At 71.3% G+C, this 180,974-nt stretch carries 167 protein-coding genes, 2 tRNA genes and 3 pseudogenes; 69 read left to right on the top strand and 103 right to left on the bottom strand.

The window, feature by feature from the left end; genetic code table 11:
- Positions 1–48 precede the first annotated feature (48 nt).
- A complete protein-coding gene (locus BIV23_RS27675) occupies positions 49–597 on the bottom strand; it encodes a M23 family metallopeptidase (protein WP_071383682.1) in 549 nt (182 codons plus the stop codon).
- A gap of 405 nt (positions 598–1,002) precedes the next feature.
- Here BIV23_RS27675 and BIV23_RS27670 point away from each other — a divergent pair, with 405 nt between their 5' ends.
- Positions 1,003–1,635 carry an HAD family acid phosphatase gene (locus BIV23_RS27670; protein WP_071383681.1) on the top strand — a complete coding sequence of 211 codons (633 nt, stop codon included), beginning with the start codon at positions 1,003–1,005 and terminating at the stop codon, positions 1,633–1,635.
- A gap of 88 nt (positions 1,636–1,723) precedes the next feature.
- On the opposite strand, the gene BIV23_RS27665 is transcribed toward BIV23_RS27670, so the two are convergent.
- Positions 1,724–4,249, bottom strand: coding sequence for an ATP-dependent Clp protease ATP-binding subunit (locus BIV23_RS27665; protein ID WP_071383680.1), 2,526 nt, complete (start codon positions 4,247–4,249; stop codon positions 1,724–1,726).
- 458 nt (positions 4,250–4,707) lie between these two features.
- Here BIV23_RS27665 and BIV23_RS27660 point away from each other — a divergent pair, with 458 nt between their 5' ends.
- A complete protein-coding gene (locus BIV23_RS27660) occupies positions 4,708–5,448 on the top strand; it encodes an SCO3374 family protein (protein WP_177240054.1) in 741 nt (246 codons plus the stop codon).
- Here the strand turns inward: BIV23_RS27660 and BIV23_RS27655 are convergent.
- From BIV23_RS27655 to BIV23_RS27610, 10 genes are all read right to left on the bottom strand, one after another.
- The gene (locus BIV23_RS27655; protein ID WP_071383679.1) at positions 5,427–5,762 is read right to left on the bottom strand and encodes a histone-like nucleoid-structuring protein Lsr2; all 336 of its coding nucleotides are present in this window, start codon (positions 5,760–5,762) and stop codon (positions 5,427–5,429) included. The genes BIV23_RS27660 and BIV23_RS27655 overlap by 22 nt on opposite strands.
- Positions 5,763–5,965: 203 nt before the next feature.
- Positions 5,966–6,499, bottom strand: coding sequence for an amino-acid N-acetyltransferase (locus tag BIV23_RS27650; RefSeq protein WP_071383678.1), 534 nt, complete (start codon positions 6,497–6,499; stop codon positions 5,966–5,968).
- 9 nt (positions 6,500–6,508) lie between these two features.
- Entirely contained in the window at positions 6,509–6,961 is a 453-nt protein-coding gene (locus tag BIV23_RS27645) for a BlaI/MecI/CopY family transcriptional regulator (protein WP_071383677.1), read from the bottom strand.
- Positions 6,962–7,128: 167 nt separating this feature from the next.
- A complete protein-coding gene (locus BIV23_RS27640) occupies positions 7,129–7,308 on the bottom strand; it encodes a hypothetical protein (protein ID WP_071373304.1) in 180 nt (59 codons plus the stop codon).
- Between the two features lie 99 nt (positions 7,309–7,407).
- Positions 7,408–8,055, bottom strand: a complete 648-nt coding sequence (locus BIV23_RS27635; protein ID WP_071383676.1) for a hypothetical protein — start codon at positions 8,053–8,055, stop codon at positions 7,408–7,410.
- Positions 8,056–8,285: 230 nt separating this feature from the next.
- Positions 8,286–9,083 (bottom strand): type III pantothenate kinase, encoded by a 798-nt coding sequence (locus BIV23_RS27630; protein ID WP_071383675.1) that lies wholly within the window; start codon positions 9,081–9,083, stop codon positions 8,286–8,288.
- A gap of 5 nt (positions 9,084–9,088) precedes the next feature.
- Positions 9,089–10,066 (bottom strand): carboxylating nicotinate-nucleotide diphosphorylase, encoded by a 978-nt coding sequence (nadC, locus tag BIV23_RS27625; protein WP_071383674.1) that lies wholly within the window; start codon positions 10,064–10,066, stop codon positions 9,089–9,091.
- Between the two features lie 37 nt (positions 10,067–10,103).
- Positions 10,104–11,825, bottom strand: a complete 1,722-nt coding sequence (locus BIV23_RS27620; RefSeq protein ID WP_177240053.1) for an L-aspartate oxidase — start codon at positions 11,823–11,825, stop codon at positions 10,104–10,106.
- Positions 11,822–12,823 (bottom strand): pantoate--beta-alanine ligase, encoded by a 1,002-nt coding sequence (gene panC / locus BIV23_RS27615; RefSeq protein ID WP_071383673.1) that lies wholly within the window; start codon positions 12,821–12,823, stop codon positions 11,822–11,824. Before panC ends, BIV23_RS27620 begins: the two co-directional genes overlap by 4 nt.
- Positions 12,823–13,776, bottom strand: a complete 954-nt coding sequence (locus BIV23_RS27610; RefSeq protein ID WP_071383672.1) for a Rossmann-like and DUF2520 domain-containing protein — start codon at positions 13,774–13,776, stop codon at positions 12,823–12,825. The genes panC and BIV23_RS27610 overlap by 1 nt, the downstream gene beginning before the upstream one ends.
- 196 nt (positions 13,777–13,972) lie before the next feature.
- On the opposite strand from BIV23_RS27610, the gene BIV23_RS27605 reads away from it, so the two are divergent.
- The gene (locus tag BIV23_RS27605) at positions 13,973–15,130 is read left to right on the top strand and encodes a threonine aldolase family protein (protein WP_071383671.1); all 1,158 of its coding nucleotides are present in this window, start codon (positions 13,973–13,975) and stop codon (positions 15,128–15,130) included.
- Here BIV23_RS27605 and BIV23_RS27600 read toward each other — a convergent pair whose 3' ends face one another.
- A complete protein-coding gene (locus BIV23_RS27600; RefSeq protein WP_071383670.1) occupies positions 15,131–15,337 on the bottom strand; it encodes a hypothetical protein in 207 nt (68 codons plus the stop codon).
- Between the two features lie 170 nt (positions 15,338–15,507).
- On the opposite strand from BIV23_RS27600, the gene BIV23_RS27595 reads away from it, so the two are divergent.
- The gene (locus BIV23_RS27595; RefSeq protein ID WP_071383669.1) at positions 15,508–16,611 is read left to right on the top strand and encodes a DUF5937 family protein; all 1,104 of its coding nucleotides are present in this window, start codon (positions 15,508–15,510) and stop codon (positions 16,609–16,611) included.
- 232 nt (positions 16,612–16,843) lie between these two features.
- Here BIV23_RS27595 and BIV23_RS27590 read toward each other — a convergent pair whose 3' ends face one another.
- Complete coding sequence (locus tag BIV23_RS27590) at positions 16,844–17,515, bottom strand: response regulator transcription factor (RefSeq protein ID WP_071373295.1); 672 nt, start codon at positions 17,513–17,515, stop codon at positions 16,844–16,846.
- A gap of 68 nt (positions 17,516–17,583) precedes the next feature.
- On the bottom strand, positions 17,584–18,789 hold the full coding sequence (locus tag BIV23_RS27585) for a sensor histidine kinase (protein ID WP_071383668.1): 1,206 nt from the start codon (positions 18,787–18,789) through the stop codon (positions 17,584–17,586).
- Between the two features lie 118 nt (positions 18,790–18,907).
- Between BIV23_RS27585 and BIV23_RS52230 the strand changes: the two genes are divergently transcribed.
- On the top strand, positions 18,908–20,233 hold the full coding sequence (locus BIV23_RS52230; RefSeq protein WP_245790665.1) for an SAM-dependent methyltransferase: 1,326 nt from the start codon (positions 18,908–18,910) through the stop codon (positions 20,231–20,233).
- A 17-nt stretch (positions 20,234–20,250) separates the two neighbouring features.
- On the opposite strand, the gene BIV23_RS27575 is transcribed toward BIV23_RS52230, so the two are convergent.
- Positions 20,251–21,402 carry an NADH-quinone oxidoreductase subunit D gene (locus tag BIV23_RS27575; protein ID WP_071383667.1) on the bottom strand — a complete coding sequence of 384 codons (1,152 nt, stop codon included), beginning with the start codon at positions 21,400–21,402 and terminating at the stop codon, positions 20,251–20,253.
- Positions 21,403–21,433: 31 nt separating this feature from the next.
- Between BIV23_RS27575 and BIV23_RS27570 the strand changes: the two genes are divergently transcribed.
- Positions 21,434–21,982, top strand: coding sequence for a PH domain-containing protein (locus BIV23_RS27570; RefSeq protein ID WP_071383666.1), 549 nt, complete (start codon positions 21,434–21,436; stop codon positions 21,980–21,982).
- A 32-nt stretch (positions 21,983–22,014) separates the two neighbouring features.
- The gene (locus BIV23_RS27565) at positions 22,015–23,400 is read left to right on the top strand and encodes a PH domain-containing protein (RefSeq protein WP_079173410.1); all 1,386 of its coding nucleotides are present in this window, start codon (positions 22,015–22,017) and stop codon (positions 23,398–23,400) included.
- An 85-nt stretch (positions 23,401–23,485) separates the two neighbouring features.
- On the opposite strand, the gene BIV23_RS27560 is transcribed toward BIV23_RS27565, so the two are convergent.
- Positions 23,486–24,742 carry a hypothetical protein gene (locus BIV23_RS27560; protein WP_177240052.1) on the bottom strand — a complete coding sequence of 419 codons (1,257 nt, stop codon included), beginning with the start codon at positions 24,740–24,742 and terminating at the stop codon, positions 23,486–23,488.
- A 95-nt stretch (positions 24,743–24,837) separates the two neighbouring features.
- Positions 24,838–25,965, bottom strand: a complete 1,128-nt coding sequence (locus tag BIV23_RS27555) for an alpha/beta hydrolase (protein ID WP_071383665.1) — start codon at positions 25,963–25,965, stop codon at positions 24,838–24,840.
- A gap of 200 nt (positions 25,966–26,165) precedes the next feature.
- On the opposite strand from BIV23_RS27555, the gene BIV23_RS27550 reads away from it, so the two are divergent.
- The 6 genes from BIV23_RS27550 to BIV23_RS27525 all read left to right on the top strand — a co-directional run bounded on the left by BIV23_RS27550 (position 26,166) and on the right by BIV23_RS27525 (position 31,387).
- Positions 26,166–28,004: a phosphatidylglycerol lysyltransferase domain-containing protein gene (locus BIV23_RS27550; RefSeq protein ID WP_425443532.1), complete on the top strand. Its 1,839-nt coding sequence runs from the start codon at positions 26,166–26,168 to the stop codon at positions 28,002–28,004.
- A 132-nt stretch (positions 28,005–28,136) separates the two neighbouring features.
- Positions 28,137–29,051 (top strand): dihydropteroate synthase, encoded by a 915-nt coding sequence (gene folP, locus BIV23_RS27545; protein WP_079173403.1) that lies wholly within the window; start codon positions 28,137–28,139, stop codon positions 29,049–29,051.
- The gene (locus BIV23_RS27540) at positions 29,048–29,608 is read left to right on the top strand and encodes a nuclear transport factor 2 family protein (protein WP_071383662.1); all 561 of its coding nucleotides are present in this window, start codon (positions 29,048–29,050) and stop codon (positions 29,606–29,608) included. The genes folP and BIV23_RS27540 overlap by 4 nt, the downstream gene beginning before the upstream one ends.
- Before the next feature lie 250 nt (positions 29,609–29,858).
- On the top strand, positions 29,859–30,218 hold the full coding sequence (gene folB / locus BIV23_RS27535; protein ID WP_071383661.1) for a dihydroneopterin aldolase: 360 nt from the start codon (positions 29,859–29,861) through the stop codon (positions 30,216–30,218).
- Positions 30,215–30,826, top strand: coding sequence for a 2-amino-4-hydroxy-6-hydroxymethyldihydropteridine diphosphokinase (gene folK / locus BIV23_RS27530; RefSeq protein ID WP_071383660.1), 612 nt, complete (start codon positions 30,215–30,217; stop codon positions 30,824–30,826). The genes folB and folK overlap by 4 nt, the downstream gene beginning before the upstream one ends.
- Before the next feature lie 72 nt (positions 30,827–30,898).
- Positions 30,899–31,387: a DUF3180 domain-containing protein gene (locus tag BIV23_RS27525; protein ID WP_071383659.1), complete on the top strand. Its 489-nt coding sequence runs from the start codon at positions 30,899–30,901 to the stop codon at positions 31,385–31,387.
- Between the two features lie 39 nt (positions 31,388–31,426).
- Here BIV23_RS27525 and folE read toward each other — a convergent pair whose 3' ends face one another.
- From folE to dacB, 6 genes are all read right to left on the bottom strand, one after another.
- The gene (folE, locus tag BIV23_RS27520) at positions 31,427–32,032 is read right to left on the bottom strand and encodes a GTP cyclohydrolase I FolE (RefSeq protein WP_071373283.1); all 606 of its coding nucleotides are present in this window, start codon (positions 32,030–32,032) and stop codon (positions 31,427–31,429) included.
- A gap of 112 nt (positions 32,033–32,144) precedes the next feature.
- Positions 32,145–34,187, bottom strand: a complete 2,043-nt coding sequence (gene ftsH, locus BIV23_RS27515; RefSeq protein WP_071383658.1) for an ATP-dependent zinc metalloprotease FtsH — start codon at positions 34,185–34,187, stop codon at positions 32,145–32,147.
- A gap of 194 nt (positions 34,188–34,381) precedes the next feature.
- Complete coding sequence (gene hpt / locus BIV23_RS27510) at positions 34,382–34,942, bottom strand: hypoxanthine phosphoribosyltransferase (protein WP_071383657.1); 561 nt, start codon at positions 34,940–34,942, stop codon at positions 34,382–34,384.
- A gap of 76 nt (positions 34,943–35,018) precedes the next feature.
- Positions 35,019–36,047, bottom strand: a complete 1,029-nt coding sequence (tilS, locus tag BIV23_RS27505; protein WP_071383656.1) for a tRNA lysidine(34) synthetase TilS — start codon at positions 36,045–36,047, stop codon at positions 35,019–35,021.
- 192 nt (positions 36,048–36,239) lie between these two features.
- Positions 36,240–37,373 (bottom strand): zinc-dependent metalloprotease, encoded by a 1,134-nt coding sequence (locus tag BIV23_RS27500; RefSeq protein WP_071383655.1) that lies wholly within the window; start codon positions 37,371–37,373, stop codon positions 36,240–36,242.
- Between the two features lie 100 nt (positions 37,374–37,473).
- Positions 37,474–39,030 (bottom strand): D-alanyl-D-alanine carboxypeptidase/D-alanyl-D-alanine endopeptidase, encoded by a 1,557-nt coding sequence (gene dacB, locus BIV23_RS27495; protein ID WP_071383654.1) that lies wholly within the window; start codon positions 39,028–39,030, stop codon positions 37,474–37,476.
- A gap of 124 nt (positions 39,031–39,154) precedes the next feature.
- On the opposite strand from dacB, the gene BIV23_RS27490 reads away from it, so the two are divergent.
- Both BIV23_RS27490 and BIV23_RS27485 read left to right on the top strand, forming a co-directional pair.
- Entirely contained in the window at positions 39,155–39,646 is a 492-nt protein-coding gene (locus BIV23_RS27490; RefSeq protein WP_018547987.1) for an inorganic diphosphatase, read from the top strand.
- Positions 39,647–39,767: 121 nt separating this feature from the next.
- Positions 39,768–41,414, top strand: a complete 1,647-nt coding sequence (locus tag BIV23_RS27485; RefSeq protein ID WP_071383692.1) for a threonine/serine exporter family protein — start codon at positions 39,768–39,770, stop codon at positions 41,412–41,414.
- A 5-nt stretch (positions 41,415–41,419) separates the two neighbouring features.
- On the opposite strand, the gene BIV23_RS27480 is transcribed toward BIV23_RS27485, so the two are convergent.
- Entirely contained in the window at positions 41,420–42,427 is a 1,008-nt protein-coding gene (locus tag BIV23_RS27480; protein ID WP_071383653.1) for a DedA family protein, read from the bottom strand.
- 157 nt (positions 42,428–42,584) lie between these two features.
- Between BIV23_RS27480 and BIV23_RS27475 the strand changes: the two genes are divergently transcribed.
- Entirely contained in the window at positions 42,585–42,950 is a 366-nt protein-coding gene (locus BIV23_RS27475) for a YbjQ family protein (RefSeq protein ID WP_071383652.1), read from the top strand.
- 50 nt (positions 42,951–43,000) lie between these two features.
- Here BIV23_RS27475 and BIV23_RS27470 read toward each other — a convergent pair whose 3' ends face one another.
- Positions 43,001–43,762, bottom strand: a complete 762-nt coding sequence (locus BIV23_RS27470) for a MerR family transcriptional regulator (protein WP_071383651.1) — start codon at positions 43,760–43,762, stop codon at positions 43,001–43,003.
- A gap of 151 nt (positions 43,763–43,913) precedes the next feature.
- Between BIV23_RS27470 and BIV23_RS27465 the strand changes: the two genes are divergently transcribed.
- Both BIV23_RS27465 and gad read left to right on the top strand, forming a co-directional pair.
- A complete protein-coding gene (locus BIV23_RS27465; protein WP_071383650.1) occupies positions 43,914–45,200 on the top strand; it encodes an ion channel protein in 1,287 nt (428 codons plus the stop codon).
- 39 nt (positions 45,201–45,239) lie between these two features.
- On the top strand, positions 45,240–46,646 hold the full coding sequence (gene gad / locus BIV23_RS27460) for a glutamate decarboxylase (protein ID WP_071383649.1): 1,407 nt from the start codon (positions 45,240–45,242) through the stop codon (positions 46,644–46,646).
- A 7-nt stretch (positions 46,647–46,653) separates the two neighbouring features.
- Here gad and BIV23_RS27455 read toward each other — a convergent pair whose 3' ends face one another.
- Entirely contained in the window at positions 46,654–46,875 is a 222-nt protein-coding gene (locus tag BIV23_RS27455; RefSeq protein ID WP_071383648.1) for a DUF397 domain-containing protein, read from the bottom strand.
- Entirely contained in the window at positions 46,868–47,662 is a 795-nt protein-coding gene (locus BIV23_RS27450) for a helix-turn-helix domain-containing protein (RefSeq protein WP_071383647.1), read from the bottom strand. The genes BIV23_RS27455 and BIV23_RS27450 overlap by 8 nt, the downstream gene beginning before the upstream one ends.
- Before the next feature lie 109 nt (positions 47,663–47,771).
- Between BIV23_RS27450 and BIV23_RS50535 the strand changes: the two genes are divergently transcribed.
- A complete protein-coding gene (locus tag BIV23_RS50535) occupies positions 47,772–47,936 on the top strand; it encodes a hypothetical protein (protein ID WP_177240051.1) in 165 nt (54 codons plus the stop codon).
- Positions 47,936–48,262 (top strand): hypothetical protein, encoded by a 327-nt coding sequence (locus BIV23_RS27445; protein ID WP_071383646.1) that lies wholly within the window; start codon positions 47,936–47,938, stop codon positions 48,260–48,262. The genes BIV23_RS50535 and BIV23_RS27445 overlap by 1 nt, the downstream gene beginning before the upstream one ends.
- Before the next feature lie 13 nt (positions 48,263–48,275).
- On the opposite strand, the gene BIV23_RS27440 is transcribed toward BIV23_RS27445, so the two are convergent.
- From BIV23_RS27440 to BIV23_RS27430, 3 genes are all read right to left on the bottom strand, one after another.
- The gene (locus BIV23_RS27440) at positions 48,276–48,917 is read right to left on the bottom strand and encodes a PadR family transcriptional regulator (RefSeq protein ID WP_071383645.1); all 642 of its coding nucleotides are present in this window, start codon (positions 48,915–48,917) and stop codon (positions 48,276–48,278) included.
- 45 nt (positions 48,918–48,962) lie between these two features.
- Complete coding sequence (locus BIV23_RS27435; protein WP_071383644.1) at positions 48,963–50,423, bottom strand: aldehyde dehydrogenase family protein; 1,461 nt, start codon at positions 50,421–50,423, stop codon at positions 48,963–48,965.
- A gap of 66 nt (positions 50,424–50,489) precedes the next feature.
- Positions 50,490–51,323 carry a helix-turn-helix domain-containing protein gene (locus BIV23_RS27430; RefSeq protein WP_071383643.1) on the bottom strand — a complete coding sequence of 278 codons (834 nt, stop codon included), beginning with the start codon at positions 51,321–51,323 and terminating at the stop codon, positions 50,490–50,492.
- A 366-nt stretch (positions 51,324–51,689) separates the two neighbouring features.
- On the opposite strand from BIV23_RS27430, the gene BIV23_RS27425 reads away from it, so the two are divergent.
- Positions 51,690–52,166: an ATP-binding protein gene (locus BIV23_RS27425; protein WP_071383642.1), complete on the top strand. Its 477-nt coding sequence runs from the start codon at positions 51,690–51,692 to the stop codon at positions 52,164–52,166.
- Between the two features lie 103 nt (positions 52,167–52,269).
- Here the strand turns inward: BIV23_RS27425 and BIV23_RS27420 are convergent, their stop codons facing one another.
- The 8 genes from BIV23_RS27420 to rpmG all read right to left on the bottom strand — a co-directional run bounded on the left by BIV23_RS27420 (position 52,270) and on the right by rpmG (position 55,948).
- A complete protein-coding gene (locus tag BIV23_RS27420; protein ID WP_071373266.1) occupies positions 52,270–52,548 on the bottom strand; it encodes a DUF397 domain-containing protein in 279 nt (92 codons plus the stop codon).
- A 170-nt stretch (positions 52,549–52,718) separates the two neighbouring features.
- The gene (locus tag BIV23_RS27415; protein ID WP_245790664.1) at positions 52,719–53,219 is read right to left on the bottom strand and encodes an SRPBCC family protein; all 501 of its coding nucleotides are present in this window, start codon (positions 53,217–53,219) and stop codon (positions 52,719–52,721) included.
- Positions 53,216–53,563 (bottom strand): ArsR/SmtB family transcription factor, encoded by a 348-nt coding sequence (locus BIV23_RS27410; RefSeq protein ID WP_071383641.1) that lies wholly within the window; start codon positions 53,561–53,563, stop codon positions 53,216–53,218. The genes BIV23_RS27415 and BIV23_RS27410 overlap by 4 nt, the downstream gene beginning before the upstream one ends.
- A gap of 7 nt (positions 53,564–53,570) precedes the next feature.
- The gene (locus BIV23_RS27405; RefSeq protein WP_071383640.1) at positions 53,571–53,945 is read right to left on the bottom strand and encodes a VOC family protein; all 375 of its coding nucleotides are present in this window, start codon (positions 53,943–53,945) and stop codon (positions 53,571–53,573) included.
- A 76-nt stretch (positions 53,946–54,021) separates the two neighbouring features.
- Entirely contained in the window at positions 54,022–54,252 is a 231-nt protein-coding gene (gene rpsR / locus BIV23_RS27400) for a 30S ribosomal protein S18 (protein ID WP_071383639.1), read from the bottom strand.
- Complete coding sequence (locus tag BIV23_RS27395; RefSeq protein ID WP_071383638.1) at positions 54,252–55,514, bottom strand: GTP-binding protein; 1,263 nt, start codon at positions 55,512–55,514, stop codon at positions 54,252–54,254. The genes rpsR and BIV23_RS27395 overlap by 1 nt, the downstream gene beginning before the upstream one ends.
- A complete protein-coding gene (locus tag BIV23_RS27390; protein WP_071383637.1) occupies positions 55,511–55,774 on the bottom strand; it encodes a type B 50S ribosomal protein L31 in 264 nt (87 codons plus the stop codon). The genes BIV23_RS27395 and BIV23_RS27390 overlap by 4 nt, the downstream gene beginning before the upstream one ends.
- A 9-nt stretch (positions 55,775–55,783) precedes the next feature.
- On the bottom strand, positions 55,784–55,948 hold the full coding sequence (rpmG, locus tag BIV23_RS27385; RefSeq protein ID WP_015658813.1) for a 50S ribosomal protein L33: 165 nt from the start codon (positions 55,946–55,948) through the stop codon (positions 55,784–55,786).
- A gap of 61 nt (positions 55,949–56,009) precedes the next feature.
- Between rpmG and rpmB the strand changes: the two genes are divergently transcribed.
- The 4 genes from rpmB to BIV23_RS27365 all read left to right on the top strand — a co-directional run bounded on the left by rpmB (position 56,010) and on the right by BIV23_RS27365 (position 57,779).
- A complete protein-coding gene (gene rpmB, locus BIV23_RS27380; protein ID WP_071373260.1) occupies positions 56,010–56,246 on the top strand; it encodes a 50S ribosomal protein L28 in 237 nt (78 codons plus the stop codon).
- Positions 56,246–56,551, top strand: coding sequence for a 30S ribosomal protein S14 (gene rpsN, locus BIV23_RS27375; RefSeq protein ID WP_071383636.1), 306 nt, complete (start codon positions 56,246–56,248; stop codon positions 56,549–56,551). The genes rpmB and rpsN overlap by 1 nt, the downstream gene beginning before the upstream one ends.
- 131 nt (positions 56,552–56,682) lie before the next feature.
- The gene (locus BIV23_RS27370) at positions 56,683–57,159 is read left to right on the top strand and encodes a hypothetical protein (RefSeq protein WP_177240049.1); all 477 of its coding nucleotides are present in this window, start codon (positions 56,683–56,685) and stop codon (positions 57,157–57,159) included.
- A 98-nt stretch (positions 57,160–57,257) separates the two neighbouring features.
- Positions 57,258–57,779 (top strand): DUF4232 domain-containing protein, encoded by a 522-nt coding sequence (locus BIV23_RS27365; protein ID WP_071383635.1) that lies wholly within the window; start codon positions 57,258–57,260, stop codon positions 57,777–57,779.
- A 144-nt stretch (positions 57,780–57,923) separates the two neighbouring features.
- On the opposite strand, the gene BIV23_RS27360 is transcribed toward BIV23_RS27365, so the two are convergent.
- The gene (locus BIV23_RS27360) at positions 57,924–59,033 is read right to left on the bottom strand and encodes a DUF2786 domain-containing protein (protein ID WP_177240048.1); all 1,110 of its coding nucleotides are present in this window, start codon (positions 59,031–59,033) and stop codon (positions 57,924–57,926) included.
- A 225-nt stretch (positions 59,034–59,258) separates the two neighbouring features.
- Between BIV23_RS27360 and BIV23_RS27355 the strand changes: the two genes are divergently transcribed.
- The gene (locus BIV23_RS27355) at positions 59,259–60,029 is read left to right on the top strand and encodes a Clp protease N-terminal domain-containing protein (RefSeq protein ID WP_071383634.1); all 771 of its coding nucleotides are present in this window, start codon (positions 59,259–59,261) and stop codon (positions 60,027–60,029) included.
- Between the two features lie 118 nt (positions 60,030–60,147).
- Positions 60,148–61,851 (top strand): bifunctional 3'-5' exonuclease/DNA polymerase, encoded by a 1,704-nt coding sequence (locus BIV23_RS27350; RefSeq protein WP_071383633.1) that lies wholly within the window; start codon positions 60,148–60,150, stop codon positions 61,849–61,851.
- Positions 61,852–61,858: 7 nt separating this feature from the next.
- Here the strand turns inward: BIV23_RS27350 and BIV23_RS27345 are convergent, their stop codons facing one another.
- The 13 genes from BIV23_RS27345 to bldG all read right to left on the bottom strand — a co-directional run bounded on the left by BIV23_RS27345 (position 61,859) and on the right by bldG (position 82,988).
- A complete protein-coding gene (locus BIV23_RS27345) occupies positions 61,859–65,200 on the bottom strand; it encodes an AfsR/SARP family transcriptional regulator (RefSeq protein WP_079173402.1) in 3,342 nt (1,113 codons plus the stop codon).
- A 444-nt stretch (positions 65,201–65,644) separates the two neighbouring features.
- Positions 65,645–66,538 carry a glycosyltransferase family 2 protein gene (locus BIV23_RS27340; protein ID WP_079173409.1) on the bottom strand — a complete coding sequence of 298 codons (894 nt, stop codon included), beginning with the start codon at positions 66,536–66,538 and terminating at the stop codon, positions 65,645–65,647.
- A 203-nt stretch (positions 66,539–66,741) separates the two neighbouring features.
- Positions 66,742–66,818: transfer RNA gene (locus tag BIV23_RS27335), tRNA-Thr, on the bottom strand.
- A gap of 129 nt (positions 66,819–66,947) precedes the next feature.
- On the bottom strand, positions 66,948–68,552 hold the full coding sequence (locus BIV23_RS27330; RefSeq protein WP_071383632.1) for an alpha/beta hydrolase: 1,605 nt from the start codon (positions 68,550–68,552) through the stop codon (positions 66,948–66,950).
- 163 nt (positions 68,553–68,715) lie between these two features.
- On the bottom strand, positions 68,716–69,921 hold the full coding sequence (locus BIV23_RS27325; RefSeq protein WP_071383631.1) for a DNA polymerase III subunit delta': 1,206 nt from the start codon (positions 69,919–69,921) through the stop codon (positions 68,716–68,718).
- A 173-nt stretch (positions 69,922–70,094) separates the two neighbouring features.
- Positions 70,095–73,265, bottom strand: a complete 3,171-nt coding sequence (gene tmk, locus BIV23_RS27320; RefSeq protein WP_071383630.1) for a dTMP kinase — start codon at positions 73,263–73,265, stop codon at positions 70,095–70,097.
- Positions 73,266–73,420: 155 nt separating this feature from the next.
- Complete coding sequence (gene topA, locus BIV23_RS27315) at positions 73,421–76,279, bottom strand: type I DNA topoisomerase (RefSeq protein WP_071383629.1); 2,859 nt, start codon at positions 76,277–76,279, stop codon at positions 73,421–73,423.
- A gap of 267 nt (positions 76,280–76,546) precedes the next feature.
- Positions 76,547–76,744, bottom strand: coding sequence for a hypothetical protein (locus BIV23_RS27310; RefSeq protein ID WP_071383628.1), 198 nt, complete (start codon positions 76,742–76,744; stop codon positions 76,547–76,549).
- Between the two features lie 212 nt (positions 76,745–76,956).
- Positions 76,957–78,486 carry a N5-glutamine methyltransferase family protein gene (locus BIV23_RS27305; protein ID WP_177240047.1) on the bottom strand — a complete coding sequence of 510 codons (1,530 nt, stop codon included), beginning with the start codon at positions 78,484–78,486 and terminating at the stop codon, positions 76,957–76,959.
- 20 nt (positions 78,487–78,506) lie between these two features.
- On the bottom strand, positions 78,507–79,118 hold the full coding sequence (locus tag BIV23_RS27300) for a small secreted protein (protein ID WP_079173401.1): 612 nt from the start codon (positions 79,116–79,118) through the stop codon (positions 78,507–78,509).
- A gap of 268 nt (positions 79,119–79,386) precedes the next feature.
- Positions 79,387–81,789, bottom strand: a complete 2,403-nt coding sequence (locus tag BIV23_RS27295) for a sodium-translocating pyrophosphatase (protein WP_071383625.1) — start codon at positions 81,787–81,789, stop codon at positions 79,387–79,389.
- Positions 81,790–82,059: 270 nt separating this feature from the next.
- On the bottom strand, positions 82,060–82,488 hold the full coding sequence (locus BIV23_RS27290) for an ATP-binding protein (protein ID WP_071383624.1): 429 nt from the start codon (positions 82,486–82,488) through the stop codon (positions 82,060–82,062).
- A gap of 158 nt (positions 82,489–82,646) precedes the next feature.
- Positions 82,647–82,988: an anti-sigma factor antagonist BldG gene (bldG, locus tag BIV23_RS27285; protein WP_071373230.1), complete on the bottom strand. Its 342-nt coding sequence runs from the start codon at positions 82,986–82,988 to the stop codon at positions 82,647–82,649.
- Positions 82,989–83,069: 81 nt separating this feature from the next.
- Between bldG and BIV23_RS27280 the strand changes: the two genes are divergently transcribed.
- A complete protein-coding gene (locus tag BIV23_RS27280; RefSeq protein WP_079173400.1) occupies positions 83,070–85,601 on the top strand; it encodes a DEAD/DEAH box helicase in 2,532 nt (843 codons plus the stop codon).
- On the opposite strand, the gene BIV23_RS46845 is transcribed toward BIV23_RS27280, so the two are convergent.
- The 7 genes from BIV23_RS46845 to ssd form a co-directional block, all read right to left on the bottom strand.
- Positions 85,489–85,980 carry an Rv3654c family TadE-like protein gene (locus BIV23_RS46845; RefSeq protein ID WP_079173399.1) on the bottom strand — a complete coding sequence of 164 codons (492 nt, stop codon included), beginning with the start codon at positions 85,978–85,980 and terminating at the stop codon, positions 85,489–85,491. The genes BIV23_RS27280 and BIV23_RS46845 overlap by 113 nt on opposite strands.
- Positions 85,977–86,351 (bottom strand): TadE family type IV pilus minor pilin, encoded by a 375-nt coding sequence (locus tag BIV23_RS27275; protein ID WP_245790662.1) that lies wholly within the window; start codon positions 86,349–86,351, stop codon positions 85,977–85,979. The genes BIV23_RS46845 and BIV23_RS27275 overlap by 4 nt, the downstream gene beginning before the upstream one ends.
- Positions 86,338–86,538, bottom strand: coding sequence for a DUF4244 domain-containing protein (locus BIV23_RS27270; protein WP_071383621.1), 201 nt, complete (start codon positions 86,536–86,538; stop codon positions 86,338–86,340). The genes BIV23_RS27275 and BIV23_RS27270 overlap by 14 nt, the downstream gene beginning before the upstream one ends.
- A gap of 71 nt (positions 86,539–86,609) precedes the next feature.
- The gene (locus tag BIV23_RS27265; protein ID WP_079173398.1) at positions 86,610–87,389 is read right to left on the bottom strand and encodes a type II secretion system F family protein; all 780 of its coding nucleotides are present in this window, start codon (positions 87,387–87,389) and stop codon (positions 86,610–86,612) included.
- Positions 87,390–87,533: 144 nt separating this feature from the next.
- Positions 87,534–88,379, bottom strand: coding sequence for a type II secretion system F family protein (locus tag BIV23_RS27260; protein ID WP_107471273.1), 846 nt, complete (start codon positions 88,377–88,379; stop codon positions 87,534–87,536).
- A gap of 104 nt (positions 88,380–88,483) precedes the next feature.
- Positions 88,484–89,701 carry a TadA family conjugal transfer-associated ATPase gene (locus BIV23_RS27255; RefSeq protein ID WP_071383619.1) on the bottom strand — a complete coding sequence of 406 codons (1,218 nt, stop codon included), beginning with the start codon at positions 89,699–89,701 and terminating at the stop codon, positions 88,484–88,486.
- Positions 89,698–90,795 carry a septum site-determining protein Ssd gene (gene ssd / locus BIV23_RS27250; protein ID WP_071383618.1) on the bottom strand — a complete coding sequence of 366 codons (1,098 nt, stop codon included), beginning with the start codon at positions 90,793–90,795 and terminating at the stop codon, positions 89,698–89,700. Before ssd ends, BIV23_RS27255 begins: the two co-directional genes overlap by 4 nt.
- Before the next feature lie 593 nt (positions 90,796–91,388).
- Here ssd and BIV23_RS27245 point away from each other — a divergent pair.
- On the top strand, positions 91,389–92,219 hold the full coding sequence (locus BIV23_RS27245) for an HAD family hydrolase (protein ID WP_071383617.1): 831 nt from the start codon (positions 91,389–91,391) through the stop codon (positions 92,217–92,219).
- A 361-nt stretch (positions 92,220–92,580) separates the two neighbouring features.
- On the opposite strand, the gene BIV23_RS27240 is transcribed toward BIV23_RS27245, so the two are convergent.
- Positions 92,581–93,444: a Fic family protein gene (locus BIV23_RS27240; protein WP_071383616.1), complete on the bottom strand. Its 864-nt coding sequence runs from the start codon at positions 93,442–93,444 to the stop codon at positions 92,581–92,583.
- 100 nt (positions 93,445–93,544) lie between these two features.
- Between BIV23_RS27240 and BIV23_RS27235 the strand changes: the two genes are divergently transcribed.
- Entirely contained in the window at positions 93,545–94,537 is a 993-nt protein-coding gene (locus BIV23_RS27235) for an ATP-binding protein (protein ID WP_177240046.1), read from the top strand.
- A gap of 31 nt (positions 94,538–94,568) precedes the next feature.
- Here the strand turns inward: BIV23_RS27235 and BIV23_RS27230 are convergent, their stop codons facing one another.
- Complete coding sequence (locus BIV23_RS27230; RefSeq protein ID WP_071383614.1) at positions 94,569–95,834, bottom strand: polysaccharide deacetylase family protein; 1,266 nt, start codon at positions 95,832–95,834, stop codon at positions 94,569–94,571.
- A gap of 458 nt (positions 95,835–96,292) precedes the next feature.
- On the opposite strand from BIV23_RS27230, the pseudogene BIV23_RS27225 reads away from it, so the two are divergent.
- The 5 genes and pseudogenes from BIV23_RS27225 to BIV23_RS27205 all read left to right on the top strand — a co-directional run.
- Positions 96,293–97,254 (top strand): annotated as a pseudogene (locus tag BIV23_RS27225) (carbonic anhydrase); the annotation flags it as partial.
- A 117-nt stretch (positions 97,255–97,371) separates the two neighbouring features.
- Positions 97,372–99,327, top strand: coding sequence for an acetate--CoA ligase (gene acs, locus BIV23_RS27220; RefSeq protein WP_071383612.1), 1,956 nt, complete (start codon positions 97,372–97,374; stop codon positions 99,325–99,327).
- Positions 99,328–99,563: 236 nt separating this feature from the next.
- Complete coding sequence (gene nhaA / locus BIV23_RS27215) at positions 99,564–101,006, top strand: Na+/H+ antiporter NhaA (protein WP_071383611.1); 1,443 nt, start codon at positions 99,564–99,566, stop codon at positions 101,004–101,006.
- A 123-nt stretch (positions 101,007–101,129) separates the two neighbouring features.
- Positions 101,130–101,618 (top strand): phage holin family protein, encoded by a 489-nt coding sequence (locus tag BIV23_RS27210; RefSeq protein ID WP_071383610.1) that lies wholly within the window; start codon positions 101,130–101,132, stop codon positions 101,616–101,618.
- On the top strand, positions 101,615–102,535 hold the full coding sequence (locus tag BIV23_RS27205) for an alpha/beta fold hydrolase (RefSeq protein ID WP_071383609.1): 921 nt from the start codon (positions 101,615–101,617) through the stop codon (positions 102,533–102,535). The genes BIV23_RS27210 and BIV23_RS27205 overlap by 4 nt, the downstream gene beginning before the upstream one ends.
- 411 nt (positions 102,536–102,946) lie before the next feature.
- Here the strand turns inward: BIV23_RS27205 and BIV23_RS27200 are convergent, their stop codons facing one another.
- The 3 genes from BIV23_RS27200 to nth all read right to left on the bottom strand — a co-directional run bounded on the left by BIV23_RS27200 (position 102,947) and on the right by nth (position 105,801).
- A complete protein-coding gene (locus BIV23_RS27200; protein ID WP_071383608.1) occupies positions 102,947–104,146 on the bottom strand; it encodes a MarP family serine protease in 1,200 nt (399 codons plus the stop codon).
- A 13-nt stretch (positions 104,147–104,159) separates the two neighbouring features.
- Positions 104,160–104,855 (bottom strand): NUDIX hydrolase, encoded by a 696-nt coding sequence (locus BIV23_RS27195; RefSeq protein ID WP_071383607.1) that lies wholly within the window; start codon positions 104,853–104,855, stop codon positions 104,160–104,162.
- Between the two features lie 100 nt (positions 104,856–104,955).
- Positions 104,956–105,801, bottom strand: coding sequence for an endonuclease III (nth, locus tag BIV23_RS27190; RefSeq protein ID WP_425443531.1), 846 nt, complete (start codon positions 105,799–105,801; stop codon positions 104,956–104,958).
- Between the two features lie 336 nt (positions 105,802–106,137).
- On the opposite strand from nth, the gene BIV23_RS27185 reads away from it, so the two are divergent.
- Together BIV23_RS27185 and BIV23_RS27180 are read left to right on the top strand one after the other, a co-directional pair.
- Positions 106,138–106,812, top strand: coding sequence for a Crp/Fnr family transcriptional regulator (locus tag BIV23_RS27185; protein WP_014674022.1), 675 nt, complete (start codon positions 106,138–106,140; stop codon positions 106,810–106,812).
- 94 nt (positions 106,813–106,906) lie between these two features.
- Entirely contained in the window at positions 106,907–107,779 is an 873-nt protein-coding gene (locus tag BIV23_RS27180) for a nucleotidyltransferase domain-containing protein (RefSeq protein WP_177240045.1), read from the top strand.
- On the opposite strand, the gene BIV23_RS27175 is transcribed toward BIV23_RS27180, so the two are convergent.
- The 4 genes from BIV23_RS27175 to sp36 are packed head-to-tail and all read right to left on the bottom strand — an operon-like array spanning position 107,776 to position 110,164.
- Positions 107,776–108,606 (bottom strand): MBL fold metallo-hydrolase, encoded by an 831-nt coding sequence (locus tag BIV23_RS27175; RefSeq protein ID WP_071383605.1) that lies wholly within the window; start codon positions 108,604–108,606, stop codon positions 107,776–107,778. The two genes, BIV23_RS27180 and BIV23_RS27175, sit on opposite strands and share 4 nt — an antisense overlap.
- On the bottom strand, positions 108,603–109,487 hold the full coding sequence (locus BIV23_RS27170; RefSeq protein WP_071383604.1) for an NUDIX hydrolase: 885 nt from the start codon (positions 109,485–109,487) through the stop codon (positions 108,603–108,605). Before BIV23_RS27170 ends, BIV23_RS27175 begins: the two co-directional genes overlap by 4 nt.
- A 57-nt stretch (positions 109,488–109,544) precedes the next feature.
- Positions 109,545–110,009 (bottom strand): RidA family protein, encoded by a 465-nt coding sequence (locus tag BIV23_RS27165; RefSeq protein ID WP_071383603.1) that lies wholly within the window; start codon positions 110,007–110,009, stop codon positions 109,545–109,547.
- The gene (sp36, locus tag BIV23_RS48930) at positions 110,006–110,164 is read right to left on the bottom strand and encodes a Sp36 family protein (protein ID WP_107471272.1); all 159 of its coding nucleotides are present in this window, start codon (positions 110,162–110,164) and stop codon (positions 110,006–110,008) included. Before sp36 ends, BIV23_RS27165 begins: the two co-directional genes overlap by 4 nt.
- Before the next feature lie 95 nt (positions 110,165–110,259).
- Here sp36 and bagA point away from each other — a divergent pair, with 95 nt between their 5' ends.
- Together bagA and bagB are read left to right on the top strand one after the other, a co-directional pair.
- A complete protein-coding gene (gene bagA, locus BIV23_RS27160) occupies positions 110,260–111,237 on the top strand; it encodes an ATPase BagA (RefSeq protein ID WP_071383602.1) in 978 nt (325 codons plus the stop codon).
- Entirely contained in the window at positions 111,234–112,616 is a 1,383-nt protein-coding gene (gene bagB / locus BIV23_RS27155) for an ATPase BagB (protein WP_071383601.1), read from the top strand. Before bagA ends, bagB begins: the two co-directional genes overlap by 4 nt.
- A 347-nt stretch (positions 112,617–112,963) precedes the next feature.
- Here bagB and wblA read toward each other — a convergent pair whose 3' ends face one another.
- Positions 112,964–113,302 carry a transcriptional regulator WblA gene (gene wblA, locus BIV23_RS27150; RefSeq protein ID WP_067046754.1) on the bottom strand — a complete coding sequence of 113 codons (339 nt, stop codon included), beginning with the start codon at positions 113,300–113,302 and terminating at the stop codon, positions 112,964–112,966.
- 492 nt (positions 113,303–113,794) lie between these two features.
- Between wblA and BIV23_RS27145 the strand changes: the two are divergent.
- A pseudogene (locus BIV23_RS27145) lies at positions 113,795–116,106 on the top strand (transglycosylase domain-containing protein).
- Positions 116,107–116,230: 124 nt separating this feature from the next.
- Here the strand turns inward: BIV23_RS27145 and BIV23_RS27140 are convergent.
- Positions 116,231–116,701 carry a GatB/YqeY domain-containing protein gene (locus BIV23_RS27140; RefSeq protein ID WP_071383600.1) on the bottom strand — a complete coding sequence of 157 codons (471 nt, stop codon included), beginning with the start codon at positions 116,699–116,701 and terminating at the stop codon, positions 116,231–116,233.
- 94 nt (positions 116,702–116,795) lie between these two features.
- Here BIV23_RS27140 and BIV23_RS27135 point away from each other — a divergent pair, with 94 nt between their 5' ends.
- The 5 genes from BIV23_RS27135 (at position 116,796) to BIV23_RS27115 (ending at position 120,587) form a co-directional block, all read left to right on the top strand.
- Complete coding sequence (locus BIV23_RS27135) at positions 116,796–117,728, top strand: metallophosphoesterase (RefSeq protein ID WP_071383599.1); 933 nt, start codon at positions 116,796–116,798, stop codon at positions 117,726–117,728.
- Between the two features lie 133 nt (positions 117,729–117,861).
- The gene (locus BIV23_RS27130) at positions 117,862–118,617 is read left to right on the top strand and encodes a Pr6Pr family membrane protein (protein ID WP_071383598.1); all 756 of its coding nucleotides are present in this window, start codon (positions 117,862–117,864) and stop codon (positions 118,615–118,617) included.
- A 66-nt stretch (positions 118,618–118,683) separates the two neighbouring features.
- Positions 118,684–118,757: transfer RNA gene (locus tag BIV23_RS27125), tRNA-Pro, on the top strand.
- Between the two features lie 243 nt (positions 118,758–119,000).
- The gene (locus tag BIV23_RS27120; RefSeq protein WP_071383597.1) at positions 119,001–119,681 is read left to right on the top strand and encodes a DUF488 family protein, N3 subclade; all 681 of its coding nucleotides are present in this window, start codon (positions 119,001–119,003) and stop codon (positions 119,679–119,681) included.
- A 120-nt stretch (positions 119,682–119,801) separates the two neighbouring features.
- The gene (locus tag BIV23_RS27115; protein ID WP_071383596.1) at positions 119,802–120,587 is read left to right on the top strand and encodes a hypothetical protein; all 786 of its coding nucleotides are present in this window, start codon (positions 119,802–119,804) and stop codon (positions 120,585–120,587) included.
- Between the two features lie 36 nt (positions 120,588–120,623).
- Here BIV23_RS27115 and BIV23_RS52225 read toward each other — a convergent pair.
- From BIV23_RS52225 to BIV23_RS27045, 15 genes and pseudogenes are all read right to left on the bottom strand, one after another.
- Positions 120,624–120,737: pseudogene (locus BIV23_RS52225) on the bottom strand (phosphotyrosine protein phosphatase); the annotation flags it as partial.
- Between the two features lie 24 nt (positions 120,738–120,761).
- Positions 120,762–122,198: a DUF6177 family protein gene (locus BIV23_RS27110; protein WP_071383595.1), complete on the bottom strand. Its 1,437-nt coding sequence runs from the start codon at positions 122,196–122,198 to the stop codon at positions 120,762–120,764.
- Positions 122,199–122,655: 457 nt separating this feature from the next.
- Positions 122,656–123,111, bottom strand: coding sequence for a hypothetical protein (locus BIV23_RS27100; protein ID WP_071383593.1), 456 nt, complete (start codon positions 123,109–123,111; stop codon positions 122,656–122,658).
- Between the two features lie 27 nt (positions 123,112–123,138).
- Complete coding sequence (locus BIV23_RS27095; protein WP_071383592.1) at positions 123,139–125,325, bottom strand: hypothetical protein; 2,187 nt, start codon at positions 125,323–125,325, stop codon at positions 123,139–123,141.
- 5 nt (positions 125,326–125,330) lie between these two features.
- The gene (locus BIV23_RS27090) at positions 125,331–125,729 is read right to left on the bottom strand and encodes a DUF6507 family protein (protein ID WP_071383591.1); all 399 of its coding nucleotides are present in this window, start codon (positions 125,727–125,729) and stop codon (positions 125,331–125,333) included.
- A gap of 152 nt (positions 125,730–125,881) precedes the next feature.
- The gene (gene eccCa, locus BIV23_RS27085; protein WP_071383590.1) at positions 125,882–129,883 is read right to left on the bottom strand and encodes a type VII secretion protein EccCa; all 4,002 of its coding nucleotides are present in this window, start codon (positions 129,881–129,883) and stop codon (positions 125,882–125,884) included.
- Positions 129,880–131,193: a nucleotide-binding protein gene (locus tag BIV23_RS27080; protein WP_245790661.1), complete on the bottom strand. Its 1,314-nt coding sequence runs from the start codon at positions 131,191–131,193 to the stop codon at positions 129,880–129,882. The genes eccCa and BIV23_RS27080 overlap by 4 nt, the downstream gene beginning before the upstream one ends.
- A gap of 10 nt (positions 131,194–131,203) precedes the next feature.
- On the bottom strand, positions 131,204–132,559 hold the full coding sequence (gene eccD / locus BIV23_RS27075) for a type VII secretion integral membrane protein EccD (RefSeq protein ID WP_079173396.1): 1,356 nt from the start codon (positions 132,557–132,559) through the stop codon (positions 131,204–131,206).
- A gap of 13 nt (positions 132,560–132,572) precedes the next feature.
- A complete protein-coding gene (locus BIV23_RS52220; RefSeq protein WP_071383589.1) occupies positions 132,573–132,866 on the bottom strand; it encodes a hypothetical protein in 294 nt (97 codons plus the stop codon).
- Positions 132,867–133,034: 168 nt separating this feature from the next.
- Entirely contained in the window at positions 133,035–133,511 is a 477-nt protein-coding gene (locus BIV23_RS27065; protein ID WP_071383588.1) for a hypothetical protein, read from the bottom strand.
- 78 nt (positions 133,512–133,589) lie between these two features.
- Positions 133,590–133,901, bottom strand: coding sequence for a pore-forming ESAT-6 family protein (locus tag BIV23_RS27060; protein ID WP_071383587.1), 312 nt, complete (start codon positions 133,899–133,901; stop codon positions 133,590–133,592).
- Positions 133,902–133,957: 56 nt separating this feature from the next.
- Positions 133,958–134,290 carry a hypothetical protein gene (locus BIV23_RS27055; protein WP_069779576.1) on the bottom strand — a complete coding sequence of 111 codons (333 nt, stop codon included), beginning with the start codon at positions 134,288–134,290 and terminating at the stop codon, positions 133,958–133,960.
- Positions 134,291–134,590: 300 nt separating this feature from the next.
- Positions 134,591–136,108: a LacI family DNA-binding transcriptional regulator gene (locus tag BIV23_RS27050; protein WP_071383586.1), complete on the bottom strand. Its 1,518-nt coding sequence runs from the start codon at positions 136,106–136,108 to the stop codon at positions 134,591–134,593.
- Positions 136,109–136,139: 31 nt separating this feature from the next.
- The gene (locus BIV23_RS52215; RefSeq protein ID WP_079173406.1) at positions 136,140–136,502 is read right to left on the bottom strand and encodes a helix-turn-helix domain-containing protein; all 363 of its coding nucleotides are present in this window, start codon (positions 136,500–136,502) and stop codon (positions 136,140–136,142) included.
- A 140-nt stretch (positions 136,503–136,642) separates the two neighbouring features.
- Positions 136,643–137,158, bottom strand: a complete 516-nt coding sequence (locus BIV23_RS27045; protein WP_071383585.1) for a helix-turn-helix domain-containing protein — start codon at positions 137,156–137,158, stop codon at positions 136,643–136,645.
- Between the two features lie 303 nt (positions 137,159–137,461).
- Here BIV23_RS27045 and BIV23_RS27040 point away from each other — a divergent pair, with 303 nt between their 5' ends.
- From BIV23_RS27040 to BIV23_RS26965, 16 genes are all read left to right on the top strand, one after another.
- A complete protein-coding gene (locus BIV23_RS27040; RefSeq protein ID WP_281250169.1) occupies positions 137,462–138,985 on the top strand; it encodes a DnaB-like helicase N-terminal domain-containing protein in 1,524 nt (507 codons plus the stop codon).
- Between the two features lie 336 nt (positions 138,986–139,321).
- Positions 139,322–140,593 (top strand): hypothetical protein, encoded by a 1,272-nt coding sequence (locus tag BIV23_RS27035; RefSeq protein WP_107471271.1) that lies wholly within the window; start codon positions 139,322–139,324, stop codon positions 140,591–140,593.
- A 48-nt stretch (positions 140,594–140,641) separates the two neighbouring features.
- Complete coding sequence (locus BIV23_RS27030; protein WP_245790659.1) at positions 140,642–141,268, top strand: plasmid mobilization protein; 627 nt, start codon at positions 140,642–140,644, stop codon at positions 141,266–141,268.
- Positions 141,265–143,001 carry a relaxase/mobilization nuclease domain-containing protein gene (locus BIV23_RS27025; RefSeq protein WP_071383581.1) on the top strand — a complete coding sequence of 579 codons (1,737 nt, stop codon included), beginning with the start codon at positions 141,265–141,267 and terminating at the stop codon, positions 142,999–143,001. Before BIV23_RS27030 ends, BIV23_RS27025 begins: the two co-directional genes overlap by 4 nt.
- A gap of 277 nt (positions 143,002–143,278) precedes the next feature.
- Positions 143,279–143,668 (top strand): hypothetical protein, encoded by a 390-nt coding sequence (locus tag BIV23_RS27020; protein WP_071383580.1) that lies wholly within the window; start codon positions 143,279–143,281, stop codon positions 143,666–143,668.
- Between the two features lie 135 nt (positions 143,669–143,803).
- Positions 143,804–144,466: an HAD-IA family hydrolase gene (locus tag BIV23_RS27015; protein WP_071383579.1), complete on the top strand. Its 663-nt coding sequence runs from the start codon at positions 143,804–143,806 to the stop codon at positions 144,464–144,466.
- 106 nt (positions 144,467–144,572) lie between these two features.
- Positions 144,573–145,775, top strand: a complete 1,203-nt coding sequence (locus BIV23_RS27010) for a helix-turn-helix domain-containing protein (RefSeq protein ID WP_071383578.1) — start codon at positions 144,573–144,575, stop codon at positions 145,773–145,775.
- A gap of 189 nt (positions 145,776–145,964) precedes the next feature.
- Positions 145,965–146,408, top strand: a complete 444-nt coding sequence (locus BIV23_RS27005) for a hypothetical protein (RefSeq protein WP_071383577.1) — start codon at positions 145,965–145,967, stop codon at positions 146,406–146,408.
- Positions 146,405–146,611, top strand: a complete 207-nt coding sequence (locus tag BIV23_RS27000) for a hypothetical protein (RefSeq protein WP_071383576.1) — start codon at positions 146,405–146,407, stop codon at positions 146,609–146,611. Before BIV23_RS27005 ends, BIV23_RS27000 begins: the two co-directional genes overlap by 4 nt.
- Positions 146,611–146,814 carry a hypothetical protein gene (locus BIV23_RS26995; protein ID WP_071383575.1) on the top strand — a complete coding sequence of 68 codons (204 nt, stop codon included), beginning with the start codon at positions 146,611–146,613 and terminating at the stop codon, positions 146,812–146,814. The genes BIV23_RS27000 and BIV23_RS26995 overlap by 1 nt, the downstream gene beginning before the upstream one ends.
- Positions 146,815–146,923: 109 nt before the next feature.
- On the top strand, positions 146,924–147,811 hold the full coding sequence (locus tag BIV23_RS26990) for a glycosyltransferase family 8 protein (RefSeq protein WP_071383574.1): 888 nt from the start codon (positions 146,924–146,926) through the stop codon (positions 147,809–147,811).
- Positions 147,808–148,689, top strand: a complete 882-nt coding sequence (locus BIV23_RS26985) for a phosphotransferase family protein (protein ID WP_071383573.1) — start codon at positions 147,808–147,810, stop codon at positions 148,687–148,689. The genes BIV23_RS26990 and BIV23_RS26985 overlap by 4 nt, the downstream gene beginning before the upstream one ends.
- Positions 148,686–149,417, top strand: a complete 732-nt coding sequence (locus BIV23_RS26980; protein ID WP_071383572.1) for a glycosyltransferase — start codon at positions 148,686–148,688, stop codon at positions 149,415–149,417. The genes BIV23_RS26985 and BIV23_RS26980 overlap by 4 nt, the downstream gene beginning before the upstream one ends.
- Before the next feature lie 14 nt (positions 149,418–149,431).
- Positions 149,432–150,310 (top strand): PIG-L family deacetylase, encoded by an 879-nt coding sequence (locus tag BIV23_RS26975; RefSeq protein ID WP_071383571.1) that lies wholly within the window; start codon positions 149,432–149,434, stop codon positions 150,308–150,310.
- On the top strand, positions 150,307–150,921 hold the full coding sequence (locus BIV23_RS26970; RefSeq protein ID WP_071383570.1) for a hypothetical protein: 615 nt from the start codon (positions 150,307–150,309) through the stop codon (positions 150,919–150,921). Before BIV23_RS26975 ends, BIV23_RS26970 begins: the two co-directional genes overlap by 4 nt.
- 7 nt (positions 150,922–150,928) lie before the next feature.
- Entirely contained in the window at positions 150,929–151,990 is a 1,062-nt protein-coding gene (locus tag BIV23_RS26965) for a glycosyltransferase (protein WP_071383569.1), read from the top strand.
- Here BIV23_RS26965 and BIV23_RS26960 read toward each other — a convergent pair.
- Positions 151,960–153,003 carry a phosphotransferase gene (locus BIV23_RS26960; protein WP_245790658.1) on the bottom strand — a complete coding sequence of 348 codons (1,044 nt, stop codon included), beginning with the start codon at positions 153,001–153,003 and terminating at the stop codon, positions 151,960–151,962. The two genes, BIV23_RS26965 and BIV23_RS26960, sit on opposite strands and share 31 nt — an antisense overlap.
- A 171-nt stretch (positions 153,004–153,174) precedes the next feature.
- Here BIV23_RS26960 and BIV23_RS52210 point away from each other — a divergent pair, with 171 nt between their 5' ends.
- A complete protein-coding gene (locus BIV23_RS52210; protein WP_245790657.1) occupies positions 153,175–153,312 on the top strand; it encodes a peptide deformylase in 138 nt (45 codons plus the stop codon).
- Between the two features lie 343 nt (positions 153,313–153,655).
- Here the strand turns inward: BIV23_RS52210 and BIV23_RS51165 are convergent, their stop codons facing one another.
- Complete coding sequence (locus BIV23_RS51165) at positions 153,656–154,267, bottom strand: TetR/AcrR family transcriptional regulator (RefSeq protein WP_071383567.1); 612 nt, start codon at positions 154,265–154,267, stop codon at positions 153,656–153,658.
- A gap of 87 nt (positions 154,268–154,354) precedes the next feature.
- Between BIV23_RS51165 and BIV23_RS26945 the strand changes: the two genes are divergently transcribed.
- Together BIV23_RS26945 and BIV23_RS26940 are read left to right on the top strand one after the other, a co-directional pair.
- Complete coding sequence (locus tag BIV23_RS26945) at positions 154,355–155,059, top strand: LmeA family phospholipid-binding protein (protein ID WP_177240044.1); 705 nt, start codon at positions 154,355–154,357, stop codon at positions 155,057–155,059.
- A gap of 82 nt (positions 155,060–155,141) precedes the next feature.
- Entirely contained in the window at positions 155,142–157,388 is a 2,247-nt protein-coding gene (locus BIV23_RS26940) for an MMPL family transporter (RefSeq protein WP_071383565.1), read from the top strand.
- Positions 157,389–157,454: 66 nt separating this feature from the next.
- Here the strand turns inward: BIV23_RS26940 and BIV23_RS26935 are convergent, their stop codons facing one another.
- From BIV23_RS26935 to BIV23_RS26925, 3 genes are all read right to left on the bottom strand, one after another.
- Positions 157,455–158,786, bottom strand: coding sequence for an MFS transporter (locus BIV23_RS26935; protein ID WP_071383564.1), 1,332 nt, complete (start codon positions 158,784–158,786; stop codon positions 157,455–157,457).
- Positions 158,787–158,904: 118 nt separating this feature from the next.
- Positions 158,905–160,074, bottom strand: coding sequence for an acyl-CoA dehydrogenase family protein (locus tag BIV23_RS26930; RefSeq protein ID WP_071383563.1), 1,170 nt, complete (start codon positions 160,072–160,074; stop codon positions 158,905–158,907).
- 24 nt (positions 160,075–160,098) lie between these two features.
- Complete coding sequence (locus BIV23_RS26925; protein ID WP_071383562.1) at positions 160,099–161,655, bottom strand: acyl-CoA synthetase; 1,557 nt, start codon at positions 161,653–161,655, stop codon at positions 160,099–160,101.
- 143 nt (positions 161,656–161,798) lie between these two features.
- Between BIV23_RS26925 and BIV23_RS26920 the strand changes: the two genes are divergently transcribed.
- Positions 161,799–162,428 (top strand): TetR/AcrR family transcriptional regulator, encoded by a 630-nt coding sequence (locus tag BIV23_RS26920; protein ID WP_079173393.1) that lies wholly within the window; start codon positions 161,799–161,801, stop codon positions 162,426–162,428.
- A 6-nt stretch (positions 162,429–162,434) separates the two neighbouring features.
- Here BIV23_RS26920 and BIV23_RS26915 read toward each other — a convergent pair whose 3' ends face one another.
- Complete coding sequence (locus BIV23_RS26915; RefSeq protein WP_071383560.1) at positions 162,435–163,643, bottom strand: M20 metallopeptidase family protein; 1,209 nt, start codon at positions 163,641–163,643, stop codon at positions 162,435–162,437.
- A gap of 162 nt (positions 163,644–163,805) precedes the next feature.
- Here BIV23_RS26915 and BIV23_RS26910 point away from each other — a divergent pair, with 162 nt between their 5' ends.
- The 3 genes from BIV23_RS26910 to BIV23_RS26900 all read left to right on the top strand — a co-directional run bounded on the left by BIV23_RS26910 (position 163,806) and on the right by BIV23_RS26900 (position 167,243).
- The gene (locus BIV23_RS26910; RefSeq protein WP_245790656.1) at positions 163,806–164,828 is read left to right on the top strand and encodes an Lrp/AsnC family transcriptional regulator; all 1,023 of its coding nucleotides are present in this window, start codon (positions 163,806–163,808) and stop codon (positions 164,826–164,828) included.
- A 107-nt stretch (positions 164,829–164,935) separates the two neighbouring features.
- Positions 164,936–166,042, top strand: a complete 1,107-nt coding sequence (locus BIV23_RS26905) for a PP2C family protein-serine/threonine phosphatase (RefSeq protein ID WP_071383558.1) — start codon at positions 164,936–164,938, stop codon at positions 166,040–166,042.
- 307 nt (positions 166,043–166,349) lie between these two features.
- Positions 166,350–167,243, top strand: a complete 894-nt coding sequence (locus BIV23_RS26900; protein ID WP_071383683.1) for a phosphorothioated DNA-binding restriction endonuclease — start codon at positions 166,350–166,352, stop codon at positions 167,241–167,243.
- A gap of 1,141 nt (positions 167,244–168,384) precedes the next feature.
- Here BIV23_RS26900 and BIV23_RS26895 read toward each other — a convergent pair.
- From BIV23_RS26895 to BIV23_RS26845, 11 genes are all read right to left on the bottom strand, one after another.
- Complete coding sequence (locus BIV23_RS26895) at positions 168,385–168,828, bottom strand: hypothetical protein (RefSeq protein ID WP_071383557.1); 444 nt, start codon at positions 168,826–168,828, stop codon at positions 168,385–168,387.
- Complete coding sequence (locus BIV23_RS26890) at positions 168,825–170,339, bottom strand: ABC-2 family transporter permease (protein WP_071383556.1); 1,515 nt, start codon at positions 170,337–170,339, stop codon at positions 168,825–168,827. The genes BIV23_RS26895 and BIV23_RS26890 overlap by 4 nt, the downstream gene beginning before the upstream one ends.
- Positions 170,336–171,067 (bottom strand): ATP-binding cassette domain-containing protein, encoded by a 732-nt coding sequence (locus BIV23_RS26885; RefSeq protein WP_071383555.1) that lies wholly within the window; start codon positions 171,065–171,067, stop codon positions 170,336–170,338. The genes BIV23_RS26890 and BIV23_RS26885 overlap by 4 nt, the downstream gene beginning before the upstream one ends.
- Positions 171,068–171,207: 140 nt before the next feature.
- Positions 171,208–172,167, bottom strand: coding sequence for a M48 family metalloprotease (locus BIV23_RS26880; protein ID WP_071383554.1), 960 nt, complete (start codon positions 172,165–172,167; stop codon positions 171,208–171,210).
- The gene (locus tag BIV23_RS26875) at positions 172,164–172,622 is read right to left on the bottom strand and encodes a BlaI/MecI/CopY family transcriptional regulator (protein ID WP_071383553.1); all 459 of its coding nucleotides are present in this window, start codon (positions 172,620–172,622) and stop codon (positions 172,164–172,166) included. The genes BIV23_RS26880 and BIV23_RS26875 overlap by 4 nt, the downstream gene beginning before the upstream one ends.
- A gap of 70 nt (positions 172,623–172,692) precedes the next feature.
- Positions 172,693–173,517, bottom strand: coding sequence for an ABC transporter permease (locus BIV23_RS26870; RefSeq protein WP_071383552.1), 825 nt, complete (start codon positions 173,515–173,517; stop codon positions 172,693–172,695).
- Positions 173,514–174,209: a heme ABC exporter ATP-binding protein CcmA gene (gene ccmA, locus BIV23_RS26865; protein WP_071383551.1), complete on the bottom strand. Its 696-nt coding sequence runs from the start codon at positions 174,207–174,209 to the stop codon at positions 173,514–173,516. The genes BIV23_RS26870 and ccmA overlap by 4 nt, the downstream gene beginning before the upstream one ends.
- A complete protein-coding gene (locus BIV23_RS26860; protein ID WP_143079121.1) occupies positions 174,203–175,549 on the bottom strand; it encodes a lanthionine synthetase C family protein in 1,347 nt (448 codons plus the stop codon). Before BIV23_RS26860 ends, ccmA begins: the two co-directional genes overlap by 7 nt.
- On the bottom strand, positions 175,536–178,691 hold the full coding sequence (locus tag BIV23_RS26855; protein ID WP_079173391.1) for a lantibiotic dehydratase: 3,156 nt from the start codon (positions 178,689–178,691) through the stop codon (positions 175,536–175,538). Before BIV23_RS26855 ends, BIV23_RS26860 begins: the two co-directional genes overlap by 14 nt.
- Before the next feature lie 12 nt (positions 178,692–178,703).
- Positions 178,704–179,693 carry an LLM class flavin-dependent oxidoreductase gene (locus BIV23_RS26850; RefSeq protein WP_071383548.1) on the bottom strand — a complete coding sequence of 330 codons (990 nt, stop codon included), beginning with the start codon at positions 179,691–179,693 and terminating at the stop codon, positions 178,704–178,706.
- Positions 179,693–180,205, bottom strand: coding sequence for a hypothetical protein (locus BIV23_RS26845; protein WP_079176689.1), 513 nt, complete (start codon positions 180,203–180,205; stop codon positions 179,693–179,695). Before BIV23_RS26845 ends, BIV23_RS26850 begins: the two co-directional genes overlap by 1 nt.
- A 464-nt stretch (positions 180,206–180,669) precedes the next feature.
- Here BIV23_RS26845 and BIV23_RS46820 point away from each other — a divergent pair, with 464 nt between their 5' ends.
- Positions 180,670–180,825 carry a gallidermin/nisin family lantibiotic gene (locus BIV23_RS46820; protein ID WP_079173389.1) on the top strand — a complete coding sequence of 52 codons (156 nt, stop codon included), beginning with the start codon at positions 180,670–180,672 and terminating at the stop codon, positions 180,823–180,825.
- Positions 180,826–180,974: the final 149 nt, after the last annotated feature.

The following is a 180,974-nucleotide window of genomic DNA, read 5'->3' as shown; positions in this document are numbered from 1 at the left end:
TTCGATTTCAGGCGCATCACACTAGGGGGGCCTAGGGGGTGACGCCGCTCAGAAGGTGACGCCCTTGCCGCGCAGGAAGGCGGCCGGGTCGACGGCGGAGCCGTGGTTCGGGGTCGTACGGATCTCGAAGTGCAGGTGCGGACCGGTGGAGTTGCCGGTGGAGCCGGACAGTGCGATGCGCTGGCCGGTCCTGACGACGTGGCCCGCCTTGACGTCGACCCGGGACAGGTGCGCGTACTGCGAGTACGCGCCGTTGCCGTGCCTGATCACGACGGCGTTGCCGTACGCGGGGCCGTCACCGGCACCGTTCGGGCCGGCCTTGACGACGGTGCCGCCGTGCGCGGCGACCACCGCGGTGCCGGTCGGCACGGCGAGGTCCAGACCGCTGTGCTTGGTCTGCCACATGCCGCCGGCCTGCATGAAGCGGGCCGACAGCGTGTACTTCTGCACCGGGTCGACCCAGCCGGCCGACGGCGCGGCCGCGCTCGCCGCCCCGGTCCCCACGACGGCCAGGGACCCCACGGCGGCGGCCAGGACAGCCACCCGGGCGCGGAGCGGGGACGTACGGGAAGAACGGGACATGACGCGCTGGAACATCGAAACCTCGTGGACTCGGGGACAGAACCGCCACCCGGCGAACGGAGGTTCCTCCGGGCGGCCACTCCTTGGTAGCCCAGCACCCCGCCCACCCCAAAACGCCCGTCCTACGAAGCCCGGTAGGAGATACCCCCGCCCCGAGGCCGCCGTTCTTTGCCGACGACCTCCCGACATGACGTTCCCTTTGTCCGTCCTTTACCCGCCCGGCTGACTCCACTATCCGGACTAGTAGGGGGCATAACGCCCGTGCGGCATATCACCGGGTTCCCTGGCCGCGATCACGTGAATGTGACGCGCACTTCCAGGCACCTACCGTTCGGTAACCCTACGGTTCCCCTCACGCCACCCTCACCTCAGATCATGCCCCTGACATTCAGGCCCGTCCGTGTGAGAGGACCCCCACCGATGACCAGAGGCCCCTGGGCTCGCCGTATCTCCGCCACCGCCGTCTCCGTGGCCGCCCTGACCGCTCTGGCCGCCCCGGCCCAGGCCGCGACCACGAGCAGCGCGACCGCCGACGCCACCGCCACCGCGACGGCCACGAAGGTGGACTACGCGACCTGGCAGAAGGACTGCCAGACGGTGATGGACCAGGCCCTGCCGTACCTGAAGCAGCGCATCGCCGCCGCCAAACCGGGCGAGAAGCAGGCGATCGTCTTCGACATCGACAACACCACGCTGGAGACCGACTACGGCTTCAGCTACCCCCAGCCGGCCAACAAGCCCGTGCTGAACGTCGCGAAGTACGCCCAGGAGCACGGCGTCTCACTCTTCTTCGTCACTGCCCGCCCGGGCATCATCGAAGAGCCCACCGAGTGGAACCTGGAGTACGACGGCTACGACGTCTCCGGCCTCTACGTCCGCGGCCTGTTCGACCTCTTCAAGGACGTCGCCGCCTACAAGACGGCCCAGCGCGTCGACATCGAGAACAAGGGCTACACGATCATCGCGAACATCGGCAACAGCGCCACCGACCTCTCCGGCGGCCACGCCGAGAAGACGTTCAAGCTCCCCGACTACAACGGCCAGTTGTCCTGACGGCCGTCGGTGCTTGATCCCCGGATGCGGTGAAGGGGCCGGTGCCCAAAGGCACCGGCCCCTTCGACCCGGCTGATCCGCCGGAGGCTTACGCCTCCTTGCTCAGGTTCGGCCCGGCACCGCCGGCCGCCTGCTCGATCGGCGGGACGTCGGGCAGCGCCGACTTCTCCTCACCGCGGAAGGTGAAGGTCTGGGCGTCGCCCTCGCCCTCGGTGTCCACGACCACGATGTGACCGGGGCGCAGCTCGCCGAAGAGGATCTTCTCCGAGAGCGTGTCCTCGACCTCGCGCTGGATCGTGCGACGCAGCGGACGCGCGCCCAGCACCGGGTCGTAACCCTTCTTGGACAGCAGCTCCTTGGCGGACTGGGAGAGCTCGATGCCCATGTCCCGGTCCTTCAGGCGCTCGTCCACCTTGCTGATCATCAGGTCGACGATCCGCAGGATGTCCTCCTGCGTCAGCTGCGGGAAGACGACCACGTCGTCGACGCGGTTGAGGAACTCGGGCCGGAAGTGCTGCTTCAGCTCGTCCTGGACCTTGTTCTTCATGCGCTCGTAGTTGGTCTTCGTGTCACCCGAGGCCGCGAAGCCCAGGTTGAAGCCCTTGGAGATGTCCCGGGTGCCGAGGTTGGTCGTCATGATGATGACCGTGTTCTTGAAGTCCACGACCCGGCCCTGGGAGTCGGTCAGGCGACCGTCCTCCAGGATCTGCAGCAGCGAGTTGAAGATGTCCGGGTGGGCCTTCTCGACCTCGTCGAACAGGACGACGGAGAACGGCTTGCGGCGCACCTTCTCGGTGAGCTGGCCGCCCTCTTCGTAGCCCACGTAGCCGGGGGGCGAACCGAACAGACGCGAGACCGTGTGCTTCTCGCTGAACTCCGACATGTCGAGGGAGATCAGCGCGTCCTCGTCGCCGAAGAGGAACTCGGCGAGCGCCTTGGACAGTTCGGTCTTACCGACACCGGACGGGCCGGCGAAGATGAACGAACCACCGGGGCGCTTCGGGTCCTTGAGGCCCGCACGCGTACGACGGATCGCCTTCGACAGCGCCTTGACGGCGTCGACCTGGCCGATGACCCGCTTGTGGAGCTCGTCCTCCATGCGCAGCAGGCGGGAGGACTCCTCCTCGGTCAGCTTGAAGACCGGGATGCCGGTGGCGGTCGCGAGGACCTCGGCGATCAGCTCGCCGTCGACCTCGGCGACGACGTCCATGTCGCCGGCCTTCCACTCCTTCTCGCGCTTGGCCTTGGCGGCCAGCAGCTGCTTCTCCTTGTCACGGAGGGAGGCGGCCTTCTCGAAGTCCTGCGAGTCGATCGCGGACTCCTTGTCCCGGCGGACGGCGGCGATCTTCTCGTCGAACTCGCGCAGGTCCGGCGGAGCGGTCATCCGGCGGATGCGCATCCTCGATCCGGCCTCGTCGATCAGGTCGATCGCCTTGTCCGGCAGGAAGCGGTCCGAGATGTACCGGTCGGCCAGGGTGGCCGCCTGGACCAGGGCCTCGTCCGTGATGGAGACGCGGTGGTGGGCCTCGTAGCGGTCGCGCAGGCCCTTGAGGATCTCGATCGTGTGCGGCAGGGACGGCTCGGCGACCTGGATGGGCTGGAAACGGCGCTCCAGGGCGGCGTCCTTCTCCAGGTGCTTGCGGTACTCGTCCAGCGTGGTCGCACCGATGGTCTGCAGCTCACCGCGGGCCAGCATCGGCTTCAGGATGCTGGCGGCGTCGATCGCGCCCTCGGCAGCACCCGCACCGACCAGCGTGTGCAGCTCGTCGATGAACAGGATGATGTCGCCGCGGGTGCGGATCTCCTTGAGCACCTTCTTCAGGCGCTCCTCGAAGTCACCGCGGTAGCGGGAGCCGGCGACCAGGGCGCCGAGGTCCAGCGTGTAGAGGTGCTTGTCCTTGAGCGTCTCGGGCACCTCGCCCTTGACGATGGCCTGGGCGAGGCCCTCGACGACGGCGGTCTTGCCGACGCCGGGCTCACCGATCAGGACCGGGTTGTTCTTCGTACGGCGGGACAGCACCTGCATGACCCGCTCGATCTCCTTCTCGCGCCCGATGACCGGGTCGAGCTTGGACTCACGAGCGGCCTGGGTGAGGTTCCGGCCGAACTGGTCGAGGACGAGGGAGGTCGAGGGGGTGCCCTCGGCCGGGCCGCCGGCGGCGGCGGTCTCCTTGCCCTGGTAACCGGAGAGCAGCTGGATGACCTGCTGCCGCACCCGGTTGAGGTCTGCGCCCAGCTTGACCAGGACCTGGGCTGCGACGCCCTCGCCCTCACGGATCAGGCCGAGCAGGATGTGCTCCGTGCCGATGTAGTTGTGGCCCAGCTGAAGGGCCTCGCGGAGCGACAGCTCCAGGACCTTCTTGGCACGGGGAGTGAAGGGGATGTGCCCGGACGGGGCCTGCTGGCCCTGGCCGATGATCTCCTCCACCTGCTGGCGGACCGCCTCAAGCGAAATGCCGAGGCTCTCCAGGGCCTTAGCGGCGACACCTTCGCCCTCGTGGATGAGACCCAGGAGGATGTGCTCGGTGCCGATGTAGTTGTGGTTGAGCATCCGGGCTTCTTCCTGAGCCAGGACGACAACCCGCCGCGCGCGGTCGGTGAACCTCTCGAACATCGTTAATCGCTCCTCAGAGCGGTCAGGCAGTGGGGGGAACTTCCCCTCCCTGTCCTTCCGCAGCTTAGTCCCGCAAGCGGGGACCGCTCATTCCAACTGCCGACACCGTCCTTGGCCTCCTGACCCCGAACGCCGACATCTGTCCCAACCTGATGGTGCGAGACGATGTTCCCGCAGGCCAGGCAGTTACCCTCATCGCCAGTACGCCGATGGCGAACGTGAGACGGGCCGTCCTGCGTGTCGCCCCCTCCCACTAGGCATGTCTTACCCGCGGGCACGGACACTCCATGCCCGTACGGCCCCGTTCCCTCCGCTATGGGCGAACAACCTCGCGCTTCCCCGGACCCCCACACGCCCTCTTTTCCGGAACCATCCGCAATCAGTCGAGTACGCAACGTAACCATCAGGTCGCTCGGCCGGTTGCACCTGGCATGGCTGGTCCGGCCCGGGAGCTCCGTATGACTCACCCTGTCCACACCGTCCCCTTTCCCCGCCGGCCCCTCGACCCGGGCGACGGCCTCGTCGGCCCTCCTGCCCCGGAATCGGGGCTCTGTGCCGCGGCGGCCGGCCCGGAGGCGCGAACCCGCCACTGGTACGAGAACGATCTGGGGTGGGCGACCATGCCCGGACGACCGCTGCGGCTGCTCACCGGGGTGCGGTTCGACGTCCTGGACGTGCCGGCCGAGGCGGGCGCGCGGGCGCTCCGGCGTCTCGCGCCGGGCTCTCCGGTGGCGCTGCGCGGCGACCGGATGCAGCTGCTGGTGGCCGCGGGCGGCGCGGAGGAGCTGCCGGGACTGCTGGACTGGCTGGAGTGGAGCGCCGTCCTCCTCGACCTGCGGACCCTGGGCGCGGGCGGCGCGATGGAGGCACCGGGGCCGCCACCGGGGGCCGGTCGTGTGCCGCAGGCTCCGATGTCATCGCTGCCGGATACCGGTGTGCCGGACGCCGGTGTGCCGACGGCCGGTCCGGCTGTCGGCTCCGTACGGGGGGCCGCCGTGTGGCTGCGGCCCCCCGGCCCGGGAGGCGAGGCCGAGGCCTCGCTGCCGGCGCTGTCGGCCATGGGACGCGAGGGGAGCGTCCCCGATCTCGTGCGACTGGTGGACACGGTGGCAGCGGAGTGTCACCGCGTCCGGCTGCGGCGCGCGTGCGCCGGGCCGTCGCCCGCCGTGCGGCGGGATCAGCCGTTGGCCTTCTCATAGGCCTCGCGGATGTTCCCCGGAACACGGCCGCGGTCGTTGACCTCGTAGCCGTTCTCCTTCGCCCAGGCGCGGATCGCCGCGGTGTCCTGGTTGCCACCGGAAGCGGCGCGGGCCTTTCCGCGTCCACCAGAGGCACGGCCTCCGGTACGACGACCGCCCTTCACATAGGGCTCGAGAAGCCCACGCAGCTTGTCCGCATTGGTGGTCGTGAGATCGATCTCGTACGTCTTGCCGTCCAGCGCGAACGTCACGGTCTCGTCCGCCTCGCCGCCGTCGAGGTCGTCGACAAGAAGGACCTGAACCTTCTGTGCCACCGGATTTCCTTTCATCGATAACGTTGAGGGCCAGGGGTGTGCGGCGTCCGCCGTTTCGCCGCCCCTGTTATATGCAGTACTGCACTACGCCGGAAAGCAAACCGCTTTTGCCGGAAAAACACAAACCCCCGGGAGAGCACTGGTGGATCCCCTGGACCCGGAAACATGCGCGTTTCGGACATAGGGCACTCGGGCAATGACGATCACAGATGCAGAAGCATCCGGCTGTTGCCCAGGGTGTTCGGTTTCACCCGTTCGAGACCGAGGAACTCGGCGACGCCCTCGTCATAGGAACGCAACAGCTCCGCGTAGACATCGGCGTCGACGGGGGTCTCACCGATCTCCACGAAGCCGTGCTTCGCGAAGAAGTCCACTTCGAAGGTGAGGCAGAAAACGCGGCGAACGCCGAGCCGGCGTGCGGTCTCGACCAGCCTCTCCAGCAACTGATGGCCGACGCCGGCGCCCTTGAGACCCGGCTTCACCGCGAGAGTGCGGACTTCCGCGAGGTCCTCCCACATGACGTGCAGCGCACCGCAACCGACCACCTCGGCGTTGTCGTCGCGTTCCGCGACCCAGAACTCCTGGATGTCCTCGTAAAGCGTGACGGTTGCTTTGTCGAGCAGGATGCGGTCACGCACGTAGGCGTCGAGGAGGCGGCGTACGGCCGGGACATCGCTGGTCCGCGCCCGGCGGACGGTGATGTCTTTTGCGGAGACTTCGGGGCGCTCGGCTGACATGAGCGGACGCTATCGCCCGGCGGCGTCCTCCGCCGAGCCGGGGTTCTCCTCTTGGCGAGGTTCGGCGGGTTCCTGTCGCGCGGGTTCCTGTTGCCGGGGTTCGGGAGCTTCGGGGGCTGCGGAAGCTTCCGGGGTATCCGGTCCCTGGACGATGCGTACCGCGTCGCGGAGGGCGTGCCGCTGTTCCTCGCTCATCATCCCGAAGAAGGCGACGAGAGCGGCCGCCGGGTTGTCGCTCTGCGACCACGCGTCGTTCATCAGCGCGGCGGCGTACGCGGCTCGTGTCGAGACGGCCTCATATCGATAGGCCCGCCCTTCCGCCTCCCGGCGGACCCAGCCCTTCTGATGGAGATTGTCCAAAACGGTCATCACGGTGGTGTACGCGATCGAGCGTTCCTGCTGGAGGTCTTCCAGGACTTCTCGAACCGTCACCGGGCGGTTCCACTTCCACACCCGCGTCATGACGGCGTCTTCGAGTTCTCCCAATGGGCGAGGCACAACTCAGAACAATAGTGGGAGATCCGGACAATGGCGTGCCGGACGTGCACTAACCCTGCGAACGCGAACAAAAAGGGCGTACGACCCGAAACCGCACCCGTGGGATGCGGGAGCCGTACGCCAGGGGTGGATCAGGCGTCGCCGCCGGCGGAGGCCTGCCGCGCACTCTCCGCGCGCGCGAGGGCGGCGTCGACGGCCGCGTCCTCCTTGGCCTTGGCGGCCCCGCCCTGGGTCTTCACGATCACCCTGACCAGACCGATGAAGAACACGGCCATCACGACCGGGGGCACGAGCGCGGAGACGTAGTCCATGCCCCCAGAGTAGCCACGCGGGAACGGGCGAGGGGTACGGGGTGCGCGAACCACCCGGTCGCGCCCCCGACCCGCACGGACACCGGCGAGGGAGGGGGGTCAGCCTGCGGCGAGTTGACGGGACTGAGTGCCCTCCGTCGGCGGCGCCGGCTTGCGGCGCGGGAAGACCTCGCCCGGTGTCGGGATGGGGCGCTTCGGTGGTGCCGGCTGCGGGGCGGGGCGCTCCGCGGGAGCCGGTCCGGGCTTCTGTGCGGGCTTCTCCGCCGGTTTCGCCCGCTCCCCGGCCTCCTGGACGCCGGACTCGCCCACGCCGCCCGGAAGGGCCGTCAGGCGCGTCCGTGAGGGCGGTACGGCGGGAGCGGGCACCGTCCGGGCGCCCTGTGCGAACCGGGCTCGTACGTCCTGCTCGGCCAGCGCCCGGCAACGGTCCAGCAACGCGGCCGCCGCGGGATTGCCGCGCAGCGCCCGCAGCGCCGCCAGGTCGTCCGGGGTCGGCCGGTGCCCGGCGCCCAGCGCCTCCTCCAGGAGGGCGAGGTAACCGGCGACGGTACCCGGCAGCGCGGCCCGGTACCGGCCGAGGTCGGCCACCAGGAACGCGCGCAGTCTCGCCCCCTCGCACATCGCCTCGTCGAGCGACTCGGCGAGGCGGAAACAGTCCTGGACATCCCCGGCAGAGGCTTGACCGGGGTGAAGGGCGAGGGCGAGGGCGCGACGGAGCACACGCAGCTCCTCCACGCCGAACGCCATGCCGCCGCGGGATCCGTATGGCGTGGGCATGCGGCGACGCTACCGCTAATCGGACAAAAGTGACGGACCGGAATGCTGTGTCGCCGCGTGTCGCTCCCGGTTTCCCTCGACCGGGGCCACGAGTTCCCTCGACCGGGGCCACGAGACACGCGCCCGCGCACGATATCCGCGCGATATCCGCGCGCGGTGGACGCGAAAACCGGCGCCTCCCGAAGAGGGCGCCGGTCGTCTCACATGCGCGACACGTTCCGCTCGTACACCAGGCGCAGCCCGATCAGCGTCAGCCACGGCTGGTGCTCGTCGATCGCCGAGGACTCCCCCAGCACCATCGGCGCGAGCCCGCCCGTGGCGATCACGGTCACGTCGTCCGGGTCCTCGGCCAGCTCCCGGGCCATCCGCTCGACCACCCCGTCGACCTGCCCGGCGAAGCCGTACACGATGCCCGCCTGCATGGCCTCGACGGTGTTCTTGCCGATCACGCTGCGCGGCCGGGCCACCTCGATCTTCCGCAGCTGCGCGCCCTTGACGCCGAGCGCCTCCACGGAGATCTCGATGCCGGGGGCGATGACACCGCCGACGTACTCCCCGCGCGCGGAGACCGCGTCGAACGTGGTCGCCGTGCCGAAGTCGACGACGATCGCCGGACCGCCGTACAGCTCCACGGCCGCGACCGCGTTGATGATCCGGTCCGCGCCGACCTCCTTGGGGTTGTCGGTGAGGATCGGCACGCCCGTCTTCACGCCCGGTTCGACCAGCACCGCGGGCACGTCGCCGTAGTACCTGCGGGTGACCTCGCGCAGCTCGTGCTGCACCGACGGGACGGTCGCGCAGATGGCGATGCCGTCGATGCCGTCGCCCAGCTCCTCGCCGAGCAGCGGGTGCATGCCCATCAGGCCCTGGAGCAGCACCGCCAGCTCGTCCGCCGTGCGGCGCGCGTCCGTGGAGATGCGCCAGTGCTCGACGATGTCCTCGCCGTCGAACAGGCCGAGGACGGTGTGCGTGTTGCCGACGTCGATCGTGAGCAGCATGGCCGTTACTCCGCCTCGCGAAGGTCCAGGCCGATGTCGAGGATCGGCGAGGAGTGGGTGAGCGCGCCGACCGCCAGGAAGTCCACACCAGTGTCGGCGTACGCGCGCGCGGTGCCGAGCGTCAGCCGCCCGGAGGCCTCCAGCAGGGCCCGGCCGCCGACGATGCCGACGGCCTCCGCGCACTCGCCGGGCGTGAAGTTGTCCAGGAGGATCAGGTCGGCGCCCGCCTCGACCACCTCGCGCAGCTGGTGCAGCGTGTCGACCTCGACCTCGATCGGCACGTCCGGGAACGTCTCCCGTACGGCCTTGAAAGCCTGCGCGACGCCGCCGGCGGCGACCACGTGGTTGTCCTTCACCAGGGCCGCGTCGGACAGCGACATGCGGTGGTTGACGCCCCCGCCGCAGCGGACCGCGAACTTCTCCAGCGAGCGCAGACCAGGGGTCGTCTTGCGGGTGTCGCGGACCCTGGTCTTCGTGCCCTCCAGCGCGTCCGCCCACGCGCGCGTGGCGGTCGCGATGCCGGACAGACGGCACAGGATGTTCAGCGCGCTGCGCTCGGCGGTGAGCAGGTCACGCGTGCGCGAGGTGACCGACAGCAGCTTCTGCCCGGCCTCGACCCGGTCGCCGTCCTCGACGTACCGCTCGACCTCGAACTCGTCCGTGCAGACCACGGACAGCACGGCCTCGGCGACCCGGAGGCCCGCCACGACGCCCGCCTCGCGCGCGGTGAAGTCGCCGGTGGCGGTGGCCTCCTCGGGGATGGTCGCGACGGTCGTCACGTCCACGCCGCCGTCCAGGTCCTCCTGGATGGCGACGTTGGCGACGTCCTCGACCTCGATGGGGTCGAGCCCGGCGGCGGCCAGCAGCTCGGCGAGCGCGGGATCGAGCCCGCACTCCAGGTATTCGTGGTCGCCCTCGGCGCCGCAGGCGCAGTCGTCGCCGCAGCCGCCGGCGGAGGCGAGGGGAAGGTCGTCGGTGCTCACGTCTGTCACTGCTCCTGGGGCGCTGGGTTCGCTGGTGTTACCGGGTCGGGGGGAAGTCTGCGGTGTCGGTGGTGCGTACGGCCAGCGACCGGTCGGGGCTCAGCCGTACGACGATGTGGCGCCGCCAGTCGGTGTCGTCGCGCTCGGCGCGGTCCTCGCGCCAGTGGCAGCCGCGGGTCTCCTCGCGCAACCGGGCGGCGGCGACCAGGACACGGGCGACGCACAGGAGGTTGGTGGCCTCCCAGGTGTCGACACCGGGCTCGGCGGTCTTGCCGTGCTCCTCGAGCGCGTCGCGGGCCTGCGTGTGCAGCCCCTGGAGCTGTTCGGCGGCCCGGGCGAGGGACCGCTCCGAGCGGAGCACGCCCGCGCCCTCGGTCATGATCCGCTGGATGGCGAAGCGGGTCTCGGGGGCGAGCAACGGGTGCGCGGGCGTCTCGGGGTGCGGAACCGGTGCGGGCACGCGCGCGTGGAGGCCGTTCTCCGCCCGCGCGGCGGCGATGTCGGCGGCGATGCTCTCGGCGTAGACGAGGCCTTCGAGCAGGGAGTTGGACGCGAGCCGGTTCGCGCCGTGCACGCCGGTGCAGGCGACCTCGCCGCACGCGTACAGGCCCGGCACCGTCGTCCGGCCCCGCGCGTCGGTGCGCACGCCCCCGGAGGCGTAGTGGGCGGCCGGGGCGATCGGGACGGGCTCGGTTATCGGGTCGATGCCGTGGGCGCGGCAGGCGGCCAGGATGGTCGGGAAGCGGTGCTCCCACATGTCGGCGCCGAAGTGCCGGGCGTCGAGGTACATGTGCTCGGCGTCCTGCTCCTGCATCCGCCGCATGATGCCCTTGGCGACGATGTCCCGGGGTGCCAGCTCGGCCAGTTCGTGCTGGCCCACCATGAAGCGCACGCCGTCGCCGTCGACCAGATGGGCGCCCTCGCCGCGCACCGCCTCCGAGACCAGCGGCATCTGGCCCTCGGCGTCCGCGCCGATGAACAGCACGGTCGGGTGGAACTGGACGAACTCCAGGTCGGAGACCTCGGCGCCCGCGCGCAGCGCCAGGGCCACGCCGTCGCCGGTGGACACGGACGGGTTGGTGGTCGACGAGTACACCTGGCCCATGCCGCCGGTCGCGAGGACCACCGCGGGGGCGTGCACGGCGCCCACCCCGTCGTGCTGGCCCTCGCCCATCACGTGCAGCGTGACTCCGGCCGTGCGGCCCTCGGCGTCGGTCAGCAGGTCCAGCACGAGGGCGTTCTCGATCGTGCGCAGCCCTCGCGCGCGTACCGCCTCCACCAGGGCACGGGAGACCTCGGCGCCGGTCGCGTCGCCGCCCGCGTGGGCGATGCGGCGCCGGTGGTGGCCGCCCTCGCGCGTGAGGGCCAGTCCGCCCTCGGAGGACTCGTCGAAGTGGGCTCCGGTGTCGATGAGCCGGCGTACGGCGCCGGGGCCCTCGGTGACGAGGATCCGGACGGCCTCCTCGTCGCAGAGGCCCGCGCCGGCCACCAGGGTGTCGTCGAGGTGCTGCTCGGGTGTGTCGCCCTCGCCGAGGGCGGCGGCGATGCCGCCCTGCGCCCAGCGCGTGGAGCCGTCGTCCAGGCGGGCCTTGGTGACGACGACCGTCGTGAGCCCGGCGGCCTCGCAGCGCAGGGCCGCGGTCAGGCCGGCCACGCCGGACCCGACGACGACCACGTCCGCGGAGATGCTCCACCCGGGGGCGGGCGCGTGCAGACGTATGCCCGTGTTGATGCCTGTGCTGGTGCCTGTGCTGGTCACGAGGCGGCTCCGAGGGTTCCGAAGGTGAGGGGGAGGTTGTCGATCAGCCGGGTCGTACCGACCCGGGCGGCGACGGCGAGGACGGCCTCGCCGGTGAAGTCGTCGCCGATCTCGGTGAAGTCGGCGGGGTCGACCAGCGCGAGGTAGTCCAGCCGGAGCGGCGGGACGAACCGCGCGGCCTCGTCCAGGATCTGGCGGGCCGCCGCGCGGACCGCGGCCGGACCGCCGGGCGCGGCGGTGGCGACGGCGTGCGCGTCGGCCGCCGCGCGGGACTCCCCTATGGCGCTGAGCGCCTCGGCACGCGCGTGCGTGGAGGGCACTTCACGGGCACGCGCGCGCAGCGCCTCCTGCGCGGCGTGCCGGTCGCGGCCGGCGAACAGCGCGCGGGACAGCGCGAGCGCCGTACCGCGCTCCTCGGGCGAGAGGTAGCGGTTGCGGCTGGACAGGGCGAGCCCGTCCGCCTCGCGCACCGTCGGTACGGCGACGATCTCGACGCCGAAGTTCAGGTCCCGCACCATGCGCCGGATCAGGGCCAGCTGCTGGGCGTCCTTCTGCCCGAACAGGGCCGCGTCGGGGCGGGTGAGGTGCAGCAGCTTGGCGACGACGGTGAGCATGCCGTCGAAGTGGCCCGGCCGCGAGGCGCCCTCCAGCCGCTCGCCCATCGGGCCGGCGGTGACGCGTACCTGGGGGGCACCGCCGGGGTAGACCTCGTCCGCGGAGGGTGCGAACACCGCGTCCGCGCCCGCCTGCTCGGCGATCTTCAGGTCGGCGTCGAGGGTGCGTGGATAGCGGTCGAGGTCCTCGCCCGCGCCGAACTGGAGGGGGTTGACGAAGACGGTGACGACGACCTCGCCGTCGCGGCCCGCCAGCTCCCGCGCGCTGCGGATCAGGGTCGCGTGGCCCTCGTGCAGGGCGCCCATCGTCATCACGACGGCACGTCGGCCGCGGCGCACGCGTGCGTGCAGCTCGTCGGCGGTGCTCAGCAGGACGGTGGTCATCAGGCGTTCCCCTTGGGGCCGTTGGTGCCATTGGTGCCGTTGGTGCCGTTGGATCCGTCGGCCAGCACGCCGAGCAGATCCTCGGCGAGTTCCGGCTTCAGCAGGCCGTGGGCGAGGGCCCGGTCGGCGGTGGCGCGGGCCATCGCGAGGTAGCCCGCGACGGTCTGCGGGGCGTGCTTGCGCAACTCGGTGACGTGCGCGGCGACCGTGCCGGCGTCCCCGCGCGCGACCGGCCCGGTGAGCGCCAGGTCGCCGGAGCGCAGCGCGTTGTCGAGGGCGGCGCCGAGCAGCGGGCCGAGCATCCGGTCGGGCGCCGTCACACCGGCCGTGCGCAGCAGTTCCATGGACTGTGCGACGAGGGTGACCAGGTGGTTGGCGCCGAGGGCGAGGGCCGCGTGGTAGAGCGGGCGGTTCTCCTCGCTGATCCACTCGGGCTCGCCGCCCATCTCGATGACCAGGGCCTCGGCGGCCAGCCGCAGCTCCTCGGGCGCGGTGACGCCGAAGGAGCAGCCGGCCAGCCGCTGGACGTCCACCGGGGTGCCGGTGAACGTCATCGCCGGGTGCAGCGCCAGCGGCAGCGCGCCCGCGCGCAGGGCGGGGCCGAGGACCCCGGCGCCGTACCGGCCCGAGGTGTGCACGAGCAGCTGGCCCGGCCGTACGGCTCCGGTCTCGGCGAGGCCGCCGACCAGGCCGGGCAGGGCGTCGTCGGGGACGGTCAGCAGCACCAGGTCGGCGCGCTGGAGGACCTCGGCGGGCGGCACCAGCGGCACGCCCGGGAGCATGGTCTCGGCGCGCCTGCGGGAGGCGTCGGAGACCCCGGAGACGGCCACCGGGCGGTGCCCGGCGAGCTTGAGGCAGGCGGCCAGCGCGGGACCCACGCGGCCGGCGCCGACGACGCCGACGGTGAGCCGCGCGGGGCGGTCCTTGAGGTCTGGCTGGTGGACTGTACTCACGCGACGGCGGCCTTCCCGTTCCAGTCCGCTCTGGGTACCGGACGATGTACCGGACGATTTCTCGTCATGTTAACGCTATCCGGTTCGACAGCGGCCGGTCGTCCACAGGCTGTGGGTTTCGCCACGCCGCCGCGAGGGCTTCGACGGGGCGGAAATCCCGGTGCCGGGCGTGTTCGCGGCGCGGCATGATCGCGTCATGACCGAGACGGCTGAGCAGGATCAGAGGCGGGCACGGCAGGAGCGGCGGGTGACCGCGGCCAGACAGGCACGGCGCGTGCTCCACCGCGCCCCGTTCGAGGGCACGATCCGGGAGCGCCTGGACTGGCTGGCCCGGACGGCACCCGAGGTCCACGACCTCGACGAGCGGGCCGACATGTACGGCGACCGGATCGTGGGCACCCTGGAGGACAGGGTCGCCGCGCTGCTCGGCACGGAGGCCGTCGCGTTCTTCCCGACCGGCACGATGGCCCAGCAGGTGGCCCTGCGCTGCTGGGCCGCCCGCACCGGCGACCCCACGGTCGCCCTGCACGGCCTCGCCCATCCCGAGGTGCATGAACGGAACGCGTTCAGCCAGGTCAGCGGCTTGCGCCCGGTGCGGGTGACCAGCGAGCCCCGGCTGCCCACGGCCGCCGAGATACGCGACTTCGACGAGCCCTTCGGCGCGCTGATGCTGGAACTGCCCCTCAGGGACGCCGGTTACGTCCTGCCCACCTGGGAGGAGCTGACCGAGGTCGTCGAGGCCGCGCGGGAGCGCGACGCGGTGGTGCACTTCGACGGCGCGCGCCTGTGGGAGTGCACGGAGCACTTCGGGCGCTCCCTGCAGGAGATCGCCGCCCTGGCGGACAGCGTCTACCTGTCGTTCTACAAGTCCCTCGGCGGCTTCGGCGGCGCCGCCCTGGCCGGCCCGAAGACGCTGGTCGAGGAGGCGAAGACCTGGCGGCACCGGTACGGCGGCATGGTCTTCCAGCAGTTCCCGACCGTGCTGTCGGCCCTCGCGGGACTGGAGACGGAACTGCCCCGGCTGCCCGGCTATGTGCGGCACGCACGCGTGGTGGCCGCCGCGCTGCGCGAGGGGTTCGCCGAGGCCGGCGTGCCGTGGGTCCGCGTGCACCCCGCGGTGCCGCACACCCACGAGTTCCGGGTCTGGCTGCCGTACGCCCCCGACGTGCCGGCCGAGGCGGCGGTGCGGCAGGCGGAGGAGACCTCGGTCCTGCTGTTCGCGCGGGCCTGGGACCACGGCGGACCGGACCTGGCCGTGACGGAGGTCACGGTCGGCGCGCGGGGCCTGGAGTGGACGGCGGACGACGTGCGGGCGGCCGTCGCCGACTTCGTGACGCGCCTGCCCGCGCCGTGATCACAGTGCGCGAGGACGCAGCCGGCGGCGCAGGGCGTACCGTACGCGCCCGCGTGCCGGGCGTTCGGCGATGACCGCGCTGAAGCGCCGGTACTCGCGCAGTGCGCGCACGGCCTGAAGGTCGTGGCGCCCCGGGGCGGGCGGCTCGGGCTCGCCGAGCGTGCGCGCACGGTGGGTGTCGAGGAGGTACTGCTGGGTGATGCTCATGGCGGATCGCCTTTACGGGATGTTCGGGACCTGGCTCATCTGCGGGTGATCGGGCTTCGCGGCTGCCCCGGTGCTTCCAGCCTGGTAGAGCCCGGTGCGGATGTCCCGTGGATTGACGACTGCCGTCAATCCACGGAGGCACTGTCAGCGGGCCGGTGCACGATGGGTGCATGAGCGTGACGATCGACATCACCGGACTGCCGCCCGAGCGGGTCCGGATCGTGCCCTCCCCGCTGGCGGAGCTGGGGATGGCACTGCACGCGCTCAGCGAGCCCGGCCACCACCCGGACCTCCAGGGCTGGGCGACCGCCGTCTCGTCCCGGCTGGACCCCCGCCTGGCCGACCGGCTCTGCGAGGCGGACTTCTTGTGGCGTACGACGTTCTCGGACGTCTTCGCCCCCTTCGGCGGCATCCCCGGCCGGCGCGCCCTGCCCGGCGCCACCCTCGCCGAGGACCTGGACCTCCTGGACGAGCTGACGGACGAGCAGTTCGTCGACGCCGCCCTGGAGTTCACCTGCCGGCTGAGCTACGACGTCCAGGAGCCGGCCCTCCTGGACGACCCGGAGCTGCGCCGCCGCTCCCTGGAGCTGGCCGCCGCGCGCGGGGCCGTACAGGAGCAGTTCGCGCGCCGGCTGCTGGAGGACCCGCCGCTCGTCCGGGCGTGGTTCCGGCAGCTGATGCTCGACTGCGACGAGGCCTTCTTCGCCGACACCTGGGCCCGCATCGAGCCCCAGCTCGCCGCCGACGCCCGGCACAGGACCGAGCTGCTGCGCCGCAAGGGCCTCGGCGAAGCCGTCGCATCCCTGTCCGAGGCCGTCTCGCTGGACGCGGAGGCCGAGCTGATCACGGTCGACAAGCTCTCGGTGGGCCGCACCGCCACGGGCGACGGCGGCCTGGTCCTGGTGCCGACCAGCCTCGGCTGGCCGCACGTCCTGGTGCTGCACCGCTTCGGCTGGCAGCCCTCGATCACCTATCCCGCGAGCGGCACGCGCCCGCAGGCCCCCTCCGTCGAGCAGCTCACGCGCCGCCTGGAGGCGCTGGCCCACCCGGTGCGGATACGGCTGTGCCGGCATCTCGCGCGCGCCCCGCACACCACGGGCGAACTGGCCGACGCGCACGGCATGTCGGCCCCCGAGATATCCCGGCACCTCGCGGTGCTGAAGAAGGCGGGCCTGATCACCGACTGCCGCCGCGGCCGGTACGTCCAGCACCAGCTGGACCTGTCCGCGGTGGCCCGGCTGGGCAGCGACTTCATCGAGGGCGTCCTGCGCTGACGCCCCCGCGCGGGGCCGCCGCAGCCACCGGGCGCCGGGCGCGCCGGCCTCGGCGAGCGAGTCGGCGCCGGGCAGTGCGTCCACCCCGCCGGAGCCCCGTGTCCGGTGCCCGCTGTCAGGCCCCGCCCGGTCGGAGCCCGCAGGCCCGCCGAGGTCGGCACCGACCGGCGTCGGCCGACCGTACGACGCCCTCGGCCCCCGTCGGGCGCCCCCGGGTCCCCTTGAGCCCGGGTCAGCCGTGTCCGCCCGCGCGGACCAGCCCGGTCTCGTACGCCAGCACGACCACCTGCACCCGGTCGCGCAGGCCGAGCTTGGTCAGGATGCGGCCCACGTGGGTCTTGACCGTGGCCTCGCTGAGCACCAGCCGGGCCGCGATCTCGCCGTTGGACAAGCCCTGCGCGACGAGCACCATCACCTCCCGCTCCCGGTCGGTGAGCCGCTCCAGCTCCTTGTGCTGCGGCTCCTTGCCGGTGGCGGGCAGCATCGGCGCGAAGCGGTCCAGCAGCCGCCGGGTCGTGGAGGGCGCCACGACCGCGTCACCGCTGTGCACGGACCGGATGGCGGCCAGCAGCTCGCCGGGCGGCACGTCCTTGAGCATGAACCCGGAGGCGCCCGCCTTCAGCCCGGAGAACGCGTACTCGTCCAGGTCGAACGTGGTCAGGATCAGCACCTTCGGCGCGTCCGGCTCCGCACAGATCCGGCGGGTGGTCTCCACCCCGTCCAGCTTCGGCATGCGGACGTCCATCAGCACGACGTCGACCGGGGTCGTGCGCAGTACCTGGAGGGCCTCGACGCCGTCGCCCGCCTCCGCGACGACCTCCATGTCCGGCTGGGCGGCGAGCACCATCCGGAACCCGGTGCGCAGCAGCACCTGGTCGTCGACGAGCATCACGCGGATCGTCATCGGGCCTCTTTTCAGGAGTCGGCTTTCAGGGGCGGCTTACAGGTGTCGGTGGGGAGCGCGTGAAGACTTCAGTGCGCCGGTTTGAGCGGGAGCAGGACGCTGATGCGGAATCCTCCGCCCGGGCGCGGGCCCGCGTCCAGCGTGCCGCCGACCATGCCGACGCGCTCGCGCATGCCGATCAGCCCGTGCCCCTGGCCGTCGGCGCCGCCCTCCTCGTACAGCTCGTGCGGGGCGCCCTTGCCGTCGTCCTCGACCAGCAGACCGAGCCCGTCGTCGAAGTAGACCAGCCGCACGCTCGCGCCCGCGCCCGGCCCGCCGTGCTTGCGGGTGTTGGTCAGCGCCTCCTGCACGATCCGGTACGCGGTCAGCTCCACGCCGCTCGGCAGCGGGCGCGGGGTGCCCTCGACCTTGAAGTCGACCGGCAGCCCGGCGGTCCGGCACTGCTCGACGAGGTCGTCGATCTGGTCGACATCGGGCTGCGGGACGTACTCCCCGCCCTCCTGGTGCTCCCCGGTGCGCAGCACGCCCAGCAGGCGGCGCATCTCGGCGAGCGCCTGCCGGCCGGTGGAGGAGATCGTCTCCAGGGCCTTCTTGGCCTGGTCGGGGGCGGCGTCGAGGACGTAGGCGGCGCCGTCGGCCTGCACCACCATCACCGACACGTTGTGTGCGACGACGTCGTGCAGCTCGCGCGCGATCCGGGCGCGCTCGGCGGCGACCGCGACCTTCGCCTGCGCCTCGCGCTCCTTCTCCAGGCGGGCGGCGCGCTCCTCCAGCTGGGCGAAATACGCACGCCGCGTGCGCATGGAGTCACCGAGCACCCAGGCGAGCGCGAAGGGCACCGTCTGGAAGACCGCGACGGCGACGTGCCCGACGAAGCTGGAGTGCGCGGCCGGCCAGCGGATCTGCGCGACGGTCGCCGCGCCGAGGCTGACGCAGAGCGCGACCCGTGAGGCCCAGCGCGCGCCGATCGCCGCGACCGTGAACGTGATCACCAGCATCGCGAAGTCGGCGACGGTCGTCTCGACGTCCAGGACCAGCTGGGCCAGTCCCGTCGCGCACGCGACCAGCAGCATCGCCTCCGGGAAACGGCGGCGCAGTGCGACGACCGCGCACAGCACGACGGACACGGCCAGGCTCGCGGCGATCGACCCGTGGTGCCCTCCCGCCCCGTGCAGATTGACCACGCTCACGCCGGACAGCCCGAACAGGACGACGGCCCAGAAGGTGTCGACCCAGGTCGGGTGGCGGCGGAGGAAGTCGTAGAGGCGCTGCACGTAACCCAGAGTAGGGAAACGTGGTGCGTGCAGGGGTCAACCGGAGGGCCGATCCACATCCGGTGCGCGTACTCCGCAAGGTGGAGGAAGTGATCATCTGTGTGCCTAGTCTGTTCCGGTGACGGATGAGACGGCGCGGGAAGCGGAACCACCCTCCGACGACCGGCGCGACCGGCGCGACGGGCGTGGCTGGCGTGCGGCGGCCGAGGCGGCGCTGTACGGGCCCGGCGGCTTCTACCGGCGCCCGGAGGGCCCGGCCGGCCACTTCCGCACGTCCGTGCACGCCTCCCCGCTGTTCGCGCGGGCCGTGGCCCGGCTGCTGTGCCGGGTGGACGAGGCCCTGGGGCGGCCCGACGCGCTGGACTTCGTCGACATGGGAGCGGGCCGGGGCGAGCTGGTCACCGGCGTGCTCGCCGCCCTGCCGGCCGACGTGGCCGCACGCGCGCGTGGGTACGCCGTCGAACGCGCCGACCGCCCGGCCGGTCTGGACCCGCGCATCACCTGGCTGCCCGAGCCCCCGGCGGCGGTCACCGGGCTGCTGTTCGCCAACGAGTGGCTGGACAACGTGCCCGTCGACGTCGCCGAGGTCGACCCCGCGGGTGTGCCCCGGCTGGTGCTCGTCGCCGAGGACGGCACCGAGCGGCTCGGGGAGCCCGTGACGGGCGCGGCGGCGGACTGGCTCGCCCGCTGGTGGCCGCTGCCGGCCGAGGCGGGGCTGCGCGCGGAGATCGGACTGCCCCGGGACCTGGCGTGGGCGTCGGCGGTCGGCCGGGTGGTGCGCGGGCTCGCGGTGGCGGTGGACTACGCGCACACCCGCGACACGCGCCCCCCGTTCGGGACGCTCACCGGCTTCCGGGAGGGGCGCGAGACGACGCCCGTGCCGGACGGGTCGTGCGACATCACCGCGCACGTGGCGCTGGACGCGTGCGCGGCGGCCGGCGCCCCGGAGATGCTCCGCGGCACCCGGACCGCGGAGGGAGACAGGAGTGCGGGGCGCGAACCCCAGGGAACACCACACACGTCCCCCGATGCACCCGGCACGTTTCCCGATTCAGCGCGCATGCCCTCCAGCGAGGCGCGTGCGCTCCCCGAAGGGGCGCACGCATCCAAGAACACCACCAGTGCACCCCTGGACGCCCCTACCGCGCCTGCCACGCCCCGGAACACGGCGCGCACGCCCCATGACACGGCGCAGGAGCCCCACGACACGGCGCGCATGCCGTCACCCGCACGCCTGCTCACGCAGCGCGCCGCCCTGCGCGCCCTGGACCTCACCGGCGCGCGCCCCCCGCTCGCGCTGGCCTCCACCGACGCCGCCGCCTACGTACGCGCCCTCGCGAGCGCCGGAGAGGCCGGCGAACTCACCGCGCCGGGCGGCCTCGGCGACTTCGGCTGGCTGGTCCAGCCGGTCGGCGTCCCGGACCCGCTGGAGACGGCCCCCTAGGCCCCCGCCCGACCGGGCTACTTGTCGATGTCGCCGACCACGAAGAACATCGACCCCAGGATCGCCACCATGTCCGCCACCAGCGTCCCCGGCAGCAGCTCGGTCAGCACCTGGATGTTGTTGTACGACGCCGAGCGCAGCTTGAGCCGGTACGGCGTCTTCTCGCCCTTGCTGACCAGGTAGTAGCCGTTGATGCCGAGCGGGTTCTCGGTCCACGCGTACGTGTGCCCCTCGGGCGCCTTCAGGACCTTCGGCAGCCGCTGGTTGATCGGGCCCGGCGGCAGTTCGGCGAGCCGGTCCAGGCAGGCGTCGGCGAGGTCGAGCGCGTTGTGGGTCTGCTCCAGGAGCACCTCGAAGCGGGCGAGGCAGTCGCCCTCGCTCCGGATCGCGACCTTCAGGGTGTCCTGGAGGTCGCCGTACGCCAGGTACGGCTCGTCGCGGCGCAGGTCGAAGTCGACGCCCGAGGCGCGCGCGATGGGTCCGCTCACGCCGTAAGCGTGCACCGCTTCCGGTGTCAGCGCGCCGACTCCGCGCGTGCGCCCCCGGAAGATCTCGTTGCCGAGCACCAGGTCGTCGAAGACGTCCATGCGCGAGCGCACGGCGGCCACGGCGGCACGCGCGCGTGCGCTCCAGCCGGCCGGCAGGTCCTCCTTGAGACCGCCGACACGGTTGAACATGTAGTGCATGCGCCCGCCGGAGACCTCCTCCATCACGTTCTGGAGCACCTCGCGCTCGCGGAACGCGTAGAACACCGGGGTGATGCCGCCCAGCTCCAGCGGATAGGAGCCGAGGAACATCAGGTGGTTGAGCACCCGGTTCAGCTCGGCGAGCAGCGTGCGGGTCCACACCGCCCGCTCGGGCACCTCCATGCCGAGCATCCGCTCCACGGCGATGACCACGCCCAGCTCGTTCGAGAACGCCGAGAGCCAGTCGTGGCGGTTGGCGAGCACGATGATCTGCCGGTAGTCGCGCGCCTCGAAGAGCTTCTCGGCGCCGCGGTGCATGTAGCCGATCACGGGCTCCGCGCGCACGATGCGCTCCCCGTCCAGCACCAGCTTGAGCCGCAGCACACCGTGCGTGGACGGGTGCTGGGGCCCGATGTTGAGCACCATGTCGGTGCTCTCCGCGGCGCCGCCGATCCCGACGGTGGTCCGGGTCGTAGGAGTCATGGCCCCAGTTTCCCCTACGTACGCTGGCCCCATGGAAACGGGGAGCCCGCACGAGGCGGGGACGGCGGGGAGTGCGGACATGGCGGACAGGGCGGGGACGGCGGGGATACCGGGGGACGAGCCGGTGTGGCGGGGGCTGCCGCCGGGCCTGCTGCGGATGCGCCGGCTGCTGCTCTCGGTGTGGACGGCGCTGCTCGCGCTCGCCGCGGGCCTGCTGCCGGGCCTGTTCGCGGGGCCCGCGTGGGCGGCGTTCGCGCTGCTGCCCGTGGTGTGCGCCGCGTGGTGCTGGCGGCTGCTGGGGCGCAACTGGCGCTCGTGGCGCTACGCCGAGCGCGCGGACGACCTGCTGATCAGCCGCGGCGTGCTGTGGCGCGAGGAGACGGTGGTGCCGTACGGGCGGATGCAGCTGGTGGAGGTCACCTCCGGGCCGGTGGAGCGCCGCTTCGGGCTGGCCACCGTGCAGCTGCACACGGCGGCCGCCGCGACCGACGCGACCATCCCCGGCCTTGACCCGGCCGAGGCGGAACGGCTGCGGGACCGGCTCACCGAGCTGGGCGAGGCACGATCGGCGGGCCTGTGAGCAGCCCGGACCACGCCGACGGCACCGACGCCATGGACACGCCGAAGGCCAGGGGCACCGCGTACGGCGCGCGCCCGGACGGCGGCGGGGAGACGGCGGGCGCGCAGGACGCCGAGGAGCGCATACCCGTGGCCGAGCGCCGGCTGCACCCGGTCACGCCCTTCCGGCGGGCGTGGGCGCCGGTCGCCGTGCTCGCCGGCTGGGCGGTGCACGACCCGAACGGCGCGCAGGAGCAGCTGGCGCGGCTGACCGACACCATGCTCCTGCTGGGCCTCGCGGTCCTGGTGCCGGTGGCCGGCCTGTACGGCTTCCTGTCCTGGTGGTTCACGCACTTCGCGGTCACCGGCTCCGAACTGCGCATCCGCACCGGCCTGTTGTTCCGGCGCACCGCGCACATCCGGCTGGAGCGCATCCAGGCCGTGGACGTCTCGCGTCCCCTCCTCGCGCGCGTGGCGGGCGTCGCGAAGCTGCGGATCGATGTCGTGGGCGCCGACAAGAAGGACGAGCTGGCCTTCCTCGGGGAGCAGGAGGCACGCGCCCTGCGCGCGGAACTGCTCGCGCGCGCGGCGGGTTTCGCACCCGAGACGGCACATGAGGTCGGCGAGGCGCCGGCGCATGAGCTGCTGCACGTGCCCCCGCGCGCGCTCGCGCTCTCCCTGGTGCTGACGGCCGCCACCTGGGGCTCGCTGTGCGCCGCGCTCCTCGTGCCGACCGTACTGTGGCTCACCACCCACAACCTGTGGACCGTCCTCGGCACCGCCCTGCCGCTGCTCGGCGGGGCCGGCGCGCACAGCGCGGGACGGTTCGTCGCCGAGTTCGACTGGAAGGTGGCCGAGTCCCCGGACGGACTGCGCATCGACCACGGGCTGCTCGACCGCACGCACGAGACCGTGCCGCCAGGCCGGGTGCAGACCGTGCGGATCGTGGAGCCCCTGCTGTGGCGGCGGCTCGGCTGGGTCCGGGTGGAGCTGGACGTGGCCGGGTCCGCCAACTCGGTGCTGATACCGGTCGCCCCGCGCGCGGTCGCCGAGTCCGTCATCGCGCGCGTGCTGCCGGGCGTGACGGTGCCTCAGGAACTGTCGCGCGCACCGGGACGGGCCCGGTGGTGCGTGCCGGTGTGGTGGCGCGGCCGTCGTCTCGCGGTCACCGGCACGGTGTTCGCCACCCGGCACGGCCTGCTGCGCCGCAGCCTCTCCCTGGTCCCGCACGCCAAGGTGCAGAGCGTACGGCTCACCCAGGGGCCCTGGCAGCGCCTGTGGCGGCTCGCCGACGTCCACGTGGACACCGGGGCCGGAAAGACCGTCACCGCCGGGCAGCGGGACGCCGAGGAGGCCGTACGGCTGCTGCACGAGCAGGCCGAGCGGTCCCGCACCGGACGCCGGGACGCCCGCCCGGACCGCTGGATGACCGCCGGGTGACCCCTGGCCGGCCGCCGCGACGACGTGGGCCCGGCTCCCCTCGGGGGAGCCGGGCCCACTGCCTCGCAGGACTGCGGAGCACGCCTCAGGAAGCCGCGCTGCGCAGGCCCTGGACGTCGATCTGCTCGGTCTCGTCGTGCGCGGTCAGGTCGATGACCTGCCCCGCACCGTCCGCCTGCGCGTCGGCGGGCTTGAACGCGGCCTCGGCCTCGGCCTTGTGCACGGCGAGGGCCTCCGGGCCGACGACGTCGGCGAGGTCCTCGTTCTGCACCGAGTCCAGCGCGGCCTGGGGCGCGGCCTTCTGGGTGCCGAAGAAGTCGAAACCACCCTCGACCACCGGTCGCCGGGCGGGCGCGGCAGGTACGACGGCCACCGCGGTCGGCACCGTGAAGTGCCCGGCGGGCGGCTGCCCCATCGGCCGTACCGGCTCGAGATCGGCGCTCTGCGCGGTGGCCTCGCTCGCGGCGACACCGGCGCCGTCGGTCACGTCGCCGGTCAGCGCGTCCGCGGCGTCCTCCCCGGCCCCGGCTTCGGCTTCGGCTTCGCCAGCCGACTCGGCGCCTTCTCCTTTGGCGACGGAGTCGGCCTCGGCCTCGACCTCGGAAACGGCGTCGTCGGAACCGGCGGCGTCGGAGAGCCCGGCCTCAGGAGCCGTGTCCTCGGCCGCCTCGGACTCGGCCTCGTCGACGACCTCGGTCCCGGCCGGAGCTTCCTGCTCGAACCCGGCCAGAGCCGTCAGGGCGCGCTTGTACAACCAGGCGCCCTCGGCCGAGAAGACCGCGCGCGCCGACGGCACCTCGCTGTCGGGCTGCTCCGTCGCCTCGGCCGCTTCCGGCTCCGGTTCGGCGCTGCGCGCGGGCGGCAGGGCGAGCGAGGACGAGGGCTCGGCGGCCTCGATCTCCAGCAGCCGGCGGCCTTCCAGGGCGCTCGCGCGCTCGGTCTCCGCCGTGGCGTACCGGCGCAGCAGGGCCGCGTGCTCGTTGCGCAGGCGGGCCAGCTCGGCACGCTTGGCGCGCAGCCGCTGCTCCAGCTTGGTCCGCAGCTCGCGGGATTCCTCGAGATCGGTCTCCAGTTCGGCGACCCGTTCCTCGTTGCGCCATTCGTCGCTGGCACGCGCGCGCGTGAGTTCGGCGACCTGCTTGCCCGCCTGCGCGTCCCAGCGGCGCATCACGATCGCGCCGGCGACAGCGGTCGCCGCGGCGACCGCGGCCAGGGCGCGCAACACCGTGGCCCCGGAGAACGCCCAGGGACCCAGCGCGCAGACGACGGAGACACCGGCGATCGCCGAGGGAGGCAACAGCCGGTGCAGAGGTGGGGAATGGCGGTGGCGTCCACGTGGCATGGCCAGAAACTTACCGCGCGTAGGCGAATCGCGGGCCCCCGCCCCGTAAAAACACGGCCACACTGTGCGCTTCACGGGGCGTCGGGGCAGCGATTTCAGTTGGCGGTCAGCTTCGTGCTGAGCCACTGGAGGGTCGGGGGGATCTCCCGCTTCCAGGTGTTGAAGTTGTGGCCGCCGCTCGGAAGGATGATCGAGGAAATCCTGGTCACGTTCGTGCCCTGCACGGCCTTGATGAATTTCATCGTGTCCTTGTAGTTGTGCTCACCGACCTTGCTGCTGGTCACGAGAAGCGAGGTCTCGGGCGCGGTCAGATGGCCGATCGCCCAGAACAGGTTGGCTCGGTTCTGCAGGTCCTTGTTGCCGTGGAAGAGATCGCCGGTGGTGGGGTCGATCGGCGCCTTGTAGTACGGCGAGAGGCCCGCGGCGGCCGCGTAGGAGCCCGGGTGGTGCATGGCGATCTTCAGCGCGCAGTAGCCGCCGGTCGAGTCGCCGACGATGCCCCAGCTGGCGGGCGTCTTGTCGACGCGGTACTGCTCCATCACGGAGTCGCGCAGGTCCTTGGCGAAGAAGGTCTCGACCTGCGGACCGCCCGGAATGTCCACGCACTCGGTGTCCCGCGGCGGCGCCACGGTCGGCCGCAGCATGACCAGGATCATCGGCTGCATCTTGCCGCTCTTGGCCTGCTGCTGCGCCGTGCTCGGGTAGTTCAGCTTGTTCACCAGGGCCTCGGCGGTGCCGGGGTACCCCGTGAGGACCACGGAGACGGGGAACTTGCGCGCGTGGTTCTGCGGCTGGAAGTACTCCGGGGGCAGGTACACGTAGGCAGGGGTGGCGAGGTGGGTCGTACGGCCGACGATGTCGACCTTCTGGACCTGCCCGGTCAGCTGCGGCATCCCCCCGCCCACGCCCGCGACCCGGGTCGTGGAGACCACCTTGATCGAACCGGTCTTGCCACCGCCCGCTATGTGGTCGACGACCACACCCTGGGCGTTCTCCTGGCCGAACAGGTCCGCCCAGCTGGCGTAGAACCCGAAGGCCTGGTTGGCGGCGAGCCCGACGGAGGCGAAGATCGCGAGCTGGGTGGTCAGCAGCAGCCCGATCCGCCCACCGATGGACTGCCAGCTCTGCCGTGCCAGTCGCGGCCACAGCCACACCGTGCCGGCGAACAGCACGGCCGCGAACACGATCGCCAGCAACAGCACTTTATTGCTCGTGAGTCCCATGGGGTGCTTCCTGCCTGCGCTCTCCGCCCGGTACCCACGCCTTATTGCGTGAGCTTGCCCGGGGCTTTCCTTGGCCTTTGACCCGACTTTCCGGTGAGGAGTGAACCTCTCCCACCGAGACACCGTCCTAGAGGGCGCAATGTCGCCGGATGCCCTGATCGGGCCCGGGTTCAAGGTCTCTCGCAGAACTACGGGATGCGATGTCTGTCAGGATAGATGGGGAATTGTCGGGCGAGGTTCCGGGTGGTAAGAGCCGGGCGCGGCGCATACTCCGCGGCCCGCGTCCGGAGGCCGTACCCACTCTGGTCAGCAGGGCTGCCGCGCTCGTGGGCATCCTGGACATTGCCGCGGGTGTCTTCCCGCGCTTCCGCCACAGTCGCATGCACGCGCTCGCCGAGGTGCTGCCGGGCTCGTTCGGGCCCTTCGCGGCGGCGCTCTCGCTGAGCGCGGGTGTGCTGCTCCTTCTCCTAGCGCACGGGCTCAAACGGCGCAAACGCCGGGCGTGGCGGGCCGCGGTCGCGCTGCTGCCCGCGGGTGCCGTGGCGCAGTTCGCGTACCGCCACTCGCTCGCCGGCATGCTGATCGCGGTCGTGCTGCTCCTGCCGCTGCTGCGGCACCGGAACGAGTTCGCGGCGCTGCCGGACCCGCGCAGCAGGTGGCGTGCTCTTACCAACTTCGTACTCATGAGTGCGGGTTCCCTGGTCCTCGGCCTCGTGATCGTGAGCGTTCACCCGCACCGGACGATCGGCAACCCTAGCCTGGCGGACCGGCTCACCCACGTGGTCTACGGCCTGTTCGGCTTCGAGGGCCCCGTGGACTACGCGGGCAACGCCTCCTGGACCGTCGCCTTCTCCCTCGGCGCGCTCGGCTGGATCACCGCGGTCACCACGATCTACCTGGCCTTCCGCCCCGAGCACCCGGCCGCGCGGCTCACCGAGGAGGACGAGGCACAGCTGCGCGCGCTGCTGGCCAAGCACGGCCACCGGGACTCCCTCGGCCACTTCGCGCTGCGCCGCGACAAGGCGGTCGTCTTCTCGCCCAGCGGCAAGGCGGCGGTCACCTACCGCGTCGTCTCGGGCGTGATGCTCGCCAGCGGCGACCCCATCGGCGACGTCGAGGCCTGGCCCGGCGCCATCGAGCGCTTCATGGACGAGGCCAAGGCCCACTCGTGGACCCCGGCCGTCATGGGCTGCTCGGAGACGGGCGGCGAGGTGTGGACCCGCGAGACCGGCCTGGACGCCCTGGAACTGGGCGACGAGGCGGTGGTGGACGTCGCGGATTTCTCGCTCGCCGGACGCGCGATGCGCAACGTCCGACAAATGGTCAAGCGCATCGAGCGGGCCGGCTACGAAACCCGGGTACGGCGCATCCGTGACCTCAGCGACGGCGAGCTGGAGCGCATCCGGCGTGCCGCCGACGACTGGCGCGGCACGGACACCGAGCGCGGCTTCTCCATGGCGCTCGGCCGCGTCGGCGACCCGGCCGACGGCGACTGCCTGATCGCCACCGCGCACAAGCAGGACGACGAGCCCGGCGAGTACGGCGACCTGAAGGCGATCCTGCACTTCGTGCCGTGGGGCAAGGACGGCGTCTCGCTGGACCTGATGCGGCGCGACCGCAGCGCGGACCCGGGCATGAACGAGCTCCTGATCGTCGCCGCCCTCCAGGCCGCGCCGAAGTTCGGCGTCACCAAGGTCTCGCTGAACTTCGCGATGTTCCGCTCCGCCCTCGCGCGCGGGGAGAAGATCGGCGCCGGCCCGGTGCTGCGCGCCTGGCGCGGGCTGCTGGTGTTCCTCTCGCGCTGGTTCCAGATCGAGTCGCTGTACAAGTTCAACGCCAAGTTCCAGCCGCGCTGGGAGCCGCGCTTCGTGGTCTACCGCAACTCCGCCGACCTGCCCCGCATCGGCTTCGCGGCCATGCAGGCGGAGGGCTTCGTCCACGTCGCCCTGCCGCTCCCGCGCTTCCTGCGCCGACGCAGGGCGGCCGCCCAGCGCCCCTGCGCGCACGCGGTGGCGGAACACGACATGCGCGCGGCCTGAACGGCGCGAACGGCACCGCCCCGCGCGGCATGTCCGAGGACCGGCCCGGACGGCAGCCCCACCTCCTCCAGCAGGGGCTTCCGCCCGGGCCGCCGCGCGTTCGCGGTCCGCTCCTGGGCCTACGCTGAACGTATGAACAATCTCAGCGGACGCGGCCGGGTGGCGGGCCTTCCGGCATGGGACCGGTGCGCGGTCATGGGCGTCGTCAACGTGACCCCCGACTCCTTCTCCGACGGCGGCCGCTGGTTCGACACGACACGCGCCGTCAAGCACGGCCTGGACCTCGTCGCCGAGGGCGCGGACCTGGTCGACGTCGGCGGCGAGTCCACCCGGCCCGGCGCCACGCGCGTGGACGAGGCCGAGGAGCTGCGGCGCGTCATCCCCGTCGTGCGCGGTCTCGCCTCCGAGGGTGTCGTCGTCTCCGTCGACACCATGCGCGCCTCCGTGGCCGAACAGTCCCTCGCTGCGGGTGCCGCGCTGGTCAACGACGTCAGCGGCGGCCTCGCCGACCCCGCGATGATCCCCGTGGTCGCCGCGGCGGGCGCCCCGTTCGTCGTCATGCACTGGCGTGGCTTCCTGGCGGGCGGCAACGTCCGGGGCGTCTACGAGGACGTCGTCGCCGAGGTCGTGGACGAGCTGCACGCGCGCGTGGAGGCCGTTCTGGCGGGTGGCGTCGCCCCGGACCGCATCGTCGTCGACCCCGGCCTCGGCTTCTCCAAGGAGGCCGGGCACGACCTCACTCTCCTCGCCCACCTCGACCGCCTGCGCGTCCTCGGCCACCCCCTGCTCGTGGCCGCCTCCCGCAAGCGGTTCCTCGGCCGGGTGCTGGCCGGCCCGGAGGGGGCGCCCCCGCCGGCCAGGGAGCGTGATGCCGCCACGGCCGCCGTCTCCGCGCTCGCGGCGCACTCCGGCGCCTGGGCGGTGCGCGTCCACGAGGTACGCGCCACCGCGGACGCGGTGCGGGTCGCGCGGGCCGTGGAGCGGGCTCGAGAAACGGTTCACACGCCGGACGGCGGCGGCGAGCGCGGGGTGGAAGGAGAGCAGTGAGCGCCCCGCACACCGACGTCGAACAGGTGGAGGCCGCCAACACCGCCTTCTACGAGGCGATGGAGTGCGGCGACTTCGAGGAGCTGTCCTCGCTCTGGCTCAGCCCCGCCGACCTCGGCGTGGACGAGGAGTACCACGACCCGGCCGACACCGGGGTGATCTCCTGCGTGCACCCCGGCTGGCCCGTGCTGACCGGCCGCGGCGAGGTCCTCAGGTCGTACGCCCTGATCATGGCCAACACCGACTACATCCAGTTCTTCCTCACCGACGTGCACGTGTCCGTCACCGGCGACACGGCGCTCGTGACCTGCACCGAGAACATCCTCAGCGGTGGCCCGGCCCCCGCGGACGGCGGGGAGCTGGGGCCGCTGGTCGGCCAGCTCGTCGTCGCCACGAACGTGTTCCGGCGCACCCCGGCCGGCTGGAAGATCTGGTCGCACCACGCCTCCCCCGTGATGGCGGAGAGCGAGGACGCCGAGGTCGTCGAGGACATGGACGCCATGGACGACGAGCCAGGGACGAACGGCACGAATCCGGACGAAGGCCCTCTCGGCTGAACCGACGGCGGTTCCACGGTCGCGGAGAAGTGGTTGGAATCACCTACCCCGGGGTATGAGCGGCTATCAGCCCATGGCGTGGCCGGGTTTCCCGGGGGAAACACGAGATGAACGCTCATGGTCCCCGCGCGGCCCCGCGGCCCCGCGCCCCGGCTGTGTCAGCACCCGCAGGTAGATTCGTCTTCAGGCCGGTGTGCCGCCCGCACGCGGTACGGACCGGTCCATCCCGACGATTGCAGGAGTGATTCGCGTGGATCGTGTCGCGCTGCGCGGCCTCAGGGCCCGCGGGCACCACGGTGTGTTCCCCAAGGAGCGCGAAGAGGGCCAGACCTTCATCGTGGACCTCGTCCTCGGGCTGGACACCCGGCCGGCCGCGGCGGACGACGACCTCACGAAGACCGTGCACTACGGCATCGTGGCCGAGGAGGTCGTGGCCGAGGTCGAGGGCGAGCCGGTGAACCTCATCGAGACGCTCGCCGAGCGGATCGCGCGCACCTGTCTGAAGCACGAAGGGGTCCTGGAGGTGGAGGTGTGCGTCCACAAGCCGGACGCGCCGATCACCGTCCCCTTCGACGACGTGACCGTCACCATCACCAGGAGCCGAGTATGACCCGACCGTACCTCCAGGGTCACAGCGACCCGACCGTCCAGCCGGTGCCCGCCTCGGTCGTCGAGCAGGTCGACGCCGCCGACACGACCCTGCAGAACCCCAAATGGGCCGTCATCTCCGTCGGCGCCAACCTCGGCAACCGCCTGGAGACCCTCCAGGGCGCCGTCGACGCGCTCGAGGACACCCCGGGAGTGCGCGTCAAAGCGGTCTCGCCGGTGTACGAGACCGAGCCGTGGGGCGTGGCGCCCGGCACCCAGCCGTCGTACTTCAACGCGGTCGTGGTCCTGAAGACCACCCTGCCCCCCGAGTCCCTGCTGGAGCGCGCGCACGCCGTCGAGGAGGCCTTCAAGCGGGTCCGCGACGAGCACTGGGGCCCGCGCACCCTGGACGTCGACATCGTCGCCTACGCCGACGTCACCTCCGACGACCCGCGGCTCACGCTCCCCCACCCGCGCGCCCACGAGCGCGCCTTCGTGCTCGCCCCCTGGCACGACGTGGACCCGCAGGCCCAGCTCCCCGGCCGGGGCCCGGTCGCCGATCTGCTGGCGGCCGTCACCCGCGAGGGCGTGGCGCCCCGCGCGGACCTGGAACTCCGACTGCCCGAGTAGTCGTTAAGGTCAAGACGACAAGGTCGGATACGACCGCGGTCCGGGCCGGTCCGGGGGAGCTGAAGGGACACCGTGAAAGAGCTGCGCATCAGGGTGCTGGCCGGCGTGTTCGTCGTGGCCGGAGTCCTGTCCTGGGCGGGCGCCCGCCTCTGGAACGCGATCGGGACCCTGCCCAGCGTCCCCCTGGCCGCCCCCATCGTGCTCGCGCTGATCGCCGTGGTCCTGGCCGCGACGGCGCTCTCGCTGCGCGCCCGGCTCAAGGCCCAGCGCGAGCGTCGGCCGGGCGCCAAGGGCGTCGACCCGCTGATGGCCGCCCGCGCGGTCGTCTTCGGACAGGCCAGCGCCCTGGTCGCGGCCCTCGTCGCCGGCATGTACGGCGGCACGGGTGTGTTCCTGCTGGAGCTGCTGGACTTCCCCAACCGCCGCGACCAGGCCATCTACGCCGGCTTCTCGGTGCTGGCGGGCGTCGCGGTGATAGTGGCGGCCCTGTTCCTGGAGCGCGTGTGCAAGCTCCCGGACGACGAGGACCAGAACCACCCGGGAGCGGAGCCGGCGGCGTGAGCGCCCGGCGGCCTCGCCCTGCCGGGTCCGGCGCGCGGTTCAGCGCGCCATGATCAGGCTCATCGCCTCGTTCCGGGTGGCGACGTCCCGCAGCTGACCGCGGACGGCCGACGTTATGGTCTTCGCCCCCGGCTTGCGGATACCGCGCATGGACATGCACATGTGCTCGCACTCCACGACCACGATCACGCCCCGCGGCTCCAGGATCTCCATCAGGGAGTCCGCGATCTGCGTGGTGAGCCGTTCCTGCACCTGCGGGCGGCGGGCGTAGACGTCCACGAGCCTGGCCAGCTTGGACAGGCCCGTGATCTTCCCGGACGTCGACGGGATGTACCCGACGTGCGCGACACCCCGGAACGGCACCAGGTGGTGCTCGCAGGTCGAGTACACCTCGATGTCCTTCACGAGGACCATCTCGTCGTGACCGATGTCGAACGTCGTCGTCAGGACGTCCTCCGGCTGCTGCCACAGGCCCGCGAAGATCTCCTTGTACGCCCGGGCCACCCGCGTCGGCGTCTCCCGCAGCCCCTCGCGGTCCGGGTCCTCACCGACCGCGATCAGCAGCTCCCGCACGGCGTTCTCGGCGCGCTTCTCGTCGAACTCGCCGATGCGTCCCTCACCGTCCAGCGTCACCGGGTCGGTCATCTGGTGCCTCGTTCCTGTCGTCCACATGCGCGCATACGGAAAATGCCGCGCCCCCCAGGCTAGAACCCTGGGGGGCGCGGCGTGCATTCCGGGCCGGTTGGCCGAAACGTGCTCAGCTCTCGGAGCGGTCCTCCGGGGCCTGGTCCGCCACCGGAGCGGACTCCGACGCGGTGGACTTGACCGTGCTGATCGAGGCCGTCGAGCCGTTCGCACCGTTGGTCAGTGCCAGCTCCTTCGGGGAGAGCACCGGCGGGCGGGTGGACGGGGTACGGCGCGAGGAACCGGTCCACGCGGGCCGCGGCGGGCGCTTGACGATCGGGGCGAAGATCTCGGCGATCTCCTCCTTGCCCAGGGTCTCCTTCTCCAGCAGGTGAAGGACGAGCTGGTCGAGCACGTCGCGGTTCTCGACCAGGATCTCCCAGGCCTCGTTGTGCGCGTTCTCGATGAGCTTCTTGACCTCTTCGTCGACCAGCGCGGCGACCTCTTCCGAGTAGTCGCGCTGGTGAGCCATCTCACGGCCGAGGAAGGGCTCGCTGTTGTCTCCGCCGAACTTGATGGCGCCGAGCCGCTCGGTCATGCCGTACTGCGTGACCATCGCGCGGGCCAGGTTGGTGGCCTTCTCGATGTCGTTCGCGGCACCGGTGGTCGGGTCGTGGAAGACCAGCTCCTCGGCCGCGCGACCACCCAGCATGTAGCCGAGCTGGTCCAGCATCTCGTTGCGCGTGGTCGAGTACTTGTCCTCGTCGGGCAGGACCATCGTGTAACCGAGGGCGCGGCCGCGGGACAGGATCGTGATCTTGTGGACCGGGTCGGAGTTCGGCGAGGCCGCCGCGACCAGGGCGTGACCGCCCTCGTGGTACGCGGTGATCTTCTTCTCCTTGTCCGACATGATCCGGGTCCGCTTCTGCGGGCCCGCGACCACGCGGTCGATCGCCTCGTCCAGCGCCTTGTTGTCGATCAGCTTCTGATCGCCGCGGGCGGTGAGCAGCGCGGCCTCGTTCAGCACGTTCGCGAGGTCGGCACCGGTCATGCCCGGGGTGCGGCGGGCGACGGCGGACAGGTCGACGTCGGGCGCGACCGGCTTGCCCTTCTGGTGGACCTTGAGGATCTCCAGACGGCCCTGGAGGTCCGGCGGGTCGACCGCGATCTGCCGGTCGAAGCGGCCGGGGCGCAGTAGCGCCGGGTCCAGGATGTCGGGCCGGTTGGTGGCGGCGATCAGGATGACGCCGCCCTTGACGTCGAAGCCGTCCATCTCGACGAGCAGCTGGTTCAGCGTCTGCTCGCGCTCGTCGTGGCCACCGCCGAGGCCGGCGCCGCGGTGGCGGCCGACCGCGTCGATCTCGTCGACGAAGACGATCGCCGGGGCGTTCGCCTTGGCCTGCTCGAACAGGTCACGGACACGGGAGGCACCGACACCGACGAACATCTCGACGAAGTCGGAACCGGAGATCGAGTAGAACGGCACGCCCGCCTCGCCGGCGACGGCGCGCGCGAGCAGCGTCTTGCCGGTACCCGGGCGGCCGTAGAGCAGCACGCCCTTGGGGATCTTGGCGCCGACGGCCTGGAACTTGGCCGGCTCCTGCAGGAACTCCTTGATCTCGTGGAGCTCCTCGACGGCCTCGTCGCAGCCCGCGACGTCGGCGAACGTCGTCTTCGGGGTGTCCTTGGTGATGAGCTTGGCCTTGGACTTGCCGAAGTTCATGACCCGCGAGCCGCCGCCCTGCATCTGATTCATCAGGAACAGGAAGACGACCACGATCAGGACGAAGGGCAGCAGGGAGAGCAGGACGCCGACGAACGGGTTCTGCTTGGACGGCGACACCGTGTAGCCGTCCGGGATCTGCTTGCTCTCGTACTTGGTCTGAAGGTTGCTGGCCAGCTGGGTGCCCTGCTGGTCGCCGATGTAGCTCGCCTGGATCTTCGAGCTGCCGTCGACCTTCTGGCCGTCCTTGAGGGTGACCTTGATGGTCTGCTCGTCACCAGTGGTGATCTTGGCTGACTGGACCTTGTTGGCGTTGATCGCTGCAACGACCTGGCCGGTGTCCACCGTCTTGTAGCCGCCGGACGAGCCGACGACCTGCATCAACACGACCACGGCAAGGACGGCCAGCACGATCCACATGACCGGCCCACGGAAGTATCGCTTCACGTCCATCCATACGGAGCGGTGCCGCCCCGTCCCTCCTGCCATAGTGAGTTTGATAAGACAGTTCTTCTGACGGTACCCCAGCATGCTTGCCCGAAGTCGCACGAAGTCGCTTCGACGGCTGGGAAACCCGTCTCTGCTGCTTCAACGGCCTGGAACCCGCCGGGGTTCCCGATCGTCCTACAAGGGCTGAGCCGACTGGCTCAGCCGCCGTAGACGTGGGGCGCGAGCGTACCGACGAACGGAAGGTTGCGGTACTTCTCGGCGTAGTCGAGGCCGTAGCCGACGACGAACTCGTTCGGGATGTCGAAGCCGACCCACTCGACGTCGATCGCGACCTTCGCGGCGTCGGGCTTGCGCAGCAGCGTGCACACCTTCAGCGAGGCGGGCTCGCGCGAGCCGAGGTTGTTGATCAGCCAGGACAGGGTCAGCCCGGAGTCGATGATGTCCTCGACGATCAGGACGTGCCGGCCCTTGATGTCGGTGTCGAGGTCCTTGAGGATCCGCACGACACCGGAGGACTGGGTGCCCGCGCCGTAGGAGGACACGGCCATCCAGTCCATGGTGAGGGGGGTGGACAGCGCCCGGGCGAGGTCCGCCATGACCATCACCGCGCCCTTGAGGACGCCGACGATGAGCAGGTCCTTGCCCGCGTACTCCGCGTCGATCTTCGCGGCCAGCTCCGCCAGCTTCGCGTCGATCTCTTCCTTGGTGATGAGCACCTTCTCGAGGTCGGCACCCATGTCTTTCGCGTCCACCCGCATCACTTTCGGTCGTCCCGCACTTCCCGGCGGCCGGCCGCCCGGACCACCGGAGGATCGCTCCGCCGGGTGTCGGGATTCAGCCTTGCCGAATCACCAGTCTGCCACCCTGTCGCTGGGCGACGACTTTGCCCGGGAGATTGATGGCTCCCTGGCCTCGCCAGCCGGTGATCAGGCGGTCGACTTCCTCGATGTGACGGGCGAACAGCGCACCGGCCGGAGCTCCGGCGTCGATGGCCGCGCGGCGCAGGATGCGGCGGCGCACGGCGGGCGGCAGGGCGTACAGCTTGGCGCATTCCAGCAGGCCGGAGCCGTCCCGTACGGAGCCCTCGGCCTGGCGGGCCCAGCTGTCGAGGGCGTCGGCGTCGTCGCGGGAGAGCTGGGCGGTGCGGGCGAGTGCCTCCACGACGCCCTTGCCGAGGGCCTTCTCCAGCGCGGGCAGACCCTCGTGCCGCAGCCGGGAGCGGGTGTAGGCCGGGTCGGCATTGTGAGGATCGTCCCAAACGGGCAGCGACTGGACCATGCAGGCCTTGCGGGCGGTCTGCCGGTCGAGCTGGAGGAAGGGGCGCCGGTAACGGCCGCCGGCCCCCGAGACCGCGGCCATGCCGGACAGGGAGCGGATGCCGGAGCCGCGGGCGAGGCCGAGCAGGACGGTCTCGGCCTGGTCGTCGCGGGTGTGGCCGAGCAGGATCGCGGTGGCGCCGTGGCGTTCGGAGACGGCGTCGAGGGCGGCGTAGCGGGCGTCACGCGCGGCGGCTTCGGGCCCGCCCTGGCGGCCGACGGTCACGGCGACCGACTCGACCGGATCGAGGCCGAGACCCCGCAGGCGCAGGGCGACCTCGTCGGCGCGGAGGTCGGAGCCCGCCTGGAGACCGTGGTCGACGGTGACACCGCCGGCGCGGATGCCGAGGCGGGGCGCTTCGAAGGCGAGCGCGGAGGCGAGGGCCATGGAGTCGGCACCGCCGGAGCACGCGACGAGGACGAGCGGGGAGGGGGGCCGCTCGGCCGTCCGGCCCGGGATCTCGCCCGAGGTGTGGTCATTGAGGATGTCGTGGAGGACGCGGCGGACCGCCAGGCGTATCGCTGCGACCGCAGGATGGGGACCCATGGTCGGTTCCCTTCATGAAGTTGTCGGGGGGTGGATCCGAGCTCAGTCACTCAGAGTGTGTAGATGGTGACAGAACCGGGAGGTTCCCCGAGCATTGCACGCCTACGCAAGGCTCACGGTCCCTCGGACGGGTGATTGGAGGGGCGTTCGCCTGCCGCAGGCCGAATTCGATTCACGACGCGGCCGGCGCGTTCACGACTCGGCCTTGCGGTGCACCCGCGCGACCCAGTCCGCCGGTTTGGCGATCTCGGCCTTGGTGGGAAGGGTGTTGGGCGAGGTCCACACCCGGTTGAAGCCGTCGGTGCCGACCTGCTCGACGACGGCCCGCACGAACCGTTCGCCGTCCCGGTACTGCCTCAGTTTGGCATCCAGACCCAGCAGCTTGCGCAGTGCGAGATCCAGCCGGGAGGCGCCCTTGGCGCGGCGCTGCTGGAACTTCTCGCGGATCTCGGCCACGGACGGTACGACGCTCGGTCCGACGCCGTCCATGACGAAGTCGGCGTGGCCCTCCAGCAGGGACATCACGGCGGTGAGGCGGCCGAGGATCTCGCGCTGGGCGGGGGTCTGCACCAGCTCGACGAAGGAGCGGCCGCCGTCGTCCTCCTCGCCCTCGGGGCGGCCTCCCGCCAGGGACTGGGCGGCCTCGCGGATGCGCTCCAGGAACGTCATGGGGTCGACGTCGGTCTCCGCCAAGAACGACTGGATTTCGCCCTCCAGGTGGTCGCGCAGCCAGGGCACGGCGGTGAACTGCGTGCGGTGGGTCTCCTCGTGCAGACACACCCACAGGCGGAAGTCGTGTGGTTCGACGTCGAGTTCGCGCTCGACGTGGACGATGTTGGGCGCGACGAGCAGGAGCCGGCCGCCGCCGTTCTCGCCTGCCGGCAGCTCGCGGGTGGCCGGGGCGAAGGTCTCGTACTGGCCGAGGACCCGGGAGGACAGGAACGACAGCAGCATGCCCAGTTCGACCCCGGTGACCTTGCCGCCGACGGCGCCGAGGACCGCGTTGCCGGGGGTCCCGGAGCGCCGCTCCTGCATCTTCTCCAGGAGTGGTTTGAGGATCTCGCGGAAGCCGGCGACGTTGGCCCGGACCCAGCCGGGGCGGTCGACGACGAGGACCGGCGTGTCGTGGATCTCGCCGGTGCCCATCCGGGTGAACCCCCGGACGTGCTCCTCCGAGGCCTTCGCGTGCCGTCGCAGCTCCGCGACGACGGTGCGTGCCTCGTCGCGGCTGACGTCGGGGCCCGGTCGCACGAGCCGTGTCGCGGTCGCCACCGCGAGGTTCCAGTCGACCATCCCGGGAGATGTGGTGCCACCGAAGCCAGTCATGCCGTCAACCGTACGTGAGCGTTCCCACTTCGGGCAGGCCGTGTGAACGCGCAGCACACGCGCGTGGCCCGCTGTGTGAACGCGCAGCACGCGCGCGTGGCTAGCTGCATCCGCACCCCGCCAGCGCGGTGGCCGTCCGGTCGAGGGCCGACTGGGCCTCGTCGGGGTTCGTCGTGCCGGAGGCCATGAAGGCGAAGGCCAGGAGGCGGCCGTCGGCGTCGACGACCGTGCCGGCCAGGGTGTTGACGCCGGTCAGGGTGCCGGTCTTGGCGCGTACGACGCCGGCGGCGCCATCGGCGTAACGGCTGGTCAGGGTGCCGGTGAAGCCGGCGATGGGCAGGCCGGTGAGGACGGGGCGCAGGCCGGGGCGGGCCGGGTCGCCGGCCGTGACCAGCAGGCCGGTGAGCAGGTCGGGGGTGAGCCGGTCGTCGCGGTTGAGGCCGCTGCCGTCGTGGAAGGACGCACCGGCCATCGGCAGGCCCAGCTTCGTCAGCCGCGCGGAGATCGCCTCGGCACCGCCGTCGAAGCTGCCCGGCCGACCGCTCGCGAGCGCCGTCTGGCGGGCCAGGGTCTCGGCGATGTCGTTGTCGCTGTTGGTCAGCATCCGCTCGACGATGTCGGCCAAGGGGGGCGAGGAGACCGTGGCGAGGGTCTGCGCGCGTGTGGAGGCCTTCGAGGGGCCGGGGGGCGTGGTCGTGACGCCCGCGGACTTCAGGTAGGCCGCGAACTTGGCCGCCGCGTCCTTCGCCGGGTCGCTCACCCGGGGTGCCGGGCCGTCGGCGGAGTCGTCGGTGCGGCCCTCGTCGGCGGTCAGGGCGCTGACCGGGGCGAGGTTGTCGTTGACGCCGATGGGGTGCAGGGCGGGGCCGGTGAACAGGGTCGTGTCGTAGGAGAGCGTGACCTTGCGGATGCCGCGCTTGTGCAGCGCCTGGGCGGTGTCGGCCGCGAGCTGCCGCAGGCTCGCCCAGGTGTCGGCCTCCTTGTGGGCGGTCAGCGTGGGGTCGCCGCCGCCGACCAGGACGAGCTCGCCGGTGTCGGGCTCGAAGGCCGCGCGGGTGGTGAAACGGTGGTCGGGGCCGAGGGCGGACAGGGCGGCGACCGCGGTGGCGATCTTGGTGGTGGAGGCGGGCGTGAGGGCCGTGGTGTCGGCGCTGCCGTACAGGCGCTTGCCGGTGGTGACGTCGACGACGGACGCCGCGTGGCTGTCGCCGAGCGCGGGAGCGCCCAGAAGGGGCCCGAGGACGTCCGGGAGGGGCTTTCCACCCGGGGCGGCCTGCTTGGTGCCGACGGCCTGCGTCACGGCGTCCAGGCCCACCAGGACGGGCGCGGCGCTCGGCGCGGGCCGCGGCGCCCCGGCGGCCGCGCCGGAACCGCCGTGATCTGCGCCACCTGAGCGTTCGAGAGCGATCGCTCTGTCCCGCTCGGCCGTACGCTGACCGTTGGCGTCCCAGGGGCCGGACACCGTCACCACGCCGGCGGCGAGTGCGAGGCCGACGGTGGCGGCGCCCGCGGTGTACTGCCAGGTCCTGACGGCCCGCGGACGGGGGAGGTGCGGGGACCGGGAGGCAAGGGCCCGGGTCAGCCGCGCGGCCCGCGGCCGTACGGCTGCGACGGCCCGCGCCAGACGCGGTCGTACGGCGTTCGCAATCCGCTCCATCTGCGGTCCTGCGGCCCGCCACGGCCTCGGCTCCGGCACGACCACCAGCCCCTTTCGCGATCACACACGTGCGTGAGGGACACTTAACCACCAGAACTATGTGCTGATCATGGAGGAGCCACCGGTGGAGTTCGACGTCACGATCGAGATCCCGAAGGGTTCGCGCAACAAGTACGAGGTGGACCACGAGACCGGTCGGATCCGCCTGGACCGTCGCCTCTTCACCTCGACCGCCTACCCGACCGACTACGGCTTCGTCGAGAACACCCTCGGCGAGGACGGCGACCCGCTGGACGCGCTGGTCATCCTGGACGAGCCGACCTTCCCGGGCTGCCTGATCAAGTGCCGCGCGATCGGCATGTTCCGGATGACGGACGAGGCGGGCGGCGACGACAAGCTGCTGTGCGTCCCGGCCACCGACCCGCGTGTGGAGCACCTGCGCGACATCCACCACGTGTCGGAGTTCGACCGCCTGGAGATCCAGCACTTCTTCGAGGTCTACAAGGACCTGGAGCCCGGCAAGTCCGTCGAGGGCGCCAACTGGGTGGGCCGCACGGACGCCGAGGCGGAGATCGAGCGGTCGTACAAGCGCTTCAAGGAGACGGGCGGCCACTGAGCCGGATCCGTCCCGCTGAAACGGGCCGCACGCGCACGCGTGCGGCCCGTTTGTGTTCCCGCCGCGCAGGCATGCGCATACTGAGGTCTGCAGGAGGGTGACGTTCAGGGAGCGGTGCGTGGTGACGGAGGCGGAGGACCGCAAGCCCCGGTCGGACGAGGCGCGGTACGACCCGGAGATCACGTCCGAGTTCGCCATTCCCAAGGGCATCGAGGTGCCCGAGGGCGGTGTCGAACCGGAGACCACGTCCGAGTTCGCCGTGCCGGACGGGCTGGCCGTGCCGCAGGCGCCGGGCGCGGAGCCCGAGGGGTCGGCGTTCAGCCTGCCGAGCGCCTACAGCGCGCCGAGCGCGTTCACCCCGGCTTACGGGATGCCGGCGGTCAGCCTGGTCAAGGACGCGCCGTGGCAGGACCGCATGCGCACCATGCTGCGCATGCCGGTGGCCGAGCGGCCGGCGCCCGAGCCCGTGCAGCGCCACGAGGAGGAGGGCCCGGCGGTTCCGCGCGTGCTCGACCTGACGCTGCGCATCGGGGAGCTGCTGCTCGCGGGCGGGGAGGGCGCGGAGGACGTGGAGGCCGCGATGTTCGCGGTGTGCCGCTCCTACGGCCTGGACCGCTGCGAGCCGAACGTCACCTTCACGCTGCTGTCGATCTCGCACCAGCCGTCGCTGGTGGACGACCCGGTGACGGCGTCGCGGACGGTACGGCGGCGGGGCACCGACTACACGCGGCTCGCGGCCGTGTTCCGGCTGGTGGACGACCTGACCGACCCGGAGACGCACGTCTCGCTGGAGGAGGCCTACCGGCGCCTCGCGGAGATCCGCCGCAACCGGCACCCCTACCCCGGCTGGGTGCTGACCCTCGCCGGCGGACTGCTGGCCGGTGCCGCCTCCATCCTCGTCGGCGGTGACCTGATCGTGTTCGTCGCGGCGGCCATCGGCGCGATGCTCGGCGACCGGCTGGCCTGGCTGTGCGCGGGGCGCGGACTGCCGGAGTTCTACCAGTTCACGGTCGCCGCGATGCCGCCAGCCGCGATCGGGGTGGCGTTCGCGCTGGCCGACGTCGACGTGAAGGCGTCCGCCGTGGTCACCGGCGGGCTGTTCGCGCTGCTGCCCGGGCGGGCGCTGGTGGCGGGCGTGCAGGACGGCCTGACCGGCTTCTACATCACCGCCTCCGCGCGCCTGCTGGAGGTCATGTACTTCTTCGTCGGCATCGTCACCGGCGTGCTGCTCGTCCTGTACTTCGGCGTGAAGGTCGGCGGCACGCTGAACCCGGACGCGGCGATGATGATCAACCAACGGCCGCTGATCCAGATCGCGGCGTCCATGGTGCTGTCGCTGACCTTCGCGGTCCTGCTCCAGCAGGAACGTTCGACCGTGCTCTGGGTGACGCTCAACGGCGGCGTCGCGTGGTCGGTGTACGGCGCGATGCACTACGTCGGCGGCATCTCGCCGGTGGCCTCCACGGCGGTGGCGGCGGGGCTGGTGGGCCTGTTCGGGCAGTTGCTGTCCCGCTACCGGTTCGCGTCGGCGCTGCCGTACACGACGGCGGCGATCGGGCCGCTGCTGCCCGGTTCGGCGACGTACTTCGGGCTGCTCAGCATGGCCCAGAACCAGGTGGACAAGGGGCTGGTGTCGCTGGCCAAGGCGGCGTCACTCGCCATGGCCATCGCCATCGGGGTCAACCTGGGCTCGGAGATCTCCCGGCTGTTCCTGCGGATCCCCTCCGCCGGGAAGCGCAGGGCCGCGAAGCGGACCAGGGGGTTCTGAGCGGCCTACTGGTTGCGGTAGCCGTCCGGGTAGGGGCTCTGGTCGTACGGGTTCGGCGCGTACTGCTGCTGGTCGTACTGCTGGTGCCCGTAGTGCTGCTGTCCGTGCTGCTGCTGTCCGTGCTGCTGGTACTGCCCCTGGTCGTAGTACTGCTGCTGGTCCCACTCCTGCTGCGGCTGCTGCTGATACTGCGGCTGCTGTTGAGGCTGCTGCTGGTACTGAAGATGCTGAGGCTGCTGCTGGTACTGCGGCTGCTGGTAGGCGTACGGCTCCGGCTCGGTCGGCTCGATGCGGCGGAGCTGGGCCGTCGCGTCGTCCGTCACCGGCTGCTGGTACGCGGGCCGGGACTGCTGCGGGACGGGCCGCGGCTCGGGGCGGGCGGCCTCCTGCTTCCTGGCCTTGCTCCGCGCGCGCAGGAACTCGATCGCGATCGGGACCACGGAGACGAGGACGATCAGGATGAGGATCGCCTCGATGTTGTTCTTGACGAAGTCGATCTTGCCGAGCCAGGAACCCAGCAGCGTGACGCCCGCGCCCCACAGGGTGCCGCCGATGACGTTGAACGTCACGAACGAGCGGTACTTCATGCCGCTCACGCCCGCGATGATCGGTGTGAACGTGCGCACCACGGGCACGAAGCGGGCCAGGACCAGGGACTTCGGGCCGTACTTCTCGAAGAACTCGTGCGCCTTGGTGACGTTCTCCTGCTTGAACAGGCGGGAGTCCGGGCGGTTGAAGAGGGACGGACCGACCTTCTTGCCGAACATGTAGCCCGCCTGGTCGCCGAGTACCGCGGCGAGGCAGATCAGGCCGACGGCGCCCCACAGAGGGAAGTTCATCTGATGCGAGGTGATCAGCAGGCCGCAGGTGAACAGCAGCGAGTCACCGGGCAGGAAGAACCCGATGAGCAGGCCGGACTCGGCGAAGACGACGAGCAGCAGGCCCCATATGCCGAAGTTGTCCAGCAGGTTGTTGGGATCGAGCCAGCTCGGGCCGAGGGCGAGTGTCATCACGGGTCCGGGCTCCTGAAGGGGTGAAGGCGGTTGCGGCGGCTGAACGGCGTGCTTCCCTGCGAGTGCCGCCCAAAGCTATCAACGTGAGGTGACCGCCCCAGGTTCCACCGATGTCTCCAGGATGCACTGGGGAACGACTGAGAGAAAGCTGTGACGCATGGGACTCGAAGACTACGGCGGCGGCCAGGAGCCGCAGCCGGACGTACTGGTCGTGACGACGAACGACGTGCCCGGACACCGGGTGGAACAGGTGATCGGCGAGGTCTTCGGACTCACCGTGCGCTCGCGCCACCTCGGCAGCCAGATCGGCGCCGGGCTGAAGTCGATGATCGGCGGCGAGCTGAAGGGTCTCACCAAGACGCTCGTGCAGACCCGCAACCAGGCCATGGAGCGCCTGGTGGAGCAGGCACGCGCGCGTGGTGCCAACGCCGTGCTCGCGTTCCGGTTCGACGTGACCGAGGCCGCCGACGTGGGCACCGAGGTGTGCGCCTACGGCACCGCGGTGGTCCTCGCCAAGGAGTGACCGCGGTCCCGGCCCGGGAGCGAGCTCGTGCGCACCCGGGCCGGGACCGGTCAGGAGGTGCGCCGTTCGGCGTTGGCGAGGATCGCGCCCCGCAGATGCTCGGCGAGGCCCGGCCGCACCGCGTCGTAGAACGCCTTGAAGCGCTCGTCGGAGACGTACATCTCGGCGAAGCACCGGTGCATCTCGTACGACACCTCGAAGTACCACCGGCCGATGTGCTCCCGGTGCTCCTCGGCGAGGTCCGTCGCGGCCTCGCCGGTCGGCTCCTCGCCGGCGTCCACCAGGGCGGCGTAGCGCTCCTGCCAGTCGTCGACCTCGGCCTGGATGCGCTTCCAGTCCTCCTTGGTGTAGGTGGCGGCGCGGCGCTGGGACTCCGCGTACGCCTCGGTGTTGCCCCAGCGCTGCTCCGCCTCCTCGCGGTACTGCTCGGGGTCCTTGTCCCCGAAGACCTCGAACCGCTCCTCGGGGGTGAGTTGAATGCCCATCGTGCGTGCCTCCATGGCGTGCTCCACGGCCGCGGCCATCTTCTGCAGCTGCTCGATCCGGGCGGTCAGCAGGTCGTGCTGACGGCGCAGGTGGTCCTGCGGGTCCGCCGCCGGATCGTCGAGCAGGGCCGCGACCTCGTCGAGCGGGAAGCCGAGCTCCCGGTAGAACAGGATCTGCTGGAGCCGGTCGAGATCGGCGTCGGTGTAGCGCCGGTGCCCGGCGTGCGTGCGCCCGCCGGGCACCAGCAGGCCGATCTCGTCGTAGTGGTGCAGGGTGCGCACCGTGACCCCGGCGAACCCCGCGACCTGTCCCACGGAGTAGCTCACTTTTCCGCTCCTTGTCGTCGGTACGCCCTCCACGCTGAGGCCTCACGTGGCGTGAGGTGCAAGCCGGTCCGGGCTCCGGATCACCCCGGATGCCGCACGCACTGTGCTCGCCCTACGCGTTTAGTCCGTTTTATCCGTTTATGGTGAGGTCGTGGCCCAGGACACCGTGCGGCAGCCGCCCCCGACCGCTTCCACGGCTCCGGCACGGTCCCTGCTGCCGTTCATCCTGCCCGCCGCCGTCGTGGGCGTGGCCGCGGCCCTGGTCTTCGTCGGGGTGAGCGCGGCCGCGGAGAAGCTGCAGCACGTGCTGTGGGGACCACTGCCGGACGCGCTCGGGGTGGGCCGCTACTCGGCGCTGTGGATGTTCGTCATGCTCGTGGCGACCGGGATCGCGGTCGGGCTGGTGGTCTGGAAGGTGCCGGGCCACGCCGGCCCCGACCCGGCGACGCTCGGCCTGGACGCCCCGGTCCTGCCGCCGGTCGTGCTGCCGGGCCTGGTGCTGGCGGCCGGGCTGATGCTGGCCGGCGGGCCGAGCCTCGGCCCGGAGAACCCGGTCATCGCCGTGAACGTGAGCCTCGCGGCCTGGCTCGGCACCCGGCTGCTGCCTCGGACACCGGACTCGCTGTGGCCGGTGCTGGCCGAGTCGGCGACGATCGGCGCGCTGTTCGGCGCCCCGGTGGCGGCGGCGCTGGTCGTCTCCGAGGCGCTGGCCGGGAAGCCGATGCGGGGGCGGCTGTGGGACAACCTGTTCGCGCCGCTCACGGCCGGCACGTGCGGGGCCCTGACGACCGACCTCGTCTTCCACCCGACCTTCGACCTGGGGCTGCCGCCGCTGCGCCACCTCGACGCGAAGGACGTGCTGGCCGCCGTGGTGATCGCCCCGGCCGCCGCGCTGCTCGGCATGAGCGCGGTGTACGCCTTCCCGTACGTCCACGCGGCCTTCCGGCGGCTGCGGCACCCGATGCTGATGCTGCCGGCGGGCGGGCTCGTGCTGGGCGCGCTGGGGGCGCTGGGCGGGCATCTGACGCTGTTCAAGGGGCTGGCGGAGGTCGAGGAGCTGGCCCGGCACCCGCAGGGCTGGCCGGCGGGGCGGTTCGCCGTGATGACGGTGGTGAAGCTGGCGGCGCTGCTGGTGGCGGCGGCCTGCGGCTTCCGTGGCGGCCGTATCTTCCCGGCGGTCTTCATCGGCACGTCGCTGGGCCTGTGCGCCCATGCGCTCGTTCCGGCCGTGCAGCCCTCGGTGGGCGTGGCGACGGGCGTCCTGGGCATGCTCCTGGCTGTCACGCGACACGGCTGGGTCAGCCTGTTCACCGCCGCCGTCCTGGTGGCCTCGCCCGCTGTCCTCACCCTGCTGTGCATCGCCTCGCTGCCCGCCTGGCTGCTGGTGACGGGGCGTCCGCAGATGCAGTTGCGGCCGGACGGCACCCCGGTCCGCTGATCCCGCCGATCCGTTCCCGAACTCCTGGAGGCACGTTTCATGGCCCTGCACAAAGGTCCCGAGCAGCACCAGAAGCGCGTGATGTCGGTCAACCCGTTCTTCGGTGAGGCCAATCCGGTCGCCGGCATGACCGAGGCCCCGCCCACGCACCGGCTCCCGGACGGCCCGCTGCCCCCGAACACGGCGTACCAGCTGGTGCACGACGAGCTGATGCTGGACGGCAACTCCCGGCTGAACCTGGCCACGTTCGTCACCACCTGGATGGAGCCGCAGGCCGGGGTGCTGATGGGCGAGTGCCGCGACAAGAACATGATCGACAAGGACGAGTACCCGCGCACGGCCGAGCTGGAACGGCGCTGTGTGGCGATGCTCGCCGACCTGTGGAACGCGCCCGACCCGTCGGCGGCGGTGGGCTGTTCGACGACCGGGTCCAGCGAGGCGTGCATGCTCGCCGGGATGGCGCTGAAACGGCGCTGGGCGGCGCGCAACGCCGACCGCTCTCCGGGCGCCCGCCCGAACCTGGTCATGGGCATCAACGTCCAGGTGTGCTGGGAGAAGTTCTGCAACTTCTGGGAGGTGGAGGCCCGGCAGGTGCCGATGGAGGGCGACCGCTTCCATCTGGACCCGCAGGCGGCGGCCGAGCTGTGCGACGAGAACACCATCGGGGTCGTCGGCATCCTCGGCTCGACCTTCGACGGCTCCTACGAGCCGATCGCCGACCTGTGCGCGGCCCTGGACGCCCTCCAGGAGCGCACCGGACTCGACGTCCCGGTGCACGTGGACGGCGCGTCCGGCGGCATGGTGGCACCCTTCCTGGACGAGGACCTGGAGTGGGACTTCCGCCTTCCCCGCGTGGCCTCGATCAACACCTCCGGGCACAAGTACGGGCTCGTGTACCCCGGCGTCGGCTGGGCACTGTGGCGGGACGCTGAGGCGCTGCCGGAGGAGCTGGTGTTCCGGGTGAACTACCTGGGCGGCGACATGCCGACCTTCGCGCTCAACTTCTCCCGGCCCGGCGCGCAGGTGGTCGCGCAGTACTACACCTTCCTGCGCCTCGGCCGCGACGGCTACCGGGCGGTGCAGCAGTCGACCCGGGACGTGGCGACCGCGCTGGCCGAACGCATCGGAGAACTGGGCGACTTCAGGCTTCTCACCCACGGGGACGAGCTGCCGGTGTTCGCCCTGACCACGGCCGACGACGTCACGGCGTACGACGTCTTCGACGTCTCCCGGCGGCTGCGCGAGAGCGGCTGGCTGGTGCCGGCGTACACCTTCCCGGCGAACCGCGAGGACCTGTCCGCCCTGCGGATCGTGTGCCGCAACGGCTTCTCGCACGACCTGGCCGACCTGTTCCTGGACGACCTGACCCGCCTGCTGCCCCAACTACGCCGCCAGCCACATCCGTTGACTCGGGACAAAGAGGCGGCGACGGGGTTCCATCACTAGACGGTGTTCAGGGGCGCAGGGCTCCGCCCCTGACCCCCGCGACGAACGACGCCCACGCGGGCCCCGCGACGAGGAGCGCGGGGCCCTCCGGGCGCTTGGAGTCACGGACGGGGACGCCGGAGGGGTGGTGGTCGAGGACTTCGAGGCAGTCACCGGCCTCGGAGTTGCTGTAGGAGGACTTCCGCCAACCGCTCAGCGAGGCGGCGTTCGGTATGGATCGGTCAGCCATGGTGCTCGTACTCCTCCGCACTGGCCCTGAGGAAGGCCAGTGACTCCTTCAGCGGCATCGCGTCGCTCATCGCGAGATCGTAGTGATGCTGCAGCTCCCTGACCACGGACGGGGAATCGTGCAGCTTCCCCATTCGGTGAGTCTCACCGTACGCGAGCGGCGGCTGATCCTCGAACCACATCAGTTTGAGCATGCCCTGCATAAGCGGGTGCTGGCCTGCATCAAACGGCATCACATGAGCGCGGATGCGTCCGGCCTCTGCCAGATGAACGACGTGCATGATCTGCTCCGCCATGACGCCCCCACTAGCCACCGGGCGCCTCAACAACAACTCGTCCAGCAGCGCCCACACCACCGGCGTCGTTGGATCTTCCAGAATCTTCGCGCGCTCAAGGCGTGTGACAACACGCCGGTCACACTCCTCCTCACCCACCGGAGGGGACAACGCGCCGAGAATCGCGCGCGCGTACCTTTCCGTCTGAAGGATGCCCGGGAAGTACGCCACAGCGAACTCCTTGATCAACACCGCCTGTTGTTCGAGTACGCGCACCGCCTCGAAGTAGTCGGCGATCGACTCTTCCTCCCGCGGCAGAAAACTACTGAGCACATTCCCCGTGTTCAGTGCCACATCCAGCCGCCTCGCGTCCTCCTTCGACGGCACCCTGCGCCCCGCCTCGATATGCGCGATGTGCGAACGCGTCATGACGGCCATGTCGGCCAACTGCTGCTGCGTCAGCCCCGCCGCCTCGCGCTGCTCCCGGAGCCAGTCGCCGTACTTGCTGCCCACCGGATCAACTCCCTTGTGACAAATGCTCCGTCACACGCTTCCCTCTGGCGAGGCTAGCCCGCGTGACCGCACAGTGTGATCAGTTCGACACAGAAAGCGAGTTCGCGACATGGGTCACCGCTTCGTCCGCCGCCTCTTCGGGCCACTGCGCCGCCGACGCCGTCCGAGTACGGCGGCCTCCCCGCCGCCCACGCCCTACGTGCCCCGTCTCGTCGCGGGCCGGGTGCCCGGCATCGGAGTGGGCGCCTGTCTGGATGCCGAGGTGGGCAAGTGATGTCCGGCGGGAACGGGACCCGGCTGCTGCCCTGGACGGGGCATGGGGGCAAGCCCTGTTATCTCGTGACCGACGGGTCGGGGCAGATGTCCCGGATCGCCGACACCGTCGAGCGTGTGCAGCTCGGCATGGCCCACGATCTGCTCGGGCACGCGAGCGACCTGCTCGCCGACGACGGACCGACGCCCGCCCAGCTCCGGTTCCTGCTGGCCCGGATGAGCGAGGCGCTGACCGCCGTACTCCGGATCGCCCAGAGCCGTGGCGCCCGCCTCCCGGTGCCCGTCCACGACGGCGCCGATACCGGCGCCGAGGGCGACGGACTCTGAACCGGCCGCTCCCTCAGCGGTCGTCCTCAGGATGCCGCTCCCCCGTCGCGTACGGGTTCTCCTCGCCCTCGGCGAGCACGCCGACGAACGGTTCGCCCTCGTCCGCGAAGGTGTACGCGCCGGTCTCCAGGCGCTCCACGAGGCCCCGGGTCCACGCGTCCTCGGAGTCGGCCGTGTGGACCCACATGTTCATGATCTCGCCGATGTGACCGAGCTGGGCGGACCCGCCCTCGGGCACGTAGTGCTCGGTCACCGAGGCCCGCCACGCCTCGATCCGCCGCGAGCGCTCCTTCAGCAGCTCCACCGCCTCGGCCCGGGGCAGGTCGACCATGAAGCCGAGGGCGGCCGTCTTCATGTCGCCGCGCTGGTCGTACGTGACCAGCGCCTCGCGCAGCAGGGCGAAGTACTCCTCGGTGCCCTGCCGCGTGACCTCGTACTCGGTGCGGGGCGGGCCGCCGGCCGTGGACGGCGCGATCTCGTGCGCGAGCAGCAGCCCCTGCTTGGCCATCTGCTTCAGGGCGTGGTAGATCGAGCCCGGCTTGGCGTGGGACCACTCGTGCGCGCCCCAGTACTCCAGGTCGCCGCGCACCTGGTACCCGTGGGCCCGCCCGTGCTGGCGTACCGCGCCCAGCACGAGAAGACGGATCGCTGACATGCGGTCCAGGTTATTGCCACCGGCTACCGCCGAAGACGGACCCGGTCAGAACGGGAAGCCGCTGCGCCCGTGCTGGACCGAGATCCACTTGATGGTCGTGAACGCCTCCAGCGTCGTCTCGCCGTTCAGCCGGCCGATGCCGGAGTGCTTCTCACCGCCGAACGGCACGAGCGGCTCGTCGTGGACCGTGCCGTCGTTCACGTGGAACATGCCCGTGTCGATCCGCTTGGCGAAGGCGACGCCCCGCTCGATGTCACCGGTGTGGACGGCACCGCTGAGGCCGTACGGAGTGTCGTTGACGATGCGGACCGCCTCCTCCTCGCCGTCGAACCGGATGAGGAAGACGACCGGGCCGAAGACCTCCTGCCGGAGCAGCGCGGAGCCGGCCGGGACGTCCGTGAGCACGCTGGGCTCCACGAGGTTGCCCTCCGTGGCGCCCCGGACCAGGGCCGTGGCGCCCTCGGCGAGCGCCTGCTCGACGGTGCCGGAGAGGGCGGCCGCCTGCTGGGAGTTGATCACCGGGCCGATGACGGTCCGCGGGTCGCGCGGGTCGCCGGTCTTCAGGGTGCGGACCTTGGCGACGAACTTCTCGGTGAACTCGTCGGCGACGGAGGCGTCCACGAGGACCCGGTTGGCGGCCATGCAGACCTGGCCCTGGTGCACGAACCGGCTGAAGACCGCCGCGTCCACCGCGTAGTCGAGGTCGGCGTCGTCGAGGACCACCAGCGCGCTGTTGCCGCCGAGTTCGAGCACCGAGCGCTTGAAGTGCTTGGCGCACACGGTGGCGACGTGCCGGCCGACCGCGTCGGAGCCGGTGAAGGAGATGACCTTCGGGACCGGGTGTTCGAGGAAGGCGTCGCCGATCTCGGCGATGTCGGTGACGACGACGTTGAGCAGGCCGCCGGGCAGCCCGGCGTCCTCGAAGATCTTCGCGATCAGGGTGCCGCCCGCGATCGGGGTGTTCTGGTGCGGCTTGAGGACCACGCCGTTGCCGAGCGCGAGGGCCGGGGCGACCGACTTCAGCGACAGCAGGAAGGGGAAGTTGAACGGGCTGATCACGCCCACGACCCCGACCGGCACCCGGTAGACGCGGTTCTCCTTGCCGTCGGCCGGGGAGGGCAGGATCCTGCCCTCGGGACGCAGCGCGAGATGGATCGACTCGCGCAGGAACTCCTTGGCGAGGTGCAGCTCGAAACCGGCCTTCACGCGCGTGCCGCCCAGTTCCGCGATGATCAGGTCCGCTATCTCCTGCTCGCGGTCCTCTATCAGCCGCAGGGCGCGCTCGAGGACCGCACGCCGTGTGTAGGGGTTGGTCTCGGCCCACTGCTTCTGGGCGCGCGCGGCGGCCCGGTAGGCCTGGTCCACCTCGTCGACGGTGGCCACGGTGATCGAGGCCAGCTTCTCGTCGTCGTACGGGTTGAAGTCGATGACGTCCCAGGAGCCGGTGCCCGGACGCCATGCGCCGTCGATGTACTGCTGGGCCAGGTCGCTGAAGTAGGACGACATGTGATCCCTCAATCACTCGCGGACAGATCCGGTCAAGGTCTGATCGCATGTCATCGTACTTACGTTTCAGGAGAGTTGGAGGAGACCCCGCAGAAGATCCCGGCTCTCGTCGGGGCCCGGGCTGTCCTGCTGGAGTTCCTTCAGCGCCTGCTCGTACTGGGCGACGTCCTCGCGCTTGTCGAGGTAGAGGGCGCTGGTCAGCTGCTCCACGTAGACGACGTCGGACAGGTCGGCGTCCGGGAAGCTGAGAATGGTGAAGGCGCCGCTCTCGCCGGAGTGCCCGCCGAAGCGGAACGGCATCACCTGGAGGCGTACGTTGGGCCGCTCGGAGACGTCGATGAGGTGCTGGAGCTGACCGCGCATCACCTCGCGGTCGCCGTACGGGCGGCGCAGGGCGGCCTCGTCGAGGACGATGTGGAACTCGGGGGCACCGGCGGCGTCGTCGGCGAGCAGGTACTTCTGCCGCTCCAGGCGCAGGGCGACCCGGCGCTCGACGTCGTCCGGGCTCGCGCCCGTCATGCCGCGCCGCACCACCGCGCGCGCGTACTGCTCGGTCTGGAGCAGGCCGTGGACGAACTGGACCTCGTAGACGCGGAGCAGCGAGGCGGCGCCCTCCAGGCCCACGTAGGTGGGGAACCAGCTGGGCAGGACGTCGGTGTAACTGTGCCACCAGCCCGCCACGTTGGCCTCGCGGGCGAGGGAGAGCAGTGACTGGCGCTCGGCCTCGTCGGTGATGCCGTACAGCGTCAGCAGGTCTTCCACGTCCCTGACCTTGAAGCTCACCCGGCCCAGTTCCATCCGGCTGATCTTCGACTCGGATGCGCGGATCGAGTAACCCGCCGCCTCGCGCGTGATCCCCCGTGCTTCACGCAGCCGCCTGAGTTGCGAGCCGAGCAGCATCCGCCGCACCACCGATCCGGGCTCTCCCGCGCTCACGTTCGCCAGCCTCCCCAACCCGTCCTAGGGGCCGCAGTCTGCCACTAAAACGCTTCGCGCAGTACTCGCCCGGTTACGGAAACGGAAAGAGCTCGGCCGTTTCTGCCTGCGTCTGACGGGAAGAGGTCAGGACCACTGATGGCAATCACGCTGAAGATGGCAGAAAAAATGGCCAAGAAGCGGTACGGGCAGTGCCATTTCGGTCGCGTGCACGTGCATCTGCCCTTGCATCTGCTCTGCGCTTCCGAAACCATGGTGCCGCGCCACCGCTGCATCGCAACGACCGCGAACTCCCCGGGAGTGCCTCGCATGGGAACGAATGGATCGACCATGCTCAAGCCGTTACGGCAGGGCCTTCCGCCGTTGGATCCCGCAGCCGTGTCGGACGCCGCGTCCTGCGCCCTGCCCGCCCGCTACGAAGCGGTGCGCGAGGCACGGTGCTTCACTCGCGCCACCCTCGACCAGTGGGACGTCGGCGACCGCTTCGACGACATATGCCTCGTCGTCTCCGAACTCGTCACCAACGCCCTGCGCCACGCGGTGCCGACCGACACGGCGTGCGCCGCGCACACCGCCCCGTCCGCCCGGCTGCACCTGATGCGCTGGACCGAGCGGCTGGTGTGCGCGGTGCGCGACCCGAGCCACGAGACGCCGACCCCACGCGACTCGGACGACTTCTCGGCCGAGTCCGGGCGCGGGCTGTTCCTGGTCGACTCCTTCGCCGACAGCTGGGGCTGGCACCCGCTCGCGGGCACGCTCGAAGGCAAGGTCGTCTGGGCGCTGTTCCGGCTCCGGCCGACGACCTGACTCGGTGCAGCGCCCGGCCACGCACACTTTCTACGCGCGTCGCCCCGGATTCCCCGCCCGGCCCGACATCGTTGCCACCACGGGCACCGCCGGATCCGTCACGTCACCCGGCGATCAGGTGGTCGAACTCGCCGTCCTTGATGCCGAGGAGCATCGCCTCGATCTCCGCGCGCGTGTAGACGAGCGCGGGCCCGTCCGGGAAACGCGAGTTGCGTACGGCGACCTCACCGCCCGGCAGCCGGGCGAACTCCACGCAGGAGCCCTGCGAGTTGCTGTGCCTGCTCTTCTGCCAGGCCACTCCGTCCAGCTGCGTCGCAGCCATGCCGTTGTACACGTTGCACACGTCGTACCCCCCGTACACGCCGTCAACGTCGCGGTCCACAGGTCGCTCCCCGCTGGTGCACTGGCTGGTGTGGCCATGGATGCTGTAGTCAACTGACCCGGATCATAACCCCGTTCACGTGCGGATGCATGAGCAAATGCACGTGCACGCGTGGTGTTCCCATGGTTACAGCTTTGACGTTCGCTTTGCCCGCCGGGAAGACGCCTGTGTCACCGAAGCCGTTCGAGCGTCTGCCCCAGAGCAGGCAGGACATGCCCCCGCCATCCCCCGTCCATGATCTTCCGCGCCATCAGCTGAGCCGGGTCGTCCGGATCGAACCCCTCGTGCACTAGGAACAGACGCGTTCCGCGCCCTTCCTGTTCCAGGGTCCACGTGATCGTCCAGTCGGCCCGGTTGGCCCGATCGGCGTCCGCCCAGCGGACGGACAGCATCCGCTCGATGTCGTAGGCCAGGACCCGCACCTCCACGACGCCCGAGAAGTCGGCGTTGGGACGCGGGACGGAGGTCATCCGGTACACGTGCCCGACCTCCAGCCGGAAGCCCTCGGCTCCGGGCATCTGCCAATGCACGAGCAGATCGGGGTCGGTCAGGGCGCGCCAGACCTTGGCGGGCGGGTGCGGGAAGAACTGGTCGACGCGGACGGTCGTCAGGTCGTCATCGGGCGTCATGCCGTCATCGGGCGTCATGCCGTCATCGGGTTCGGTGCTCATGGCCGGTCATCGTCGGGCATGCGGTCGAGCAGATCACCGAGGCCCTTCAACTGCTCGCGCCAGAACCGCTCGTACGGGTGGAGCCAGTCCTGCACCTCGGCGAGCGGGGCGGCCCGGAGACGGTAGATGCGCTGACGCCCGGAGCGCTGCTCGGAGACGAGGCCGGCCTCCCGGAGCACCTTCAGGTGTTCCGAGAGGCTCGGGCGGCGCATGTCGAAGTGGTCCGCGAGGGCCTGGACCGGCTGCGGCCCGCGCTCGCGCAGCAGCCGCAGTACCTCGCGGCGGGTGGCGTTGGCGAGCGCGGCGAAGACGCGGTCCTCGGCGGCCGCGGCGGTCCCGTTCATCGGCTGGTCAGAAGCCTTCCTTCTCCGTCAGCAGCATCAGACCGTTGCCGTCGGGGTCCGCGAAGGAGGCCATGCGCCCCCAGGGCAGTTCGTCCGGGCCCTGCACGGGGATCCCGGCCGCGGCGAGCCGGGCGCAGTCCGCGTCGACGTCGGTCGTGACCAACATGATCCCCCGCGCGGAGCCGGGCTCGAAATCACCCATGCCCGGACCGGAGAGCGTGAAGACGGTCTGCGCCCCCTCGGGGGCGACCTGGAGCCAGCGGCCCTGGGGCATGTCCCGGTCGGCGGTGACCGCCAGACCGAGGACGTCCCGGTAGAAGCGCAGGGCGCGGTCCTGGTCGGAGACGGGAAGCGTGACGAATGAGGCGTGCGTGATGGTCATGCCCGAAGAATAGGTAGGCGATCCCCTACGCGTCAATCGTAGGGAATCACCTACCTATATAGCCCCACCTCCGTGTTCACCTGCTGAAGTACGGCAGCAGCGCCATTTGCCGCGCGTTCTTGATCGCCTGCGTCAGCTGCCGCTGCTGCCGCGTCGTGACCCGGGTGACGCGGCGGCTGCGGATCTTGCCGCGGTCCGAGACGAACTTCCGCAGCAGCTCGGTGTCCTTGTAGTCGATGTACGTGACCCCGGCCTGGTCCAGGGGGTTCGGGCGGGTGCGGGGCGTGCGGTCGGTCTTGCGGGACATCAGATCTCCAGCAGGGTGTCGAAGGCGGGCGTGAGCCGCTTCCAGGCGTCGCGGCCGGCGGCGTACTCCGCGTCGGTGAGCAGACAGGTCTCCAACAGGTGCACGAGCCCGTCGCGGTCCAGGCCGGGCGAGGTGAAGACCAGGTGGTTGCAGCAGTCGCCGTGCTCCGGGTGCCAGTCCAGCGCGGCGGCGGCCCGGCGCACCGGCGGCACCAGTTCCCAGGCCGCGTCCGGCAGCGCCGCCAGCCACGGCCCCGCGCTCTCCACGCACAGCGCGCCGCCGGCCGCGTCCCAGTGCAGGAGCGCGTCGGGCTTGTCGGCGAGCCAGAACCGGCCCCGGCTGCGGGCCGCGGCACAGGTCAGGTCCTCCAGTGCCGCGTAGAGCCGCTCCGGGTGGAAGGGCCGGCGACGATGCCAGACCAGCGTCGAGACACCGTGCCCGTCGGCCTCGGCGGGCAACCGGGCACAGGCCGGATGCTGCGCCGCCGCGGCCGCCTCGACATCGAACCCGGCGAGGGCGGCGCGGGCGAGGGGACCCGGCGGCTGTTGCCCTTCCGGCACTTCAGGGGCTTCCGGGGCTCGCGGCTCCGGTGCACGTGCAGCTGCCGGGTCTGATGCGGGTGCGACCCCGTTGGACGGCGGGAGTGGGGGTGGGGTGCCCGGCAGGGAGCCGTGGCCGATCGGGACCTGGCGGGCGGTCGGGTGGAGTTGTGCGAGCAGCTCGCGGTCCTCGTCGTCGGCCTCCGGGGAGTCGGCGACGGCCAGGACGGGGGCGTACTCCAGCTGACGGGCGAAGGTGTCGGCGATCGTGCGCTGGTCGGTGGCGGCCGCGGCGAGGCCCGCCTCGGCGAGGTCGTCGCCGTTGCCGAGGTACGGCAGGACCAGCGCCGGGTCGACGGCGGTGATCACGGACGTGACGGTCAGCCCGCCCGACGCGATCACCTCGGCCATCGCCCTGGGCTCGACCGAGTCCCACAGCTCGACGACGGCGAGCCGGGTCGCGCCGTCGGCGGCGAGCCGCCGTAGCTCGGGCACCAGATCCTCGCGCAGCGCACAGCACGCGCAGTCGTTGACCAGCGGCGTCCCGCCCGAGGACAGGACCCCGCCGCGGTCGCGGACCGTGCGAACGACCGTACCGGCGGCGGCCGTCGCCAGGTCGTGGTGGAGTACGACACTGCCGGGCACGTCGGCCAGCAGCCGGTCGACGGCGGCCCTGCGCGCGTCGGCGTGCAGCCCGCCGACGACGGCCACCGCCAGGCTCACGCGCCGCCCCGCTTCCCGTACCGGCGCTCGAAGCGCTCCACGCGCCCGGCGGTGTCCAGCACGCGCGCGGTACCGGTGTAGAAGGGGTGGCTGACGTTCGAGATCTCGACGTCGACCACCGGGTAGGTGCGACCGTCCGTCCACTCGATCGTCTTCCCGCTCACCCTGCTCACGAGCGTCGAGCGGGTGAGGAAGGCGTGGCCGGCGGCACGGTCACGGAACACGACGGGCCCGTAGTCCGGGTGGATTCCCTTGCGCATGGCGGCGGCTCAGCGCTCCTCTCGGAAGTCGACGTGCCGGCCGGCGACCGGGTCGTACTTGCGCAGCGTCATACGGTCCGGGTCGTTACGGCGGTTCTTGCGGGTGACGTAGGTGAAGCCGGTCCCGGCGGTGGACCGGAGCTTGATGACCGGGCGGAGTTCGTTGCGTGCCATGCTGCTATCTTACTGAAAATGAAATCCATTACGAACTATGCCTGAGGAGAGCTGCGTCACCATGTCCGCGCACTGCATGCTCACCGGAGCCCGGCCGGGCTTCGGCAACCGCGTTTCCCACTCCCACCGGCGCACCTCCCGCCGCTTCGACCCCAACATCCAGAGCAAGCGCTACTGGCTTCCCGGTGAAGGGCGCTACGTCCGGCTGCGACTGAGCGCGCGGGCCGTGAAGACCGTCGACGCGATCGGTGTCGAGGCGGCCGTGGCCCGGATCCGCGCCCGGGGGGTGCGGATCTGATGGCGAAGAAGAGCAAGATCGCGAAGAACGAGCGCCGCAAGGAGATCGTGGCCCGGTACGCCGCCCGGCGCGCCGAGCTGAAGGAGGTCGTCCGGCGGCCGTCGTCCTCGGACGCCGAGCGACTCGCCGCGCAGCGCGAGTTGCGCCGGCAGCCGCGGGACGCGAGCGCCACGCGCGTGCGCAATCGCGACCAGGTGGACGGCCGTCCGCGCGGCTACCTGCGCGCCTTCGGCCTGTCCCGGGTGAGTCTGCGCGAGCAGGCTCACAACGGATTCCTGCCCGGGGTCCGGAAGTCCTCCTGGTAAGGGCTGGTAGCTTGCTGCGGGCCGCCCGGCCGAGGGCGGCCGGCCGCTACAGCTTGGGAGCTTTTCCGGTGACTTCTGCGACTGCAAGGGCTGCACGGACCGCGAAGGTTGCGAGGGTTGCGCCCGCAAGGGTGCGGACCGCCGTCGTGGCCGCGGGGCTGGTGGGCGCGCTCGCCGCGCTGACCGCGTGCAGCGGGGGCGGCAGCGACAAGAGCACCGCCAAGACCACGCCGAGCTCCACCGCGACGCCCTCCTCGTCGCCCTCGGGCTCCGCAGCCGTGACCGGCGCGTCCGGCAAGCTCCAGGGCAGCTGGGTCACCACGAACGGCGGCAAGATCGTGGCGCTGGTGATCAGCGGGAAGAAGGCCGGACTCTTCGTGACCGGCCAGAAGGCGTGGTGCCAGGGCACCGCGGGCGAGCAGTCGGGGATGCAGATGATCCATCTGACCTGCCCCGGCGGCAGCGACGACCGGGGCACCGGCATGGTCGACTCGGTCGACTCCAAGTCCCTGAAGGTGACGTGGTCGGGCAAGGCGGGCCAGGAGACGTACAGCAAGGCGGAGGGCGGCAGTCTGCCGACCGTGCCGACGGCTCACCCGAAGAAGTGACCCACCTGAAGTGGTGATTCCGGAGGGGTGGGCGAACACGGCCGGGCCGCAGGCGCCATGATGCAGGGGCACCGTCACGACCTCGATGGGACCTGCTCATGCGCGCCATTCCGCTCACCGTCACCGCCCTCGCCGCCGCCCTGCTGCTGACCGCCTGCAACGGCGGCAGCAGCAGCAAGAGCAGCGGCACCAGCGGCAAGAACAGCTCGGCCTGCGAGATCGGCAAGGTCTCCGTGCAGATCGGGTCGGCGAGCGTGGCCCCGGGCGTCGGTGACACGGGCGAGATCCCCGTCAGCCTCACCAACCAGAGCGCCCCCTGCACCCTGGATGACTTCGCCGGTGCCGTGCTCGGCGCCGGCGGTGCCCAGGCCAAGGTGCCCGTGCTCAAGGGCGCCAAGGCCCAGAAGCTGAAGCTCAACAAGGGCGACTCGGCGACCTTCACCATCACCTACGTGCGCGGCAAGGCGGGCGCCAAGACCGGCCTGGACGCGAAGACCGTGCAGATCACCCTGCCCGGCACCAGCGCCTCCCGCAGCTTCCCCTGGTCGTACGGCCCCGTCGCCGAGCAGGGCGGCGCCCCGAACGCCTCGGTGAGCGCCTTCCAGCAGGTCGGCGACTGACACGACTGAGGCGACTGAGGCGTCCCGCGGAACCGACGCGGCCCGCGGAACCGTCGGGAGGCGCATCCGCTCGGGCCATCCGCTCGGACGCACCCGCCAGGCGCGCCCGCCCGGACTCATCCGCCCAGGTTCATCCGCCCAGGTTCATTCGAGGCGGGGGCGGGAGCGGACCTGCGCCCGGTCGGCCGCCCGCGCGCCCTCCGTCCATCCGGCCGCGTCGCTCACCCCGCGCAGCCGGGCCGTGGTGGTCTGCGGGAACATCCGCTCCATCCGGTCCATGACGGCTATCTCCCGGGTGGCCAGGACCGGCAGCAGATCCTGGCTGACCTGGCTCTCGGCGACGGCCGCGAGCCGGTCACCCACGCGGTGGGCGTAGGCGGCGAGGAACGACTGCCGGAAGGTCTTGGTCCGCTTGCGCCCGCCCGCCCGCTGCGCGGCCTCCGCCCCGGCCATCGCGTGCGTGGCCTGCACCAGCAGCGAGGTGTAGAGCAGCTCGACCGTCTCCAGGTCCGCCTCGAAGCCGACGACCGTGGAGAAGCCCAGCGGTTCGTTCCACACCGCGCGGCAGTGGTTCGCGCCCGCCACCGCGTCCAGCAGCACCGCCTTGGCCTGTTCGTACGGCGGCTCGACCCCGATCCGGCAGGCCCCGGGCGCGTCCGGCGCGGGCGCCTCGGCGGCGAGCAGCGCCTCGTCGACACTGTGCCGGGCCATCAGCTCCTGCGCCTTGGCGCTCAGCGCCTCCGCCTCCTCCGGATACCCGGTCGCCTCGGCCTTGGCGAGCAGCGCGCGGATCCGGGCGAGCATGCGGGAGGCCTGCGGACCGGCCGCGCGGCGGGGCTCGTCCTGCAGCGGCTCCAGGGCGGGCAGCCGCAGCAGCAGGCGGTACAGCTCCAGCGCGGTCGTGGCCCGCGAGAAGCGGTCGGCGTCGCGCGCGGGCGCCTCGGGCAGCTCGGCCAGCTGGGCGTTCCACCGGCGCCCGCGCGCGCGGTCCCGGCCGGCCTGCACCCGGATCAGCGCGGCCGCCAGGCTCACGTGCGCCTCCGCCAGCTCGCGCCGCACCAGCCGTACGACATCGGCGGGCTGCCAGCCACGCTGCCAGGCCGTCGCGACGAACTCCTCGCCGCGCCGCGCGAGTTCGGCATCGGCGGAGGAGTCGGCGGCGAGCAGGGAGGCGCCCGTGTCGAGCCCGGTGTCGGTGTCGTCGTACAGCGCGGCCCGAAAGGCCCGCTCGACGGTGGTGGCAGTGCTGGTCACGCCTTCGATCGTGCCATGCCCCACCGACAGCGGACCGGGCGTCGTCCACAGCCTGTGGATAAATACCGGGGGGATGTCCCGGCGGCCGGAAGCCGGGGCGCGGGGCGCGACCACGGTAATGGCCCAGGGATGCCGGTGCCGGGAGGGCGCTCCCGTCCATCCGTTGGAAGATTGGACTGTCAACCATCGGTTGACATCACCAGGGAGGCAACCTACGGTTGACACATGGCGACCAACCCGAACATCACGGCATCCGTGCGCCTCGACGACCTCATCGAGGCCATCAAGAAAGTTCACCCCGAACCCCTCGACCAGCTCCAGGACGCGGTGCTCGCCGCCGATCACCTCGATGACGTGGCCGACCACCTGATCGGCCACTTCGTCGACCAGGCCCGCCGCTCCGGCGCCTCCTGGACCGAGATCGGCAAGAGCATGGGCGTGACCCGGCAGGCGGCCCAGAAGCGGTTCGTGCCGAAGGAGTCCAACGACCTCGACCCCGGCCAGGGCTTCAGCCGCTACACACCGCGCGCGCGGAACGTGGTCGTGGCCGCGCACAACGAGGCGGTGGCGGCCCGCAACCCCGAGGGCCGGCCCGAGCACCTCGTCCTCGGGCTCCTGGCCGAGCCGGAGGGCCTGGCGGCGAAGGCGATCATCGAGCAGAACGTCCTGCTGGACTCCGTACGGCAGGCCGCGACCGCCGCGCTCCCGCCCGCCGCGGACGACATGCCCGACCTGATCCCCTACGGCCCCGAGGCCAAGAAGGCCCTGGAACTCACCTTCCGCGAGGCCCTGCGCCTCGGCCACAACTACATCGGCACCGAGCACATCCTGCTGGCGCTCCTGGAGCAGGAGAACGGCGAGGGCGTCCTCAGCGGCCTCGGCATCACCAAGGCCGGGACCGAGACGTACATCGCCAAGGTGCTGTCGCTGCTGGCGGACCAGAAGCTGCCGGGGACCGGCGGGGCGGCGGACGAGTCGCCCACCGCCGAGGGCTGAGGCCGCCCGTCCTGTCCGAAGGGCGCCGCCGTCGGCCGACAGACCTCCGCCGTCGCCCCTCGAAAGGATGAAACAGCAGGTCGGAGGGATTGTCAGACCGGCCTGTCAGACTCGCACCATGACCGACCGGTGGGCACTCGCTCCGGCCGAGGACGGTGGCGTGGACGTCGCGCCCCTCGGCCGGGACGGGCTGCCCGCAGGGCCGGTGCGGCGGGAGAGCGATCCCGCCGGGGCGGTGCGGAGCCGCCCGGAGGTGACGCGCTGGGTGTGGCGGTCCACCCCCGAGGTCTACCCGCGTCTGCTCGCCACGGGGGTGCGAGTGGAGCGGTGCTACGACATCGAGGACGCCGAGACACTCCTGCTGGGTCACGAGGGCCGGCACGGCGAGCCACGCTCGGCCGCCGCCGCCCTGGCCCGCCTCCGGGGCGGCCCCGTACCGCCCGACCCGCCGCTGCGCGCGGCCGAACCGGGCGCACAGTCCCCGCTGTTCGAACCCATGGGCAGCAGCCCCCTGCCCCTGGCCGACCTCCTCGCGGTCTACGCCGAGCAGCTGCGGCGGCACGCGCGCACGGCCCACCCCGACCGGATGCGGCTGCTGACGGCGGCCGAGTCGGCCGGGATGCTGGTGGCCGCCGAGATGAACCACGCGGGCCTGCCCTGGAGCGCCGAGGTCCACCGCGAGCTGCTGCACGGCCTGCTGGGCGAGCGGTACGCGGGCGGGGGCGAGCCGCGCCGCCTCGCCGAGCTGGCCGACGAGGTGTCCGCCGCCTTCGGCCGCCGGGTGCGCCCCGACCTGCCGGCCGACGTGGTCAAGGCCTTCGCCCAGGCCGGGATCAAAGTGCGCTCGACGCGCCGCTGGGAGATCCAGGACATCGACCACCCCGCCGTCGCCCCCCTGCTGGAGTACAAGAAGCTGTACCGCGTCTGGGTCGCCCACGGCTGGTCCTGGCTCCAGGACTGGGTGCGCGACGGCCGTTTCCGCCCCGAGTTCCTCGCCGGGGGCACGGTCACCGGACGCTGGGTGACCAATGGCGGCGGCGGGCTGCAGATCCCCAAGGTGATCCGCCGGGCCGTGGTCGCCGACCCCGGCTGGCGGCTGGTGGTGGCCGACGCCGACCAGATGGAGCCGCGCGTGCTCGCCGCGATCTCCCGTGATCCCGGTCTGATGGAGGTCGCGGGCCGCGAGAGCGACCTCTACCAGTCGGTCTCCGAGCACGCCTTCTCCGGCGACCGCGACCAGGCCAAGCTCGCGGTGCTCGGCGCGGTCTACGGCCAGACCTCCGGAGACGGCCTGAAGAACCTGGCCGCGCTGCGCCGCCGCTTCCCGAAGGCCGTCGCCTACGTCGACGAGGCAGCCCGCGCGGGCGAGGAGGGCCGGCTCGTGCGCACCTGGCTGGGCCGGACCTGCCCGCCCGCCGCCGGCTCCGGCGAGGACGCGGCGGAGGAGGCGGGCATCCCCCTCGGCGAGGACGACGGCGAGCCGGCGTCGGCGGACGGCCAGGCCTGGGTCCCCGGCTACGCCTCGACCAACTCCCGCGCGCGCGGCCGCTTCACGCGCAACTTCGTCGTCCAGGGCAGCGCAGCCGACTGGGCCCTGCTGATGCTCGCCGCGCTCCGCCAGGCCTGCGCGGATCTCAAGGCCGAGCTGGTCTTCTTCCAGCACGACGAGGTCATCGTGCACTGCCCCGTCGAGGAGGCCGACACCGTCGTGGCGGCCATCCGCGCCTCGGCCGACCTCGCCGGACGGCTGACCTTCGGCGAGACACCGGTGCGGTTCCCGTTCACCACGGCGGTGGTGGAGTGCTATGCCGACGCCAAGTGACCACCGGTCACGCCCCCTTGGGCCGGTCGCCCCGATCCACTCGATCCACTCGGTCCGTTCGGTCCCCCCGATCCACTCGATCCGTTCCGTCCCCTCGGTCCGGTCGGTCCTCGGCGAGCAGGGCGCGCAGTTCGCCGAGGACGGCCTGGTCGTCCGTGCCGTCCAGTGCCGCGAGGGCCGCGCGCCAGGCGTCGTACGCCTCCGGCCACCGCCCCCGCTCGCGCAGCAGCAGCCCGTGCTGGTGCCGGGCGAGCCCGCCGATGTACCGGTCGGCGCGGGCGTCCGCGCGCCGCAGCAGCTCGGCGCACTCCCCGTCCGCCCGCTCGGTCTCCCCCAGCAGTCGCAGCGAGCGGACCAGGCCGAGCCGGGTCTGGGACTCGCCGTGCCAGTCGTCGGCGCCGCCGAGGATGCGCAGGCTCTCCTCGAAGTGCCCTGCCGCGGCCGCCGGTTCGCCCAGGGCGAGATGCGCATAGCCGATGTTGCAGTGCGCCGTGTGCCGCACGATGAACGCGCCGATCGCGTCCCCGATCGCCAGCGAGTGCCGGTGCTGCTCGATGGCGGCACGCGGGTCGGTGTGCTCGTAGAGGTTGCCGAGATGCTGGTGGGTGATGGCCTCGCCGTAGGGGTCGTCCAACTGCCGCGAGCACGCGAGACTCTGCCGCAGCGCCTCCTCGGACTCCTCGAACCGCCCGAGCCCCTCCAGCAGCAGCCCCCGGTTGTTCAGACAGCGCCGGACCCGGGAGGCCGTGCCGAGCCGCCGCCAGATCTCCAGGGAGCGGTCGGTGAGGGCGAGGGCCTCCTTCTTCCGGCCGGTCAGAAAGTGCAGGCCCGAGAGGTCGCCGAGGGCGTACGCCTCGGCCGCCGCGTCCCCGAGCCGCCGCGCCGCCCCGAGCCCGGCCCGCCCCAGCACCTCCATCTCGGCGAAGTGCCCCCTGCGCTGGATGCACGGGAAGAGGAGCCGCACGAGCACGGACAGATACGCGGCCCGGTACGGGTCGGCCGTCTCCGCGTTCCGCGCCACCAGGGTGACCACGTTCTCCAGCTCCACCTCCCCCCACCCGAAGGCCTCCTCGGCGGACCCGAAATACCCCAGCCCAGCCACGTCGGACGCGTGTCCCGCCGGCTGCGCGGAGGTCGCCCGCCGCCGGTCCTCCAGATCGAGCCCGGGCTCCACGATCGCCTCGATCATCCGCTCGGCGACGGCGGCGTACCAGCGAAGGGCGGCCAGGTCGGGGGAGGCGGTTTCGGCTGCGCCGGCAGGTGAGCCGGTGTCCGCCACGGCGTCCGGTGTCCCGTCGTCGGCATCCCGTTCCAGGTCGGCGAGTTCGCGGGCGAAGTCACGGACCAGGTCGTGCGGGGTGTAGCGGCCGTAGGCGGTCTCCTCCAGGAGGGCCACGTCGACCAGGCGGTCGAGGGCGCCCTCGGCACGGCGCTCGTCGATGCCGGTGAGGCGGGCGATCAGCGGGGCGCCGTAGGTCGGCAGGTCGAGCGCGCCGAGGTGGCGCAGCGCGAGGGCCGCGTCCCGGTCGGCCTCGCGCACGGCGGCGGCGAGCGCGTCGTGGGCGACGGCCAGGGAGCGCCGGACGCTCAGGTCGTCGTATTCCAGATGACGCAACCGGCCGCCGGTCTCCGCCAGTTGACCGGCCAGCACCTCGGGGGTGAGGGCGCGGCGGGCGGCGAGCCGGGCCGCGACCACGCGCAGCGCCAGCGGGAGCCGCCCGGTCAGCTCGACGAGCGGGTGCCCGGCGTCCAGACCCTCCCGCCCGCTCACCGCGCGCAGCAGCGCCGCGCTGTCCTCGGCGGTCAGCGGGGTGAGCGGGAAACGCCGGGCGCCGTCGAGCGCCGTCAGCGGCGAACGGCTGGTGACGATCACGGCGCAGCCGGGCCCGGCCGGCAGCAGGGGCCGTACCTGGGCCGCGTGCGCCGCGTCGTCCAGCACCAGCAGAATGCGGGCCGGAGCGAGCAGCGAGCGGAGCAACGCGGCTGCGGCGTCGGGGTGTTCGGGGATGCCGCGGGGCTCGACACCCAGGTCCCGGAGCAGCGCGGCGAGGGCCTGTACGGCGGTCAGCGGGGTCATGCCGGGGGTGGCACCGTGCAGGTTGACGTAGAGCTGACCGTCGGCGAAACGTTCCCGCAGCTCGTGTGCGACGTGCAGGGCGAGCGCGCTCTTGCCGACGCCCGCCATGCCGCTGATCACGGCGACGGCAGGGGCCGGCGCGGACGGCTCGGTGAGCGCGCGCCGCAGCTCGGCGAGCGCGTCCGTGCGCCCGGTGAAATGGGCCGGCGGAGCGGGGAGCTGGGCCGGACGCGGGGTCTGCCGAGCAGCCGGTGGGGCCGGCTCCCGCCCCTCCCCGAGCGGCCCCGCGCCCCCCTCGCCCTGCCCCGCGTCCCGCGTGCTCTCCTTCTCCACGGCGACGGCCTCGACGGGCCCGTCGCCGTGCCCCTGCCCGCGGACGTCCTCCACCGCGGCGTCCGCCCGCTCCCGCTGCCGGCCGCTCCCCCGCAGCACCTCGACATGCACCGCACGAACCGCCGGGCCGGGTTCGACGCCGAGTTCCTCGATCAGGCGTGCCCGCAGGTCGCGATGGACGGCGAGGGCCTCGGCCTGGCGGCCGGTGCGGTGCAGGGCGAGCATGAGCTGACGGTGATACGCCTCGCGCAGCGGATATTCGGCGACGAGCGCGGCCAGCTCCGGTACGAGCGCCGCCAGCCGTGCGCCGCCGAGGGAGAGTTCGGCGTCGTAACGCCACTCCAGCAGGAGCAGCCGCGCCTCCCCCAGGCGCTGCACCAGCGCGTAGCCGCCGAAGTCGGCGGGGAGCCCGCTGAGCGGGGTACCGCGCCAGAGCGACAGCCCGTACGTGCACGCCCGTACGACGTCCGGCCACTCCCGCCGGGCGTGCGCGGCCCGCGCCTCCGCGACCCGGGCGTCGAAGACGTGCACGTCCAGCTCGCCGTGTTCGACGCGCAGCACGTACCCGGGCGGTACGGCCCTGAGCCGCTCGGGGTCGTCCAGGAGCCGGCGCAGCCGCGTGACGTGGTTGTGCAGGGACGCCTGCGCGGAGACGGGCGGCGCCCCGCCCCAGAGGGCGTCCTTCAGCGACTCGACCGACACGACCCGGCCCCCCTCCAGCAGCAACGCGGCCAGCAGGGCGCGCACTTTGGGACTGCCGATGGCCCGGACACCGCTGTCGGGGAGGTCGTCGAAGGCCTCGCTGGAAAGAACACCAGGAGTCTCGTACGCCGCCTTGTGCACGGTCTTGCACTGCGCCTCGTACGAAATCTCGTACGCCGGCCGGTCATACAGGCCCGGTGGTCCCAGCAGCCCGAACCGCAGCCCGCACCGCCGCATCACGCCGCTCCACTGCCTTCCCGCGCGGTCGGGGCCGACCGCACTGCGTGGTGGGCGCACGCCCACCGTTCCCTGGCGGAAACCCGCCCTGCCCACAACGGTTTCCCGCCACCTTCCGCCGACCGAACCCGCCCTGGGTCGGCCCGGGACCGGCTCACGGACCGGACGGTCCGACGGCCGGGCTCCCGTACGCTCGGCGAGTTCCGGCCACCCGGTTCGCGACCTTCAGGCGAACCGTTGGCCACATGTTAGCGATCCGTTGGAGAGTCCTGATGTGATCACTTCATCGGATCCGGCCCCACGGCGCGCGCGTGTGTCGCGTAACTCGGGGGAGTGTCGCCGCAGGCTGGATCCGGGGACGCAGGGCCCCGGTCGGCGGAGGTGAACGACCGGGGCCCTGCGTCCCGTCCTCCCGGAATCTCCCGGCCGACACCCGCCCGCCGCTCAGATCACAGGCGGGCGCCCCAGCCTGCTCAGCCGCCACACCGTCCGCCAGCGCATGGGCCGCCGCTCGCCGGCCGGCTCCCGCAGGCCCTCCAGGAACCCGGCGAGCCATGCCTTCAGCCCTGCCGGGGAGCGGGTGCGGGCGAGAGTGAGGAGGGTCCACACCCCGAGGTGCACGGGGACGAGGGGCAGTGGCAGCCGGCGCCGGACCAGCCAGACCCGGTTGCGGGCGTTGACTCGGTAGTAGATGGCGTGCCGGGCGGGCGAGGTCTTGGGGTGCTGGAGCAGCAGCTGCGGGGCGTAGAGGATCTTCCAGCCGGCGTCCGCGGCGCGCCAGGCGAGGTCGGTCTCCTCGTGCGCGAAGAAGAACTCGGCGGGCCAGTCGCCGGTTTCGGCCAGCATCGCCATGCTGAGGGCGTGTCCGCCGCCGAGGAACCCGGTGACGTAACCGCCGCGCAGCGGATCCGACCTCCCCACCCGCGGCACATGCCGCTGCTGGGTCTCGCCGTGCTCGTCGGCGATGCGGAACCCGACGATGCCGAGGCGCGGATCGGCCACGTACAGGTCCCGCACGCGGCGCAGCACGTCGGCGTCGACGAGCAGTCCGTCGTCGTCCAGCTCGACGACGACGTCGACGTCACCGAACTCGCGCAGCCGGGCGAGGGCCACGTTCCGGCCGCCCGGACAGCCGAGGTTCTCCTCGACGTCGATGGTGGTGACCTCACCGGGCAGCGAGAGGCGGCGGGCGAACTCGGGCAGCCGGCAGCCGTTGCCGACGATCACGATGCGCGCGGGAGCGAGATCCTGCTTGGCCACGGACTCCAGCAGGGCATCCACGTCGGCGGGCCGGTTGCCCATCGTCACCACGGCGACGGCGATCCTCGGCTCCACCACGTCCTTCACCCCAAACGGCCGACGGCGGCACCGCACCCTGACTGCGCGGCGCTCCCCGTTCACCAAGATGTTGCCTCAGCTCCGCGGGTTCACCCGACCCGGATTCACTTTGCGGCCCCTTTGCTCCGCTTTCGTCGGCACCTTCCCCCGACGGCCGAGCGGAAACGACGAAACCCCGGATCGCAAGCGATCCGGGGTTTCCATGGAGCCGCCTTCGGGATTCGAACCCGAGACCTACGCATTACGAGTGCGTTGCTCTGGCCATCTGAGCTAAGGCGGCGCGCCGTCCGCACTATGGTGCGATCGGCAACATCGGTAAGTCTACACAGTTTCCGAGGGTGCTCCGACCACGCTCCGGGAGCGAGGGCTCCGGGGCGGGTGGCAGGGGGTGTGAGCAGGGATTTCCGGGCTACGAGCAGCGCTTTCCCGGGGGCGGCGGGGTGCCGTTCAGCAGGTAGGTGTTGATCGAGGTGTCGATGCAGGTGCTGCCGCGGCCGTAGGCGGTGTGGCCGTCGCCGACGTAGGTCAGCAGGTGTCCCGAGGAGAGCTGGCGGGACAGGGACTGGGCCCAGCGGTACGGGGTCGCCGGGTCGCGGGTGGTGCCGACCACCACGATCGGCGCCGCGCCCCTCGCTTCGATGCGGTGCGGCTTGCCCGTGGCCTTCACCGGCCAGTACGCGCAGTTCAGCGCGGCCCAGGCCAGGGCGTCGCCGAAGACCGGGGACGCCTTCTCGAACGCGGGGAGGGCCTGGCGCACCTGGTCGGGGCCGGTGAAGGCGGGGGGCAGGTCCAGGCAGTTCACGGCGGAGTTGGCCATCATGAGGTTGCTGTAGTGGCCGCTCGCGTTGCGTTCGTAGTAGCTGTCGGAGAGCGCGAGCAGGCTCGCGCCGTCGTTCTCCTTCATCGCCGACGCCAGCGCCTCGCGCAGCTGCTCCCACGCCCCCTGGTCGTACATCGCCGCGATCACGCCGGTCGTGGCCAGCGGCTCGCTGAGCTTGCGGCCGTCCGCGTCGCCGGTCGGGATCGGGTGCGCGTCCAGCTTGTGGAAGAACGCCTTGAGGTGGTCACCGACCTGCGCCGGCGTCGTGCCCTTGCCGCCGAGAGGGCAACCGGAGCGCCGTACACAGTCCTTCGAGAACGCCTGGAACGCCGTCTCGAAGCCCGCCGTCTGATCGAGGTTCAGCGTGCGGGCGTCGATGGAGGGGTCCATCGCGCCGTCCAGGACCAGCCGCCCGACCCGGTCGGGGAACAGGCCCGCGTACGTCGCGCCGAGGAACGTGCCGTACGACGCCCCCACGTAGTTCAGTCTCCGGTCGCCCAGCACCGCCCGCAGGATGTCCATGTCCCGCGCCGCCTCGACGGTGGAGACGTGTCGCAGCAATCGCGCCGAGTGCGCCCCGCAGCTCTCGTCGAACTCCTTGTCCGCCGCGACCAGCGCGTTCTGCTCCCGCTGGTCGTCGGGGGTCATGTCCGCCTGCGTGTACGCGTCCATCTGGCGGCCGTCGAGGCACTTCACCGGCTCGCTGCGGGCCACGCCCCGCGGGTCCATCGCGACCATGTCGTAGCGGGCGCGGACGTTCGCCGGGTAGCCGATGCCCGCGTAGCTCTGGAGGTAGTCGATCGCCGAGCCGCCCGGGCCGCCCGGGTTGACCAGCAGGGAACCGATCGGCCGGCCCTTGCCGGTGGCGTTCTTGCGGGCGACGGCGAGCCGTACGTCACCGGCCCCGGGATTGTCGTAGTCCAGCGGGGCCTTCATCGTCGCGCACTGGAAGCCCGAGGCGCCGCAGCTCTGCCAGCGCAGCCGCTGGCTGTAGTACGACGACAGCGCCGACGGCGTGGCCCGCGGCAGCGCGGCCGGCGCCGCGTCCGCCGTGTCGCCGGCCGGGGTGGTCGAACTGCCGGAGGAGCAGGCGGACACGAGCAGGGCGGCGGCCGCGAGCAGACCGGCGGCGAGGCGCGCCGTCGCCCGGGCGCGGGGGCCGCTGGTCCGGCGGGGGGATGGCCTGGTGTGCATTCGGCGAGCGTAACGCTGTGCTACGCATCGGGCGCGGCCCGTGCGGGTGATGTGCTCGTACGAGGGACATGCGGGACTGCGAGTGGTGTCACGGGCGTCCCGCACCCACTCCGGCGGCAGCCGCCCGCCGCTCATCCCGTCTCCGTCAGCGCCCGCACGCCCCTCACCCCGCCCGCAGCGCCATCGTCATCGCCTCCACCGCCAGCAGCGGGGCCACATTGCGGTCGAGGGCCTCGCGGCACGCGCCGATCGCCTCGATGCGGCGGAGGGTGGATTCCGGGCGGCTGCCCCGGGCCAGCCGGTCCAGGGCGTCCTCGGCGTCGCTGTTGGCGATCGCCACGCGGGAGCCGAGCTGGAGGGCGAGCACATCGCGGTAGAAGGCGGTGAGATCGCCGAGGGCGACGTCGAGGCTGTCGCGCTGGGTGCGGGTTCTGCGGCGTTTCTGCATGTCCTCCAGGTCCTTCATCACGCCCGCCGTGCCGCGCGGCAGGCGGCCGCCCTGGGCCGCGCCGAGCGCTGCCTTCAGCTCCTCCGTCTCCTTGCCGTCCATCTCCTCGGCGAGCTGCTTGGCGTCCTCGGCAGCCGCGTCCACCAGTTCCTGGGCGGCCCGCAGACAGGCGCCGACCTCGTCCAGCCGCAGGGGCAGCTTCAGCACGGCGGCCCGGCGCTCACGGGCCGCCGGGTCGGTGGCCAGGCGCCGGGCCCGCTCCACGTGCCCCTGCGTGGCACGGGCGGCGGCCGCCGCGACCTGCGGCTCGATGCCGTCGCGCCGTACGAGCATGTCGGCGACCGCGTCGACGGAGGGCGTGCGCAGGGTCAGGTGGCGGCAGCGGGAGCGGATCGTCGGCAGGACGTCCTCGACGGAGGGGGCGCACAGAAGCCAGACCGTGCGCGGGGCGGGCTCCTCCACGGCCTTGAGGACGGCGTTGGCCGACTTCTCGTTCAGCCGCTCGGCGTCCTCGACCAGGATGATCTGCCAGCGGCCGTTCGCCGGCGCCGTGAACGACTTGCGGACCGTGTCCCGCATGTCCTTCACCAGGATCTCGGAGCCGACCGCGGCGACCGTGTTGACGTCGGCGTGGGTGCCGAGCAGGGCGGTGTGGCAGCCGTCGCAGAAACCGCAGCCGGGGGAGCCGCCGAGGGCGCGGTCGGGGCTCACGCACTGCAGGGCCGCGGCGAAGGCCCGCGCCGCCTGGTTCCGGCCCGCGCCGGGCGGGCCCGTGAACAGCCAGGCGTGCGTCATCTTCGACGCCTCGGGCAGCGGCTCGTCGGCTGCGGCGGCCGTGACGAGGGCGTCGGCGTCCCGCGCGGCGGCGCCGAGCACCGCGCTCACCTTCTCCTGCCCGACGAGGTCGTCCCACACGGTCATGGGTCACGCCGCCCTTCCGTCACACTCCGCGTTCCTGCCCTCCATTGTGCGGGCGGGCACTGACAACGCAGTCCGGCCGCCCCGGTGGCCACCGGGAAAGCGCGAGGGCGGCGCCGGTCGATCGCTCCGACCCGCACCGCCCTCCGCCCCGCCGGGGCCCGCCGGGCCCGCCGTCAACCGCGCCGGCCCCGGCCCCGGCTGCCGCCCTGCTCCTCGTCCCGGTCGCCGTACTCCCGCTCGTCGTACGACCCCAGCAGTTCGTCCGCCAGCGACGGCAGGTCGTCCAGCGGGGTCTCCTCGGCCCAGTCGGGGCGGGGGCGGCGGCGCGGTGTGCCGTCGGCGTCGAGCTGGGGCATCTCGCGGGTGCGGTCCTCGGAGCCGTCGGGGCGCGCACCGGGCCGTACGGGCGGCAGCACGGCCGTCTCATCGACCGCACCCGGCGTCACCGGCGGCAGCACCGCCGTCTCGTCCGCCGCGCCCGGAGCGGCCGGCGGCTGCGGGAGCTCGGCGGTCACCTCGGACTCGGAGCCGGCGCCGGTCCCGGACGCGCGCGTGGAACGGGCCTTGGCGTCGGCGTCCCGCTCGTCCTTGCCGAGCGGCACCACCGGTGTCGGCACCGTCTCCTCGGTACCGCGCGGCTCCGGGGACACGACCGGCGTGGGAACCGTCGACGCCTCGGGCAGGACACCCGGCGCCGCCGGCAGGCGGGTGCTGGACCTGCGGGCCGCCGTGTCGGCCGCCGCCGCTGCCTCGGCCGCCTGGCGGCGGGCCTCCTCGGCACGCAGCAGCGCCTCCTCGGCCTTGCGCTGCTTCTCCAGGCGCCGCGCCTCCTCCTCGGCGCGCAGCCGGGCTTCCTCCTCGGCCTGCTTGCGGCGCCGCTCCTCCTCGGCCCTGCGGCGGGACTCCTCCTCGGCGCGGGCCTTCTCCTCGGCGAGCAGCCGCAGCCGCTCCTCCTCCGCGCGCCGGGCGGCCTCCTCGGCCCGCTGCCGGGCCTCCTCCGCCTGCCGCTCGGCCTCGCGGCGCTGCGCCTCCTCCAGCTCGCGGCGCTTGCGCTCCTCCTCCTCGGCACGCAGCCTGGCGAGCTGTTCCTGGCGCTCACGCTCCAGGCGCTCCTCCTCGGCCTTGCGGGCGGCCTCTTCCTCGGCCTTGCGGCGGGCCTCCTCCTCGGCCTTCTTCCGCGCCTCCTCCTGGGCCTCGATCTCGGCCTCGGACAGCGGCAGCACGGTGTCGAGCCGGTGCCGGATCACGGTCGTGACGGCCTCGGGCTCCTGACCGGCGTCCACCACCAGGTAGCGGCCGGGGTCGGAGGCGGCCAGCGTGAGGAAACCGGCCCGCACGCGCGCGTGGAACTCCGCCGGCTCCGACTCCAGCCGGTCCGGCGCCTCGGTGAACCGCTCGCGGGCCGTCTCCGGGGAGACGTCCAGCAGGACGGTGAGGTGCGGGACGAGGCCGTCGGTCGCCCAGCGGTTGATGCGGGCGATCTCGGTCGGGGACAGGTCGCGGCCGGCGCCCTGGTAGGCGACGGACGAGTCGATGTAGCGGTCGGAGATGACGACCGCGCCGCGCTCCAGGGCGGGGCGTACGACCGTGTCGACGTGCTCGGCGCGGTCGGCGGCGTACAACAGCGCCTCCGCGCGGTGCGACAGGCCCGCCGAGGACACGTCCAGCAGGATCGAGCGCAGCCGCTTGCCGACCGGCGTGGCACCCGGCTCGCGGGTGAGCACGACCTCGTGGCCCTTGGCCCGGATCCACTCGGCGAGGGCCTCGGCCTGGGTGGACTTGCCGGCGCCGTCGCCGCCCTCCAGGGCGATGAAGAAGCCGCTCGTGGCCGGTGCCTCGACCGGGTCGTCGCCGCCGAGCAGCGCGTCCTTGAGGTCCTGGCGCAGCGGGATGCCGGAGCGGTCGTCGACCTTGGCGAGCACCAGCGCGGCGACCGGCAGCAGCAGCGCGCCGACCAGCATCAGCGTGAAGGAGGCGCCGCCGTGCGCGAAGACGAACCGGCCGTTCTCCAGGCGGTGGCGGCCGATGAGCCCGGCGACGACGGGTGCGATCAGGACGCCGAGCACTATGCAGACGCGCACCACGGCGTGCAGGTGCTCGGTGACACGCGCCCTGCGGAAGTCCTCGGTCTCCTGGTCCAGCAGGGCATGCCCGGTGTTCGCCGCCACGCCCGCGGTGACGCCGGCGATAGCGACGATCAGCAGCACCGTGGTGACGTCCGGGACCAGGCCGGCGGCCAGCAGGGCGATGCCGGTGAAGGCGATCGCGAGGGCGAGCAGCCGGCGCCGCGAGAGCGAGGGCAGCACCAGGGGGGCCGTACGGATGCCGACGGCGACGCCGCCGGTCAGGCCGAGGACCAGCAGGCCGTACAGGACCGGGCCACCGCCCAGGTCGGTGGCGTGCAGCACGCACACCGAGACGGCGGCGGCGATGGCGCCCGCGACGGCGGCGCAGGCCAGGACGAGCAGCGGGATCGCGCCGGTACGGCCCTTGTCGACGCCGGTGCCGGTGCGCGGGCGGCGCAGGCCCTCCAGCGGGGACCGCGCGCGCGGGGTGCGCACGTCGGGCAGTTCGAGCGAGGTCAGCACGGACAGGGAGGCGGCGAACAGGCCCGCCGCGACGTACGAGCCGAGGGCCGCGTGGTGCTGGTCGAACCAGACCACGCCCGTGCCCAGCAGGTTGTTGAGCAGTCCGGCGACGACCAGGGTGGCGGCGGCCAGCGGGACGGCCAGGAAGCCGGTGCGCAGCGACAGCCGGCGCAGAGCGTCCATGTGGTCCGGCAGCGGCCGTACGGTGGCGCCCTCCGGGGGCGGGCCGGGCAGCAGGGCGGGGGCCGCGCTCTCCCGGCACACCGTCCACAGGCGCTCGGCGACGCCGGTGACGAAGGCGGTGACGAGCAGGACGGCCAGCGCGTTGTCCGGCGTCCAGTCGATCCACAGGGGCGCGACGATCAGCAGCAGGGCGCGCACACCGTCGGCGCCGACCATGGTCCAGCGCCGGTCGAGCGGGCCCTCCTGGCTGGTGAGCGAGGTCAGGGGGCCGAGCAGGACGGCGCCGAAGAGCAAGGTGGCGAGCACGCGCGCGGCGAAGACGGTCGCCACTGCGAACGCCACACCCCGGTATCCCCCGCCGAAGGCGCCCTGGGCGATCGCCGCCTGGAGGACGAGGACGACCAGGACGAGAAGGGCGAGGGCGTCGCCGGTGCCGCCGACCAGATGCGCGCTCCACAGGCGCCGCAGTTCCGGTCGGCGCAGCAGGGAGCGGACGGCGCGCTCGCGGGAGTCCGCGACCAGGGCTTCGTCCGGTTCTGTGGTGGGGGCCGTTGGCTGCTCGGCTCGCGTCATGCGTTCAGCCTATCGGCAGCCACCGACAGGACACGTCTTGTGTCCTGGCATGCGCACGCCCCGACACCAAAGTGATGCCGGGGCGTGCCCAAGTGATACCGGGCGGGCGCTTCGCGAAGCCGAACGGAAACCCGGAGGCGGGACCGCGGGGCGGATCAGTCCTCCGTGCCGGAGGCCGTCGCCTTGGCGGCGGTGGCCTTCTTGGCGGTGGTCTTCTTGGCCGCCGTGGTCTTCTTCGCGGCCGCGGTCGTCTTCTTCGCCGCCGTCTTCTTGGCGGCGGCCTTCTTCGCCGGGGCCGCCTTCTTGGCCGGCGCCTTCTTCGCGGTCTTCTTGGCGGGCCCCTTCGCGCGCTTCTCGGCGAGCAGTTCGAAGCCGCGCTCCGGGGTGATCGTCTCGACGCTGTCGCCGGAGCGCAGGGTCGCGTTGGTCTCGCCGTCGGTGACGTACGGACCGAAGCGGCCGTCCTTGACCACGACCGGCTTCTCGCTGACCGGGTCGGTGCCCAACTCCTTCAGCGGCGGCTTGGCGGCCGCGCGGCCACGCTGCTTGGGCTGGGCGTAGATCGCCAGCGCCTCCTCCAGCGTGATCGTGAAAAGCTGGTCCTCGGACTGGAGCGAGCGCGAGTCCGTGCCCTTCTTCAGGTACGGGCCGTAGCGGCCGTTCTGCGCGGTGATCTCCTGGCCCTCGGCGTCGGCGCCGACGACGCGCGGCAGCGACATCAGCTGCAGCGCCTCCTCCAGCGTCACCGTGTCGAGCGACATGGACTTGAAGAGCGAGGCCGTGCGCGGCTTGACCGCGTTCTTGCCGGTCTTCGGGGTGCCCTCGGGGAGGATCTCCGTGACGTACGGGCCGTAGCGGCCGGCCTTGGCGACGATCTGGTGGCCCGTGGCCGGGTCGGCACCCAGCTCGAAGTCGCCGCTGGGCTTGGCCAGCAGCTCCTCGGCCAGCTCGACGGACAGCTCGTCCGGCGCCAGGTCGTCCGGGATGTCGGCGCGCTGGTGCTGCTCGGTGTCCTTCTCGCCGCGCTCGATGTACGGGCCGTAGCGGCCGACGCGGAGCACGATGCCGTTGCCCACCGGGAACGACGACACCTCGCGCGCGTCGATCGCGCCCAGGTCGGTCACCAGCTCCTTGAGGCCGCCCAGGTGGTCCCCGTCGCCGTTGCCCGCGTCGGCCGCGGTGCCGTGGCCACCCGCGGCGGAGCCGCTGTCGGACAGGGTCTCACCGAAGTAGAAGCGCTTCAGCCACGGCACGGCCTTCGCCTGACCGGCGGCGATGCGGTCGAGGTCGTCCTCCATCTTGGCGGTGAAGTCGTAGTCGACGAGCCGGCCGAAGTGCTTCTCCAGGAGGTTGACCACGGCGAAGGACAGGAAGGACGGCACCAGGGCCGTGCCCTTCTTGAAGACGTAGCCGCGGTCGAGGATCGTGCCGATGATCGACGCGTACGTCGACGGGCGGCCGATCTCGCGCTCTTCCAGCTCCTTGACCAGGGAGGCCTCGGTGTAGCGGGCCGGGGGCTTGGTGGCGTGGCCGTCGACCGTGATCTCCTCGGCGGACAGCGCGTCGCCCTCGGTGACCTGCGGCAGCCGGCGCTCGCGGTCGTCCAGCTCCGCGTTCGGGTCGTCGGCACCCTCGACGTAGGCCTTCAGGAAGCCGTGGAAGGTGATCGTCTTGCCGGAGGCGCTGAACTCGACGTCACGGCCGTCGGCCGCGGTGCCGCCGATCTTCACGGTCACGCTGTTGCCGGTCGCGTCCTTCATCTGGGAGGCGACGGTCCGCTTCCAGATCAGCTCGTAGAGCTTGAACTGGTCGCCGCTCAGGCCGGTCTCGGCCGGGGTGCGGAAACGATCACCCGAGGGGCGGATCGCCTCGTGCGCCTCCTGGGCGTTCTTGACCTTGGCGGCGTACGTGCGCGGCTGCGGCGGGAGGTAGTCGGCGCCGTAGAGCTGCGTGACCTGCGCGCGGGCCGCCGCGATCGCCGTGTCGCTCAGCGTCGTGGAGTCCGTACGCATGTACGTGATGTAGCCGTTCTCGTACAGCTTCTGGGCGACCTGCATGGTGGCCTTCGCGCCGAAGCCGAGCTTGCGGCTCGCCTCCTGCTGGAGCGTCGTCGTACGGAACGGCGCGTACGGCGAGCGGCGGTACGGCTTGGACTCGACCGAGCGCACGGAGAAGCGGGTGCTCTCCAGGGCGGCGGCGAGGGCGCGGGCGGTCGCCTCGTCGAGGTGGAGGGTGTTCTCGCTCTTGAGCTGTCCCAGGGAGTCGAAGTCGCGGCCCTGCGCGACCCGCCTGCCGTCGACGGTCTGGAGGCGGGCGACCAGCGACGACGGGTCCGACGGGTCTCCCGCGCGGCCGGTCGCGAAGGTGCCCGTCAGGTCCCAGTACTCCGCGGAACGAAACGCGATGCGCTCGCGTTCCCGCTCGACCACGAGACGCGTGGCGACGGACTGGACACGGCCGGCCGACAGCCGGGGCATGACCTTCTTCCACAGGACCGGCGAAACCTCGTAGCCGTAGAGGCGGTCGAGGATGCGGCGGGTCTCCTGGGCGTCGACCAGCTTCTGGTTGAGCTGGCGCGGGTTGGCGACGGCCTCGCGGATCGCGTCCTTGGTGATCTCGTGGAAGACCATCCGCTTGACGGGGATCTTCGGCTTGAGGACCTCCTGGAGGTGCCAGGCGATCGCCTCGCCCTCCCGGTCCTCATCGGTGGCGAGGAAGAGCTCGTCGGAGTCCTTCAGCAGGTCCTTGAGCTTCTTGACCTGGGCCTTCTTGTCCGCGTTGACGACATAGATCGGCTGGAAGTCGTGTTCTACGTCCACACCGAGGCGGCGGACCTCACCGGTGTACTTCTCGGGCACCTCGGCGGCGCCGTTGGGAAGGTCACGGATGTGCCCGACGCTCGCCTCGACGACGTAGCCGGGGCCGAGGTAGCCCTTGATCGTCTTCGCCTTGGCAGGCGACTCGACGATGACGAGTCGGCGGCCGCCCTGTGCGGTCTCGCTGGTCGGGGACAACTTCGCTCTTCTCTCCGGTCGACGCTGTGGCCTCCCCAGGCCTTCGTCCCGGGGTCGCGGCGTACTGCTGGCACGTGTGACGCTGCGGAGTGTGACGGTACATCCCGCCCCCGTGTCAAACGGGAAAAGCCCACAACGGCCACTCGAACGGTAACCCGACTACCGGCATTCCTGCCGCCCGGACTGCCCGGCAGCACCGTGCCCCATGTCCGGAGCGTGACGCTCCCCTTACTCCCGCGACAGGCCCTCGCGGGACGCCTGCCGACGTCAGAGGCGGGTCAGGCAGTACACGCCGAGGGCGAGCGCGGCCGTTCCGGCGACGCTCGCGAGGGTGGCCGATGCGACTCGGTTCACACCGTGGGCCACCGGTTCCCCGCGCCGGACCCGGGTGCCGGTCCAGGCCAGCAGGGCGCCTCCGAACAGGGCGAACACCACTCCCGCGTAGATCGCCGGCCCGCTCTCCATCCCCGGCACTCCCCTTCCGCGTCTCCGGCTCCGCCCAGCGCGGGGAGGGTGGCACGCGCGGGAGACGGGCGAGCGACATCGGGGTGAACGGCGAGCCGGCTCGTTATCGAACATACGATCGATCGTCACCCTGGCACACATGCCATCCGCATTTTCCGGCCTTTTTGCATCCGGCCGCGCCGAGCGGCGCGGCGGGACGCTCCGGGGCGGGGTCAGCGCACGGGCTCCAGGAAGCCCTGTTCCACGAGCAGGCGGATCTGGGCCGGGGTGCGGTCGCGGAGCAGGACCGGGTTCTCGTCCATGAGCTGGGCGATGGCGTCCAGGATCCGGCCCGCGCTGAGCGTGCCGTCGCACACACCCGCGAAGCCCGCGCCGATCGTGTCCACCTTCGTGGCCCGGCGCATGCCGCGGTGCTGTCGCAGCACCACGTGCTCCGGGTCCTCGGCGCCGGGCAGGCCGACCTGCTCCTGGACCACCTCGGCGGTCAGCCTGAAGTGGCCGTCGAGCAGCGCCGCGTCGTCGTGCTCGCGGAGATAGTCGAGGCGCTCGAAGTGCGCCCGGATCACGTCCCCGAGCGGCTGCTCGACCGGGTGCGGCCACTCCTCCACGGTGACGACGGGCTCGGCGGCACCCGTCCGGCGCAGGGTGATCCAGCCGAAGCCGACCGCCTTGACCTTGCGCGCCTCGAACTCGTCGAGCCATGCGTCGTAACGCGCCTGGTAGTCCGCCGGATCCCCGCGGTGGTCACCGGCGTCCCTCAGCCACAGCTCGGCGTACTGCGTGACGTCCTGCACCTCGCGCTGCACGATCCAGGCATCGCACCCGCGCGGCACCCACGACCTGAGTCTGTCCTGCCAGTCCTCCCCTGCCACGTGCTGCCAGTTGGCGAGGAACTGCGCGAACCCGCCCTCGTTCAGCCGTTCCCCCGCCTGCTGAACGAGCGAGCGGCACAGATCGTCCCCGCCCATCCCGCCGTCCCGGTACGTCAGCCGGGCGCCGGGAGAGATGACGAAGGGCGGGTTGGAGACGATCAGGTCGTACGTCTCGTCGTCCCGGACCGGCTCGAAGAGCGAGCCCTCGCGCAGGTCGGCCGCCGGCGCGCCGGACAGCGCCAGCGTGAGCGCGGTGATGTGCAGCGCGCGCGGGTTGAGGTCCGTCGCCGTCACGCGCGTGGCGTGCTGGGCGGCGTGCAGGGCCTGGATGCCGGAACCGGTACCGAGGTCCAGGGCGGAGGCGACCGGGGTACGGACGGTGATGCCGGCGAGGGTCGTGGAGGCGCCGCCGACGCCCAGCACGACGCGCGCGTCGTGCTGCCCGATGCCGCCCGCACCACCCACCGCGCAGCCCAGGTCGGAGACGATGAACCAGTCCTCGCCGCCGGGGCCGCCGTAGGGCCGCACGTCCACGGTGGCGGCCACCTCGTCGCCGCCCACGCGCGTGAGCCACCCGGCGTCCACGGCCTCCTCGGCCGGCAGAACGGCCGCCACGCGCGCGTACGGCACCGGCTGCTGGAGCAGGAAGAGCCGTACGAGCGTCTCCAGCGGCGTGTCGCCGCGGGTCGCCCGCAGGGCGGGCACGGTCTCGCTGCGGGCCAGCGCCGCGTACGCGGGGGCGCCGAGCAGGTCGAGCAGCCCGTCGGCGGTGAAGGAGACGGCCAGCAGCGCCTCCCGCAGGCGCGCGGCGGCGCCCGGTCGGTCGGAGGCGGGCAGGGGGGCGAGTCCGGTGTCAGTCACGCCCCCCATTGTGGCCCGCGACGGACGACTCAGCCGTTGGCGGACGACGGCGACGCGGAGCCGGACCCGGAGGTCTTCGTGCAGCCCGCCTGCTTGGCGACCGCCTCGTTGACGTCGCCCTTCTCCAGGTTCTTCAAGGCGGTGATCACGCTGTCGTACTGCGTCAGCACCACCTTCATCCGGTCCGAGAGGTCGCTCAGGCCGGAGGCGAACTTCGTCTGGTCCTTGGTGTCGAGCCCGTCCACCCGCTTCTTCAGGTCGGCGTACGCGGCCGACAGGGCCGTCAGCTTCTTGACGGCGTCCTGCTGCTTCTGCGCGCCGCCCGCGACGCCCGGAGGCGCCCCGGCGCCGTCCAGGGTGGCCGCGCGCGCCTTGAAGCCGTCGGCCAGGTCCTGGAAGGCCTGGGAGTCGGTCTGCTGGACGTCCTTCGGCGGGCCGTCCTTGGCGACCTTCGACAGCGCGTCGTAGGCACCCGAGATCTTCGCCTGCTGCGCGGGCAGCGGCTGGCACACGGACTTGGCCCAGGCGACCATCTTGGGGTCGGGCCCCTTGTCGCCGCTGCTGCCGCTGCTGGTGCATCCCGTCAGCGCCACTACCAGTACCGCACCGCCGGACAGTGCGGCCGCGAGCTTCTTGTTCACCGGATCGGTCCCTTCCATGGCTCTCGGCCCACGGACCCTACACGTCGGGCGCACACCCCTCACATCCCGTACGCCCCCTGAAGCGCCCCTTATGGCGCTTTGCGCCAAGAGAGCCGAGGGAGAGAAGGCTCACCACGTGGGCGAGCCCACAGCCGACCCGCGGACACCGCGCACACGCCCCCGCGGACGCGGCTGGGCGGGCGGCACGTCAACACGCGCCGCCCGCCCACCCGTTGAGCAGGACTTCCGGAACGAACCAGCAGTACGGCTACGAAGCAACCGCAGTACTGGCCGAGTTGGCGACCCGCTCGGCACTCGCGTCGTCGCCCACGGCGATGCCGCGCCGCTTGGAGACGTACACGGCGATGACGATCACGGCGAGCGAGAGGGCCGAGATCAGGATCCGTACACCGATGTTCTTGTCGGCGCCGTAGGAGAACTTGATCACCGCGGGCGCGATGAGCAGCGAGACCAGGTTCATGACCTTCAGCAGCGGGTTGATGGCCGGTCCGGCGGTGTCCTTGAACGGATCGCCGACGGTGTCACCGATCACCGTGGCCGCGTGGGCGTCACTGCCCTTGCCGCCGTGGTGGCCGTCCTCCACCAGCTTCTTGGCGTTGTCCCAGGCGCCACCGGAGTTGGCGAGGAACACCGCCATCAGCGTGCCCGCGCCGATCGCACCGGCGAGATAGGAGCCGAGCGCGCCGACGCCGAGCGTGAAGCCGACGAAGATGGGCGCCATCACGGCGAGCAGACCCGGTGTGGCCAGCTCCCGCAGGGCGTCCTTGGTGCAGATGTCGACGACACGCCCGTACTCGGGTTTCTCGGTGTAGTCCATGATCCCGGGGTGCTCGCGGAACTGCCGCCGCACCTCGAACACCACCGAACCCGCAGATCGCGACACGGCGTTGATGGCCAGTCCGGAGAAGAGGAACACGACCGCGGCGCCCGCGACGAGGCCGACGAGGTTGTTGGGCTGCGAGATGTCCAGCGACAGACTCAGCGGTGAACCGGGCCCGGTGAGCTTCTCCCCCACGTTCTGCACGTTGGTGGTGATGGCGTCCCGGAACGACCCGAACAGCGCCGAGGCCGCGAGGACCGCGGTGGCGATGGCGATGCCCTTGGTGATGGCCTTGGTGGTGTTGCCGACCGCGTCCAGGTTGGTGAGCACCTGGGCACCCGCGCCCTCGACGTCGCCGGACATCTCGGCGATGCCCTGGGCGTTGTCGGAGACCGGTCCGAAGGTGTCCATCGCGACGATCACGCCGACCGTGGTGAGCAGGCCGGTGCCCGCGAGGGCGACCGCGAACAGCGCCAGCATGATCGACGTACCGCCGAGCAGGAACGCGCCGTACACGCTGAGCCCGATGAGCAGCGCGGTGTAGACGGCGGACTCCAGACCGAGCGAGATACCGGACAGCACGACCGTCGCCGGGCCGGTGAGGGAGGTCTTGCCGACGTCCCGCACCGGGCGCCGGGTGGTCTCGGTGAAGTAGCCGGTGAGCTGCTGGATGACGGCGGCGAGCAGGATACCGATGGCGACCGCGACGAGGGCGAGCATCCGCGGATCGCCGTCCTTGCCGCGGATCGCCGCGTCCGTCACGCCGTGCAGGGCGGAGTACGACGACGGCAGGTAGACGAAGACCGCGACCGCCACCAGCACGAGGGAGATCACCGCGGAGATGAAGAAGCCGCGGTTGATCGCGCTCATGCCGCTGCGGTCCGCGCGGCGCGGGGCGACCGCGAAGATGCCGATCATCGCGGTGACGACGCCGATGGCCGGCACGAGCAGCGGGAACGCCAGCCCGGAGTTGCCGAACGCGACCTTGCCGAGGATCAGCGCGGCCACCAGCGTCACGGCGTACGACTCGAAGAGGTCGGCCGCCATGCCCGCGCAGTCGCCGACGTTGTCGCCCACGTTGTCGGCGATGGTCGCGGCATTGCGCGGATCGTCCTCCGGAATGCCCTGCTCGACCTTGCCGACCAGGTCGGCGCCGACGTCGGCGGCCTTGGTGAAGATGCCGCCGCCCACCCTCATGAACATGGCGATCAGGGCGGCACCGAGGCCGAAGCCCTCCAGCACCTTCGGCGCGTCGGCCGCGTAGACGAGCACCACGCAGGAGGCGCCCAGCAGGCCGAGGCCCACCGTGAACATGCCGACGACGCCGCCCGTGCGAAATGCGATCTTCATCGCGGTGTGCGAGACGGTGGTGAGATCCTTTTCCGTCTCGCCCGGTGCCGGTGTGGCTTCCCGGGCCGCCGCGGCGACCCGCACATTGCTGCGTACGGCCAGCCACATGCCGATATAGCCGGTGGCCGCGGAGAAGACCGCGCCGATCAGGAAGAACACCGATCGTCCGGCCCGCTGATTCCAGTCGTCCGCGGGCAACAGCATGAGCAGGAAGAAGACGACGACGGCGAATGCACCGAGCGTGCGCAACTGCCGGGCGAGATACGCCTTCGCTCCTTCCTGGACCGCCTCGGCGATCCGCTTCATGCTGTCGGTGCCCTCGCCCGCGGCCAGCACCTGGCGCACCAGGATCGCCGCGACCACCAGTGCGGCCAGGGCGACCACGGCGACGACGGCCACGAGGGTGCGGTTGTGGTCGGTCAGGACCGCGGCCGCGAGGTTGGTCGAGTGAACCGATGGAGTAGTAGAAAGCCCCGCCATTCGTCCTCCTTGACGCTTGGGCTGAGCTCAAGATGTGGACGGATTCTAGGTACCCGGGAGTGATCTCAACAGGGCGCGGTAAACGGAATTAGCCTAACCGGCTCATCAGCGAATGATCGAGATCGCGCCACACAACCCGAATGGAGTAATGCCCTCGGAGCATGGCAATGATCGTGAATTTCTTCACGAATTCGGAAGGATCTCTGTCCGGGCCGGAAAAACACCGAGGGCCCTGCTCGGCAGGGCCCTCGTGAAGTGCTGCGACGGCTTTCAGAGCACGACCGCCGCCGGCGGTGTGGTCGGCCAGGTCATGCGGATCAGGCCGCCGTCCTGCCCGGTGCTGACCTCCACGTCGTCGACGAGGCCGCTGATGACCGCGAGGCCCATCTCGTCCTCCTCGACGTCCGTCTCGCCGTCCTGCGCCGCGCCGGAACCGTCCGGCGCGGCGTGCGGGGCCTCGTCGCCGACCTCGATGGAGAACTGTTTCTCCTCTTCGATCAGCGCCACCTTCACCGGTGCCGAGATACCGCTGTTCTGGTGCAGTCCGACGGCACGCGAGCAGGCCTCGCCCACGGCGAGCCGGACCTCGTCCAGGACGGCCTCGTCCACTCCGGCCCTGCGCGCCACCGCGGCCGCCACCAACCGGGCGGTCCGGACGTGCTCGGGCAGCGCGCTGAAGCGGAGTTCGACGGTGGCCATGCATCCCCCTCGCGGCTACGGGCGTGCGGTCGGGAGGCGGGGCCGCCGGGCGCCCGCACCCCAGATGTACTTCGGTGTCCGGGCCACGTCATCGGCCCGGACGGGACCGCCCGGTGTCGGGCTCCCGGCAGGAGCCCGACACCGACGGGCGATCCGGGTCAGTCGGTGGCCTGCACCGCTTCCTCGACCGAGGTGTGGATCGGAAACACCTTGGTGAGGCCGGTGATACGGAAGATCTTGAGAATGCGCTCCTGGTTGCAGACCAGGCGCAGCGAGCCCTCGTGGGCACGCACGCGCTTCAGGCCGCCGACCAGCACGCCGAGCCCGGTGGAGTCGAGGAAGTCCACGCCCTCCATGTCGACGACGAGGTGGAAATTCCCGTCGTTCACCAGCTCGACCAGCTGCTCGCGCAGCTTGGGCGCGGTATACACGTCGATTTCGCCACCGACTCGGACGACCGTACGATCGCCGACGGTCTCGGTCGACAAGGACAGGTCCACGGATCCTCCAGCACCTTGCTATCGAGCGGTCGCCCCTCGGGCACCTTGGCTTGCGGCCCCCGGGACGCTTCGCCAGCCGCGATGGCATTCAATCACTTACCGGCAGGCGTGCACGACGCCTTGGCTCCATTGTCCGTCACGCCAGTGACACACTCGGTGCCAATGGCCAAGAATCTCCGATCCGATCGATCCCCGGCGGACCCGGCGTCCCGCCCGTCTCCGGGCGTGGTCCTGGACCGGCTCGCCTCCGGGCCGAGCCGGTCCGCGCGCATCACTCATACGGAGCACTTGCCCCCGCGCGCGGGTCGCCATGCCGTCTGGCCTGACCAGATTCGGTCGGAAGTGATCGCGGCCGTGCAGGCGGCCGGGATCGAGCATCCGTGGGCGCATCAGGCGCTGGCCGCCGAGCACGCCCTGGACGGCGATTCGGTGGTCGTCTCCACCGGCACCGCCTCCGGCAAGTCCCTCGCGTACCTCGTGCCCGTCCTGTCGACCCTTCTGGACGGTTCCGGGGCGCCGAACGGGCGCGGGGCCACCGCGCTGTACCTGTCGCCCACCAAGGCACTCGCGGCGGACCAGTGCCGATCGGTGAAGGAACTTTCACAACCCCTTGGCAACGCCGTGCGCCCCGCCGTGTACGACGGCGACACCCCGGTCGAGCAACGGGAGTGGATCCGCCAGTACGCCAACTACGTCCTCACCAACCCCGACATGCTGCACCGCGGGATACTCCCGTCCCACCCGCGCTGGTCCTCCTTCCTGAAGGCGCTCAAGTACGTCGTCGTCGACGAGTGCCACACCTACCGCGGCGTCTTCGGCTCGCACGTCGCCCAGGTGCTGCGCCGTCTGCGCCGGCTCTGCGCCCGCTACGGCGCGTCGCCCGTCTTCCTGCTGGCCTCGGCGACCGCCGCCGAGCCGTCCGTCGCCGCCCGCCGGCTGACCGGTCTGCCGGTGGTCGAGGTCGCCGACGACGCCTCTCCGCGCGGGGAGGTCGTCTTCGCCCTGTGGGAGCCCCCGCTCACCGAGCTGCACGGCGAGAAGGGCGCCCCGGTCCGGCGCACCGCCACCGCCGAGACCGCCGACCTGCTGACCGACCTGACCGTGCAGGGCGTGCGCTCGGTCGCCTTCATACGGTCCCGGCGCGGCGCCGAACTGATCTCCGTGATCGCCCGGGAACGGCTGGCCGAGGTCGACCGCTCCCTGGTCCGGCGGGTTGCCGCCTACCGCGGCGGCTACCTCCCCGAGGAGCGGCGCGCCCTGGAACGCGCCCTGCACTCCGGCGACCTCCTCGGCCTCGCCGCCACGACCGCCCTGGAGCTGGGCGTGGACGTCTCCGGCCTGGACGCCGTGGTGATCGCCGGCTATCCGGGCACGCGCGCGTCCCTGTGGCAGCAGGCGGGCCGCGCGGGCCGCTCCGGGCAGGGCGCGCTCGCCGTGCTGGTCGCCCGCGACGACCCACTGGACACGTTCCTGGTCCACCATCCGGAGGCCCTGTTCGACCAACCGGTGGAATCGACGGTCCTGGACCCTGACAACCCCTACGTCCTCGCCCCGCACCTGTGTGCCGCCGCGGCGGAACTCCCGCTGACCGAGCAGGACCTGGACCTCTTCGGCCCCGCCTGCGCGGACGTGCTGCCCCAGCTGGAGGCCGCGAAGCTGCTGCGCAGGCGCACCAGGGCCTGGCACTGGACCCGCCGGGAGCGCGCCGCCGACCTGACCGACATCCGCGGCGCGGGCGGCAGCCCGGTGCAGGTCGTGGAGGAGGGCACCGGCCGCCTGCTGGGCACGGTCGACGCGGGTGCCGCGCACTCCACGGTCCACGAGGGCGCCGTCCACCTCCACCAGGGCCGCACCTACCTGGTGCGGCGTCTGGACCTGGAGGACTCGGTGGCCCTGGTCGAGCAGGCCGACCCGCCGTACTCCACGGTCGCCCGCGACACCACCTCGATCTCCGTCCTGGAGACGGACACCGAGATCCCCTGGGGCGCCGGCCGCCTCTGCTACGGCTCGGTCGAGGTCACCAACCAGGTGGTCTCCTTCCTCCGCAGACGCCTGATCACCGGCGACGTGCTCGGTGAGACCAAACTCGACCTCCCTCCTCGTACGCTGCGCACGCGCGCGGTGTGGTGGACGGTCACCGACGACCAGCTGGACGAGGCCCGGATCACCCCGGAGATCCTCGGCGGCGCCCTGCACGCCGCCGAGCACGCCTCCATCGGCCTGCTGCCTCTGTTCGCGACCTGCGACCGCTGGGACATCGGGGGCGTCTCCGTGCCCCTCCACCCCGACACCCTCCTTCCGACGGTCTTCGTCTACGACGGCCATCCCGGCGGTGCGGGCTTCGCCGAGCGCGCCTTCCACACCGCCCGCACCTGGCTCTCCGCCACCCGCGAGGCCATCGCCGCCTGCGAGTGCGAGGCCGGCTGCCCGTCCTGCATCCAGTCCCCCAAGTGCGGCAACGGCAACGACCCGTTGCACAAGCGGGGAGCGGTCCGGCTCCTCACGGTGCTGTTGCGGGGGGCGCCGGAAGAGAAGCCCGCGGAGGCAGCGGCGGGGGCAGAGGCGGGGGCGCAGGAGCCGGCAGCGGCCCCGCAGGGCCCGCTCTCGACCTGACCTCCGCCGCGAACGGGCCTCTTCCCGAGGCCGCCGTCACGTCCGAGGTCTCGCCCACGATCGCGCACCGCACCAGCCGTACCCCCTGGGCCGTCGCCACCCGCCCGGCCCGGGCGCAGGCCGCCGCCCCGCCCTCGTCCCAGTGGTCCGCCGCCGCGAGCGCGGCCAGATCGGCACCGCCCGCCGCGCGATGCCGGACGACCACAGCCTGCCCCAGCGCGAGCACGGCGCCGAACACCACGCACAGCAGGGTGATCACCCCGAGGCTCCACACGGTGGCGGACCCCCGGTCCCGGCCCAAGCAGGGCCGGCCTTCCGGGCAGCCCCTCCCCCGCCATCCGCAGGCAGGGCCGCCGGTTCGCCCGGCTTCCTTTCTCATCGCCCCTCCTCCCGCGCTCCCACCGTCTCCTCGGCCAGCGCCACGGCCTGCTCGCGGACCTCGAAGGGCAGCCCGCCGAGCACCGGGGGGCTGGCCGTCACCGTCACCCGGACCTGGTCGCCCACGTGCTCCACGCTCACGCGTGCCCCGCGCGGTGCTGCCTCCCGGGTCACCGTCACCACCGCGTCGGCCGGGTCCTGCCGGGCGGCGGCCCGGGCGCCCGTGCGGGCCGCGTCCACGCACTGGATCTGCGCCGCCACCACGAGCAGCCCCCAGACCAGCGCCATCGTGAACGCCACCAGCACACAGAGCACCACGGCCGCCTCAGCCGTCACGAACCCCCGGTCCGCCCCTCGCTCACATCTGCGCACTGAGGGCCTTCTTCACGATCGACTGGAGCTCGGCCCGGACCTGGCCGCTGGTGACGACCTCGTAGAGCAGCACCGCGAACCCGACGGCCGCCAGGATCCCCATCGCGTACTCCGACGTGACCATGCCGGCGTCCTTGCGGCACCTGCCCCGCAGCCGTACCACGACTTCCTTGATCTTCCTGTTCATTCCAACCTCCGTGAGATTCAGGTGTTTTGTGTTCATGCACGCCCACTCGCTCCCGTTCACGCCCGCACGCCTCACCTCCCTCCCCGCACGCTGCCCGCGAGTCCGATCACCACGGGGAGCACGCCGACGGCGATGAAGGCGGGCAGGAAGCACAGGCCCACGGGCGCCGAGATCAGTACGGCGGCGCGTCTGGCCCGGGCGGTGGCCCCGCGGGCCCACTCCGCGCGGGCGTCCGAGGCGAGGCGCGCGGCCGGGGCGGCCGCCGGCAGTCCGGACTCGTCGGCCCGCGCCAGCAGCCGGGCCAGCGCCGCCGCGCCGGGCAGCGCGGCCAGCCGGCGCCACGCGTCGGCCGGTTCACCACCGAGCCGGACCTCCGCCGCGCCCCGCGCCAGCGCCTGCCCGACGGGCCCGCCGAGCGCCTCTCCCACCGCCTGGGCGGCGATCACCGGACCGGCGCCGGCCGCGATGCAGGCGGCCAGCAGATCGGCGGCGAGCGGGAGTCGGCGGGCGGCCTCGGCGCCGTCCGCCGACTCCGCCCGGCCGGCCGCCGCCCGCCGGCCGTGCCACCGCCACAGCCCCGCACCGACGGCCAGCCCCAGGGCGGCGCCGGGCAGGCCGCCGACCAGCACCCACGCGCCGCACCCGACCCCGGCCGGCGGCAGCCACCGCCGCAGCGCGCCCGCGACCTCGAAGGACCGCCTCGGCGCCGGCACGTCCAGCCCCAGCAGCTCGGCCGCCCGGCGCCGCGACCGGCGCCGCCGCCGCACCAGCTCCAGCCGCCGGACCGCCCACCCGAGGCTCAGCACCGCGACCACGGCCATCCCCAACCTGTGGACAACTTCCGCGCCCATACCGCCCGTTCCCCTCGTCTCTCCGCGGCTTCACTGCGCCGCCCGTCCCGCCTGACCCGTCCGTCTCGCCAGTCCCGTGCCCTCGCGCCGCTGCCACTCGCCGCCGCCCGCACCGCCGGGCTCCCGCCCGTGCACCGCTCCCGCTCACATCGCCTCCGCTCCCCGCACGATCCGGACCGCCCACGCCGTCCCCGCCGCCTCGAAGGCCGCGCCGACCGTCAGGCAGCCCAGTCCCGCGCCGGTGTGGAGCAGGACGTGGAGCGGGTCGGCGCCCATGGCCGTGCCGAGGAGCAGGCCGAGGACGGGGAGCGCGGCGAGCAGTACGGCGGTCGCCCGGGCGCCCGACAACTGCGCGCGCAGGTCGGCGCGTTGGTCCCGCTCGGCGCGCAGAGCCGCGTCCAGCCGGTCCAGGCCGACCGCGAGTCCCGCGCCCTGGTCCACCGCCACCCGCCAGCACGCGGCCAGCCCCAGCAGTCCCTCGGCACCCGGCTGCAGGGCCGCCGTGGCGAGCGCGCCGGGCACGTCCCCGCCGAACCGCGCCGCCGCGACCACGGCCGCCTGCGCGTCGCCGAGCCCTCCGGTGTCCCGCGCCGCCCGCGGCAGCGCCTCGCCCGGCTGCCGTCCGGCACGCACCTCCCCGGCGAGGGAGCCGCACAGGGCGATCACCGCGTCGGCCCGTCGCTCACGCTCGCGCCCGGCCTGCCGCGCCCGCCGCACCCGGCGCAGCACCGGCACCCCGGCCGCCCCCGCGACGACCGGGATCGGCGAGGCGCCCAGCACCGCCAGCAGCAGCCCGGCCGCGAGCGCCCACCACTCGGCCCCCAACCCGCCGCCCAGCCGTCGCAGTTCCGCGCTCAGCCGGTCCCACGAGGGCGGCCCGGTCGGCACGACTCCGCCGCCCGCGAGCAGCAGCCGCGCCCGCCGCATCCCGTAATGCCGCCCGCCCAGCAGCCACACCAGCGCGGCGAGGCAGGCCAGCGCCGCGCCCATGTGCATCCCGGACAGCCCGCCGAGCCCGCCGAAGCCACCGTTCCCACCGTTCCCACCGCTCCCAGCGATTCCTACGACCCCACCGATCACTTCCGTCGCCTCCCTCACCGGTGCGCCTCTCGCTCGTCTCCGAGGCCGCCCTCGAACCCACCTGCCGTGCCGAGCAGTTGCCGCAGCCGCCCCCAGCCCCGTTCGCGGACGAACGCCCGCTCGCCCCAGCGCAGCGCGGGAACCGTCCGCACCAGGCCCGCACCGTCCCGCTCCAGCACGTGCACCTCGGCGATCCGGCGCCGCCCGGACCGGTCCCGTACGAGGTGCAGGACCACGGAGAGCGCGGCCGCCAGCTGACTGTGCAGCGCGGCCCGGTCGAGCCCGGCGGCCGTGGCCAGCGCCTCCAGCCGGGCCGGGACGTCCGCTGCGGCGTTGGCGTGAGCCGTGCAACAGCCGCCTTCATGACCGGTGTTGAGGGCCGCGAGCAGATGGACGACCTCGGGGCCGCGCACCTCGCCGACGACCAGCCGGTCGGGCCGCATCCGCAGCGCCTGCCGGACGAGGTCCTCCAGGGTGACCAGTCCGGCGCCCTCCTGGTTGGCGGGCCGGGTCTCCAGCCGCACGACGTGCGGGTGGTCCGGCCGCAGCTCGGCCGAGTCCTCGGCGAGGACGATGCGTTCGCCGGCTCCGACCAGGCCCAGCAGGGCACTGAGCAGGGTCGTCTTGCCGCAGCCGGTGCCGCCGCTGATCAGGAAGGACAGCCGGGCCGCGAGCAGCGCCCGCAGGATCCGGTCGCCGCCGGGCGGCACCGTGCCGGCCGCGACCAGTTCCTCCAGGGTGAACGCCCGGGGCCGTACGACCCGCAGGGACAGGCAGGTGCAGCCGACGGCGACCGGGGGCAGCACCGCGTGCAGCCGGGTGCCGTCGGGCAGCCGGGCGTCGGCCCACGGCCGGGCGTCGTCCAGGCGCCGTCCGGCAACGGCGGCCAGCCGCTGCGCGAGGCGTCGTACCGCCGCGGGGTCGGAGAACGTCACCGAGGTCAGCTCCAGGCCGCGGCCGCGGTCGACCCAGACCCGGTCCGGGGCGCAGACCAGGACGTCGGTGACGTCCGGGTCGGCGAGCAGGGGCTCCAGCGGGCCGCTGCCGACCAGTTCGCTCCTGAGGTGCGCGGCAGCGCCGAGGACTTCGGCGTCGCCGAGCACGCGGCCCTGTTCACGCAGGGCCTGGGCCACGCGCGCGGGAGTGGGTTCGCCGCCGCTCTCGGCGAGCCAGCGCCGGACGCCGTCGAGCAGGTCGGCGCCGTCGGCCCGGGCGAGTCCGGGAAGTGTCATCGGGCGCCTCCCGCCTCGACCAGCGCGCGTTCCCAGAAGGCCGTGCAGAAGCGGGCGAGCGGGCCGCGGCCGGTGGCGCCGGGCGGTTTCGCACCGCTCTGGGGGCGCAGCAGCGCCGGCTCGACCGGGACCTCGCCGGCCAGTGGCAGGCCGAGCAGCCGGGCCACCTCACGGCCGTCCAGGCCCGGCGCGTACGGCCCGCGGACCGCCACGCGCACGTCGCGGACGACCATGCCGACGGCAGACGCCACCCGCCCGGCGGCCGCGACCGCCCGCAGGTCGGCGGGGACGACGAGCAGGGCCAGATCGAGCTGGGCGAGGGCTTCGGCGACGCCGTCGTCGAGGCGGCGGGGCAGATCGACCACGACCGTGCCGCCGCGTCGCCGGGCAGCGGCGAGCACCGCGCGCACCGCCTGGTGCGGAACGGCCACGCAGTCGCCGCGGTCCCAGCTGAGCACGCGCAGCGCGTGCAGTTCCGGCAGGGACTCCTCCAGCGCGCCGCCACCGACCCGGCCGCGCGAGGCGGCGAAGGCCGGCCAGCGCAGCCCCTCGGCGCTCTCCCCGCCGAGGAGGACGTCGAGTCCGCCGCCGAGCGGATCGGCGTCCACCAGGAGGGTGCGCAGGCCCTCGCGCGCGGAGGTGACGGCGAGGGCGCACGCGAGCGTGGAGGCGCCGGCCCCGCCCCGGCCGCCGATCACCCCGACGGTGAGGGCGGGGCGGCCGACGCCCTCGGCGACGTCGGCGATGCGGTCGACCAGCCACTGCTCGCCGTCGGGCAGCATCAGGACGTGGTCGGCGCCGATCTGCACGGCGCGTTTCCACACCCCCGAGTCGTCCTGGTCCCGGCCGACCAGGACCACTCCGCGTCGGCGCGCGGCCCCGCCGACCCGCCGGGCCGCGTCGTCACCGACCAGGACGAGCGGGGCCGTCTCCCAGCCGTCGCCGTGGTCCGGCACCCCGTGATGGACCTCGGGTGTGGCCCCGGCGGCCGCGCACAGGCGCAGCAGGTCGTCCAGAAGTTCGGCGTCCTCGGTGACGATGAGCGGCCGGCCCGGCGCACCGGGCGGTGGGTCGTGGGTGACGGTTCCGGTCACGGGTGTTCCCCCTTCGCTGCATGGGCCGCGCAGCCCCTGCGGCCCCGCGATTCCCAAAGATGCGGAGAACCGACAAGCGGCCCCCCATATGAACGGCCGACGGAATCCGGCCATACGCGCTCCGACAATCGGATCCGGCCATGAACTCGACACGGCCGCAGCGCGCTGGAATCACGGTGCAGCGATCCGCGAAATAATGTGGATCTTGGTGGAAAACTGTGGACAACTCAGGGCCTGTGAATATCTCCATCACCCATACCGGTGACGCCCGTGCTGATCCCTGTGCGACTTCCACAGAGCAGTGTCACGATTACCGTGCGTGACGAATCATGGGCATGCGGACGCGACGGCCGCAGCGGCGCGAGAGCCGCCGTGCGGTCGCAGAACGAAGGGGGAGGTGGACGAAAACGCGTCCGGACATGCGACGACCCCCGCCGGGGGGGAGAGCGGGGGTCGTCCCCACGGCCGACTCGGGGGGGGAGGAGCCGGACCGGGTTAGCACGGTCGCGAACGATCCGTGACTTCCATGGTGTACCCGAGAGCCTTCTCAGGCAAACCCACGCGCCCCACCTTACGCCGAATGGTGGGCGCCTATGCTCAGGGGCGTGGAAAACCACTCCTCGCCCCGCGCAGCAGCCTTCTTTGACCTGGACAAGACGGTCATTGCGAAGTCGAGCACGCTCACCTTCAGCAAGTCCTTCTACCAAGGCGGACTGATCAACCGCAGGGCCGCGCTGCGTACCGCATATGCCCAGTTCGTCTTCCTGGCCGGCGGCCTGGATCACGACCAGATGGAGCGCATGCGCGAGTACCTGTCCGCGATGTGCCGCGGCTGGAACGTGCAGCAGGTGCGGGAGATCGTCGCCGAGACCCTGCACGACCTGATCGACCCGATCATCTACGACGAGGCCGCCTCCCTCATCGAGGAGCACCACACGGCCGGCCGGGACGTGGTCATCGTGTCGACCTCGGGCGCCGAGGTGGTCGAACCGATCGGTGAACTGCTGGGCGCCGACCGGGTGGTGGCCACGCGCATGGTCGTCGGCGAGGACGGCTGCTTCACCGGCGAGGTGGAGTACTACGCCTACGGCCCGACCAAGGCCGAGGCGGTCCGCGAGCTGGCCGCGTCCGAGGGCTACGACCTCGACCGCTGCTACGCCTACAGCGACTCGGCGACCGACCTGCCGATGCTCCGGGCGGTCGGACACGCGCACGCGGTCAACCCGGACCGCGCGCTGCGCCGCGAGGCACTCGCGCGCGGGTGGCCGGTCCTGGAGTTCCGCCGGCCGGTCCCGCTCAAGAAGCGGCTGCCCTCGCTCTCCGTCCCGCCCCGCCCCGCGCTTGTCGCGGCGGCGGCCGTCGGAGCGGCGGCGGCGACCGCCGGCCTCGTCTGGTATGCCAGCCGACGCCGCAGCACGGCCTGAACTTCGCCCGTTTCACCCCTGTTTGAACCTGAAAGTAAAGAAGTGCAGGCAGGGGTTCCGCTTCTTCCGGGCTCGCGGTAGAAAGAACCTAGGCCCGCGAGACCAAAGGACATCCGAGAGGATCACCTTTCACTACGCACTTGGCCCCACGGACCTCCGCATGAACATCGGGCACCCACGCGACGTCGACCCGTCGATTACGGGCCAGCCGCACCAGGTGGCGGGCAAAGTCCCCGACCTGATGGGCACATATCGAGGACGCTTGGTAACCGGGTGAGCATGCCAGCGGCGGTACGAGAATTCGTACCGCCGCAACCCTGTCCGGCCCCTCTTCCGCACTCCTCGCGCCCGGGACGCCGCCTCAGGCCGCGCCGCGCTGGAGCGCCTCGCACACCGCCGTCGACTCGCGCACACCGAGCTCGACCGCCCTGCCGCAGTGGGCGATCCACGCCGCCATACCCTCGGGGGTACCAGAGACGTAGCCGTCGAGGGCCGCCAGGTAGGAGGCGCGGCCCAGTTCGGCGTATCCGACCTCGGCCGGGCAGATCGCCTTCGGGTCCAGGCCGCTGCCGATCAGGACGATCCGCTCGGCCGCGCGCGCGACCAGACCGTTGTGCGACACGAAGGGGCGCAGCGCGAGCAGTTCGCCGTGCACCACGGCGGCCGTGACCAGCGCGGGCGCGGACGTCCCGGCGATGATCAGGTCCGCGAGCCCCTCCAGCCGGCCGGAGACCTCCCCGGCGTCCGGCAGCGGCAGCTCGATCAGCGGCTCGTCCACCGCCTCGCCCGCCAGGCGCGGCCGGCCCACCTCGTCGCCGCTGCTCGCCGCGGCCACCAGGTGCAGGCGGGCCAGCACCCGCAGCGGCGACTGCCGCCAGATGGACAGCAACTGCCCCGCCTCGGCCGACAGCCGCAGGGCCGCGCCCATCACGCGCGCCTCGGCATCGCCGCTGAAGTCGGTGCGCCGGCGCACCTCCTCCAGAGCCCAGTCGGCGCCGGAGAGCGCGGCGGAGCCGCGGGCGCCGCGCAGGGCCGCCTCGGCGGTGATCTCGGTGCTGCGGCGCCGCATGATCCGGTGGCCGTAGACCCGGTCCACGGCCTTGCGCACGGACTCCACGGACTCGGCCACGCCGGGCAGCGAGCCCAGGGCCGCAAGGGGGTCCCCGCTGTTCGAGCTCTTTCGAGAGCTCGGGGGAGGATCGGCGGTCGCGCCTGTCGTACTCATGAGTACGACACTACGCACCACAGCGCCCCACCCCTCGAAGGAGTGGTCTTCTTCACTCAGGCTGCCACATACAGCTATCACCTGACTACCGTTGGTGAACATGAAAATTGCTTTCGTCGGGAAGGGCGGCAGTGGCAAGACCACGCTCTCCTCCCTCTTCATCCGCCACCTCGCGGCCGCCGGTGCCCCGGTGGTCGCCATCGACGCGGACATCAACCAGCACCTCGGTCCCGCACTCGGACTCGACGAGGCGGAGGCGGCCGCGCTGCCCGCCATGGGCGAGCGCCTGCCGCTGATCAAGGACCATCTGCGCGGCGCCAACCCGCGCATCCCCTCCGCCGCCACGATGATCAAGACGACCCCGCCCGGCGAGGGCTCGCGCCTGGTCCGGGTGAGCGAGCCGAACCCGATCTACGACGCCTGCGCGCGCCCGGTGGAACTCGACGGCGGCGCCGTCCGTTTGATGGTCACGGGCCCCTTCACGGACGCCGACCTGGGGGTCGCCTGCTACCACTCCAAGACGGGAGCGGTGGAGCTGTTCCTGAACCACCTCGTCGACGGCCCCGACGAGTACGTCGTGGTCGACATGACAGCCGGTTCGGACTCCTTCGCCTCCGGCATGTTCACCCGCTTCGACATGACGTTCCTCGTCGCCGAGCCGACCCGGAAGGGGGTCTCCGTCTACCGCCAGTACAAGGAGTACGCCCGCGACTTCGGCGTCGCCCTGAAGGTCGTCGGCAACAAGATCCAGGAACAGGACGACATCGACTTCCTGCGCGCGGAGGTCGGGGACGACCTGCTCGTCACGGTCGGGCGCTCGGACTGGGTGCGCGCCATGGAGAAGGGACGACCGCCCCGGTTCGATCTCCTGGAGGAGGCCTGCTCCCGTGCCTTGCGCACCCTCAAGGACACCGTGGACGCCACGTACGAACTGCGGGACTGGGAGCGCTACACGCGCCAGATGGCGCACTTCCACCTGAAGAACGCCGAGGCGTGGGGCAACGAACGCACGGGAGCCGACCTGGCCGCGCAGGTCGACCCCGGTTTCGTGCTCGGCGAGAGCGCCGGTGCGGGCGTGACGGCTCCCGCCTGACAGCGCCCGGCCGGCAACTCCCGCCTGCCGCCTACTGCCTGTCCGCCGGCGCCCCGGGCACGCCCTTGGGCGCCGGAGCGGGACGGCCGACGAGGAAGGAGGCCCAGCCCTGGCGGGGCGCCTCGCCCACCGCCAGGGTGCGCAGCTTCTCCAGGGTCTTCGGGTCCTGTGCGTCCAGCCAGTCGACCAGCTGATGGAAGGAGACACAGCGTACGTCTGGCTTGTTGCACACCTCCTTCACCGTGTCCTCGACGGCGCGCATGTACGTGCCGCCGTTCCAGGACTCGAAGTGGTTGCCGATGATCAGCGGGGCCCGGTTTCCGTCGTAGGCCCGGTAGAAGCCCTTGACGAGGCCGTCGCGCATCTGGTCGCCCCAGTAGTCGAACTTGTCGGGGTCGCCTTGGGTCTGGGTGCCGGACTGGTTGACCATGAAGTTGTAGTCCATGGTCAACTGCTCGAAGGTGTGGCCGGGGAAGGGGACCAGTTGCATGGACAGGTCCCACAGGCCGTCCTTCTTCTTGGGCCAGACCTGGTTGTCGACCCCGCTGGAGTCGTAGCGGAAGCCCAGCTGGCGGGCCGCCTCCGTGAAGTTCTTCTGCCCCTCGAGGCAGGGGGTGCGGGCGCCGATCAGCTCCTTGTCGTAGTCGAAGGGCAGCGAAGCCGCGTTCTTCATGCCGGTGTTGGTCTTCCACGTCTTCACGAACTGTTTGGCCTGGGCGATCTCGCTCTTCCACTCGTCCACCGACCAGGTGCCGACGCCGCCGTCGGGCCCGCAGAAGTGGCCGTTGAAGTGGGTGCCGATCTCATTGCCCTCCAGCCAGGCCAGCCGCGCCTGCTTGACGGTGTCGGCGATCCCCGTCTGGTCGTTGAAGCCGATGTCGGAGCGGCCCGGGGAGTGCTGCGGGGGTTTGTAGAGGTCGCGCTTGGACTTCGGCAGCATGTACACGCCGCTGAGGAAGAAGGTCATGGTCGCGTGGTTCTCCTTGGCGACCGTGCGAAAGTGCGAGAACAGCTTCTGGCTGTCCTCGCCGGCGCCGTCCCAGGAGAAGACGACGAACTGGGGCGGCTTCTGACCCGGCCTCAGCCGCTCAGGCCTGGGCAGATGCGGCTGCGCACCGGTGTACGCGGTGGATCCGTCGCCGATCAGCCGGGCGATGCTCCGGGGTGGCGGCGCCGCCTTCTGCGGGCCGGGCGCCCCTTCCTTCGAACCGTGGGAGCCGGTCGCGCAACCGGCGAGTGACGAGGCAGAGGCCGCGGCGACCACGACGCCGACGGCGATCCTCTGGGTGGCGGTCATGGTTCCGCCCACCTTCTTCCTTCTCTCAGGTAAACGCTGACGAGGCCGTTCTCTGGCGATCTGCCGGGCTTGCACCGACAGCGCCGCCAACCTCGCACGGGACTGAGAGGGAATTAGTACGACAAGCCGATCAAATGATTAATTCGCCCATTTGAGGGATTCAATAGGGCATTCGCCCCGTAAAGCTATACCTGCTCTTTACGTTGCGTTACTATTTATTTACCAAAAGTGCTCCATCCCGCCCCAGACCGCGACCACGCCGCCCCGGAGGAGACGGGACCATGCCGACCTGCACGCCCCCTCACACCCAGCACCCGTACACATCGCACGGCCTGCTCGCGCTCGCCCTGCTACCGGCCTGGCCGGATGTCGCCTTCTCGGCCGTGCCCCTCGTGGTGGCCGCCGCCCTGGTGACGGCCGTCGGCATCCGGACGGTGTCCCGACTCGGCAGGGCCGCTCAGCGCAGACCTCAAGGCGTCGACACCACCGTGGAGTTGGGCCGAGGCGACGGAATCCGGACCGTCGGATCCGGCACCGGCTCGGCCCGGTCCGCGCTCTGCCGATGCCGGCCCTGGACGCCGTGGCGTGATCACCAGGACTGCGTCACGGGCACTCCGACCTCTCCGACGGGACAGGAGACGGCAGGAGAAGTGGCGGTGGGAAGGGAACTCGCGCATGGCATCAGTTCGTTCCAGCGTCACACGGCGCCGCTGGTGCGGGCGGAGCTGGCGCGGCTCGCCCGGGACGGCCAGCGGCCCGCACAGCTCTTCCTGACCTGTGCCGACTCCCGGCTCGTCACATCGATGATCACCGCCAGCGGTCCCGGCGACCTGTTCGTCGTCCGCAACGTCGGCAACCTGGTGCCGCCGCCGGGCGAGGAGCACGGCGACGACTCGGTGGCGGCGGCCATCGAGTACGCGGTGGACGTGCTCGGGGTGCGTTCCGTCACCGTGTGCGGTCACTCGGGATGCGGGGCGATGCAGGCACTGCTGTCCGGCAAGTGCGGGGGTGGGAGCGGCGATTCCGCGGCGGCGGGGGCCGGGACGGGAGCCGGCGCCGAGGCCCTGGCCACTCCCCTGCGCCGCCGGCTCCGGCACGGGCTGCCCAGTCTCGCGCGGATGGCCCGGGAGGACCGCTGGACCCGGCCCCGGCTGACCGGCCGGTCCACGGTGGATGCCGTGGACGCCTGGACGAGGTGGAGCAGCTGTGTCTGGTCAACGTGGTCCAGCAGTTGGAGCACCCGCGGGCGCACGGGCCGGTGGCGCGGGCGCTGGCCGGAGGCGGGCTGGAGTTGCACGGGATGTACTTCCACGTGGCCGAGGCACGGGCATATCTGCTGGCGGCAGCGGAAGATGACCGGGTGTTCGAGGGCGTCGGAGGGGACGTCCTCGCAGGAGAGGAGGCCCATGGTGCTGTGTGAGCCCATAGTTTGCCGATAGGTCTACACCAATTTTGGCGACGACCCTTGTCACCGGCCCCCCGTGTCTGATGAGCTGTGGGCTGGGACACAAAAGACACCCTTCGAAAGGGAAATGTCGTGAGCAACGAAAGCCTGGCCAACCTGCTCAAGGAAGAACGCAGGTTCGCGCCGCCCGCCGACCTGGCCGCGCACGCCAACGTCACCGCGGAGGCGTACGAACAGGCCAAGGCTGACAGGCTCGGCTTCTGGGCCGAGCAGGCCCGTCGGCTGACCTGGGCCAAGGAACCGACCGAGACGCTGGACTGGTCGAACCCTCCGTTCGCGAAGTGGTTCAAGGACGGCGAGCTGAACGTCGCCTACAATTGCGTGGACCGCCACGTCGAGGCCGGACTCGGCGACCGTGTCGCCATCCACTTCGAGGGTGAGCCCGGCGACAGCCGCTCGATCACCTACGCGGAGCTGAAGGACGAGGTCTCCAGGGCGGCCAACGCCCTGCTGGAGCTGGGCGTCCGCAAGGGCGACCGGGTCGCGATCTACATGCCGATGATCCCGGAGACCGCGATCGCGATGCTGGCCTCGGCCCGTATCGGCGCCGCGCACTCGGTCGTCTTCGGCGGCTTCTCGGCCGACGCGCTCGCGACGCGCATCCAGGACGCCGACGCCAAGGTCGTCATCACCTCCGACGGCGGCTACCGGCGCGGCAAGCCCTCCGCGCTCAAGCCCGCCGTGGACGAGGCGATCGGCAAGGTCGACAACGTCGAGCACGTGCTGGTGGTGCGCCGTACCGGCCAGGACGTGGCCTGGGACGACACGCGGGACGTCTGGTGGGACGACCTCGTCGGCCGGCAGTCCGCAGAGCACACCCCGGAGGCGTTCGAGGCCGAGCACCCGCTGTTCATCCTCTACACCTCGGGGACGACGGGTAAGCCGAAGGGCATCCTGCACACCTCCGGCGGCTACCTCACCCAGGTGGCGTACACCCACCACGCGGTCTTCGACCTCAAGCCCGAGACGGACGTGTTCTGGTGCACGGCCGACGTCGGCTGGGTCACCGGGCACTCGTACATCGTCTACGGCCCGCTGGCCAACGGCGCGACACAGGTCATGTACGAAGGCACCCCGGACACGCCGCACCAGGGCCGGTTCTGGGAGATCGTGCAGAAGTACGGCGTCACGATCCTCTACACCGCCCCGACGGCGATCCGGACGTTCATGAAGTGGGGCGACGACATCCCCGCGAAGTTCGACCTCAGCAGCCTGCGCATCCTCGGCTCGGTGGGCGAGCCCATCAACCCCGAGGCATGGGTCTGGTACCGGAAGAACATCGGCGCCGACAAGACCCCCGTCGTGGACACCTGGTGGCAGACCGAGACCGGCGCGATGATGATCTCGCCGCTGCCCGGTGTCACCGAGGCCAAGCCCGGCTCCGCGCAGACCCCGCTGCCCGGCATCAGCGCGACCGTCGTCGACGACGAGGCGCACGAGGTGCCCAACGGCGGCGGTGGCTACCTGGTGCTGACCGAGCCGTGGCCGTCGATGCTGCGCACCATCTGGGGCGACGACCAGCGGTTCATCGACACCTACTGGTCCCGATTCGAGGGCAAGTACTTCGCCGGCGACGGCGCGAAGAAGGACGACGACGGCGACATCTGGCTGCTGGGCCGGGTCGACGACGTCATGCTCGTGTCCGGCCACAACATCTCCACCACCGAGGTGGAGTCGGCCCTCGTCTCGCACCCCTCCGTCGCGGAGGCGGCCGTCGTCGGCGCCGCCGACGAGACCACCGGCCAGGCCATCGTCGCCTTCGTCATCCTGCGCGGCACGGCCTCGGAGGACGACACGCTCATCGGCGCGCTGCGCGACCACGTGGGCGCCACGCTCGGCCCGATCGCCAAGCCCAAGCGGATCCTTCCGGTGGCCGAGCTGCCGAAGACCCGCTCCGGCAAGATCATGCGCCGCCTGCTGCGTGACGTCGCCGAGAACCGCCAGCTCGGAGACGTCACGACGCTGACGGACTCGTCGGTGATGGACCTCATCCAGACCAAGCTGCCGGCAGCGCCCAGCGAGGACTGACCCGCACGGTCCGAGGACCGATCCGCGCCGTCCCGCGAAGGGGCACCCGGCCGACCCGCCGGGTGCCCCTTCGGCGTTCAGCGTGAGGTTCACCGGTACCGGACCGCGTCCCTCGCCTCTTGGACAAACAGACAATCTTAGGTAAGCTAAGTAAAGCGCCAAGAGCGCGACACAGGTGTGCCGGGAAGTCTGGTCGGCGAAGTGAGCCGTCCTGCCTACCCACCGGAGGTCCCGCCGTGACCGCGCCCCGCGCCCGCACCCACCCCCGCAAGGTCCTCGGACGCCTGTCCCTGCCCGAGCGGTCCTTCGTCGCGGACGCGCTGCGCACCGAGACCGTCGGCGGCATCCTGCTGCTGACCGCCGCCGTCGCGGCCCTGGTCTGGGCGAACATCCCCGCCCTGCGCCCCGGCTACGAAGCCGTCAGCGACTTCCACCTGGGCCCCGGCACGCTCGGCCTGAACCTCTCCGTGGCCCACTGGGCCGCCGACGGCCTGCTCGCGGTGTTCTTCTTCGTCGCCGGCATCGAGCTGAAGCGCGAACTGGTCGCCGGGGACCTACGCGACCCGAGGGCGGCCGCGCTGCCCGTGGTCGCCGCGCTGTGCGGCATGGCCGTACCGGCGCTCGTCTACACCCTCACCAACCTCACCGGACACGGCTCGACCCAGGGCTGGGCGGTGCCCACCGCCACCGACATCGCCTTCGCGCTCGCCGTCCTCGCGGTCATCGGCACCTCCCTGCCCAGCGCCCTGCGCGCCTTCCTGCTCACCCTCGCGGTCGTCGACGACCTCTTCGCGATCATGATCATCGCGATCTTCTTCACGGACCGGCTGAACTTCGCCGCCCTCGGCGGTGCCGTCGCCGGACTGGTGGTCTTCTGGCTGCTGCTGCGCAAGGGCGTGCGCGGCTGGTACGTGTACGTGCCGCTCGCGCTGGTGATCTGGGGGCTGATGTACAACAGCGGCGTGCACGCCACCATCGCCGGTGTGGCGATGGGACTGATGCTGCGCTGCACCACCCGCGAAGGCGAGGAGTACTCGCCCGGCGAGCACATCGAACACCTGGTGCGGCCCCTGTCGGCAGGGCTCGCCGTACCGGTGTTCGCGCTGTTCAGCGCCGGAGTGATGGTCTCCGGCGGGGCGCTGCGGGACGTGTTCACCAGGCCGGAGACGCTCGGCGTGGTGCTCGGGCTCGTCATCGGCAAGACGCTCGGCATCTTCGGCGGCACCTGGCTGACCGCCCGCTTCACCCGCGCCTCGCTCAGCGACGACCTCGCCTGGGCCGACGTCTTCGCGGTGGCCTCGCTCGCCGGAATAGGCTTCACCGTCTCGCTGCTCATCGGCGAACTCGCCTTCACCGGTGACGCCGTCCTCACCGACGAGGTGAAGGCCGCCGTCCTCACCGGATCGCTGATCGCGGCGGTGTGTGCGACGGTGCTGCTGAAGATACGGAACGCCAAGTACCGCAGGCTGTGCGCGGAGGAGGAGCGCGACGACGACCTGGACGGCATCCCGGACGTGTACGAGCAGGACGATCCTGCGTACCACCTGCGCATGGCCGAGATCCACGAGCGCAAGGCCGCCGAACACCGGCGCATCGCCGCCGAGCGGGCCGCCGCGGCCCGCCGTGGGCTTGCGGAAGTGGCGGGCGGGGCAGGCGAGGAGGACGACCGTCCGGCATGATCTGACGAGACGGTACAAAACAAGACGGCCACACAGCAGGACGGCCGGGCCGGACGGCCGCACGAGCGGGGCGGCGGACCGGCCCGACGCCTGCGGCACGTCAGACCTTTGAGGGAGAACGCGATGAGCGCACCCGACGGCAGCCCGGTCGGCGCCGAACGCAGCGTCGGCCAGTTGTTCGCCTCGGCGACGGCCGAGATGTCGGCGCTGGTGCACGACGAGATCGCGCTGGCCAAGGCCCAGCTGAAGCAGGACGTGAAGCGCGGCGCGGTCAGCGGCGGTGCCTTCTCGATGGCGGGCATGGTGCTGCTGTTCTCCCTGCCGATGCTCAACTTCGCCCTGGCCTACGGCATCCGGACCTGGAGCCATTGGAACCTGGCGATCTGCTTCGTGCTGTCCTTCGCGGCCAACGTGCTCGTCGCCGTCCTGCTCGGGCTCATCGGCCTGGTGTTCGCGAAGAAGGCCAAGAGGAGCCGGGGCCCGCAGAAGGTGGCCGCCTCGGTCAAGGAGACGGCGAGCGTCCTGCAGAACGCCAAGCCGCACCCGCGCGCCGAGCTGCCCGAGGACCGTACCCCCGCCGCCATCGAAGCTGTGGCACGCTCGTCGTCATGACCGACCCCGCCCCTTCCGCCGTACGGATCGACGGTCCCTGGAGTCACCGGGACGTCGCCGCCAACGGCGCGCGCTTCCACATCGCCGAACTCGGCGACGGCCCGCTGGTGCTGCTGCTGCACGGCTTCCCGCAGTTCTGGTGGACGTGGCGGCACCAGCTGGTGGCACTCGCGGACGCCGGCTACCGCGCGGTGGCGATGGACCTGCGGGGCATCGGCGGCAGCGACCGCACGCCCCGCGGGTACGATCCCGCCAACCTGGCGCTGGACGTCACCGGCGTGATCCGCTCGCTCGGCGAGCCGGACGCGGCGCTGGTCGGCCACGACCTGGGCGGCTATCTGGCGTGGACGGCGGCGGCGATGCGGCCCAAGCTCGTGCGCCGGCTGGCCGTGGTGTCGATGCCGCATCCGCGGCGCTGGCGCGCGGCGATGCTGCGCGACGTCCGGCAGACGGCCGCCGGCTCCTACATCTGGGGTTTCCAGCGGCCGTGGATCCCGGAGCGTCAACTCACCGCGAACGACGGCGAACTGGTGGGGCAGCTGATCCGGGAGTGGTCCGGTCCGCGCCCGCCGGAGGACGAGGCGGTGGAGACGTACCGGCGGGCGATGTGCATCCCGTCGACCGCGCACTGCTCGATCGAGCCGTACCGCTGGCTGGTCCGCTCGCTGGCCCGCCCGGACGGCATCCAGTTCAACCGCCGGATGAAACGACCCGTTCGGGTGCCCACCCTGCATCTGCACGGCTCACTCGACCCGGTGACCCGCACCCGCAGCTCGGCCGGCTCCGGCGAATACGTCGAAGCCCCGTACCGCTGGCGGCTGTTCGACGGTCTCGGCCACTTCCCCCACGAGGAGGACCCGGCGGCCTTCTCCACGGAACTCGTCAACTGGCTGAAGGATCCAGAGCCCGACCGGTGAAGACCGCGGCCCGCCCGGTGACGGTATACCGGTGACGGTCCGCCATTGACCGTAGGGTGACAGGTCCGATGCGCGCAGTATCCGGTTCCTGAACACTTGTCCCTCGAACGGCCACATGCCTGCCGCATAGGCCAATTGGGGGGCGCGGAGGCGGTTATCGACCTTCTGGCGGGGCACACGTCGGGGTATGGGCTGGACGCACGACAGTGACGCACCCCGCAACCGCCGCTCGGCCGCCGGTCCGAGCACGCCTCAGCGAGGCACTCCGCAACTCGCGGAAGCGGACCTGCGCGTAGGGATCCCGCGCATCCTGCGCCGCCGGGCCCGCTGGGTCTCGGTACGCCTTCGCCACCCGCGCGGCTGACCCGTCGGGCACCTCTCACCGAGGCGCGCCGGGACTCACGCCGAGACTCACAGGGCGCAGCTGTCCGTTCCCACCTCTTCGGTCGCCGTTCGACCGCGGTCGGCGTCGGGGCGGATCTCGTCCGCCGTGAGGGCGTAGCCGGTCTCGGCGTCGTCGAGGGACTTGGCGAACACCACGCCGTACACCCGGCCGTCGGGGGTGAGCAGCGGGCCGCCCGAGTTGCCCTGGCGCACGGTCGTGTACAGCGAGTAGACGTCACGGCTGACCGTGCCCCGGTGGTAGATGTCCGGGCCGTTGGCCGTGATGCGCCCGCGCACGCGCGCGGCGCGCACGTCGTACGAGCCGTTCTCGGGGAAGCCCGCGACGATCGCGCCCTCCCCGCCCGACGCCTCCTGGCCGGAGAACCGCAGTGCGCTCGCCCTCAGGTCCGGTACGTCGAGTACCGCGATGTCGCGCTTCCAGTCGTACAGGACGACCTTGGCGTCGTACTTGCGGCCCTCGCCGCCGATCTGCACCGTCGGTGCGTCGACCCCGCCGACCACGTGCGCGTTGGTCATGACACGGCGGTCGGCGAAGACGAAGCCGGTGCCCTCCAGGACCTTGCCGCAGCTCTGCGCGGTGCCGGTGACCTTGACGATGGAGCGCTGGGCGCGGGTGGCGACCGGGCTGCCGGCGAGGGCCGGGTCGGGCGGCCGGACGTCGTTGATCGGCTCGTTGGCGAACGGGCTGAAGACCTGCGGGAAGCCGTTCTGGGCGAGGACGGAGGAGAAGTCCGCGAACCAGGTGTTCGCCTGCGCGGGCAGCGCCCGGGAGACGCCGAGCAGCACCTTGGAGCTACGGAACTCCTTGCCGAGCGTCGGCAGCGTCGTACCCGCGAGGGCGGAGCCGATCAGCCAGGCGACCAGCAGCCACGCGACGACGTTGACCAGGGCACCGCCGGTGGCGTCCAGGGCGCGAGCCGGGGACCAGGTGATGTGCCGGCGCAGTTTGTTGCCGAGGTGGGTGGTCAGGGCCTGGCCGACGGAGGCGCAGACGATGACGACGACCACGGCGACCACGGCCGCGGTGGTGCCGACGTTCGCCTTGTCGGTCACGGCGTCCCAGATGACGGGCAGCGTGTACACGGCGACGACACCGCCGCCGAGGAACCCGATCACGGACAGGATGCCGACGACGAAGCCCTGGCGGTAACCGACGACGGCGAACCACACGGCCCCGACCAGCAACAGGATGTCCAGCGCATTCACGGGGGACACCCTGTCATGACCGCCAGTCGAGCGGGACCCGCTTCTCTCTGTCCCAGGCGCGCTCCCAGCCCGCGTAGTGCAGCAGGCGGTCGATCACGCCGGCCGTGAAACCCCACACCAGGGCCGATTCGACCAGGAATGCCGGGCCCCGGTGTCCGCTGGGGTGGATGGCGGTGGCGCGGTTGGCGGGGTCCGTGAGATCCGCCACGGGGACCGTGAAGACCCGTGCCGTCTCGTTCGGGTCGACGACGCCGACCGGGCTGGGCGCGCGCCACCAGCCGAGCACGGGCGTGACGACGAAGCCGCTGACCGGGATGTAGAGCGCGGGCAGCACGCCGAAGAGCTGGACGCCGGACGGGTCCAGGCCGGTCTCCTCCTCGGCCTCGCGCAGCGCGGCTCTGAGCGGCCCGTCGGCGCGCGGATCACCGTCCTCGGGGTCGAGCGCGCCGCCCGGGAAGGACGGCTGCCCGGCGTGCGAGCGCAGTGAGCCGGAGCGCTCCATCAGCAGCAGCTCCGGCCCTCGCTCTCCCTCGCCGAACAGGATCAGCACGGCCGACTGCCGCCCCGAGCCGTTCTCCGGCGGCAGGAAGCGGCTCAGCTGGAGCGGCTCGACCGTCTCGGCCGCCTTCACCACCGGCGCCAGCCAGTCCGGCAGCCCGTCCTTGCTGAGCGTCACCGCACCGCCCCGCGCCTCACCGGCCGTCGTCATCGCCCCAGCCCCCTCGCCTCTGCCCGTACAACGCCCGAGGGCACCGAGATCGTTCCGCCACGCGGCGGGTTCGCCCCCGCTCCGCGGCGGGATCGCTCCGTCACGCGGCCCCCAGCGGCGGGGCCGGCCGGCCGCCCGCGTCGAGGTACGCCTGCGGAGGGTTGAGGCGCTGGCCGGGGAAGCCGCCCTTCTCGTACTTCAGCAGCTTCTTCGCCTTCTCCGGATCGGTCTCGCCCTCGCCGTAGGCCGGGCACAGCGGGGCGATCGGGCAGGCGCCGCAGGCGGGCTTGCGGGCGTGGCAGATGCGGCGGCCGTGCCAGATGACATGGTGGGACAGGTCCGTCCAGTCGCTCTTCGGGAAGAGCGCGCCGACCGCGGCCTCGATCTTGTCCGGGTCGGTCTCCTCGGTCCACCGCCAGCGCCGTACGAGCCGCTGGAAGTGGGTGTCCACGGTGATCCCGGGCCGCCCGAAGGCGTTGCCGAGCACGACGAACGCGGTCTTGCGGCCGACTCCGGGCAGCTTGACGAGGTCTTCGAGCCGTCCGGGCACCTCGCCGCCGAAGTCCTCGGCGAGGGCCTTGGAAAGGCCTATGACCGACCGGGTCTTGGCCCGGAAGAAGCCGCAGGGGCGCAGGATCTCCTCGACCTCCTCCGGGTTCGCGGCGGCGAGGTCCTCGGGGGTCGGGTACGCGGCGAAGAGCGCCGGGGTCGTCTGGTTGACGCGCAGGTCGGTGGTCTGGGCGGACAGCACCGTGGCGACGAGCAGCTGGAAGGGGTTCTCGAAGTCCAGCTCTGGGTGGGCGTACGGGTACACCTCGGCCAGCTCGCGGTTGATGCGGCGGGCGCGGCGGACCAGGGCCGTGCGGGACTCGGCCGCCGGAGCCTTCGCGGCGGCCTTCTTCACCGGCTTCACCGACTTCACCGGTTTCTCGGCAGCCTCCGCCACGGCGACCGGTTTGACCGTTTTTCCGGTTTTCTTACGACCGCCGGAGCTCTGTTCGCCCACAGCGGAATCACGACGTACAACCACCCGCTATGCCCCCTTGGCCTGTGCTCTCACCGGTGATTTGGACACCCGGCCAGCCTAGAGCCCGCCACCGACATCCGCCCCGGACCCGGAAGATCGGCCCCCGATTGGACCCCTGACGCTTACCCCGGCACACCTGTGCGGCATCCTTGTGACAGATCACACTGTTTGGACCGTCCGGCAAAATGGGGAGCACGGTCCCCTGGTACACGGGGGAGCAAGATCCCCTGAGCAGGTCGACAAGGGAGAGAACTCGTGGACGACGTTCTGCGGCGCAACCCGCTCTTCGCGGCGCTCGACGACGAGCAGGCCGCGGAGCTCCGCGCCTCCATGAGTGAGGTGACCCTCGCGCGTGGTGACTCACTGTTCCACGAGGGCGACCCGGGTGACCGGCTGTACGTCGTCACCGAGGGCAAGGTCAAGCTGCACCGCACCTCCCCCGACGGCCGCGAGAACATGCTCGCCGTCGTCGGCCCCGGTGAGCTGATCGGCGAGCTGTCGCTGTTCGACCCGGGCCCCCGTACGGCCACGGCGACCGCGCTGACCGAGGTCAAGCTGCTCGGCCTCGGCCACGGCGACCTCCAGCCCTGGCTGAACGCCCGCCCCGAGGTGGCCGGCGCCCTGCTGCGCGCCGTCGCCCGCCGGCTGCGCAAGACCAACGACGCCATGTCGGACCTGGTCTTCTCCGACGTCCCCGGCCGCGTGGCCCGCGCCCTGCTGGACCTCTCGCGCCGCTTCGGCGTGCAGTCCGAGGAAGGCATCCACGTCGTCCACGACCTCACGCAGGAGGAGCTGGCCCAGCTGGTCGGCGCCTCGCGCGAGACCGTGAACAAGGCCCTTGCGGACTTCGCCCAGCGCGGCTGGCTCCGCCTGGAGGCACGCGCCGTGATCCTGCTGGACGTGGAACGGCTCGCCAAGCGCTCCCGCTAGGTCCCGTGGGTTTCGGGCGCCGGACAGGCGGTGTTCACCGTCCGGTTCCCGAAAATCAGCTGCTCCGGACAGGGACGCGCGCGACAGTGGCCGCATGGCTGAAACGATGCGCCGTCCCCGTCTCGACGCCCTGCGTCCCGGCCTCGACGACCTGGGCTTCATCGCGCGCGAAGGCTCCCTCGCGCGCGTGCCCGGCGCCTTCCGGCCGGTCGTGGCCGACGCGCGCGACCGGGTGCTGGACCTCTTCGGCACACGCCTGCACAGCGCGTACCTCTACGGGTCGGTCCCGCGCGGCACCGCGCGCGTGGGACGCAGCGACCTGGACCTGTTCGTCGCCCTGCGGGAGGAGCCCGGCGAGGCCGACCGGGCGGCCGTACGGGCGCTCGGCGAGGCCGTCGACAAGGAGTTCCCGCAGATCGACGGCGTCGGCACGCTGCTGTACGGCCGGGACCGGCTGCTGAGCGAGCCGGAGCGGTACGACCTGGGCTGGTTCGTGGCCTGCCTGTGCACCCCGCTGCTCGGCGACGACCTCGCCGAGTACCTGCCGCGCTACCGGCCCGACTCCCTGCTCGCCCGCGAGACCAACGGCGACCTGGCCCGGTGGCTGCCCCGCTGGCGGGAGCGGATCGCGGGCGCCGAGGACAGCGAGGCGGCCCGGCGCCCCCTGGTGCGCTTCATGTCCCGCCACCTCGTGCGCACCGCCTTCACCCTCGTCATGCCCCGCTGGAACGGCTGGACCAGCGACCTGCGCGAGATGGCCGACGCGTTCGGGGGCTACTACCCGCAGCGCGCCGCACAACTGCGCACGGCGGCGGGGTACGGCTACGAACCCGTCGGCGACCCCGCGGTGCTGCGCACGTACACGGACGACCTCGGCCCCTGGCTCGCCGCCGAGTACACGCGCGTGCACGGCGTCAAGACACCTCGCCCCGACTGGCCGGGGCCGGGGGCCGGGAGCCGGGGCTAGATCAGGCCGTGTTCGGTCAGGTAGTCCAGCTGGGCCCGTACCGACAGTTCCGCAGCCGGCCACAGGGAGCGGTCCACGTCGGCGTAGACGTGGGCGACGACCTCGGCGGGGGTGCGGTGGCCGTCCTCGACCGCCGTCTCCACCTGGGCGAGCCGGTGGGCGCGGTGGGCGAGGTAGAACTCGACGGCGCCCTGGGCGTCCTCCAAGACCGGCCCGTGGCCCGGCAGGACCGTGTGGACGCCGTCGTCCACCGTCAGGGAGCGCAGCCGCCGCAGGGAGTCCAGATAGTCGCCCAGGCGGCCGTCGGGGTGCGCCACGACGGTCGTACCGCGCCCCAGGATGGTGTCGCCGGTCAGCACCGCCCGGTCGGCCGGGAGATGGAAGCTCAGCGAGTCCGCGGTGTGCCCGGGGGTCGGGACGACCCGCAGCTCCAGGCCGCCGACGGTGATCACGTCCCCGGCGCCCAGGCCCTCGTCGCCGAGGCGCAGCGCCGGGTCGAGGGCACGCACGCGCGTGCCGGTCAGTTCCGCGAACCGGGCGGCGCCCTCGGCGTGGTCCGGGTGGCCGTGCGTGAGCAGGGTCAGGGCTATGCGCCGGCCGGCCTGCTCGGCGGTGTCGACCACCGCACGCAGATGGCCGTCGTCCAGCGGGCCCGGGTCGATCACCACGGCCAGGTCGGAGCCGGGCTCGGCGACGATCCAGGTGTTGGTGCCGTCCAGGGTCATCGCCGAGGCGTTGGGCGCGAGGACGTTGACGGCCCGTTCGGTGGCGGGGCCGGAGAGCACCGCGCCCCGGGGCTGGCCCGGCAGCGTGCCGGCGTCGGTCATGCGGGGCCTCCTCCGGTCGGACCGGGGGTCGTCGGGACGTGCTTGGTGAACTCCTCGTGCCCCGGCCAGGACAGGACGATCTCGCCGTCCAGCAGACGCGCGGTGGCCATCACCGGCATCATGTCGCGCGCGGGGGCGGCGTCCAGCGCCTCGGCGGCGGTGCCGTACGCAAGCAGCTGCCGCAGGGTGGCGATGGTGGGCGGCATCATCAGCAGCTCGCCCTTGTCGTAGCCGGCGGCGGCCTCCTCGGGCCGGATCCACACCGTGCGGTCGGCCTCCGTGGAGGCGTTCCGGGTGCGCTGCCCCTGCGGGAGGACGGCCACGAAGAACCAGGTGTCGTAGCGGCGGGACTCGAACTCCGGGGTGATCCAGCGGGTCCAGGCGCCCAGCAGGTCCGAGCGCAGCACCAGGGAGCGCCGGTCGAGGAACTCGGCGAAGGACATCTCGCGCGCGACCAGCGCGGCCCGGTCCGCCTCCCAGTCCTCCCCGGTGGTGTCGCCGACGACCGAGTCCGCGCCGGGCCCCGCGAGCAGGACGCCCGCCTCCTCGTAGGTCTCGCGCACGGCCGCGCAGACGATCGCCTGGGCGCCCGCCTCGTCGACGCCGAGCCGCTGCGCCCACCACGCGCGCGTGGGACCGGCCCAGCGCACCTGACGGTCGTCGTCGCGCGGGTCGACACCGCCCCCGGGGTACGCGTACGCGCCTCCGGCGAAGGCCATGGAGGCGCGTCTGCGCAGCATGTGGACGACCGGACCGGCCCCGGTGTCTCTCAGGAGCAGCACCGTGGCCGCGCGCCGGGGGGACACCGGGGTGAGGGTGCCGTCCGCGAGCGCGCGGATGCGGTCCGGCCACTCCGGGGGGTACCACTGACCGTTCGCCATGGCCGGAGGCTATCCCGTGCAGTGCGAATGTTCGAGAGGTACCCGAGGTCAGCGGGCCTACGGAACCAGCTCGACCTGGATCTCGACCTCGACCGGCGCGTCCAGCGGCAGCACCGCGACGCCGACCGCGCTGCGCGCGTGCACGCCCTTCTCGCCGAGCACCTCGCCGAGCAGTTCGCTGGCGCCGTTGACGACACCGGGCTGCCCGGTGAAGTCGGACGCGGAGGCGACGAACCCGACGACCTTCACCACGCGCGCGATGCGGTCGAGGTCACCGGCGACGGACTTCACGGCGGCCAGCGCGTTCAGCGCGCACACGCGGGCGAGGTCCTTGGCCTCCTCCGCCGTCACCTCGGCGCCCACCTTGCCGGTGACCGGCAGCTTGCCCTCGACCAGCGGCAGCTGGCCCGCGGTGTACACGTACACACCGGTCTGCACGGCCGGCTGGTACGCGGCCAGCGGCGGTACGACGTCCGGCAGGGTCAGGCCCAGTGCGGCCAGCTTGGCCTCGACCGCGCTCATGCCTGCTTCTCCCGCTTCAGGTAGGCCACGAGCTGCTCGGGGTTGGGCCCGGGCACGACCTGGACGAGTTCCCAGCCGTCCTGGCCCCAGGTGTCCAGAATCTGCTTCGTGGCATGGACGAGCAGCGGCACGGTTGCGTATTCCCACTTGGTCATGGGCCGACTGTAGCCGCTGTGCCGGGAGGGGCTGTGACCTGCGTTATCCACAGCCTCCCGCGTGAGTGTCGGCCGGACTGGTTAGTCTCGAAGGCGTGAGCAGGCTCCAGGTCGTCAGCGGCAAGGGCGGGACCGGAAAGACGACGGTCGCCGCCGCACTCGCGCTGGCCCTCGCGACCGAGGGGAAGCGGACGCTTCTCGTGGAGGTCGAGGGCCGGCAGGGCATCGCCCAGCTCTTCGAGACGGAGGCGTTGCCGTACGAGGAGCGGAAGATCGCGGTCGCTCCGGGCGGCGGGGAGGTGTACGCGCTCGCGATCGATCCGGAACTGGCCCTGCTGGACTACCTCCAGATGTTCTACAAGCTGGGTGGAGCCGGCCGGGCCCTGAAGAAGCTCGGCGCCATCGACTTCGCCACCACCGTCGCGCCGGGCATCAGGGACGTCCTGCTGACCGGCAAGGCGTGCGAGGCGGTGCGCCGCAAGGACAAGAGCGGGAAGTTCGCGTACGACTACGTCGTCATGGACGCCCCGCCGACGGGCCGTGTCACCCGCTTCCTGAACGTCAACGACGAGGTGGCGGGCCTCGCGAAGATCGGCCCGATACACAATCAGGCGCAGGCCGTGATGCGGGTGCTCAAGTCCCCGGAGACGGCCGTGCACCTGGTGACGCTGCTGGAGGAGATGCCGGTCCAGGAGACCGCCGACGGCATCGCCGAACTCCGCGCGGCCCGGCTCCCGGTGGGCCGCGTCATCGTGAACATGGTCCGGCCCCAGGTGCTGGACGCGGCCGACCTGGAACTCGTACGGACCGTGGGACGTTCTTCGGTCGCACAGGCCCTCTCGGCCGCGGGGCTCGGCGGGGCCCGGCGCGGCGGTCACGCGGAGAAGCTGGTGGACCCGCTGCTGCGGCAGGCATCGGAGTACGCCGAGCGGTACGCGCTGGAGCAGGAGCAGCGCGCGGTCCTCGGCGAGCTGGACCTGCCGCTGGGCGAACTGCCGCTGCTGCCCGAGGGCGTGGACCTGGCGGGGCTGTACGAACTCGCCACCGAGCTGCGGAAGCAGGGGTTGTCATGAGTCCGGACCCGGCCGAGGCCCCCGAGACGGCTCCCGAGGCGTCCGAGACCGCCGAGGGGCCCGAGCGGGCGCGCGGTCTCGCCCCCGCGCGCGTGCTGGACGTCGACCCGTTGCTGGACGATCCGAAGACCCGGATCGTGGTGTGCTGCGGCTCGGGCGGCGTCGGCAAGACGACGACCGCGGCGGCGCTCGGCCTCCGGGCCGCGGAGCGGGGCCGCAAGGTCGTCGTGCTGACCATCGACCCGGCCCGCCGGCTGGCCCAGTCGATGGGCATCGACTCCCTCGACAACGTCCCGCGCCGGGTCAAGGGCACCGAGGGCGACGGCGAGCTGCACGCCATGATGCTCGACATGAAGCGCACCTTCGACGAGGTCGTGGAGGCGCACGCGGACTCCGAGCGGGCGGCCGCGATCCTGGCCAACCCCTTCTACCAGTCGCTCTCGGCGGGCTTCGCGGGCACGCAGGAGTACATGGCGATGGAGAAGCTGGGGCAGCTGCGCGCGAAGGACGAGTGGGACCTGATCGTGGTCGACACCCCGCCGTCCCGCTCCGCGCTGGACTTCCTGGACGCGCCCAAGCGGCTGGGCTCCTTCCTGGACGGCCGCCTCATCCGCCTGCTGACGGCCCCAGCCAAGCTGGGCGGCCGCGCGGGCATGGCCTTCCTCAACGTCGGCATGTCGATGATGACCGGCACGCTGGGCAAGCTGCTGGGCGGTCAACTGCTGAAGGACGTCCAGACGTTCGTGGCCGCGATGGACACCACCTTCGGCGGCTTCCGCACGCGCGCGGACGCCACGTACAAGCTGCTGCAGGCGCCCGGTACGGCGTTCCTGGTGGTCGCGGCGCCGGAGCGGGACGCGCTGCGCGAGGCGGCGTACTTCGTGGAGCGGCTGGACGCGGAGCGGATGCCGCTGGTCGGCCTGGTGCTCAATCGCGTGCACGCGAGCGGGGCCGACGGGCTGTCGGCCGAGCGGGCGCTCGCCGCCGCGGAAAATCTTGAGGACCCCCGCATTGTCGATCAGGGCGGCGGGAAAGCTGGACTTCGTAACTCTCCCGACACGTACGGCAGTTCACAATCTCCCGCATCATCTCCCGCAGCCGAGGCCGCGAGCGGCACCCCTGCTTCCGAAGAAGGCTCCCCCGCCGACGCGGAGCGCCCCGTCGACCGGCTCACCGTGGGTCTGCTGAGACTGCACGCCGATCGCATGCAGCTGCTCGCGCGCGAGCGGCGCACGCGTGGCCGTTTCACCGCCCGCCACCCCGAGGTGGCGGTCGTCGAGGTACCCGCGCTGCCCGGCGACGTCCACGACCTCACGGGCCTGCGCGACATCGGCACGCGGCTGGCCGCGGGCGCGCGGGGCACCGAGGGTGAGCGGTGAGGAAGCACACGACAAGGGGCCGTACACACGCGGACAAACGAGTACATACGGATGATGCGGCGCGAACGCAGAACACCCCGGCGGCATCGCGGGCCGTGCCCGCGGGCACGAGGGACCGCACATCAGCCAACGCGAGGCGCCTCTCGCGGCGAGGCGAGGCGGGCCGCAGGCCGATCGTGGCGTCCCCAGGTCCGGGCCCGATCGGCGCTTGCCGGCCCTATGCCTCGTAAAAACCCTCTGGCCCCGTAGCCCTGTAGCTCTCCGGCCCTACAGCCCCCTGGCAGTGGCCATGGCCGTCGCCGCGGTCTGACGGTGTTCCTCCGGGCGTGTGCCGGAGGGGCATGCCGTCAGCTGACGGCCGCGTAGTGCTCGTACACCTCGTCGCTGTCGAGGGGCACGATTCCGGTGCCGCGCTCGTACTCCGAGCGGGCGGTCTCCAGCAGCCTGCGCCACGAAGTCACCGTGGGCCGCCGGCGCAGCAGTGCGCGGCGTTCCCGCTCCGTCATGCCTCCCCACACGCCGAATTCGACGCGGTTGTCCAGCGCATCGGCCAGGCACTCGGTGCGTACCGGACATCCGGTGCACACCGCCTTGGCCCTGTTCTGCGCAGCTCCTTGAACGAACAGTTCATCCGGATCGGTAGTGCGGCAGGCAGCCTGCGCACTCCAGTCGGTTACCCAGCCCATACCGGCGCCGTCCTCTCCCGAATCGAGGCTCCCCCACGGCGGCAGCGGCATATTCACCGCCGCCAGTTGAGGACGTTACGGAAGGTGGGGACAGCGCAACACCCCCTTCGGGCCCAATCTTGAATGGCCCGAACGGACTATGGGTAAGCGGCAGATCACCCGCGGGAGTGAGCTGGCGACATACGCGACCATCCCGGCAAACCGGGACAGCTGCGGTGCGCTACATCGGGCACCGGATGACACACGAGGCGGATTCGGACACGTGCCCCTCAGAGAACCGGACACGCCCCAGGGAAAAACCGGGATACGACCGGAACGTTTCGGGGTCGCCGGACGTATTGATACGTGACCGCACTGCTGTGACAGTTGAGAGCAGCTTAGGCCAAGGCCTGCGCGTGTGTCCGGCGATTGAGAAGGTAGACGTCTCGCTTTGCCGTGCCGTGACGCGGGCGCTCCATCGGAACGCTCAGAAGTACGGATTAGGCTGCCCTCATGCCAAAGAAGCGCTCGGGTGGTGGTCTGTCGCCAACGCAGCAGGCCGCCAAGTTCCTCGGTGTCAGTGTGCTCGCCGGAGCAGTGATGGCGGGCATCGCACTGCCCGCGGCCGGCGCGCTCGGCCTCGTGGCCAAGGGGTCGGTCCAGAGCTTCGACGAGATCCCGGCCAACCTCAAGAGCCCCCAGCTGAGCCAGCGCACGACGATCCTGGACAACCGGGGGAACCAGATCGCGTCGGTCTACTCCCGCGACCGCACGGTGGTCGACCTCAAGGACATCTCGCCGTACATGCAGAAGGCGATCGTCGCGATCGAGGACTCGCGCTTCTACCAGCACGGAGCGATCGACCTGAAGGGCGTGCTGCGCGCGCTGAACAAGAACGCGCAGAGCGGCGGCGTCGCCCAGGGCGCCTCCACGCTCACCCAGCAGCTGGTGAAGAACTACTTCATCGAGGAGGCCGGCGACGACCCGACGAAGGTCGCCGAGGCCACCCAGCAGACCATCGGCCGCAAGATCCGCGAGCTGAAGTACGCGATCCAGATCGAGGACCAGCTCGGCAAGAAGAAGATCCTCGAGAACTACCTGAACATCACCTTCTTCGGCGAGCAGGCCTACGGCGTCGAAGCCGCCTCCGAGCGGTACTTCTCCAAGCACGCCAAGGACCTGAACCTGCAGGAGTCGGCGCTGCTCGCGGGCATCGTGCAGTCCCCGAGCCGCTACGACCCGGGCAACGACGAGGCGGAGGCCACCAAGCGCCGCAACACCGTCCTGCAGCGCATGGCCGAGGTCGGCGACATCTCCCAGAAGGAGGCCGACCAGGCCAAGGAGGAGCCGCTCGGGCTGCACCCGAGCCAGCCGAAGAACGGCTGCATCACCGCGGTCCGCGGCGCCGGCTTCTTCTGCGACTACGTGCGCGACGTCGTCCTGACCGACCCGGCCTTCGGCAAGACCAAGGAAGCCCGGGCGAAGCTCTGGAACCAGGGCGGTCTGACGATCCGTACGACGCTCGATCCGCAGGCCCAGGACTCCGTGCAGGCGTCCGTCAAGAACCACGTCTACCAGACCGACCCGGTGGCCACGGCCGCCACCATCGTCGAGCCCGGGACCGGCAAGATCCTGGCGATGGGCCAGTCCCGCCCGTACGGCTTCGGCAGGAACGAGACGCAGATCAACCTGTCCGTGAACGAGAACATGGGCGGCGGCGCCGGCTACCAGCCCGGTTCGACGTTCAAGCCGATCGTCGCGGCGGCGGCGATCGAGGGCGGCAAGCCCCCGACGCAGCAGTACGCGTCGCCGTACGAGATGCCCTACCCGAGCCCCGTGCAGGCGTGCGACGGCAAGGTCTGGCGCAACGACCCGAACAACCCGGCCAAGCTCACGAACGAGAACAAGTCCGAGCACGGCCCGATGGGCATGAAGGAGGCGACCGCCAAGTCGGTCAACACCTACTACGTGCAGCTGATAAGCGACATCGGCATCTGCCCGGTGACACAGATGGCGCAGAAGATGGGTGTGGCCCGCGCCGACGGCCGCAGGATCGACCAGGCTCCGTCCATCGCGCTCGGCACCCAGGAGATGTCCCCGCTGACGATGGCGAGCGCGTACGCCACCTTCGCCTCGCGCGGGACGTACTGCACCCCCGTCGCGATCATGTCGATCACCCAGAAGGTCGGCAGCGCGGAGAAGTCGCTGCCGGTGCCGAAGACGTCCTGCTCGCGCGCGATGTCCCAGAAGACCGCGGACACGGTCAGCACGCTCCTCAAGGGCGTGGTCGAGGACGGCACCGGCCAGGAGGCCGGCCTCGGCGACCGCCCGAGCGCGGGCAAGACGGGTACGACGGACCAGCGCTACGCGGCCTGGTTCGTCGGCTACACCCCGAACATGGCGGGCGCGGTCTGGGTCGGCGACCCGGCCCACAAGCGCCAGATGACCAACATCACCATCGGCGGCGTCCCGTACGACAAGGTCTACGGCGGCCAGGTGCCCGGCCCGATCTGGCGCGACATGATGACCGGCGCGCTGGCGGGCAAGCCCGCCCCGGACTTCAACCTGATCGACATCCCCGACGACAACAAGGGAAAGGGAGACGGCCAGGGAAAAGGCCGAGGGGGGCCAACGGGGGCAACACGGGGGTGATCGGCGGCCTGATCGGCGGACTGACAAACGGCGGCACGGCTGACGGCGGCACCACGGGCGCCGCGACCGGCGGCCCCGCCCCCACCCCGACCTTCTCCCTCCCCGGCGGCTTCATCCAGGGCCAGGGCAACGGCGGGAACAACGCAATCGGGAACGGCGGCGTCTGGCCCTAGACGGGCCGTGACCGGCAGGTATGCGCATGCGTACGGCGGCGGGGCCGCACCCTGAAGGAAAGGGGTGCGGCCCCGCCGCCGTACTCGGTCGCTCGGTCGTTCGGTCCCGCTCCGGCCGGTCGGCTCAGCCCTGGAGCAGCTGCTGCTTGACCACGGCGGCGACGCGGCCGCCCTCGGCCTGGCCGGCCACCTTCGCGTTCGCGATCTTCATGACGGCGCCCATGGCCTTCGGGCCCTCCGCACCGCCGGCCTTCGCCTCGGCCACGGCCGCGGCGACGATCGCGGTCAGCTCCTCGTCCGACAGCTGCTTGGGCAGGTATCCGGCGAGGACCTCGCCCTCCGCCTTCTCCCGCTCCGCCGACTCGGCACGACCACCCTGCGCGAAGGCGTCGGCCGCCTCACGGCGCTTCTTCGCCTCACGGGTGATCACCTTGAGGACCTCGTCGTCGGACAGCTCCCGCTTCTCCTTGCCCGCGACCTCCTCCTTGGTGATCGCGGCGAGCGTCAGCCGGAGCGTCGAGGAGCGCAGCTCGTCACGCTTCTTGATCGCGGCGTTGAGGTCGTCGTGGAGCTTCGACTTGAGCGTGGTGGTCATGAGGTCGATTGTCGCAGGTGTGCGGCGGCGAACGCCCGTTGTTTTAGCCGCCCGCCCGTCTTCCCGCCCTCCGCGGGTCTGACACGATGGGCGTATGCGCGCGCGATACGGAGTACCCCTGGGAATCATGGCGGCAGGCGCCGCCGGTCTGGCGTACGCGGCGGGCTTCGAGGCCCGCTCCTTCCGCCTGCGACGGGTGACGGTGCCGGTCCTGCCGCCGGGCATGCGCCCGCTGCGCGTGCTCCAGGTCTCCGACATCCACATGGTCGGCGGTCAGCGCAAGAAGCAGCGCTGGCTCCAGTCGCTGGCGGGCCTGCGCCCGGACTTCGTGATCAACACCGGCGACAACCTCTCGGACCCCGAGGGCGTCCCCGAGGTCCTGGACGCACTCGGCCCCCTGATGGAGTTCCCGGGCGCGTACGTCTTCGGCTCCAACGACTACTACGGCCCCAAACTCCGCAATCCCGCCCGCTACTTGATGGAGAAGACGAGCGGCCGGCACGGCCTGAACGGCAACAAGCCGGCGGTGGGCGCCATCCACAACCCGTGGGAGGACCTGCGCGACGGCTTCGACTCGGCGGGCTGGCTGAACCTGACGAACACCCGGGGCGTGCTCAAGGTCGAGGGCGTGTCGATCGAGCTGACGGGCCTGGACGACCCGCACATCAAGCGCGACCGCTACGCCCATGTCGCCGGCGGACCCTCGGGGACGTACGACTTCTCCTTCGGGGTGGTCCACGCGCCCTACCTGCGCTCGCTGGACGCCTTCACGGCGGACGGCTACCCGCTGATCCTGGCCGGCCACACCCACGGCGGCCAGCTCTGCATCCCCTTCTACGGCGCCCTGGTCACCAACTGCGACCTCGACACGGACCGCGTGAAGGGCCTGTCCACGCACACGGCGGAGGGCAACACCTCCTACCTCCACGTCTCTGCGGGCTGCGGCACCAACCGCTACACCCCGGTCCGCTTCGCGTGCCCGCCGGAGGCGACACTGCTGACGCTGGTGGGACGCGAGCGGGAGTAGACGGCCGGCGGGGCGGAAGGGCCTCCGGGACGGGCGAGGCCGCCGCAGGGCCATGGGCTCCTCCGCCCCGCCGGGTAACCCGACCGGACCAACCCGCATGGTCCGCCCTCGCCCCCGCTCCTAGCGTGAGGGCATGACCGCACCGATACCCAGGGACATCCCGGACCTGCCCGCGGTCCCCGGCCCGCCCCTGCTGCTGCCCGCCCCGGTCCCGGCGGCGGCCGTGGTGGCCCCGGTCCGCCGCCCCGTGGTCGCGCTCCTCCGCCTCCTGATCGCCCTGGCGGCGGGCGGCGGCGTGGCCCTGGAACTCCTGCTGGGCAGCCCGGCCCGCGTCCTGAGCTACTTCAGCGTCCAGACGAACATCCTGCTGGCCGTGGTCATGCTGCTGTCGGCGGCACGGACCTGGCGGGCCCGCCGCCCGCTGCCGTCCGCGGTGACAGGCGCCACACTTCTCTACGCCGTGATCACGGCGCTGGTCTACCACGTGCTCCTGGCCCACACGACGCCCCCGTTCTCCATGACCGGCGCGACGACGGCACCGGCCCGCTGGCACGGCCAGTGGGCGACCCTCCAGATCCTCCACACGGTGACCCCGGCGGCGGTCGTGCTGGACTGGCTGCTGCTCACCCCGTCGGCCCGCCTGCACCTGCGCCAGGCCGCGGCCTGGCTCCTCTACCCCCTGGCCTACCTGGCCTTTTATCTGATCCGAGCGTTGTTCCTCGCCCCCGCGAACCCCGCCCGCTACCTCTACCCCTTCCTCGACGCCGCCCACGGCTACCGCGGCACCCTGGCCAACGCCCTCCTCCTGGGCCTCGCGATCTACGGCCTGGCCGTCCTCCTGGCAGCCCTGGACCACACCCGCCCCACCCCGGTCCGCCGCCGCGTCTAAACCGGATTTCGTCTACAGCCACCGGTGGGCTAAAGTAAACGACGTCGCCGCGAGAAGCAGTGACACCGGGGTGTAGCGCAGCTTGGCAGCGCGCTTCGTTCGGGACGAAGAGGTCGTGGGTTCAAATCCCGCCACCCCGACGCCGTAGTACCAGGTCAGGGCCACCTACTAGTCACTAGTAGGTGGCCCTGACGGGTTTCTGGAGATCGTTTGGGAGAAACCTGGGAGAAGATCTTGGTCGGCTTCTCCCAGAGGGTGCCCCGTGAGGCTGTGTTGGGTACGGCAGCTGAGGGCACTCGGACCTGCGCGTTCGCGAATCCGGCCCGGCGACTGGCCGGGAACACCATGCCCGCCCGCCTCAACCGCCATTAGGATCACGACACATGGCAGGCCATCACTCAGCGCGTCCTCACGACCACGCTCGCGCGCTCGCCCAGCGAGTGCGGGCGCTACGGGAAGCCCGTGGGTGGTCGCGGGAGCGGCTCGCCAAGGAAGCCTGTATCAGCACCAGGACCCTGGCCCGCCTGGAGGGCGAGGGAGCGATCCAGCCAGGTTTCTTCACCGTCGGCGCGGTCGCAGAGGCCCTTGAGGTCTCCCTGGATGATCTGTTCCGCGAGACCCACGTCACCCCCGGCCTGTGGTCCGCCGGATACGAAGGGCGGGACATCGACTCCTTCGTCACCTCGCTCCTCGACAGCCGTATCGATGTGGTGGCGGACGTCCGGCTGACGCCGATCAGCCGCAAGAAAGGCTTCAGCAAGACCCGCCTAGGGCAGGCACTCGCCGAGGCCGGCATCGAGTACACCCACCTGCGTGGCCTGGGGAATCCTAAGGAGAACCGGGCGCCGTTCTGGGACGGCCGCCTGGACGTGGGCCGGGCCCGCTTCCGTGACGTGCTGCGGTCAGAGGAGGCGCAGGCCGATCTCGGCCGCCTGGCAGAGCACGCCCAGCAGTCACGGGTCGCGGTGCTGTGCTTCGAGAAGGACGAGAGCCGCTGCCACCGGCAGGTCGTCCTGGAGACGGTCCGCGAGCGGGCCGCCGTGCCCGTGATCCCCCTGGCCTGACTTCACCCCTCGACCCTGCATGCGCCCTTGCCAGTGGCGCATGCCTCTCCTCCAATCGGATCGGGGAGATCTGTGGAGGGGGCAACCATGGGATCGGGGAATCGTCAGCGCGCACGGATCATGATCACGGTCAAGACCTATCCGGAGCTGTCCAACAAATACCGCGAGACCAGCTGCGTGGCAGGCATACGGCTGGACCAGGGCGCACCACAGCACGTACGGCTCTTTCCGGTGCCGTTTCGGCTCCTCGCGGAGGAGGCTCAGTTCTCCAAGTACTCGATCATCGAGGTCGACGTCGAGCCGCACGGCAAGCGTGACTCGCGGCCCGAAAGCCTGCGGCCAGACCTCGACACCCTCAAGATCGTGGGCGAGGTGCCGGCGGACGGCGACTGGAAGCAGCGGTACAAGCACGTCGAGCCGCTCGTCTCGCCGTCCCTGTGCGCGATCAAGAGGGACCAGGACGAGTACGGGACCTCACTCGGCGTGTTCCGGCCCACGGAGGTCAGCTTCCGGCTGACGGCGGCAGAGCCCTGGCCTGAGTCCAAGGCCGCGCTGGCCGACCAACTCGACCTCTTCGAACAGGACCTGGCCCGGCTTGAGTGGGTACCTCTGGAATTCCGCTACAAGTTCCGCTGCGCGGACGCCGACTGCCCCACTCACGACATGGCGCTGAAGGACTGGGAGGCCGGCGCGTCGTACCGCAAGTTCCTGCGCAAGTACGGCGAACACGCCCTGCAGGACAAGTTGCGGGAGCGCTGGTACGAGTCGATGTTCGCTCCTGACCGTGCCGTCCACTTCTTCGTCGGCAACATCGCAGCCCACCCCAAGACCTTCATGCTGCTGGGCCTGTTCCGCCCGAAGGCGAATGTCGTCGAGTACGTCCAGGAGAGCCTGTTTGGTGACTGACTGGCGCGGCTGACGGCCACCACGCGCCGCCGGATTGCCAAGATCGGCGAGCAGGCTGCGTAAGCGTCGCTCGATAGCGTCCCGGACCGGTCGGACGGCTTCGACACCCTGACCAGCAGGGTCGTCGAGCTGCCAATCCAGGTACCGCTGCTGGAGCCGATGGGGCAGTGGCCGTCAGGACGGTCGGGAAGCAGCCCCGCCTTCACGTTTCAGGTGTTCGTTGATGTGTCGCAGGCGTTGCCAGGCGACGGGGTCGGTGCCGTCGCCGAGCGGGTAGTGCAGGGCGGGGCGACCGGCCGGGCCGAGTTCGGTGCAGGTGCGGTCCGGCAGGGCATTGCGGGCATGACTAATGCCGAGATCGGCCACGGCGTCCGGGCCGAGAGTAAGAGAGACCGGGATCGACGGCGGTTCGTAGTGGGCCGGAGTGGTCAGGTCGGCGCGCGCCGCACGCAGTTCGCTGATCATTGTGGCGAGGTTGTGCCGGGCCGCGAGGGACTCGGCGAGCTTGGGCAGCAGCCCGGTCGGTGCTTTCTCGTCGGCGGCATAGCCGAGGGCCAGGGTGATCTGCTCCTCTACGCCTTCTCGCGTGTGTGCGATGTGCAAGGTGGCGATCGCAGGGCGGTCGGCGGTGCCTACGGCGACAGTCCAGGTGGGCTGGGCCTGGCGGGCGCGGCTGCGGGCCAGGTCGGTCAGTTGCCTTGGCGACCAAGGGACGTTGACGGGCTCGGCGGTGGCCCATCCGGCCGGCGGCAGTCCGGTGAGGGTCTGCCAGGCGTCCTCCAGAGCGCCACCGAGTAGCAGGTGCTCCTGGACGGGGTGGATGGTGCGGATGGACAGCAGCAACTGCCGTTCACCCCCCTTGCCGGGCGGGGGTTGGAAGGCGTCCGCGATCTGGAGGCCGTTGTCGGCAGCGGGGGTGAAACGTCCGTCGTGCCAGCGCAGTACGGCTCCGGAGAGGCCGTCGTAGTAGCCGTTCTCGGGGTGGCGTACGACCCAGCGTGCGGGCATGCGCTCCAGCACGGTGCGGGTGGGCAGGCTCAGCCGGGTCTTGGGGGAGGTGACGAGATGCAGCTCCCGTCGACTCTGTGCCGCCGTTCGCACCGCCTCGGTCAGCCATGTCGTGGCGGCTACGACCGGGCGGTCGTAGATGACGATGACGCTCTTGTCGGTCAGCACATCCGCGTCGGTCAGTACGTCCACGTCAGCGGGCGGGACCGTCACCTCGCCCGTGGCCGGGACGGTCACGACGTCGGTGTGGGCGGCTTCCGGCGGCCATGTGGTGCCGCCGAGCAGCGTTGTCAGCCGTCCCGCGACCGAGCCGGCGAGCAGCCTGGCTTCTGCGATGGCGGTGGACGCCCGCACCTCAGTCCACCACACCGGTCCCTCTGTCTGAACGCCAGGTCCCAGCAGCCGCTCCGTCTCGCCCGGCACTTGCAGGTAGCGGGGGGCCTCCACGGAGACCAGGAGCTTTCCGTCGTCCGTGCACAACTGGGCCACGGATCCCCCAGCTGCTCGGTTCACGCGCAGGTCCGGGCCGCCGGCGTGCAGTGCGGCCAGCAGCGTCTTGATGTCCGGCATCTGCGAGGTGAGGGCGATGACGTCCTGGGGCATGTGCTGCTTTCTGTCAGAGAGGACGGCACTACGGCTCTCAGTACCGGCCCGAGAGTTCTTCGAGGGCGTCCAGGGAGGGGGCTTCTTGAGGGGCGTCCTCGACGACCAAGCCGATCTCCGGATGCGGCGGACTCTGCGCTACCCACGACAGCGCGGTGAGCGCACTGAGCCCTTGGCCGTGAGCGACCTGCAGGCGTAGCAGCCATGCGGTGTCCGCTTCGAACGCCGTCTCACCAGCAGCTGTTGCGTGTGCGGCCAGGACGTTCCAGACCGTTACAGCGGTTTCCCCTACACAAATGAGGCGGACCCCTTCAGCGCCCGGCGGGACTTCCCAAGTCCTTGGGGTAGACCCCTGTCGAGCTACGCCGCGCGGACTTCCGCGTCGTCGAGAGGTAGCTATTGAAGCCTGGTCGGGATTTGCTGGGCCCTCACTACCCTGCTGATATTCGCGTCTTACTCATTCCTCGTCGCCGGCCTGTGCCGCGAGGTTCAAGGTGAGCTCTGCACTGGCCAGCATCCGGACGATTTCGATGGGACGGTTAGCGAATTCCTTGGCCACCACATCGATGGGGTCAACCCGACGGGTCTGTCCGTCGAGCCCGGTTGCCTCGATGACATAGCGGAATCCAACCGGCCCAGTGGGATCATCCGCGACGATCCAGCGCGCACCGTACTTATGGATGAGGAAGTCGGCGACGTAGGATGCCAAGTCCAAGTGCAGAGTGACCCAGTCGGACTCCTCGAATTCACTCAGCGGAGCGCGGGACACGTAGTCGTCCAAGGCGGGGATGAGGCCCGTTGGGTCACTCGCGTAAATTTCGGGGGGCACTCCGAGCATATCCGCAATGTCGATGGCGTTCCGATGCCTCTCCTCGCTCCAGCCCTGGAGGTCGGGTTCATCTGCGTTTACCACGCTACGTTCCTTTCGCGGCTTTCGCGGTTACTTGGGGGCCGGCCCGAACTCGATGAAGATGATGCGAGCATGTATGAGGTAGTTTCTCAGCGCTTGCGACGGAGGTGCATGCAGGAAGACCCAGCGTGGATCGAACCTTGGGTCCAGCCGTCTTAGCGTGAGGTCCTTGTTGATTTGCTCAATGATACCTTCGTTCAGCGGGACTTCGCCCCTCACCCGACGGGTGCCGCCGCCCTTGAGTTTGATCGTCCTCCATTCTAGGTAATGCTTTACCTCCACAGCCAGAGTACGGCCGTCAGGCATGTCCACTGGGACATCGACATTGCGGCCTCCTGGCGCCTTTACAGGGTGGTAAGGGTGGTCATGCGTCGGCACCCGATAGTGCCGCTCAGGTGCGCCGCCCGCAATCTTGCGAACGTAGTCCTCTGCCCCCTTGTACCTTTCCCGACTGTGACGCATGCGCCGCATCTCGCGCAGAGTTCTGTCAGCGGTACCCGGCGGGAGCGCGCGGCGTGTGTAATCCGGTTCTGCGCCGGAGGCGTTGTGATGGTGTGGATCGGACGAGTGGCTGCCCGCGTCAGCGGGTGAATCATGGCCAGTGTGCTCATCGCCAGCGTCATGGTGGGCGGAGCCGTTATCGGATGCCGAGCCGTGAGGGCCAGGTCCCGTTCCTCCGGAGCCATGTCCCCCTGCTCCGCTACCCGCTCCACGCCGGCTGACCGGTTCTGCACCGGCACCTCTGGTGGAAGAGCCTTCGGATGATGCAGCGTGACCACTGGCGTATCCGCCTGCCTGCCCCGGTGTCCGCTCACTGGTGTGCGCGGAGCCGGCGGCGTGTTCTGCCCGGGCACCGGCTCCGACCAACTCGTGTGATCGGTTGGAGTGGGCGGACGTATCCGTTGCGCCGCGCGACGAATCCGAGGCCGCGTGGCTCAGTGGCGCCTCACCGCCGCGGTCGGCGGCGGCAGGCTCGCGCGGGGCCTCGGCAAGGTTGGGCGTGCCGTCGGCGTTGATCGGAATGAGCTGGCCGTTCTTGTCGACCCTGTAGCGGTTGCTGAGGTCGTCCAGGGCGCCGTCGGGGAACCTCGTCTTCGGCAGCCGCAGGTGTTCGCTGACGTTGGTCAGTACCTCAGAGACCTTCGGCAGATCGGACAGGGCTCTCGCCGCCCTCGCGGCGCCGGAGATCGGATCCAGGGCACCTCCGACCTTGGCCACCGTGCTGGCGGCTTCCACGAATCTGCCTGCCTTGCCCAGCCTGGCGAGCGCCCCGCCGGCACCCCCCAACACGGTGAGTAGGTTGAAGCTGGTGACAGCGTGGGCCCGAGCCGGGTCCTTGTGCCACTCGTCGTAGGCGATGAACTGCTTGCCGAACTCCTTGGCGTATGCCTCGCTGCCCCGCTGCCAGTCCGAGAGGTGGTCGCCCTCGCCGACCGCGTCCATGCCGTAGGCGTAGGCACCGACGACGGTGCGTTTGAGGCCGTCCCACGTCTGGTGCTGCGCGTCGGAGCCGTTGATGCCCAGGAGGTTGTCCTCAAAGGTGCCCAGGCCGACGAAGCCGCCCCAGAGGCTGTCCTTGACGAGGCCGTCCCACGCCCAGCTCTTGATGCCGTGGCCCCACCAGTCCAGGCTCCAGCGGTCGTAGGTGCGGCCCTCGGGAGTGCCCCACGGCAGGTCGGGCATGGATTCGAGCTTGTCGACGCTGATGCCGTACGTACCGCCCTCGTCGCCGACGGGGCGGCACAGCGCCGGGCTGATGGCACCGATCTTGACCGCCGCGTCGTGCTCCGCCTTCTGAAAGCCCACGACGGCTTCCGCCACGCCGTCCATGAGGGCTTTGTGCTCGTCGACCTTGTGCTGGTCCTTGGTCCAGCCGTCGTCGCCCTCAACGCTGTCGACGAAGGCGATCGCCTTCTCCTTCAGAAGCTTCAAGCGGTCCGCGTAGGGCTTCGCTTCGCCGACGAAGGTGTCCAGGGCATCGGCGAGGGACTCGATGTGGCCGGCGAACTCGTCCGCTGTGTCCATCACCGGCTGGGTGGAGGAGAAGAGCTGGTCCGCCTCCGGAGCCTTGTAGAACGCGGCCGTCGCCTGGAAGCGCGAATGGACGTCCTTGCCAGCGTTACGGATTCCGATCGCGTATTTGCGCAGCTCGGTGACTGCTTTGGACAACGCGCCGAAGTCGCCGGTGTACTGGAGTATCCCACCTGGCTCGATCACGCCAACTACTCCCCGCCCCCGTGCTTAGCCCGCTCGCCCACGGCCTGCAGCTCGGCCGGGGTGGGCGCCTTGGCCGCGTCACGCTGGGCCCGGGCGGCCATCGCCAGGTCCCCATCGATGTACGCACCGGTCGCCTTGACCGTCCCGTCCATCGTCTTCTTGATACGGGCCGCCATGAACTTGATCGAGCTCTCGGTATCGGACACGAAGTTCGCGACCGCAGCACCCACCGGCCCCACCGGCGGACCACCGCAGTACGGGCCGCTGATCGTGCCCGCGGACTCCGCCGCGTCCTGGACGCTCGTACCGTAGCCCTTGACGTCCTTGCTCAGGTCATCGGCCGCAAGACCCACCAAGGACAGAATGGACTCCACCCCGCTGGGACTGATGTCCCACCCCGTCACGTCAACCCCCGTTGCGTCTACCGCAGATACGTTCCATCAGCGCTGCTCAGCATCGCACGCGCCACTGACAACAGGACATTCATCCCTATCAGATCGGTTGTTGCAGCAGCCACACGCTTCTGGCCAAAGGCGCGGCACGCCCAATTAATTGGTCATGCTGGGGACTGCGTTGGCTCGGTCTCGGGTGCGAGCGCGGTCTGGATCAGCTGATGACGGTGGCCGCGGCGGACCAGGGTGCCGCGGCCGGGCGGCTGGGCGGAGGCGTACAGGCCGGGGAAGAGCTGGCCTTCGGTGCGGTCGCCCGTCATCACCAGCGCCGTCGTCCCGGTTTCACGCAGTGCCGTCAGGAACGGCTCGTACAGGGCTCGTGAGGCTCCGGCGACCCGGCGAGCGACGACGAAGTGCAGGCCGATGTCGCGGGCCGAGGAGATGTAGGGCAGGAACGGGGCAAGGGGCTGCTGCCCAGCCGCGGTGAGGATGTCGTAGTCATCGATCAGGATCACGATCCGCGGACCGGTGAACGACGGCTCATCGGTCAGGGCGTCGGGGTCGGGGGCCTCCGGCAGACGTTTTTCCAGTTCGGTCGCGATGCCGGTGGCGAGTGCCTGGGAGAGGGCGGCGTTGTGCGCGTAGCCGCCGCGGTACGGCTCCGGGATCACTCCCCGCAGGCCGCGCCGCGGATCGAACACACCGAAGACCAGCTCGTCCTTGTCATAGCGGTCGATGAGGGAGCGGGAGACGAGCCTGAGCAGATTCGTCTTGCCGCACTCGTTGTCGCCAAGGACCAGCAGGTGCTGGTCGGCGCCGAACAGGTCCAAGACGGTCGTGGAGAGGGTCTCCTGGTCGACACCGATCGGGATCGCGCGCGGCTCCGCCGAGATGGAGGGCAGGCGATGAGCGGGCAGCCTGGTCGGCAGCACCCGCACGGGCGCGGCGGTGTCACCGTGCCAGGTGGCGCGCAGGGTGGCCGCCGCCTGCTCCAGGGCCTGGCCGAGCCCGTCCGTCGTGGCATGGGCGTCAATGCGAGGGAGTGCCGCCTGGGCGAACAGCTTGCCGTCCGTCAGAGCCCGGCCCGGTGTGTCCGCCGAGAGAGTCGCGGAGAGCTTGCGGTCGACGGAGGAGTCGGCCGGGTCGTTCAGGCGCAGTTCGATGCGGCTGCCGAACAGGGACTGGGTAGCGATGCGTACGTCGTTCCAGCGGAGCATGCCCGCCACGACATGGATGCCATAGCCGCTTCCCCGCTTGAGGAGGTCGGCCACATCGTCATCTAGGTGCGCGAACTCGTCGCGCAGAGCACCGAATCCGTCGATGAGCAGCACCACGTCGGTGGAACCGAGCTGAGGAAGTTGCCCGCGTCCCCGCAAAGCCCGCAGCTGGTCGACCGAGTCGATGCCCCGTTCGCGGAAGATCTCCTCGCGCTCGGCGAGCATGGCGTGCACCTCGGCGACGGTACGGGCGGCGCGCTCGTGGCTGGCGCGGGTCGCGATACCGCCGACGTGCGGCAGGTCCGCCAGGGCGCTCAGGCCACCGCCGGCCAGGTCCAGGCCGTAGATTGCGACGTCACGCGGTGTGTGGGTGAGGGCCAGGGAGAGCGCCAGGGTGCGCAGCAGGGTCGTCTTGCCGGAGGCCGGGCCGCCGATGACGGCAGTGTGCCCGCCCGCGGAGTTCAGATCGTGCACCCACGGGCCCTGCCACTGCCGGGCCGGATCGTCGAGGACGCCCAGCGGCACCTGCAACGGGCCGCCGGGGTGGGCGAGCCGGAGGCCGTCAGCGGATACCTGTACGGGACCCGCTGCCACGTCGAGAGTGAGCGCTTCGGGCAGCGGCGGCAGCCAGATCCGGCGCAACGGTTCGGCGGCTTCGGTGAGCCGGCCGACCGCGACGCCCAGGACCGTCGGACCGGTCTCGCGCTCACGCGGCGCCGGGGTGTCATCCGCCGTCGTGGGTATCAGTGCCGGGGCGTTGAACGCCGGGTACGTCCAGGCGAGCGGCTCGGCGTCGACGGTGCTCTGGTGTACGGCGGGGCCGCGGTACGCACCGGAGACGAAGCCGGCCTTGAAGCGGGTGTAGGTGGAGGTGTCGACCTTCAGGTAGCCGAAGCCGGGCAGGGGCGGCAGGTGGAAGGCGTCGGTGGTCTCCAGGACCGTGCGGGACTCATCCGCCGAGAAGGTGCGCAGACCGAGCCGGTACGACAGGTACGTCTCCAGCCCCCTGAGCTTGCCGCCCTCGATGCGCTGGCTGGATAGCAGCAGGTGGACACCGATGGAACGGCCGATGCGGCCGATCGACAGGAACAGGTCGATGAAGTCCGGTTTCGCGGTGAGGAGTTCACCAAACTCGTCGATGACGACGAACAGATGGGGCAGCGGCTCAAGTTCGGGCCGGGCCGTGGCGCGCAAGGTGCGGTAGTGCCCGATGTCGGCGATGTTGCCCGCGTCCTTGAGGACCTGCTGGCGGCGTTTGATCTCACCGGCGAGGGAGGTGTGGACACGCTCGACCAGTCCGGCCTGGTTCTCCAGGTTCGTGATGACTCCCGCCACGTGCGGCAGGCCGGCGAACGGGGCGAAGGTGGCACCGCCCTTGTAGTCGACGAGGACCATCGCCAGATCGTCCGGTCCGTGCGTCGTCACCAGCGCAAGGACGAGGGTACGCAGTAGTTCGCTCTTGCCGGAGCCTGTCGCGCCAACGCACAGCCCGTGCGGCCCCATGCCGAGTTCGGCAGACTCCTTCAGGTCGAGCAGCACCGGCTGATGCCGGTCGTCCAGGCCGATCGGCACGCGCAGGAAGTCCCGCTCCCCGCGCGGCGCCCACGTCCGGACCGGGTCGAGGGCGGCCATGTCGTCGATGCCGAGCAGCTGCGGGAAGTCGACCGGGCCGGAGACGGGCATGCCCTCGGCAGCGGTCTCCGCGGACAGCCGCAGCGGCGCGAGGGCTCGGGCGAGGCCCTCTGCCTCGGGGAGCTCGGTGCGGTCGACGACCCCGTCCGTCCGTACGACCTGCTCTCCGCGCAGATCCTCTACGGTGACCTCGTTGCCGTCGACGGTGATGCGCACGGACACGTGATCGGGCTCGTGGATCTGTTCGGCGAGCAGGTGCAGGACCGTGACACCCATGTCGTCCAGGGCGACGGCGGCGTCCGGACGCGGAAGGTCGACGGCGTTCTCCCCGTACGCGTCGCTGAGCACCAGCAGCCGGTCGGTCAGCGCGAGCGCCTTCCTGTCGGACAGCCCACGGCGCACCTCCGCCGCGTACGAGGCAAGCCGCCCCAGATCCGTGCCGATCACCTGAGCCAGCTGAGCCATGCCTGGAGCGATACGGCGTGCTGCGAGGGCGCCGTCATGGCTTTGCGGGTCGAGAACGTGCGGGAGCCACTTCGCCCACTCCCACTCCTCGACACGGTCCCCGGGCATCGCGAGCGCGACGGCCACGTCGTCCGGCGCGTGGGTCACGGCCACCTGCACGAGCAGGGACCGCGCGACGCGCAGCACCCCCGCACGGTCGCCAACGATGCTGACGTTGCCAGCCCGGTCCAGCGGAACGGTCAGCGGATGGTCCGACACCGTGCTGAAGCGGGCCTGCAGGGCGCGCGCCTCGTTCAGCATGAACGGGTCAGGCGGGGTGAGCACGCCTCCGACCGCCTGCTGGCCGATAGTCAGCTCCTGCACGGGTACGTCACCGACACCGACCCGCATGTGAAGGAAGTCCGTGTCCGTACGGCGCCGCTCCCACAGCCGGCCCGGATCACGCAGAACGTCGTACAGGGCCGCGGGCGCGGGGTGCAACAGCCGGGCGGCACGACGACGCTCTCGCTCGTCAGCGCCCAGATTGGCGCGCAGCTCTTCCAGGTACTCCAGGTACCGCTCACGCTGGACGCGCCGCTGGCGCTGTGCCTTGCCGCGCTGCGAGAGGAACAGGGCGACCGCACCGAGCAGCGCGATGACGAGGACGACGGCGCCCAGGCCCGCGAACTGGCTGGAGCGGATCACCGTCATCATCACGACCGAGCTCATGACGCCGGCCATCGGCAACAGCGCGGTCGCCGGGCTGCCGGTCTTGCCTTCGGGCAGGTTCGGCGGAGGCTCGATCGTGCGGGCCGCCAGCGGGAGCAGAGGGCGCGTCGAGCGTGCTGGGCGGTGGACCTGTTGCTGGGTCAACGCACCCGCACCGCCCTCTGCAGCGTCTCGGCGGCGAGCTGGGTGGCCGCGCGGCGCGTGGCCTCGCCGAGCCGGTCGGGCATGATCGGTCCGCCACCGGCCAGATGCCGGTCGTAGGGCAGATGCACGAGGGTGACTCCGGTTTCCCGCAAATGGGCCGTGGCGGCCTTCAGATCGAGATGCGCATCGGGCGTGTTCGAGGTGAGGGCCACGACGGTGGACGCGAGCGCGCCATGCGGCAGCCCGCCGAGCCAGTCCAGGACGATGCGGGTACCGCCCACCCCTTCGGCGGTGAGCGGGGCAACGACCACCCGCGCGTGCGCGGTGTCCATCGCGGTGCGGGCCACCTCGCCGGGCAGCGTCTCGCAGTCGACCACAGTGACGGCGAAGTAACGCCGTAGCGCGAGCGTGACAGTGCGGTAGGTCGCAACGTCCAGCGGGGCACCCACCCGCCCTTGACTAGCGGGCAGCAGCCAGCCGCCGTCCGCAACGGGCACCAGGTACCCGGTGACGTCGGTCAGTTGCATCGACGGGGTGAGGATCCGGGCGAGTTCGACGCACGACCAGCGTACGGACTGAGCGCCCATCCGCACCGGCAGCGTCCCCAGAGCGGCGTCCGCCTCCAGGGCGAGCACCGGGTCGTGTCGGTAGTGGCTGAACGTCCGCGCGAGCAGCGCGGCGGTCGTGGTCTTGCCGACACCACCTCGGATCGACGTCACCGCGATCACCCGGCCCGTGGTCACCGGCTGCTGCAGCAGACCGCCCAGCCGGCTCTCCTCGGCGACCTCCTGCGCAGCCGACGAGGTCAGCTTGCGCAGCGACCGGCCCGAGCGCCGGACCAGCGAGTCGCCGTGCTGAGGAGAACCAAGCGCTATGGCGAGGCGCGGGTCGAGCGTCGGCACAGGCTCGGGCGTCGCCATGGGCAGCCGGGCCTGGCGGGGCGGCCGTACGGCGGGGGATGCGTTCGGTGGCGTCGCCGGGGTCTGCGAGGCTGCCTCGACGCCGGGAGCGGAGGAGCCGGTACCGGCGTGAGCCTGGGCCGGCGGTGCCGGCGGAACCTCGTTCGCCATGCGCGGGGGCGCTTGAGCCGGGGTGTGCGGGGCGGACTGCTGCTCGTTCTCGCGCGAGACCGGACCCGTGGTGTGCTGTTCGCGGGACGGCCGACCCGGGTTGGGGCGCTCCTCGTCCGGGAGGCGCACGGGCAAGGGCTGCCGGGCTTCACCCGGCGCAGGCTGCTCGCGCACCTCGTCGGCCGGCCCCGCGGTCAGCTCACGCAGCACGTCGTCCTGCCAGCGGCCGGAAGTCGTCATCACCGCCACCTCACGCGAAGGTGCCCAGGAGCCGCCCGTACACCCCGAACACCCCGAGGACCAGCGGGAACAGAGCGACCACACCAGCCGACTCCAGCACGTCGCCGGCCTTGCGCAGCCGTACTCGGACATGCTCGGCGGGCTGCACGGCCAGCACACCCAGGGACAGCACGACCAGCACGCCGAGAGCGGCGAGCGGTGCCGGGGCTCCCGAGTGCTCCCGCCACAACCAGGCCAACCGCAGCGCCACCACCATGGATGCCGCGAGCAGTGCGACTACCTCCGCCACCAGCGGGTAGGCGCGCGCCCGCAGCGCGAGGACGAACGCCGCGGCGACGGCCAGCAGCACCGTCCATACCGTTACGGTACGTACCGCCAGCACTCCGGCAACGGCACCGCAGACCGCGGTGACGAGCGTCGCCAGCGCCAGCCCCCGATGCGTGGCGGCCAACGCGGTGGCCACCTGGTAGCGGCTGACGGACGAGCCCGCGGAACGCCGGTCGTCCAGCCCGGACAGGCCCGACGCCGCCAGCGCCAACCGGGGCAGCACGCCCAGCGCGACAACGGACACCACGGCGAGCAGCGCCCCGGCACGTGCCGAACCGGCTCCGCCGGACTGAAACGCGAGCGCCACCTCCCAGCACGCGCCCGCTCCGGCCAGCGCCCCTGCCCCGACCAGTGCACCCCGCCCGAACGGCGAGAACCACCCGAGCAGCAACAGCGCCACCACCAGGACCGAGAGCACGGCGGCCAACCGCACCGCTCCCGGCCAGCCCTGTGCGTCGGCAACCGACCAGGCGCCCTGCACGCCCACAGCGGCGCTCACCACGACCAGAGCGGCGGCAAGCCCCTTGTGCCCGGCCCGCCCCAGCAGCGCACCAGCCGCCGCGGCTACCACCGCGGTCACGAGGAGCGCCCATCCGGCGGCCTTGGCCTCGAATCCCTGGCGCGCCATGAAGCCGACGGCCGACGCCCAGACCACACCCGCGCCCGCGGCCGTGATCCGCCGCGCCCTCGCGTCCCACCGCCAGGCCCGCACATCCAGATCGCCGGCAGCCTCGTCACTCACGTCATGGACTACCGGAGCGGACGGCGCGTCCTCGACCCGGACCAGCCGGAGTACAGCACCGTCGGGCACTCCCGCCGACTCCAGCGTGGCATCCGGCTCCAGAGCACTTCCGTCGGCCGTCACCAGGTGCCGGGCCTGCGGATGCTCGGCCACCCGGTCGTCGAGCAGACGCATCACCTCGGGCAACAGCAGCCCGACAGGCTCCCGAGCCGGCAGCACCAGATCCACCCGACGCCGCTCACCGACCAATGTGACTCGACTCAGTGCCGTACGGCTCACAGTCCCCCGGGATATCACGCGTTCGAACCTATCATCGGGCCGAATTCGCAGGCTGCGGTGGAGCGGTGGGCTGACCGGAGGGCGTGAACACAGGCACAGAGGTCCCGTACGGAGCCTTCCCGATCACGCGATGTGCGATGAAGGACCACCCCACACACCCGGCACACACCACGGCGGCGATCACCACCCCCGCGAACGCCTTCCCGAGCCGCTCGTCCACGGTCCGCCGCTGCCGCTGCGCCCCGAACAACACGGCATCACGCAACCGCCGACGCCGCACCGCCACGGACTCAAGAAGCTGACTGTCGTAATCCTGGGCTGACATCACTCAAATCCGGTTCGCTGGACACGCGGGTGCTCGCCGAACATCTTCTCGCCGTGCGGATTCGGGACGCAACGAGGCAGGAGACGGGCGGCGGTCAGCAGCGCAGGCCGACGATGCCTCAGCCATAGCGCTCTGCCTCCGTGACCACCTCGCCCCGTCGTCCCGGACCTATGACGGCCAGACGACTGCGCCGTCACGCACTACCAAAGGCACGGGCAGGCGCTCTTCGTAGAACCGAATCCAGCCAAGATGGACCTCGCCGCCGGAGCCTCGGTGCCGCTCGCTGGCCTTGGCCGCAAGCCAGCTGAGGAGTTCACCAGTGCGCTCGAAATCGTCCGGATGGATCTCCTGCCGGCTGGTCAGCGCCCAGCCCTCCTGCCCCGGGTCCTGCAGACGCAGCAGCACGGAGACAAGTGCACCCCCGACCTTGTAGCCACCACCCTGCTGGCCGAGAAGGGGCTCGGGATGATCCTCGATGACGAACTCTCCGTCTTCGTCATCCACCACGACCGGAAATTCGGTGACGATACGGAATGTTTCCGGCTGGGGGCCTGCTCCCAGATGCCATCGCAGCTCCGTGAGTTCCCCCGCCGACAACTCGTCACGCAAGTCCAACGCAAGCATCAGCTCGAACATGTCAGCCATGGTCGCGCAGGCTACAGATGCATGGCCTGTTCGGGCGAGCGGCCGACGGGAGCGGAGAGGGGCACCGCCAACCGCCGGTCAGCCGATGTTGTCGACCGCTGCCTTCGCCTTGGCGAGGGTGGCCTGAGCGGTGCCGTCGTTCTGCTCCAGCGTGTTGCGCACCAGACGGATGATCTCGCGCACCTCGGCCGCGGCTTTGTGCCAGCGGACCTCCTTGCCGTGGTACTCGTCCGAGACACCATCGGCCTGGAAGTTGGCCATCGCCGCCTTGACCGCCCGGTCGCGGTCGGCCAGCACGCGCTCCAGATGACCGATGATGCCGGCCAGGCTGGTCTGTACGTCGGCGGAGGCGCCGGTGTCGTACGAGCGGCGGTCTTGGTTCTGAGCCATGATCGAGTCCCCCTTGAAGACGGTGACGACAGCGTTGACTTGCTCTTCGAGGACGGTTATCGCGCGCCGAAACGGGCCGCGTCGAAGTTGGCCATCCCCATGTTCTGGTGCGCGTTGTCACCCAACTCCACGTCACCACTGCCGAACGCCGTGTCCATACCGGACTGACCGCCGAGGATCGCGCCCAGCGAGCTGTTCAGGTCCGCCGTGATCTCGTCGGCATGCACCTTGAACGTGTCGAACGCGGCCTTGCCGGCACCGTTGAACTTCCCCTCCAACGGTTCGGCCGCCTGGATCAGCAACCTGATCAGCGTTCCCAGGTCGTCGCTTGAGCCGACGGTGCTCTTCCCGAGCTGCGACAGGGTCGTCGACCCCATGTCGAACTTCATCCACCCACCCCGTAAGCGTGTTGTGTGCCGGGACTACTCAATCGCCGCTGCTTCACCTCGCGACGCCAGAGCCCACAGTGCGTCGAACATCCTCTCGCATCCCAAGTTGCAGGCGCAACGCGAAGGGGACCGAAGTGGCGTGATCTGGTGCATGCGATAGGGCGAGGCTGAGGGCCATCTGGTCATCCGGGACGAGCTCGTGTCACCGAATCGGTCAATGCAACCTGGATGAGCGTTGTATCGCCGACCTCATAAGGGAAACGGCGGTGCCCCGCAACAGTGTTGCGGGGCACCGTGGGGCTACGGGAGGGCCACCGCACGTGCACGCAGAAGGTTGTTGAGCACGCGCACCGGTGAAGTCGGGCACAGGGCCAGGCGGGCGTCGAGCGCTGCCTCCCACTGCTCGGTCAGCCCCAGCATGAGGCGCTTGCGCATGCCTGGAGTGACGTGGGCGTAGCGCGCGGAGACCGAACCGTCGAGGTGGCCCATACGCTCGTCCATGAGCACCTTCTCCGTGCCCAGGTCCTCCATCATCGTCCGGTGGGTGTGACGGAGGCCGTGGGGTGTGAGGCCCCAGGCGATCGGGAGCCAGCAGGCATCGGCGCGATCGGTGGCGCCCCGCCCTCGTGCCGGGATGCCGGGCCACGGCTCGCCGAGGATGGGCACGGGGCGGGCCTCCTGCGGTGCCTTCTTCGGGTACCAGCCGGAGACCGCCGGCGTGAACAACCAGGTCGCAAAACCGTTCCTGCGCCAGTGGGCTGCATGCCTTGAGACAGCGCCACCTCGCACGAATCCGAGGTCGGCTACGGCCTTCTCGACCCGCACCCGCGTAGCTTCGGCGACGCGGTGTGGGTGGTTGAGGACATTGGACACGGTCCCCGTGGAGACCCCGGCCAGCCGGGCTACGTCGGCGAGCTTGGCGCCGTGGTGGCCGCCGGTCCGCGCTGCCCCCTGGCCTCGGAAAACGTACGCCCTCCCGTGGCATGGGCAGGGTGTCGGCTTCGTGCGGGCGATGTGATCGAAGACCAGGGCCGACAGCCAGTCCATCGCGTCGATGGTCCGGTAGCTGTCGTCCTTGGGCGGGCAGCGCACCAGCTCGCCGGTGTCCAGTTCGTACAGCTGCCACTCGACGCGGAACGCATCAGGTCGGACGAACTCCGTCTCCAAGCCGACGATTTCGCCCCAGCGCTTGCCTGTGTAGCCCTTGAGGACGACGGCGACGAACTCGTCGTCGCGGCCGGAGAGCAGGGCAGCTCGCTCTGCGGTCAGCAGGATGCCGAGCGCGTCAGTGACGACCTTCTCCGGGCCGCGGTTGCGGGAGCGGCCGGCGCGTTTGCCGCGCCCGCGCCGCCTTGCGGCCGGGTTGGACGTGATCAGGCCCTCGTCGATCGCGTCCTCGAAGATCAGGTGGAGGGTCGAGCGCCAGGTCTTGACGCTGGAGGCCGCGTACAGGGCCTTCTCCTTCTTCTCCCAGGCGTCGACGTTCGTGCGCAGGATGCCGGCGAGCGCCTTGTCCTCGAACTCGGGGAGCAGGTGCTCCTCGATGTGGCGCTTGTAGTTCTGCATGGTCGAAGCGGCCAGGTCCTGGGCCTCGTACCAGCGGCTGGCGTACTCGCCGAAGGTCTCCTGCCCAAGCCCTGGGTCGCGCCACTGACCGCGCCGAACGGTCACCTCTTCGGCGTCCGCGGCCTGCTTGGCCTCGCGCTTGGTGGCGAACTTGATCACGGCACCCGTGGAATCGGCGACCGTGCCGTACTTGCCGTCCTCGATCTTGTACCGGCCGCGCCAGTAGCCGCCGCGCTTCTCTGCGTACCCCATGAGTTCCCTCCCTTCTCTCGTGTGGGGTGCGTTAAGCGGCGGCTCCGAACTGGGACTTGGTCATGCGGCGAGGCGGCCGGGCCTTGAGACGAACCGTGGGCACGGCTGCCTCGGTACGCTCTCGCACGGCAGGCTGCCGAGCCGGCATAGCAATGCCACAGGGACGCTGCGGGTTCCGAGTCGGGCGCTCTTCGTGCATGCGCACGATCTCGGCGAGGTGATCAGACGAGAAGCGGTAGGCGCGGCCGACGCGGGTGAACGGGATGAGTCGCCGGCGGGCGCGGTCCTTGACCCACCAGGCGGAGCAGCCGAGGACCGCGGCGACTTCCTCGGGGAGGTAGAGGCGCGGCAGAACGGCGTCGGGGTGCGGAGTTGGCGTCGAGGCAGGGGATATTACGGGTCGATTCAAGGGGTGAGTCCTCTTCTGGCGGGCGTGGGTGCGGCAACACCGGCCCGCCGGTCGATCGCTAGGGATGGCGTGAGGGGTGTCCCGTGCTGGGGGTTGGCGGGCCCAGGACGGGAGCGGGAGCCGAGCTACGTCTCGTTGGTGGGGCCGGTGTCGCGGCTCTCGCCAGGTGGCGGGCCGTACGTCTCCAGCAGGTGTTTGGTGGACGCCTCGGCGATGGCGTTGGAGACCATTACGTCGGCCTCCTCGCGGAGGTCGGGGTGCTCGGCGAGGTAGGCATCGAGGTCGTCGCGCGCCTTGGTGTAGGCGGCGTTGGCGCGCTGGGTCTCGCGGAACGCGTCCACGACCGCGTCGATGAGCTCCATGGCGCGGGCCTGGGCGGCAAGCTGCGGGGGGCCGACGAGGTTGCGCAGGTCGAGGCCGAAGACCTCGGAGAAGCCGATGGCCTCGTCGAGGTTGATGCGGCGTTTGCCGTTCTCGATGCGCCAGACCGCGGACGGGTTCATCTCGAAGCCGGCCTCGTTCAGGCGGTCGGACAGAGCATTGGTGCTCCACCCACGCGCCTCGCGCTCCAGCTTGATGCGTACCGCGACGTTCGCCTCGCCGCTGAGCAGCACACCCTGCGGAGAGTCGTCGTCTACCACGGGCTACCCCCTTCCGTTCGTAGCAGTCCACTGCCATTTGCAGTAACCCCTCAACAGTAGCATGCGTTTCTGCGAGATGCAGAACACTACTGCGATCGGCAATGCATGTGGCATACTGATAGCCCCACCCTGACCAGCCCGAGGAATCGCCGCGACCCACCCCACGTAGCACCGCACGCAAAAAGCCCCCGGCTGTCACCGGGGGCCAAGCGCAAACCTCTCAACCGCCATCCCTAGCGATCGACCCGCGAGGCCGGGATTGCCGTCCCGTATGGCCCGCGAGCAGAGGAGCTGATGCCCAGTATGACCGACGCCCAACCGAATACGCCATCCCGCTTCGAGCACGGCTACGCGTCATCTCCGGACGAGCCTGGGCAGGCTCCCTTCAATCTGGACGCCGAGAGCGCGGTGCTCGGCGCCTGCATGCACCACAGCCACGTCATCGACACCGTGCGGCCCATCCTGGGCGACAACGCCTTCTACCGGCCCGCCCACGAGACCATCTGGCGCGCGATGCTCGCCCAGCACCGCGAGGACAAACCCACCGACCCGATCGTCCTGACCGAGCTGCTCCAGCAGCAGGGGGACCTGAAGCGTGTCGGCGGCGCCTCGTATCTGCACCAGCTCGCCAGTGCGCTCTACGACGCCGCCAGCGCGGAGCACCACGCGGAGATCATCCGCGCGAAGGCCGACCTGCGCCGCCTGCTGGCCTCCGCCGTTCGCACCGTCCAGCGGGCCCAGGAGCCGGGCGCCGACCCTGAAGCGATACGCAGCGAGGTCGAGGCGGAGATGCGGGCCGAGCGCGAGCGGGCACTCGCCTCGGGCCAGGGACGTCTGAACCGCTTCGCCAAGGACGGGTGGTCCTTCGTCAAGGAGACCGGCGCGGACGCCGAGCCGTTGTGGGGCACGCGCGAGAAGACCGTCTGGGCACCGGGCGAGAGCCTGATGATCGTCGGCGCGCCCGGAGTCGGCAAGACCACCCTGGCCCATCAGGTAGTCTTCGCCCGCCTGGGGCTGCAGGAGACGGTCCTGGAGATGCCGGTCGCGCCGAGCAGGCGGGTGCTCTACCTGGCCATGGACCGGCCCCGGCAGATCGCCAGGGCCATGGACCGGCGCGTCTTCGATACGGACGAGAAGATCCTGCGTGAGCGTCTCGTGGTCTGGGAGGGCCCGCTGCCCGCCACCCTCGACAAGGAGCCCGACCTTCTTGCCGATCTTGCCGCGGCCCACCGGGCGGACACAATCGTGATCGACAGCCTCAAGGACGCCGTGAGCACGATGGTCGACGACGGCCTCGCGGTCGCCTTCCACAATGCCCGCATGCGCGCCCTGCGAGGCGGCGTGGAGATCATGGAGCTGCACCACCAGCGCAAAGCCACCGCCGACGCACCGCGCGGCCAGCGCCCCAGCCTGGACCAGGTCTACGGATCCGCGTGGATCACCGCCGGGGCGGGCAGCGTTCTGTTCATCAGCGGCCGAGCAGGCGACCCCGCGGTCACCCTGCACCACCTGAAGACCCCCACCGGGGAGATCGGCCCGCTGGATGTCACCCACGACCACGTGCGCGGCACCACCACGGTCGACCCCAGCAAGGACCCCGCCGTCCTGCTACGCAACGCCCCAGGCGGGCTGACCGCACGCGACCTGGCGGCCGTCCTGGTCGGCGGCGAGCCCGAACGCGCCGACGTGGAGAAGGCCCGCCGCCACCTGGCCCGCCTCGTCGACAGCGGCCTGGCCACCAAGGCCGACGGCATCGCCGGAGGAGCCGGAGGCGGGCAGCAGACCCGCTACTACGCCTCCGCACGCCACCTCACCGCCGTCGGCTGACGACCTAGCGACAGCGCCCGGGAGCGATCACGCGACCGTACACGCGGCCCTCACGCGAACACCCCGCCGCGAACCGCTCACAGCGTGCACGCTGACCGCAAAACCGCAGGTCAAGCGATCACGCGAGCGTCCACGCCGTACACGCGCCCAAGCGATCACGCGCGGGGCCCCCTTTAGAAGGGGGCCCGCGTGAACGCCCCTGCGTGAACGCCCCTCACCCCCACCGCACCGCCCCTGGAGAGACCTGACTTGCCCTCCCCTGCCCCGATAGCCCCGGCCGCCGAAGGCGGCACTGCCTCGCTCCTGCCGCACTGGGTTCCCACCCCCGCGATGGCCATGGCGCTTCTTGCCCTGCTCGGCCTGTTCACCGCGTGGATGAAGCGCCGGCAGCGCCGCCGGCCGTCCGGCACCAGCCGCTGGCGCGGTGCCGTCGCAGTGCCCGTCGCGGCCATGGCCGCGCTCGGCTGCACCGCGTACAGCGCGGACACCAGCTGGCGGTTCGCCGCCGACTACCTCGACATGGGCGGCACCGCCGAGCGCGTCGCGATGTTCGCCGCCGCCGAGCTGGCCCTGTTCGCCACCGCCCTGATGGCCCGGCAGAACCTCAACGGCCCGAAGCAGGCACCCGGCCTGCCCGGCACCCTCACCTGGGTCATCACCGCAGTGCAGATCCTGCCCGCCTACGCCGAGTCCGGGCTGGTCGGCGGCACCGTGCGAGCGTTCGTCGGCCCGGTCATGGCCGCGATGCTGTGGCACCTGGCCATGGGCATCGAGCTGCGCCACCACACCCCCGATGCCGCTTCACGCGGCCTGACTGCCGTCCTCGTCCGCCAGGCCCGCGAACGCCTCCTGGCTCGGCTCGGCATCGCTGACCAGGACGCCGATGCCGCCCGCCTCATCCGCGAGCGCGCGCTGAGCGAAGCCGTCGCCCTGATCCTGCGCGCCGAATCGATGGCCGACCAGAAGCGCGGCAGGCGGCGGCAGCGACGCCTGACCGAGCGCCTGCACAAGGCTCTGGAGCGGGCCGGCGTCGACGGGGATCCGCTCCAAGACGAGCTGCTGCTGCGCAAGCTCGCCACCCGCAAGCAGGCCCTCAGCCTCGCCTCCCTCACACTGCCGCCACGCTGGGAGGTCCCGGCCTCCAACCCCGCCCGGGAATCTAGGCGCAGCCGCCCGCGCGCCACCCGCCCGGCACCACTGCCGCGGGCAGAGGACGCTGCCCGCCCACACCCATCAGACCCGGGTGACGACGAGGTGCCTCCGGCTGCCCGCCCGCAGCCCGCCCACCCGGGGCCCGGGCTGCCCGCACGGGCAGAAGCTGAGGACAGCCCTGCGCTCACGGCCAACAGCTCGGGCAGCGTGTCGGGCAGGCGCGAGCGGAAACCGGCTGCCCGGAAGAAGCGCGACGACGGCAAAGCCCGTGCCTCCGACGAGGTCATCCTCAAGCACGCTCGCCGCATCTACGAGGAGACCGGCAGCGTCGGCCGCGACCGGGTCGAGGACGCCCTGCGCGCGGTCGGCTACACCGTCTCCAGCGACGGCGTCGGACGAGTCGTCCGCGAGTTCAAGGCCCAGCTCAAAGCCGCAGCCGGCCATCCACCCCGCTGATCCCCGCAGCACCAGCACTCCCGACCACACCTCGACCCGAAAGGTCCCATGCACACTCCACACCACGAAGACCCCACGCCCCACGAGGAATTCCTGCCGACCACCCCTGCCCCGTCGGGAGCAAGTTGGAGGTCCGGACACTCCCCCGCGGGGGGAGCGCCCGAACTCGACCCCGCCCCGGGGGTGGCGGGGCCCGACCAGCACCAGGGGGCGCCGGACGGGAAGGCTGCGACCGAGGGCGGACCGCAGCCAGGCAAGGCCAGCCGCAAGGCCAAGGCCAGGCGGGGGAAGTCGCGTCCGCGTGACAAGAAGCAGCGCCCCGCTCACAGCGTCCGCCTCAACGAGCTAGAACTCGCCATCATCCAGTCCGGCGCCGACCACGTCGGCATGAGCGTGGCCGGGTTCCTGGCCCACTCCGCGCTCGCCGCTGCCCGCGACCAGTCCCGCACCGCAGCGGCCATCGCCACCGAGCGGGACATCCTGACCGCCCTGTTCGGTGTGCGCCGTCAGCTCGGCTGGGCGGGCAGCAACGTCAACCAGATCGCCAAGGCACTCAACTCGGGTGCCGACGCACCGCACTTCGCCGCCGCCCTCGCCGACCTGCAGCGTGCCGCACAGGCCGTCCAGCGAGCAGCCGACAGGGTCGCCAACGGGCAGGAGGGCGAGGCGGCTTGATCCCCCGGATCCACCAGCAGGGCAGCAACACCCTCGGGCTCCTGTACTACCTGTACGGCAAGGGCACCCACGAGGAGCACATCGACCCCCACCTGGTCGCCTCCTTCGACGGCATGGCCCCCGACCCCGGCCGCGACCCCTCGGCGACGAAGGAGGACCTCCAGCACCTCCTCGATCAGCCCCTCGCCCTCCTCGCCGCAGACCAGCGCCCCTCAAAGCATGTCTGGCACTGCTCCGTGCGCGCCGCGCCGGACGACCCGGTCCTGTCGGACGAGCAGTGGGGCGACATCGCCCGCCGCGTGGTCGCTGCCACCGGCATCGACCCGGGCGACGGCGCCGGCTGCCGCTGGGCAGCCGTCCGGCACGCCGACGACCACATCCACATCATCGCCACCCTCGTCCGCGAGGACGGCCGCCGCCCTGACCACCACCGCTCCGGCAAACGCGCCCAGAACGAGTGCCGCCTCATCGAGAAGGATCTCGGTCTGCACCAGGTCACGCCCGGCGACGGCACCGCCGCCAAGCGTCCCACCAGCGCCGAACGCCACAAGGCCGACCGCCAGGGCCAGCAGCGCACACCGCGCGAGCAGCTCCGCGAAACCGTTCGCCAGGCGGCAGCCGGCGCCACCAGCGAGGAGGAGTTCTTCGACCGGCTCGCCTCCGCCGGTCTGCTGATCCGCCAGCGGATCGCTCCGTCGGGAGACCGCCTCGGCTATACCGTCGCCCTCCCCGGAGACCGCAACAAGGACGGCGAGCCCGTCTTCTTCTCCGGGTCCAAGCTCGCCCCCGACCTGTCCCTTCCCCGCATCCGCGAACGGTGGATCCCTCCCGCAGATGCCGCCACTGCGGCGGGCGGACCCCGGCCGGATAAGCCGGCCGTGCCGGACGTGACAGGTCCCGCGTTCGCACGACGCCGGGCCAGCGCCGCCACGTGGCAGGCCCTACTGATCATCGACCACGGCGACGACAGCATTGCAGCGGCTCAGATCGCCGCCGCAGGGGAGATCCTCGACGCGCTGGCCAAGACCTCCGCCGCCCACACCCGCACCGAACTCCGCGAGGCGGCCCTCGCGTTCGAGCGGGCCACCCGCTCCCACATCAAGGCCGTACGCGGGCACGACCGCGCCCTGCGCCAGGCCGCCCGCGACCTCGTCCACAGCGGACCAGCACTCGGCCGCGGCGAGGACGGCGCCACCACCGCCATGCTCATCGACATGGCCTTCTTCCTGGCCATCGCGGCGGCGAACTGGCACGCCAAGAGGCACCACGCCCAGCAGGCGAAAGCCGCCCGCCAGACGGCCGAACACCTCCGCGCCGCCTACCAGGCCGCCGCAACCCAACCCATGGCCGACCTCGGTCAGCGAGGCCGCCGCATGCCCCAGCTCCTGCGGCACCGGCAGGTGGCCGTCCTGCGCCACGCAGTCCCCGACCTGGCCGAACAGATCCTGGCCGAACCCGGCTGGCCCGCCCTGGCCGCCACCCTCGCCGACGCCCAAGACGCCGGCCACAACCCGGCCACCCTGCTCACCGAAGCCACACGACGACGGGAGCTCGACACCGCCACCTCCATCAGCGACGTCCTCGTCTGGCGCCTGCGCCGCAGCGCCCACCTGCCCGCCGCCCCGGAAAACCCCCAGGACACACCCGCCCCAGACAAGCACCGCGCCCCGTCCCCGACGCCCGCCGCACAACCCCCGAGCCGGGCAGCGAACGGCACAGCCCGCCAGCGCTGACCGGACAAACGCAGGCGGAAGGTAGCCGACGATCCCCGGTTACCGAAACCGGGGATCCTCCGGACCATTTGATACCCACAAACCCCACGCCACGCCCCTGGCCCCGCCGTCCCCACAGCAGTCGAGCACGCATCCCCCCACCGCCGGACCGCGCCCGACAAACACCCCCGTATGAAGGCCCTCGCACGTCATGCCCCGAGCACCGCCTGCCCGCACACCCCCGAACCGCCCACCAGCACCAACCGATCTCACGACACCGCACACAAGGAAACCGCCCGTGCCCTCCACCGTCCGCCCCGAAGTCGTCCTCCTCATCACCAAGTTGGACTTCAGCCACCCCGACATCCGAACGCGCCCGTACCACCGCGACGGACGCCCGTTCACCCGCGCCGAGCGCGACCTGCTGGTCACCTTCACCCCGGAGGAAAAGGCCGCCGCGAAGGCGCAGATGCAGCTCGAAGCCGAATGGCAGCGTGAACTCGACGAGATGAAGGACGCCTTCGTCGATCTGCTCATGAAGTACTTCGCCAAGCTCCCCAAGGGATCCGTGGTCGACGACGCCGTCGCCATCATGACCGACGAGGACTACGCAGAGTTCGAACGCCTCGCCGAGATCGTCACCGCGGAAGACACCCTCGAATACCGCGCCCTGCACGAAGACAACTGACCGGCCGCGCACCAACGGCGGCAGCATCCAGGCAGACGTGTCGGAGTCGCCGGAGGAAGTGCAAGGCTTGTCGGCATCCGCGTTCTCGGCGCGCGGTAGCGTCTTTGTGAGGCCGAGGGAGAGGGAGCACGCAGCATGCCGCAGCCCATGGGCACCACGGACCATCAAGCCAAGCATGGGCTCATCCTGGACTTCGCCGGGGTGCTGACCGCTGATCCGCTCCCCGTGCACCGCGCGTGGTGCGAGTCGGAAGGGCTTCCCCCGGAAGCGTGGCGTGCCACCCTCAACGATGACCCTGAAGGTCGGCGGCTGTACGCGGCGCTAGAGGTCGGCGAGATCGACCAGGCAGAGTGGAACAAGCGCACTGCGGCCCTTCTCGGTGCCCATGTCGCGCCGGACAACCTGATGGGGCGGGCATGGTCTGCGGTACCCGCCGCTCGGCGTATGGCCGCGCTCGCGCGCACCGCCAAGGGTGCGGGATACCGGGTCGCTCTGTTGTCGAACAGCTTCGGCACGGATCCGTTCAACCCGTACGAGCACACCGGTATTTGGGGGTTGTTCGATGTGCACGTCATCTCGGAGCAGGTCCGCATGGCGAAGCCCGACCCGGCCATCTATGAGCTGACGTTGGAGCGTCTCGGGCTTCCTCCACAGGCATGCGTGTTCGTTGATGACCACCCTCGGAACCTCCCGCCAGCCGAGGCCCTGGGTATCACCACGGTCCTCGCGACGGACGAAGCGGCCACGGTGGCCGAGCTTGAGGCACTCCTCGGTGTGAGCGCCGAGCTTTCCGTCTAGCGGCGACTTCCAGCCAACTCACTGTTCCTGTGGTGCCCATGGGTGTTGCCGGTCGTAAAGCAGTGGGTACGGTCCGTGCTTGGCCGATCGGGGAGGAGCTGCTGGCATGCAATGGTCCGAGTACAGCACCGCTGAACGGCTCAAGACGCTGCGCGGTGCCATGACGCAGGAGCAGTTGGCGGAAGCCGCCAACGTCTCCGTGGGTGTTGTGCGGAAGCTGGAACGTGGCGGCACCGCTTCTCTTCCCTCGCTTCTGTCCATTGCCTCTGCTCTTGGGACGGACATCGCCGTGCTCCTCGGCCAGCAGGCGCCCCGTCGCTCCATGGACCGCGACGAGCGGGCAGCGCTGCGCACGCTGTCTGCTGCCACGCACGATGCCGCGATCGGCATCCCCACCGACAGCGATCCGGGCACCGTCGAAGAACTCCGTGGTGTCGTTCGGCGCGCTGACGCGGCCTACTGGGCGGGCCGCTACACCGAGCTCGGTGCGTTGCTCGGCGCCCTGCTGCCCGAAGCCCGCACCCGATACGACGTGGCGGAACTCGACGAGCGGGAGGCCGCGGCCGGCGTCCTGGCCGATGTCTTCCAGACTGCTGGGATGGCCGCGAACGTGTGGGGTTCGCGGGACCTTGCGTATGCGGCGCTCACCTACGGCCGGCAGATCGCCGTGCAGGCCGGCGACGATCTGCGGGATGCGCACCTGGCCGCCACCACGGCGTGGGTGAATCTCCGCGACGGGCGCACGGCGCAAGGGTTCGCGCTCGCTGCGGCTCAGGCCGACCGGATCGAGCCGAAGATGTCCGAGCACGATCCAGAGCGGCTCTCGGTGTACGGGCAGCTCGTCACGAACGCTGCTGTGGCCGCGTCCCGGGGTGGCGCCTCGCCGGACACGGCGCGGGAGTACCTCTCCCAGGCGCATGCGGTCGGCGCCCGCCTGGGGGCGGAGCATGCTCGTGGTCGGCATGCCCAACCATTCGGGCCGCTCTATGCCGCCACGCAGGCGATGAGCATCGCCGTTGCCCTCGGCGACACCGGCGGTGCGCTCCGGCTCATGGACACAGTCCGGCTGGACGACACGGTGCCCCTCGCCACTCGGGCCCGGTACGGCCTCGACGTGGCGTTGACGCATGTGGAGTGCCGTCGGTGGGACCAGGCTGCCGACACCCTGGAAAAGGTCTGCGGCATGGCGCCGGGGTGGGTGCGGCACCAAATGCTGCCCGGAGTGATCATCTCTCGCCTCGCCGGAGTGTCCGTCGCGCGGCTCCGCGGGCTCGCCCACGCGGCCGGTGTGCCCCTCGCCGTCCGCTGATCGCTCACCGCCACGCTCCGTAGCAGCCCACACAGCCGCCACCAGCCCGGCTGCCACGCTCCGTAGCAGTCCTGCTGGAGAAACAAACGTGCAGCAGCACGGGACGTGGCAGTCCGCCGCGTCATGACTTCGCGGCGCCGCCACGAGCCGTGCCTGTCCTGGGCACACCACCGACAGCACGCTGGCCGCATGCCGAAATCCCCATGCGGCGGCATCGGACACGTGCCGGTTGCCGTCTACTCCTGTGCGGCCGAATCGGCCGCTGCCCGCGAGGCCGAGCGCCGCGCACGCCACTACGCCGACGCCCGACACTGGCATGTGACCGGCGCCTGGTCCGACGACGACCCGTGCGTGCCGTTGGACGCCCGCCCGGCTTGGGCGGCTGTCACGAGCGCACTGTCCTCTGGCCTGGTCCGCGGCATCATCGTCGCCGGAATCTCCCACCTCGCCGAAGACGCCGGACAGTTCGCCGCACTCGGTGTCCTCATTCGTGACCGGGGCGGCTTCCTCGCCGAGGCCACGTCCCCACCGGCCCGCCAGACCCCCGGGCAGCACGAACGCCGACGCATCTTGCTCGAAGCTTCCTCGGGCTGGTGGCTGTGGAAAGACCTGGTGCCTGGAGCCGTCTCGTGACCCGGGCACAGGCGGAGGTCGGCGACCTGGTCGAGGGCGCTGACGGACGTCACGCCATCGTCACCGACATCAAGCAGGGCACGGCGTGGGTCCTGCGTCCGGAGTCGGGCAGCCCCACAACTCAGTGGGAGACGGACGAGCCCGACACCCTCCACGTCATCGAGACGCGCACAGACCGCCTGAGCCGAAAGAAGACCACCTGATGCGCAGCCGCCACAAAGCCCGTGGTGGGGCCGTCGATTCGGTCGAGCGGTTCTGCATCGGCGTGTGGTTCACCGGCCAGCTCGCTGCCGTATTCACGCTCGGCACGTTGATTACCAACGACCATGAGGACCTCGCCGCCGGCCAGCGGCCGACGGTCAGCCAACCGGATGTCGGCCCGCACGAAGCCGACCGCGCGTTCTAACTCCTGCTCTCCGCTGCCAGCCCAGCTCAGCCGCAGGGCAAGCAGACGCTGGCGGTTCAGTTCATCGCCAGATCTCTTTCCTACACCACGCCCGGAAGGCGGACCCGCCGTGTACGCGTTCGGCATCTGCATCGACCGGCACTACCTCACCCCCGGCCTCGCCACGATCACCTCCCTGGCGGACAGCCTCAGCCCCCGCGCCCGCAAGGCCGCAGCACTGCGCTTCCTCACCTTCGACCTCGGAGCACCACAGGTGCAGCTCCTGGCCCACCTCTCCAAACGGGTCGGCTTCGGCTCCTTCGCCCTGGCCCGCCGCTCCCCGCTTCGCTCCGCACGGATGGCGGACACCTCGTACATCACCGTCACCACCTATCTGCGCTTCGAGTTCACGCCCAACTTCGTCCGCCGCCCGTACCTGATCTACGTGGACGCCGACGTCCTGGTCTGCGACGACCTGACCACCCCGCTCCACGCTCTCCGCCCCGGCGAGGTCGGCGCCGTACGTGACGAGTTCAACCCGGCAGTCGGTCGCTGTCCCGCTCTGCCGGGTGCCGTGGACCGCTGGCCGCGTCTGAGGGACCGTCCCTACTTCAACGCCGGTCTCCTGTGGGCTCACACCGCCGATCTGCCACGTATCCGACACGGCGTCGAGCAGACCCTGGCCAGACACCGCAGGCACATCCTCCACAACGACCAGGACGCCCTGAACCTGTGGCTCCTCCACACCGGCCGCGTGCGGGCGGCCGACGCCGCATACAACCGGTTCGAAGTGGTCCGGTACCTCGAACGCGGCGACTGGGTACGCCGCGTCATCACCCGCCCCTTGCGGCCGGACCCGGCCGCCCGCCTCATCCACTTCGTAGGCCCGGAGAAACCGTGGCAGGCGGACTGTCCCGATACGGACGACGTACGGGAGTACCGCACTCTCCTGAAGCGGACCCTGCGACACGTCCGCGCGCTGGGCGCCGCCCATCCCGAGCCGGCGGGCCTTCGATGACCCCGCCGCCCGCCATGGTCGCCCGCGCGTGCAGCACCCTCCTCGGGACACCCGCCTGGAGCGCGGAGCGCCTGTCGGCGGGTTCCCGAACGGCCGTGTTCCGGGCCGGCCTCCGAGACGGCCGAAGCGTGATCGTGAAGCTGTACGACCACACTGCCCGCAGCAACGCGCTGACCGAGGCCGCCGCCATCCGCGCGGCTGGAGTCGCTGTGCCTGTCCCGCAAGTCCTCGGCAGCAGCACCATCAGCAGCGAGGGAGCCACCGCGCTCATCACCTCTGACCTCGGCGCACACACACTGGGTGCCGCCATTCGTTCCGGCCATATCCCGCATGCCCAAGCCCTCAAGGACCTCGGCGGCCTCCTCGCGCGCCTGCACCGAGCCCCGGTCGAGCAGGCGGTGCCACGCCGCCCGTTCTTCGACTCGGTCTCCTCCCTGGCCCGCCGCTGCCCACCCGAGCTGATGAACCGGATCGGGCCCGCCCTCGCCGTCGTCGCCGACACGCCGGAGCGTGTACCCAGCGTGTGGTGCCACGGCGACATCCACTTCGACAACGTCGTCCTCTCCGGCCCGCGCGGCACGCGCTACCTGGTCGACTTCACCGATGCCGCGCCTGGCCGGCGAGAGGCGGACGTGGCCCACGCCCTCGTCATGACCGCAGCCCACACTCCATGGGACCGCCGCACGCTGCTCGACGCCTACGCGGCGCCCCTGGGCGACATCCGGCTCTCGGCTTGGACGGTCATCCACACCGCCCGCTGCTGGGCCCACGCCACGCCCGGCGCCAGCCGCCGCTTGTGGTCGGACCGCCTGGCCGAACTGGCACGTCAGACACCGCACCTCTTCCGCACACCACGCAGCGAAGGGATATCCCGATGACCAGCCCTGGACTGACAGTGGTCATTCCAGCCCACAACGAAGCCACCTACCTGCCCCGCTACCTCCCCACCGTCCTCGCCTCCCTCGAACGCTGGCAGGAGACAAGTGGTGAACGGGGAGAGGTGATCGTGGTGGACAACGCCTCCACCGATGCCACTGCCGACATGGCCGCCTCCTTCGGCGTCCGAGTGATCAGCGAGACCGTCCGCAATATCGGCCGGGTACGCAACACCGGCGCGGCTGCCGCGGAAGGCCGCAGGCTGTTCTTCACGGACGCCGACGTCGCCCTGCCCATGGAGGCCATCACCGCCGCGGCCACCGCCATGGACGACGGCGCCGTCGGCGGTGCCATCCCGCCCCTCTACACACCCAAGCGACTCGGCGCACGACTGCTCTGCGCCTACTGGGACCACTACCGCACCAACCACGGCGGCGCACAGGGCGTCGCCCAGTTCGCCACCGCAGCGGCCTTCCAAGCGGTCGGCGGATACCGCGACGACCTGTTCATGAGCGAGGACGTCGAGTTCTTCCACCGCCTGACGGCCCACGGCCGCAGCAAGAACGCACCGGTCGTGATCCTCGACGATCTGCGCGTACGCCCCTCCACCCGCCGTTACGACCAGTGGTCCAGTCTCCGGATGCTTTGGTGGCAGAACCCCGTCACCGCCCGGCTGCGGCTCAACTCCCCGCGTATGTGGCGCCACTGGTACCAGACCACTGTCCGATGACCCCGGAGCCCGCCATGACCGTGACGCCGCCCGTACCGGACGCGGAAGGGATCTACACCTTCCCCGACGACCTCATGCGCGCCCACCAGCAGTGGACCGAGCGCCTGGCAGAACGCCACCGCGCCCACGACCACCGGATCATTGAGCTCAAGGCCCCGCACAGCGGGCACCGCTACTTCATCGAGATGCGCCGCCCTGTCGGCCGCCCGGTGCTCGCCATCGAACCGCACCACGACGACTTCGCCCTGTCCGCCTCCGGAACCTTCCTCGCCCATCCCCGACCGCTCACCGTGAACACGGTGTTCACCCGCTCCACCAGCGTCCACCCGGCCGTGGAGGACACCTACGGCACCGAGGCCGTCGTATCCGACCTGCGCAGCCGGGAAGGAGCGGCTGCCCTGGCACCCTTCGCCGCCGACCGGATCCTCCTCGGCCATCAGGACGCCGAGCCCCCGTACCGCCCGTTCGGCCAAGACCGCCTGGACCGGATCACGGACGAACTCCGCGAGATCGTCGAAGCCCACCCCGAGGCCGAACTCCTCGCTCCGGCTGCCGTCACCCGCCACCCCGACCACCTCCTCGTACACGCGGCAGCAGTACGCCTCGGATGTCGCTGGTTCTGGGAAGACCTCGCGTTCTGGCCCACCTACGCCCTCGCCGGCTGCGACCAGCACCTCTTCCGAGCACGTACCGGGCTCGCCCTGGCCCCCGAGCTCGTCGACATCACCGCCGTCGTCCTCGACAAGACCACGGTCCTCCACATGCACGGCTCGCAGATGCACCCAGCACGGAAGATGTACCGGCCGATCCGGCACGCGTGGACCACGGCGGCCGACCTCCTGAGCGGCACGGGAGCCTTCGCAGAACGCTTCTACCGGACGGAGTCGCTGTGAAGATCATCGCCCTCGAAGGGCCCTCGTACGCCGGAAAGTCGACTGTGATTCGACACCTGCGCACGCGCGGCATCGAGGAGCAGGCCTTCGTCTCGGACTGCTACGTCCAGCACATCGCCCGCCGCGCCGACATCCCACCCGCCCGTACCGCATCCGCAGCGGAACAGCTCGCCGCGTTCGAGACGTTCATGGGCATCGAAGGCGCTCGCGTGCGCCGGGTGCTCGTCAGCGCCAAACCGGTCGTCATTCTCGATCGCTCGGTGGACACCCTGCTGGCTCATGCTCACGCGCTCGACGCCCTGTTCGGCTACGACGTCCACCATCGCCTGCGCGACCGCCTCCAGGAGCTGCCGTTCCTGCGCCCCCACCACACCCTCTACCTCGACGTACCCGCCGAAGAGCTGGCCCTGCGACGCAAGTCGGCCGGGCACACGGCGGCCGAGTCCGAGTACTTCCTTCACGAGCCGGCGTTCCTCGCGCACGCTCGGGACTACTTCATCTCCGCAGCGCAGCCGCCGGTGTCGCGGGAGGTGACCGTCATCCCCGCCGACACCAGCCAGGAGGCAGTCGCGCACGCGGTGGAAGCCCTCGTCACGTACTGGACCAGGTGACCGCCCCATGCCTACAGCTCTCTTCGCATGGCGGCGTACCCCGCCTCCGTTTCTCATCGGCGGAGCGGAGGTCACCCAGCAACTCCTCGCCGAAGAACTCGCGGCAACCGGATGGCGCACCATCTACCTCGGCTCCCACCAAGCGCCCTGGGACCAGACCCCACAGACCGCCCAGATGCGGACCTTCCTCGACGAGCACAACACCGCGTACGAGGAGACCCAGGAGGGCCTCCACTACAGGTGGAACGGGGTGTACTGCCTCGCCGTACCGCAGCAGCGGATCACGTCAGCTCTCCGGGGCGTGCTGACCCAGGCACGACCGGATGTGGTGTTCACCTCGCAGGAAGGCGCGGCCGACATCGTCGCCCAAGCCCGGCCCGCCGCCCTCGTCGCAGGAATCCTGCACTCGATCTCCAAGACGGGACTCGGCGTCCTCTCCGGCAGCCCTCACCACGGACTGGCCGTCTCCGAATTCGTTCTCCGGCTAGCACCCCCGACCGACGGCACACAACTGTCCGTCCTGTATCCGCCCTTCACACCGCCCAAGCCGTGGCAGCACCGCCGCGAGAGAGCCAGGGCCGTGCTCATGGTCAACCCGATCCCGGCGAAAGGCGCCGACCTGGTGCACCAGCTCATCCGCCGCATGCCCGAACAGCGCTTCACCCTGGTGGAAGGCTGGTGGAACACGGCCGAGCAGTTCGCCGGCTACCCCAACGTGACCTACGTGCCCCGGGTCTACGACATGAGTCCCCTCTACCGCAGCCACCGCCTCCTGCTCGTGCCATCCACGGTGCAGGACGCATTTCCCCGCGTCATCATCGAAGCCGCACTGCACGGGACCCCGAGCATCGGCAGCGACCGGGGCGGCATCCCCGAAGCCATAGGTAACGCGGGCATCGTGCTTCCCGCCGAGGCCGGCGCGAAGGAGTGGGCGCAGGCCATACGCGCCACTGACCACCACACCCTGGGGGAGCAGGCGCGGCGACGAGCGACCGCCTTCACCCGCCCCCGCCTGCCGGACCTCGAACGCCTCGGGATCTACCCCGCGGCGAACGCGTCCTCGACCTGATCCAGCCGATCCGTCCACCAGTGCAGCAGCACCTCGTCCGCAGTGAAGAGCTCATCGAAGGAGAAGTCACCGCGGTCGTAGTGGAACTCCAGCTGCCAGAAGTCCGTCACCCGCTTCCACCACAACCGACGAACACCGTCCACCAGCGCAGACGGCTCCAGCGGCACCACCGACCGATACCCACCGACGAAGGCAGACACCCGCGCGAGGTCGAACACCCCGCCCACTCCGAACTGCACCTGCGCCGTCCGTACGACTTCTTCCGCGTACGGACGCACCGCGACCCGGTCCCAGTCCAGGACGGCGGCGAGTTCCCCGCCTTCCCACAGCAGATTCCGGTACTGCACGTCGCCATGCGTCCACCCGTGATCACCCTCAGGTGTCGAAGATCGCGGACGATGATCGGCGTACTTGAAGACGAGGGCCCGCCGGTGGTCCAAGGCAGCAGCGACTTCCTTGTCGAAGTCGCTGCCTGTGCCCTTGTCGCGTACGGCCGCGGACAGCCGCCCGGCCTTCTCCACCGCCCGCTCCGGCGACGTGACGTCTGCGCTGATCGTCTCTGGCACCCCTGGCAGCAGCCCTCGACCGCAAGCCCTGCCCAGACTCGCGTGCAGGCGTCCCAGGTGCACGCCCAGTGCGTTCACCTGGATCAAGGTGAGATCAACACCCCGGACATGGGAGCCGGCCACCCACGGGAACAGACACCAGGCGCCACCGCCGACCTGCGCCACAAGGGACCCCGAGATCGTGAGGATGGGAGCACTCACCGGGACACCCTCGGCGCCGAGAGCCGCCAGCACGCCGAGATTGCGCTGCAACCGCTCCAGCGAGGCATCCGTGACCCGCTTCAAAGCGAACGACCCGACCGGGGTGTCCAGCCTCCAGTTCGCGTTCATCAGCCCGTCAGCGAGATAGCGACGCTCCCGTACGCCTCCGAGATCGTAGGCATCGATCAACTCTGAGAGCACACTGTCGGCGATATCGCTTCGGGCCGCCACGGTGGCATCAATCACCCCACGGACGATACGGGAGTACACCCCATCCGAGCACAACGATCACCCGGACGCCTGCAACTCTTCCCGGCACCTGCGTTGACGAAGGCGGTGGCATCGGCCGCTCCTTTCGGTGATCGCAGGGCTGATCAGCTCCGACGAGGCCAACCGCATCGCGAGACTCGCAGCGCCGTGGGACATTCGGCGGAGACGGACGAGCAGTACGAGGGCTGCCTGAGCTTCTTCGACGTCCGCGGGCTCGTCCCTCGCCCAATGAGAATCACGGTGGAGGCCACCACCCTGGCCGACGAGACCACGACCACCGTCTAAGAACGTGGCCTCGCCCGCCTCATCCACCACGAGGTCGACCACCCCTCGACGGCCTGCTGTGCACCACGCGCATGAGGACCGGCGGCGAGCCCATCCCGGCGGAGGAATATCGGCAGACCCGCCGGGCCCGGGCATACGAGTAGGTCACAGCCCTTCTTGTCACTGGCTGCGGGCGGGTTCGGCCTATTCCGATGGGGACCATTCCCGCTGTTCAGCATCGCCGCGGGCGTGAGCGACGCATGAGCGACGGCGCGGCACGGTGCGCCACAAAGCGGACCCTGTAGCCCGACCCGGCCTCGTCAGGTCCTTACGCCTGAGCGCTGCGTCTCATACTCAAGGCGGTTCAGTGCGCTTCGCGAACGGTCTCGAACGCCTCGCGCAGCAGCATCACGAAGTGGTCGGCGGAGCGGCGGTCCGAGGCGTCCGTGTGCTGGGCGGCGTGGGCGATGAGGGCGCTGCGGATGGCGGCCACGCAGACGCGGGCGAGTACCTGGGTGCGCAGGTCGCCGTGGTCCGGCAGCCGCTCGGCGAGCGCGTCGGCGATGGCGGCCTCGATGTCCCAGAGCACGCGAGTGCGGCCGGGGCCCGCGGACAGGTCGCGGGGCGGGGCACCGACGAAGAGGATGGCGAGGCCGCCGTCGAGTTCCCCGGCGGCGGCCAGGAGTCCGTTGAGGACCGCGGTGAGCGGGGTCTCGTCGGCGGGGCGCCGCGGGATCTCCCGGCGCAGCAGCGGCAGGAGGTCTTGGATCTCCGCGAAGACGAGGTCTTCCTTGGAAGGGAAGTAGCGGAAGAAAGTGCGTTCCGTCACGCCGGCCGCAGCGGCGATGTCCTTGACCGTCGTGCTCTGGTAGCCGTGCTCGGCGAACATGCGGGCGGCTGTGTGCAGCAGCGCCCCCCGCGTAGCGGCCTTCTTCCGGTCCCGCCGCCCCAGTTCGCGTCCACCCTCCTCGTTCATCCGTTCATCCTGACATGCCCTGAACGCGACCCGGTCCGCAGCCCTCCGCAAAGTGTCATGACTGACATGTTATGTATCGTGTCAGTCATGACACTTTTTGGTCGGCTGATATCCCGCGCCGGTGCGCGGCGTCGCGCCACGATCGCCGTGGTGACCGCGCTCGCCCTGAGCGGCACCGTGGGCATGGCCGAGCTCGTCTGCCGGAACCGGATCGGCGAACGGTTCGCGACGGAGGCCGGAAAACGCCTCGGCAGGACCCCGAGCGTCGACCTAGGCGCCACACCCGCGCTGCTGCAGCTGGCCCGGGGCTCGTTCCCGGACGTCGAGCTGACGGCGGACGGCGTGACGGTCCGCCGCATGTCGGGGCTCGGCATCGATGCCCACCTGCACCAGGTGCGACGAGGCGGCCACACCGTGACGGTGCGGTCCACCACCGTCGACGTCGACGTCCCCGCCGCCTCCCTGGCGGACGGCTCGCTCCAGGGCCTGGGCGGCGAGGTGGTTCCGAGCCCGGAGACCGGGCAGCTGATCGTCCGTCTCGGCCGGGCGGGCGCGCTCACCGTCCCGGTCACACCCGCCCTGCACGGCGACACGATCCGGGCGGTGCCCGGCCGACCGGCCTTCAACGGCGCTCCCCTGCCGGGCGCCCTGTCGCACAAGGTCACGGACATGGCCGAGCGCTCCGTCGAACTGACTGATCTCCCTTTGGCGTTGGAGCCGCGGCGGCTGGCTGTCACCGATGACGGCCTGCGTCTCACCCTGCGCGGCAGCCCGGCCCCGTTCCACGCCTGACCGGCAGGCCCATCCCCCTCGCGGGCCCCTCCCCGACCGTGCCGCTCGCCCATGCACATCCCCCTCAAGGAGCACCTTTTCCATGGCTACCCTGCTCTACCGGATCGGCCGCGGTGCCTTCAGGCACCGCCGGGCGGTGCTGGCCGCCTGGCTGCTGACACTGACCGCAGTGGTCACCTGTGTGATCACCTTCGGCGGCACGACCAACGACGAGTTCACCGTCCCGGGCTCACCGGCCCAGACCGCGATGGACACCCTCAAGACCGAGCTGCCCTCGGCGGCCGGCACCAGCGCCCAGATCGTCTTCGTGGCCCCCAAGGGCCACAAGATCACCGAACCGCAGTACGCCAAGGCGGTCAGCGCAACCATGGCGGATGCCGACAGGGCCCCGCAGGTCGTCGGCGTCACCGACCCGGTGCAGAGCAAGGTCATATCGCCGGACCGCACGGCCGCCCTCGGCCAGGTCCGCTACCAGGTCAGCAGGGCCGACCTGCACGACGACAGCCTCACCTCGCTGGAGAAGACCACCCAGCCGGCGAAGGACGCCGGACTCACCGTCGAGGTCGGCGGGTCCGCCTACGGCAGCAGCAAGAGCACCGGCCACACCAAGGAACTGATGAGCCTGGCCGTCGCGCTCGTCGTGCTGACCATCACCTTCGGCTCACTGTTCGCCGCGGGCATGCCCCTGCTGACGGCGATCACCGGTGTCGCCATCACCCTGCTCGGCCTCTCGGCGCTCACCGGCGTCCTGACCATCTCCAGCACCGCGCCCTCCCTGGCCTCGATGCTGGGTCTCGCGGTCGGCATCGACTACGCCCTGTTCATCCTCTCCCGCCACCGCTCCCAGCTCGCCACCGGCATGGACACCGAGGAGTCCGCGGCCCGCGCCACCGCCACCGCCGGCAGCGCGGTCGTCTTCGCCGGCCTCACCGTGATCATCGCGCTGTGCGGCCTGGCCGTCGTCCGCATTCCGTTCCTGACCGTCATGGGTGTGGCCGGTGCCGCCGCCGTACTGATCGCCGTCGGCGTGTCCACGACGCTCCTGCCCGCCCTGATGGGCTTCGCCGGGGAACGGCTGCGGCCGAAGCCGGGCTCACGCACCGCCCGTCGCGAGCAGGCGGCCCACGGCGAAGGGCACAGCCGACGCAGGCCGATGGGCGAACGCTGGGGCAGGATCGCCATTCGCCGTCCGCTGCTCACCCTGCTGGCCGTCCTCCTCGGCCTGCTCGCCGTCGCCGTCCCGGCCCGCGACCTCCAGCTCGCCCTGCCCGACAACGGATCGGCCCCTGTGGGCAGCAGCCAGCGGCAGGCGTACGACACCGTCGCCGAGAAGTTCGGCCCCGGCTTCAACGGCCCGCTGCTCGTCCTCGCCGACACCTCCCACACCGGCACCCCTCAGCACGCCACGGCCACGCTCGTCAAGGACCTGAAGGCAGACGACGGCGTCGCCGCGGTCGGGAAGCCGCAGGTCATCGAACACGGGGACGCGGCGGTCATCCAGGTGGTGCCGAAGACCGGTCCCTCGGACCAGAAGACCAAGGACCTCGTCGAGCACATCCGCAACGAGGCAGGCGACTGGCACAAGCAGACCGGTGCCGAGGTGTCGGTGACCGGTACGACGGCCGTGAACATCGACGTCTCCGACCGGCTCGCGAGCTCGCTCGTCCCGTTCGCACTGGTGGTCGTCGGCCTGTCCCTGCTGCTGTTGCTCCTCGTCTTCCGGTCGGTGATCGTGCCGGTGAAGGCCAGCCTGGGCTTCCTGCTGTCCGTGGCCGCCACCTTCGGAGCGGTCGTGGCCGTATTCCAGTGGGGCTGGCTCTCCGGGCCCCTGGGGATCGCCGAGACCGGGCCGATCGTCAGCATCCTGCCCATCCTGGTGATGGCGGTGCTGTTCGGACTCGCCATGGACTACGAGGTGTTCATGGTCAGCCGCATGCGCGAGGCGTACGTCCACGGCGCCAAGCCACGCGATGCCGTCCTGGCCGGCTCGCGCCACGCCTCCCGGGTCGTCACCGCCGCCGCACTGATCATGTTCGCAGTGTTCGCGAGTTTCATCCCCGGCGGCAGCTCCATGCTCAAGCCGATCGCCCTCGCCCTCGCCGTCGGCGTCTTCATCGACGCCTTCCTGGTCCGCATGACCCTCGTCCCCGCGGTCCTCGCCCTGGTCGGGCGGTCGGCCTGGTGGCTGCCGAAGTGGCTGGAGCAGCTGCTGCCCCAGGTCGACATCGAGGGCGAACGGCTGAACGGCGACCACGGCACCGAGGCCGACGCCCCCGGGCACGGTGAGCCGGTCACCGCAGGCAGCGGCCTCGACGGCCGGACCCTCTAGCCGCGCGCCCCGCCTGAAATGCCGGGCCCGTCGCCGCAGTCCACGCGGCGACGGGCCCAGCCCCGGTCAGCGCGCGGCGTCCGCCACGGCGGGGTCCAGCCCCAGGCGCCGGGCGTCGTGCTCGGGGCGGATGGCGGCAAGGGCCAGGACGCCCGCGATGAGCATCACCGCGGCGGCGGCGAGGAACGCCCTGGTGTAGCCGGCGGCCGGACCGCTCGCCGCGTCGATCAGGTGCCCCGTCAGGAACGGGGCCACGAGGCCGGGCAGGGTGCCGGCTGCGGCGACGATGCCGAAGACGGCGCCGCGCTGCCCGGTCGGCACGACCTCGGCCGTCGTCATGTAGTGGAGGGGGATGGCGATGGACGTGCCGCCGAAGGCCAGCGCGATCAGGACCAGGCGCGGACCCGACGCGCCGGCGAACGGGAAAGCGGCCATCGCACAGCCCGCCACGCACACGGCGATCCCCTGCGTCGCCCCTGTGGACCAACGGCTGCTGACCCCACGGGACTTCAGCGCGTCCACGAACGGGGAGACCGCCAGCAACAGCACCAGCCCGAAGCCGGAGACGACGCTGATGGTGGTCGCGGCGGACTGTGCCGACATGCCCAGCTGAGTCCTGAGGTACGCGGGCAGCCACGCCTGGCTGAGGGACAGTGCCCACGCCGCGCCGAAGGCGCTGGAGATACTGCCCAGGACGGTGCCGGTCAGCAGCATGCGCCGGTACGGCAGCCGCAGCCGGCCGGAACCGGGGGTACCGGCGCGTGCGCCGTCGTACGGGCCGTCGTGGCCGACGCGCCACCACAGCAGCGCCCAGACGGCGCTGACCGCGGCGAGGGCCGCGTAGGCCGAGCGCCAGCCGAATCCGGAGATCAGCCAGGTGACGAGCGGGGCGGCGATGAGGGTACCCAGTGCCGCCCCGCCGATCTGGAGGGCCGAGGGCAGCGCGCGCCGTTCGGGCGGGAACCACTTGTACAGGGCGTGCATCGAGATCGAGGCCGCCGGGCCCTCGGCTGCGCCCAGCAGGATGCGGCCGCCCATCAGGGTGGGCACCGAGGCCACGGCCAGGACCGGAAGCTGGGCCACGGCCCACAGGACGGTCATGCCGAAGAGCAGAGTGCGGCTGGAGAGCCGGGTGGAGAGGAATCCGCCGACGAGTCCGGAGAGCGAGAACAGGAAGAAGAAGGAGCTGGAGATCAGTCCGTAGGTGCTGTTGCTGAGGTGCAGTTCGTCCATGACCGGTACGGCGGCGAGTCCGAGGACGGACTTGTCGGCGTAGTTGACCACCATGAAGGTCACGATCATGGCCGTGATCAGCCAGGCTCTGCGCCGGCCGTGAGATGGAGCGGCGGTGAGGTCGTCGCCGAGCCCGGTCGACGGCGCGGAGGGGTGGGGTGCCATGGGCGGCTCCTGCGGGTGCGGGTGGGGCAGGGGGCGTACGAAGGGGGGCGGATCCCCGTGGCCGCAGGCCCCCGGCTGCGGGGGCCTGCGGCACCGCCTGGGGGCACCAGGGAGTCGGTCAGATCAGGGCCTTGGCGATGGCGTTCTTGTGGATCTCGGTGGTGCCGGTGACGATCCGGAACATCCGCAGGCTGCGGAAGATCTGCTCGACCTCGTTGCCGCGGGTCAGCCCGGCCTTGCCATGGATCTGGACGGCCTGGTCGGCGACGCGGAAGCACGCCTCGGAGGCGAACAGCTTGCACATGTTGGCCTCGACGGAGACGTTCTCGCCCCGGTCGGCCTTGGCCGCCGTCGCCATCACCATCGAGCGGGCGGCGTAGATATCGGTGGCCATCTCGGCGATCTTGTGGTGGATGGCCTGGTGGGCGAGCAGGGGCTGGCCGAAGACGACGCGGTTCGTCGCGTACTGAAGTGACAGGTCCCAGGCGCGGCGGGCGGCTCCGATCAGGGACGGGCAGTGCAGGAGCCGGTTGAGGGTAATGCGGCCGATGCCGATGCGCAGGCCCTGGCCGATCTCGCCGAGGAGGTTCGAGGCGGGGATCCGGCAGTTGTCGAAGACGAGGTCACCCTCCATCTGCTGCCCGGACATGGGCACTTCGCCGTCCAGGACCGTGCAGCCGGGGGTGTCCAGGTCGACGAGGAAGGCGCTGTACGCCTCCTCGGTGCCCGCCATGCGGGCCACGACGATCGCGAAGTCCGCGAAGGGGGCGGCGGAGCTGAACACCTTCTTACCGCTCAGGACGTAACTGTCGCCGTCCGGGGTGGCGGTGGTCGTCATCCGGCGTACGTCGGAGCCGGCGTCCTCCTCGGTGATGGAGAAGCAGCAGGCGCGTTCGCCCTGGATGACGGGCATCAGGTAGCGCTCCAGTTGCTGCTCGGTGGCGTACTTCAGGATGGCGCCGGCACGCAGTGGGCCGCCCATGTCACCCAGTACCGAGTGGGACAGGGCCGCTCCGGATGCGGTCAGCTCTTCCTTGACGGCGCAGAGTTCGGTGAAGTTCAGCCCTTGACCGCCCAGTTCCGGGGGCAGGCTGACGCCGTAGAAGCCGAGTTCGCGGCTGCGCTTCCAGACATGTTCGAGGGTTGGGCGGTCGAGCTTGCTCTCGGCGGTGATGCCGCGCTCGCGTTCGTAGGGGATCAGCTCATCGCGCAGGAAGGCACGGAGGCGGACGACGAGGTCCTGCAGGCGAGGGTTGTCGTCGTAGGAGGGTTCGAGGGTGAAGGGCATGCGAGGAGGTGTCCTTACGGGGGTTCAGTTGACGCGACGGTCGGCGCCCGCCCAGTAGCGGTCGCGGATCGCGCGGCGGTCGATCTTGCCGTTGGGGTTGTGGGGCAGCGCGGCGACGAAGTCGACCGAGCGGGGTTTCTTCATGCGGGCCAGGCGGTCGGCGCAGAAGTCGATGAGGGCGGCCTCGGTGAGGATGGTGCCGTCGCGTGGCACGACGACCGCCTTGACGGCCTCGCCCCACTGCTCGTCGGGGACGCCGACGACGGCCGCCTCGTACACGTCCGGGTGCTGGTGCAGGACGGACTCGACCTCGACGGCGTAGATGTTGAACCCGCCGGAGACGATCATGTCCTTCTTGCGGTCGACGATGAAGACGTAGCCGTCCGTGCGGCGGCGGGCGAGGTCGCCGGTGAGGAACCAGCCGTCGCGGAAGGAGGCGGCAGTCAGCTCGGGTGCGCCGAGGTAGCCGGGGACGACGTCCGGTCCGCGTACGGCGATCTCGCCGATCTCGCCGTCCGGCACGGGGGTTCCGTCCTCGCCGACGATCGCCACCTCGGCCTCGGCGAGCGGGCGCCCGCAGGACAGGAGCAGTTCCTCGTCCTCGCCCTCGATGGCCCGGCGGTGGTCCTCGGTGGACAGGAAGAGGACGCCGGAGGTGGTCTCGCCGCAGCCGTAGCCCTGGGAGAGGACCGGTCCGAAGAACTCCCATGCCTCGCGGATGCGTTGCGGTGACATGGGGGCGGCGCCGTAGATCAGCTGACGCAGGCTGGAGGTGTCGTAGGCGCGGGCGTTCGGCAGCGCGAGCACCGTGTTGACCATCGTCGGGACGACGAACGCGTGTGTGGCCCGCTCCCGCTGGATCGTGGCGAGGAACTCCTCCGGGTCCCAGCGCGGAAGGATCACCGCACAGCCGCCCGCGAAGAAGATGCCCATCAGCGGCATGCCGGAGGCGTGCGTGACGGGTCCGGCGAGGATCTGCTTGTCGCCGAGGCCGACGCGGGTGTCGGCGCTCATCACCATCTTGCGCAGCAGCGCAAGGCGGTTCCCGTACGTCTGGATCGCGGCCTTCAGCGTGCCGGTGGAGCCGGAGGTGAAGTGCAGGACGGCGGCATCGCCCTCGGCGCACTCGACGGCCACGGGTTCCGGCTCATTTCCATACATGGTGTCCAGGTACCCAGGGCCCATGTCACTCGGGCCGTCGTAGCCGATGACCGTCTTCACTCCGGTGCCGGACAGGGCATCGCGTACGGCGGCCAGGTGGGCGGCGTCGGCGAGGAGCACCCGGGCGTCCGACTCGCGCAGCAGGTGGGCCACCTCACCGGCGCCGAGCCGGGCGTTGATCGGGGCGCGGACCAGGCCCGCCTTGTACAGGGCGACCTCTGTCACGACCAGCTCGGCCCGGTTGGCGGCCAGCGTCGCCACACGGTCGCCCTGATGCAGGCCCAGGCCGCGCAGGGCCACCGCGAGCCGGTCGCTGTGGTCGTCCAGTTCCGCGTACGTCAGCCGGGTCGCGCCGCAGACCACGGCCTCGGCGGTGGGATGGTGGCCGGCTGTCCGACGTACATAGCGCCCCAGGTTCATCGCGCACTCCACACTAAGTTCCTGAACAGATTGTCTGTTATCTAGCTTGGTGTTCGGTAACGTAAGGCCAGCGTTAAGGTCGGGTCAACGGTCCGGACGAGAAATCGGGTCGACCGGACGGGATGAGGCGAGAAGGAGACACCGTGGAGACGAAGCCCGCCGGGGACCGGCGCGTCCGGCGCACCCGTGCCGCCCTGCGCACGGCGCTGGTCGAGCTGGTCCTGGAGAAGGGGTTCCACGCGATCACGGTCGAGGAGATCGTGGAGCGCGCGGACGTCGGCCGGGCCACCTTCTACGCGCACTACCGCGACAAGGAAGACCTGCTCGTCGGGATCGTCCGGGACCTCGCCGAGGACCGCGAACGCCTGCTGCCGGCCGTCGAACAGGCCCGGGAGCAGGGCTTCACCGGGCTGCCGGTGCTCTACGTCTTCCAGCACGCCGAACAGGAGCGGCCCGTCTACCGGGTCATCCTGCGCGGCGAGGGCGACGGTCAGGCGCTGCGCGAGTTCACCGAACTCATCCGTGCCCAGGCCGAAAAGGTCTTCCGCGCCCGCGCCGAGCAGCTCGGCGCCACACCCCGCGTCCCCCTCGACGTCGTCGCCCGCGCCTGGACCGGCGAGCTGATCGGCCTGCTGTCCTGGTGGGTTGAACACGACACCGGCTACAGCGCCGAGGAGATCACCGCGCATCTGCGGGACCTGTCGGTGTACGGGCGGGTGTGGGCCACGGGGCTCACACCCTTGGACGCGCCGGGTGCGTTGGATCTGACCTGAGTCTCCTTACCGGACAACGCGTCCAGTATCGGTGAGCCGACGCTCGGCCAGTTCAGCGAGCAGCGCCGCCTGCTTGTACAGCACACGGTCGTCGAAGACGGCGCGCGGTGAGTGGTTCATCGGGGCGTTTTGCCAGTCGGCGCCCTCGGGCGCGGCACCGAGCAGCAGCATCGCGCCGGGGACGCGCTGCAGGACGTAGGAGAAGTCCTCCGAGCCGTTGGTGGGCTGCGGGGACTCCCACACCTCGTGCGCGTCGAACAGGTCCCGTGCGGTGGCGAGGGCGAAGCCCGTCTCGTCGGCATCGTTGGCGGTGACCGGATAGCTCGTGACGTACTCCGCCTCCGCCTCCAGGCCGTGCGCGGCGGCGATCGACCGCACCAGCCGGGGCAGTCCCTCTGCGAGCCGCTCCTGGGTGCGCTCGGAGTAACTGCGCACGGTGGCCTCGAACTCGGCGGTGTCCGGGATGACGTTGGCCTGGGTGCCGGCGTGGAAGCTGCCCACGGTGACGACGGCCGGGTCGAAGACGTCGAAGGCACGGCCGATCCACGTCTGGATCGCGGTGACCGTCTCGCAGGCCACCGGGATCGGGTCCTTGGCCGTCGCCGGGTTCGCTCCGTGGCCACCCTTGCCCCGCACGGTCACCGTCAGCCGGTCGGAGGCGGAGGTGATGGTGCCCGAGCGGGTGATGAACACGCCGCCGGGGACCCGGTTGGAGGCCACGTGGAGCGCGTACGCCGCGTCCAGGTTCCGGCCCGCCACCTCCAGGACACCCTCCTGGATCATCGCGCCGGCCCCGTTGTGTCCCTCCTCCCCCGGCTGGAACATGAACACCACGTCTCCGTGCAGGTGCTCGCGCCGATCCACGAGGAGGCGGGCCGCACCGACGAGTCCGGCCGTGTGCAGGTCGTGTCCGCAGGCGTGCATCCGGCCGGGCACCTGGGACGCGTACGGCACACCACTCGCCTCGGCGACGGGCAGGGCGTCCATGTCGCCGCGCAGCAGGACCGCACCACCCGGCTTTCCGCCGCGCAGCACGGCGGTGACGGATGTGAGGTTCTCTCCGAGGGTGATCTCCAGGGGGAGTCCGTCGAGGGCCGCCAGCACCTTCTCCTGCGTGCGAGGGAGCCGCAGGCCCAGCTCCGGCTCCCGGTGCAGCGAGCGACGCAGCCGTACCAGCTCGGGCTGCAGTTCCTGGGCGCGTTCCACGACCGACATGCCGGATCGACCTCCTGGTGCCGTGTGACTGACTGGTACGGTCCGGGCGTACCGGGTCCAGACTGAAGCTCTGACCGCTCGGCGCGTCGAGAGTGCAGGAAACACGCAGGGAGGTGTCAGATTCCGAAGCATCCGCGCCATCCTTTCCATTCTCTCGGCGATGTGGACCAGGCGCTCGTGCACGCCCTCCAGATCGCCCCGCGTGCGAGCTGGGCGCGCATCGGCACCGCGCTCGGCCTGGACGCCGTGACGGTGGCCCGGCGCTGGCAGCGGCTGGCCGAAGCCGGCGCCGCCTGGATCAGCTGCCACCCCGCCCCCGCGCTGGCCGAGTCCGGGCAGGGATGTCTGGCCTTCGTGGAGGTCGACTGCGCTCCCGGCCGCCTGCCGCAGGTGGCCCGCGTGCTGGCCGCCGTACCGCACGTCGTCGCGCTGTCGCAGGTCAGCGGGGACCGCGACCTGCTGCTGAACGTCATGGCCCGCGACCTGGCCTCCCTCACCCGGTGGACCACCGGCGACCTCGCGGCGCTGGAAGGAGTACGGGCCGTCCGCACCCATCTGGCCGGGCGGGTCCACACCGAGGCCAGCCGGTGGCGGCTGCGGGCGCTGACCCGGGAACAGGTCGCGCTGCTCACCGCGGACGAGCCCCATCGCCGTACCGCCGCCCCCGCCTTCCCCCTCACCGCACTGGACCAGCGGCTGATCACCGCTCTCTCCGTGAACGGCCGGGCCACCTACCGCGCGCTGGCCGCGCAGTGCGACGCGAGCCCGGACACCGTCCGCCGTCACGTCCAGCGGCTCTTCGCCGCTGATCTGCTGCACGCCCGCTGCGAGGTGGCCCGCCCCCTGTCGGAATGGCCGGTCGCGGTCACCCTCTGGGGCCAAGTCCCGGCCGCACGGCTCGATGAGGTCGCGCAGCGGGTCACCGGCATGCGCGAGGTTCGCCTGTGCGCCGCCGTCATCAGCCGGCACAACCTGCACCTCGTCGCCTGGGTACGCTCCCTCGCCGACGCCCAGCGCTTCGAGGCCCGCCTCGCCGAACGGGCCCCGGACCTCACCGTCACCGACCGCACGGTCGCCCTGTGGCCCATGAAACTGAGCGGCCATCTGCTGGACGAGGACGGCTACCGGACCGGTGCGACCCCGCTCGCGCTGTGGGACGAGAGCTCGGGCTCGGACCCCGACTGACATCGCCGTCCCCGCCCGGACCACCCGCCGTACGACCGAACGGCACGTCCGCGCAAACCGGCGCACACTGGTGCACAGCCCATCCCGAGCCCTCGAGGAGCACCACCATGACCGGCGAGGACACCGGCCGGCCGAGCGGCGCTCCACCCCGCCCGTGGTGGCTACGAGCCCTGCCCCTGGCACTGCTCGTCTTCCTGGTGCTCGCCCAGGTGATCCCTCCGAGAGACGTGGACGTCGGCTCCCTGCTGGCGGCGGTGCCGCCCCTGGCCGCCCTCGCCTACGGCCCCCTCACCACCACCGCGATCTCGGCCGTCGTACTGGTCCTGGTCAACACACCGCTGGTCACCGTCCACCACTCGGTGGCGAGCAGGATCACCGCGATCCTGCTCTGCGTGCTCAGCGTGCTGATCGCGCTCGGACGCACCCGCCGTGACGTTCAGCTCGTCACCGCCCGCTCCGTGGCCGAGGCCGCCCAGCGGGCCGTACTGGAACCCCCGCCTGCGACAGTCGGGCCTGTCCGTTGCGCCGCGCTCTACCGGGCCGCCCAGAGCGGCACGCTCGTCGGCGGCGACCTCTACGACGTCCAGGACACACCCCACGGCGTGCGCGCCATCGTCGCGGACGTCCAGGGCCACGGCATCGCCGCCGTCAAGACGGTGGCCGGCCTGCTCGGCACCTTCCGTGAGGCCGTCCTGGACGAACCTACCCTGACCGCCGTGGCCGACCGGCTGGACCGCCGACTCACGCTCGACGCCGCCCGCGGCGCCGCCGGCCCAGACGGAGGAGAACTCTTCGCCACCGCCGTCCTGCTGGAGTTCACCCCCGACGCCTCCGCCCTTCACGTCGTCTCCTGCGGCCACCCGGCGCCCCTGCTGATCCGTGGCGGCTCAGCCGAGGAACTCCCCGTCGACCACGCCCCGCCCCTCGGCCTCGGCCTGACCTCTCTGGCCCGCACCGAGACCATCCCCTTGCGGCCCGACGACGTCCTGCTCGCCCACACCGACGGGGTGACGGAGGCTCGCGACGCGACAGGCGCCTTCTACCCACTCGCCGACCGCGTGACAGCCGGCGCCCCCACACACCTCGTCACCGCGCTCTGGCAGGACCTCTCCGCGTACGCTCCCACCATCGACGACGACGTGGCCCTCCTCGCCCTGGCGCCCACGCGGCTACCGCAACCACCCGAGCCTCGAGAGCACGTGCCGGACACATGAGCCTGGGAAGCGGCGTTGAGCCACGGAAGCTGTCAAAGAGGTGTGCAGCTGCAAGGCGGTGTGCCGGCGCGATCAGGCACCATAAGGTCCAGCGCCGCGTCGGACCTGTGGAGGCGCCGCACAACGTCCTCGTGGTGTCCCCGTGCGGGATCGTGCCCAAAGCGTGCCCAGAAGACCGGACAACCACGGTGAACAGCGGTGCGAAGTCAGCCCGCGAAGCCGCGCCAGACATCATGAAATCCCAGGCCAGAACAGGCCACAGCCCAGACAACATGATGTGCAGCGAGGCGCCACTACGATCACCGTCATGGATTGGCTGGAGCGCGCCGCGAAGCTGAGGCAGTGGAGCCGGAACGGGGTGCGGGCGCCGCACAAGCCGTTGCTGCTGCTGTACGCGCTGGGCCGCTTTCAGGTGGATGCCGAGGACGAGTTGCCGTACAGCGCGGTAGAGGCGGACCTGAAGCGACTGCTGGCGGAGTACGGTCCGCCGCGCGAGACCACGCCCGCCTATCCCTTCCACCACCTGGTCAGCGACGAGGTGTGGGAAGTGCGGACCGATCACGGCGTCGGCAGCCCCGGCACCGGGGTGCGAGAACTGCGGGCCAGTCGTGCCACCGGGCGGCTGGCCCCGGACCTTCGGTTGGCGCTCCGGCGGGAACCGTCGCTGCTGGGCCGCATGGCAAGGGTGCTGCTGGATCTGCACTTTCCGCCGTCGCTGCATGAGGACCTGTGCGATGCGGTGGGCCTGGAACTGGAACTGGCAGAGACAGCCGCTCTGGCAGCGCCTGAGAGGCGGCAGCGGGACCGGCGGATGCGGGAGATGGTGCTGACCGCGTACGAGTACCACTGCGCCTTCTGCGGCTACGACGGCATGATCGGCACGGCGCCTGTCGGGCTGGAGGCCGCGCACGTGCGCTGGTGGGCGTTTGACGGCCCGGACGACGTGGACAACGGCTTGTGCCTGTGCTCGCTTCACCACAAGCTCTTCGACAAGGGCGTCCTCGGCATAGGTGACGGCCACCGCATCCTGGTCTCGCAGGGCTTCGTCGGTCGCAGCAAGGCGGCCCGCGAGCATGTCATAGCGCTCGCGGGCCGCCCGCTCATAGGTCCTCAGCCCGGCGCCCGGTCCATCGCGGCGGCTCACCGCTCCTGGCACACCAGCCAAGTTTTCCGCGGCTCCCCACGTCCCGCCGTCGCCTGATCCGGTGAGACGTGGTATTTCAAACGGCCGGACACACCAATCAGCCCTCATCGCCCCTCATGCTGCTGGCCATTGCCTTGGCGCCGCACGGTGAACCTGCGACCCACGACACAGCTGACCTGGCCCTTCTCCATCGCCTGCAAACTTGCTCACGCAATGCGACCAGAGCTCGACGCAGCACACCAGGCCCCGCCCACTCTGGGAGAAATCTGGGAGATGATCTTCTCCTAGAGGCCACGCGGGCCCGCGCCACACCAACCCAGGCCAAGGCTCTGACCTGCGCGTTTATCCACACACACAGGTGCCGACCTTGATCGAACCTCATTCGGGACGAAGAGGTCGTGGGTTCAAATCCCGCCACCCCGACGCTGGTCAGAGGCCACATACCAAGATTGGTATGTGGCCTTTGACGTGCTCGGGGGCCACACAGGGGGCCATCGGCACCCTGTGTGATCACGGGCCGGAGTCGCTTCCGGCAGACCCTCTCTGTGGTCGCCCGACCGCTGTGAGCGACCAGGAGAACAGTGACGAGCTGTCGTGCTGCTGCTCGGGCTGTCGCCGGGTGATCCCCCTGCGCGGGTGGAGTGGCTCGCCCAGCACCTCAGCAAGGCCCGGGGGACCGGTCGCGCCGCGCACGCACGGCGTCACCCTGGTCAACGTCGGCGCGCTGCCGCGTGAAAGCGCGAGGCCAGCGGGTGAGGGCCCGGTAGTCGGTCATCACGCGGGCCACGAAATCGCGCGTCTCCCGGTACGGGGGGACTCCGCCGCACTGCTTCACCGCCCCGACGCCCGCGTTCCACGACGCCGCCGGCAGTTCCGGTCGGGAGCCCACCTGTCGCTCGGCCCCGGCCAGGAACGTGGCGGCCGCCTTCGGCTGCCCCGCCGCGCTGCCCAGGTCGGCACCGGAGGTCGGGCTCTGCAGGAACAGTCCCCGCGCGCCGTCCGCTGCTCGGGCGGCTGAAGCCGCCGTGGCGGCCCCGGTCCGCGTGGCACAGGTGGCGGGCGCGAGGACGATCGCGCCCGTACGGACGGCGAACCGGGTCCGGGCCCGTCACCCCGACGCCGTAGTGCCGGGCAAGGGCCTGATCCTGACGGGGGATCAGGCCCTTCCTGCATGTCCGTGATCAGTGGTCAAGCGTAGTCATGGGGTCTTGTGCGGGGTCGGGGTCTGGTTCATGTGCTGGGCGCGGTAGACGCTGCAGACCTGCATGCCGAAGGAGCGCAGGCGCCACATGGTCTTGGAGGAGGGCTTCTTGATCGTGTCGGCGCTGGGGTGGTGCAGTTCGTCGTGGGCGACGTTGTTGAGGGCGTAGACCTTGCCGTCGGGTGCGGTGAAGGTGATGGCGAAGCCGCTGTAGGGGGTCGTGTCGCAGCGGACGTCGCCCGAGGAGGGGGTCACGGGCCAGGCGGAGCCGAGCTGGTCGGCGGTGATGTGCTGCGGGTTCTTCGTCGCGTCCGGCCATTTGGTGAGGGCGTCGCCCTCCTGGGAGGAGCAGCCGGACAGGGCCAGGGGGAGGGCCAGCGCAGCCGTCGTCGCGAGCAGGACGCCGACTCGGGGGGTGCGCGCACGCATGCGGGTGGTCATGAGTGTTCCGCTGCCTTTCGGGTCGCGTGGGTGATGCCGTAGGTGAACAGGGCGAGGGCGGCGAGGCTCACCGGGAGCGTCAACGACATCCGGTGCAGGTCCAGGTAGTTGGCCCACGAGTAGGGGATCAGCGGCCACAGCGTCTGCTGCATGGAGGTCCCGCCGACGAGCACGCCGAAGAGGATGCCGATGATCCCGACGACCGCCGCGACGGCCTGCGAGGTACGGATCGCCAGCCAGAGGGTGAGCGTGGTGAGCATCGCGCCGACCGTCGCGCTGGTGAGCGCGAGGGGCCAGGCGTGGCCGGCCGGGATGCCGGCCGTCAGGTAGAGGAGGGCGGTGATCAGCGACACGGCCACGGCGATGGCGACCGTGACGGCCGTGAGCGCGAGCGCGGGACCGGTGGTGCCGGTGGCGCGGGAGGCGACCGCCCGCCAGCCCTGTGCGGCGACGCTCCACACCGTCAGGCCCAGCACCAGGGTGCCGATGGGCAGTATCAGCAGCGTGAACAGCTGGATGCTGGTCTCCGGGTCGTGCCAGGACAGCCACAGGGCGACCAGCGCGACGGCGCCGGGGCACAGCCAGGTCAGTGCGGTGCCGCGGAGCATCCCGAGCGCGGCGCCGAGCAGTCGGGGCTGGGCCGGTGCGGGGCGTGGGGCGGGTTCCGTCACGGTGTTCAGGATCGCGGTGGCGCCGGGCGAGAACGCCGGCCGCTCAACTGACGTACGGTGCTTGGCGGTTCGGGTGCCGGACAGGCTCAGCCGCGGCAGCAGCAGGAACGGGATCGCGAGCAGCGCGCCGAGCAGGGCGGGCGGCCAGGGGGAGGCGCCGGCCAGCGCGGAGTGGGTCTCCAGGGCGACGCCGTTGGCGTGCGTGCCGAGCACCGGCAGGGCTCCGCGGTCGAGCCAGGTGAACGGCAGCACCGCCCAGGCGGCGGACTCGGCCTCGACCACCCCCAGCACCGTCCAGACGAACCCGGCGGCGAGGGCCGCCCCGGCGTGCAGCCGGCGCGCCAGCCACAACGTCAGTGCGAGCAGACCGAGTTGGGAGATCCAGGGGACCAGGACGGCCTCGGCCGCGCGGTCGGCGGGGACCCGCTGGGCGCTGGACAGCAGGCCGAGCAGCAGCAGGGGGGTGCCGGCGCCGAGCACGTTGAGCAGCAGGGAGCGTACGCCGAGGGCGGTGAACCGGCTCAGGTGCCGGTAAGCGGGCGGGACGGGCCGGTACCAGGTCCCGCCGCCCCGGGCGCCGCGGTCGATGCGGGCCGCGGTGACCGCCAGCAGCACGGTGAGCATCGGGCCGACGAACATCGCCCACAGGTTCTGGTAGCCGAGGACGTCCTTCCAGGTCTTGCCGGAGCCGGTGGCGAGGAACATCGCGCTGTCGGCCAGCCCGAACGCCACGCCGCCCAGGGGCAGACGGGCCACGGCACTGCGCCGCCACACGGCGAACTCGGCGCGCAGGGTCGCGGTCAGGCCGACGAGCGGGGTCATGGGCGCGTCCGCGGTCACGGGGCCACCGCCCGGGTCCCGCCGGGGGAGCCGGCCAGCGTGAAGTAGGCGCGTTCGAGGTCCCCGTCCGGCGCCAGGTCGGTGAGGCTGCCCTGGTAGCGCAGGCGCCCCTGGGCGATCAGGCCGATGTCGTCGGCGACCGAGGCGACCTCGCCCAGCAGGTGACTGGAGAGCACGATGGTGCGGCCGGTGTCGGTGAAGCCGCGCATCATGGCCCGCAGCGCGGCGATGCCCTCGGGGTCGAGGCCGTTCTGCGGTTCGTCGAGGACGAGCAGGTCCGGGTTGCCCAGCATGGCGATGGCCAGCGCCAGGCGGCCCTTCATGCCGGTGGAGAAGCTCTTCGCCTTCTTGCGGTCGGTGCCGTTCAGTTCGACCGTGTCCAGGGTCCGGTCGACCTCCGTCTCGGGCAGTCCGAGCAGCTGGGCGTGGATCATCAGGTTCTGCCGGGCGGACAAGTGGCCGTAGAAACTGGGGCCGTTGATGCTCGCGCCGATGCGGGACAGGGCCGGCCGCTCCCACGGCCGGCCGAACAGCCGCACCTCTCCCCTGGTGGGCGGGAGCAGGCCCAGGATCATCTTCAGCGTGGTCGACTTGCCCGCGCCGTTGGGGCCGAGCAGGCCGTAGATCCTGCCGGGCCGTACGACGAGGTCGACCGCGTCGACGGCGGCCTGGCGGCGGAAGACCTTGGACAGGCCCCGCGTCTCGATCACCGGTGTCACCGCTGTCATGACACTCCCTTCTGCTACACGGCGTAGCATTTCTGGACAGAGATGTGCCCGCCCTCAGGAGAGGTCGATCGCAGGCACGGACGTATACGGATGTACGGGGTGTACGGGCGTGAAGGGGGAGACCCCCGCTACCCGGAAGCTCAGAGAAGGACCGCGGCGGCGCCGACGGCCGCCACGATCAGCGTGCGGACGGTCCAGGACTGCCAGGCCCGCAGCACTCTGGGCGGGTCGGCCAACGCCTGGGCGCGATGGGCGAGTTCGACACCGGGGTCGAGGAAGCCGATGCCGCCCCCGGCGAGCGCGAGGTCGGGTCCGGCCGGCCGGGCATGGGCGTCGATCTGTGCGCACAGGGCCCGCGCCACGGCCGCGGCCCCGTCGGCCGCGCGGGCGTCCTGGTCGGCCCACAGCTCCGCGGCGAGCCGCGTCTCGCCGAGGATCGCCTTGCGCCCGGGAATCCACCACCACGAGCGCAGGGCGCAGGTGGCGAGGAAGATCCACAGGGGGTGGCGCGCCCGGGCGTGGGCCCGCTCGTGCCGGATGATCGCCGACGCCTCGGCGGACTCCGCCACGGTGGCGGAGAGGACGATCCGGGGCCGCGCCAGGCCGACGGTGCTCGCCAGGTTCCGCGCGGCCTGCCCCGCGTCACCCCCGATGCCGTCGGCGAGGTCGTCGACGATCCAGACGTCGCCGCACTGGCGGGGAGCCAGCAGTGTGACCGTGCGCGCGGTGCGCACCACATGCACGGCCCCGGCCGCGAACGACACCGCCAGGGACACCAGCGGCACGATCGAGGCAGCCAGCATCAGCTGCGCGCCGACGGCCGACAGGACCTGGGCGGGGTCGGCGTTCGTGATGCCGTTGCTGATGCCCCAGGCGATCGGCGCCCGCCAGGGCAGCGCATCGCGCAGCGGGCTGTGCGGCAGGTAGGGAACGGCCATGGCCAGCAGCGGCGTCAGGGCCGTCCCCACGGCGAGGACGAACCGCTCGCGCGCGGGCAGCCGCACGGTCAGGCGGCGCAGCAGATGCCACAGACCGACGGTGACCGCGGGGCACCATGCGGCGAGCATCACCTGCGGATAGCCCAGCCAGCTCATGTTCATGCGGCCCCCTCCGGCGGCCGTGCCGTGCCGCCGGAACCCGCGGGCGGGTCGGCGATGCCGGCCAACAGCGCGCGCACGTGGGCGAGTTGCTTGGCATCGCCGCTCACGGCCCGGACGAAGTTCGCCACGGCGAGATCGCCGAAGCCGTCCACCACCTGGCGCACCTGCTCGGCCGCCACGCGCTGCTCGACCTCGCGGCGGGTCTGCCGCGGCCAGTAGACGTACTGCCGGCCTTCCTTGCGCCGGTCGAGCAGGCCCTTGACCACGAGGCGCTCCATCACCGTCTTCACGGTCGTGTACGCCTGGCCGCTGTCGAGGTCGCGGGCGCAGCCGGCGACGTCCGTCTCGCCCTTCGCCCACATGACATTGAGGATCGCCAGCTCCAGCGACCCGAAGTGAGCCGCCAGCCCCTGACGCCCCGGCTCCCGCTCCGCCGACTCCCGACCCGATGACATGCTACAGATCATAGCAGTTCGCTCCTCCGGTCGACAGGGCTTCCCGAACTCCCGCTCCGCGCACGCCGTTTCAGTACTCTCCGAGCGAGCCCTCGCGCCGGGCCCGGGACATCCCGGCGGCGAAGGTGGCCACGCCGACGGGCAGCATCACGGCCGCCCACAGGGCCATATGGGCCAGCGACGGAGCCACCTGCGACAGGTCGGCGTCGACCAGCAGGGACTTGCGTATGCCGTCCAGCGCCTGGGTGGTGGGCATCGCGCGCGCGACCGCCTGCAGCCAGCCCGGCAGGAACGTCACCGGATACATGACACCGGAGAGCAGCGTCGTCAGGGTCGTGATGCCCCAGCGCACCGGGTCGCCCTTCTTGGTGATGAGCAGCACCCCGCAGCCGGCCAGCCCGAAACTGCCCAGGGTGACCACCAGCAGGGCCAGGACGGCGACCGTCGCCAGCAGGTTCACCGAGACGGGGATGTCGAAGACCGCCCCGAACACGCCGAACATGGCCACGGAACCGAGCGCGGTGCCGATCAGGCCGCCGACGCCGGAGAACAGCATGACCCGGGTCAGCGGCACCGGCATCACGACCACGGATTCCAGGGTGCCGGTGCGCTGCTCGATCTCCAGGTGATTGCTGAAGGCCCCCAGGCTGACCGCGACGAACCCGGTGAACACCGAGCCGGACATCAGGAAGCTGATGATGTTGCCGCCGTACCCCTGGATGCCCTCGAAGGTGTTCCCCGACTGGAGGAACTCGCCCATGATGAGGAACTGGACCAGGGACACCAGGGACGTGACGGTGCCCAGGGCGATCGCGGTCCGGTAGGAGCGGCGCTCCCAGTAGATCCGCAGCATATGGAATCCGAACTGTCGTACGACGTTCATCGCGACGTTCATCGCGCCTCCTGGAGTGTCGCCGGGCCGGGTGAGGGCAGGGCCGGGACGGGCACGACCCGGCCCGCCTCGATCCGCAGCGGCCGTTCCGTGGCCGTGGCCAGGTCCTCCTCGCTGTGGGTGGAGAACAGGGCGCTGCCGCCCTGCGCGGCATGGCCGGCGAGGATCGCGTGGAACCGCGCCACGTTCGCGCTGTCCAGGTTCGCCGTGGGTTCGTCGAGCAGCAGCAGCGACGGGCGGCCCAGCAGCGCGCGGGCCAGGCCGAGCCGTTTGCGCTGCCCCAGGGACAGCCGCATGAACGGGGTGTCGGCCTGCTCCGCGAGGCCCACGCGGTCCAGGACCTCCGCCACCTCGCTCTTGGCGCGGGCGCCGAACAGGCTGCGCAGCGAGGCGTAGTAGCGAAGGTTCTGGGCGCAGGTGAGCCGGAAGTAGAAGCTGCGCTCCGGATACAGGGAGACACCGAGGTGCGCCCGCGCCGCCGCCGGGCGGCGCACGACGTCCCGGCCCGCGACGAGCACCGTGCCCGTGGTGGGCACGACCAGCCCGCACAGGACCCTCAACAGGGTGGTCTTCCCCGCCCCGTTGGCTCCGAGCAACGGCACGAGGTGCCCCTCGGGGACGGTGAAGTCCACTTCGTCGAAGACGGGGCCGGAGGCCTTGCGGTACGTCATCGAGACCCGCCGCACGCTCAGCATGCCCGGCCTCCGCACAGCATGGCCTCCGCCGTGGTGACGCGGTCCCGGCCCAGCGAGATCAGCGCGACGGCGGCACCGCCCGAACCGGTCAGGAAGCCGGGCGAGTCGGTCTGCGCGCCCGGCACGTTGTCGTTGCGCAGGCCGAACACGGCGCGCGGATCGGCCATCTCCAGCAGCCGGTCGAGCGCCTCCCGCGCCGGGCCGGTCCACTGCCGTCCGTACGACGCGGCGACCGTGGCGACGTGCCGCTGGACGGTGAGCCGGCCGGCGATCCCGTGGCACAGGGAGGGGTTGTCGATGTGCCGCAGCTCGACCGGACGCCGCTCGACGGACTCCAGCAGGCGGATGGCGGTGTCGAGGAAGCGCGGGTCCACGCTCGCGCAGTGCGCCAGCGCGAGCGCCCCGCCGAGATTGCCGTAGCACCACGCCGACCGGGCCAGCCCCTGCTGCCCGCGCAGTCGGTCCGGGGGCAGTTTGAAGTAGGGCAGATCGGGGCCGTACGCCGTGTCCACGAGGGAGCAGGTGATCAGCTCGCCCAGGACGAGCACCGCCTGCCGCAGCGTCGGCGGCACCGGGCCGCGGGCCGCCGCCGTGCCCAGCAGGGAGGCCACCCCGGATATGCCGTGGGCGAAGCCGAGATTGAGGTAACCCCCGTGCAGATGGGGCGAGTTGCGCCGCTCCGTCTCGGTGATCTTCGCGGAGGGGGTCCACAGCCCCAGCGGCGGCGGCACCAGGACCAGCCGGCACAGGTGGTCCACGACGCGGTCGACGACCTCGCGCCGCCGGTCGTCGGCGTCGCCGGCCGCGAGCAGGTACATGCCGGTGCCGGCGAGCCCCGAGATCACGTCGTAGTCCGCGCTCGCCAGGCCGCCGGAGAGCGGCAGCGCGGCGAGCCGGTCCTCGGTCCGGGCGAGCAGGGCGGCCTCCACGTCGTGCAGGGCCTGCCGGTAGCGCGTGCCGCCCCGGGAGAGGGCGCGCAGCGCGTAGGCGACGCCCGCCGACCCGCTGAACAGCCCGATCCCGAGGTCCGCCGTGTGAACGTACGTCTCCACGACGCGCTTGGCGTGCTCGAAGGCCGGGCGGTCCCAGCCGTCGTCGGGGCACAGTTCGTCCGCGGCCGCGTACACGAGGGCCATGCCGAGGTCGCCCGGATCGGTGCCGAGCGGATGCCACGCGGCGACCGGCTCCCCCGTGAACGGATCCGGGACCCTGAGGTCCGCGAGGTCGCCGCGGTAGTCGCGCATCCGGTCCAGGATCTCCCAGCCGGTGTCCACCGCGTTCCTCCTCGCCCGCTCGTCGAGCGGTGCCGCTGTCACCTGTGTCGCGTCATGCACGGTCACGGCCGGAATGTCCTTCCCTGTGGGCCTCGGCGCGCCGGACGGCGTCGAGGAGAAAGAGCGCTTGGTACTCGCGGTGCCGGGGCAGGCCCATCCGGTTGGCGAACATGTGCAGAAGGCTCTGCAGGGTCATCACCCGGGCCCGCCAGGGGGTGTCCGCCTTGGCGAGCGCGTCGGTCAGGGCCCGGGCGCCGGGCAGCAGCGACTCGCGCAGCGACGGACCCGCCGCCAGGGCCGTCCCGGAGGGCGGCCGGCGCACCGACGCGCGTACGGCGCGCCGCAGTTCCGGGCCGACGGCGGAGAACTCGGACCGGTAGCCGTCGTTGACGAGCCGCAGGAGATCGTCGGTCTCCTCGCCGGTCAGCTCCAGGGCCGCCACGTACTGGCCCATCAGATGGGCCGCGTCCCGCAGGAGGGAACCCAGCGGCGCGTCCGCAATCGCCCCGCTCCCCAGCGTGTGCACCGCGCGCAGCAGGTCGGGGGCCACGCACAGCTGCGGGGCGGCGGCCAGGATCGCGGACTCGGTGCAGAAGATCCGCTCCGCGGCCCCCATCGCGTGGGCCCCGCCGTAGCGTTCGAGTTCGCGGACGTAGGTGTCGACGGAGAAGCGATGGGCGAGCCCGTCCCGCACGCATCCGCCGATCACCTCACGGACCCGCTCGAAGGGCACCCGGTCCGCGCGCACCCGGACGCGGAGGTGATCGCCGGGGTCGGCGTAGCGGATGTAGAACCAGTGGTCCGCGAAGTCGTCGCCGGCGCCTGCCAGTCGGGCGAGGATCTCGTTCTGGCGCTCTCGCTCGCCGTGGACGCGCAGGTACCACCACTCCTCGCCGGGCGGCAGGGTGCGCACCGAGTCGACCGTGGTGTCGAAGCGCGGTGCCGGTGCGGGCGGCGCGGTGGCGACCGGGCGGCGGGCGACGGCCGAGAAGACGCCCTCGCTCGCGTACCTGTGGCCGTCGGCGTCCCGCACGATGCCCATCCGGCCCGGCTCGGGAGCCTGCACGACGTACTCGGCGCCGTCCGCCGCCTCCCGGCGCAGCAGATCGCGGTGGATCCGGTCGGGCAGGTGCAGCAGCAGCCGGTTGTCGAACGACCCGATGTACACGTGGTCCGGCAGGCCCGCCTCGGCCGCCCAGCGCAGCAGCCGCTCGTCCTGCTCGTCGGGGGTGCCGGTCAGCGCCGGAAGGCGCCACCGGGGCGAGGAGAGGGTCACGCCGCCGAACTCCACGCCCGGCAGGAAGGCCGCCAGCGGCTCCAGCTCGCCCCAGGTCCAGGCCGGTCGGACGGTGCCGTCCAGGGCGATCTCCTGGAGGAACCGGACCACGGAGGTGGCGGTCTCGGGGTTGACCAGGTTCGCCGTACGGATCTCCACCGGGCGGCCCGTGGGCCCGTGGACCAGATGGAACCGGCTGCCCTCGACGCCGACCAGCAGATCGGCGAACGCGATCCGCCGCGGCGTCGCCGCCTCGCCGGTGGCGTCGGTGCCGTCAGCGCCGTCGGTGTCCTCGAAGGCGCCCGTCGTGACCTTCAGCTGGACGTCGTACATGCTGGGCGCGACCGCCACGTTGTTCACGCGTGAGCGGTTGCTGATGTAGTCCAGCTCGCACAGCAGCGTGTCACGGTGCAGGGCCTTGTCCGCGCCGATCACCTCGCGGACGTGTGCCTCGACGGCCGCGTCGTCGTACGCGAACCTGCCGCCCGCCTTGCCGGCCGGTACCGCCACGCCGACCGGGGAGAGCGTGATCCGGACATCGTCGTCCGCCCCCTGGTCGAGCTGGAAGAACACGTCGTAGCTCGTGGGCGGCGTCCCGGCCGGGGCCGGGAACGCGGCGAGGTCCGCCGGTGTGATCGTCACGGTGGTGGTGCCGGTCCGCCGGGACCGGTCGACCAGCTCGGCGCGCAGCCGGCGCCCGGCGAGGAAGGACTCGTCGGCCGTGAGCGGCTCCGCCTCCGGCCGGTGCGGCGAGGACGGGTAGCCGGCGGGGGCGCCGATGCCCCGCACGGGGTCGAACAGGCGGTGCAGCGGTACGAGGGTGCGGCCGAAGACGTCGGTGAACCGCTCGGCGTGGCGCTGGAGTTCGGGCAGGCGCGAGGAGAGCAGCGACATGCGCACCAGCGCGCCCACCGCGGCCTCGACCCTGGGCGCGACCTGCTCGGGCACCTGTCCCGACAGCGCCAGGGACAGATCGACCTGGAGCTGCTCCTGGGCCGCGTTGTCGTCGGTCCGCAACGCCTCGTACACGGCCCTGAGTTCGGGGATGCCCGCACCGACGGTGGTGGCCCGGTAGGCGGCGATGGCGTCCCGTGCCGCCCGCAGCCCGCGCGCCGCCCCGGCCTCCGCGTCATCGGCCGTGCCGGCATCACCGTCTTCGGCCGCTCCGTCCGCGATGGCGCGGATCCAGCGGGCCAGCGGGTCGGTGTCGAAGGCGGACGGGGTCAACTCGCCGATGAGGAGGCCGTGGTGGAGGAGCTGGTCGACGAAGCGTGCCAGTACGCCGGCGGCGGCGTCCGGGAACGCCTCGGCCAGGCTCTCCCGGACGGCCGCCAGCGTGACGGGCCGCCGGGCCATGCCGAGGACGTGCGCCACCGGCGGGGTGAAGCGGACACTGGAGGTCTCGTCCACCTTCCCCTCGGCCGCCCGGGGGTTCACCAGCACCGCCATACGGTCGCCGGTCCGGTACGCGGTCGGGTTGGCCACCACGCGCAGCCGGCCGCCGAGTTCGGCGGCGGCCCGGTGGTCGAGTTCCTTGAGGTACGCGAAGCCGACCCGGGCATGCTTGCGATGCTCCTCGCGTCGGCCCAGCACCAGCGGCTCGGCACCGTGACCGACGACCGCGCTCCCGCCGAAGACACCGAAGGGCGTGGTGCGGGTGGAGATACGGATCGCGTATTTCAGCAGGGCCCGGTAAAGCGAATGGACTTTCTTGTGGTTTTCCTCGGGCGACGCCGACAACAGGGCGTCGACTTGGTCCGCGAGAACGGAGCTGGCTACGCACACCGCCTCCCGGAAGACCGGGTCGGCCCACAGCAGTCGAATTCCGTCGAGCGGGTCGTGATCGGCCGGCCGGTCCGGGTAGAAATGCGTGGCACGGATGGGCGACCGGACCAGCACGTGATCCGATATTCGATATTCAGAATGTTTCATGAGGAGTATGTGTCACCAATGCAGTGAGGCCGTTGCGGCCAGAATCTCGTTGAGGTCCAGCAGCGTCTCGTCCGTGCCGTACCAGGAGTGCACACCGGTCAGGTTGAGGATCACCTCGTCCACGCCCGCCGCCGCGTATTCCACGAGGCCCGCGGCGATGTCGGAGGCGGTGCCGTAGAGGAATCCCCCGCCGGCCACCAGCGCCGCCGCCGCGGCGGCGGGGTCGGCCGTCGACACGTCGACCCCGGCGCGGGTCAGCATGTCCGCGTAGTGCGGCAGCACGAGGTGTCCGCCGGCGGCCAGGTGGGCCAGCGCCTCCGGCCGGCGCCCCCGGCGCGCGACCGCCACGGGTACCGCCGCGATGACGCGCGGCCGGGGCCGTCCCGCGCGGTCCGCCCCCTCGGCGACCGCCGGTGTCACCACCCGGCCGACGTAACCGGCCGGGGTCAGCCAGGTGATCGCCGCGTCGGCGACCTCGCCCGCGGCCCGGGCCATACGGCGGCGCAGCACGCCCAGGGCGAGCTGGACACGCGGGTGCGCCACCGGCGGCAGCGTCTCGCCCGCATGGTGGTACCGGTGGTCCGCGCCGGTGTCCGGGACGGGCGGGTCCCACGGCTGGGCCAGGCAGTGCCGGGTGGCCCGCAGAAAGTCCGCGCTGGCCGCGACCGGGTCGTCGTAGGCCGCGCCGAGCCTCTCCTGCTGCACCGCCCGGCTGCCCGGGCCGTAGCCGACGACGGCCGGATGCCCGGTGACCGCGGCCAGTGTCCGTGCCTCCAGCGCCGCCTGGGCCGGCCGGCGCAGCGGGGTGACGAGGACCGAGGTGCCCACGGGGACCCGGTGGCCCGCGCCGGCCAGGTAGGCGAAGGTCGCGGCGGGCTCCAGCCCGTAGCTCTGCCCCTGCCAGAGGCGGGTGAGCTGGGAGTCGTGGGCCACCTGACGCGCGAACGGCACCGCCTGCTCGACCGTCGCGGGAACCGTCGGTATGAGCAGCGAGAGCTTCATCAGTGGCCCACCGGGGACAGTCCCATGCTCCGCAGGTAGGAGTCCGACAGGACGGCCGAGAACGGGTCGTCGCCGGTGGCGGCCGGTTCCGCCAGCTCCCAGTGGTCGATCAGCCGGCTGGTCGCCCGGACCAGTTCCTGATCGCCCGAGTCCAGTACGGCCCGCACCAGCCGGTCCTCGACGGTCTGGCGCAGCGAGACCGCGAACGGGCTGTCGCAGTCGGGCAGACAGGGGCCCTGGTACAGCAGCAGCGCGTCTGCGGGCCTGCGCGCCTTGACCAGGGCCAGGACCGTGAGCGCGTCCACCGCGACCGGCCCGTCCAGCACATAGCGACGCCCCAGCGTCTGATAGCGCACCGCGATGCCCAGCTTGCGGGCCCGGTACGCCAGGGTGGGCAGTGTCGAGGTGGACACGTCCCGTTCGTAGATGCGGTGGTGCAGGCCGTCCCGGCTCATGGCCCCGCCGGCCGCCGCAAGCGCGGTGATGAACTCGATCGTCTTGCTGCCGGTCACCGGTCTGCCGTCGACCTCGAATCGCCCCAGAACGCTGATCTGTGATCCGGCGGGCAGAGCGACCCGCAGTTGTGCACCGAAATCGAAATGCGGCACTGCTTGGTCAGGCAATACCGTATCGCGCATTTCTCAACTCCCCCGTGAACATTCACGAAGAGCGCTCGGGGGAATACCGGATACAGGCCTCCACCACGTCCCCCGACGAGCGCCCCATGATCCTGCTACAGGCTATCGCAAGAAGCCGCACGGTCAACCCGTATCGCGCACCTCACAGTCGGAGAGCGCTCCGATAAGCGACGAAGGAAAGCGCCGCAGCTTTCGCTCCATAACGGACAAAATGCCCTTTTTCTCGTGTGACATCCGTGTGATCGGCGTGTGAACGGGGCTTGGCAAGCTGTTTCTCGGTGACCGGGCCGACCGCTCACCGCCGACCCGGCACGGGTACGTACCGAAAGGAAAAGGCGATGTCTGACTTCGACCTCGACGCCAAGGTTGTCAACACCGAGGCCGGCGAGATGCACCCCCACATCACCAGCATCTCCCTGTGCACCCCGGGCTGCGTCAGCGCCGCGGGCTGCACCACGAGCGTCTGCACCCAGGGCTGCCACATCAGCAAGTAGGCAACCCGCTTCGAGCGAGACGCTTCCGGGCGCCCCTGTGCACACAGGGGCGCCCGGCTCCACACCACCCCCGGCCCGACGCGCCCCGCCCCGACCCCACTGGACGGACTCCTGTGCCCCTGCGCCTGTACGACACCAGCGCCCGGCAG

Source organism: Streptomyces monashensis (assembly GCF_001866665.1).
Lineage (GTDB): Bacteria > Actinomycetota > Actinomycetes > Streptomycetales > Streptomycetaceae > Streptomyces > Streptomyces monashensis.
The sequence above is the reverse complement of the archived record's forward strand: the minus strand, read 5'-3'. Positions and strand labels throughout refer to the sequence as shown.

Excerpts from the sequence above, each read along its gene's own strand:
- BIV23_RS27660 (WP_177240054.1), top strand. The coding sequence starts at position 4,708 with ATGACTCACCCTGTCCACACCGTCCCCTTTCCCCGCCGGCCCCTCGAC.
- rpmB (WP_071373260.1), top strand. The coding sequence starts at position 56,010 with ATGTCCGCGCACTGCATGCTCACCGGAGCCCGGCCGGGCTTCGGCAAC.
- BIV23_RS46820 (WP_079173389.1), top strand. The coding sequence starts at position 180,670 with ATGTCTGACTTCGACCTCGACGCCAAGGTTGTCAACACCGAGGCCGGC.
- BIV23_RS46845 (WP_079173399.1), bottom strand. The coding sequence starts at position 85,980 with ATGAGAAAGGAAGCCGGGCGAACCGGCGGCCCTGCCTGCGGATGGCGG.
- BIV23_RS27295 (WP_071383625.1), bottom strand. The coding sequence starts at position 81,789 with ATGGCGGGGCTTTCTACTACTCCATCGGTTCACTCGACCAACCTCGCG.
- BIV23_RS26925 (WP_071383562.1), bottom strand. The coding sequence starts at position 161,655 with ATGAACCTGGGGCGCTATGTACGTCGGACAGCCGGCCACCATCCCACC.
- BIV23_RS27330 (WP_071383632.1), bottom strand. The coding sequence starts at position 68,552 with ATGCACACCAGGCCATCCCCCCGCCGGACCAGCGGCCCCCGCGCCCGG.
- BIV23_RS27635 (WP_071383676.1), bottom strand. The coding sequence starts at position 8,055 with ATGGCGTTCGGCGTGGAGGAGCTGCGTGTGCTCCGTCGCGCCCTCGCC.
- BIV23_RS26870 (WP_071383552.1), bottom strand. The coding sequence starts at position 173,517 with ATGAACGTCGCGATGAACGTCGTACGACAGTTCGGATTCCATATGCTG.
- BIV23_RS27010 (WP_071383578.1), top strand. The coding sequence starts at position 144,573 with ATGCAATGGTCCGAGTACAGCACCGCTGAACGGCTCAAGACGCTGCGC.
- BIV23_RS27055 (WP_069779576.1), bottom strand. The coding sequence starts at position 134,290 with ATGAAGTTCGACATGGGGTCGACGACCCTGTCGCAGCTCGGGAAGAGC.
- BIV23_RS27260 (WP_107471273.1), bottom strand. The coding sequence starts at position 88,379 with ATGGGCGCGGCGCTGGCCTGCCTCGCCGCGCTGGTGTGGCTGCTGGGC.
- folP (WP_079173403.1), top strand. The coding sequence starts at position 28,137 with ATGAACAATCTCAGCGGACGCGGCCGGGTGGCGGGCCTTCCGGCATGG.
- tilS (WP_071383656.1), bottom strand. The coding sequence starts at position 36,047 with ATGGGTCCCCATCCTGCGGTCGCAGCGATACGCCTGGCGGTCCGCCGC.
- BIV23_RS27120 (WP_071383597.1), top strand. The coding sequence starts at position 119,001 with ATGGCAGGCCATCACTCAGCGCGTCCTCACGACCACGCTCGCGCGCTC.
- BIV23_RS27390 (WP_071383637.1), bottom strand. The coding sequence starts at position 55,774 with ATGCGCAAGGGAATCCACCCGGACTACGGGCCCGTCGTGTTCCGTGAC.
- BIV23_RS27115 (WP_071383596.1), top strand. The coding sequence starts at position 119,802 with ATGATCACGGTCAAGACCTATCCGGAGCTGTCCAACAAATACCGCGAG.
- BIV23_RS51165 (WP_071383567.1), bottom strand. The coding sequence starts at position 154,267 with ATGAACGAGGAGGGTGGACGCGAACTGGGGCGGCGGGACCGGAAGAAG.
- BIV23_RS27435 (WP_071383644.1), bottom strand. The coding sequence starts at position 50,423 with ATGTCGTCCTACTTCAGCGACCTGGCCCAGCAGTACATCGACGGCGCA.
- panC (WP_071383673.1), bottom strand. The coding sequence starts at position 12,823 with ATGACCACCGTCCTGCTGAGCACCGCCGACGAGCTGCACGCACGCGTG.
- BIV23_RS50535 (WP_177240051.1), top strand. The coding sequence starts at position 47,772 with ATGGGTCACCGCTTCGTCCGCCGCCTCTTCGGGCCACTGCGCCGCCGA.
- BIV23_RS26965 (WP_071383569.1), top strand. The coding sequence starts at position 150,929 with ATGCCTACAGCTCTCTTCGCATGGCGGCGTACCCCGCCTCCGTTTCTC.
- BIV23_RS27060 (WP_071383587.1), bottom strand. The coding sequence starts at position 133,901 with ATGGCTCAGAACCAAGACCGCCGCTCGTACGACACCGGCGCCTCCGCC.
- BIV23_RS27210 (WP_071383610.1), top strand. The coding sequence starts at position 101,130 with ATGAGCGCACCCGACGGCAGCCCGGTCGGCGCCGAACGCAGCGTCGGC.
- BIV23_RS27430 (WP_071383643.1), bottom strand. The coding sequence starts at position 51,323 with ATGCTGCTCGGCTCGCAACTCAGGCGGCTGCGTGAAGCACGGGGGATC.
- BIV23_RS27135 (WP_071383599.1), top strand. The coding sequence starts at position 116,796 with ATGCGCGCGCGATACGGAGTACCCCTGGGAATCATGGCGGCAGGCGCC.
- BIV23_RS27065 (WP_071383588.1), bottom strand. The coding sequence starts at position 133,511 with ATGGCTGACATGTTCGAGCTGATGCTTGCGTTGGACTTGCGTGACGAG.
- BIV23_RS27645 (WP_071383677.1), bottom strand. The coding sequence starts at position 6,961 with ATGACGCGGGTGTGGAAGTGGAACCGCCCGGTGACGGTTCGAGAAGTC.
- BIV23_RS27600 (WP_071383670.1), bottom strand. The coding sequence starts at position 15,337 with ATGAGCATCACCCAGCAGTACCTCCTCGACACCCACCGTGCGCGCACG.
- sp36 (WP_107471272.1), bottom strand. The coding sequence starts at position 110,164 with ATGACCAAGTGGGAATACGCAACCGTGCCGCTGCTCGTCCATGCCACG.
- BIV23_RS26930 (WP_071383563.1), bottom strand. The coding sequence starts at position 160,074 with ATGCCCTTCACCCTCGAACCCTCCTACGACGACAACCCTCGCCTGCAG.
- hpt (WP_071383657.1), bottom strand. The coding sequence starts at position 34,942 with ATGCGGGTGGACGCGAAAGACATGGGTGCCGACCTCGAGAAGGTGCTC.
- BIV23_RS27240 (WP_071383616.1), bottom strand. The coding sequence starts at position 93,444 with ATGAGTACGACAGGCGCGACCGCCGATCCTCCCCCGAGCTCTCGAAAG.
- BIV23_RS27165 (WP_071383603.1), bottom strand. The coding sequence starts at position 110,009 with ATGAGCGCGGTCGAGGCCAAGCTGGCCGCACTGGGCCTGACCCTGCCG.
- BIV23_RS27560 (WP_177240052.1), bottom strand. The coding sequence starts at position 24,742 with ATGCCACGTGGACGCCACCGCCATTCCCCACCTCTGCACCGGCTGTTG.
- folE (WP_071373283.1), bottom strand. The coding sequence starts at position 32,032 with ATGACCGACCCGGTGACGCTGGACGGTGAGGGACGCATCGGCGAGTTC.
- BIV23_RS27355 (WP_071383634.1), top strand. The coding sequence starts at position 59,259 with ATGGCGACCAACCCGAACATCACGGCATCCGTGCGCCTCGACGACCTC.
- BIV23_RS27670 (WP_071383681.1), top strand. The coding sequence starts at position 1,003 with ATGACCAGAGGCCCCTGGGCTCGCCGTATCTCCGCCACCGCCGTCTCC.
- rpsR (WP_071383639.1), bottom strand. The coding sequence starts at position 54,252 with ATGTCCCGCAAGACCGACCGCACGCCCCGCACCCGCCCGAACCCCCTG.
- BIV23_RS26875 (WP_071383553.1), bottom strand. The coding sequence starts at position 172,622 with ATGTCATCGGGTCGGGAGTCGGCGGAGCGGGAGCCGGGGCGTCAGGGG.
- BIV23_RS27565 (WP_079173410.1), top strand. The coding sequence starts at position 22,015 with ATGGACACGCCGAAGGCCAGGGGCACCGCGTACGGCGCGCGCCCGGAC.
- BIV23_RS27405 (WP_071383640.1), bottom strand. The coding sequence starts at position 53,945 with ATGACCATCACGCACGCCTCATTCGTCACGCTTCCCGTCTCCGACCAG.
- BIV23_RS26945 (WP_177240044.1), top strand. The coding sequence starts at position 154,355 with ATGACACTTTTTGGTCGGCTGATATCCCGCGCCGGTGCGCGGCGTCGC.
- bagB (WP_071383601.1), top strand. The coding sequence starts at position 111,234 with ATGAGTCCGGACCCGGCCGAGGCCCCCGAGACGGCTCCCGAGGCGTCC.
- BIV23_RS26975 (WP_071383571.1), top strand. The coding sequence starts at position 149,432 with ATGACCGTGACGCCGCCCGTACCGGACGCGGAAGGGATCTACACCTTC.
- BIV23_RS27080 (WP_245790661.1), bottom strand. The coding sequence starts at position 131,193 with ATGACGACTTCCGGCCGCTGGCAGGACGACGTGCTGCGTGAGCTGACC.
- BIV23_RS27500 (WP_071383655.1), bottom strand. The coding sequence starts at position 37,373 with ATGACTGGCTTCGGTGGCACCACATCTCCCGGGATGGTCGACTGGAAC.
- BIV23_RS27140 (WP_071383600.1), bottom strand. The coding sequence starts at position 116,701 with ATGACCACCACGCTCAAGTCGAAGCTCCACGACGACCTCAACGCCGCG.
- BIV23_RS27195 (WP_071383607.1), bottom strand. The coding sequence starts at position 104,855 with ATGACGACGGCCGGTGAGGCGCGGGGCGGTGCGGTGACGCTCAGCAAG.
- BIV23_RS27675 (WP_071383682.1), bottom strand. The coding sequence starts at position 597 with ATGTTCCAGCGCGTCATGTCCCGTTCTTCCCGTACGTCCCCGCTCCGC.
- rpsN (WP_071383636.1), top strand. The coding sequence starts at position 56,246 with ATGGCGAAGAAGAGCAAGATCGCGAAGAACGAGCGCCGCAAGGAGATC.
- BIV23_RS27445 (WP_071383646.1), top strand. The coding sequence starts at position 47,936 with ATGTCCGGCGGGAACGGGACCCGGCTGCTGCCCTGGACGGGGCATGGG.
- BIV23_RS27365 (WP_071383635.1), top strand. The coding sequence starts at position 57,258 with ATGCGCGCCATTCCGCTCACCGTCACCGCCCTCGCCGCCGCCCTGCTG.
- BIV23_RS27040 (WP_281250169.1), top strand. The coding sequence starts at position 137,462 with ATGACCGACGCCCAACCGAATACGCCATCCCGCTTCGAGCACGGCTAC.
- BIV23_RS27595 (WP_071383669.1), top strand. The coding sequence starts at position 15,508 with ATGAGCGTGACGATCGACATCACCGGACTGCCGCCCGAGCGGGTCCGG.
- BIV23_RS27550 (WP_425443532.1), top strand. The coding sequence starts at position 26,166 with ATGTCTGTCAGGATAGATGGGGAATTGTCGGGCGAGGTTCCGGGTGGT.
- rpmG (WP_015658813.1), bottom strand. The coding sequence starts at position 55,948 with ATGGCACGCAACGAACTCCGCCCGGTCATCAAGCTCCGGTCCACCGCC.
- BIV23_RS26855 (WP_079173391.1), bottom strand. The coding sequence starts at position 178,691 with ATGAAACATTCTGAATATCGAATATCGGATCACGTGCTGGTCCGGTCG.
- BIV23_RS27310 (WP_071383628.1), bottom strand. The coding sequence starts at position 76,744 with ATGGAGAGCGGGCCGGCGATCTACGCGGGAGTGGTGTTCGCCCTGTTC.
- BIV23_RS27290 (WP_071383624.1), bottom strand. The coding sequence starts at position 82,488 with ATGGCCACCGTCGAACTCCGCTTCAGCGCGCTGCCCGAGCACGTCCGG.
- BIV23_RS27205 (WP_071383609.1), top strand. The coding sequence starts at position 101,615 with ATGACCGACCCCGCCCCTTCCGCCGTACGGATCGACGGTCCCTGGAGT.
- BIV23_RS26940 (WP_071383565.1), top strand. The coding sequence starts at position 155,142 with ATGGCTACCCTGCTCTACCGGATCGGCCGCGGTGCCTTCAGGCACCGC.
- gad (WP_071383649.1), top strand. The coding sequence starts at position 45,240 with ATGGCCCTGCACAAAGGTCCCGAGCAGCACCAGAAGCGCGTGATGTCG.
- BIV23_RS52220 (WP_071383589.1), bottom strand. The coding sequence starts at position 132,866 with ATGTCAGCCCAGGATTACGACAGTCAGCTTCTTGAGTCCGTGGCGGTG.
- BIV23_RS26985 (WP_071383573.1), top strand. The coding sequence starts at position 147,808 with ATGACCCCGCCGCCCGCCATGGTCGCCCGCGCGTGCAGCACCCTCCTC.
- BIV23_RS26850 (WP_071383548.1), bottom strand. The coding sequence starts at position 179,693 with ATGAAGCTCTCGCTGCTCATACCGACGGTTCCCGCGACGGTCGAGCAG.
- BIV23_RS27050 (WP_071383586.1), bottom strand. The coding sequence starts at position 136,108 with ATGGGGTACGCAGAGAAGCGCGGCGGCTACTGGCGCGGCCGGTACAAG.
- BIV23_RS26905 (WP_071383558.1), top strand. The coding sequence starts at position 164,936 with ATGACCGGCGAGGACACCGGCCGGCCGAGCGGCGCTCCACCCCGCCCG.
- BIV23_RS27030 (WP_245790659.1), top strand. The coding sequence starts at position 140,642 with ATGCACACTCCACACCACGAAGACCCCACGCCCCACGAGGAATTCCTG.
- BIV23_RS27130 (WP_071383598.1), top strand. The coding sequence starts at position 117,862 with ATGACCGCACCGATACCCAGGGACATCCCGGACCTGCCCGCGGTCCCC.
- ftsH (WP_071383658.1), bottom strand. The coding sequence starts at position 34,187 with ATGGACGTGAAGCGATACTTCCGTGGGCCGGTCATGTGGATCGTGCTG.
- BIV23_RS27235 (WP_177240046.1), top strand. The coding sequence starts at position 93,545 with ATGAAAATTGCTTTCGTCGGGAAGGGCGGCAGTGGCAAGACCACGCTC.
- BIV23_RS27270 (WP_071383621.1), bottom strand. The coding sequence starts at position 86,538 with ATGAACAGGAAGATCAAGGAAGTCGTGGTACGGCTGCGGGGCAGGTGC.
- BIV23_RS27265 (WP_079173398.1), bottom strand. The coding sequence starts at position 87,389 with ATGGGCGCGGAAGTTGTCCACAGGTTGGGGATGGCCGTGGTCGCGGTG.
- BIV23_RS27570 (WP_071383666.1), top strand. The coding sequence starts at position 21,434 with ATGGAAACGGGGAGCCCGCACGAGGCGGGGACGGCGGGGAGTGCGGAC.
- BIV23_RS27015 (WP_071383579.1), top strand. The coding sequence starts at position 143,804 with ATGCCGCAGCCCATGGGCACCACGGACCATCAAGCCAAGCATGGGCTC.
- tmk (WP_071383630.1), bottom strand. The coding sequence starts at position 73,265 with ATGACGCGAGCCGAGCAGCCAACGGCCCCCACCACAGAACCGGACGAA.
- BIV23_RS27170 (WP_071383604.1), bottom strand. The coding sequence starts at position 109,487 with ATGGCGAACGGTCAGTGGTACCCCCCGGAGTGGCCGGACCGCATCCGC.
- BIV23_RS27245 (WP_071383617.1), top strand. The coding sequence starts at position 91,389 with ATGCTCAGGGGCGTGGAAAACCACTCCTCGCCCCGCGCAGCAGCCTTC.
- BIV23_RS27590 (WP_071373295.1), bottom strand. The coding sequence starts at position 17,515 with ATGACGATCCGCGTGATGCTCGTCGACGACCAGGTGCTGCTGCGCACC.
- BIV23_RS27005 (WP_071383577.1), top strand. The coding sequence starts at position 145,965 with ATGCCGAAATCCCCATGCGGCGGCATCGGACACGTGCCGGTTGCCGTC.
- BIV23_RS27280 (WP_079173400.1), top strand. The coding sequence starts at position 83,070 with ATGGCATTCAATCACTTACCGGCAGGCGTGCACGACGCCTTGGCTCCA.
- BIV23_RS27035 (WP_107471271.1), top strand. The coding sequence starts at position 139,322 with ATGGCGCTTCTTGCCCTGCTCGGCCTGTTCACCGCGTGGATGAAGCGC.
- BIV23_RS27575 (WP_071383667.1), bottom strand. The coding sequence starts at position 21,402 with ATGACTCCTACGACCCGGACCACCGTCGGGATCGGCGGCGCCGCGGAG.
- dacB (WP_071383654.1), bottom strand. The coding sequence starts at position 39,030 with ATGGAGCGGATTGCGAACGCCGTACGACCGCGTCTGGCGCGGGCCGTC.
- BIV23_RS27440 (WP_071383645.1), bottom strand. The coding sequence starts at position 48,917 with ATGTCAGCGATCCGTCTTCTCGTGCTGGGCGCGGTACGCCAGCACGGG.
- BIV23_RS26995 (WP_071383575.1), top strand. The coding sequence starts at position 146,611 with ATGCGCAGCCGCCACAAAGCCCGTGGTGGGGCCGTCGATTCGGTCGAG.
- BIV23_RS27230 (WP_071383614.1), bottom strand. The coding sequence starts at position 95,834 with ATGACCGCCACCCAGAGGATCGCCGTCGGCGTCGTGGTCGCCGCGGCC.
- BIV23_RS27650 (WP_071383678.1), bottom strand. The coding sequence starts at position 6,499 with ATGTCAGCCGAGCGCCCCGAAGTCTCCGCAAAAGACATCACCGTCCGC.
- BIV23_RS26935 (WP_071383564.1), bottom strand. The coding sequence starts at position 158,786 with ATGGCACCCCACCCCTCCGCGCCGTCGACCGGGCTCGGCGACGACCTC.
- BIV23_RS27255 (WP_071383619.1), bottom strand. The coding sequence starts at position 89,701 with ATGACACTTCCCGGACTCGCCCGGGCCGACGGCGCCGACCTGCTCGAC.
- folK (WP_071383660.1), top strand. The coding sequence starts at position 30,215 with ATGACCCGACCGTACCTCCAGGGTCACAGCGACCCGACCGTCCAGCCG.
- BIV23_RS26885 (WP_071383555.1), bottom strand. The coding sequence starts at position 171,067 with ATGACAGCGGTGACACCGGTGATCGAGACGCGGGGCCTGTCCAAGGTC.
- BIV23_RS27475 (WP_071383652.1), top strand. The coding sequence starts at position 42,585 with ATGGGACTCGAAGACTACGGCGGCGGCCAGGAGCCGCAGCCGGACGTA.
- ccmA (WP_071383551.1), bottom strand. The coding sequence starts at position 174,209 with ATGCTGAGCGTGCGGCGGGTCTCGATGACGTACCGCAAGGCCTCCGGC.
- BIV23_RS27345 (WP_079173402.1), bottom strand. The coding sequence starts at position 65,200 with ATGCGGCGGTGCGGGCTGCGGTTCGGGCTGCTGGGACCACCGGGCCTG.
- BIV23_RS27180 (WP_177240045.1), top strand. The coding sequence starts at position 106,907 with ATGGCTGAAACGATGCGCCGTCCCCGTCTCGACGCCCTGCGTCCCGGC.
- BIV23_RS27455 (WP_071383648.1), bottom strand. The coding sequence starts at position 46,875 with ATGGCTGACCGATCCATACCGAACGCCGCCTCGCTGAGCGGTTGGCGG.
- BIV23_RS27425 (WP_071383642.1), top strand. The coding sequence starts at position 51,690 with ATGCTCAAGCCGTTACGGCAGGGCCTTCCGCCGTTGGATCCCGCAGCC.
- BIV23_RS27110 (WP_071383595.1), bottom strand. The coding sequence starts at position 122,198 with ATGCCCCAGGACGTCATCGCCCTCACCTCGCAGATGCCGGACATCAAG.
- BIV23_RS27415 (WP_245790664.1), bottom strand. The coding sequence starts at position 53,219 with ATGAGCACCGAACCCGATGACGGCATGACGCCCGATGACGGCATGACG.
- BIV23_RS27305 (WP_177240047.1), bottom strand. The coding sequence starts at position 78,486 with ATGGGGGGCGTGACTGACACCGGACTCGCCCCCCTGCCCGCCTCCGAC.
- BIV23_RS27605 (WP_071383671.1), top strand. The coding sequence starts at position 13,973 with ATGACCGAGACGGCTGAGCAGGATCAGAGGCGGGCACGGCAGGAGCGG.
- BIV23_RS26880 (WP_071383554.1), bottom strand. The coding sequence starts at position 172,167 with ATGAACATGAGCTGGCTGGGCTATCCGCAGGTGATGCTCGCCGCATGG.
- wblA (WP_067046754.1), bottom strand. The coding sequence starts at position 113,302 with ATGGGCTGGGTAACCGACTGGAGTGCGCAGGCTGCCTGCCGCACTACC.
- BIV23_RS27630 (WP_071383675.1), bottom strand. The coding sequence starts at position 9,083 with ATGCTGCTCACGATCGACGTCGGCAACACGCACACCGTCCTCGGCCTG.
- BIV23_RS26980 (WP_071383572.1), top strand. The coding sequence starts at position 148,686 with ATGACCAGCCCTGGACTGACAGTGGTCATTCCAGCCCACAACGAAGCC.
- BIV23_RS27640 (WP_071373304.1), bottom strand. The coding sequence starts at position 7,308 with ATGGACTACGTCTCCGCGCTCGTGCCCCCGGTCGTGATGGCCGTGTTC.
- BIV23_RS26915 (WP_071383560.1), bottom strand. The coding sequence starts at position 163,643 with ATGTCGGTCGTGGAACGCGCCCAGGAACTGCAGCCCGAGCTGGTACGG.
- BIV23_RS27410 (WP_071383641.1), bottom strand. The coding sequence starts at position 53,563 with ATGAACGGGACCGCCGCGGCCGCCGAGGACCGCGTCTTCGCCGCGCTC.
- BIV23_RS27555 (WP_071383665.1), bottom strand. The coding sequence starts at position 25,965 with ATGGGACTCACGAGCAATAAAGTGCTGTTGCTGGCGATCGTGTTCGCG.
- BIV23_RS26900 (WP_071383683.1), top strand. The coding sequence starts at position 166,350 with ATGGATTGGCTGGAGCGCGCCGCGAAGCTGAGGCAGTGGAGCCGGAAC.
- BIV23_RS27350 (WP_071383633.1), top strand. The coding sequence starts at position 60,148 with ATGACCGACCGGTGGGCACTCGCTCCGGCCGAGGACGGTGGCGTGGAC.
- BIV23_RS27175 (WP_071383605.1), bottom strand. The coding sequence starts at position 108,606 with ATGACCGACGCCGGCACGCTGCCGGGCCAGCCCCGGGGCGCGGTGCTC.
- BIV23_RS27665 (WP_071383680.1), bottom strand. The coding sequence starts at position 4,249 with ATGTTCGAGAGGTTCACCGACCGCGCGCGGCGGGTTGTCGTCCTGGCT.
- BIV23_RS27325 (WP_071383631.1), bottom strand. The coding sequence starts at position 69,921 with ATGACCGTGTGGGACGACCTCGTCGGGCAGGAGAAGGTGAGCGCGGTG.
- BIV23_RS26895 (WP_071383557.1), bottom strand. The coding sequence starts at position 168,828 with ATGACCACCCGCATGCGTGCGCGCACCCCCCGAGTCGGCGTCCTGCTC.